General features: G+C 71.5%; 193 protein-coding genes, 15 tRNA genes, 1 other RNA gene, 2 pseudogenes and 2 riboswitches (1 of these 213 only partly in view). Of the genes and pseudogenes, 106 read left to right on the forward strand and 105 right to left on the reverse strand.

Annotated features, from left to right (window positions below; genetic code table 11):
* Positions 1–566: 566 nt before the first annotated feature.
* Complete coding sequence (locus ACFV20_RS03755) at positions 567–1,115, reverse strand: MarR family winged helix-turn-helix transcriptional regulator (protein ID WP_385651994.1); 549 nt, start codon at positions 1,113–1,115, stop codon at positions 567–569.
* A 122-nt stretch (positions 1,116–1,237) separates the two neighbouring features.
* Here ACFV20_RS03755 and ACFV20_RS03760 point away from each other — a divergent pair, with 122 nt between their 5' ends.
* Positions 1,238–2,500 (forward strand): MFS transporter, encoded by a 1,263-nt coding sequence (locus ACFV20_RS03760; RefSeq protein WP_385652525.1) that lies wholly within the window; start codon positions 1,238–1,240, stop codon positions 2,498–2,500.
* Between the two features lie 41 nt (positions 2,501–2,541).
* On the opposite strand, the gene ACFV20_RS03765 is transcribed toward ACFV20_RS03760, so the two are convergent.
* Both ACFV20_RS03765 and ACFV20_RS03770 read right to left on the reverse strand, forming a co-directional pair.
* Positions 2,542–4,209 (reverse strand): SpoIIE family protein phosphatase, encoded by a 1,668-nt coding sequence (locus ACFV20_RS03765; RefSeq protein ID WP_385651996.1) that lies wholly within the window; start codon positions 4,207–4,209, stop codon positions 2,542–2,544.
* A 174-nt stretch (positions 4,210–4,383) separates the two neighbouring features.
* Complete coding sequence (locus ACFV20_RS03770) at positions 4,384–5,763, reverse strand: NAD(P)/FAD-dependent oxidoreductase (RefSeq protein WP_385651999.1); 1,380 nt, start codon at positions 5,761–5,763, stop codon at positions 4,384–4,386.
* 371 nt (positions 5,764–6,134) lie between these two features.
* Between ACFV20_RS03770 and ACFV20_RS03775 the strand changes: the two genes are divergently transcribed.
* Positions 6,135–6,902: a TetR/AcrR family transcriptional regulator gene (locus ACFV20_RS03775; protein ID WP_385652002.1), complete on the forward strand. Its 768-nt coding sequence runs from the start codon at positions 6,135–6,137 to the stop codon at positions 6,900–6,902.
* Between the two features lie 249 nt (positions 6,903–7,151).
* The gene (locus ACFV20_RS03780) at positions 7,152–9,164 is read left to right on the forward strand and encodes a sigma-70 family RNA polymerase sigma factor (RefSeq protein ID WP_385652003.1); all 2,013 of its coding nucleotides are present in this window, start codon (positions 7,152–7,154) and stop codon (positions 9,162–9,164) included.
* A 40-nt stretch (positions 9,165–9,204) separates the two neighbouring features.
* On the opposite strand, the gene ACFV20_RS03785 is transcribed toward ACFV20_RS03780, so the two are convergent.
* Both ACFV20_RS03785 and ACFV20_RS03790 read right to left on the reverse strand, forming a co-directional pair.
* On the reverse strand, positions 9,205–12,498 hold the full coding sequence (locus ACFV20_RS03785) for a BTAD domain-containing putative transcriptional regulator (protein WP_385652005.1): 3,294 nt from the start codon (positions 12,496–12,498) through the stop codon (positions 9,205–9,207).
* Between the two features lie 553 nt (positions 12,499–13,051).
* Positions 13,052–15,169, reverse strand: coding sequence for an asparagine synthase-related protein (locus tag ACFV20_RS03790; RefSeq protein WP_385652007.1), 2,118 nt, complete (start codon positions 15,167–15,169; stop codon positions 13,052–13,054).
* 1,003 nt (positions 15,170–16,172) lie between these two features.
* Between ACFV20_RS03790 and ACFV20_RS03795 the strand changes: the two genes are divergently transcribed.
* The 4 genes from ACFV20_RS03795 to ACFV20_RS03810 all read left to right on the forward strand — a co-directional run bounded on the left by ACFV20_RS03795 (position 16,173) and on the right by ACFV20_RS03810 (position 21,386).
* Positions 16,173–17,597 carry a hypothetical protein gene (locus ACFV20_RS03795; protein ID WP_053669959.1) on the forward strand — a complete coding sequence of 475 codons (1,425 nt, stop codon included), beginning with the start codon at positions 16,173–16,175 and terminating at the stop codon, positions 17,595–17,597.
* A gap of 200 nt (positions 17,598–17,797) precedes the next feature.
* On the forward strand, positions 17,798–19,003 hold the full coding sequence (gene lhgO / locus ACFV20_RS03800; RefSeq protein ID WP_385652008.1) for an L-2-hydroxyglutarate oxidase: 1,206 nt from the start codon (positions 17,798–17,800) through the stop codon (positions 19,001–19,003).
* Between the two features lie 110 nt (positions 19,004–19,113).
* On the forward strand, positions 19,114–19,953 hold the full coding sequence (trmB, locus tag ACFV20_RS03805; protein ID WP_385652010.1) for a tRNA (guanosine(46)-N7)-methyltransferase TrmB: 840 nt from the start codon (positions 19,114–19,116) through the stop codon (positions 19,951–19,953).
* 59 nt (positions 19,954–20,012) lie between these two features.
* On the forward strand, positions 20,013–21,386 hold the full coding sequence (locus ACFV20_RS03810) for a PrsW family intramembrane metalloprotease (RefSeq protein WP_385652012.1): 1,374 nt from the start codon (positions 20,013–20,015) through the stop codon (positions 21,384–21,386).
* A gap of 106 nt (positions 21,387–21,492) precedes the next feature.
* On the opposite strand, the gene ACFV20_RS03815 is transcribed toward ACFV20_RS03810, so the two are convergent.
* The 4 genes from ACFV20_RS03815 to ACFV20_RS03830 form a co-directional block, all read right to left on the reverse strand.
* Positions 21,493–22,437 (reverse strand): aldo/keto reductase, encoded by a 945-nt coding sequence (locus tag ACFV20_RS03815; RefSeq protein WP_385652014.1) that lies wholly within the window; start codon positions 22,435–22,437, stop codon positions 21,493–21,495.
* Positions 22,438–22,514: 77 nt separating this feature from the next.
* Positions 22,515–23,549 (reverse strand): M23 family metallopeptidase, encoded by a 1,035-nt coding sequence (locus ACFV20_RS03820; protein WP_385652016.1) that lies wholly within the window; start codon positions 23,547–23,549, stop codon positions 22,515–22,517.
* A gap of 11 nt (positions 23,550–23,560) precedes the next feature.
* A riboswitch (cyclic di-AMP (ydaO/yuaA leader) is annotated at positions 23,561–23,717 on the reverse strand.
* 317 nt (positions 23,718–24,034) lie between these two features.
* Positions 24,035–24,108, reverse strand: a tRNA-Met gene (locus ACFV20_RS03825).
* A gap of 65 nt (positions 24,109–24,173) precedes the next feature.
* The gene (locus ACFV20_RS03830) at positions 24,174–25,304 is read right to left on the reverse strand and encodes a dihydrofolate reductase family protein (RefSeq protein ID WP_385652018.1); all 1,131 of its coding nucleotides are present in this window, start codon (positions 25,302–25,304) and stop codon (positions 24,174–24,176) included.
* Positions 25,305–25,380: 76 nt separating this feature from the next.
* Here ACFV20_RS03830 and ACFV20_RS03835 point away from each other — a divergent pair, with 76 nt between their 5' ends.
* The 3 genes from ACFV20_RS03835 to ACFV20_RS03845 all read left to right on the forward strand — a co-directional run bounded on the left by ACFV20_RS03835 (position 25,381) and on the right by ACFV20_RS03845 (position 27,296).
* Positions 25,381–25,896: a MarR family winged helix-turn-helix transcriptional regulator gene (locus ACFV20_RS03835; RefSeq protein ID WP_385652020.1), complete on the forward strand. Its 516-nt coding sequence runs from the start codon at positions 25,381–25,383 to the stop codon at positions 25,894–25,896.
* 133 nt (positions 25,897–26,029) lie between these two features.
* Positions 26,030–26,671, forward strand: coding sequence for a GTP cyclohydrolase II (gene ribA / locus ACFV20_RS03840; RefSeq protein WP_385652022.1), 642 nt, complete (start codon positions 26,030–26,032; stop codon positions 26,669–26,671).
* Positions 26,672–26,789: 118 nt separating this feature from the next.
* The gene (locus ACFV20_RS03845; RefSeq protein ID WP_385652025.1) at positions 26,790–27,296 is read left to right on the forward strand and encodes a MarR family winged helix-turn-helix transcriptional regulator; all 507 of its coding nucleotides are present in this window, start codon (positions 26,790–26,792) and stop codon (positions 27,294–27,296) included.
* A 78-nt stretch (positions 27,297–27,374) separates the two neighbouring features.
* Here ACFV20_RS03845 and ACFV20_RS03850 read toward each other — a convergent pair whose 3' ends face one another.
* From ACFV20_RS03850 to ACFV20_RS03870, 5 genes are all read right to left on the reverse strand, one after another.
* Positions 27,375–28,448 carry a SpoIIE family protein phosphatase gene (locus ACFV20_RS03850; RefSeq protein WP_385652028.1) on the reverse strand — a complete coding sequence of 358 codons (1,074 nt, stop codon included), beginning with the start codon at positions 28,446–28,448 and terminating at the stop codon, positions 27,375–27,377.
* Positions 28,448–28,891, reverse strand: coding sequence for an ATP-binding protein (locus ACFV20_RS03855; RefSeq protein WP_385652527.1), 444 nt, complete (start codon positions 28,889–28,891; stop codon positions 28,448–28,450). Before ACFV20_RS03855 ends, ACFV20_RS03850 begins: the two co-directional genes overlap by 1 nt.
* A complete protein-coding gene (locus tag ACFV20_RS03860) occupies positions 28,891–29,304 on the reverse strand; it encodes an STAS domain-containing protein (RefSeq protein ID WP_385652030.1) in 414 nt (137 codons plus the stop codon). Before ACFV20_RS03860 ends, ACFV20_RS03855 begins: the two co-directional genes overlap by 1 nt.
* Positions 29,301–30,212, reverse strand: a complete 912-nt coding sequence (locus ACFV20_RS03865) for an STAS domain-containing protein (RefSeq protein ID WP_385652032.1) — start codon at positions 30,210–30,212, stop codon at positions 29,301–29,303. The genes ACFV20_RS03860 and ACFV20_RS03865 overlap by 4 nt, the downstream gene beginning before the upstream one ends.
* A gap of 144 nt (positions 30,213–30,356) precedes the next feature.
* On the reverse strand, positions 30,357–31,529 hold the full coding sequence (locus ACFV20_RS03870) for a PP2C family protein-serine/threonine phosphatase (protein ID WP_385652034.1): 1,173 nt from the start codon (positions 31,527–31,529) through the stop codon (positions 30,357–30,359).
* 147 nt (positions 31,530–31,676) lie between these two features.
* Here ACFV20_RS03870 and ACFV20_RS03875 point away from each other — a divergent pair, with 147 nt between their 5' ends.
* Positions 31,677–32,171, forward strand: coding sequence for a MarR family winged helix-turn-helix transcriptional regulator (locus ACFV20_RS03875; protein ID WP_385652037.1), 495 nt, complete (start codon positions 31,677–31,679; stop codon positions 32,169–32,171).
* A 342-nt stretch (positions 32,172–32,513) separates the two neighbouring features.
* The gene (locus tag ACFV20_RS03880; protein ID WP_385652530.1) at positions 32,514–33,362 is read left to right on the forward strand and encodes an RNA polymerase sigma factor SigF; all 849 of its coding nucleotides are present in this window, start codon (positions 32,514–32,516) and stop codon (positions 33,360–33,362) included.
* Between the two features lie 59 nt (positions 33,363–33,421).
* Here ACFV20_RS03880 and ACFV20_RS03885 read toward each other — a convergent pair.
* The 4 genes from ACFV20_RS03885 to ACFV20_RS03900 all read right to left on the reverse strand — a co-directional run bounded on the left by ACFV20_RS03885 (position 33,422) and on the right by ACFV20_RS03900 (position 37,099).
* Positions 33,422–33,494: transfer RNA gene (locus ACFV20_RS03885), tRNA-Lys, on the reverse strand.
* A 218-nt stretch (positions 33,495–33,712) separates the two neighbouring features.
* Complete coding sequence (locus tag ACFV20_RS03890; RefSeq protein WP_385652038.1) at positions 33,713–35,791, reverse strand: DEAD/DEAH box helicase; 2,079 nt, start codon at positions 35,789–35,791, stop codon at positions 33,713–33,715.
* A 330-nt stretch (positions 35,792–36,121) separates the two neighbouring features.
* Positions 36,122–36,661 (reverse strand): hypothetical protein, encoded by a 540-nt coding sequence (locus tag ACFV20_RS03895; RefSeq protein WP_385652040.1) that lies wholly within the window; start codon positions 36,659–36,661, stop codon positions 36,122–36,124.
* 87 nt (positions 36,662–36,748) lie between these two features.
* Positions 36,749–37,099: a metallopeptidase family protein gene (locus ACFV20_RS03900; protein ID WP_356662038.1), complete on the reverse strand. Its 351-nt coding sequence runs from the start codon at positions 37,097–37,099 to the stop codon at positions 36,749–36,751.
* Between the two features lie 83 nt (positions 37,100–37,182).
* Between ACFV20_RS03900 and ACFV20_RS03905 the strand changes: the two genes are divergently transcribed.
* From ACFV20_RS03905 to ACFV20_RS03935, 7 genes are all read left to right on the forward strand, one after another.
* Positions 37,183–38,757: a metallophosphoesterase gene (locus ACFV20_RS03905; RefSeq protein WP_385652042.1), complete on the forward strand. Its 1,575-nt coding sequence runs from the start codon at positions 37,183–37,185 to the stop codon at positions 38,755–38,757.
* A gap of 80 nt (positions 38,758–38,837) precedes the next feature.
* Positions 38,838–38,910: transfer RNA gene (locus tag ACFV20_RS03910), tRNA-Glu, on the forward strand.
* Positions 38,911–38,945: 35 nt separating this feature from the next.
* A tRNA-Asp gene (locus ACFV20_RS03915) sits at positions 38,946–39,020 on the forward strand.
* A 24-nt stretch (positions 39,021–39,044) separates the two neighbouring features.
* Positions 39,045–39,118 (forward strand) — tRNA-Phe (locus ACFV20_RS03920).
* Between the two features lie 229 nt (positions 39,119–39,347).
* Entirely contained in the window at positions 39,348–43,292 is a 3,945-nt protein-coding gene (hrpA, locus tag ACFV20_RS03925) for an ATP-dependent RNA helicase HrpA (protein ID WP_385652045.1), read from the forward strand.
* 93 nt (positions 43,293–43,385) lie between these two features.
* A tRNA-Asp gene (locus ACFV20_RS03930) sits at positions 43,386–43,460 on the forward strand.
* 332 nt (positions 43,461–43,792) lie between these two features.
* Positions 43,793–43,984 carry a DUF6274 family protein gene (locus ACFV20_RS03935; protein WP_385652048.1) on the forward strand — a complete coding sequence of 64 codons (192 nt, stop codon included), beginning with the start codon at positions 43,793–43,795 and terminating at the stop codon, positions 43,982–43,984.
* Between the two features lie 460 nt (positions 43,985–44,444).
* On the opposite strand, the gene bldC is transcribed toward ACFV20_RS03935, so the two are convergent.
* Together bldC and ACFV20_RS03945 are read right to left on the reverse strand one after the other, a co-directional pair.
* Positions 44,445–44,651 (reverse strand): developmental transcriptional regulator BldC, encoded by a 207-nt coding sequence (gene bldC, locus ACFV20_RS03940; RefSeq protein ID WP_003949541.1) that lies wholly within the window; start codon positions 44,649–44,651, stop codon positions 44,445–44,447.
* Between the two features lie 599 nt (positions 44,652–45,250).
* The gene (locus tag ACFV20_RS03945; protein WP_385652050.1) at positions 45,251–46,096 is read right to left on the reverse strand and encodes a hypothetical protein; all 846 of its coding nucleotides are present in this window, start codon (positions 46,094–46,096) and stop codon (positions 45,251–45,253) included.
* Positions 46,097–46,319: 223 nt separating this feature from the next.
* Here ACFV20_RS03945 and ACFV20_RS03950 point away from each other — a divergent pair, with 223 nt between their 5' ends.
* Together ACFV20_RS03950 and ACFV20_RS03955 are read left to right on the forward strand one after the other, a co-directional pair.
* Positions 46,320–47,426 carry a Leu/Phe/Val dehydrogenase gene (locus tag ACFV20_RS03950; RefSeq protein WP_385652052.1) on the forward strand — a complete coding sequence of 369 codons (1,107 nt, stop codon included), beginning with the start codon at positions 46,320–46,322 and terminating at the stop codon, positions 47,424–47,426.
* Positions 47,427–47,745: 319 nt separating this feature from the next.
* Positions 47,746–47,991: a DUF3073 domain-containing protein gene (locus ACFV20_RS03955; protein WP_053669978.1), complete on the forward strand. Its 246-nt coding sequence runs from the start codon at positions 47,746–47,748 to the stop codon at positions 47,989–47,991.
* A gap of 84 nt (positions 47,992–48,075) precedes the next feature.
* Here ACFV20_RS03955 and purM read toward each other — a convergent pair whose 3' ends face one another.
* From purM to purS, 9 genes are all read right to left on the reverse strand, one after another.
* On the reverse strand, positions 48,076–49,143 hold the full coding sequence (gene purM, locus ACFV20_RS03960) for a phosphoribosylformylglycinamidine cyclo-ligase (protein ID WP_385652054.1): 1,068 nt from the start codon (positions 49,141–49,143) through the stop codon (positions 48,076–48,078).
* 45 nt (positions 49,144–49,188) lie between these two features.
* The gene (purF, locus tag ACFV20_RS03965; RefSeq protein WP_361122548.1) at positions 49,189–50,718 is read right to left on the reverse strand and encodes an amidophosphoribosyltransferase; all 1,530 of its coding nucleotides are present in this window, start codon (positions 50,716–50,718) and stop codon (positions 49,189–49,191) included.
* A gap of 63 nt (positions 50,719–50,781) precedes the next feature.
* On the reverse strand, positions 50,782–51,555 hold the full coding sequence (locus ACFV20_RS03970) for an META domain-containing protein (protein WP_385652057.1): 774 nt from the start codon (positions 51,553–51,555) through the stop codon (positions 50,782–50,784).
* Positions 51,556–51,592: 37 nt separating this feature from the next.
* Positions 51,593–52,390 carry a sterol carrier family protein gene (locus ACFV20_RS03975; RefSeq protein ID WP_385652060.1) on the reverse strand — a complete coding sequence of 266 codons (798 nt, stop codon included), beginning with the start codon at positions 52,388–52,390 and terminating at the stop codon, positions 51,593–51,595.
* Between the two features lie 10 nt (positions 52,391–52,400).
* A complete protein-coding gene (locus tag ACFV20_RS03980; RefSeq protein ID WP_385652062.1) occupies positions 52,401–53,234 on the reverse strand; it encodes a M23 family metallopeptidase in 834 nt (277 codons plus the stop codon).
* Positions 53,235–53,264: 30 nt separating this feature from the next.
* Positions 53,265–53,765 carry an ArsR/SmtB family transcription factor gene (locus ACFV20_RS03985; protein WP_385652063.1) on the reverse strand — a complete coding sequence of 167 codons (501 nt, stop codon included), beginning with the start codon at positions 53,763–53,765 and terminating at the stop codon, positions 53,265–53,267.
* Between the two features lie 112 nt (positions 53,766–53,877).
* Positions 53,878–56,136: a phosphoribosylformylglycinamidine synthase subunit PurL gene (gene purL, locus ACFV20_RS03990; RefSeq protein WP_385652064.1), complete on the reverse strand. Its 2,259-nt coding sequence runs from the start codon at positions 56,134–56,136 to the stop codon at positions 53,878–53,880.
* The gene (gene purQ / locus ACFV20_RS03995; protein ID WP_385652066.1) at positions 56,133–56,837 is read right to left on the reverse strand and encodes a phosphoribosylformylglycinamidine synthase subunit PurQ; all 705 of its coding nucleotides are present in this window, start codon (positions 56,835–56,837) and stop codon (positions 56,133–56,135) included. Before purQ ends, purL begins: the two co-directional genes overlap by 4 nt.
* Complete coding sequence (gene purS / locus ACFV20_RS04000; RefSeq protein ID WP_031137820.1) at positions 56,834–57,097, reverse strand: phosphoribosylformylglycinamidine synthase subunit PurS; 264 nt, start codon at positions 57,095–57,097, stop codon at positions 56,834–56,836. Before purS ends, purQ begins: the two co-directional genes overlap by 4 nt.
* 267 nt (positions 57,098–57,364) lie before the next feature.
* On the opposite strand from purS, the gene ACFV20_RS04005 reads away from it, so the two are divergent.
* From ACFV20_RS04005 to ACFV20_RS04040, 8 genes are all read left to right on the forward strand, one after another.
* The gene (locus ACFV20_RS04005; protein WP_344460887.1) at positions 57,365–57,682 is read left to right on the forward strand and encodes an Lsr2 family protein; all 318 of its coding nucleotides are present in this window, start codon (positions 57,365–57,367) and stop codon (positions 57,680–57,682) included.
* 134 nt (positions 57,683–57,816) lie between these two features.
* A tRNA-Gly gene (locus ACFV20_RS04010) sits at positions 57,817–57,888 on the forward strand.
* Positions 57,889–57,968: 80 nt separating this feature from the next.
* Positions 57,969–58,041, forward strand: a tRNA-Gly gene (locus ACFV20_RS04015).
* 128 nt (positions 58,042–58,169) lie between these two features.
* Entirely contained in the window at positions 58,170–59,141 is a 972-nt protein-coding gene (locus ACFV20_RS04020; protein ID WP_385652068.1) for an ABC transporter ATP-binding protein, read from the forward strand.
* Entirely contained in the window at positions 59,138–59,941 is an 804-nt protein-coding gene (locus ACFV20_RS04025) for an ABC transporter permease (RefSeq protein WP_385652071.1), read from the forward strand. The genes ACFV20_RS04020 and ACFV20_RS04025 overlap by 4 nt, the downstream gene beginning before the upstream one ends.
* 21 nt (positions 59,942–59,962) lie before the next feature.
* On the forward strand, positions 59,963–61,246 hold the full coding sequence (locus ACFV20_RS04030) for a sensor histidine kinase (protein WP_385652073.1): 1,284 nt from the start codon (positions 59,963–59,965) through the stop codon (positions 61,244–61,246).
* Complete coding sequence (locus tag ACFV20_RS04035; RefSeq protein ID WP_385652075.1) at positions 61,243–61,863, forward strand: response regulator; 621 nt, start codon at positions 61,243–61,245, stop codon at positions 61,861–61,863. The genes ACFV20_RS04030 and ACFV20_RS04035 overlap by 4 nt, the downstream gene beginning before the upstream one ends.
* Before the next feature lie 22 nt (positions 61,864–61,885).
* Positions 61,886–61,961 (forward strand) — tRNA-Gly (locus tag ACFV20_RS04040).
* A gap of 44 nt (positions 61,962–62,005) precedes the next feature.
* Here the strand turns inward: ACFV20_RS04040 and ACFV20_RS04045 are convergent.
* The 6 genes from ACFV20_RS04045 to ffs form a co-directional block, all read right to left on the reverse strand.
* Complete coding sequence (locus ACFV20_RS04045) at positions 62,006–62,905, reverse strand: phosphoribosylaminoimidazolesuccinocarboxamide synthase (RefSeq protein ID WP_385652077.1); 900 nt, start codon at positions 62,903–62,905, stop codon at positions 62,006–62,008.
* A 69-nt stretch (positions 62,906–62,974) separates the two neighbouring features.
* Entirely contained in the window at positions 62,975–64,453 is a 1,479-nt protein-coding gene (locus ACFV20_RS04050) for a N,N-dimethylformamidase beta subunit family domain-containing protein (protein ID WP_385652079.1), read from the reverse strand.
* A gap of 250 nt (positions 64,454–64,703) precedes the next feature.
* Positions 64,704–66,590, reverse strand: a complete 1,887-nt coding sequence (locus ACFV20_RS04055) for a hypothetical protein (RefSeq protein ID WP_385652533.1) — start codon at positions 66,588–66,590, stop codon at positions 64,704–64,706.
* 540 nt (positions 66,591–67,130) lie between these two features.
* Positions 67,131–68,381 carry a phosphoribosylamine--glycine ligase gene (gene purD / locus ACFV20_RS04060; RefSeq protein ID WP_385652082.1) on the reverse strand — a complete coding sequence of 417 codons (1,251 nt, stop codon included), beginning with the start codon at positions 68,379–68,381 and terminating at the stop codon, positions 67,131–67,133.
* A 339-nt stretch (positions 68,382–68,720) separates the two neighbouring features.
* On the reverse strand, positions 68,721–71,318 hold the full coding sequence (locus tag ACFV20_RS04065) for a DNA polymerase III subunit gamma and tau (protein WP_385652084.1): 2,598 nt from the start codon (positions 71,316–71,318) through the stop codon (positions 68,721–68,723).
* A 163-nt stretch (positions 71,319–71,481) separates the two neighbouring features.
* Positions 71,482–71,578: signal recognition particle sRNA small type (gene ffs, locus ACFV20_RS04070), an RNA gene on the reverse strand.
* Between the two features lie 71 nt (positions 71,579–71,649).
* Between ffs and ACFV20_RS04075 the strand changes: the two genes are divergently transcribed.
* Positions 71,650–71,737: transfer RNA gene (locus ACFV20_RS04075), tRNA-Ser, on the forward strand.
* A 79-nt stretch (positions 71,738–71,816) separates the two neighbouring features.
* On the opposite strand, the pseudogene ACFV20_RS04080 reads toward ACFV20_RS04075, so the two are convergent.
* Positions 71,817–72,147 (reverse strand): annotated as a pseudogene (locus ACFV20_RS04080) (tyrosine-type recombinase/integrase); the annotation flags it as partial.
* Between the two features lie 1,172 nt (positions 72,148–73,319).
* Between ACFV20_RS04080 and ACFV20_RS04085 the strand changes: the two are divergent.
* From ACFV20_RS04085 to ACFV20_RS04100, 4 genes are all read left to right on the forward strand, one after another.
* The gene (locus ACFV20_RS04085) at positions 73,320–75,761 is read left to right on the forward strand and encodes a helicase-associated domain-containing protein (RefSeq protein WP_385652534.1); all 2,442 of its coding nucleotides are present in this window, start codon (positions 73,320–73,322) and stop codon (positions 75,759–75,761) included.
* 73 nt (positions 75,762–75,834) lie between these two features.
* Positions 75,835–76,728, forward strand: a complete 894-nt coding sequence (locus ACFV20_RS04090; RefSeq protein ID WP_385652086.1) for a phosphorothioated DNA-binding restriction endonuclease — start codon at positions 75,835–75,837, stop codon at positions 76,726–76,728.
* A gap of 67 nt (positions 76,729–76,795) precedes the next feature.
* Positions 76,796–77,074, forward strand: coding sequence for a CopG family transcriptional regulator (locus ACFV20_RS04095; protein ID WP_385652088.1), 279 nt, complete (start codon positions 76,796–76,798; stop codon positions 77,072–77,074).
* A complete protein-coding gene (locus tag ACFV20_RS04100; RefSeq protein ID WP_385652091.1) occupies positions 77,071–77,496 on the forward strand; it encodes a PIN domain-containing protein in 426 nt (141 codons plus the stop codon). Before ACFV20_RS04095 ends, ACFV20_RS04100 begins: the two co-directional genes overlap by 4 nt.
* A gap of 380 nt (positions 77,497–77,876) precedes the next feature.
* Here the strand turns inward: ACFV20_RS04100 and ACFV20_RS04105 are convergent, their stop codons facing one another.
* The 6 genes from ACFV20_RS04105 to ACFV20_RS04130 form a co-directional block, all read right to left on the reverse strand.
* Positions 77,877–78,512 carry a restriction endonuclease gene (locus ACFV20_RS04105; RefSeq protein ID WP_385652094.1) on the reverse strand — a complete coding sequence of 212 codons (636 nt, stop codon included), beginning with the start codon at positions 78,510–78,512 and terminating at the stop codon, positions 77,877–77,879.
* 231 nt (positions 78,513–78,743) lie between these two features.
* Positions 78,744–79,742 (reverse strand): type I glyceraldehyde-3-phosphate dehydrogenase, encoded by a 999-nt coding sequence (gene gap, locus ACFV20_RS04110; RefSeq protein ID WP_385652097.1) that lies wholly within the window; start codon positions 79,740–79,742, stop codon positions 78,744–78,746.
* A gap of 178 nt (positions 79,743–79,920) precedes the next feature.
* Positions 79,921–80,877 carry a GlxA family transcriptional regulator gene (locus ACFV20_RS04115; RefSeq protein WP_385652100.1) on the reverse strand — a complete coding sequence of 319 codons (957 nt, stop codon included), beginning with the start codon at positions 80,875–80,877 and terminating at the stop codon, positions 79,921–79,923.
* 176 nt (positions 80,878–81,053) lie between these two features.
* Complete coding sequence (locus tag ACFV20_RS04120) at positions 81,054–81,449, reverse strand: amphi-Trp domain-containing protein (RefSeq protein WP_385652102.1); 396 nt, start codon at positions 81,447–81,449, stop codon at positions 81,054–81,056.
* Positions 81,450–81,517: 68 nt separating this feature from the next.
* Complete coding sequence (locus ACFV20_RS04125) at positions 81,518–81,742, reverse strand: hypothetical protein (RefSeq protein WP_385652104.1); 225 nt, start codon at positions 81,740–81,742, stop codon at positions 81,518–81,520.
* A 44-nt stretch (positions 81,743–81,786) separates the two neighbouring features.
* A complete protein-coding gene (locus tag ACFV20_RS04130) occupies positions 81,787–82,020 on the reverse strand; it encodes a hypothetical protein (protein WP_385652107.1) in 234 nt (77 codons plus the stop codon).
* A gap of 135 nt (positions 82,021–82,155) precedes the next feature.
* Here ACFV20_RS04130 and ACFV20_RS04135 point away from each other — a divergent pair, with 135 nt between their 5' ends.
* Together ACFV20_RS04135 and ACFV20_RS04140 are read left to right on the forward strand one after the other, a co-directional pair.
* A complete protein-coding gene (locus tag ACFV20_RS04135; protein WP_234848543.1) occupies positions 82,156–82,377 on the forward strand; it encodes a CarD family transcriptional regulator in 222 nt (73 codons plus the stop codon).
* A gap of 92 nt (positions 82,378–82,469) precedes the next feature.
* A complete protein-coding gene (locus tag ACFV20_RS04140; RefSeq protein ID WP_385652109.1) occupies positions 82,470–82,628 on the forward strand; it encodes a hypothetical protein in 159 nt (52 codons plus the stop codon).
* An 88-nt stretch (positions 82,629–82,716) separates the two neighbouring features.
* Here ACFV20_RS04140 and ACFV20_RS04145 read toward each other — a convergent pair whose 3' ends face one another.
* Positions 82,717–83,202 (reverse strand): MSMEG_6728 family protein, encoded by a 486-nt coding sequence (locus tag ACFV20_RS04145; protein WP_385652111.1) that lies wholly within the window; start codon positions 83,200–83,202, stop codon positions 82,717–82,719.
* Between the two features lie 161 nt (positions 83,203–83,363).
* Positions 83,364–86,084: a SpoIIE family protein phosphatase gene (locus ACFV20_RS04150; protein WP_385652114.1), complete on the reverse strand. Its 2,721-nt coding sequence runs from the start codon at positions 86,082–86,084 to the stop codon at positions 83,364–83,366.
* 257 nt (positions 86,085–86,341) lie between these two features.
* On the opposite strand from ACFV20_RS04150, the gene ACFV20_RS04155 reads away from it, so the two are divergent.
* Positions 86,342–87,307 (forward strand): DUF72 domain-containing protein, encoded by a 966-nt coding sequence (locus tag ACFV20_RS04155; RefSeq protein ID WP_385652116.1) that lies wholly within the window; start codon positions 86,342–86,344, stop codon positions 87,305–87,307.
* On the opposite strand, the gene ACFV20_RS04160 is transcribed toward ACFV20_RS04155, so the two are convergent.
* From ACFV20_RS04160 to ACFV20_RS04175, 4 genes are all read right to left on the reverse strand, one after another.
* On the reverse strand, positions 87,207–89,258 hold the full coding sequence (locus tag ACFV20_RS04160) for a copper resistance protein CopC (protein ID WP_385652536.1): 2,052 nt from the start codon (positions 89,256–89,258) through the stop codon (positions 87,207–87,209). The genes ACFV20_RS04155 and ACFV20_RS04160 overlap by 101 nt on opposite strands.
* Positions 89,259–89,388: 130 nt before the next feature.
* Positions 89,389–89,868: a cupin domain-containing protein gene (locus tag ACFV20_RS04165; protein WP_385652119.1), complete on the reverse strand. Its 480-nt coding sequence runs from the start codon at positions 89,866–89,868 to the stop codon at positions 89,389–89,391.
* Positions 89,865–90,473, reverse strand: coding sequence for a GNAT family N-acetyltransferase (locus ACFV20_RS04170; RefSeq protein ID WP_385652121.1), 609 nt, complete (start codon positions 90,471–90,473; stop codon positions 89,865–89,867). Before ACFV20_RS04170 ends, ACFV20_RS04165 begins: the two co-directional genes overlap by 4 nt.
* Positions 90,466–92,859, reverse strand: coding sequence for a penicillin acylase family protein (locus tag ACFV20_RS04175; RefSeq protein ID WP_385652122.1), 2,394 nt, complete (start codon positions 92,857–92,859; stop codon positions 90,466–90,468). The genes ACFV20_RS04170 and ACFV20_RS04175 overlap by 8 nt, the downstream gene beginning before the upstream one ends.
* Before the next feature lie 81 nt (positions 92,860–92,940).
* Between ACFV20_RS04175 and ACFV20_RS04180 the strand changes: the two genes are divergently transcribed.
* The 4 genes from ACFV20_RS04180 (at position 92,941) to ACFV20_RS04195 (ending at position 94,938) form a co-directional block, all read left to right on the forward strand.
* On the forward strand, positions 92,941–93,663 hold the full coding sequence (locus ACFV20_RS04180) for a siderophore-interacting protein (RefSeq protein ID WP_385652124.1): 723 nt from the start codon (positions 92,941–92,943) through the stop codon (positions 93,661–93,663).
* Between the two features lie 36 nt (positions 93,664–93,699).
* On the forward strand, positions 93,700–94,293 hold the full coding sequence (locus tag ACFV20_RS04185) for an HhH-GPD-type base excision DNA repair protein (protein ID WP_361871186.1): 594 nt from the start codon (positions 93,700–93,702) through the stop codon (positions 94,291–94,293).
* Positions 94,294–94,377: 84 nt separating this feature from the next.
* Positions 94,378–94,716 carry a hypothetical protein gene (locus ACFV20_RS04190; protein ID WP_385652126.1) on the forward strand — a complete coding sequence of 113 codons (339 nt, stop codon included), beginning with the start codon at positions 94,378–94,380 and terminating at the stop codon, positions 94,714–94,716.
* Between the two features lie 84 nt (positions 94,717–94,800).
* Positions 94,801–94,938, forward strand: a complete 138-nt coding sequence (locus ACFV20_RS04195) for a hypothetical protein (RefSeq protein WP_385652129.1) — start codon at positions 94,801–94,803, stop codon at positions 94,936–94,938.
* 263 nt (positions 94,939–95,201) lie between these two features.
* Here the strand turns inward: ACFV20_RS04195 and ACFV20_RS04200 are convergent, their stop codons facing one another.
* On the reverse strand, positions 95,202–96,791 hold the full coding sequence (locus tag ACFV20_RS04200; RefSeq protein ID WP_385652132.1) for a helicase HerA-like domain-containing protein: 1,590 nt from the start codon (positions 96,789–96,791) through the stop codon (positions 95,202–95,204).
* A gap of 107 nt (positions 96,792–96,898) precedes the next feature.
* Here ACFV20_RS04200 and ACFV20_RS04205 point away from each other — a divergent pair, with 107 nt between their 5' ends.
* Together ACFV20_RS04205 and ACFV20_RS04210 are read left to right on the forward strand one after the other, a co-directional pair.
* Positions 96,899–97,195, forward strand: a complete 297-nt coding sequence (locus ACFV20_RS04205; protein WP_003999914.1) for a type II toxin-antitoxin system VapB family antitoxin — start codon at positions 96,899–96,901, stop codon at positions 97,193–97,195.
* A gap of 133 nt (positions 97,196–97,328) precedes the next feature.
* Positions 97,329–97,946: a LytR C-terminal domain-containing protein gene (locus ACFV20_RS04210; RefSeq protein WP_385652538.1), complete on the forward strand. Its 618-nt coding sequence runs from the start codon at positions 97,329–97,331 to the stop codon at positions 97,944–97,946.
* 13 nt (positions 97,947–97,959) lie between these two features.
* Here the strand turns inward: ACFV20_RS04210 and upp are convergent, their stop codons facing one another.
* Positions 97,960–98,595: a uracil phosphoribosyltransferase gene (upp, locus tag ACFV20_RS04215; protein WP_234848532.1), complete on the reverse strand. Its 636-nt coding sequence runs from the start codon at positions 98,593–98,595 to the stop codon at positions 97,960–97,962.
* 132 nt (positions 98,596–98,727) lie between these two features.
* On the opposite strand from upp, the gene ACFV20_RS04220 reads away from it, so the two are divergent.
* The 8 genes from ACFV20_RS04220 to ACFV20_RS04255 all read left to right on the forward strand — a co-directional run bounded on the left by ACFV20_RS04220 (position 98,728) and on the right by ACFV20_RS04255 (position 103,339).
* A complete protein-coding gene (locus ACFV20_RS04220) occupies positions 98,728–98,961 on the forward strand; it encodes a hypothetical protein (protein WP_385652134.1) in 234 nt (77 codons plus the stop codon).
* A 276-nt stretch (positions 98,962–99,237) separates the two neighbouring features.
* Positions 99,238–99,786 (forward strand): hypothetical protein, encoded by a 549-nt coding sequence (locus tag ACFV20_RS04225; protein WP_385652539.1) that lies wholly within the window; start codon positions 99,238–99,240, stop codon positions 99,784–99,786.
* Positions 99,787–99,848: 62 nt separating this feature from the next.
* Positions 99,849–100,280 (forward strand): tRNA adenosine(34) deaminase TadA, encoded by a 432-nt coding sequence (tadA, locus tag ACFV20_RS04230; protein ID WP_385652137.1) that lies wholly within the window; start codon positions 99,849–99,851, stop codon positions 100,278–100,280.
* A 45-nt stretch (positions 100,281–100,325) separates the two neighbouring features.
* Positions 100,326–100,410 (forward strand) — tRNA-Ser (locus ACFV20_RS04235).
* Positions 100,411–100,526: 116 nt separating this feature from the next.
* Positions 100,527–100,703, forward strand: a complete 177-nt coding sequence (locus ACFV20_RS04240) for a hypothetical protein (RefSeq protein ID WP_366715726.1) — start codon at positions 100,527–100,529, stop codon at positions 100,701–100,703.
* Entirely contained in the window at positions 100,703–100,996 is a 294-nt protein-coding gene (locus ACFV20_RS04245; protein ID WP_385652141.1) for a Dabb family protein, read from the forward strand. Before ACFV20_RS04240 ends, ACFV20_RS04245 begins: the two co-directional genes overlap by 1 nt.
* A 350-nt stretch (positions 100,997–101,346) precedes the next feature.
* Positions 101,347–102,168: an RNA polymerase sigma factor SigF gene (locus ACFV20_RS04250; RefSeq protein ID WP_385652143.1), complete on the forward strand. Its 822-nt coding sequence runs from the start codon at positions 101,347–101,349 to the stop codon at positions 102,166–102,168.
* Positions 102,169–102,436: 268 nt separating this feature from the next.
* A complete protein-coding gene (locus tag ACFV20_RS04255) occupies positions 102,437–103,339 on the forward strand; it encodes an RNA polymerase sigma factor SigF (RefSeq protein WP_385652146.1) in 903 nt (300 codons plus the stop codon).
* A 319-nt stretch (positions 103,340–103,658) separates the two neighbouring features.
* Here ACFV20_RS04255 and ACFV20_RS04260 read toward each other — a convergent pair whose 3' ends face one another.
* Positions 103,659–103,856: a hypothetical protein gene (locus ACFV20_RS04260; RefSeq protein WP_385652149.1), complete on the reverse strand. Its 198-nt coding sequence runs from the start codon at positions 103,854–103,856 to the stop codon at positions 103,659–103,661.
* Between the two features lie 215 nt (positions 103,857–104,071).
* Between ACFV20_RS04260 and ACFV20_RS04265 the strand changes: the two genes are divergently transcribed.
* From ACFV20_RS04265 to ACFV20_RS04275, 3 genes are all read left to right on the forward strand, one after another.
* Positions 104,072–104,560, forward strand: coding sequence for a MarR family transcriptional regulator (locus ACFV20_RS04265; RefSeq protein ID WP_366715735.1), 489 nt, complete (start codon positions 104,072–104,074; stop codon positions 104,558–104,560).
* 13 nt (positions 104,561–104,573) lie between these two features.
* Positions 104,574–107,123: an MFS transporter gene (locus ACFV20_RS04270; protein WP_385652153.1), complete on the forward strand. Its 2,550-nt coding sequence runs from the start codon at positions 104,574–104,576 to the stop codon at positions 107,121–107,123.
* Between the two features lie 89 nt (positions 107,124–107,212).
* The gene (locus ACFV20_RS04275; protein ID WP_385652156.1) at positions 107,213–108,070 is read left to right on the forward strand and encodes a YceI family protein; all 858 of its coding nucleotides are present in this window, start codon (positions 107,213–107,215) and stop codon (positions 108,068–108,070) included.
* Here the strand turns inward: ACFV20_RS04275 and ACFV20_RS04280 are convergent.
* A complete protein-coding gene (locus ACFV20_RS04280; protein ID WP_385652159.1) occupies positions 108,053–108,754 on the reverse strand; it encodes a GAF and ANTAR domain-containing protein in 702 nt (233 codons plus the stop codon). The two genes, ACFV20_RS04275 and ACFV20_RS04280, sit on opposite strands and share 18 nt — an antisense overlap.
* A gap of 57 nt (positions 108,755–108,811) precedes the next feature.
* Complete coding sequence (locus ACFV20_RS04285) at positions 108,812–109,531, reverse strand: GAF and ANTAR domain-containing protein (protein WP_385652162.1); 720 nt, start codon at positions 109,529–109,531, stop codon at positions 108,812–108,814.
* A 214-nt stretch (positions 109,532–109,745) separates the two neighbouring features.
* Between ACFV20_RS04285 and ACFV20_RS04290 the strand changes: the two genes are divergently transcribed.
* On the forward strand, positions 109,746–110,099 hold the full coding sequence (locus ACFV20_RS04290; protein ID WP_385652165.1) for an STAS domain-containing protein: 354 nt from the start codon (positions 109,746–109,748) through the stop codon (positions 110,097–110,099).
* Positions 110,100–110,109: 10 nt separating this feature from the next.
* Positions 110,110–110,580, forward strand: a complete 471-nt coding sequence (locus ACFV20_RS04295; RefSeq protein ID WP_385652168.1) for a PPOX class F420-dependent oxidoreductase — start codon at positions 110,110–110,112, stop codon at positions 110,578–110,580.
* Positions 110,581–110,627: 47 nt separating this feature from the next.
* On the opposite strand, the gene ACFV20_RS04300 is transcribed toward ACFV20_RS04295, so the two are convergent.
* From ACFV20_RS04300 to ACFV20_RS04335, 8 genes are all read right to left on the reverse strand, one after another.
* Positions 110,628–111,428 carry a TetR/AcrR family transcriptional regulator gene (locus ACFV20_RS04300; protein ID WP_385652170.1) on the reverse strand — a complete coding sequence of 267 codons (801 nt, stop codon included), beginning with the start codon at positions 111,426–111,428 and terminating at the stop codon, positions 110,628–110,630.
* Between the two features lie 118 nt (positions 111,429–111,546).
* Positions 111,547–113,043, reverse strand: a complete 1,497-nt coding sequence (locus ACFV20_RS04305; RefSeq protein WP_385652174.1) for an MFS transporter — start codon at positions 113,041–113,043, stop codon at positions 111,547–111,549.
* A gap of 107 nt (positions 113,044–113,150) precedes the next feature.
* Positions 113,151–115,400: a glycosyltransferase family 39 protein gene (locus ACFV20_RS04310; protein WP_385652177.1), complete on the reverse strand. Its 2,250-nt coding sequence runs from the start codon at positions 115,398–115,400 to the stop codon at positions 113,151–113,153.
* Positions 115,397–116,917 (reverse strand): glycosyltransferase, encoded by a 1,521-nt coding sequence (locus ACFV20_RS04315; RefSeq protein WP_385652179.1) that lies wholly within the window; start codon positions 116,915–116,917, stop codon positions 115,397–115,399. The genes ACFV20_RS04310 and ACFV20_RS04315 overlap by 4 nt, the downstream gene beginning before the upstream one ends.
* Positions 116,918–116,931: 14 nt before the next feature.
* A complete protein-coding gene (locus ACFV20_RS04320; protein WP_385652182.1) occupies positions 116,932–118,539 on the reverse strand; it encodes a sensor histidine kinase in 1,608 nt (535 codons plus the stop codon).
* Positions 118,536–119,276, reverse strand: a complete 741-nt coding sequence (locus ACFV20_RS04325) for a response regulator transcription factor (protein ID WP_385652185.1) — start codon at positions 119,274–119,276, stop codon at positions 118,536–118,538. The genes ACFV20_RS04320 and ACFV20_RS04325 overlap by 4 nt, the downstream gene beginning before the upstream one ends.
* A 106-nt stretch (positions 119,277–119,382) precedes the next feature.
* Positions 119,383–120,255, reverse strand: a complete 873-nt coding sequence (locus tag ACFV20_RS04330) for a DUF2797 domain-containing protein (protein WP_385652188.1) — start codon at positions 120,253–120,255, stop codon at positions 119,383–119,385.
* A 279-nt stretch (positions 120,256–120,534) separates the two neighbouring features.
* Positions 120,535–120,975: an HGxxPAAW family protein gene (locus ACFV20_RS04335; RefSeq protein ID WP_385652191.1), complete on the reverse strand. Its 441-nt coding sequence runs from the start codon at positions 120,973–120,975 to the stop codon at positions 120,535–120,537.
* 103 nt (positions 120,976–121,078) lie between these two features.
* On the opposite strand from ACFV20_RS04335, the gene ACFV20_RS04340 reads away from it, so the two are divergent.
* Positions 121,079–121,555, forward strand: coding sequence for a MarR family winged helix-turn-helix transcriptional regulator (locus ACFV20_RS04340; protein WP_385652194.1), 477 nt, complete (start codon positions 121,079–121,081; stop codon positions 121,553–121,555).
* A 5-nt stretch (positions 121,556–121,560) separates the two neighbouring features.
* Here ACFV20_RS04340 and ACFV20_RS04345 read toward each other — a convergent pair whose 3' ends face one another.
* Complete coding sequence (locus tag ACFV20_RS04345; RefSeq protein WP_385652197.1) at positions 121,561–121,827, reverse strand: hypothetical protein; 267 nt, start codon at positions 121,825–121,827, stop codon at positions 121,561–121,563.
* Between the two features lie 103 nt (positions 121,828–121,930).
* Positions 121,931–123,175, reverse strand: coding sequence for a hypothetical protein (locus tag ACFV20_RS04350; RefSeq protein ID WP_385652200.1), 1,245 nt, complete (start codon positions 123,173–123,175; stop codon positions 121,931–121,933).
* Positions 123,176–123,776: 601 nt separating this feature from the next.
* Between ACFV20_RS04350 and ACFV20_RS04355 the strand changes: the two genes are divergently transcribed.
* From ACFV20_RS04355 to ACFV20_RS04365, 3 genes are all read left to right on the forward strand, one after another.
* Complete coding sequence (locus ACFV20_RS04355; RefSeq protein ID WP_385652202.1) at positions 123,777–124,748, forward strand: SGNH/GDSL hydrolase family protein; 972 nt, start codon at positions 123,777–123,779, stop codon at positions 124,746–124,748.
* Positions 124,749–125,290: 542 nt separating this feature from the next.
* A complete protein-coding gene (locus ACFV20_RS04360; protein WP_385652204.1) occupies positions 125,291–127,777 on the forward strand; it encodes a hypothetical protein in 2,487 nt (828 codons plus the stop codon).
* Between the two features lie 623 nt (positions 127,778–128,400).
* Entirely contained in the window at positions 128,401–128,934 is a 534-nt protein-coding gene (locus ACFV20_RS04365; RefSeq protein WP_385652207.1) for an NUDIX hydrolase, read from the forward strand.
* Here ACFV20_RS04365 and ACFV20_RS04370 read toward each other — a convergent pair.
* Positions 128,912–130,252 carry a hypothetical protein gene (locus ACFV20_RS04370; RefSeq protein WP_385652210.1) on the reverse strand — a complete coding sequence of 447 codons (1,341 nt, stop codon included), beginning with the start codon at positions 130,250–130,252 and terminating at the stop codon, positions 128,912–128,914. The genes ACFV20_RS04365 and ACFV20_RS04370 overlap by 23 nt on opposite strands.
* Positions 130,253–130,365: 113 nt before the next feature.
* Here ACFV20_RS04370 and ACFV20_RS04375 point away from each other — a divergent pair, with 113 nt between their 5' ends.
* The 3 genes from ACFV20_RS04375 (at position 130,366) to ACFV20_RS04385 (ending at position 132,162) form a co-directional block, all read left to right on the forward strand.
* Positions 130,366–130,608, forward strand: coding sequence for a hypothetical protein (locus ACFV20_RS04375; RefSeq protein ID WP_086851077.1), 243 nt, complete (start codon positions 130,366–130,368; stop codon positions 130,606–130,608).
* 203 nt (positions 130,609–130,811) lie between these two features.
* Positions 130,812–131,255 carry a glycine-rich domain-containing protein gene (locus ACFV20_RS04380; RefSeq protein ID WP_385652211.1) on the forward strand — a complete coding sequence of 148 codons (444 nt, stop codon included), beginning with the start codon at positions 130,812–130,814 and terminating at the stop codon, positions 131,253–131,255.
* 70 nt (positions 131,256–131,325) lie between these two features.
* Positions 131,326–132,162, forward strand: coding sequence for a protein kinase (locus ACFV20_RS04385; protein ID WP_385652213.1), 837 nt, complete (start codon positions 131,326–131,328; stop codon positions 132,160–132,162).
* Between the two features lie 6 nt (positions 132,163–132,168).
* Here the strand turns inward: ACFV20_RS04385 and ACFV20_RS04390 are convergent, their stop codons facing one another.
* A complete protein-coding gene (locus ACFV20_RS04390; RefSeq protein ID WP_385652216.1) occupies positions 132,169–132,429 on the reverse strand; it encodes a GntR family transcriptional regulator in 261 nt (86 codons plus the stop codon).
* Between the two features lie 473 nt (positions 132,430–132,902).
* On the opposite strand from ACFV20_RS04390, the gene ACFV20_RS04395 reads away from it, so the two are divergent.
* Complete coding sequence (locus tag ACFV20_RS04395; RefSeq protein WP_385652219.1) at positions 132,903–133,190, forward strand: hypothetical protein; 288 nt, start codon at positions 132,903–132,905, stop codon at positions 133,188–133,190.
* A gap of 75 nt (positions 133,191–133,265) precedes the next feature.
* Here ACFV20_RS04395 and ACFV20_RS04400 read toward each other — a convergent pair.
* Together ACFV20_RS04400 and ACFV20_RS04405 are read right to left on the reverse strand one after the other, a co-directional pair.
* Positions 133,266–133,338: transfer RNA gene (locus tag ACFV20_RS04400), tRNA-Arg, on the reverse strand.
* 282 nt (positions 133,339–133,620) lie between these two features.
* Positions 133,621–133,711: transfer RNA gene (locus tag ACFV20_RS04405), tRNA-Ser, on the reverse strand.
* A 183-nt stretch (positions 133,712–133,894) separates the two neighbouring features.
* Between ACFV20_RS04405 and ACFV20_RS04410 the strand changes: the two genes are divergently transcribed.
* Both ACFV20_RS04410 and ACFV20_RS04415 read left to right on the forward strand, forming a co-directional pair.
* A complete protein-coding gene (locus ACFV20_RS04410) occupies positions 133,895–134,428 on the forward strand; it encodes an SSI family serine proteinase inhibitor (protein ID WP_385652221.1) in 534 nt (177 codons plus the stop codon).
* 316 nt (positions 134,429–134,744) lie between these two features.
* Positions 134,745–139,862: a PAS domain-containing protein gene (locus tag ACFV20_RS04415; protein WP_385652223.1), complete on the forward strand. Its 5,118-nt coding sequence runs from the start codon at positions 134,745–134,747 to the stop codon at positions 139,860–139,862.
* Positions 139,863–140,387: 525 nt separating this feature from the next.
* On the opposite strand, the gene ACFV20_RS04420 is transcribed toward ACFV20_RS04415, so the two are convergent.
* Positions 140,388–140,966 carry a TetR family transcriptional regulator gene (locus tag ACFV20_RS04420; RefSeq protein ID WP_385652225.1) on the reverse strand — a complete coding sequence of 193 codons (579 nt, stop codon included), beginning with the start codon at positions 140,964–140,966 and terminating at the stop codon, positions 140,388–140,390.
* Between the two features lie 130 nt (positions 140,967–141,096).
* Between ACFV20_RS04420 and ACFV20_RS04425 the strand changes: the two genes are divergently transcribed.
* Entirely contained in the window at positions 141,097–142,296 is a 1,200-nt protein-coding gene (locus ACFV20_RS04425) for an MFS transporter (RefSeq protein ID WP_385652227.1), read from the forward strand.
* A gap of 64 nt (positions 142,297–142,360) precedes the next feature.
* On the opposite strand, the gene ACFV20_RS04430 is transcribed toward ACFV20_RS04425, so the two are convergent.
* From ACFV20_RS04430 to ACFV20_RS04460, 7 genes are all read right to left on the reverse strand, one after another.
* Complete coding sequence (locus ACFV20_RS04430) at positions 142,361–143,227, reverse strand: hypothetical protein (protein ID WP_385652228.1); 867 nt, start codon at positions 143,225–143,227, stop codon at positions 142,361–142,363.
* A gap of 213 nt (positions 143,228–143,440) precedes the next feature.
* On the reverse strand, positions 143,441–145,120 hold the full coding sequence (locus ACFV20_RS04435; RefSeq protein ID WP_385652230.1) for a long-chain fatty acid--CoA ligase: 1,680 nt from the start codon (positions 145,118–145,120) through the stop codon (positions 143,441–143,443).
* A gap of 126 nt (positions 145,121–145,246) precedes the next feature.
* The gene (locus ACFV20_RS04440; RefSeq protein WP_385652231.1) at positions 145,247–145,807 is read right to left on the reverse strand and encodes a SigE family RNA polymerase sigma factor; all 561 of its coding nucleotides are present in this window, start codon (positions 145,805–145,807) and stop codon (positions 145,247–145,249) included.
* Between the two features lie 133 nt (positions 145,808–145,940).
* Positions 145,941–147,113, reverse strand: coding sequence for a lipid-transfer protein (locus ACFV20_RS04445; protein WP_385652234.1), 1,173 nt, complete (start codon positions 147,111–147,113; stop codon positions 145,941–145,943).
* A complete protein-coding gene (locus ACFV20_RS04450) occupies positions 147,110–147,493 on the reverse strand; it encodes a MaoC family dehydratase (protein WP_385652236.1) in 384 nt (127 codons plus the stop codon). The genes ACFV20_RS04445 and ACFV20_RS04450 overlap by 4 nt, the downstream gene beginning before the upstream one ends.
* A complete protein-coding gene (locus tag ACFV20_RS04455) occupies positions 147,490–148,404 on the reverse strand; it encodes a bifunctional MaoC family dehydratase N-terminal/OB-fold nucleic acid binding domain-containing protein (RefSeq protein WP_385652239.1) in 915 nt (304 codons plus the stop codon). Before ACFV20_RS04455 ends, ACFV20_RS04450 begins: the two co-directional genes overlap by 4 nt.
* A gap of 172 nt (positions 148,405–148,576) precedes the next feature.
* Positions 148,577–148,903, reverse strand: a complete 327-nt coding sequence (locus ACFV20_RS04460; protein WP_385652242.1) for a hypothetical protein — start codon at positions 148,901–148,903, stop codon at positions 148,577–148,579.
* 369 nt (positions 148,904–149,272) lie between these two features.
* Between ACFV20_RS04460 and ACFV20_RS04465 the strand changes: the two genes are divergently transcribed.
* The 3 genes from ACFV20_RS04465 (at position 149,273) to ACFV20_RS04475 (ending at position 151,507) form a co-directional block, all read left to right on the forward strand.
* Positions 149,273–150,148: a bifunctional DNA primase/polymerase gene (locus ACFV20_RS04465; RefSeq protein ID WP_385652243.1), complete on the forward strand. Its 876-nt coding sequence runs from the start codon at positions 149,273–149,275 to the stop codon at positions 150,146–150,148.
* Between the two features lie 82 nt (positions 150,149–150,230).
* Positions 150,231–150,695, forward strand: coding sequence for a hypothetical protein (locus tag ACFV20_RS04470; RefSeq protein WP_385652246.1), 465 nt, complete (start codon positions 150,231–150,233; stop codon positions 150,693–150,695).
* 239 nt (positions 150,696–150,934) lie between these two features.
* On the forward strand, positions 150,935–151,507 hold the full coding sequence (locus tag ACFV20_RS04475; protein WP_385652247.1) for a GNAT family N-acetyltransferase: 573 nt from the start codon (positions 150,935–150,937) through the stop codon (positions 151,505–151,507).
* Between the two features lie 191 nt (positions 151,508–151,698).
* On the opposite strand, the gene ACFV20_RS04480 is transcribed toward ACFV20_RS04475, so the two are convergent.
* Positions 151,699–156,120, reverse strand: coding sequence for a hypothetical protein (locus tag ACFV20_RS04480; protein WP_385652248.1), 4,422 nt, complete (start codon positions 156,118–156,120; stop codon positions 151,699–151,701).
* A 506-nt stretch (positions 156,121–156,626) separates the two neighbouring features.
* Between ACFV20_RS04480 and ACFV20_RS04485 the strand changes: the two genes are divergently transcribed.
* Entirely contained in the window at positions 156,627–157,388 is a 762-nt protein-coding gene (locus ACFV20_RS04485; protein WP_385652250.1) for a PIG-L deacetylase family protein, read from the forward strand.
* 128 nt (positions 157,389–157,516) lie between these two features.
* Positions 157,517–158,071: a DUF4760 domain-containing protein gene (locus tag ACFV20_RS04490; RefSeq protein WP_385652253.1), complete on the forward strand. Its 555-nt coding sequence runs from the start codon at positions 157,517–157,519 to the stop codon at positions 158,069–158,071.
* Here ACFV20_RS04490 and ACFV20_RS04495 read toward each other — a convergent pair.
* Positions 158,066–158,635 (reverse strand): GNAT family N-acetyltransferase, encoded by a 570-nt coding sequence (locus tag ACFV20_RS04495; RefSeq protein WP_385652254.1) that lies wholly within the window; start codon positions 158,633–158,635, stop codon positions 158,066–158,068. The genes ACFV20_RS04490 and ACFV20_RS04495 overlap by 6 nt on opposite strands.
* 517 nt (positions 158,636–159,152) lie before the next feature.
* Here ACFV20_RS04495 and ACFV20_RS04500 point away from each other — a divergent pair.
* Positions 159,153–159,491: a YciI family protein gene (locus ACFV20_RS04500; protein WP_385652256.1), complete on the forward strand. Its 339-nt coding sequence runs from the start codon at positions 159,153–159,155 to the stop codon at positions 159,489–159,491.
* A gap of 149 nt (positions 159,492–159,640) precedes the next feature.
* Here ACFV20_RS04500 and ACFV20_RS04505 read toward each other — a convergent pair whose 3' ends face one another.
* From ACFV20_RS04505 to ACFV20_RS04520, 4 genes are all read right to left on the reverse strand, one after another.
* Positions 159,641–160,576 carry a diacylglycerol/lipid kinase family protein gene (locus ACFV20_RS04505; RefSeq protein ID WP_385652257.1) on the reverse strand — a complete coding sequence of 312 codons (936 nt, stop codon included), beginning with the start codon at positions 160,574–160,576 and terminating at the stop codon, positions 159,641–159,643.
* A gap of 247 nt (positions 160,577–160,823) precedes the next feature.
* On the reverse strand, positions 160,824–161,510 hold the full coding sequence (locus tag ACFV20_RS04510) for an HdeD family acid-resistance protein (protein WP_385652259.1): 687 nt from the start codon (positions 161,508–161,510) through the stop codon (positions 160,824–160,826).
* A gap of 372 nt (positions 161,511–161,882) precedes the next feature.
* Positions 161,883–161,969, reverse strand: a tRNA-Ser gene (locus tag ACFV20_RS04515).
* Positions 161,970–162,032: 63 nt separating this feature from the next.
* Positions 162,033–163,466, reverse strand: a complete 1,434-nt coding sequence (locus tag ACFV20_RS04520; protein WP_385652262.1) for a S1C family serine protease — start codon at positions 163,464–163,466, stop codon at positions 162,033–162,035.
* A 288-nt stretch (positions 163,467–163,754) separates the two neighbouring features.
* Between ACFV20_RS04520 and ACFV20_RS04525 the strand changes: the two genes are divergently transcribed.
* The 3 genes from ACFV20_RS04525 to ACFV20_RS04535 all read left to right on the forward strand — a co-directional run bounded on the left by ACFV20_RS04525 (position 163,755) and on the right by ACFV20_RS04535 (position 166,521).
* On the forward strand, positions 163,755–164,582 hold the full coding sequence (locus tag ACFV20_RS04525) for a glycerophosphodiester phosphodiesterase (protein WP_385652265.1): 828 nt from the start codon (positions 163,755–163,757) through the stop codon (positions 164,580–164,582).
* Between the two features lie 169 nt (positions 164,583–164,751).
* Positions 164,752–165,390 (forward strand): ATP-binding protein, encoded by a 639-nt coding sequence (locus tag ACFV20_RS04530; protein WP_385652267.1) that lies wholly within the window; start codon positions 164,752–164,754, stop codon positions 165,388–165,390.
* 141 nt (positions 165,391–165,531) lie between these two features.
* Entirely contained in the window at positions 165,532–166,521 is a 990-nt protein-coding gene (locus ACFV20_RS04535; protein WP_385652269.1) for a DUF5926 family protein, read from the forward strand.
* Between the two features lie 254 nt (positions 166,522–166,775).
* Here ACFV20_RS04535 and ACFV20_RS04540 read toward each other — a convergent pair whose 3' ends face one another.
* Entirely contained in the window at positions 166,776–167,495 is a 720-nt protein-coding gene (locus ACFV20_RS04540; protein WP_385652270.1) for a hypothetical protein, read from the reverse strand.
* Between the two features lie 55 nt (positions 167,496–167,550).
* Entirely contained in the window at positions 167,551–168,216 is a 666-nt protein-coding gene (locus ACFV20_RS04545; protein WP_385652271.1) for a bifunctional DNA primase/polymerase, read from the reverse strand.
* Between the two features lie 504 nt (positions 168,217–168,720).
* On the opposite strand from ACFV20_RS04545, the gene ACFV20_RS04550 reads away from it, so the two are divergent.
* The 3 genes from ACFV20_RS04550 (at position 168,721) to ACFV20_RS04560 (ending at position 175,027) form a co-directional block, all read left to right on the forward strand.
* On the forward strand, positions 168,721–170,235 hold the full coding sequence (locus ACFV20_RS04550; RefSeq protein ID WP_385652272.1) for a PP2C family protein-serine/threonine phosphatase: 1,515 nt from the start codon (positions 168,721–168,723) through the stop codon (positions 170,233–170,235).
* 82 nt (positions 170,236–170,317) lie between these two features.
* The gene (locus ACFV20_RS04555) at positions 170,318–171,775 is read left to right on the forward strand and encodes an aminopeptidase P family protein (protein ID WP_385652274.1); all 1,458 of its coding nucleotides are present in this window, start codon (positions 170,318–170,320) and stop codon (positions 171,773–171,775) included.
* Between the two features lie 258 nt (positions 171,776–172,033).
* Positions 172,034–175,027 (forward strand): glycine--tRNA ligase, encoded by a 2,994-nt coding sequence (locus ACFV20_RS04560; protein WP_385652275.1) that lies wholly within the window; start codon positions 172,034–172,036, stop codon positions 175,025–175,027.
* 73 nt (positions 175,028–175,100) lie between these two features.
* On the opposite strand, the gene ACFV20_RS04565 is transcribed toward ACFV20_RS04560, so the two are convergent.
* A complete protein-coding gene (locus ACFV20_RS04565) occupies positions 175,101–175,565 on the reverse strand; it encodes an ATP-binding protein (protein ID WP_385652276.1) in 465 nt (154 codons plus the stop codon).
* A 244-nt stretch (positions 175,566–175,809) separates the two neighbouring features.
* Between ACFV20_RS04565 and ACFV20_RS04570 the strand changes: the two genes are divergently transcribed.
* From ACFV20_RS04570 to ACFV20_RS04610, 9 genes are all read left to right on the forward strand, one after another.
* The gene (locus tag ACFV20_RS04570; RefSeq protein WP_385652277.1) at positions 175,810–176,631 is read left to right on the forward strand and encodes a hypothetical protein; all 822 of its coding nucleotides are present in this window, start codon (positions 175,810–175,812) and stop codon (positions 176,629–176,631) included.
* A 118-nt stretch (positions 176,632–176,749) separates the two neighbouring features.
* Complete coding sequence (locus ACFV20_RS04575) at positions 176,750–177,493, forward strand: YcnI family protein (protein WP_385652280.1); 744 nt, start codon at positions 176,750–176,752, stop codon at positions 177,491–177,493.
* A gap of 89 nt (positions 177,494–177,582) precedes the next feature.
* Positions 177,583–178,236, forward strand: coding sequence for an SCO family protein (locus tag ACFV20_RS04580; protein ID WP_385652282.1), 654 nt, complete (start codon positions 177,583–177,585; stop codon positions 178,234–178,236).
* Positions 178,233–178,706 (forward strand): copper chaperone PCu(A)C, encoded by a 474-nt coding sequence (locus ACFV20_RS04585; protein WP_385652284.1) that lies wholly within the window; start codon positions 178,233–178,235, stop codon positions 178,704–178,706. The genes ACFV20_RS04580 and ACFV20_RS04585 overlap by 4 nt, the downstream gene beginning before the upstream one ends.
* A 13-nt stretch (positions 178,707–178,719) precedes the next feature.
* A complete protein-coding gene (locus ACFV20_RS04590; RefSeq protein WP_385652286.1) occupies positions 178,720–180,660 on the forward strand; it encodes a copper resistance CopC/CopD family protein in 1,941 nt (646 codons plus the stop codon).
* A 6-nt stretch (positions 180,661–180,666) separates the two neighbouring features.
* Complete coding sequence (gene efeB, locus ACFV20_RS04595; RefSeq protein ID WP_385652288.1) at positions 180,667–181,965, forward strand: iron uptake transporter deferrochelatase/peroxidase subunit; 1,299 nt, start codon at positions 180,667–180,669, stop codon at positions 181,963–181,965.
* Between the two features lie 70 nt (positions 181,966–182,035).
* Positions 182,036–182,968, forward strand: coding sequence for a prephenate dehydratase (pheA, locus tag ACFV20_RS04600; RefSeq protein ID WP_385652291.1), 933 nt, complete (start codon positions 182,036–182,038; stop codon positions 182,966–182,968).
* 564 nt (positions 182,969–183,532) lie between these two features.
* Positions 183,533–184,810 (forward strand): serine--tRNA ligase, encoded by a 1,278-nt coding sequence (serS, locus tag ACFV20_RS04605; RefSeq protein ID WP_385652293.1) that lies wholly within the window; start codon positions 183,533–183,535, stop codon positions 184,808–184,810.
* On the forward strand, positions 184,807–185,625 hold the full coding sequence (locus tag ACFV20_RS04610; RefSeq protein ID WP_385652295.1) for an HAD family hydrolase: 819 nt from the start codon (positions 184,807–184,809) through the stop codon (positions 185,623–185,625). The genes serS and ACFV20_RS04610 overlap by 4 nt, the downstream gene beginning before the upstream one ends.
* A gap of 168 nt (positions 185,626–185,793) precedes the next feature.
* On the opposite strand, the gene ACFV20_RS04615 is transcribed toward ACFV20_RS04610, so the two are convergent.
* From ACFV20_RS04615 to ACFV20_RS04635, 5 genes and pseudogenes are all read right to left on the reverse strand, one after another.
* A tRNA-Ser gene (locus ACFV20_RS04615) sits at positions 185,794–185,880 on the reverse strand.
* Positions 185,881–186,358: 478 nt separating this feature from the next.
* Positions 186,359–187,078 (reverse strand): ABC transporter permease, encoded by a 720-nt coding sequence (locus ACFV20_RS04620; protein ID WP_385652296.1) that lies wholly within the window; start codon positions 187,076–187,078, stop codon positions 186,359–186,361.
* A gap of 9 nt (positions 187,079–187,087) precedes the next feature.
* Positions 187,088–187,998 (reverse strand): annotated as a pseudogene (locus tag ACFV20_RS04625) (ABC transporter ATP-binding protein).
* The gene (locus ACFV20_RS04630) at positions 187,995–188,912 is read right to left on the reverse strand and encodes an ABC transporter permease (protein WP_385652298.1); all 918 of its coding nucleotides are present in this window, start codon (positions 188,910–188,912) and stop codon (positions 187,995–187,997) included. The pseudogene ACFV20_RS04625 and the gene ACFV20_RS04630 overlap by 4 nt, the downstream one beginning before the upstream one ends.
* Positions 188,902–189,870: an ABC transporter ATP-binding protein gene (locus tag ACFV20_RS04635; protein ID WP_385652540.1), complete on the reverse strand. Its 969-nt coding sequence runs from the start codon at positions 189,868–189,870 to the stop codon at positions 188,902–188,904. The genes ACFV20_RS04630 and ACFV20_RS04635 overlap by 11 nt, the downstream gene beginning before the upstream one ends.
* A 168-nt stretch (positions 189,871–190,038) precedes the next feature.
* Between ACFV20_RS04635 and ACFV20_RS04640 the strand changes: the two genes are divergently transcribed.
* The 4 genes from ACFV20_RS04640 to ACFV20_RS04655 all read left to right on the forward strand — a co-directional run bounded on the left by ACFV20_RS04640 (position 190,039) and on the right by ACFV20_RS04655 (position 194,431).
* Positions 190,039–191,796 carry an SDR family oxidoreductase gene (locus ACFV20_RS04640; RefSeq protein ID WP_385652300.1) on the forward strand — a complete coding sequence of 586 codons (1,758 nt, stop codon included), beginning with the start codon at positions 190,039–190,041 and terminating at the stop codon, positions 191,794–191,796.
* A 138-nt stretch (positions 191,797–191,934) separates the two neighbouring features.
* Positions 191,935–192,519, forward strand: a complete 585-nt coding sequence (locus ACFV20_RS04645; RefSeq protein WP_385652302.1) for an RNA 2'-phosphotransferase — start codon at positions 191,935–191,937, stop codon at positions 192,517–192,519.
* Positions 192,520–192,558: 39 nt separating this feature from the next.
* Positions 192,559–193,461: an LLM class flavin-dependent oxidoreductase gene (locus ACFV20_RS04650; RefSeq protein WP_385652304.1), complete on the forward strand. Its 903-nt coding sequence runs from the start codon at positions 192,559–192,561 to the stop codon at positions 193,459–193,461.
* Positions 193,462–193,543: 82 nt separating this feature from the next.
* On the forward strand, positions 193,544–194,431 hold the full coding sequence (locus ACFV20_RS04655; protein WP_385652307.1) for an HAD-IIB family hydrolase: 888 nt from the start codon (positions 193,544–193,546) through the stop codon (positions 194,429–194,431).
* Between the two features lie 19 nt (positions 194,432–194,450).
* Here ACFV20_RS04655 and ACFV20_RS04660 read toward each other — a convergent pair whose 3' ends face one another.
* From ACFV20_RS04660 to ACFV20_RS04675, 4 genes are all read right to left on the reverse strand, one after another.
* On the reverse strand, positions 194,451–195,518 hold the full coding sequence (locus ACFV20_RS04660; RefSeq protein WP_385652308.1) for a peptidoglycan DD-metalloendopeptidase family protein: 1,068 nt from the start codon (positions 195,516–195,518) through the stop codon (positions 194,451–194,453).
* A 326-nt stretch (positions 195,519–195,844) separates the two neighbouring features.
* Positions 195,845–199,333, reverse strand: coding sequence for a thiol reductant ABC exporter subunit CydD (cydD, locus tag ACFV20_RS04665; protein WP_385652309.1), 3,489 nt, complete (start codon positions 199,331–199,333; stop codon positions 195,845–195,847).
* A 12-nt stretch (positions 199,334–199,345) separates the two neighbouring features.
* Entirely contained in the window at positions 199,346–200,350 is a 1,005-nt protein-coding gene (gene cydB / locus ACFV20_RS04670) for a cytochrome d ubiquinol oxidase subunit II (RefSeq protein WP_385652312.1), read from the reverse strand.
* Between the two features lie 20 nt (positions 200,351–200,370).
* On the reverse strand, positions 200,371–201,879 hold the full coding sequence (locus tag ACFV20_RS04675; protein ID WP_385652313.1) for a cytochrome ubiquinol oxidase subunit I: 1,509 nt from the start codon (positions 201,877–201,879) through the stop codon (positions 200,371–200,373).
* Between the two features lie 145 nt (positions 201,880–202,024).
* Here ACFV20_RS04675 and ACFV20_RS04680 point away from each other — a divergent pair, with 145 nt between their 5' ends.
* Positions 202,025–202,411, forward strand: coding sequence for a cyclophilin-like fold protein (locus ACFV20_RS04680; RefSeq protein WP_385652315.1), 387 nt, complete (start codon positions 202,025–202,027; stop codon positions 202,409–202,411).
* Between the two features lie 175 nt (positions 202,412–202,586).
* On the opposite strand, the gene hisC is transcribed toward ACFV20_RS04680, so the two are convergent.
* Entirely contained in the window at positions 202,587–203,666 is a 1,080-nt protein-coding gene (gene hisC / locus ACFV20_RS04685) for a histidinol-phosphate transaminase (RefSeq protein ID WP_385652316.1), read from the reverse strand.
* Positions 203,667–204,097: 431 nt separating this feature from the next.
* Between hisC and ACFV20_RS04690 the strand changes: the two genes are divergently transcribed.
* The 3 genes from ACFV20_RS04690 to ACFV20_RS04700 all read left to right on the forward strand — a co-directional run bounded on the left by ACFV20_RS04690 (position 204,098) and on the right by ACFV20_RS04700 (position 207,627).
* On the forward strand, positions 204,098–205,210 hold the full coding sequence (locus tag ACFV20_RS04690) for a LacI family DNA-binding transcriptional regulator (RefSeq protein WP_366715899.1): 1,113 nt from the start codon (positions 204,098–204,100) through the stop codon (positions 205,208–205,210).
* Positions 205,211–205,485: 275 nt separating this feature from the next.
* Positions 205,486–206,571 (forward strand): metallophosphoesterase, encoded by a 1,086-nt coding sequence (locus ACFV20_RS04695; RefSeq protein WP_385652317.1) that lies wholly within the window; start codon positions 205,486–205,488, stop codon positions 206,569–206,571.
* A 183-nt stretch (positions 206,572–206,754) separates the two neighbouring features.
* Positions 206,755–207,627: a hypothetical protein gene (locus ACFV20_RS04700; RefSeq protein WP_385652318.1), complete on the forward strand. Its 873-nt coding sequence runs from the start codon at positions 206,755–206,757 to the stop codon at positions 207,625–207,627.
* Between the two features lie 87 nt (positions 207,628–207,714).
* On the opposite strand, the gene thiC is transcribed toward ACFV20_RS04700, so the two are convergent.
* The gene (gene thiC / locus ACFV20_RS04705) at positions 207,715–209,499 is read right to left on the reverse strand and encodes a phosphomethylpyrimidine synthase ThiC (protein ID WP_385652319.1); all 1,785 of its coding nucleotides are present in this window, start codon (positions 209,497–209,499) and stop codon (positions 207,715–207,717) included.
* Positions 209,492–209,681, reverse strand: a riboswitch (TPP riboswitch). Its footprint overlaps the gene before it by 8 nt.
* Positions 209,682–209,753: 72 nt before the next feature.
* Between thiC and ACFV20_RS04710 the strand changes: the two genes are divergently transcribed.
* The gene (locus tag ACFV20_RS04710; protein WP_385652321.1) at positions 209,754–211,481 is read left to right on the forward strand and encodes a YibE/F family protein; all 1,728 of its coding nucleotides are present in this window, start codon (positions 209,754–209,756) and stop codon (positions 211,479–211,481) included.
* A gap of 211 nt (positions 211,482–211,692) precedes the next feature.
* Here ACFV20_RS04710 and ACFV20_RS04715 read toward each other — a convergent pair whose 3' ends face one another.
* The 4 genes from ACFV20_RS04715 to ACFV20_RS04730 all read right to left on the reverse strand — a co-directional run bounded on the left by ACFV20_RS04715 (position 211,693) and on the right by ACFV20_RS04730 (position 213,974).
* Entirely contained in the window at positions 211,693–212,127 is a 435-nt protein-coding gene (locus tag ACFV20_RS04715) for an SsgA family sporulation/cell division regulator (protein WP_033309865.1), read from the reverse strand.
* Between the two features lie 98 nt (positions 212,128–212,225).
* The gene (locus tag ACFV20_RS04720) at positions 212,226–212,951 is read right to left on the reverse strand and encodes an IclR family transcriptional regulator (protein ID WP_385652323.1); all 726 of its coding nucleotides are present in this window, start codon (positions 212,949–212,951) and stop codon (positions 212,226–212,228) included.
* 329 nt (positions 212,952–213,280) lie between these two features.
* On the reverse strand, positions 213,281–213,493 hold the full coding sequence (locus tag ACFV20_RS04725) for a DUF5326 family protein (RefSeq protein WP_020271174.1): 213 nt from the start codon (positions 213,491–213,493) through the stop codon (positions 213,281–213,283).
* A gap of 163 nt (positions 213,494–213,656) precedes the next feature.
* A complete protein-coding gene (locus ACFV20_RS04730; protein ID WP_385652327.1) occupies positions 213,657–213,974 on the reverse strand; it encodes a cupin domain-containing protein in 318 nt (105 codons plus the stop codon).
* Between the two features lie 60 nt (positions 213,975–214,034).
* Between ACFV20_RS04730 and ACFV20_RS04735 the strand changes: the two genes are divergently transcribed.
* From ACFV20_RS04735 to ACFV20_RS04755, 5 genes are all read left to right on the forward strand, one after another.
* A complete protein-coding gene (locus ACFV20_RS04735; protein WP_385652330.1) occupies positions 214,035–214,412 on the forward strand; it encodes a phage holin family protein in 378 nt (125 codons plus the stop codon).
* Between the two features lie 6 nt (positions 214,413–214,418).
* On the forward strand, positions 214,419–214,910 hold the full coding sequence (locus ACFV20_RS04740) for a low molecular weight protein-tyrosine-phosphatase (RefSeq protein WP_385652331.1): 492 nt from the start codon (positions 214,419–214,421) through the stop codon (positions 214,908–214,910).
* The gene (locus tag ACFV20_RS04745; protein ID WP_385652334.1) at positions 214,907–216,208 is read left to right on the forward strand and encodes a cystathionine gamma-lyase; all 1,302 of its coding nucleotides are present in this window, start codon (positions 214,907–214,909) and stop codon (positions 216,206–216,208) included. The genes ACFV20_RS04740 and ACFV20_RS04745 overlap by 4 nt, the downstream gene beginning before the upstream one ends.
* Before the next feature lie 199 nt (positions 216,209–216,407).
* A complete protein-coding gene (locus tag ACFV20_RS04750) occupies positions 216,408–217,313 on the forward strand; it encodes a LysR family transcriptional regulator (RefSeq protein ID WP_385652337.1) in 906 nt (301 codons plus the stop codon).
* 132 nt (positions 217,314–217,445) lie between these two features.
* The gene (locus tag ACFV20_RS04755; RefSeq protein WP_385652338.1) at positions 217,446–217,928 is read left to right on the forward strand and encodes an NUDIX domain-containing protein; all 483 of its coding nucleotides are present in this window, start codon (positions 217,446–217,448) and stop codon (positions 217,926–217,928) included.
* Positions 217,929–217,937: 9 nt separating this feature from the next.
* Here the strand turns inward: ACFV20_RS04755 and ACFV20_RS04760 are convergent, their stop codons facing one another.
* Complete coding sequence (locus ACFV20_RS04760) at positions 217,938–219,413, reverse strand: globin domain-containing protein (RefSeq protein ID WP_385652340.1); 1,476 nt, start codon at positions 219,411–219,413, stop codon at positions 217,938–217,940.
* Positions 219,414–219,983: 570 nt separating this feature from the next.
* Between ACFV20_RS04760 and ACFV20_RS04765 the strand changes: the two genes are divergently transcribed.
* Entirely contained in the window at positions 219,984–220,847 is an 864-nt protein-coding gene (locus ACFV20_RS04765; RefSeq protein WP_385652342.1) for a GNAT family N-acetyltransferase, read from the forward strand.
* A gap of 67 nt (positions 220,848–220,914) precedes the next feature.
* Here ACFV20_RS04765 and ACFV20_RS04770 read toward each other — a convergent pair whose 3' ends face one another.
* A complete protein-coding gene (locus ACFV20_RS04770) occupies positions 220,915–221,337 on the reverse strand; it encodes a heme-binding protein (protein WP_385652344.1) in 423 nt (140 codons plus the stop codon).
* Between the two features lie 67 nt (positions 221,338–221,404).
* Entirely contained in the window at positions 221,405–222,613 is a 1,209-nt protein-coding gene (locus ACFV20_RS04775; RefSeq protein ID WP_385652346.1) for an MFS transporter, read from the reverse strand.
* Positions 222,614–222,754: 141 nt separating this feature from the next.
* Between ACFV20_RS04775 and ACFV20_RS04780 the strand changes: the two genes are divergently transcribed.
* Positions 222,755–223,219, forward strand: a complete 465-nt coding sequence (locus ACFV20_RS04780; RefSeq protein WP_385652348.1) for a MarR family winged helix-turn-helix transcriptional regulator — start codon at positions 222,755–222,757, stop codon at positions 223,217–223,219.
* A gap of 60 nt (positions 223,220–223,279) precedes the next feature.
* A complete protein-coding gene (locus ACFV20_RS04785; protein ID WP_385652351.1) occupies positions 223,280–223,732 on the forward strand; it encodes a GNAT family N-acetyltransferase in 453 nt (150 codons plus the stop codon).
* Between the two features lie 57 nt (positions 223,733–223,789).
* Here ACFV20_RS04785 and ACFV20_RS04790 read toward each other — a convergent pair whose 3' ends face one another.
* Positions 223,790–225,175 (reverse strand): serine hydrolase domain-containing protein, encoded by a 1,386-nt coding sequence (locus tag ACFV20_RS04790; RefSeq protein WP_385652354.1) that lies wholly within the window; start codon positions 225,173–225,175, stop codon positions 223,790–223,792.
* Positions 225,176–225,249: 74 nt separating this feature from the next.
* On the reverse strand, positions 225,250–226,731 hold the full coding sequence (gene dnaB / locus ACFV20_RS04795) for a replicative DNA helicase (RefSeq protein ID WP_385652356.1): 1,482 nt from the start codon (positions 226,729–226,731) through the stop codon (positions 225,250–225,252).
* 460 nt (positions 226,732–227,191) lie between these two features.
* Between dnaB and ACFV20_RS04800 the strand changes: the two genes are divergently transcribed.
* A complete protein-coding gene (locus tag ACFV20_RS04800) occupies positions 227,192–228,529 on the forward strand; it encodes an MATE family efflux transporter (protein ID WP_385652358.1) in 1,338 nt (445 codons plus the stop codon).
* Positions 228,530–228,717: 188 nt separating this feature from the next.
* Here the strand turns inward: ACFV20_RS04800 and rplI are convergent, their stop codons facing one another.
* Positions 228,718–228,843 carry the 3' end of a 50S ribosomal protein L9 gene (gene rplI, locus ACFV20_RS04805; RefSeq protein ID WP_126393477.1) on the reverse strand. 321 nt of this gene lie beyond the right edge of the window, so only the last 126 of its 447 coding nucleotides appear in the window; the start codon falls outside the window, past its right edge; it ends in the stop codon at positions 228,718–228,720.

Here is a 228,843-nt window from a genome sequence, read left to right on the forward strand (position 1 = left end):
ACCTCGACCATCGGTTGTCCGATGGACGGGGTATCAACATATCTGGCGTTGACTTTTGGCACGCTGTTGAGTTCTCAAGGAACGGTCGCTTCCTTTGTACTCACCCTCTCGGGCTTTCCTCCGGGCGCTTCCCTTCGGTCTTGCGTTTCCGACTCTATCAGATCTTTCCGATCCGATTTCCTCGGTGCTTTCCAGGTTCCCGCTTTCGCGTTTCCCTTTCCGGCGGTTCCGACTCTATCAGATCCTTTCCGGCCTGATCCCCGGTCAGCGGGGTTTGTCTTTGCGGCTGTTGGGCCGTTCCGACGTGTCCAACCTTAGCGCGTCCTCTCGGCGATTCCCAAATCGACGCCGTTGGAGTCGATCAGATCGTCGAGTCCCAATTCGAATTGAATTCGGGCACGCCGGAATCAACCCTGATGGGGAGGTCGAGCTGGTGGTTGGTGTGCCGCTGCTGCGGCGGAAGTGCTGTCGAAGAACCGTTACGGCTCGGCGGCAACCCGAAGAACTCTACGGATCCGCCAGGGGCGTGTCAAGCGTCCCCTGTCAAGATCTTTTCGGTCCTGGTCTCAGTCCAGGTCGGTGAGGCGTCCGCCGGCGTCCGGCTGCGCGTGCTCGACCCTGCGCAGTAGGCGCGTGAGCACCTCGCCCAGCGCCGTGCGCTCGTCCGGTGACAGGTCCTGGAGGAGGTCCTCCTCGAAGACCGTCGCCAGGCGCATCGCCTCCAGCCACTTCTCTCGCCCCTCGGGTGTCAGCTCCACGATCACGCGTACGCGGTTCGACTCGTCTCGCTCACGGGTCACCAGGGATTCGGCGACCATGCGGTCGATTCTGTGGGTCATCGCGGCCGGCGTGAGGCCGAGGCGCTTGGCGAGGTCGCTGGGGCCCAGGCGGTACGGAGCTCCCGAGAGGACGAGGGCCTTGAGTACCTCCCACTCCGCGTTGCTGATGCCGAGGGCCGAGGTCTGCCGTCCGTAGGCGACGTTCATACGGCGGTTCAGACGGGAGAGGGCCGAGACGATCTGCTCGACCTGGGGGTCGAGGTCCTGGAACTCGCGCTGGTACGCGGCGATCTGCTCTTCGAGGGTCGGCTCGCTGGGGCCGGCGGTGTCGCCCATGTGCGCAGTATGGCACGCCCGTTCTTTGCCTTGAAGTCCTTGGGTATGTACTCTTTAGCTTCGAACTTTAGTTTCGAAGTCTTCACTCCTAACTTGTGAGAGAGGTGAACGTGACCAGGGCGATGGGCGCAGCGATGCGCCGGATTCACGTGGGTAACGCACTCAGCGCGTTCGGGCTGGGCTTCACGGTCCCGTACCTGTACGTCTACGTGGCGCAGGTGCGAGGGCTGGGAGCCATGACGGCGGGTCTCGTGCTCGCCGTCTTCGCTGTGGCCGCGCTGATCGTGCTGCCGTTCGCCGGGCGGGCCATCGTCCGGCGCGGCCCGCTGCCGGTGTTGCTCGCCGCCCTGGTCACCGCCGCTCTGGGTGCGCTCAGTCTGGGGATCTCGAGCAGCGCGGTCGCCGTACTGGTGTCGGCCTCGCTGCTGGGTGCGGGGCAGGCCGTGATGCAGCCGGCGCTCGCGACGATGATCGTCGACTGCTCGTCCGCGGAGACGCGGTCGCGCGCCTTCGCCATGCAGTTCTTCCTGCAGAACCTGGGGCTCGGCGTCGGCGGCCTCATCGGCGGGCATCTGGTCGACACCACCAGCGCCGCCTCCTTCACTCTGCTGTTCGCGATCGAGGCGGCGATGTTCCTGCTGCTGGTCGTGGTGATGACGACCGTGCGGATGCCGCACGCGCCGCGCATCGAGGACGCGCCCCCGGCCGGGCGGGGCAGCTGGAAGCAGTTGCTGGGCAACCGGGCCATGGTGCAGCTGTGCGTGCTGGGGTTCGTGCTGTTCTTCGCCTGCTACGGGCAGTTCGAGTCGGGGCTGAGCGCGTACGGGGTCGAGGCCGCCGGGATCTCGACGTCCGCGCTGGGGACCGCGCTCGCGGCCAACACGCTGATGATCGTCGTCGCGCAGTTCGCCGTGCTGCGGTTCGTGGAGCGGCGTCGGCGCTCGCGGGTGATCGCCGCTGTCGGGCTGATCTGGGCCGTGGCGTGGGCCGTCGCCGGGTACGCGGGGCTCGGGCACGGGAGCCAGGAGATGGCGACGGCCGCGTTCGTCTCGACGTACGCGCTGTTCGGGCTGGGTGAGGCGATGCTGTCGCCGACCGTGGCGCCGCTGGTCGCGGATCTCGCGCCGGAGGGCATGGCCGGGCAGTACAACTCCGCGTTCGCCTTGGTCAAGCAGCTGGCGCTGGCCGTCGGTCCGGCGGTGGGCGGGCCGCTGGGGGCCTCGCTGCACGCGCCGTACATCGTGGCGTTCCTGATGTTCTCGCTGGGGATCACCGTCCTGGCCGTGCGGTTGGGGCGGCAGCTGACCGATGTGCAGGACCAGCCGTGGCTCGGGAAGAGCCGGGTCGTGGCGCGGGGCGGGGCGCCCGTTTCCGCGGAGGTCTGACCCCCGCTTCTTCGCACAGGGCCTGTCCGTGAGGGCAGGCCCTAGGTGGTCTGGGTGCGGGGCAGGGCGAACTCGCACCAGACCGCCTTGCCGCCGCCGGGGGTGCGGCGGCAGCCCCAGTTCGACGCGATCGTGGCGACGATGGCGATGCCGCGGCCCGATTCGTCGCCCGGTTCCGCGCGGCGGCGTCTGGGGAGGTGGTCGTCGCCGTCGGTGACCTCGATGATCAGCCGTCTGTCCGTGCGGCGCAGGCGCAGACGCATCGGCGGGGTGCCGTGCTGGAGGGAGTTGGCGACGAGTTCGCTGGTGGCCAGGACGCCCAGGTCGTGCAGGTCGGGGGGAAAGCGCCAGCTGGTCAGGACGCCGGAGGCGAAGGCACGCGCGCGGGGGGCCGCTTCGACGCCGCCGAGCAGTTCCAGGGCGGCGTTGCGGAACAGCTCGCCGTCCGCTCCCGTGCGGGCGGGGTGCTGGAGGACCAGGACGGCCACGTCGTCGTCGTGGTCGGGTGTCACTCCGGCGGAGCGGACCAGGCGGTCGCAGACGACCTGGGGGGTTCCGGTGGCGCCGGCCAGGGCGCGTTCCAGGGCGGCGATGCCCTCGTCCAGGTCGGCGTCGCGCCGCTCGACCAGGCCGTCCGTGTAGAGGACGGCCGTGGAGCCGGGGGCGAGGGGGATCGAGCCCGAGGCGTGCATCCAGCCGCCGGTGCCGAGCGGGGGGCCGGTGGGTTCCTCGGCGCGCAGGACCGTGCCGTTCTCGTCGCGGACGAGGATCGGGAGGTGGCCAGCCGAGGAGTAGATCAGCTTGCCCTCGTTGGGGTCGTGGATGGCGTACGCGCAGGTGGCGATCTGGTTGGCGTCGATCTCGGCGGCCAGGCCGTCCAGGAGCTGGAGCACCTCGTGCGGGGGGAGGTCGAGGCGGGCGTAGGCGCGGACCGCCGTGCGGAGCTGGCCCATGACGGCCGCCGCGCGCACGCCCCTGCCCATGACGTCCCCGATGACCAGGGCCGTGCGGCCGCCGCCCAGGGTGATGACGTCGTACCAGTCGCCGCCGACCGCGGCTTCGGTGCCGCCGGGGTGGTAGGTGGCGGCGATGCGCAGGTCGTCGGGCTGTTCGAGCTCCTGGGGGAGCAGGGAGCGCTGGAGGGTGACGGCCGTTTCGCGCTGGCGGCGCTCACTGGCGCGCAGGCGCTCGGCGGCTTCGGCGTGGTCGGTGACGTCGGTGGCGAAGACGAGGACGCCGCGGCCGTCGCTGCCGCCCTTGCCGTCGCCCTGGGCGACCGGGGTGCAGGTGAAGGTGTAGGAGCGGCCGTCGGGGGCCTTGCGGGACTTGACCGTACGGGGTTTGCCGCTGCGCTGGACCTGGTCCAGGAGGGGGAACAGACCGAGGGCGTCCAGTTCGGGGAGGGCCTCGCGGGCGCGCTCGCCCAGGGGGCGGATGCCGAAGGCGCTCGTGTAGGCGTCGTTGACGTAGGCGATGCGGTGCTCGGGGCCGTGGACCAGGGCGACGAGGGACGGGGCGCGGTCGAGGACCTCGCGCACCCGCAGGTCGTCGACGGCGGGAACGGACGGTGCCCCGTCGGTCAGGTGTTCGGCGCGGGCGGCCGGTACGGAGCCGTCCCCCCGCCGGTCCGGGGAGGCCGTCTGCTCGGTCCGCGCTGCGGCGCGGCGCTGCGTTCCGGGGAGCCGGGCGCTCCAGCGCGTGAAGTTCACGAATCCTTGCCTCGTGTAGTGGTCGGCGGCCGGCACCGGGACCGGCCGGGGCCCCGAGGGGCCCGCACCGGGGCGCGTGGTGGCGAGCCCGCGGTGGTGGACCAGTCTGGCAGGGCGCGGACCGGACCGACATCCGTCAGACGCCGGGCCGGCCGCAGGAGTTCCTGGGTCCGGTCAGGACGACCCCTTCGGGTTGTGCGGGGGGTCGAGAGAAGGCTTTCCACCGGCCGCGAGTTCGAACTCCGCCCGGGGGTGTTCGAGTGAACCCAGGGAGACGATCTCCCGTTTGAACAGACCGGCCAGGGTCCATTCGGCCAGCACCCGCGCCTTGCGGTTGAAGGTGGGCACGCGGCTGAGGTGGTAGGCGCGGTGCATGAACCAGGCGGGGTAGCCCTTGAGCTTGCGTCCGTAGACGTGGGCGACGCCCTTGTGCAGGCCCAGGGAGGCGACCGAGCCGGCGTAGGCGTGTTCGTACGTCTCCAGTGGTTCGCCGCGCAGGGAGTGCACGATGTTGTCGGCGAGGACCTTGGCCTGGCGGACCGCGTGCTGGGCGTTGGGGGCGCACTCGCGGCCCGGTTCCCCGGCCGTGACGTCGGGGACGGCGGCGGCGTCCCCCGCGGCCCACGCGTGTGGTGCGCCGTCGACCGCCAGTTCCGCCGTGCACGTCAGGCGGCCGCGGCCGTTGCGGGGCAGGTCGGACGCGGCGAGCACCGGGTGGGGTTTCACACCCGCCGTCCAGACGACCGTGCGGGTGGGGAAGCGGGCACCGTCGCTGAGGACGGCGACCCGGTCGGCGCAGGACTCCAGCCGGGTCTCGAGGCGGACGTCGATGTTGCGGCGGCGCAGCTCGGTGACGGTGTAGCGGCCCATCTCCTCGCCGACCTCGGGCAGGATGCGCTCCGAGGCCTCGACGAGGATCCACTTCATGTCCTCGGGCTGGACGTTGTGGTAGTACCGCGCGGCGTAGCGGGCCATGTCCTCGAGTTCGCCGAGGGCCTCCACGCCCGCGAAACCGCCGCCGACGAAGACGAAGGTGAGGGCCGCGTCGCGGATGCCGGGGTCGCGGGTGGAGGAGGCGATGTCCATTTGCTCGATGACGTGGTTGCGCAGGCCGATGGCCTCCTCGACGGTCTTGAAGCCGATGCCGTGGTCGGCCAGGCCCGGGACCGGCAGGGTGCGCGAGACCGAACCGGGGGCGAGGACGAGCTCGTCGTAGGACAGCCGCCGGCCGCCCGTGCCCTCCTCCTCGGTGGCGAGGGTGGTGACGGTGGCGGTGCGTTTCGCGTGGTCGACGGCGGTGGCCTCGCCGATCAGGATCCGGCACCGGTCGAGGACGCGGCGCAGCGGTACGACGACGTGCCGGGGGGAGATGGCGCCCGCGGCGGCCTCGGGGAGGAACGGCTGGTAGGTCATGTACGGGTCGGGGGTGACGACGGTGATCTCCACCTCGCCCCGGTCCAGCTCCCGTTTCAGTCTGCGCTGCAGGCGCAGGGCCGTGTACATCCCGACGTAGCCGCCACCGACAACGAGAATGCGCGCACGTTCCTTCACCATCCCATGACGCACCCGTCGCTTGCGTTTGTCCACAGCCTCGACGAATTGTGTGACCGGGGCGGGAGAGGGCGCGGAGTTGGCCGGATTCGCGACCTGCGCGGCATTCGCGCAGGTCAGAAGGGGTGGCGCAGGGGGCGCGCGGGGGCACATTCGGGACGTATGCGGCCCGTACTCCGATCGGTGGGCGCTCCGTGCGGAACCTGCCCCTTCTGAATTGACTCCCTCTCAACTATGTTCGTGTGTCGACGGGGTGTAGGGGGATGTGCTCACGGGGTCCGCGACGGGCGGGCCGCGGACGGGCCGGTTCCCGCGTCCCGGCATCGAATGGCGGGGAGTCTCCGGGGGGAGACGTCATTACCGGGGGAATGCTTATGCATGTTCAGGACTCTCATTGGTCGCCCGCGTCCGCAGTGGCGGCGGGCGGTATGACGATGAGCGCGGCGGCGGGCGGCGGACGCGACGGGTCGCGGACGACGCCGCTGCGCGTGGACGCTCAGCGCAATCTGGAGCACGTGCTGCGCGCGGCGCGTGAGGTCTTCGGCGAGCTGGGGTACGGCGCGCCGATGGAGGACGTGGCGCGACGCGCGCGGGTCGGCGTGGGCACGGTGTACCGGCGGTTCCCGAGCAAGGACGTCCTCGTGCGGCGGATAGCCGAGGAGGAGACCTCCCGGCTCACCGACCAGGCGCGGGTGGCGCTCGGGCAGGAGGACGAGCCGTGGTCGGCGCTCTCGCGCTTCCTGCGGACGTCGGTGGCCTCCGGCGCGGGGCGGCTGCTGCCGCCTCAGGTGCTGCGGGTCTCGGTCGAGGACGGCGCCGGTGGGCCGCGGGTGCCGCAGCAGCGGACCCAGCCGGCCACGACGGAGCTGCGACTGGTGCCCGACCAGCCCGTCGCCGTCGCCTCGGTGCCGGCGGTAGCGGCCGAGGACGACGCCGGGACGGCGGCGCTGCTGGAGGTCGTGGGCCGGCTCGTGGAGCGGGCCCGTGCGGCCGGTGAACTGCGGGCCGACGTGTCGGTGTCGGATGTGCTGCTGGTGATCGCCACGGCCGCGCCCTCGCTGCCGGACGCGGCCCACCAGGCGGCCGCGTCGGCCCGGCTGCTGGACATCCTGCTGGAGGGTCTGCGCTCGCGACCGGCGTGAACCGCCGTCACCGGGATCCGGGGCGGGCGAGCCCCGGGCCCGGGGGCTCCGGGCCCGGGCGCGACGCCCGGGCCCGGAGCGCGACGGCGCCTCCGTGTCTTCCCCGGACGAGTGACGGCCAGTACTGCCGTGCGGCAAGTCCCCACGGATGAGTGATGATCCGAACTTCGGGGGTTCTGACCGGAAACTCCTGTGGCACGCTGACCCGGTGGTCTGGACGGATGGGGCGGCTGCCGGGGGCTTTCCGCGATGAGCGTTGACGGGCGGGACGAGTCGAACGGCGGTGGGCACGGCGACGCCGCGGCCGACGACCCGGCCCCGCCGCAGGTGCCGCCGCAGGGGGGACGCGCGAGCGTGCCGCCCGCCGGGCACCCGGCCGACAGCTCGGTCCCGGCCCAGCGCACCCGGCGTGAGGACGGCGCCCTGCCGCCCGAGCTGCCGTCCGAGCTGCCACCCTCCGACGCCGGGCTCATCGACCGGATGCGCGCGGGTGACGACACGGCGTACGAGGAGCTGTACCGGCGCCATGCGCAGGCCGTGCGCCGGTATGCGCGCACCTGCTGCCGTGACGCCCACACCGCGGACGACCTGACCGCCGAGGTCTTCGCCCGGATGCTCCAGGCCGTGCGCGGCGGCGCCGGTCCCACCCATGCCGTCCGCGCCTATCTGCTCACCTCCGTCCGGCGCGTCGCCGCTGCCTGGACGAGGTCGGCACGGCGCGAACAGCTCGTCGACGATTTCGCCGTGTTCGCCGCCCAGTCCGCGCACGGGCCCGACGGGTCCGGTGACGACACGCTCGAACTCGGCGCGGACGTAAGGGCGATGCACGAGGCCGAACAGTCCATGGCCATGCGGGCGTTCCGGTCGCTGCCGGAGCGCTGGCAGGCCGTGCTGTGGCACACCGAGGTCGAGGACGAGTCCCCCAGCGAGGTCGCCACGCTGTTCGGGCTGGACGCCAACGGCACACGCGTCCTCGCCAGCCGGGCCCGCGAGGGCCTCAAGCAGGCCTATCTCCAGGCGCACGTCAGCGCCACGCTCACCGGCGACGAGGAGTGCGCACGCTACGCCGACCAGCTGGGCACCTACGCCCGCGGGCGGCTGCGCACCCGGGCCGAGCGGGGCCTGCGCAAGCACCTGGAGGAATGCGCGAAGTGCCGTCTGGCCGCACTGCAGATCGAAGAGGTCGCCGGCGGTATCCCGGCCGTCGTGCCGGTCGCCGTCGTCGGCTGGTTCGGGGCCGCCGGGTACGCCAAGGCCGCCGGGCTCATCGCCGGAGGTGCGGGAGCGGCCGGGGCGGCGGGGGCCGCAGCTACGGCGGGGAGTTCGGCCGGTGGCACGGCCGCTGCGAGTGGCAGTGCGGCCGGAGGCGGTGCGTCCGGGACCGGGGGCGGTGCGGCGGTCTCCGAGGGGATCGGGGCGCCGCTGAAGGCCGGTATCGCGGCCGGGGTGGTCGCCGTCGGTGTCGTGGCGGCGGTGGTGATGGCACTGGCCGGCAACGACAAGCCGAAGGACGAGGCCAAGGCCGGCCCCGCCTCCCCTCCCCCGTCGTCGGTCGTGCGCCCCGGTGAGCCCACGCCGTCCCCCTCCCCGCCCGCGACCGGTCCGCGCCCGGGCCCCTCGGGGATCGTGCCGCCGCGCCCCGGGGCACCCGCACCCACACCGTCACGGTCACCGGCAGGGGCCACCAGCACCACCCCGGGCAAGGGTCCGGGCCCGACGCCCCCGTCCCCGAGTCCCACCCGGACGTCCCGCCCGCCCACGTCCCCCCGGCCGACGCCCCCGCCCGCCGGCACACCGACGCCCACTCCCTCACCGGCCCCGCCCGCCCCGGCCGTCTACCAGTGGAGCGAGCTGTCGTACGACATCAGCGGCGACGGCACGAAGCCCGAGATGCGGATCGCGTCGAGCAGCTGGGTGTGGAAGCGGTCCGGCCTGCGGGTCGGCGGCGAGCGGTACGTCCACGGCGTCACCGTGCACGGCCGCTCGTCCGTCACCATCGACCTCAACCGCTCCTGCTCGTCGTACGACGCGCTCGTGGGAGTGGACGACATGACACTGAGGCTCGGTGCCGTGCGCTTCTCCGTGTACGCCGACGGGACCAGGCTGTGGCGGTCCCCGCTGGTGAAGGGCGGCGACGCGGCCGTGCCCGTCCACGTGAACCTCACCGGCCGCAGCACGGTCCGGCTGGTGGTGGAACCGCGCAGCGTCCTCGACCACCTGATGCCGGTGGACTGGGCACAGTCCGGGTTCACCTGCGGCTGAGGGGCACGCTCACGTGAACGGACCCTGAGCGCAGGGCGGTTCAGGTCACCCGGCCTACGGTGTACACGGCGCACGCCTCGTCGAGCTCGCGCAGGACGTCGTCGGCGGTGAGGGCCGCGCCCCGGGCGCGCTCCGCCTCGCAGGGGGCACGGCCCAGAGCGGCACGGACAGCGGCCTCGGCACGTTCGGCCGGGGGGATCTCCGGGACGGAGCGGGGGCGGCCGGACCGCCAGTGGTCGCCGGTGCCGAGCAGCCGGGCCGCCCGCGGGAAGTCACCGAGGTCGGCCAGCAGTCCCGCCGCGCCGTCCACGACCGTCGCCCGGACGACGTCCGAGCACCGCTTCTCCACCGCCTCGCGCAGGGCTTCGGTGGCTTTGGCCAGACCGGAGCGCGGCCCGGACTCCTTGGCGCTGATCGCCGCGTCGAGCAGGCCCAGCATCACCGTGAACTGCGGGGGCGTTGTGCCGGGGGCGGTGTTGGCCAGAGCCTCCTTCCACCACTCCCGGGCCCGGCCGGTGTGCCCGTCCTCGAAGGCCATCTGGGTGCGCATCAGCAGGATGTACGCCTTGGAGTCCCGTACGCCGTACCGCTCGGCGGCGACGGTGGCCTCGTCCAGCGCGGATCGTGCGGCCGGCCGGTCGCCCGCACGGTAGGCGATCTCGGCGAGCCGGGTGATGAGGAACGGCGACTCGGCGTAGGCGCCCACCTCGTAGGCGAGCCGGAGCGCCTCCTCGTACTCCCCCTTGGCCTCCTCGAAGCGGCTGCGCACCATGGCGGCCTCGCCGGCCGCGCCGCACACCTGGGCGCGCAGCCAGCGGTCACCGGCGCGGCGGCTGAGGACCCGCAGTTCCGCGAGGTCCTCGTCGACGCCTTCCAGACTTCCGGGCCCGTCGACGACCGTGTGCGCGCGGAACATCAGGGCGACGGAGACCTCCCAGTCACCGCCGTGGGCACGGCAGTTGGCGACGGCGGCGTCCAGGACGGACCGCACCTCGCGCTGGTCGCCCAGGTAGGAGGAGAGGATCGGGCAGACGAGCCCCGGGACACGGGCCGCGTGGGGGCCGCCTTCCGTGTAGTGGGCCCATACCCGCTCCATGTACGGCAGCCGCTCGGCGACGAACGTCTCCATCGGGGCCACTTCGGTCATGAAGAACAGATGCAGCAGCCTGACGTCCATGCGCAGGGCGTGCAGCGGATGTCCCGCCTCCCCGTCCGGCGCGCCGAGGAAGTGGTCGACGTGGCCGGGCGGTTCAGGCTCGCCACCGGCCGGCGCACGGCCCGTCGTGTCCAGGGCCGCGCCCAGCCTCAGCGTCCGTTCGAGCCACTCCACGCCCTCGTGGCGGTAGTTGCGCAGCCACCAGAACCAGCCCATGGCCACGGCGAGGGCGGCGGCCTCCGCCTCGTCCCCGGCGGCGAGGGCCCGGTCCAGGGCCGCACGGATGTTGTCCAGCTCGGTCTCCAGGCGGGATATCCACGGCAGTTGCGCGGCGGAGCGCAGCTGCGGATCGGCCCGCTCGGCGAGCGCACGCGCCCACGCGCGGTGCCGACGCTCGGCGGCGGCGCGCGTGGGCGGGTCGTCGGCGGCGCGCTCGACGGCGTACTCGTGGATGGTCTCCAGCATCCGGTACCGCATGCCCAGGGCGCCGTCGTCATCGCCGGGCGTCGCCACGACGAGGGACTTGTCGACGAGGGCCCCGATCAGCTCGGCGGCGGGCCCGGAGCACACGGCCTCGGCCGCCCCGAGGTCCCAGCCGCCCGCGAACACGGACACCTCGCGCAGCATCGTCCGCTCGGCGTCGTCGAGCAGGTCCCAGGACCAGTCGACGACGGCGCGCAGGGTCTGCTGGCGGGGGAGGACCGTACGGCTGCCGGAGGTCAGGAGACGGAAGCGGTCGTCGAGGCGGTCGGCGATCTGCCGGGGGGTGAGCAGCCGCAGCCGGGCCGCCGCCAGCTCGATGGCGAGCGGCAGACCGTCCAGCCGCCGGCAGATCTCGGCCACCGCCTGCTCGTCGCGGAGCACGGCCCGCGCGTCCGGACGGACGGCGGTGGCGCGCTCCGCGAACAGCCGGCGGGCGTGGTCGGGGCGCAGGGGCTCGACCGGGCGGACCACCTCACCCGGCACGCCCAGGGGTTCACGGCTGGTGGCCAGGACCGTGAGCCCCGGGCAGCGGGTCAGCAGGGTCTCCGCCAGGTGGGCGGCGGCTCCGATGACGTGTTCGCAGTTGTCGAGGATCAGCAGGAGGTCACGCGACGCGCAGAACTCCACGAGCAGCCCGACGGGGTCGTCCTGCACGGCGGTGAGCTCGCTGGTCATCAGCACGGTCTCGCGCAGACCGAGCGCACTGACCACCGCTCCCGGAACCGCCTCCGGCCGGTCGAGCGGGGCGAGCTCGGCCAGCCATGCCTGCGGGAGCCCGGCGGCGGCTTCCTCGGCGAGGCGGGTCTTTCCGGAGCCGCCCGGTCCGGTGAGGGTGACGAGACGGGCCCTGTGCAGGTCGGAACGGATGGCGTCGATCTCGGGTTCCCGGCCGACGAAAGAGGTCAGCCGGGGGCGGATGGTCCCGGGGCGGGTGCGCTCGCGCTCCGGCGGAACGGGCGGTGGCTTCTCGTCCCCCGGGGCGGGGGCGAGCAGATCGGCGTGCAGGGCGCGCAGTTCGGGGCCGGGGTCGGTGCCGAGTCCTTCGGCCAGGGCCCGGCGGACACCCTCGTACGCGGTGAGCGCGTCGGCCTCCCGCCCGCTGTCGCGCAGGGCGCGGATGAGGAGGGCGTGCAGCGGTTCGTCGTAGGGGTGTACGGCGGTCAGCTGCCGCAGTTCCGGTACGACGTCCGCTGCGCGGCCGAGCCGTAGCCGGGCCTCCGCCCTGGCCCGGGTCGCCTCCAGACGCCTGGCTTCCGGGCGGGCGGCGGCGGAGCGGTCGGGGAGATCGGCGAGGGCGGGGCCGTGCCAGAGGGCGAGGGCGGCGTCGAGGTGCCGTTCCGCCAGGGCGGGGTCGCCACCGGCGAGGGCGTCGGTGCCCTGCCGGACGAGCCGTTCGAAGACGTGCAGGTCGATGTCGTCCCCGGTGGCGACGAGCCGGTAGCCGCCGGTCTCGGAGGTGACGGCGTCCCTGCCGAGGGCCCTGCGGAGGCGGCCGACCAGGGCCTGGAGGGCGGCGGGGGCGTCCTGCGGCGGATCCTCCGCCCAGACCTCGTCGATCAGCGTCCCGGGGGTGACGACCCGGGAGGGGCGCAGGGCGAGAGCGGTGAGCAGTGCGCGGAGCCGGGGACCGCCGACGGGTACGACCGTGCCGTCCTCGTCCTCTGCCGTGGTGACGCCCAGGATTCTGTACCGCACGGGGTCATTGTCACCGGGGCAGCGGCGAGGAGCAGTGGGTTTTCGACTCGGGGCGTGGCTCGGGGGTCGGTGCACGGCGCTGTCGCTGGGGGCCGGGTGGGTCCGCAGCCCGGCGGAACGTGGTGCCTCCCCCAAGCTCTCGGCTCCGCTCGACCCACGCCCACCCGTGCCGCCCCAACGGCACGACTGCCCGCAGCTGGGGCGGCAGCCCCCACGCACCAGCACCCGCCATCGTGCGCAAGGGGACGTGTCGGGGGGTGTCCGCCCGCAGCGGTTGGCGCGTCAACGCCAGTCAGTCGGTACGCAACCCCATCGCGCCGTTCCGAGGACGGACACCCCCCGACGCGGCCCCGACCCACCACCCGGCGATGGGCGAAGACGCGCACCCCCACTCGGCGTCACACGAAGCCCCGCACCCCCACCGGGCGACACGCGAACAAGCACCCCCCACCCGGCGACACGCGAAGACCCGCACCCCCACCCGGCGACACGCAAGGAAGCACACCCCACCCGGCCTCACGCGACGAAGGGCAAGCGCACCCCCACCCGCCCCCTACACCCGACGCCCCCCACCGGCCCCCGCCCCCAGCGCCCCCCGCTGCGGGGCGATGCCCGCCGGGACGGCGCGCTGGCGGGCCGGTGTGCCCGTCCAGCAGGTGCCTCGGCGGGCGAGCAGGCGGCGCAGCCACAGTTCCAGGGAGACCAGGTCCGCGAGACCGTCCAGGGGGAGGGGTTCGCCCGCCGCCGCGCCGCGCAGCGCCTTGCGGACCACGCGGGCCTCGACCAGCCCCGCCTCCGCCAGCAGCGGGGTGTCGAACAGTGCGACCAGGGAGTCCGCCGCCACCCGCAGCCCCGTACGCTCCGCGGCCGCCGCGCTCGCCTGACTCGGCGCACCCCAGCCGGGCGGCAGTTCCCGCACGCCTGCCCCCTCCAGCACCGTGCGCAGGATCGCCGCCCGTGCCCCGGGCCGCACCCGCAGCGCCTCGGGCAGGGCACGGGCCGCGCGGACGACCTGGTTGTCGAGGAACGGCGCGTGCAGCCGCTGGAATCGGACCTCCGCCGCCTGTTCCAGCACCCGCAGGTCCGCCGCGTGCCGCGCCAGCGTCGCCCGCGCGCGGAAGTCCCCCGGCCGCTGTCCCGGCCCGACCAGTTCCGACCGGTGGGTCGACGCCTGAAGACGAACCGATACTTCAGCCAGTGCCTCACCGGTCAGCCAGCGCGCCGCCGGCCCGGGTCTTCCCCACGTCAGCGCGGCGAGCGAGGCGTCCAGCGCACCCCCGGGCGCGTCGAGCCCGTCGTCGCTGCGGGGGTCGAGCAGACGCTCGGCGAGGCTCTCCAGGCCCGACCGGTACGGCGTGCGGGACAACCGCCGCGCAGCCGCGTACACGCGCGCGGGCACCAGCACCGACCCGTCGGCCTTGGCCAGCGCGGCGACCGGCCGCACGAGATGCCGCCGCCGGCGGTCCATCAGAAGGTCGGCCAGGCGCGCGGGGTGGGCGTCCAGGACCTGGCGCGCGCCGTAGCCCGTGAAGTGGTCGGCGCTGCCCGCCGCCAGCCGGGCCCGATGACGGGCCGCGGACACCAGGCACGGCCCGGGTTCGTCCGTGAGGGGCCCGTCCAGGTCGGCGTACGGAAGGGTCCCCTCGTCGCCCGCCACGACGACGTGGTGCAGCCGCGGGTTCGCGGCCAGGGCGCCCGCCCGCTCCAGTTCGGCCTCGCGGCCCTTGACGGTGAGGTCGTTGAACGTGACGGCCAGCAGCCGCTCCCCCGCGCCCGTGCCGTGCCCCAGTACCGTGCCCGGCATCCCGGGCAGGCCCGCGGCGAGCAGCGCCAGCGCCCCGGAGGCAGGACCGCCGGACAGGTCCGCGCCGATCCCCGGCACCGGCATCCCGCGCGCGGCGCGCCGCTCGGCGGGCCCCATGCCGGGGACGGGCCCGGGGTCTATGTCGGCGCCGGGGACGTGCCGCGGCGCCGACAGCCGCGTCCGTACGGCCTCGACGAGCGCGTCGCGCACCGCGTCGACCGCGCTGTCGGGATCGGCCGGGGGCGCCGCCACGGCGAGTGAGGCGACCGGCTCGTACCCGGCGATCTCGCGCGCCCCGGCGCGCAGGATGAGGGCATGCCCGGGCGGAATGCGCTTCACGCCGTCGTACGGCGTGGAGTCGTGCAGCGCGGCGGGCACATCGGGCGCCGCCAGCAGCGCGGCCAGATGCCCGAAGTCGAGGTTGGCCTCGATGAGGTCGGCCAGCGGCAACGCGGCGGTCGCGTACGCCGTGCCGCCGGCCCACGGCGTGTGGAACACCGGCCGCACGCCCGCGAGATCACCGCAGACGGTGATCCGCCTGCCGACCTGGACGATCGCGGTGTAGCTGCCCGGCCACGCGGTCAGATGCCGCAGGGCGCCGCCGCGCGCGGCGAACAGCGCGACGCGCAACTGCTCGTCGGTGGCGCCGCAGATGCCGAGGACGGCGATCCTGGTGTGGTCGTCGGCCTTCACGACACGCACCTCGTCGGGGCGCCAGTCGCCGACCGCCCACAGGGGATCGGGGTCGCCCCACAGGAGTTGGGACCCCACCGGGTGCAACGTCTCGCCCTCGCTGCCGGTCGCCCCCGCCGAACCGGCAGCGACGGCTCCCGCGGCGGTGCTGCTCCATCCCACCAACCACCGCATCGCCGCCTCCACAGGCTGTGGACAACCAGTGCACCGCACGAACCGGTTCACCATGCTGCCATGAAGGAAGCGTTCCAGAGGGTGCCGACGCCGCTTGCGCTCCGCTGAATGCGCCCCGGCGGAGCCGCCCGCACCGCCGCGAACACCCCGAACACCCGCGCACCACAAGAAGATCCGGGCGGAAAGCCGGACGAACCTACGACGCCCGGCCGCAAGACGGGACGGAAGACCGACGGAAGATCGGAAAGCGGCGAACAACAAGCAGCGCGCAAGATGCCGCGAGGAAGAAGCAGCGCCCAAGAAGCCGCGAGGAAGAAGCAGCGAACGGGAAGCGGTCAACGGGAAGCAGCGCACAAGAAGCCGCCAGGAAGGAGCAGCCACGGGAAGCAGCGCGCAAGAAGCAGCGCACACACAGCAGCACGCACGCACAGCACACAAGAAGCGGCGAGGAATCAAGGCACGCCAGCGACATGTCTGCAGTACGACTGCGACGCGAATGCGCCCCCGCAACGCGCCCCGATCGCGCCCCGAGCGCCCTCAACTGCCATGGTCGGAGCCCTGATACCCGGTGACCGGCAGGGTCTGTTTTCGGCCAAATCGCCATTCCGCACGCGGCTTCGAACACGCTCCGTGCAGGCTCCGCACTCCGTCACTCGATCGCGCAGTCCGGGAGACGGAGCACGCCTCCCGGACCGTTCCGCCGCCCGCGGGGATGTAGGCGGCGGTGTCCCCCAGCCCACTGGATCCAGTACAGCGGGCCGACCCACGCAACGACCATGGAACCGCTCCCGCGATGGCCGGAGAAGAGCGCACGGACAGGCGCACGGCCACACAGTGGGAGCACGTCGCAACAGCCCGTATCTGAACCGCACTTCAGTACGGACCACAATCCCGCCAACCGGAACAATGCCCCTTAACGCTTGGGATGCGGCGAACTACGCTGGGTTTACGAATGCCGCGTGGTTATGCCAGTGCGGCAGCCGTCTGTGTCGAGGGGTGGCGCATGTCCAGGGAGCAACGCGGGCCGAACGAAAAACTCGGCGCCGTTCTCGCCCTCGCGGGAATCTCCAACGCGGGCCTCGCCCGGCGCGTCAACGACCTTGGCGCCCAGCGCGGCCTGACGCTTCGCTACGACAAGACGTCGGTGGCGCGCTGGGTGTCGAAGGGCATGGTGCCGCAGGGCGCCGCCCCGCACCTCATCGCCGCCGCCATCGGCCAGAAGCTCGGCCGCCCGGTGCCGCTGCACGAGATCGGCCTCGCGGACGCTGACCCCGCACCCGAGGTCGGCCTCGCCTTCCCCCGGGACGTGGGTCAGGCGGTGCGCTCGGCGACCGACCTGTACCGCCTCGACCTCGCGGGCCGCCGGGCCGGCTCCGGCGGCATCTGGCAGTCGCTCGCCGGATCGTTCGCGGTGAGCGCATACGCAACGCCCGCCTCACGATGGCTGATAACCCCGGCCGACAGTTCGGTCGCGCGTGACGTGGGCCCCGGTGAGGGCTCCGGCGCACCGCTCAAAGTCGGCCACAGCGACGTACAGAAGCTGCGCGAGGCCGCCGAGGACGCGCGGCGCTGGGACTCCAAGTACGGCGGCGGGGACTGGCGTTCGTCCATGGTCCCCGAGTGCTTGAGGGTGGAGGCGGCCCCCCTGCTGCTCGGCTCCTACTCCGACGAGGTCGGCCGGGCCCTCTTCGGCGCCTCCGCGGAACTCACCCGCCTCGCCGGCTGGATGGCCTTCGACACGGGCCAGCAGGAAGCGGCCCAGCGCTACTACATCCAGGCCCTGCGTCTGGCCCGGGCGGCGGCGGACGTCCCCCTCGGGGGCTACGTACTGGCCACCATGTCCCTCCAGGCCACCTACCGCGGCTTCGGCGACGAGGGCGTGGACCTCGCCCAGGCCGCCCTGGAGCGCAACCGCGGGCTGGCGACGGCCCGCACCATGAGCTTCTTCCGCCTCGTCGAGGCACGCGCGCACGCACGCGCGAACGACGCCCAGGCGGCCGGCGGCGCCCTGAAGGCGGCCGAGAGCTGGCTGGAGCGGGCCCGCCCCGGCGACAACGACCCGAGCTGGCTCGGCTTCTACTCCTACGACCGCTTCGCCGCCGACGCGGCCGAGTGCTACCGCGACCTGAAGGCACCCCGCCAGGTGCGCCGCTTCACCGAGCAGGCCCTGTCGAAGCCGACGGAGGAGTTCGTCCGCTCGCACGGCCTGCGCCTGGTCGTCTCCGCGGTCGCCGAACTGGAGTCGGGGAACCTCGACGCCGCGTGCGAGCAGGGGGTGCGGGCGGTGGAGGTCGCCGGGCGCATCTCCTCGGCCCGCACCACCGAGTACGTGAAGGATCTCCTGCACCGGCTGGAGCCCTACGGCGACGAGCCGCGGGTGGTCGAGCTCCGTGAGCGTGCACGGCCGCTGCTGATGGCTCCCGCCTGACCGGGCCCCGGACGCTGCGATCCTGTGCCCGTGGATCGGGTCGGTCGCGGCTGATCGCGCCCACGCGGCACAGCCGCACAGCCGCACAGCCGCACAGCCGCAGAGCCGCACAGCCATGCGGCCCCGCGCCCTTGGAGACTGTGGCGCTCCCGGCGTTTGAAGGCGTTGTCAGTGGCGCAGTGCACTATCGGTAGCGGGAGGTGGTGCGGGTGCGGACGGCGTACGACTGTGACGTGCTGGTGATCGGCGGCGGCATCGTCGGCCTGTCGACGGCCTACGCGATCACCCGCGCCGCACCGGGCACACGTGTCACCGTCCTGGAGAAGGAGCCGGGCCCGGCCCGCCACCAGACCGGCCGCAACAGCGGCGTCATCCACAGCGGCGTCTACTACCGCCCCGGTTCCCTCAAGGCGCGCTACGCGGTGCGGGGCGCGGCGGAGATGGTCAAGTTCTGCGCCGAGTACGGCATCCCGCACGCGGTCACCGGCAAGCTGATCGTCGCCACCGACCGTGCGGAGCTGCCCCGTCTGCACGCGCTCGTGCAGCGCGGCCGGGAGAACGGCATCCCGGTCCGCGAACTGGGCGCGTCCCAGATCGCCGCGTACGAGCCGGAGGTCAGCGGCCTGGCCGCGATCCACGTCGGCACGACCGGCATCTGCGACTTCGTCGCGGTCGCCCGCCGGCTGGCCCACGGCTCGGGCGCCGAGATCCGCTACGGCACCCGGGTGGTGCGGGTCGACCGGCGCCCCGATCGGGGGGTCGCCGTGCTCACGGCCGCGGGGGACGTCGTACGCGGACGGGTCCTGGTGAACTGCGCGGGGCTGCAGTGCGACGAGGTCGCCCGGCTCACCGGGGACGACCCCGACGTCCGGATCGTGCCCTTCCGGGGCGAGTACTACGAGCTGGCCCGGCCGGAGCTGGTGCGCTGCCTGGTCTACCCCGTGCCCGACCCGGCGTTCCCGTTCCTCGGGGTGCATCTCACGCGGGGCATCGACGGGGGTGTCCACGTCGGGCCCAACGCGGTGCCGGCCCTGGCCCGTGAGGGATACCGGTGGAGCACGGTGAGACCGCGCGAGCTGGGCTCGACCCTGACCTGGCCCGGCTCCTGGCGGATAGCCCGCAGGCACTGGCGGTACGGGGCGGGTGAGCTGAGGCGATCCCTCTCCAAGAGGGCGTTCGCCCAAGCGGTACGCAGGCTGCTGCCCGGGGTGTCCGAGGACGACCTGGTACCGACGGCGGCGGGCGTGCGCGCACAGGCGGTCCTCCGTGACGGGACCCTGGTCGACGACTTCCTGATCCGCGAGGGCGCCAGGACCGTCCACGTCCTCAACGCACCGTCGCCCGCGGCCACGGCTTCTCTGCCGATCGGGCGGGAGGTGGCACGGAGGGCACTGAGCGCCCTGTGAGCCGCCCGGGACCCGGCGTCGTCGCTGATGCCGGGCGGGTCCGCGGCCCGGCGGAGCGGGGGACCACCGCCGTCTCCGCCTCCTGCCGCAGCCGTAAAATCAGAGGCACTGTGTCTGAGTCCGCGAACACCCCCGATGTCCAGCGCCCGCACCCGCACACCCCCGGCGTCTCCGTCCGCGGTACCCGGGCCAAGGGAGAGCCGCGCTTCCCCGACGGTCCGAAGGCCGACCCCGCCGGGTCGCACTTCGAGCGGCGGATCCGGAGCTTCCAGCCGCGGCGCAGCCGGGTCACCGCCGGTCAGGCGGACGCGCTGCAGCGCCTGTGGCCCAAGTGGGGCCTCGACATCGACGGCGGCCGGACCCTCGACCTGCGCGAGCTGTTCGGCAACGACAACCCCGTCGTCCTGGAGATCGGCTTCGGCATGGGTGAGGCGACCGCGCAGATGGCCGCCGCCGACCCCGCCACGAACATCCTCGCCGTCGACGTCCACACCCCCGGCCAGGGCAACCTGCTCAACCTCGCCGACCGCAACGGCCTGTCCAACGTCCGCGTCGGCAACGGCGACGCGATCATCCTGCTGCGCGAGATGCTCGCCCCGGACTCCCTCGACGGCCTGCGCGTCTACTTCCCCGACCCCTGGCCCAAGAAGCGGCACCACAAGCGCCGGATCATCCAGCCCGACTTCCTCACCCTCGCCGCCCCCCGCCTCCGGCCCGGCGCGCTCCTGCACTGCGCCACCGACTGGGAGCCGTACGCCGAGCAGATGCTCGAGGTCCTCACGGCGCACCCCGACTTCGAGAACACGCAGGCGGACGGCGGTTTCGCGCCGCGTCCCGACTTCCGTCCGCTGACCCGTTTCGAGGGCCAGGGACTGGACAAGGGACATGTCGTGAACGACCTCCTCTTCCGCCGCGTACAGCACGTGGACCAGCCCCCCGCCGGCGCCTGACCACCCCTGGCACCTCTCCCGCCTGCGGACAGCACCCATCCGTCGTTAGGGTCAATGCCGTGGCCACCAGCCCCCCACATCCGTCGTACCCCGTCGGTCCCACCGACGGCGCATCCTTCGCCGGCTCAGGCACAGCCGGCTCCTCGCGGCACGCCCACTGGTGGCACCGCCCCTGGGTGCGCTACGGCGCGCTGAGCACGCTCCTCGCGATATCCGGCCTGGTCATCCTCGCCCTGGTCCGTGAGGAGACCGGCACGGAGGGGTTCCTGGTGGGGCTGGGACTGGCCGTCCTGCCGGTGCCCCTGCTGATAGCCGCGTTCCGCTGGCTGGACCGGGTCGAACCGGGCCCCTGGCGGAACCTGGTGTTCTGCTTCGCCTGGGGCGCCTGCGCGGCGGCGCTGATAGCGATCGTCGCCAACAGTTTCGCGACGAGATGGATCGCCACGGCGACGGCGGACCCGTCCAGCGCGGACACCCTCGGCGCGACGGTGATAGCGCCGGTGGTCGAGGAGTCGGCCAAGGCGGCGGCCGTGCTCCTGGTGTTCCTGTTCCGGCGCCGCGACTTCACCGGCATCGTCGACGGCGTCGTCATAGCCGGCGTGACCGCCACCGGCTTCGCCTTCACCGAGAACATCCTCTACCTCGGCACCGCCTTCGGCACCGACCAGCTGACCGGGGGCAGCGGTATCGCCTCCGTCACGGCGGCGACCTTCTTCGTGCGGATCATCATGTCGCCGTTCGCGCATCCGCTCTTCACGGTCCTCACCGGCATCGGCTTCGGCATCTCCGCGCTCTCGGCGGCCCGCCGACCCGTCTTCCCGCTGTCCGGGCTGCTGCTCGCGATGGGCATGCACGCCATGTGGAACGGCTCGTCGGCGTTCGGCGAGTACGGCTTCTTCGCCGTGTACGCGGCGTTCATGGTGCCCATCTTCGGGCTGCTGACGTGGCTGGTGATCTGGACGCGGCAGCGGGAGCTGAAGACCATCCGGGCCGAGCTGCCCGCCTACACCGTGGCCGGCTGGCTGACCCCGGCCGAGCCGTACGCGCTCGGCTCGATGCGGGCCCGGCGGATCGCCCGCCAGTACGCCCGCCGCCACCTCGGCAGGGCGGCGGCCCGGGAGGTGGCCCGGTACGAGGCGTACGCGACGTCCCTGGCGTTCCTGCGGCACCGGGCCCGGCGGGGCGGTGCCCGGGCGGACTTCGCCGTACGGGAGGGGGAGCTCCTCGGCGAACTGTGGCGGCGCCGGGAGGTGTCCCGCCCCGCGCTGGACCACGCGGCGCGGATCACCGCCCCTCCGGTCCCGGTGGCGGCCCCGCCCTGGCCGGTCCACGGCGTGTACGGCTACGGCTACGGCTACGGCTACGGCTACGGCTACGCCCACCAGCCGACCCGGCCGACGCCGTACCCGGCGTACAACCCGTACCGCTCCTGACCCCGACCCGGACCAACCCCCCGGCAGCCGACACCACAGCCCCTGCCACTCCCGGGCCCTGCCCAGCCCGAACCCCAAGACCTCGGCGGCCGGCGCCGCAGTCCGCTCAGGCCGAGGCCTCGGTCAGTCGCTCGATCTCCGTCTCCGTCAGCGTCAGCTCTCCGACGCCGACCAGTGCGGGCAGCTGCTCCACCGTCCGCGCGGAGGCGATCGGCGCCACCACGGTCGGCTGGGCGGCGAGCCAGGCGAGGGCCACGGTGGCGACGGGCACGTCATGGGCTCCGGCGATCTCGTCGAGGGCTGCGAGCACCCGCCGCCCCCGCTCGGTCTCCAGATGCTTGGCGGCACCGCCCGCCCGCGCGCTCTCCACCGTCGTACCGGGCCGGTACTTGCCCGTCAGGAAGCCTGAGGCGAGCGCGTAGTACGGCACGGCCGCGAGGCCGGCCCGCTCGGCGAGGTCCTGGAGCTCGCCCTCGTAGGTCTCGCGGGAGACCAGGTTGTAGTGCGGCTGGAGGGCGACGTACCGGGCGAGGCCCTCGCGGTCGGAGAACTCCAGGGACTCCCGCAGCCGCTCGGCGGAGATGTTGGAGGCGGCGATGTGCCGCACCTTCCCGGCCTTCACGAGGGCGTCGAGCGCGCCGATGATCTCCTCGACGGGCACGTCGGGCTGATCGAAGTGCGTGTAGTAGAGGTCGATGTAGTCGGTGCGCAGGCGTCGCAGGGAGGCGTCGGCGGCGGCCGTGATGGTCGCGGCGGACAGTCCCCGGAACTCGGGGTGCTGGCTGACCTTCGTGGCGACGACGACGTCGGAGCGGTTGCCGCGAGCTTCGAGCCACGTGCCGAGGATGGTCTCGGACTCCCCGCCCCGGTTGCCGTCGGCCCAGGCCGAGTAGACGTCGGCGGTGTCGACGAAGTTGCCGCCGGCGGCGGTGTACGCGTCGAGGACGTCGAAGGACCGGGCCTGGTCGGCGGTCCAGCCGAAGACGTTGCCGCCGAGGGCGAGGGGGAAGACCTCGAGGTCGGAGGAGCCGAGCTTGCGAAGAGAAGTCATGCCCGGTGTCAACGACCGGACGGGAGGATCTCATTCCGCAACGGCTGCGGAACTCCCGTGGACACCGCGCGTGCCGCTTACGGGTTCAGTCCCTTGCCGCGCAGCCAGGCCATCGGGTCGATACCGCTCGCGGAGCCGCCGGAGTGGACTTCGAGGTGCAGGTGCGCCCCGGTGACGTTGCCGGTGGCGCCGACGCGGCCGATCACGTCGCCGGTGCTGACCTTCTGGCCGACGCTGACGCCGATGGAGGACTGGTGCGCGTACCAGATCTCGGTGCCGTCATCGAGGGTGAGGACGGTCTTGTAGCCGTAGGAGCCGTTCCAGCCCGCCTCGGTGATGGTGCCGCTGTGCACGGCCTTGATCGGCGTGCCCGTGGGGGCGGCGAAGTCCAGGCCGGTGTGGTAGCCGGAGGACCAGTAGGCGCCGGCCTGGCCGAACGTCGAGGTGAGGGTGTACGAGGAGGTCGGCAGGGTGAACTGCTTGGCGAGGGTGGCGAGCCGCTCGGCCTCGGCCTTCTTCCTGGCCTCCTCCTCCGCCTTCTTCTTGGCCTCGGCGGCCTTGGCCTTGGCTTCCTGCTCCGCCTTGGCGACGGCTTCCGCCGCGGCCTTCTCGGCGGCGGCCGCGGCGTCCTGCGCGGCCTTGGTCTCGATCTGCTCCTGCTGGTGCTCGACCTGGGCCATGATCCGGGCGCGCAGCGCCTCGCCGGCACCGGAGGTGCCCTCGGCCTGCTCGGTGGCCGCCGTGGCGGTGCCGAGGCTGCTGAGCGGGGTGGCGGAACCTTCGGGGGTGTCGTCGTCCGAGATGAGGGAACCCACCGAGGGCAGGTCCGGAACGGAGATGGACACCGGGGGCTTGCCGGTCTGGGCACTGGCCATGCCGCCGGCTCCCACGGCGGCTATGACGCCTACGCCCAGGACGGTGGAGCTGCGGGCGAGACCTCCGCCGCGCTGCTTGGTGACGCGATGCCGGCCGCGGACGGGACGGATGGACTCCTCGGTGGGGTTCCACTCCTGGAACGGGCCCTCGTCGGTGCGCTGACCGCCGTAGCCGAAGGTGTCGTTCTCGCGCTTCGGCGCGTACGGGGCCGTGGGGGCAGGCCGGTTGGACGCCACGTGGGCGTGCTCCTTTCCTTCCTTCTCGCCTACCGGGTTAGCTGACGGGTTCGGAGCAGGAAGGTCTCCTACGCGCGTATACCTGCCGTGCTTCCACGGTGGTATCCGCCCGATTCACCCCAAGTGGTGGTTCCCCGGTTCCCTTTCGGGATTCGGCGCGTGCGCACGGAGCCGCCTTCTGTGACGGCTGGGACGACCGCGCTGCGTTATCGAACGTTAATGGAGGCGCGGGGGGTATTCCAGCGATTCCGCTTGATCATTAACCTTTTTCGCGCGGACTTACCTGCCATGACCGGTTTAAATCGGGCGAGTTGACCACCGTGCAGGTGACCGGCGGGTTTTGACGGTGTGTCAGTTGTTATGCGGAACGGGACGGTTCGCTCACCGACCGTAGCGAGCCACCGGGCAGCCTCGGAACCACCGGGCAAGCCCCCGGAAAACACCGAGGGCCGGAACCCTTTCGGATTCCGGCCCTCGGCCTTCAGTAGCGGGGACAGGATTTGAACCTGCGACCTCTGGGTTATGAGCCCAGCGAGCTACCGAGCTGCTCCACCCCGCGTCGTTGTGTCACCAGTGTACGCCATCCGCGGGACCGCTCGCACACACCCTCCGTCCGGCCCGTACTCAGCGCACCAGGTGGCGGTTCGGGGCCTTGGCCCGCTCCTGGTGTTCCGGCAGGACGAGGACCTCCACTCCCCGGGCCGCCAGCAGGCCGCTGCCGTCGGCGTCCGCCACGAAGGTGTCCGGCTCGCGCCAGGCCGTGACGACCCGCCGGACGCCCGCGTCGAGGATCAGCCGGGCGCAGGGCGCGGGCCGGGAGGCGCGGCGGGCGCACGGCTCCAGGCTGCTGTACACCGTCGCGCCGGGCAGGCGCGGGTCGGCGGGGTCGAGCTTCGCGAGGGCCGCCTCCTCGGCGTGCACCACCGGGTCGCCGCCCTCGCGGGAGTGGCCGCGGGCCAGTTCCGTGCCGTCGGCGGCGACGACGACCGCACCCACGCTGAACGCCGTGTCCGACGGCGGGCAGTGCTCGGCCAGTTCACAGGCGAGGGCCAGCCAGTGGTGGTCGGCGGCGGCGGGCAGGGGGCCGGTGCCCGGGGCGGTCGGTTCGTAGCGCATCAGGACGACGTCCTCGATCCGCCGCGACTCCAGCAGCCGGAGGCGGCCGCCCTGGTAGCCGCCCGGGCCGAAGAGGCGGGGCGCCCGGGGGTCGCCCACGAAGAGCGGGGCGAGGACCAGCTGGAGTTCGTCGGCCAGACCCTGGGTGAGGAGCTGGGTGTGGATCAGGCCGCCGCCCTCGACCATGAGCCGCCCCACGCCCCGGACGTCGTGCAGGTGCGTGAGCAGCCGCCGCCAGTCCAGCTCGGTGCCGAGCGGGACGACGTCGGCGGCGAGGCCGAGCGCGCGGGCGCGTCGGGCACCCCGGTCGGTCGTGTAGAGGAGCTTCTCGTCGCCGGTGTGCCAGAAGCGGGCGTCCGGGTCGAGGTCGCCCGAGCCGCTGACGGTGACCTTCAGGGGGTACTCGGGTTGACCCGCGGCCGTGCGGGCGGCCCGGCGCCGCTCCGAGTTCACCAGCAGACGCGGGTTGTCGGCGCGGAGGGTGCCGGCGCCGACCAGGATCGCGTCGACGCCGGCCCGGACCTCGTCGACCCGGTCGAAGTCGGCCGGACCGGACAGCAGCAGCCGGTCGGGTCCGGTGTCGTCCAAGTAGCCGTCGAGGGAGACGGCGGCGGACAGCAGGACGTACGGGTGAGGCATCGGTGCTCCGCGGCTGGTCGGGACGGCGGGACGGACAGGGCTTGGTTCAAGTTTGAAACAAACCTACACTGGCGGCATGACGACTCGCTGGCTCACCCCCGAGGAGCAGCGCGCCTGGCGCGCCTACATCGCCGCCTCGCTGCTCCTGGAGGACGCGATCGACCGGCAGCTCCAGCAGGACGCCGGCATGCCGCACCTGTACTACTCCATCCTGTCCGTCCTGTCGGAGTCCCCGGAACGGCGGCTGCGCATGACCGACCTCGCCGAGCGGCTGAAGATCACGCGCAGCCGGCTGACGTACGCGGTCACCCGGCTGGAGAAGGACGGCATGCTGCGGCGCGAGGCCTGCCGGTACGACAAGCGCGGCAGCATCGCGGTGCTGACCGACGAGGGGTTCGCCGTGCTGGAGCGGGCGGCGCCCGGGCATGTCGAGACCGTGCGCAGCGCCCTGTTCGACCGGCTCAGCGAGGAGCAGGTGAGCCAGCTGGAGGAGATCTCCGCGGCGATCGCGCAGGGCCTCCAGGAGGACGGGCCGCGTGCGGCGGCGGACGACGTGCCGTGGCGGCGGAGATCTTCACCCAGCTGTTCGTGACCCGCGTCACACCCAGCGGAATCCTCGTTGCTTCAAATTTAAAGCACGAGTAGGGTTCCAGGCGTGGATCTGCTTCAAATCTGAAGCAGTGCGGCTGTGCAGCCGAACAGGAAACGGACCCCGGAGGCCCCGTATGCCCGACACTCCCGCCGTCGTCGCCACCCCGCGCTCGCGCGTCCGGGTCCCGCTGCGCTTCCACGACGGCTACGAGGCGGACGCCGAGCTCGTCACGTTCTACGGGCTGGCGGACGGCCGGGAGCACGTGGCCGTGGTCCTCGGAGAGCCCGGCCCGGTCCCGCTGGTGCGGCTGCACTCCGAGTGCCTGACCGGGGACGTGTTCGGCAGCGCCCGCTGCGACTGCGGCCCGCAGCTGCGCGAGGCGGTCGAGCGCATCGCCGAGCGCGGCGGCGTCCTCCTCTACCTCCGCCAGGAGGGCCGCGGCATCGGCCTGTACAACAAGCTCGACGCCTACGCCCTCCAGGACGAGGGGCTCGACACGTACGAGGCCAACGCGGCGCTGGGGCTGCCGGAGGACGCCCGCGACTACACCGCGGCGGCCCAGATGCTCCGGGCGCTGGGCATCGGCGAACTCGACCTGCTCTCCAACAACCCGGACAAAGCGGACCAGTTGCGGTCCCTGGGCGTCGGCGTCCGCGACCGGGTCCCCACCGGCGTCTTCACCACCGCCCACAACGTCCGCTACCTGCGCGCGAAAGTCCTCCAGACCCAGCACACGCTGCCGCTCGCGGCGCTGGCGGAGCTCAACGCGGGCTGATCGGCGGTCGGTCCGGACGGGCGCTGAACCGGGCTGCTTGCCCTTCGGTTCATCGGGTACAGCCTTTGCAAGAGGGCGACCTCATCAGTACCCGTGCGTTTATGGAAGTGACCGTTTCGTGACCGATCTCGGCGGCCCCGGCAACCACCGGGCGAGGGGACCGGGCGAGGGCCCGGAGGCCGTCGCAGCGCAGATCGCCGATGCCGTGGAGAGCCTGGTGGCGCTGTGGTCGGTCGCCGCCCAGGAGGCGTCCCTGCGGCTGTCACCGCACCAGTTGCGGGCGTTGCGCACCGTGCAGGCCGCACCCGGGCTGAATCTCACGGCCCTGGCGGACGGCCTGGACATCGGTCTCCCCACGGCCAGCCGCCTCTGCGACCGTCTGGCCGCGGCCGGCCTGCTGGAACGGGCCCCGCATCCCGACACCCGCCGCGAAGTTCAACTGTGGCTCACGACACATGGACACCACGTCCTGGGCGAGGTCGCCGGCCGCCGCGTCCAGGCCCTGACCGCGGCACTGGCGGCCATGAAGCCCGCGGAACGGGCGGCGCTGAGCAGGGGGTTGCGGGGCTTCCTCATGGCCCGCACCACGCTGCCGTCGGACACCGGCAGCCCGAAGGACCGCTGAGAAACCGCCCCCCGGCAGCACCCGCCACCGCCAGGCCTCACCCACCCGAACCCTCGCCACACCCGCCGCCGGCAGGCCTCACGTGCCCGAGCCGTGGTGGCTTTCGCCTCCTGCGGTGAGGACCGCCACGCAGGTGTCGTCCCGCACCGGGCGGGCCGCGCTGCCCGCGTCCCGGAGTACCACCGTGGCGGCCACCGCCGGGTCGCAGCCGGGCAGGACGCCGTCGTCGGGCGGCGTCCAGCGGCTGGGCAGACCGTCGCTGTGCAGCACCAGCAGACTGCCCGGGTGCCACGGCACGCGCTGCACGGGCACCGACGCCGGCGCCTGCGCGCCCACGATGCCCGGGTGGGACAGCAGCGGCTTCCACGCACCGTCGGTCCGCAGCCGGGCACCGACGTTGCCGATCCCGGCAAAGCTCAAACGCTCTTCCCGCAGGTCCAGTTGGGCCACGGCGACGGCCGCGCCCCGGGTGGGGCGAAGAGCCCGGCCCAGACTCCGCAGGATCTCCGCCGGCGGCAACTCGCCCAGGCCGCGCAGCCCCTCCACCGCCGCGGTGGAGGCCTCGGCGGCCTTCTCCCCGTGGCCGAGCCCGTCGGCGAGCAGCAGGGTCAGACGGTCACCGCTGCGCACCCGGCCCCAGGCGTCCCCGGAGTGCTCGGCCCTGCCGAGGGACACGTTGACGCCCCCGGCGCGCGGCCCGGCCGGAGGCGGCCCCTGGTTGCGGACGGCCGGCTCATGGCCGATGCGGGCCATCACGACGGTGCCCCGGCCCGGCGCGCTGTGCAGGTCGAAGTCGTTCGCTATGCGCCGGCACGTCCCGAGCCCGGCGCCCAGCGAGGCGGCGACGGTCGTGGTGTAGCCGTCGCGCATCGCCGCCGCGACGTCCGGGATGCCGGGTCCGTGGTCGAGCGAGACGAGCTGCACGACCGGCCGGCGGTCGCCGTCGTGCGCGCGCTCCACGAGGTTGATCAGCACCCGCCCGCCCTCGGCGTGCCGCAGCAGGTTGGTCGCCAGTTCCGTCGCCACGAGCGCGGCGGTCGCGGTCCGGTTCGCGGGCAGGCCGGCGCAGGCGCTGGCCTCCTCGGCCGCCACCCGCACGTCCCGTACCCGCGTCGAGTCGTCCTCCACCGGCACGTCCCAGACCCTGCTCATCACGGCACCGTCCGGGAGGGCGGCACGACGGTGGCCCAGGCGGTGACGGTGACGGTGGTCCCCTCACCGGGCCGGCTGTCCACCTCGAACTCCTGCACCAGCCGCTTGGCGCCGCTCAGGCCGAGCCCGAGGCCGCCGCCGCTGGTGTAGCCGTCGGTGAGCGCCTGGTCCAGGTCGCGGATGCCGGGCCCGGTGTCGACGAAGGCCAGCCGCAGTCCGCGCGACGACGCGGCCTCCAGCGGGGTGATCTCCACATGGCCGCCCCCGCCGTGGACGAGGGTGTTGCGGGCCAGTTCGCTCGCCGCCGTGACGAGCTTGGTCTGCTGCACGAGCCCGAAGCCGAGCTCGGCTGCGGCCTGCCGGACCTGCTGCCGCACCCATGCCAGATCGGCGTCCGAGCCGATCGGCAGGCTGGCCGGACCGGCATGGCGGGAAGCCTGCATCATGGACTCCCCTCACCCCGGCGCGTGGTGACGCCGAGGAGCTCCATCGCACGTTCGACGTCCAGGGCCGTTTGCAGGCCGGGCAGGGTGAGCCCCAGCTCGACCAGCGTGATGGCCACGGCCGGTCGCATCCCGGCCAGTACCGTACGGGCCGCCAGCAGCTTGGCTCCGGCGGCGATCTCGGCCAGGACCCGCCCCAGGAACGAGTCGACGATCTCCACACCGGAGATGTCGATCACCACCCCGGTCACCCTGCTGTGCGAGATCCGGGCCGTGATGTCCTGCTGGAGCTGCTCGGCCATCCCGTCGTGCAACTCCCCCTGGAGGGTGACCAGCAGGACATCGCCCAGCTGGAGGACGGGCACGGTGAAGCCGTGTCCGCCCACGGGCCCGTGGCCCGCGATCCCGGTCACCGCGTGCCCGCGTCCGCCGCCGCGCCGGCCGCCCTCAGCGGTGCGATCTCGACCCCCTGCTGGCTGAGCGCGTAAGCGAGCGCGTCGGCCAGGCTGGAGCGGGTGAGCACCGTGCCGAGGTCGATGCCCAGGTGGACGATGGTCTGCGCGATCGCGGGCCGGATGCCGGAGACGATGCACTCGGCGCCCATCAGCCGCGCCGCCGCCACGGTCTTCATCAGGTGCTGGGCGACCAGCGAGTCGACGGTGGGCACGCCGGTGATGTCGAGGATGGCGTACCGGGCGCGCTCGGCGACGATCGCGTCCAGCAGACTCTCCATGACGACCTGGCTGCGCGCGCTGTCCAGGGTGCCGATCAGCGGTACGGCGACGGTGCTCTCCCACAGCTTGATCACCGGGGTGGCCACCTCGTGCAGCTGTTCGCGCTGCCGGGCGATCAGCTCCTCACCCGCGCTGACCGTGGTCTCCATCACGACCAGGCGCAGCGTGCCCATGAGCACCGTCAGCGCCACCACGGCGTCCTGCGCCTCGGGGGCGTACGGCTCGGGGAACTCGGCGCGCAGCAGCTCGGTCACCGGCTCGCGCAGCGAGGCCACCTCGCCGGCGACCCCGTCCAGGTCCATGCCCGTGCGGGCGCGGGAGGCGGCCATCCGCCCCAACTGGTCGCGCACGGCCTCGAAGCCGGACGCGCGGATGTCGTCCAGCCGCCCGGACGCCGCCACGGCCGCCAGGCTCGCGGCCACGGCCCGGCCCGCCTCCACCGCCTCGTCCCGGGACACGGTGAACACCGTGCGGAACAGCGCGGCGTCCGCCCACCGTTGGGCGATCTGCTCGCGGCGCCGCTCCAAGAAGGCGCTGACCTGGTACGCGACCGGCTCCTGTTCCGCGTTCTCTTCCGACACCGACACTTGTATCGCTCCCTTGCACGGGCGGACCGAGGTCACACGACGGCGCCTCAGCCGTTAATTGCCGTATGACAAACATTAGTGCCGACGTACGGCACCACCAAACAACTGCCCTCCGCTGTCCCTGACCTGCGCCTGCCCCATCCCTTACCGCCCACGCCAGTCCAGACACACCACGAGGGCGTCGTCGTCCGGGGTGGACCCGCCGCGGTGGCCCGTCAGTTCACGCAGGACGGCCCGGGGCACCTCGGCGGCCGGCAGCAGCCGGGTCGACTGGATCGCCCGGGCCAGGGCGGCGTCCCCGTAGGCCTCGCCGCCCGGGGAGGCCACGTCGTAGACCCCGTCGCTGACGAAGACCAGCCGGTCGCCCGGCTCGACCCGGAACTCCTGGAGCACGTAGTCGGTCTCCTCGAACATGCCGAGCGGCAGCTGGGCGTCGAACGGCACCCGCTCCACCGCGCCCCGGCGCATCCGCAGCAGCTGCGGCGACCCGGCGTCCACCGCGCACACCCGCCCGGTCGCCAGGTCGATGTCCAGCATCAGCACGGACAGGTAGCAGCGGCCCCGGTAGTGCGCGTACACCGCCTGGTCGGCCAGGGCCGCCTGGTCGTCGATGGACAGCCCGGCCCGGCGCGCGTTGCGCAGCGCGTTGATCGCCAGGTTCGTCAGCAGGGAGGCCTCCATGCCCTCCCCCATGCCGTTGGTGACGTAGAGGCTGAGCCGGTCGGCGGAGGCGGACCAGTCGAAGTTGTCGCCGAAGATCGCGTAGGCGGGCTCCAGTTGCGCGCCCAGCTCGTACTCGGGGCGGGCACAGGAGCGGCCCGGCAGCAGCTGCCACTGCATCTCGGCGGCCAGCGTGAGCCGGTCCCGCCGGCGCGCCTGGAGGTACAGGTCGGTGTCCCGCTCGGCCACGACGACCTCGTGCCCGAGCACTTCGGCGATCTCGGCCAGCTCGTCCAGGCAGTGCTCGGCGTGCTCCACGCCCGGCAGGGTCACCGTCAGCACACCGAGGCGGTCGCCGCGCACGGTGACGGGCAGGTGCGCCCGTACGAGGTCACCCGACGGGATCTCCAGGTACGGCTCCTGCGCACCGAAGGCCCGGCCCGCCGGGCTGTTGTGCACGGGCACCGGCTGCAGGGTGCACGGAAGCTCGGACACCGGCTGAAGCACCGTCAGTCCGTAGTCGGCCAGGAAAAGCTCGACGGAGTCCGCCGCGTACTGATCGGTCAGTACACGACGGACCGCGTCCAGCAACTGGTGGGGCGCCGCCGTGCGCAGGGCGCGCTCAGCGGCCACGAATCTGCTCGTGATCGTGCTCACGGTGGTGGTTCACCATCCTCGAGGAGGACGCCGACGCGTCCTCGGAAACGGGTTCTTGTCCACGGGCCGGGCAGGGCCGGGAGGCGGGTCCCGGGCGGTTCACTCCACGCCTAGTACGCTGACGGCCATCCCGGTGCCTGCGAGAGTGTGACTGTGACTTCCCTCCGACCCCGCCCAGAGCCCACCGAGGTCGCCCGTGTGACCTCCACGGCGGCGGAGTTGCTGGAAGTTCTGTGGGGCAGGGCCTCGACCGCGCCGGCCTCCGCGTCCCAGCTGCGGGTGCTGCTCATCCTCGAGCACCACGAAGGCATCAACCTGCGGACGCTCGCCGACTCCCTCGCCTCCACACCGCCCTCGACCAGCCGGCTGTGCGACCGGCTGCAGGCGGCCGGGTTCGTCGAGCGCGAGGTCAGTCCGGCCGACCGGCGCGAGGTGCGCCTGCACCTCAGCGGCCGGGGCCGCGTCTTCCTGGACGACCTGCGTGGGCGCCGGGAGCAGGCGCTGCGCGCGGTGCTCGACCAGATGCCCGCGGCGAAGCGGGCGGCGCTGCTGCAGGGGCTGGAGGCGTTCTGCGACGCGGCGGCGACCCAGATACACGACGACTCCGAAGACTCCCGATCGTCCGGCACCCGGACTGCCTGACCTACGTGCCGCCGCACGGAATCGGAGCTTCCGACCCCTTCCCGCGCACGTTCGGCACGCCTAGGCTGTTGCCCTCCACCTATAGTTGTCAAACGACAACTGTCCGCTCTGCGAGCTTCTCGGTCCTCTCTCGCGCACCCCACCGCCCACCCTCCCTGCCCGTACCGTCGCAGTACTGGTCCGGGTACCCCGTCACCGCCCCGACCTGCGCCGACTGTGGTCTACATCTCGCCGGGGCATATGCAGGGCATGACCGTGGCGAGGGCGGGTAACGGCGCTTGAGGTGGCCTGTCGGGGGATCGGAGCGGGCCGGACTGACAGGGAGGGCCCGTGACGGCGACCATGCGCATCGGCACGACGACGGATTCCGCCACCTACACCGGTGAGGAGCTGCCGCAGATCGCCGAACCCCAGAAGCTCGCCCCGCAGGACGCGCGCGAGCTCACCGGGCAGTTCCTCGGCCGGCTCGCCGTGCTCGAGGAAGGCACGCCCGAATACCAGTACGCCCGCAACACGCTCATCGAGATGAACATGTCGCTGGTGCGCTTCGCGGCCCGCCGGTTCCGCGCCAGCGGCCAGTCGATGGAAGACGTCGTCCAGGTCGGCGTCATCGGGCTGATCAAGGCCATCGACCGCTTCGAGGTCTCCCGCGAGGTGCAGTTCACCAGTTTCGCGGTGCCGTACATCATCGGCGAGATCAAGCGGTTCTTCCGGGACACCTCCTGGGCCGTGCACGTGCCGCGCCGCCTGCAGGAGGCCCGTACGGAACTCGCCAAGGCCACCGAGGAGCTGGCCTCGCGCCTCGGCCGCGCGCCGAGAGTCTCCGAACTGGCCGCCCTGATGAACCTGTCCGAGGAAGAGGTCGTCGAGGCGCAGATCGCGGCCAACGGCTACGTGTCCTCCTCCCTCGACGCGACCGTCACCGGCGACCCGGACGAGAGCGAGACGACCCTGTCGGAGTTCATCGGCGAGGAGGACCCCGCCCTCGAACTCGTCGAGGACTTCCACGCCCTGGCCCCCCTCGTCGCCGAACTCGACGAGCGCCAGCGCCTCATCCTCCACCTGCGTTTCGTGGAAGAGCTGACCCAGGCGGAGATCGGTGCCCGGCTCGGCATCTCGCAGATGCACGTCTCCCGGCTGATCTCGCGCACCGTGGCACGGCTGCGCTCGGGGATGCTCACCACCGGCTGACCCCGCCCCACAACGACAAGAGCCCCGGTCCGGATGATCTCCGGACCGGGGCTCACTCGTAGGCCCTGTGGGACTCGAACCCACAACCAATGGATTAAAAGTCCACTGCTCTGCCAATTGAGCTAAGGGCCCAGGCGATGTTGCCCCCACGAGCATAGCCGGACGACGCCGAGTTCCCGATCGGGTATCCGGCTCCCGGCCGTGGCGAAGGGACGAACAGGCCCGACCAGGGCCGCGGAACGACCGGTTCGGGTGGGCTCGCGCCACCCCGGAACACTCCGCGCTCCTACGACGGAGCGCCGTGGCCCGCCCGTTGGGGAGGGGGCCACGGCGCTCCTCATGCGCTGATGTCAGCCGTTGCGCTTCCAGCGCGGCTTGTCCTCGCGACGCTGGAACGAACCGCCGCCGCGGTGGTCGTCACGACGGCCGTAGGGGCGGTCGTGGCCCGGGCGGTCGTGTCCGCCGGAGCGGAAGCCCGGACGGTCGTCACGACGGTCACGGTTGAAGGGACGGTCGCTGCCCCGGTGCCCACCGCGCTCGTCCCGGCGGAAGCCACCGCGGTCACGGTCGCGGTTGAAGCCGCCCCGGTCGTCACGGCGCTCGAAGGAACGGCCGCCCCGGTCGTCACGACGCTCGAACGAACGGCCACCCCGGTCACCGCCACGGTCGCCCCGGTCGTCACGGCGGAAGCCACCGCGCTCGCCCCGGTCACCACGGTCGGCCCGGTCGTCCCGGCGGAAGCCACCGCGGTCACGGTCGCGGTCGAAGGAACGGCCACCGCGGTCGCGGTCACGGTCACGGTTGAAACCGCCCCGGTCGTCACGACGCTCGAACGAACGGCCACCCCGGTCACCACCACGGTCGCCCCGGTCGTCACGGCGGAAGCCACCGCGCTCGTCACGCCGCTCCCGGCGCTCGTACGGGGCGGAGGACTCGGGGCGCTCCTCGCGCTCCACGTCCTTCGCGGTCGGCTGCTCGGGCACGGACACCTCGACGGCGGCCACGGCCTCGCCGGCCTCCCCGGCCACCACGGCCGCGGGCTCCTCGCCCCGCTCACGCGCCACGCGCGCCAGCAGCCGGTCCGACTCCTCGCGCAGCTCGTTCGCACGCCGCTGCGCCCGCTCCAGCTCCTTGGTGAGCTGGGCGACCTCGCGCTCGGCCTGCTGCGCCGCGTTGCCCACGGACTCGGCCTGCACCTCGGTCATGGACCGGGCACCGGTGATCTCGGCGACCTCCGGGTCGAAGGCGCCGGCGCCCTGGATGATGTGGCGCGAGGCGTCGACGCCCGCGTCCTCCATCAGCCGGAAGATCTGACGCCGCTGGTGCGGCAGCGACAGGGACACGACCGTGCCGGAGCGGCCCGCGCGAGCGGTACGGCCGGAGCGGTGCAGATAGTCCTTGTGGTCACCGGCCGGGTCGACGTTCAGCACCAGGTCGATGCCGTCGACGTGGATACCGCGCGCGGCCACGTCGGTGGCGACGAGCACGTTGACGTACCCGTCCTTGAAGTCGGCCAGGGTCCGCGTCCGCGCGCCCTGGGTCATGCCGCCGTGCAGCGCGTCGGCCTTCACCCCGGCGTCGCGCAGCTGCTCGGCGACACGGTCGGCGCCCAGCTGGGTGCGGACGAAGATGATCGTGCGGCCCTTGCGGGAGGCGATGGCCGCGGTGACCGGCGCCTTGTCCTTGGGCTTCACGATGAGGATGTGGTGCGACATGGTCGTCACGGCACCCTGAGCGGCGTCGACCTCGTGGCTGACCGGCTCGTTCAGGTACCGGTCGACCAGGGTCTTGATCTCGTTCTCCATGGTCGCGGAGAAGAGCATCCGCTGACCGCCCGCGGGGATCTGGTCGAGCAGCTCCGTCACCTCGGGCATGAAGCCCAGGTCGGACATCTGGTCGGCCTCGTCGAGCACCGCGATCTGCACGTTCTCCAGCGAGCAGGCGCCGCGGTTGATGATGTCGCGCAGCCGGCCCGGGGTGGCGACCAGGATGTCGACGCCCCGCTCCAGGGCGTAGATCTGGTTGCCCATCGACGTACCGCCGCAGACGACCTTCATCTTCAGGCCGAGGACGTCGCCGTAGGGCTGCAGCGCGTCGGCGACCTGCATGGCCAGCTCACGCGTGGGCGTCAGGATGACGGCGCGCGGCTTGTGCTTCTCGGTCCGGCCACCGGCCAGCGTGGCCAGGGTGGGCAGACCGAACGACAGGGTCTTGCCGGAGCCGGTGCGGCCACGGCCGAGGATGTCCTTGCCGGCCAGGGCGTCCGGGATGGTCGCGGCCTGGATCGGGAAGGGGGTGGTCACGCCGTTCTGGGCGAGCTTGCGCACCACGCCCTCGGGCAGACCGAGGTCCGCGAAGGTGACCTCGGGAGCGTCCTCGGCCGCCTCGTTCTCGGGCACGACGACGTGATCAGTACTGGTAATGGACATGCGAATGCGAAACCTTCCGGAGTCTCAGTCGGCACGCGCCCGTCAACTCCGTGATTCGCGATTCGCAATACGACCGCCTCAATGCGGTCCACCACGGCAAGGGAGAGTACGCGCCACACGGCGCGCTCTGCTGTGGCGCCGGGCAAGATGGGATCAAACGATCTGCCACCATACGCACTCCGGGCCCCGCAAGGCAAACCGGACTGCGCAGACGACAGCGGACCACCGCCCTACGGCCGGACGGCTTCCACCACCATCCAACCGCCCCCCGGCCGGCCTTGTTCCCCGACCGCGGAAATGTGTCCCGCGCCACCCCGTCCCGGCCGGACCTCACGCCGGTGACCCCGCCTCCGGCGCCGGCTCCCGCTGCGCCAGCTGCGGCCCCGGCGGCTCATGCGCCGACGACGACGGCTCCGGCGTCGGCTCCGCAGACGCCGTCGGCTGCTGCGGAGTCGGAGTGGGCTCGGGCTCGGCGGTCCGGGTGGGCGTCGACTGCGCCGGCGGTTTCGGCGTCGGCCGGGCCGTGCTCCCCGGCCTGTCCCGCCCCGGCACGACCGCACTCGCCTCGGCACTGGGCGACTCCTCCGGAGCCGCCGACTCCGCGCCACCGCCCTTGCCCTTGCCGCCCTTCTTGCCCTTCCCGCCCTTGCCGCGCTCTCGCTCGCCGTCGGGCCCGACCGCGCCCGGCCCGCCACCGCCCCCCGACACCGCCGGCCCGCCCCCGGACGCCTTCCCGTCCCGCTGCCCGGCGGAGTGCGACGGCTTGACGCTCCCGCCCGCGCCGTCGTCGCCGACACTCATGCAGCCGGCGGCAGCGGCGACCGCCACGACCGTCGCGGCCAGTCGGACGGGTACGTACAAGGGGCGCACGGGGCCACCTCCGGAAGGGGTGAGGGAGTCAACACCTCCAACTCCCGCCGCCCACAAGAGGACACGCGCCCCGTATTCACAACCCGGTCAGCCGTATCCCAGGGCGTGAAGACGCGCGTCGTCGATGCCGAAGTGGTGCGCGATCTCGTGCACCACCGTGATCTCCGTCTCCGCCACCACGTCCTCCCGCGACTCACACATCCGCAGCGTCGGATTCCGGTACACGGTGATCCGGTCCGGCAGCACACCCGCGTACCACTCACCCCGGTCGGTCAGCGGAGTCCCCTCGTACAACCCGAGCAGCTCGGGATCGTCCGCGGGCGGCTCGTCCTCGACGAACACCGCGACGTTGTCCATCAGTCGCGTCAACTCCGGCGGAATCCGGTCGAGCGCCTCGGCGACCAGCTCCTCGAACTCCTCGCGCGTCATCTCCAGCACAGGCCCATTGTCGGCCACGACCCCGCCGGACGAGAGCCTCCCGGCGCCGCATATCCCACCGCCGACTTGGGCATACGGGACCAATGGCCCGCGTCCCCGCCGCAGTCCTGAGTGTCCTGAACCCGATCCGCAAGGCCCCGCACCGCCTCGCCCGCCGCTACCGCTCCCGCCAGGCACCCACCACGATCGAACTCGTGGCACAGCCACACCCGTGGACGCGCGCCGCGGGACTCGTGGCCGTCGTCCTGTGCGGCGCGTGGCTGGGACTGCTGGTCGTGGGCAGCGTCCGGGTCCCGGTCGGCCCCATGGACACCACGATGACGCTGCGCCCGTCGTTCACCGGCGGCACCCGGATCAACATCTCGCCCCTCGGCGCCCTGCGCCTGGACAGCCACATCGCGCCCGTCCGCCTCGACGTGAACGTCGACCAGCTCGACCCCGACCGCTCCCAGGCCCTCGTCGACCACCCCGAACGCCTCTCCGGCCTCCAGGACGAGGTCACCCAGGACGTCAGCCGCGGCACCCTCGACCTGGCCCTGCGCTCCGGCGTCGCCGTCGTCACCGGGGCCACCGCCCTCGGCCTCGCCGTCTACCGCCGGCCGCGCCGCGCTCTGGCCGCCGGCGGCCTCGCCCTCACCCTCCTCGCCGCCTCGGGCGGCACGGCGTACGCCACCTGGCGCCCCGACTCCGTCCTGGAACCCAAGTTCTCCGGCCTGCTCACCTCGGCCCCCTCCCTCGTCGGCAACGCGCGCAGCATCGTCACGGAATTCGACGTCTACCAGAAGGAATTGGCCCGCCTGGTCACCAACGTGACCAAGCTCTACGACGCCACCTCGACGCTCCCCGCCTACGCGCCCGACCCCTCCACGATCCGGGTCCTGCACGTCTCCGACATCCACCTCAACCCGGCGAGCTGGAAGATCATCGCCTCGCTCGTGGAGCAGTACAAGGTCGACGTGATCGTCGACTCGGGCGACACGATGGACCACGGCACCGCCGCCGAGAACGGCTTCCTGGACCCCATCGAGGACCTCGGGGCCCCCTACGTCTGGGTCCGCGGCAACCACGACTCGATGATCACCCAGCGGTATCTGCAGGGCCTGAAGAACGTCCACGTCCTGGACGGCGGAAAGGCTCAGACGATCAGGGGCCTGCGCTTCGCGGGCATCGGCGATCCGCAGTTCACCCCCGACCGCTCGCAGCAGACCGGCGCCCGGCAGTCCCAGGAACTGGCCGGTGCCCGCCTGGCCACGGCCCTGCGCGACCAGAGCAGGGCCGGCACCCCGGTGGACGTCGCCATCGCCCACGAACCCTCCGCCGCCCGCGAGGTCGACGGCGAAGTCCCCCTGGCCCTGGCGGGCCACCTGCACCACGACGAGATGGAGATGCTCCCCTACGGCACCCGGCTCCGCATCGAGGGCTCCACGGGCGGCAGCGGGCTGCGCGCCATCGAGGGCAAGCACCCCGATCCCATCGAGGCGTCGATCCTGTACTTCGACCGGGACACCCGCCGCCTCCAGGCCTGGGACGAGATCGAACTGGGCGGCCTCGGCCTCACGACGGCGGAGGTCAGCCGCCACCTCCCGGAGGAGAACCAGCCCGGCGCGACCCCCTCCCCCGGCACCCCCACGAAGGGCACCCCGCCGACCTCCTCCTAAACCGTTTTGGCGATAGCTCCCGCCATCCCATATGCTTCTCACGTCCCCGACGCGCTGAGAAGCGCCCAGGCGGGCCGATAGCCCTCATCGTCTAGCGGCCTAGGACGCCGCCCTTTCAAGGCGGTAGCACGGGTTCGAATCCCGTTGGGGGCACGCACCACCCTGTGCGACACTGTCGTACGAAGCTTGGTCCTGTGGAGCAGTTTGGAGTGCTCGCCACCCTGTCAAGGTGGAGGCCGCGGGTTCAAATCCCGTCAGGACCGCTGAGGTTTCACGTGAAACCTCGTGGCTGGGTAGCTCAGTTGGTACGAGCGTCCGCCTGAAAAGCGGAAGGTCGCCGGTTCGACCCCGGCCCCAGCCACAACCGCCCTCACCAGGGCCTGAGCCCCTCTCCGGGTTTCCGGAGAGGGGCTCTTTCGTGCCTCATGACGACCCGAGGGCGCCTCGACCAAGGGCGGGAGGGGCCGGCCCGCACGCAGGTGGACAAGCCCGTCCGCGCGGCCTGGTACTGGCCCGGCCCGTCCCGGCCGGCCGGTCGGCGGCAAAAGCGTTAGCCACGAAATTCGCCGGGATGAGATCCTGGATCGCGTATGTCTACGCACCCCGCCCCCGCCCTCGGCGCCCTCGCCCCCCGCCTGACCGAGCTGTCCCTGCGCGACGCGCACCGGCTCGGGCGCAGGCTCGAAGGTGCGCGCAAGATCCGTAAGCCGGAGGCGCGGGCCGCCGTGCTCGCCGAGATCGAGGCGGAGGTCGCACGAGCCGAGGAGCGGATGGCCGGCCGTCGTGCCCTCGTGCCCGAGGTCACGTATCCCGAGCAGCTGCCGGTCAGCCAGAAGAAGGACGCGATCGCCGAGGCCATTCGCGACCACCAGGTCGTGATCGTCGCCGGTGAGACCGGTTCCGGCAAGACGACGCAGATCCCCAAGATCTGTCTGGAGCTGGGGCGCGGCGTGCGCGGCATGATCGGACACACGCAGCCGCGTCGGATCGCCGCCCGGACGGTCGCCGAGCGTGTCGCGGAGGAGCTGGACACGCCGCTCGGCGAGGCGGTGGGCTGGAAGGTGCGCTTCACCGACCAGGTGAACCCGGACTCGACCTTCGTCAAGCTCATGACCGACGGCATCCTGCTCGCCGAGATCCAGACCGATCGCGAGCTGCGCGCCTACGACACGATCATCATCGACGAGGCCCACGAGCGGTCCCTCAACATCGACTTCCTGCTGGGCTACCTCGCCCAGCTGTTGCCCAAGCGCCCCGATCTCAAGGTCGTCATCACCTCGGCCACGATCGACCCCGAGCGCTTCTCGCGGCATTTCGGCGACGCCCCGATCATCGAGGTCAGCGGCCGTACGTATCCGGTGGAGGTCCGTTACCGGCCGTTGCTGGAGGAGGACGGCGACGACGCCGACCGCGATCAGATCACGGCGATCACCGATGCCGTGGAGGAGCTCCAGCGGGAGGGCAAGGGCGACATCCTCGTCTTCCTCTCCGGTGAGCGGGAGATCCGGGACACCGCCGACGCGCTCACGAAGAAGCAGTACAGATTCACCGAGATCCTGCCCCTCTACGCCCGGCTCTCCCACGCCGAGCAGCACCGCGTCTTCCAGCCGCACACCGGCCGCAGGATCGTTCTGGCCACGAACGTCGCCGAGACCTCGCTGACCGTCCCGGGCATCAAGTACGTCATCGACCCCGGCTTCGCGCGGATCTCCCGCTACAGCCATCGCACCAAGGTGCAGCGGCTGCCGATCGAGCCGGTGTCGCAGGCCAGTGCCAATCAGCGCAAGGGCCGTTGCGGCCGTACGTCCGACGGCATCTGCATCCGGCTGTACAGCGAGGACGACTTCAACGCGCGGCCGGAGTTCACGGACGCGGAGATCCTCCGCACCAATCTGGCGTCCGTCATCCTGCAGATGACCGCGGCGGGCCTGGGCGACATCGAGAAGTTCCCCTTCATCGACCCGCCGGACCACCGCAACATCCGCGACGGCGTCCAGCTGCTCCAGGAGCTGAACGCCCTCGACCCCGCGCAGAAGGACCCGCGCAAGCGGCTGACGGACACCGGCCGCAAACTGGCCCAGCTGCCCGTCGACCCCCGGCTGGCCCGCATGGTCCTGGAGGCCGACCGGAACGGCTGTGTCCGCGAGGTCATGGTCATAGCCGCCGCGCTGTCCATCCAGGACCCGCGTGAGCGCCCCGCCGACAAGCAGACCCAGGCCGATCAGCAGCACGCCCGCTTCAAAGACGAGACCAGCGACTTCCTCGTCTACCTCAACCTGTGGCGTTATGTCCGCGAGCAGCAGAAGGAGCGCGGGTCGTCCTCCTTCCGCCGGATGTGCAAGCAGGAGTACCTCAACTTCCTTCGCATTCGTGAATGGCAGGACATCTACTCGCAGTTGCGCACGGTCGCGAAGCAGATGGGGATCCATCTCAACGAGGACGACGCCCCGGCCGACCGTATCCACCTCTCCCTCCTGGCCGGCCTGCTGTCGCACATCGGCATGAAGGACGTGAAGGAGGGCGCGAAGAACGAGTATCTGGGCGCGCGCAACGCCAAGTTCGCGGTCTTCCCGGGGTCGGCGCTGTTCAAGAAGCCGCCGCGTTTCGTGATGTCCGCCGAGCTCGTCGAGACGTCCCGCCTCTGGGCCCGTGTCAACGCGAAGATCGAGCCCGAGTGGGTCGAGCCGCTCGCCGCGCACCTCGTGAAGCGCACCTACAGCGAACCGCACTGGGAGAAGGACCAGGCCGCGGTGATGGCGTACGAGAAGGTCACGCTCTACGGCGTGCCGATCGTCGCCCAGCGGAAGGTGAACTACGGGCGGATCGACCCGGAGGTCAGCCGTGAGCTGTTCATCCGGAACGCACTGGTCGAGGGTGACTGGCGCACGCACCACAAGTTCTTCTCGGACAACCGCCGCCTGCTCACCGAGGTCGAGGAGCTGGAGCACCGCGCCCGGCGCCGGGACATCCTGGTCGACGACGAGACGCTGTACGACTTCTACGACCAGCGGATCCCCGAACACGTGGTCTCCGGGGCGCACTTCGACTCCTGGTGGAAGCACAAGCGGCACGAGCAGCCCGACTTCCTCGACTTCGAGCGCGAGATGCTCATCAACGAGAAGGCGGGCGAGGTCACCAAGGCCGACTACCCCGACTCGTGGCGCCAGCGGAACTTGAAGTTCCGCGTGACGTACCAGTTCGAGCCGGGGGCGGACGCCGACGGCGTGACCGTGCACATCCCCCTCCAGGTGCTCAACCAGGTCACGGACGAGGGCTTCGACTGGCAGATCCCGGGCCTGCGCGAGGAACTGGTGACGGAGCTGATCCGGTCCCTGCCCAAGCCGATCCGCCGGAACTACGTCCCGGCGCCGAACTTCGCCAGGGCGTTCCTGGACCGGGCCGTCCCGCTCCAGGAGCCCCTCACCGCGACCATGACCCGTGAGCTGCGGCTCATGGTCGGCGTGCCCTTCGAGGCGGACGACTTCGACCTGTCCAAGGTCCCCGACCATTTGAAGATCACGTTCCGGATCGTCGACGAGCGTCGCCGCAAACTGGCCGAGGACAAGGACCTGGAGGCGCTGAAGCTCAAGCTGCGCCCCAAGGCCCGCAAGGCCCTCTCCCAGGCCGCGGCGGCGACCGCGGAACGCTCCGGCGGTGAGTCCCTGGAGCGCTCGGGGCTGACCGACTGGACGATCGGCACGCTCACCCGCGTCTTCGAGACCCGCCGGGCCGGTCAGCCGGTGAAGGCGTACCCGGCGCTGGTCGACGACGGCGACACGGTCTCCGTACGCCTCTTCGACACAGAGGCGGAGCAGGCGCAGGCCATGTGGAAGGGCACGCGCCGGCTGATCCTGCGCAACATCCCGGTCAACGCGGCGAAATTCGCGAGCGACCGTCTGACGAACGCGCAGAAGCTGGCGCTGTCCGCCAATCCGCACGGCTCGATCCAGGGCCTGTTCGACGACTGCGCGATGGCCGCCGCCGACAAGCTGATCGGGGACTTCGGCGGGCCGGCGTGGGACGAGGAGTCGTACCGCAAGCTGTACGACAAGGTGCGCGCCGAGATCGTGGACACGACCGTCCGTACGGTGGGGCAGGTGCAGCAGGTCCTGGCCGCCTGGCAGGCCTGTGAGCGCCGCCTGAAGGCCGTACGCAGCCCCGCGCTGCTGCCGAATCTCCAGGACGTGCGGCGGCAGCTGGACGCGCTGGTGAAGCCCGGCTTCGTGACGGAGGCGGGGCTGCGCAGGATGCCGGACCTGATGCGTTATCTGGTGGCCGCCGACCGGCGTCTGCAGCAGATGCCGACGAACGTCCAGCGGGACACCACGCGGATGCAGAAGGTCCACGAGATGCAGGACGAGTACGCCTGGCTGCTGGAGCAGCTGCCGCAGGGCCGGCCCGTTCCGTCGTCGGTGCTCAACATCCGCTGGATGATCGAGGAGCTGCGGGTCAGCTATTTCGCCCACGCGCTGGGGACGGCGTACCCCGTCTCGGACAAGCGGATCGTGAAGGCGATCGACGCGGCGGCGCCGTAACCGGACCGGCACGCAGGGTGAGTTCGACCCGGGGCCCACCCTCCTGTACAGTCTCTTCTCGCAGCGCAACGCACGAATCGCACTGCGAAACCTGGTCCTGTGGAGCAGTTTGGAGTGCTCGCCACCCTGTCAAGGTGGAGGCCGCGGGTTCAAATCCCGTCAGGACCGCAGTAAAGAGCCCGGATCTTCGGATCCGGGCTCTTTGGCGTCCGTGTGCACCCCAGGCCAGGTGGAGGCCGCGCCCGCGGCGCAGCCGCAATCAGACGCAGCAAATCCCGTCAGGACCGCAGTAGGGAGCCCGGGTCTTCGGATCCGGGCTCTTTTTGTCGTTCTCTTCGCGTTGTGCTCGTGGCTCACGGATCCGGGCTCTTTCCCGCGTCCTGGCCTCCGGGTCCGTCTCCGGGGCTGCTTCCGGGGCCTGCATGCCGTCTTGACGGTCCCTCAATCCCTCGGTACCCCAGAACCAGGGTCGTTCTCCGTACGGTCCCTGGAGGTGGCGTATGGCGGCGGTGGCCAGGCACGAGACGCGGGCTCTGCTCCGCGCGCACCTGTCGGCCGCGTCGTCGTACCGGCACCTCACCCGGCACTGCCCGATCTGTCATCGCCTGCTGCGGCTGGCGATGGAGTCCGCACCGCGTGCCTCCCGGACCGCGGCCCCGCCCCAGGAGGACGAGAGCCCGACGCCGGCATGACCCACGAGCGGCCCCAACACCCGTGCGTACACGGGCTGCTGGCAGGGGCGGCTTCTCTACCGCACCCCGGGCAGAGCTAACAAGCTGCTTGGTATGTGACGGGTGTCACCGCATGAGTTTTGGAAAGTGCGGTACTTACACCCCTCCTACAAGGGGTCAATTTAATATGTGCAATTGCACCCTGTCCGGGGTGTCACGCACAGCGACTCCGACACCCCTCCCCAGGCTCCTACAAGGCCGCGCACAGCAGGCCCGGCAGACCACCGCGGGCGCACAAAAAAGATCGCGCTGGACCCGGCGGAGTCCAGCGCGATCGACGACGCACCCTGTTGTATGCCTGGAGAGCTCTGAGTGGCTTGGGCGTGGGGCCTGTTGGGGCAGGACCCGCGTCGCTTGGAGCTGCGGTTCCGGGCACCGCGGCCAGTGGGGGACCGGCCGGTTTGCCCGGTTATTCAGTTGTTCAGGCCTCGCTGCGCTGCTGCGGGATGCCCGCGAGCAGAGCGCGGACCTCAGCCTCGCGGTAGCGCCGATGCCCGCCGAGCGTGCGGATCGACGTGAGCTTGCCGGCCTTCGCCCACCGCGTGACCGTCTTCGGGTCCACACGGAACATGGTGGCGACCTCAGCCGGGGTCAGCAGCGGCTCGGCATCAGGGGTGCGAGCGGTCATGAGCGGCCTCCTCGGGAGAACCGAACCTTCTCGGTTCTTTCCTCTAAATTCTGCACCTTGACCCGCGTTGCCCGAAATGGCGGACGCGAGTCGAGTCGGTTATAGGACGAACGGCTTGTCCTCGGCACTACAACTACACCATCTGTCCAGCCGCGTCGGCCAAACCGATGGAATTGCCCCTCCAGGTGTTCATCAGCGACGGAAGCCGATGGACCATGCCATAGCGGACAGTCACACCGCTGTGACGATCAGTCACAGGGTGATCAGGAAGTCACCAGACCCCCCAAAGCGTGCAATGCTGAGATTCCGCCCATAGTGCAGCACCATAGGACGGAAGGAGCCCTCCCCGGACTCCTTGTCCTATTTTGGCATGAGGAGGGGCAAGGGACGCAAGAGCCTCGTACGTGTACTCCGTCACGCTTGGCCTACTTGAGAGGTCTGCCCGGATCGGGTCCTACGTCCCTTGTTGACGAAGCCTCAGGAAGAACACGGCCCGCTTCAGGAACTCGGTGCGAGGACGAAACCCCAAATCGGGCGGTTCGTCAAACGTCAGTTCGTGACCGAATGCGAGCGGTGTGTACGGACATCAAGGTCAGGGGTCAGTTGGCCGACCGCAGATCCCGTACGGAACGCCAGCGCTCCACGAGCCGGGCGTACGCCTTCCCCGCCGCCTCCCCGTCGCCCCTGCGCAGCGCGGCGATCCCCTCGGCCACGTCCGCGGCCGAATGGTCGTCCTCCAGCGCCCCGGCCGGCACCGCGTGCACCAGGCCGCCGTAGTCCAGTTCCACGTGCGAACGCGGGTGGAACTCCTCCAGCCAGCGCCCGACGTCGGTGAGGCCGTCGATCAGCGGCCCCTCGTCCATGGCCTCCCTCAGGGCGCGCAGGCCCCGGGCCACCCGCCGCCGGGCCTGGACCATGGGGGTGCGGTAGCGCAGCACGGGCGGGCTGCCGGCCGACGCGCCCTTGTCGTACTCGCGCTCCTCGTCGGAGACCAGCACGAACCAGTTGATCGGCACCTGCCAGGTGGCCGTGCGGATCCACGGCCGGGCGTCGGGGTTGATCGCCAGCCAGCGCTCGTAGTCCTGGGCCGCCTGGCGCCGCAGGACGGGCGGCAGGACCGCGTCCATGACCGGCGGGGGCAGTTCCTCGGACAGCTCGTCCAGGGCCAGCCAGCCGCGCAGCCGGGTGCGCCAGGGGCAGACGCAGACGACGCCGTCGACCTCCAGCACGAAGGCGTCCTCGCTCTCGTGCACCGGCACCGGCACCGGCGGGGTGGGCGCCAAGTCGCTCAGGGCACGGCGGAGTTCGTCCTGGTACGAGGGACGGTCCGTGCGGCGGGCGTAGCGGGCCCACTGGCTGCGCTCCGGCTCGGGGAAGGCGGCCAGCGGTTCGTACACGCGCAGGTAGGTCGTGTAGGGGACGATCACCGAGGTCACCTTGGGCACGCCTGCTCCCTCCCCCGCACTCCGCGGCGAAAACCTGCCGGACCCGCTCGCGATCGCGCGGGAAATCTATGCAAATCGTCGCACGGGTGTACTCCGGTCGGAGGGGATCCTGTGCACGGTGCGGCCGGCGGGGCCACCAGGCTCTAATCTCATGCTCAACAGTCCCCGCCACCCACACGGGGCCTGCTCTCCACCCGCCGCAATTTACTCAGGAGTCACCACAGTGACCGACGTAACCGGCGCACCTGCTGATGTACTGCACACCCTGTTCCACTCGGACCAGGGCGGACATGAGCAAGTCGTGCTCTGCCAGGACCGCGCGAGCGGCCTCAAGGCCGTCATCGCCCTCCACTCCACCGCCCTGGGCCCCGCGCTCGGCGGTACGCGCTTCTACCCGTACGCGACCGAGGCCGAGGCCGTCGCCGACGCGCTGAACCTCGCCCGCGGGATGTCGTACAAGAACGCCATGGCCGGTCTCGACCACGGCGGCGGCAAGGCCGTGATCATCGGCGACCCGGACACCGTCAAGAGCGAGGAGCTGCTCCTCGCCTACGGCCGGTTCGTCGCCTCGCTGGGCGGCCGCTACGTCACCGCCTGCGACGTCGGCACGTATGTCGCCGACATGGACGTCGTGGCCCGCGAGTGCCGCTGGACGACCGGCCGCTCCCCGGAGAACGGCGGCGCCGGGGACTCCTCCGTCCTCACCGCCTACGGCGTCTACCAGGGCATGCGCGCCTCCGCGCAGCACCTGTGGGGCGACCCCTCGCTGCGTGGGAAGCGGGTCGGCATCGCCGGTGTCGGCAAGGTCGGCCACCACCTGGTGGAGCACCTGCGGGCCGAGGGCGCCGAGGTCCTCATCACCGACGTGCGTGAGGAGGCTGTGGGCCGGATCCTCGCGGCGCACCCGACGGGCGTGACGGCCGTCGCCGACACCGCCACCCTGATCCGCGCCGAGGGCCTCGACATCTACGCCCCCTGCGCGCTGGGCGGGGCCCTGAACGACGACACCGTGCCGGCGCTCACCGCCACGGTGGTCTGCGGCGCCGCCAACAACCAGCTCGCCCACCCGGGGGTGGAGAAGGACCTCGCCGACCGCGGGATCCTCTACGCGCCGGACTACGTGGTGAACGCCGGCGGGGTCATCCAGGTCGCCGACGAGCTGCACGGCTTCGACTTCGACCGGTGCAAGGCGAAGGCGTCGAAGATCTTCGACACCACGCTGGCCATATTCGCACGTGCGAAGGAGGACGGTATTCCGCCGGCCGCGGCGGCCGACCGGATCGCCGAGCAGCGGATGCACGACGCGGCCCTGGCCCGCCGGGCGGGCTGACCCCGGGGCGGCGCGGGCCCGATCCTCGGGGTCTCGCACGTTTGGCCGGTACCCGTCGGTGGGCAGTTAGAGAGAACTCTCACTTCTACCGGCGGGTCGACCGCCGATAAGTGGTTAAAATCGCGGTTGACCAGCGAGGACGGGGCGCCTCGAAGGTCCTGGGCGCGGGCACGTCATGCGGGCGACGTACCGTATGGGCGCGGGCTCAGGTACCGTGGAAGCCCTACGGACCGGTCTCTCTGCGGAGAGTCCGTGCCGGACCATGAACGCGTGTCAAGACTCTGGGGCCGTCGAGCCCCGTCGTTGAGGGGGTCGAGCCATGGGGCGCGGCCGGGCCAAGGCCAAGCAGACGAAGGTCGCCCGCCAGCTGAAGTACAACAGCGGTGGGACTGACCTCTCACGCCTGGCCGAGGAGCTGGGTGCATCGCCTTCGAATCCGCAGCCGCCTAACGGCGAGCCGTTCGAAGACGATGAGGACGACGACCTGTACGCACGGTACGCCGACCTCTATGAGGACGACGACGACGAGGACGGCCAGTCCTCGCAGCATCGTCGCGGCGCTTGACCCTGCACTGACGCACTCACCCGGTCGGTGACCGACGGTCACCGACCGGGTTCTGTGCTGCCTGCACGGTCATGACCCCGTGGCTCAGCTCGCGTAGTCACCGACCAGGGCGGCGCCGGTGGTGTGCTCGCCCCGGTCCGTGATCTCTCCGGCCACCCAGGCGTCCACGCCTCGGTCGGCGAGGGTCGCCAGGGCCACGTCCACGGACTCCTGGGGCACGATCGCGATCATGCCGACGCCCATGTTCAGGGTCTTCTCGAGCTCCAGGCGTTCGACGCTGCCGGTGCGGCCGACCAGGTCGAAGATCGGGGCCGGGGTCCAGGTCGAGCGGTCCACGATCGCGTGCAGCTCGTCGGGGACGACCCGGGCGAGGTTGGCCGCGAGCCCACCGCCGGTGATGTGGCTGAAGGCGTGCACCTCGGTGGTGCGCATCAGGGCCAGGCAGTCCAGCGAGTAGATCTTCGTCGGCTCCAGCAGCTCCTCGCCGAGGGTGCGGCCGAGCTCCTCGATGTGCGCGTCCAGGGCCAGACCGGCCTGGTTGAGCAGGACGTGGCGGACGAGGGAGTACCCGTTCGAGTGAAGACCGGAGGACGCCATGGCGATCACCGCGTCACCCGTCCGGATGCGATCGGCCCCGAGCAGCCGGTCGGCCTCCACGACGCCCGTACCGGCGCCGGCGACGTCGAAGTCGTCCTCGCCCAGCAGGCCCGGGTGTTCGGCCGTCTCGCCGCCGACCAGGGCGCAGCCGGCCAGTACACAGCCCTCGGCGATGCCCTTGACGATGGCGGCGACCCGCTCGGGGTGGACCTTGCCGACGCAGATGTAGTCGGTCATGAACAGCGGCTCGGCGCCACACACCACGATGTCGTCCATGACCATCGCGACCAGGTCGTGGCCGATGGAGTCGTAGACGCCCAGCTGGCGGGCGATGTCGACCTTGGTGCCGACGCCGTCCGTGGCGGAGGCGAGCAGGGGACGCTCGTAGTTCTTCAGGGCGGAGGCGTCGAAGAGGCCGGCGAAGCCGCCGAGGCCGCCGAGGACCTCGGGGCGCTGGGCCTTCTTCACCCACTCCTTCATCAGTTCGACGGCGCGGTCGCCCGCTTCGATGTCGACGCCCGCGGCTGCGTAGCTGGCACCAGTTGTGTCAGGCATGACGATGAGAACCTTCGTGTTGTACGGCAGGTGGGACGGGCCGTCTTACGGGCGGCGGATCGCGTCGGCGGCGGCCGTGGCGGCCGGGCCGGCGGCCAGCTCCGTTTCCAGCAGCTGCTTGCCGAGCAGCTCGGGGTCCGGGAGCTCCATCGGGTACTCGCCGTCGAAGCAGGCGCGGCACAGGTTCGGCTTGGCGATGGTGGTCGCCTCGATCATGCCGTCGATGGAGATGTAGGCCAGGGAGTCGGCGCCCAGGGACGTGCCGATCTCGTCGATCGTCATGCCGTTGGCGATGAGCTCGGCGCGGGTCGCGAAGTCGATGCCGAAGAAGCAGGGCCACTTCACGGGCGGCGAGGAGATCCGGATGTGGACCTCGGCGGCGCCCGCCTCGCGCAGCATGCGGACCAGGGCCCGCTGGGTGTTGCCGCGCACGATCGAGTCGTCGACGACGACCAGGCGCTTGCCCTTGATGACTTCCTTCAGCGGGTTCAGCTTCAGACGGATGCCCAGCTGGCGGATGGTCTGCGAGGGCTGGATGAAGGTGCGCCCGACGTAGGCGTTCTTCACCAGGCCGTTGCCGAAGGGGATGCCGGAGGCCTCCGCGTAGCCGATGGCGGCGGGGGTGCCGGATTCCGGCGTCGCTATCACCAGGTCGGCCTCGACCGGGGCCTCCTTCGCCAGCTTGCGGCCCATCTCCACGCGGGAGAGGTACACGTTCCGGCCGGCGATGTCGGTGTCGGGGCGGGCCAGGTACACGTACTCGAAGACACAGCCCTTGGGCTTCGCGTCCGCGAATCGGGAGGTCCGGAGGCCGTTCTCGTCGATGGCGACGAACTCGCCCGGCTCGATCTCGCGGACGTAGGAGGCGCCGCAGATGTCGAGGGCGGCGGACTCGGAGGCGACGACCCAGCCGCGCTCCAGCCGGCCGAGGACCAGCGGGCGGATGCCCTGCGGGTCGCGGGCCGCGTACAGGGTGTGCTCGTCCATGAAGACGAGCGAGAAGGCGCCTCTGACCTGCGGGAGGACCGTGTGTGCGGCCTCCTCGATGGTCAGCGGCTTGCCGTCCTCGTCGACCTGGGCCGCGAGGAGCGCGGTGAGCAGGTCGGTGTCGTTGGTCGCCGCGACGCGCGGGGTGCGTCCGCCTTCCTGCTTGGGCAGGTCGGCGACCATCTCGGCGAGCTGGGCGGTGTTGACGAGATTGCCGTTGTGGCCGAGCGCGATGGATCCGTGTCCGGTCGCGCGGAAGGTCGGCTGGGCGTTCTCCCAGACGGAGGCACCGGTGGTCGAGTAGCGGGCGTGTCCGACCGCGATGTGACCCTGGAGCGAACCGAGGGAGGTCTCGTCGAAGACCTGGGAAACCAGGCCCATGTCCTTGAAGACGAGGATCTGTGAGCCGTTGCTGACCGCGATTCCCGCGGATTCCTGGCCTCGATGCTGGAGGGCGTAGAGCCCGAAGTACGTGAGCTTGGCGACCTCTTCGCCCGGAGCCCAGACACCGAAGACGCCACAAGCGTCCTGGGGGCCCTTCTCGCCGGGGAGCAGGTCGTGGTTGAGTCGTCCGTCACCACGTGGCACGTCCCCGAGTGTAGGCGAGGTCGACCACTGGTCCGAATTGGGGATACCGGACTTTCCGGTGGATCACCGCTCGGCGACGGCTCGCACGCGCGTACCGTTTTCGCTGGTCAGGGTGAGGGTTTGATGATCGACTCGGTACTCGGTCTCTCCGTCGAAAAGTCGCAGCAGGGTCTTCTCGTCGTCCATGAGTGAGTCTTCGCACATCATTCGGGTCCTGGCGGGAGGGCCGAGGGTGATATGGCCGTCGCGGACCGTGGCCTTCGCGTGCACCTTGTTGCAGCCGAGGCTGCCGGAGACGGTGCCCTTCTTCGTGTCGAGGGTGAGGTGGGCCCGGCCGTCGGCGTGCGGAGTCGTGACGGTCCACTTGGTGCCGGCCAGTGGGGCGTCCTTGGCCTCGCTCAGACGGACGGTGTCGCCCCGGTCGGTGGTCAGGGTGAGGCGGCCGTCGTCCACCGTCGCCTTCAGCTCCTGGCCGGAGAGGGTGCGCGCGAGGGCCGTCTCGAACTCCATCGGCTTGTTCTCGCAGGCCATCTCGGTGGACCGGGTCTTGCCCAGCCGGACGCGGTCGCCGTCGACGGTGGCCTCGGCGCTGAAGGTGTTGCAGCCGAGGCTGCCCTCGGCCCGGCCCTGGTCGATGGTCACGTGGGCGCCGGTGGGGGCCTTCTGCGTCCTGCCGTCCGCGGTGACGCTGTCCACGGTCCACCGCACACCGGTGACCGGCTTCCCGGCACCGACCGAGCCGCTGCCGCCGTCCGCCTTCTCACTGCCGCAGGCCGCCATGAGCGGGACGAGCATGGCGGCGGCCGTCAGGGTCATGCGCTGCTTCTGCCTGTCCATGCCACTTCGACGGGGGAACCGGGGGGATCGGTTCCCCTCAGCGCAGCAGGGGCAGGCAGGCCGACAGGTCCGCGCGCTCCCCGCTGGCGCTGACCTTGGCGTCCTGGAGTGCCGAGGCCCAGGTGAGGCGTCCGGTCGCGAGCCGGATCCAGGTCAGCGGGTCCGTCTCGACGACGTTGGGCGGGGTGCCCCGGGTGTGCCGCGGACCCTCCAGGCACTGCACCACCGCGTACGGCGGCACCCGCACCTCCGTCGATCCGCCGGGGGCCTTCGCGGCGAGCGTGTCGGCCAGGAGCCGGGTGCAGGCGGCCAGGGCCTGGCGGTCGTAGGGGATGTCCAGGGCGGGGACGGCGGCGTTGAGGTCGTCGGTGTGGACGACGAGTTCGACGGTGCGGGTGACGAGGTAGTCGGCCAGGGGCAGGGCTCCGGCGCTGGTGGCGAGGAGCCGGGTGTCGGGGTGGGCGGCGAGGTCGGCGGTGAAGCGCTCCTCGGTGGCCGCGAGGTGGGCGACGGGATCCGGGTGGGTCTCGGCGAGCTCGCGGGCATGGGCGGCGATGTCCGGCGCCTCGGCCGCGATGGCGGCGGGCCAGTCGAGGAGGGTGCCGTCCTGCGTGGCCGGTTCCGGCAGTGCGGTCAGCCGGGACACCGCCCCGAGGCTCATCCCGACATGGGCCGTCAGGTCCCGTACGGTCCAGTCGCCCAGCCGGGTGGGCAGGGCGAGCTGCTCGGGGGTGAGGCCGGCGACGGCGTCCCGCACGTGCCCGAACTGTGCGAGCACCGCCGCGCGGATCTTGGCGGGATCGTAGCTGCGGGTGCGTTTCCTGGCCGGGGGCATGGGGGTCAGCCTAGATGCGGGCGGTGACAGGGGGAGCAGCCTCGAAGAACTCCCCGTTCCGTGGGACGCCGATGCCCCGCCAGGTGAAGGGGATGCCCCGGGCCGCGTCCGGGTCCGGGGCGTCCATGAGCTGGAAGTGCAGGTGCGGCTCGGAGGAGTTGCCGGAGTTGCCGCAGCGGGCGATCGGCTGCCCGGCCCGCACCCGGTCGCCCTCCCGGACGGTGAGGGAACCGCGCCGGAGGTGGGCGTAGGCGGCGTAGGCGCCGTCGCCGAGGTCGAGGACGACGTGGTTGCCGAGGAGACGGTGGACGCCCGACATCTCGCGTAGCGAGCCCTCGACGAGCATCAGGTACAGCAGGCCGGGCAGGGAGGTGCGGCTGAGGTGGTCGCGCTGCCCGTCGGCCACTCGTACGACCGTGGCGTCGGCCACCGCGAGGACGGGGGCGTCGAACGCCGGGAAGTGGTGGGGCCGGCGGGCGAGCGGCCGGAACCAGGCGAAGGCCGGGCGGGCACCCGGCTCGGGCTCGGCGAGGACGTCGATGGCGTACGTCTGGCCGTGGGCGTGCACCCCGTGGCTCGGGGTGCGGTCGGCCGGGCTGTTCAGCGCGGACCAGCGCCCGGTGACGGGCACGGCGACCTCGAGGGGCTCACGGGCGACGCCGGGGGCGTCCGGTGTGCCGCCCCAGCGGTTGGTGACGGTGATCACGGCGAACGCCAGGACCAGGGGCACCAAGTCCCACCACACCGCGTAGTCCCAGCCGCTCAGGACATGGACGGTCACCATGCCGACGAAAACCAGTTGGAGCCCTCGGAAGGCTGTCGTGCCGAGCTTGCGTGCGGACATCTCCGTCCCCCTCGTGCGGTGGGTGAGCTGCTACGGGCGGGTCGTCGCCAGTGCCACCAGCAGCGGTACGACCCGGGCCGGTGGCACCTCGTGGCGGCCGCGGGCGGTCGTGTGCAGCCAGCCCGTGGCGGTGAGCTGGCGCAGGTGGTGGTAGATCTGGCCGGTCGTGCCGGTCTCGTCCAGCCCGGCCAGTTCGGCGGCGGTGCGCCGGCCGCCGAGGATCTCGCGCAGCAGCCGCAGACGGACCGGGTGGCCGAGGGCCGCGAACGACTCGGCGGCCGCCGTCCAGTCGCCTTCCAGCAGGTCCTCCGTGAGGAGGGTCATCTGCCAGGAGTACTCGTCGCCCGTCGGCAGGCCGACGGATCCCGTGTAGAGGACACCGCCGTCGGGTGCCTCCGCCTCGGACAGCTGCTCCCGCAGCCCGTTCAGCGCCCAGAAGTCGCCTCCGCCGACGCGGGGGCCGGTGCTCCGGGTACCTTCCAGGGCCGCCAAGCGGCGTTCGAGCTCCGCGACGCGTTGTTCCAGATCCACCCTGAGAGATTACGAAGATACGTAATCACGTGCAAGGGCCCGCGCCCCTCTCCTTCCGGACACGGCGAAGCCCCCGCCCGGCGGACCGGGCGGGGGCTTCGGTAGCGATTGCCTACTTCAGCAGCGCCGGGATCGTGCCCTCGTGCGCCTCGCGCAGCTCGGACAGGGACAGGGCGAACTCGCCCTGGACGTCCACGGTGTCGCCGTCGACGACGCCGATGCGGGTGACCGGCAGGCCGCGCGCACCGCACATGTCGTTGAAGCGGACCTCCTCGGAGCGCGGCACGGCCACGACAGCGCGGCCCGCCGACTCGGAGAAGAGGAAGGTGAAGGCGTCCAGACCGTCCGGGACGATCAGGCGGGCGCCCTTCCTCCCGAGCAGCGCCGACTCCACGACCGCCTGGATCAGACCGCCGTCGGACAGGTCGTGCGCGGAGTCGATCATGCCGTCGCGGGAGGCGGAGATCAGGATCTCGGCGAGCAGGCGCTCACGCTCCAGGTCGACCTGCGGGGGCAGGCCGCCGAGGTGGTCGTGCACGACCTGGGACCAGGCCGAGCCGCCGAACTCCTCACGCGTGTCGCCGAGGAGGTAGAGCAGCTGGCCCTCCTCCTGGAAGGCGACCGGCGTGCGGCGGGCCACGTCGTCGATGACGCCGAGGACCGCGACGACCGGGGTCGGGTGGATGGCGGCCTCGCCCGTCTGGTTGTACAGCGAGACGTTGCCGCCGGTCACCGGGGTGCCGAGCTGCTGGCAGGCGTCGGCCAGGCCGCGCACGGCCTCCGCGAACTGCCACATGACCGCCGGGTCCTCGGGCGAGCCGAAGTTCAGGCAGTCGGAGACGGCCAGCGGCTTGGCGCCGGTGGTGGCGACGTTGCGGTACGCCTCCGCCAGGGCGAGCTGGGCGCCGTGGTACGGGTCGAGCTTGGCGTACCGGCCGTTGCCGTCCGTGGCGATGGCCACGCCGAGGCCGGTCTCCTCGTCGATCCGGATCATGCCGGAGTCCTCGGGCTGGGCGAGGACGGTGTTGCCCTGCACGAAGTGGTCGTACTGGCTGGTGATCCAGGACTTGGAGGCCTGGTTCGGGGAGGCGACCAGCTTCAGGACCTGGTCCTTCAGCTCCTCGGAGGTCGCCGGGCGGGGCAGCTTGTTCGCGTCGTCCGCCTGGAGGGTGTCCTGCCAGTCGGGACGGGCGTACGGGCGCTCGTAGACCGGGCCCTCGTGGGCGACCGTGCGCGGGTCGACGTCGACGATCTTGCCGCCGTGCCAGTAGATCTCCAGGCGGTCGCCGTCGGTCACCTCACCGATGACGGTGGCGATGACGTCCCACTTCTCGCAGATCTCCAGGAACCGGTCGACCTTCTCCGGCTCGACGACCGCGCACATGCGCTCCTGCGACTCGCTCATGAGGATTTCCTCGGGGGAGAGAGTCGAGTCCCGCAGGGGTACGTCGTCCAGCGTCACGCGCATGCCGCCGGAGCCGTTCGACGCCAGCTCGCTGGTCGCGCAGGACAGGCCCGCCGCGCCGAGGTCCTGGATGCCGACGACCAGCTTCTCGGCGAAGGCCTCCAGGGTGCACTCGATGAGGAGCTTCTCCTGGAAGGGGTCGCCGACCTGCACGGCCGGGCGCTTCGAGGGCTTGGCGTCGTCGAAGGTCTCGGAGGCCAGGATCGAGGCGCCGCCGATGCCGTCGCCGCCGGTGCGGGCGCCGTACAGGATGACCTTGTTGCCCGCGCCGGACGCCTTCGCGAGGTGGATGTCCTCGTGCCGCATGACGCCGATGGCACCGGCGTTGACCAGCGGGTTGCCCTGGTAGCAGGCGTCGAAGACGACCTCGCCGCCGATGTTGGGCAGACCCAGGCAGTTGCCGTAGCCGCCGATGCCCGCGACGACACCCGGCAGCACGCGCTTGGTGTCGGGGTGGTCGGCGGCGCCGAAGCGCAGCGGGTCGACGACGGCGACCGGGCGGGCGCCCATGGCGATGATGTCGCGGACGATGCCGCCGACACCGGTGGCCGCGCCCTGGTAGGGCTCGACGTACGACGGGTGGTTGTGCGACTCGACCTTGAAGGTGACCGCGTAGCCCTGGCCGACGTCGACGACACCGGCGTTCTCGCCGATGCCGACGAGCATCGCGTCGGACCGGGGGGCCTTCTCGCCGAACTGGCGCAGGTGGACCTTGCTGCTCTTGTACGAGCAGTGCTCCGACCACATCACCGAGTACATGGCCAGCTCCGCGCCCGTGGGGCGGCGGCCGAGGATCTCGACGACCCTCTCGTACTCGTCCTTCTTCAGGCCCAGTTCGGCCCAGGGCAGCTCGACGTCGGGGGTCGCGGCCGCGTGCTCGACCGTGTCCAGAGGCGTCCGGCTCATGCGTTGACCAGCTTCTTGAGGATCGAGGTGAAGAACGGGAGGCCGTCGGTGCGGCCGGTGCCGATCAGCGGCTCGACGGCGTGCTCGGGGTGCGGCATGAGGCCGACCACGTTCCCGGCCTCGTTGGTGACGCCGGCGATGTCCCGCTGCGAGCCGTTGGGGTTGCCGTACCCATCGGCGGCTTCGCCGCGGACCAGGTACCGGAAGGCGACGCGGCCCTCGGCCTCCAGCTTGTCCAGCGTGTACGCGTCGGCGACGTACTGCCCGTCATTGTTCTTCAGCGGGATGGAGATCTCCTGGCCGGCCGCGTAGTCGGTGGTCCAGGCGGTCTCGGCGTTCTCCACCCGCAGCTTCTGGTCACGGCAGATGAAGTGCAGGTGGTCGTTGCGGAGCATCGTGCCCGGCAGCAGGTGGGCCTCGGTGAGGATCTGGAAGCCGTTGCAGATGCCGAGGACCGGCAGACCGGCCTTCGCCTGCTCCAGCAGGGGCTCCATCACCGGCGAGAAACGGGCGATGGCTCCGGCGCGCAGATAGTCGCCGTAGGAGAAACCACCGCACAGCACCACGGCGTCGACCTGCTTGAGGTCCTTGTCCTTGTGCCACAGGGCGACCGGTTCGGCGCCCGCGACACGGATCGCGCGCTGGGTGTCACGGTCGTCCAGGCTGCCGGGAAAAGTGACGACGCCAATACGAGCGGTCACTTCGCGGCCTCCGCGACTTCCTCGACCCGGATCGTGAAGTCCTCGATCACGGTGTTCGCGAGGAAGGACTCCGCAAGATCATGAATGCGGGCGAGGGCGGCCTCGTCGACCGGCCCGTCAACTTCCAGTTCGAAACGCTTTCCCTGGCGGACGTCCGAGATCCCGTCGAAACCCAGCCGCGGCAGTGCGCGCTGCACCGCCTGGCCCTGGGGGTCGAGGATCTCCGGCTTGAGCATGACGTCGACTACGACGCGTGCCACTGGCACTCCCGGTGTGTGGTGCTGAGCAGGTTCCTTCAGACTACCCGTACAAAATTTCTACGCGCGTTGACTTGTAGGAAACTACGTGACCGTCATCACGATCCGGCATCGACGGACCCACACACGAAATTTTCGGGAAAGATTCCGGATCGACACCCGGCACCTATTGCCTTCTGACACGCGGAAGGATTTAGTCGGGCTTCACAATGCATTGCCAGGCACTGTACAAATGAATTGGCAAAGTGCCGCATGAAGGGACCGATATTCGTGGCGCAAAAGGTCGTGGTCACTCTCTCTGACGACATCGACGGCTCGGAAGCGGCGGAAACGATCGCCTTCGGACTGGACGGCAAGTCGTACGAGATCGACCTGAGCGAAGGCAACGCCGGAGAACTGCGGAAGGCGCTCGCGCCCTACGTGGAGGCCGGCCGCAAGCGGTCCCGCTCCGGCAAGGCGTACCGGCAGACGGAGGTCGCCCCCGACCCGTCGGCCGTACGCGCCTGGGCGCAGGCCAACAAGATGGACGTCCCCGCGCGCGGGCGCATCCCCAAGAAGGTCTACGAGGCGTTCACCGCGGCCCAGTGACGGCCCGTCCACCCCGGGCCGATGCCCGCTCACCCGCCCCTCGCGGCAGCCGACTTGCGCAGCACCCCGGCTGATCAGCTAGAGTCTGGAGCACGCCGAGGGGCGAGGCCGAAAAGCCCAGCTCACGGAAACATGCGGGTGTAGTTCAGTAGTAGAACATCCCCCTTCCAGGGGGAAGGCGCAGTGTGCGATTCCTGTCACCCGCTCTGCATCGCCGTACCGGCCACAGTTGTGGATCAGGTAGGCTGGTGCCGCACCGGTCGGTGAAAGCCGATCGGGAGCACATGCGGACGTAGCTCAGTTGGTAGAGCGCAACCTTGCCAAGGTTGAGGTCGCGAGTTCGAACCTCGTCGTCCGCTCGGGAAAGAAGCCCCGGTCCCTCAGGACCGGGGCTTCTTCGTGTGCTGATCCCGTTTCTGACATTTGTCATGCCGAGTGATGACAGCGCGCACTGCCTCCGGCCCCGCCCGGCCGGGACGCTGGACGCATGGAAACCAGCGGACACGAACACGTGATTGAGGTCACTGACCTGCGACGTGTGTACGGGGGCGGGTTCGAGGCGGTACGCGGAATCAGCTTTTCCGTCCGGCGGGGAGAAATCTTCGCGCTGCTCGGCACCAACGGCGCGGGCAAGACCTCCACCGTCGAACTCCTGGAAGGGCTCGCGCAGCCGGCCGGCGGCCGGGTGCGCGTGCTCGGGCACGACCCGTACACCGACCGGGCCGCGGTACGGCCCCGCACCGGCGTGATGCTCCAGGAAGGCGGCTTCCCCTCCGAGCTGACCGTCGCCGAGACCGCCCGGATGTGGGCGGGATGCGTGAGTGGCGCCCGGCCCCCGGCGGAGGTACTGGCGCTGGTCGGCCTGGAAGCCAAGGCCGGCACCCGGGTCAAGCAGCTCTCCGGCGGCCAGCGGCGCCGCCTCGACCTGGCGCTCGCCCTGCTCGGCGACCCCGAGGTGCTCTTCCTCGACGAGCCCTCCACCGGCCTGGACGCCGAAGGCCGCCGTGCCACCTGGGAGTTGGTGAGCAAGCTGCGCGACGGCGGGACGACGGTGCTGCTGACCACGCACTACCTGGAGGAGGCCGAGAACCTCGCCGACCGGCTCGCGATCATGCACGAGGGCCGGATCGCCACCACCGGGACCCCGGCGGAGGTGACCGCCACCGAGCCCTCGCGGATCTCCTTCGAGCTGCCCGACGGCTACTTCGTCGGCGATCTGCCCCCGCTCGGCGAACTGGGCGTGAGCGGCCACGAGACCGACGGCCGCACCGTCCGGCTGCGCACCCGCGAACTGCAGCGCACGGCCACCGCGCTGCTGGTGTGGGCCGAGCGGGCCCGGGTCGAGCTGCGCCGCCTGGACGTGCGCTCGGCCTCCCTGGAGGAGGCGTTCCTCACCATCGCCAAGAACGTCTCCGCCGAGCAGGCCGACGGCATGACGACGAAGGAGTACGCGGCATGAGCGCCATCCCCACCACGCCCCGCCCGGCAGCGGCGGCGACGACCCCGCTGAGCCGGATGACCGCGCTCGCCCGCGCCGAACTGACCCTGCTCGGGCGGACCAGGGGCGCGCTCGTCGCCGCACTGTTCGTGCCGCTGGTGATGCCGGTCAGCGTGCGGTCGGCGGCGGAGGGGATGGACCTCGCCGGGGCGGGGCTGAGCACCGGCACCCTGGTGCTGCCCGCCGCGGTCGGCTTCTCCCTGCTGTTCGCCGTGTACTCGGTGCTCGTCGGCGTGTTCGTCGTCCGGCGTGAGGAGCTCGTCCTCAAGCGGCTGCGCACCGGTGAGCTGCGGGACGTCGAGATCCTCGCCGGTGCCTCGCTGCCGGCCGCCCTCACCGGGCTGGCGCAGTGCCTGCTGCTGACGGCGGGCTGCGCGGCCCTGCTGGACCTGTCCGCGCCGTCGGCCCCCCATCTGGTCGTGCTGGGCCTGCTGTTGGGCCTCGTGATGTGCGCGGCCCTCGCCGCGGCCACCGCGAGCTTCACCCGGACCGGCGAGAGCGCCCAGGCCACGCCCATGCCACTGCTGCTGGTCTCGATGATCGGCTCCGGCATGTTCTGGCCGCTGGAGCTCATGCCGGACCGCGTGGCCTCGATCTGCGAGCTGCTGCCCCTGACGCCGATCGTCACACTGGTGCGCGGCGGCTGGACCGGAGACCTGTCCGCGTACGAGGCACTGGGCGCTCTCGCGACCGCCGTGGCCTGGATCCTCGTCGCGGTGTTTGCTGTACGGCGGTGGTTCCGCTGGGAACCGCGCCGCTGACCGAGGGGGAGTGACGGGCCGATGCGCATGCCGGGCAGGTGGTGGCGGCACAAGAGCACGCCGGAGAAAGTCGAGACGTACACGCGGTGGTCGTTCCACTTCTTCGCGGTGATGGAGTTCTTCTCCGTCGGGCTCACGTCCGTGGCCCCGCTCGGGGCGCGGCTGGGCGGTGCCGTCATGCTGGTGGTCGCCGTGCACGCCGCCCTCTGCTTCGTGACCGTGTCCCGGGCGGTCGACTGGACGCGCGGGCGCAGGCCCCAGCCCACCGGACTGATGTGGACGCTGGGAGCCGTCACCGCCGCGATCGCCGCCGCCGCGCTCGTCCTCGCCGAGCACGGACCCCACCGCGAGGACGTCGACACCGCCGCCGGTGGCGTCTTCGGAGTGATCCTGATCTTCGGTCCCGGCATCATCGCGCTCGGCGTCCGCTCGCGCCGGCGGGCGTTCGGCATCTCGGGCGGTTTCGCGGCAGGCACCCTGGTGGTGGCCCTCGCCCTCGGCGCCCCCGCCCTCACGGCGCTCTTCACGGCGTTGATCGTGCTGATCGGCGGTGTGTTCATCGCGTTCACGGCGGTCTTCTCGGTGTGGCTGCTGAACGCCGTCTACGAACTCGACGAGGCCCGCGAGACCCGGACCAGGCTCGCCGTCGCCGAGGAGCGGCTGCGGTTCGGGCGGGATCTGCACGACGTCATGGGGCGCAACCTCGCCGTGATCGCCCTGAAGAGCGAGCTGGCCGTGCAGCTGGCCCAGCGGGGACGCCCCGAGGCCGTGTCGCAGATGGTCGAGGTGCAGCGGCTCGCGCAGGATGCGCAGCGGGAGGTGCGGGAGGTCGTGCGCGGCTACCGGAAGGCCGACCTCGGCGCCGAACTCGCCGGTGCGCAAGGGGTGCTGACGGCCGCCGGGATCGACTGCACGATCGGCGGATCGACGGCCGCCGGCCTGCCGCCCGCGGTGCAGTCCGCGCTGGGGTGGGTGGTGCGGGAGGCCGCGACCAACGTGCTGCGGCACGGGGACGCGCGGCGGTGCACGGTGCGACTGACGGTGCGGGAGGGGCTGGTGATGTTGTCGGTGGAGAACGACGGCGTGAGAGAGGCGGGGGCGGAGTCCGGGTCGGGACCGTCCGGTTCGGGGCTCGCCGGGCTGCGGGAGCGGCTGGCGGCGATCGACGGGACGCTGGAGGCCGGGCCCGTGGGGCGGGGACTGTTCCGGTTGACGGTGGAGATTCCGCTGCCGCCGCAGTCCACCCCTTCCGGTGCCGTCCCGGCCGCTGCCGCCCAGCGGTCGGTGAGCGAGGTCACCTCATGACGGCCGTGGAGCCCGTCCGGCTGCTGCTCGCCGACGACGAACACCTCATCCGGGGGGCGCTCGCCGCCCTGCTGTCCCTGGAGGACGACCTCCTGGTCGTCGCCGAGGCCGCCACCGGCCCCGAGGCCCTGACCATGGCCCGGGCCCACAAGCCCGACGTGGCCGTGCTGGATCTCCAGATGCCCGGCGCGGACGGTGTGAAGGTCGCCACATCCCTGCGGACCGAACTGCCCGGCTGCAAGGTGCTCATCGTCACCAGTCACGGGCGGCCCGGCCATCTGAAACGGGCGCTGGCGGCCGGGGTGCGGGCGTTCGTGCCGAAGACCGTGAGCGCGCAGCGGCTGGCGGAGCTCATCCGGACCGTGCACGCCGGGAACCGTTACGTCGACCCGGAGTTGGCCGCCGACGCCATCGCTGCCGGGGACTCGCCCCTGACCGCGCGGGAGGCCGAGGTGCTGGAACTCGCCGCCGACGGGGCACCCGTCGCGGAGATCGCCGAGCGGGCCGCGCTGTCGCAGGGCACCGTGCGGAACTATCTGTCGTCGGCCGTCTCGAAGCTCGGTGCCGAGAACCGGCATGCGGCGGTACGGCTCGCGCGGGAGCGAGGTTGGGTATAGTGGTTCTCGCGCCACGGCGCATGCGAACGTAGCTCAGTTGGTAGAGCGCAACCTTGCCAAGGTTGAGGTCGCGAGTTCGAACCTCGTCGTTCGCTCCATCGAGAAGCCCCCCGGTTCCGCCGGGGGGCTTCTCGCGTGTTTCCTACGACCAGCTCGTGCCGGTCAGTCGCTCGTACGCCTCGACGTACTTGGCGCGGGTGGCGTCGACGACCTGCTGGGGCAGGGCGGGCGGCGGCTGCTCGCTCCCCCGGTCCCAGCCGGACTCCGGCGAGGTCAGCCAGTCCCGGACGAACTGCTTGTCGTACGACGGCTGCGCCCGGCCCGGCTGCCACTGGTCGGCCGGCCAGAAACGGGAGGAGTCCGCGGTGAGGACCTCGTCCGCGAGGACCAGCTCGTCGCCGTCGAAGCCGAACTCGAACTTCGTGTCCGCGAGGATGATGCCCCGCTCCCGGGCGATGTCCCGGCCCCGGGAGTAGACCGCGAGGGTCGCCTGGCGCAGCCGGGCCGCGGTGTCCGCGCCGACCTGGCGGGCGACCTCCTCGTAGGAGACGTTCTCGTCGTGCTCGCCGACCGCGGCCTTGGTGGCCGGGGTGAAGATCGGGGCGGGCAGTTCACTGCCGTCGGTCAGGCCTTCCGGCAGGGCGAGGCCGCAGACCGTGCGCGTCTCCTTGTACTCGGCGAGGCCCGAGCCGGTGAGGTAGCCGCGGGCCACGCACTCCACGGGGACCATCTGGAGCGACTTGCAGATCAGCGTGCGGCCCGCCCAGTCGGCGGGGGCGCCCTCGGGCAGATCCGTGCTCAGGACGTGGTTCGGGGCGAGGTCGGCGAGCCGCTCGAACCACCACAGGGAGAGCTGCGTGAGGATCCGGCCCTTGTCGGGGATCTCGGTCGGCAGCACCCAGTCGTAGGCCGAGATGCGGTCGCTGGCGACCATCACGAGGTCGCCCGCCTCGTTCCGGTACAGCTCGCGCACCTTGCCGGTGTGCAGATGCACCAGGCCCGGAACCTGGATCGGCTCGGGCTTTTCTACGAATCCGGACACGGTTCCTCCCCGTGGTTCTGTCTGAGTGGCTCGATTCTCCCGTATCCGAGCGTGATCACCGACAGTGGGTCAGTCGCGTTTGCAGATGCGGTCCAGGAGATTCGCGGTGGCGCGCTGGATCCGCGGGTCGACGTGGCCGGGGCGGTCCAGGGCGGGGGACCAGGCGAACGTTCCTGCTGCGAAGACCCAGGCGCCGGAGGGCGCGCGGTACAGGGACGTCTCCTGGTGGCGCGGCGTGCCCTCCTTGTCGGTGTACGGGGAGTGGGCGAGCAGGATCCGCTCCTCGTGCTCGGGCAGCGAGGTGCGCGGGAAGTAGCGGTCGGCCTCGCCCGCCACCAGGTTCTCGATCGCGTCGCCCTCGTGCGCCCCGGTGGCCTCCCACAGCCAGTGCCCGGCGTTGCGCACGATCAGCGGGTGCGGCTCGGGGACGGGCCCGGCGTACTGGATGCCCAGGAGCTGCTGTTCCGCCCGGTCGATCTCCCGCCACAGCACCGGTTTGCCCGGGCCCCTGCGCTTGCGGCAGGTCAGCAGCCGGTCGGGGACGCCGGAGGGGGACGGGCCGAGCTCCACCTGCCAGTACATGGAGTTGGCGGAGAGGAAGACCAGCGAGGTGCCCGCGTCACGGGCAAGCTCCACGGTGGTGCGCATGGGGGCCGACCAGTACTCGTCGTGGCCCGGGAAGACCAGACCGCGGTAGCGGGCGGGGTCGACGCGGCCGGCGTGCAGGTCACTGGCGGTGGCGTAGGCGACGTCGTAGCCGTAGCGCTCGGCCCAGCGGATGAAGTCGTAGGCGTGGCCGACGTGGAGCGGGAGGCCCGCGCCCGCGTAGGGGCGGTCGAACGAGACCGTCGTGGCCGCCTCGGACTCGCCCAGCAGCCGGCCCTCCTCGTCCCACGCGTGGTAGAGGCTGGCCCCGGTGCGGCCGTCCTCCGGGTAGAGGTTGTACGCCTGCCAGGTGACGTCGGGCAGCACGAGCAGCAGGTCGGCGGGCTGGTCGTGGCGGACCGTGAACGGGACGTGGGAGCGGTAGCCGTCCGCGGTGGTGAGGACCGCCACGTACGCGCCGACGTTCCAGTACGAGGGGACCTGCAGCCGCCAGGACAGCCACCAGTGGTGGCAGGAGACCGTACGGTCCGCGGTGAGCGGGGCGGGCTGGACGATGCCGGACAGCCGCGGGCTGGTGGTGATCTTCGCGGCGCCGTCACCGCCGTAGTGGCCGATGCGGTAGATGTCGACGGCGAACTGCTGCGGCGGGTCGACCGTGATGTGGAAGTCGATGGCCTCGCCGGGCGCCACCGCGCCGGTGGAGGTGAAGCCCTTGATCTGGCGGTGCACGTCGTCGGCCGCGCGGGGGCCGCCCGACCGGCCGCTGCCCTTCTTCGACGCGTTCGGGGCGTCCTGGTCCACGTACCAGGGGACCACCTGGCCGGAGTCGTCGAAGTACGTCACGTTGCCGCGCAGCCACGGCACGGGGCCCTGGCCGAAGGGGTCCGTCACGGCGTGCGCCAGCGCCCCCGACTCCCAGCGGCGGATCTGCTCCGAACCCATGGTCGTCTCCCCTCCCCTACGCCCCCGTGGTGGTCCTTGCCGGTGTGGTGATGACTGCCGGTGTGGTCATGACTTCTGGTGTGGTGATGACTTCCGGTGTGGTGCGTGCGACGCGGTCACGCGTATGTGTTTGTCGTATGTCGCACGCGCTTGCCATGCACGTGAACGGTCCAAGCACATCACATAACGCGCGCACTTCGTCACTGTTCGTTTTGAATTGGCCAGAACCGGAAGTGAGTGCTCCGGTGGGTCAGCCGAGGCGGACCGGCTTCTCGGGGCGTATGCCGAGCTGGGACAGCCAGAGCCGCAGAGGCGTGGCGTCGCCGTCCTCGATGAGCGAGAGGACCATGGGGGCCAGATCGGCCGTGCGCTCGCCGTCGACGAGGAGGGTGGGGCCGTCCAGCCAGTCCAGGCCGGGCGCGGCACCGGCGGTGTCCATCGCGGCGCAGCAGACCATCGCGGTGAGGTGGTCCGCGAGCAGCTCCCTGGCGGTGCGCGGGGGCTGGAGGGGGAAGAGGGGCAGCGCCCGGTCGTCCCAGAGGGCCATGGGGTCCGGGGCGGGGGCCGGAACGGTGGCGGGGGGTGGTGCGGCGGCTGAGGGGTTCGCCGCAGTGGGGGCGGCCTCCTCCCGGGCCAGTTCGGCGCTGAGGCGGGCGGCGAGCGTGGCGCTGGGGGCCGTCGTACCGGAGAGGTCCTCGTCGTCGAGGAGGTCCGGGGTGTCCGCGTCCGCTCCGGCGCCGGGCGGGTGGGCCGCGGGGGCGGGGTGTGCGGTGGGATGCGCTGTGGGATCCGTGGTCGGGGCCGTGGCCGGGCCCGCTGAGGGGTGGTCGGCTCCGGTGGACCCGGCGGTGTCCGAGGGGGGTGTGTTCGTCAGATGGTCCAGGACACGGGAGAGGGTCGGGGCGTCGGTGGCGGTGTGGGTGGGGCCCGTGGCGGGACGGACGCCCATCGTGTCCAGGACGCGGTGGAGGCGGGCCGCGTCCAAGCGCCACTTGCGGTCCACGACCTCGTCCGGATACTCGCTCCAGTCCACCGGCGCCCAGTCGGGCCCCGGCCCGGCGGGGCCGCCGTGGAAGAGGCGGGCGGCGAGCAGGGAAGCGGCTTCGTCGACCGCGCCGGGCTCCTCCAGCAGATCACAGGCCGGCCGCTCGCCCAGCCGTGACGCGAAGCCCTCGGCCAGACGGTCCCGCCGGGACAGCTCCGTGAGCGCCGCGACCACACCCGCGTCCAGCCGGGACGGCCAGCGGCCCATCCGCCAGGCGGGCAGGGCCACCCGGGTCAGCAGCCGGTCCCAGCCCGCGTAAGCCAGACCCACCTGCTCCTGGGCGACGATCCGCAGTCCGTAATCCACAGCCTGTGCACGCTCCGCGGCCGCGGCCGCCACGCCCCGCTCCAGCTCGGCGGCGTGGACCCGGCAGCTGCGCAGCAGAAGCCGGGCGACCCGGCCGACCCCGGCGAGCACCAGCCGCGACACCGGATCGCGGCGGGGCTCCGACGCCACGGCCACCGCGGCGTCCAGGCCCCGGACGAAGCGCCGGGCCGCGGCTATGTCCGGGTGGGCCGAGGGGCCTGTACCGGCGATCACCGGGGCGAGGACCGCGCGCAGCTCGCCGACCCGCATCCACCACAGGAACGGGGAGCCGATGACGAGGACGGGCGCGACGGGCTGCCGGCGTGGTGCCTGCTTGCCCGACCCCGCTATGTCGTCGTGCTCCTCGGCCGGGGGCGGTGCGTGGGACCGGTGGGTACGGTCCTCGAGCCAGCTGTCGCAGTCCGGGGTGAGCGCTATCGCGGAGGGTGCGGGGACGTCGAGGCGGTCGGCCAGGTCGCGCACCATCCGGTACAGGTCGGGGGCCGCCTCCTCGGCGACCGGCACGGTCGGGCTCATGGCGGGCCGGGCCCGGGCGACGACCAGGGCGACCCCGGCGGCGGCGAGCAGCACCAGCGCGGCGAGCGGCGTCAGAACCGCCCGGGCCGTGTCCCAGCCGGGACCCTCCAGGCGGTCACCGGCGGCGCCCGCGAGCAGGATCACGGCGAAGGCGGCCGGCAGCAGGGCGACGGCCAGGGCACGGCTGCGGATGCGCAGCACGGCCAGTGCTCGTGCCCGCGCAATCTGCGCGCCTGCTTCCACACCCATTCCGGTCACGACCGACCTCACCCCCTCCCCGTTGACCCGACGCTTCCCTTGCTCACTCCCCCACTGTGGCACCCGTCACTGACATCGCAATGCCGATGGGCCAAGTGCCGGAACGCTTGCGCCGCACCCTAGTTGGGGCTCCGCCCCCCGTCAGCCGGATAGGGCATCGGTCACTCGATGGAATGGCTTTGGGGAGAGGTGGATGACGGTCGGCAGGCATCAGACCCCCGCGTCCGGCACGCGACAGGCCCCGGATCCTGAGACGGATCCGGGGCCTGCGGGGTTCATCGGCGACGGGGTGGGTTCCCTGCCGTGGGGGGTTTCCAGCCGCGCGGGTCCCCGACTGCGGGTGGTGCCCCTGACCGCGGGGGGTGCACCTGACCGCGGGTGGGTGACCGACCGCGGGGGTTTCCCTGAGCGCGGGGGTGTCCAGCCGCGTGGGTCCCCGACCGCGGGTGGTTCCCCGACCGGCGGTGGTTACCCGACCGGCGGTGGTTACCCGACCGCGGGAGGGTGGGGCTCGGTCGGGGGTGGGGGCGGTTACGCGCCTGCCGCCTTCGCCGCGATGTCCGTGCGGTGCTGGGAGCCGTCGAGGCGGATGCGGCCGACGGCCGTGTAGGCACGGTCGCGGGCCTCGGTGAGGTCCTTGCCCGTGGCCGTCACGGACAGGACGCGACCGCCCGCGCTGACGACGGCGTCGCCCTCCTGGCGGGTGCCGGCGTGCAGCACGTACGCGTGCGGGGCGTCCTGCGCGGCGACCTCGTCCAGACCGGTGATCGGGTCGCCGGTGCGCGGGGTGCCGGGGTAGTTGTGCGAGGCGACGACCACGGTCACGGCCGCGTCCTCACTCCAGCGCAGCGGCTCCAGGTGGGCGAGGTTGCCGGTGGCGGCGGCCATCAGCAGACCGGCCAGCGGCGTCTTCAGCCGGGCCAGGACGACCTGCGTCTCGGGGTCGCCGAACCGGGCGTTGAACTCGATCACGCGGACACCCCGGGAGGTGATCGCGAGACCGGCGTAGAGCAGGCCGGAGAACGGCGTGCCGCGCCGCTGCATCTCGTCGACCGTCGGCTGCAGCACGGTCTGCAGCACCTCGTCGACCAGCTTCGGGTCGGCCCACGGCAGCGGGGAGTACGCGCCCATGCCGCCGGTGTTGGGGCCCTCGTCGCCGTCCAGCGCGCGCTTGAAGTCCTGGGCGGGCTGGAGCGGTACGACCGTCTCGCCGTCGGTCACGGCGAAGAGGGAGACCTCCGGGCCGTCGAGGTACTCCTCGATGACCACGCGCTCGCAGGCCGCCGCGTGGGCCCGGGCCGCTTCGAGGTCGTCGGTGACGACGACTCCCTTGCCCGCGGCGAGCCCGTCGTCCTTCACGACGTACGGCGCGCCGAAGGCGTCGAGGGCCGTGTCGACCTCTTCCGGCGTGGTGCAGACGTACGACCGGGCCGTGGGCACCTCGGCCGCCGCCATGACGTCCTTCGCGAAGGCCTTGGAGCCCTCGAGCTGCGCGGCCCGGCCGGACGGGCCGAAGACCGGGATGCCCGCCTCACGCACGGCGTCGGCCACACCGGCGACCAGCGGAGCCTCCGGGCCGACCACCACGAGCTCAGCGCCCAGGCGGGTGGCCAGCGCGGCGACGGCGGCGCCGTCCAGGGCGTCGACCTGGTGCAGCTCGGCGACCTCGGCGATGCCGGCGTTGCCGGGGGCGCAGTGCAGCGCCGTGACGTCGGGGTCGTGGGACAGGGAGTGGCACAGGGCGTGTTCGCGGGCGCCGCTGCCGATGACGAGGACCTTCACGGGGGTCAGCCTAACGGGAGACGCCGGGTTCTCCTTGTGCGGGCTGCCTAAGGGAGGGCGGATCTTGAGCTGGAGGTTCCTCCAAGGAGGCCCGGCGCTCTGCTTCCCGGCCTTCCTGCCTCCGGGCTTCCTGGGTCCTGCGCCCCGGCTTTCCTGCCTCCGGGCTTCCTGGGTCCTGCGCCCCGGCTTCCGGGCTGCCCTGCTTCTGGGCTGCCCTGCCGTCCGGCTTCCGGGCTGCCTTGATCCGGGCCGCCCGGCTTCCCGGCTTCCGGGCCGCGCTGCTTGCGGGCCGCCCGGCTGCCCTGCTTCCGGGCTCCCTTGCTTCCCGGCTGCCCGGCTCTACTCGTTCGTGAACTCCTCGACCACCGTCGCCCCCAGCTCCCGGACGATCAGCTCCTGGCCGGAGAGAGCCGACTCGTCGAGGTCGGGGTCGTCGTCCTCGGGGATGTCCTCCTCGACGGAGACGTGCCGCCGCGGTGGAGCGGACGGCTGGGGAACTGACGCGGCGGTCGGCGGGGAAGCCGGGGCGGAGGGGGCGGCGGAGCCGGAGCTGCTCGACTGTTGCGGAGGAGAGGCAGGGGAGGCCGACGGGGACGGGGCGGGGCGCTGGGCCGTCGCCGTACCGCCGCCGGAGTTGTAACCGCCGGAGTTGTAGCCGCCCGCACCGCCGGCACCTGGGCCGCCGCCGGAGGTGTGGCCACCGCCGGCGCTCTGGCCGCCGCCGGTGTGATGGACGCCACCGCCGCCGAAGCCGGAGGGGCCGCCCGGCGCGGGGGCCGCGGAGCCGCCCGACGGGTCGACGATCGCCTCGATCTTCCACTGGACGTTGAACTGCTCGCCCAGCGCCTGCCGCAGCACGTCCTCGCTGCCGCTGCTCAGGAAGTTGTCCCGCGCGCCCGCGTTGACGAAGCCGAGCTGCAGGGTCGTGCCGTCGAAGCCTGCCACCTGGGCGTTCTGGCTGAGCAGGATCCAGGTGAAGCGCCGACGGTTCTTGACGGCGTCCAGGATGTTCGGCCAGAGCATGCGCGGGTCGAGACCGCCGCCGCCCGTGGGAGCGGGGGCCGGGGCGGGGGCCTGGGTGGTCTGAGCCGGGGCGTGCGGTGGGGACGCCGGCGGGTTGGCGGGTCCGGGGGTGTGCGCCGGGGGTGTGCTCGGGGCGGGGGCGCCCGGGGCAGCCGTCGGCCAGCCGCCGGGGCGCCGGGCGCCGCTTCCCGCGGAGGCGGCGGTGGGCCAAGCGCCCGGGGCGGGCGGGGCCTGGGCGGGAGACGCCTGGGCGGGTCCGGCGGGAGCGGGAGTGGAAGCGGCCGGGGCTTCGGCGGGGGCCGGGCCGGTGCCCGGCCCGACGGGCGCGGAGGGCCCGCCCTGGGCACCGGCTGCCGGAGCAGGGGACGCGTCAGGTGCGTGAGGCGTGGAGGGGGCCGGAGGTGCCGGAGGGGCCGCAGGGCTTTGTGGCGAAGGGGGAGTGCCCTGGCCCGGCGCTGTGGGAGCGGAGCCGGGCACCGCAGCCGTATGACCGCCGCCGCTCACACCGCTGCCGCCGCCCGCACCGCCGCCGCTCGCACCGCCGCCGCCATATCCGCCGTTGCCCGGTGCTCCGGAGGCGCGGACCGCCGCGCGGGCCGCGGCGGGGCCGCCGCCCGTCGGCACCGGGGCGCCACCGCCCGTCTGGACCGGGGCGGGGCCGCCCACCTGGCCCGGAGCGGCCGCCGCTCCCCCATGGCCCTCCGGGCCGGGAACGTATCCCATGGCGGGCATGCCGACGGGTCCCGCGGAGAAGTTCACACCGCGCTCGATGCGGTCGAGGCGGGCCATCACGGAGCGCTCGTCCCCGTAGGCGGCGGGGAGCAGGACGCGGGCGCAGATCAGTTCGAGCTGGAGGCGGGGCGAGTGGGCACCGCGCATCTCGGTCAAGCCCTCATTGACCAGGTCGGCCGCACGGCCCAGCTCGGCGGGGCCGAAGGTGCCGGCCTGGGCCTGCATGCGCTCGATCACATCGGCGGGGGCGTCGATGAGCCCCTTCTCCGCGGCGTCCGGCACGGCGGCGAGGATCACCAGGTCGCGCAGCCGCTCCAGGAGGTCGGCGACGAAGCGGCGGGGGTCGTTGCCACCCTCGATGACGCGGTCGACGACCTCGAAGGCCGCGGCGCCGTCGCCGGTGGCGAAGGCCTCGACGACGGAGTCGAGGAGGGAGCCGTCGGTATAGCCGAGGAGTGCGGTGGCCATGGCGTATGTCACACCGTCCTCCGCGGCGCCCGCGAGGAGCTGGTCCATGACGGACATCGAGTCACGCACGGACCCGCCGCCCGCCCGCACGACGAGCGGGAGCACGCCGTCGGCGACGGGGATGGTCTCCTTCTGGCAGACCTGACCGAGGTACTCCCGGAGGGTGCCGGGGGGCACCAGCCGGAAGGGGTAGTGATGGGTCCGGGACCGGATCGTGCCGATGACCTTCTCGGGCTCGGTGGTCGCGAAGATGAACTTCAGATGCTCCGGCGGCTCCTCGACGACCTTCAGCAGCGCGTTGAAACCGGCCGACGTGACCATGTGGGCCTCGTCGATGATGTAGATCTTGTACCGGCTGCGGGCCGGACCGAAGAAGGCCTTCTCGCGCAGGTCACGGGCGTCGTCCACGCCACCGTGGGAAGCGGCGTCGATCTCGATGACGTCGATGGAGCCGGGGCCGTTGCGGGCGAGGTCCTGACAGGACTGGCACTCACCGCACGGCGTGGGTGTGGGCCCCTGCTCGCAGTTGAGACACCGGGCCAGGATCCGCGCGCTGGTCGTCTTGCCACAGCCGCGCGGCCCGCTGAACAGGTACGCGTGGTTGACCCGGTTGTTGCGCAGTGCCTGCTGCAGCGGGTCGGTGACATGCTCCTGCCCGATGACCTCGGCGAAGGTCTCGGGGCGGTAGCGGCGGTACAGAGCGAGAGACGACACGCATACGAGGTTATAGGCGCCCACTGACATCGGTCCCGGCCCCGACCCGGCCGGGCAGGTCCGCTCCGGCCATCGGTCCGTGAGATCGGTCCGGGAGATCGGCTCCCGGAGATCGACTCGGAAGATCGACTCGGAAGATCGACTCGGGAGATCGGTCCGGGAACGCAGACGCCCCTCACGCACCCGCCAGAGCCAACCTACCCTTGCTGCCTTCCGGCCCTGGGGGAGTTCAGTCAGATAGCGCCGCGTGAGGGGCTGCGCCAAGGCTACCTGATGTCGGGAGCGGGAACGAGTTCGCGAGCACTCCTCAACGTCTTGTATTGTTTGCGGCGGAGGATTCGCCTAGAGGCCTAGGGCGCACGCTTGGAAAGCGTGTTGGGGGCAACCCCTCACGAGTTCGAATCTCGTATCCTCCGCCAGTGCCTCACCGGGCACGATGTCGAAGGGCCCCACCGCTTGCGGTGGGGCCCTTCGACGTTGTCCGTCTCAGTTTCCGTCTCAGTTGGATTTTCCGGCCGTACCCGGCGGCTCCCAGAGCGCGTCGCCGACTTGCTGCGCGACCTTGCGGAGCATCGTCCCCGTCACGTGCATGTACCGAGCGCGCATCCGGGCCGCTCCCCCAGGCTCCCAACCCATGATCGAGTCGATCACGACGTCCGGGACGCCGAGGATCAGGAGCACGGTCGCTGCGGTGTGGCGAGCGTCATGGAGACGGCCGTCACGTACGTCCGCGTCCCGCAGGAGCCGCTTCCAGATGTGGAAGTCGGTGTTCGGGCTCAGCGGCCCGCCGGTCGACGAGGCGAAGACGTACCCCCTTGCCCTCCCAGTCGGCCTTTCACTCGGCTCCAGTACACGAAGGTGAACATCTGGCGAGACCCGGACGCGGCGGCATTCGTCCGGTCGGTCGCCGACGGGAACGAGACTGTGCCCACCGTGACCGTGGCCGGTCGAGCAATGGTGAACCCCTCGAAGCGAGAGCTCCTGGAAGCGGTCGAGCTCCACGCGCCGCACCTGCTGCACAAGAGCCCGTTGACCGCTCACTCCAACTGGACAGAGGCCGAACACAGCCACTGTCGACCATCAGCTGGGACCGCAGTGTCAAGCATCTACCGGGACCGGACAAGACGCTGGGCGGGTTTCTCATGGCCGAGCCTCCTTGGACGGGTGGGCATGTGGTGATCCGTAGTCGCTCCTGAGGCCTGACCTCTCAAGACAGAGTCGGCCCCACGTGCCTACTTGCCCAGTGCAGCTTCGCCGGGGGTGGCGGGGCCCGTCCGCGCTCCTGCCTTCGTCCCGCGCGGACCGGCCCCGCCATCCCCGCTCGCACACAATCAGCGGCATCGTTGACTCCCGTGGCCCAAGCCGCCGCCAGGGAACACCTCTCACCGCTCGGCGAACGCCCCAGTTCCGCAGCTGACCGAGACCCCGGCGACCGCTGGGATTGCGAACGGCTAATCGGATGACGGGCCTATGAGCCCTGCCATCAGGGAGACGCGCAACCCCGCCACGGCGCAACGACCTCACACCACCGGCACCCACCCCAGGGAAAAGGGAACGTCGCCTGACGGGTCACGCGTCGGCTGCGTGAGTCCAGCACTCCCGGATTGCGGCAAACTTCGAGTCGAACCTGCGGTCGTACATACGGAGAGTGAAGGCCCCCGGAACGGTGCGCGCCCTGCCCTGAACTCGGACGCCACGCACCTCCGACAACGTACCGCGTCTCGTATCCTCCGCAGCCGCCTGAACAGGCGAAATGAGAACCCCGGACCGCTCATCGGCCGGGGTTCTCGGCATGCTCTGGTCTCAGTTCTGGTCTCATTTACTTCCGGCATAAGGGACTTTTCACCGCCTCGCTTTGCCCCTGACGGGTGGACCGACAGGGCAACGCCTTCACTCACAGAGGGCTTCCTGCCGCCTCAGGACGCGGGTGTCCCCTGCCGTGCGCCATTCTGGAGCGTGTGCAGGACCGGTTCCGGTTCGAAGAGCAACGGCGTCGTCTTGGTGAGGTGCCCCATCGGCAAGCCCAGCGGATCAACTCTGGCCTCGTGGCTGAGTGGTCTGGAAGTCGGTCGACTTGTGCGAGTCCTGGCGACCCGCCCGGATGCCGTGTCCCCGCCGGAGCCACGATCGTTCGGCGAACTCGCGGACCGCCTTCAGCGCCCGGCGTCGGTGGCACCGGTGCTGGCGGAGCTCGCGCTGCCACAGCTGCAGGTGGCTGAGGTGCTGGCGGCATTGGGACCCGTTCCACGTGCCGCTTTGGCCGACCTGCTGGACGTGATCGAGACGGTGAGCGATCGCGGGCTGGACGCGGCCCTGGAGACACTGGCCGATCACGCGCTCGTCTGGCCGGACGGCCAAGGGCTGCTCCACATGGCGGCGCCGTTGCGGCAGGCGTGGGATTCGCCGTTGGGGCTGGACGCGCCGCTCGCCCGGCTACTGGCGGACACGACCTCCGAGGAACTGCGGCGCATGCTGGTGGCCCTGGGCATCCCCGCTCCCGGCACCACCAAGAAGGCTCGGCTGGCCACGCTGCTGGAACACCACAGTGATCCGGAGCGGGTATCTGCGGTGGTCGCTTCCGCGCCGGTGGCCACTCGGGAACTGCTTGAGCGGCGAGCCCGTCACCAGGGTGAACAGACGCAGGAACAGGCGGAATTCCTCATGCTCGGGGCCGCGCGGGCCAGCTCCGAACCGGGTGCGCATTGGGCTCTGGAGCGCGGGCTGCTGGTCCAGGGCCGGTACTCCGGGTACGGGCCCGCACGTATGCCGGCCGAGGTGGCGCTCGCCCTGCGCGGGGCCGACTGGCGCGCCCCGTTCGAGCCGTTCCCGCCCATCGTGCAGACGGTGTCCGTCACCGAGGCGGAGGTGGATCGGGAGGCGGCGGCCGCCGCCACGGCGTTCGCCGCCCACGCCGCCTCGGTTCTGGCGGCGTGCGCCATGTCTCCGCCGGCTCGTCTGAAGTCCGGCGGGGTCGGGGCGCGCGAGCTGGCCCGGATCGGCAAGGCCACACAGTGCGACGACATCGTCGTACGCCTCGTCCTGGAGACGGCGTACGACGCTGGGCTGCTGGCCCGGGACGGTGACCTGGTCGCGGCGACGGACGGCTACGACGCCTGGGCGGAGCGGGAACCGGCGGAGCAACTCACCGCGCTTCTCCAGGCGTGGCGGACGCTGCCGCTGACCCCCACCCAGGCCCGCGACGAGGACGGCAAGGCGCTGCCCGCACTCGCCGGAACACCACCCTGTGGCGGCTGTGTGCAGGCCCGGGACGGGCTTCTCGCCGCAGCTGCGGCGCTCGCGGCGGACCAGGGGGTGCGGAGCCCCGTGGAATTGGGGCCGCTCGTCGCCTGGCACCGTCCGCTCGCCCACCAACTCCCCCAGGACTCCACGCCCTTCGCCTCCGTGGTCCGCGAAGCCGAACTACTCGGTGTGATTGCCCGCGGCTCCCTCTCACCCATCGGTGCCGCCTTGCAGGCCGATGACGGCGAAGCACTGGCCGCGGCCAGTCGGCGGCTGCTGCCGACGGCCACCAGCGCAGCCCGCTTCGGCGCGGACCTCACCGCCGTTGTCACGGGCTCACCGTCAGCCCGTCTGGCCGCCCTGTTGGACGCCGTCGCAGACCGGGAAGCCGTCGGCACGGCATCCGTGTGGCGGTTCAGCCCGGGCACCATCCGCGGCGCCCTGGACACCGGCCGTACACCCGACGCCATCGCCGCCGACCTGGCCGACGTCGCCGTCGGCGCCCTTCCGCAGCCGCTGTCGTATCTGATCCATGACACCGCGCGCGCTCACGGCCGTGTGCGCATCGCCCCCGCGGCCTGCGTGATCCACGGCGAGGAACCCTCCCTTCTCGCCGAACTCGCCGCCCACCGCAAGCTCGCCGAGCTCGGGCTGCGGCAGCTGGCACCGACCGTGCTGGTCTGCCGGACTCCGCTCGACAAGACCCTCGCCGCGCTCCGGGCCGCCGGCTACGCTCCCGTCGCCGAGAAGGCCGACGGAACCGTACGCGTCGAGAAGACCCGGCGCCGACGTGCCTCCGCCCCGGCTCCGAACCCCCTTCCAGGCCAGCGATCGCGGTCTGTGCCGACGGAGACCCCGGTGGACATCGGTCTGAGCGACCTGGCCGCCAGGCTGCGGGACGCCCCGCCGACACTTCCGGATCCCGACCCGTTCGGGACAGGGGTCCCCTACGGCACGGACACCGAGGAGATCGTCGCCGGGTACGCGAAGAGCCTGACGTACAGCGATGTCCGCCAGCTCGCCCACGCCGTCGACGCCGGCACGGCCATCACGTTCGAGTACGTCGCCGCCTCGGGCAACCGGACCGTACGTACCCTCAGCGAGCTCGATCTCGACCCGCCCCATCTGTACGCCTGGTGCCATCTGCGCGAGGACGAACGGGTCTTCACCCTCTCCCGCATCCTCGGCGTCATGTCCTCGTAGTCCTCGACACGGCCCATTGGCCCACCCCGTGCACGGATCAGTGTTCGACCAGCCGCCACTACGATCGCCGGTCATGGACTGGGTCGAGCGCACCGCGCAGCTGAGGCAGTGGACGAGGAGCGGGGCGCGGGCTCCGCACAAGCCGTTGCTGTTTCTGTACGCGCTCAGCCGGTTCCAGCAGGACGCCGACGGCGAGCTGCGGTACAGCGCGGTGGAGCAGGACCTGCGACGGCTGCTCGCCGAGTACGGGCCCGGCAACCGGACGACGCCCGCTTATCCCTTCCATCACCTGGTGAGTGACGGGGTGTGGGAGGTGCGCACCGAGCGCGGACCGGGCAGCCCCGGGACCGGAGTCAGGGAGCTGCGGGCGACCGGGGCCGCCGGGCGGCTGACGCCTCAGCTGCGGGCAGCGCTGCGGCGGGAGCCGTCCCTGCTCGGCCGGATGACGCGGGTGCTGCTCGATCTGAACTTCCCGCCCTCCCTCCACGGCGAGCTGTGCGAAGCCGTCGGCCTGGAGCTGGAGGAGGCCGAGACCGGACGGCTCTCGGCCGCGCGCAGGCAGCGGGACCGGCGGATGCGGGAGATGGTCCTGACGGCGTACGAGTACCAGTGCGCCTTCTGCGGGTACGACGGCAGCATCGGCGCGGTGCCGGTCGGGCTGGAGGCCGCCCATGTGCGCTGGTGGGCGTTCGACGGACCGGACGACATGGACAACGGGCTGTGCCTGTGCTCGCTGCACCACAAGCTCTTCGACAAGGGCGTTCTCGGCATCGGCGACGGCCACCGCATCCTGGTCTCGCAGAGCTTTGTCGGCCGCAGTACCGCCGCCCGCGCGCACGTCATCACGCTCGCCGGCCGTCCGGTCATAGGTCCCCAGCCGGGCGTCAGCCCCATCGCCGCCGCCCACCGCTCCTGGCACACCAGCCAGGTCTTCCACGGCAGCCCACGCCCCGCCATGACGGTCTGATCGCCGATCGGGCGGTCACATGAAACGCACTGGTAAGCAGCGCGATACCAAGAGTATGGTCTCTTGTATGGCTACGAAGAAGGTGACGGTGACGATTCCCGAGGATCTCCTGGACGAGATCCGCGCGGAGGCGGCGGAGCGGGGGCTGTCGGCGTACGTCGCCGAGGCACTGCGCTTCAAGCGCGACCGGGACCGGCTGCGGGAACTGGCCGACTGGCTGAAGGAGGAACACGGCCCGCTTACCGAAGAAGAGCGCGTCGCAGCGTTCGAGGGACTGGAGGAGCTCGACGCCGAGCACGAGCGCCGTCGCGCCGCCGGAACGCACGGCGCGGGAGAGGCCGCGTGAAGAAGCGGGCCGGTGAGCCGGGGCAGCGACCACTGCGCGTCTTCGTACTCGACTGCGAAGCCTTGTCCCTGGCCGTGCGCGGCGAACGGAAGATGATCGCATGGCTCGACCTCGCGGCCGGAGGTGAAGCCGAGGTGGTGACATCTCCGATGACGCTGATCGAGGCGTACGACGGCAGAGCCACCGAGCAACGCTGGGACTGGGTGCTCTCGCGGCTCAGAGTCGCCGACATCGGAAAGGACGAGGCACGCCAGGCCCGCCGTTTGCTGGCAGATGCCAAGCTACATGGCCACAAGTACGCGATCGACGCGGTGCTCGCCGTCATCGCGCGCCAGCAGAAGGGGCAGGTCACCGTCTTCACCTCGGACGCGGACGACCTGGAGAAGCTGGTTCCGGAGTCGATCGTCGTCAGGAAGGTGTGACCCGGCACTCTGGTCTCAGTTCTGGTGCACTCTGGTCTCAGTTCTGGTCTCATTCACCCCCGTCCACCGTTCGCGGTGGGGCCCTTCGACGTTGTCGGACTCGGGCCGCCGGCCACGAGCCCCTCGTTCGGTTGTCAGAGGCCGCGGTCTCGGTTCCAGCGACTCACGTGCATCGCGTAGAAGACGTTGCCGATGCCCGCGGTGAACATGAGCAGCCAGAAGTGGACCCACAGCGACTGGCGCCGACGTCTCACTCCCGCCCCACCGATCACCGCCGCGGCAGACGCGGCCGCTGAGCTGTTGTGGTCGGCCACCGTTCTCGAACCGACTGCTTGCCACTCGATCGGGGCACCAGGCGCTGAAGGTCAGCACTGCCCAAGTCAGCCGCCGTACGCCTGCTTCCAGCGGGCTCGGTGGTGGGGGTCGCCCTGTCCTCGGCCGTTCACCTCGGTCAAGGTCAGCAGGGGGGTGCCGTTGTTCCACAGGCCCAGGTGGTCGCGGTGGAGGGCGAGGATGTCGTGCTGTACGGCGAACTTCTCGGAGGGGCGGCTGAAGCGGGTGGTCGTGACGAAGACGGCCACGTCGGCTCCGAAGTGCACCTTCGCGCCCAGCAGGTCGCGGAGTTCACGGCTCGCGATCGTGCTGGTCGGCGCGTAGCGCTTGCACTGGATCACCATGCTCCGGCCGTCCGGGAGGCGGCCCAGGACGTCGGCGCCGTTGTCGTTCGCTCCGCCCACCCGCCGGACCTGCGTGCACCCGTCCCTGCGGCACAGGTGGGCGACCAGTTCCTCGAACTCCGTCCCGGTCATCGCGTCCACCTCGGCGAGCGTCCGGTGCCCCGCCTTCACGGCCTCCTCCTGCCGCCAGACGCGGTCCCGGCCGCGCACCAGCCGGTCCGTCCGCCACAGCCACCAGCCCGCCGTCCCGACGCCGCCCCCCACCAGCACACCGGTGACGTACGGCCACACGGTCGACCAGAACAGCACCAGCAGCACCAGTGACGAACCGGCGCCCACTGCCAGTGCCTTCAGGCGGGTCGTCCGCCTTCTGCGCTCAGCCGCTCCCCGTCCACGTCCCCGTCCACGTCCACGTCCACGTCCACGTCCACGTCCACGTCCACGTCCACGTCCAGCCATGATCGACGCTCCTCCCCCAGCCGTCCGTGTACGGCAGTCTCAGCAGCCGGGGGCGGGGGGGAGTAGGGCGCGAGTCGGCCATGGCCGGATCAGGGGGTATTCCCGCCGTTGTCAGCGGCCGGCGAGCAGTTCGAGCGTGTCGATGACGCGGTTCGAGAAGCCCCACTCGTTGTCGTACCAGGCGACCACCTTGACGTGGCGGCCGTCGACGCGGGTGAGGGCCGAGTCGAAGATCGACGAGGCCGGGTTGCCGACGATGTCGGACGACACGAGCGGGTCCTCCGAGTACTCGAGGACGCCGGCGAGCGGCCCCTGCGCCGCCTTGCGGTACGCCTCCAGCACGTCCTCGCGCGTCACCTCGCGGGCGACGGTCGTGTTGAGTTCGACGATCGAGCCCACCGGCACCGGCACGCGGATCGAGTCGCCCGACAGCTTGCCGTCGAGGTTCGGCAGCACCAGGCCGATCGCCTTGGCCGCACCGGTCGTGGTCGGCACGATGTTGACCCCGGCGGCGCGGGCGCGGCGGGCGTCGCGGTGCGGGCCGTCCTGCAGGTTCTGCTCCTGCGTGTAGGCGTGCACCGTCGTCATGAAGCCGTGCTCGATGCCCGCGAGTTCGTCGAGCACCGCGGCCAGGGGCGCGAGAGCGTTGGTGGTGCAGGAGGCGTTCGACACGATCGTGTGCACGTCCGGGTCGTAGGCCTCGGTGTTGACCCCGTACGCCAGCGTGACGTCGGCGCCGTCCGACGGCGCGCTGACGAGCACCTTCTTGGCGCCGGCGTCGAGGTGGGCGCGGGCCGCCTTGGCCGAGGTGAAGCGGCCCGTGGCCTCCAGGACGATGTCGACGCCGAGTTCGGCCCAGGGCAGCTGCGCCGGTTCGCGCTCCGCCAGCACCTTGATCCGCCGGCCGTCGACGACGAGGGCGTCCCCGTCGGCCGTCACCGGGCGGCCGAGCCGGCCGGCCGTCGAGTCGTAGGCGAGCAGCCGGGCGAGGGTGGCGGGCTCCGTCAGGTCGTTGACCGCGACGACGTCGAAGTCGCTGCCGCGTTCGAGCAGGGCGCGCAGCACATTGCGTCCGATGCGGCCGAATCCGTTGATCGCGATGCGCGTCATGAGTGGGGTCCCTTTCGGTCTTAGCGGTACGCCACCAGCGTCGCGCCCGGCGTTCACGCGTGACAGCGGCGGGATCGCCAGGGTTCGAAAGGATCGCGCCAGCGCCGGCCCACGTCCCGGTCCGGAGCGCCAGCGCCGGCCCACGCCCCGGTCCGCCCGGTGCGCGCGCGTACGGGGGTCACTCGCCGCGGGCGAAGGTGTGGCGGTACTCGCTGGGGGTCGTGCCGAGGATGCGCTGGAAGTGCAGCCGCAGATTCGCGCCGGTGCCGAGGCCGACGTCGGCGGCGATCTGCTCCACGCTCAGTTCCGAACGTTCGAGCAGCTCACGGGCCACGTCGATGCGGGCGCGCATGACCCACTGCATCGGCGTGTATCCGGTGTCCTCGACGAAGCGCCGTGACAGCGTGCGCGCCGAGACCCCCGCGTGCCGTGCCAGCCCGTCGAGACTGAGGGGCTCGCCGAGCCGGTGCAGTGCCCACTCGCGGGTGGCGGCGAACCGCTCGCCGAGGGGTTCGGGCACGCTGCGCGGCACGTACTGCGCCTGGCCGCCGCTGCGGTAGGGGGCGGCGACCAGACGCCGGGCCGCGTGGTTCGACGCGGCCACTCCCAGGTCGCCGCGCAGGATGTGCAGGCACAGGTCGATGCCGGAGGCGGCGCCCGCCGACGTCAGCACGCTGCCCTCGTCGACGAACAGGACGTTCTCGTCGACCCGGACGAGCGGGTGCTTGGCCGCGAGCGCCCGGGTGTAGTGCCAGTGCGTCGTGGCGCGTCTGCCGTCGAGCAGGCCCGTGGCGGCGAGGGCGAAGGCGCCCGTGGAGATCGCGGCGAGCCGCGCGCCCCGGGCGTGCGCCGCGATCAGGGCGTCGACGACGGCCCGCGGCGGGTCGTCGCGGTCCGGGAACCGGTAGCCGGGCAGGAAGACGATGTCCGCCCAGGCGAGCGCGTCCAGGCCGTGGGCCACGGAGTACGACAGGCCGTCGCCGCCGGTCACCAGGCCGGGAGCCGCCCCGCACACGCGCACCTCGTAGGGCATGCTCGCGCGGGTCGTGAACACCTGCGCGGGGATGCCGACGTCGAGCGGTTTCGCACCGGGCAGGACGAGGACGGCCACGCGGTGCAGGCGGGGGGACGGCACCGGGACAGCCTACGAGGCGCGGCGGCGGTACCGGCCGCCCTGCCCCGCGCCGGAACCCGTGGCCCCTCGCCCCGTGGCGGCACCGGCTCCCCGTCCGCGCCGGAACCCGTGACCCCTGCCCCGTGGCGGTACCGGCTCCCCGTGCGCGCCGGAACCGGGCAGCCCTGCGGGCGGTGTCAGGCCGACTTCGCAGCGGTCCGCTTCGTCCCCCTGCTCCTGCCACTGCCACTGCCACTGCCGCTGCCGCCGGTGGTGCCCGGGCCCGAGCCGGTCGGTGGTTTCGGTGTGTTCTTCCTGCGGGGCTTCTCCGCGGGTGCCTCGGTGTCCCGGCGCGGCGACCGCGGCCGGGCCGTCGTCCACTTCAGTTCGATCTCGAGCTCGATCTCCCCGTCCCCGATCTCCACCTCCAGCTCGCTGTGCAGGTCGTCGGGGATCCGCAGGCCCAGCGTTCCGGGGCCGAACTCCAGCTCCGCGTCCCCGCCCTCCCGCAGCGCGTCAGCGAGCGCCGTGAGCTGGTCGGCGGCCTCCTGGCGCGACAGCGAGCGCTTCTGCTCGAACTTGAGGTCCTTCATGGGCCCTCCGGTGATGTGACAGAAAAGGGTGGACATGTCCATAGTGGCGTGCCGCGTGGGCGCGCGCGTCAGCCGCCCGTCTCCGGGCCCCAGCGCTCGGGCCCCACGCCGCGCCAGTCGATCCACGGCACCTCCGCCACGTCCGACGGGTCGATCTCCAGACCCGCACGGCGGAGGAACTCCGCGACATCGGTCACGTTGTGGGCGAGTCCGAGGATCTCGCCGTCCACGCGCACCCGGCGGCCACCCGAGGGCGACGGTGGGTGCACGATCACGCGTATCGGTCCGGACATGCCTTCAGGATCATCCGGGACGTACGGTCCCGCAGGCCGGGGCGTCATCGACGGAGCCGCTCGGACGCATCCCCCGCCGTCCGCCCCAGCTCCCGCAGCTCCCACCACGCCGCCGGGCTGGGCCGACGCTGTTGCCAGTAGGGGTGGAAGTACGCCCGAACCGACAGCCGGTGCAGCCGCCGGCGCAGCTCGGTGCGGCCGGGCCGGTCGGCGAGCTGCCGGTAGGTGGCACTCCACTCGCGCTGCGCCCGGACGAGGTCGTCGGGAAACGTTCGCATGGCCGAATTCAAGCATGTGTTCGATTTTTTCGGCCAGCGGAGCCCCTCGTCCCCGCCCCGCTCCGGGCACCCGGTTGTGATATCGCAATGGACAGCCGCAGCGCGGAGGCCCCCAGGAGGCGCATACTGAGGCCGATGACAAAGCCTGCTGCTCCCAAGCGTCATTTGCCCACCAGCCCCTTCAAGGCGCCGGTAGCCCCCGCTCCCAAGCACTTCGCCGTGGGTGACCAGGTCACGCACGACATGTACGGGCTCGGCCGGGTCATCGGTATGGAGGAAGGGATCGCCGCGCTCGTGGACTTCGGTTCGGCGCACATGCGGATCCCCAGCCCGTACGCCAAGATGACCAAGCTGTAGGACCTCCGTGCCCGGTCCGGGCACGCCTGGCCCGGACCGGGCCAGTACCGGAAAAGAGACGTCTCATCGAACCGACTTCACTGTTCTCCGCCGTGGAAGGGCACCCCAGCCGTTCCGGCGCGGCCTCGCCGCCCCCGGCGACCAACCCCTTCCAGGCCCCGGACTTCGGGGAGGACGAGATCTTCACCCCGGAGGACGTGACGGAACAGTCCTCCGCGCCCAAGCGCCCGGCACGCCGCAGGGCGGCCTAGCGTCACGGCCCACGGCCCGGCATGCCTTCGGGCCGTATCATCAGACGGTCCACGCCATGATCCGGCGCCCTCCCCCCGGGGCTTCCCATCAGTCCCGGGAGGACGCCTCCGCCGTGCGGTCCGACGCCGGCCAGACGTACGGCAGGTCGTCGGGGACCCCCGGGAAGAGAGCCGCGTAGGTCGCGGGGTCCTTGCGGACCAGGGCCGAGCGGTGGCTCTCGTGGAAGGGGACGTCGCCGAGCCAGGGCGGCAGTTCGCCGTCGGCGGCCAGTTGCCGCTGGTCGCGGATCGGTGCGTGCGGGCGGGTCGCCGCCAGGTCGGCCACGAGCGTCGCCGCGCAGGTGTCCTGGTGGCCGTGTTCACGCCAGACGCGGCAGACCTCCAGGCCGTAGCGCACCAGGGCCTCCTCGTAGCCGAGCCACATCCGCACGGCCGGGTGGTTGCGCCACCCGTAGCCGGGGACGACCAGGCCGCGCAGGACCTGGAGCGCCTCGACCCGTTGTTTGCCGAGCCGGCGACGGTCCAGGGCCTGGGCCGTGGTGCGGAAATCGGGGTAGGGCAGGAAGGTCTGCATGCCGTCCTCGGTGTTCCTTACCGTGCGTCGGTGCGCGTGCCGCGCCTGCTGAGGGCCGGGGCCGGGCCGATCATGGCGGCGCCGCGGCCGGCGGAGCGGCCTGCTCGAAGGGGGTGCGGTCGGCGCGGTGGGACGCGGGTGCGCTCATCGGCGGTGGCTCCTCACGCGAGGGACAGGTTCTGTTCCGCCCAGATGGTCTTGCCGGTGCCGCTCTGGCGGGTGCCCCAGCGGTGGGTCAGCTGGGCGACGAGCAGCAGGCCCCGGCCGCCCTCGTCGTACGTGCGGGCGCGCCGCAGGTGGGGAGCGGTGCTGCCGCCGTCGGAGACCTCGCAGATCAGGGTCGAGTCGTGGATCAGGCGCAGCTGCACCGGTGGCTGGGCGTGCCGGATGGCGTTGGTGACCAGCTCGCTGACGACCAGTTCCGTGACGAACACGGCGTCGGACAGGCCCCACCGCTCCAGTTGCGCCACCACGTCCTTGCGGGTCTGCGCGACCGCGGACGGGTCCGAGGGCACCGACCAGGTGGCGACCTGCCGCTCGTCGAGCGCGCGGGTACGGGCGATGAGCAGGGCCACGTCGTCGGCCGGCCGTGGCGGCAGCAGGTCGGCGAGGACCGTGTCGCACAGGGCGTCCAGCGAGGAGGCCGGGCGGGCCAGGGCCTGCCGCAGCCGGTCGACGCCGGTGTCGAGGTCCCGGTCGGGGGTCTCGATCAGGCCGTTGGTGTACAGGGCGAGCAGGCTGCCCTCGGGGACGACGACCTCGGTCGACTCGTACGGCAGGCCGCCCACGCCGAGCGGCGGCGCGGCCGGGAGCCCCACCAGTTCGACGGTGCCCTCGGGGCTCACCACGGCGGGCGCGGGATGCCCGGCCCCGGCGAAGCAGCAGCGCCGGGTGACGGGGTCGTACACGGCGTACAGGCAGGTGGCCCCCAGATCGCCGGCGGTTTCGGCGGAACCGGCGGGAACGGCGGCGGCGGTTTCGGCGGAGCCCGCGGGACCGGCGGCGGCGGCTTCGGTGGAGCCCGCGCGACCGGCGGCGGCGGCTTCGGCGGAGCCCGCGCGACCGGCGGCGGCCTCGGCGGAGCCCGCGTCCGCTTGCTCGGCGACGACCGGCCTGGCGGTGTCCGCGGTGGTCTCCGCGGTGTCCGCGGTGGTCTCCGCGGTGTCCGCGGTGGTCTCCGCGGTGTCCGCGGTGTCCGTCGTCCGCCGGTCGGGGGCGTCGTCCTCCTCCGTGTTCAGGCGGGCGACCAGGTCGTCGAGGTGGGTCAGCAGCTCGTCGCAGGGCAGGTCGATGTCGGCCAGGGTGCGGACCGCCGTGCGCAGCCGCCCCATGGTCGCCGACGCGACCAGCCCGTGGCCGACCACGTCCCCGACGACCAGCGCGACCCGCGCCCCCGAGAGCGGGATGACGTCGAACCAGTCCCCGCCCACCCCGGCGTGCCCGCCCGCCGGGAGGTAGCGGGAGGCGACCTCCACGGCGGCCTGCCGGGGCAGCCGCCGCGGCAGCAGGCTGCGCTGGAGCGTGACCGCGGTGGCGCGTTCGCGGGTGTAGCGGCGGGCGTTGTCGATGCTGACCGCGGCCCGGGCCACCAGTTCCCCGGCCAGGACCAGGTCGTCGTGCCGGAAGGGCTCCTGGGTGCGGTGCCGGGCGAGGAAGGCGACGCCCAGGGTGGTGCCCCGGGCGGCCAGGGGCACGGCCATCACGGAGTGGATGCCGAACGCGCGGACCCGGGCCGCGCGCGCCGGGTCGCGGGCCAGCCAGGCGGTGAACGCCGGGTCGGTCACCTCGTGCAGGGCGGGCCGTCCGGTGCGCAGGCTCTCGAAGGGCATGGAGCCCGGCGGGTAGGCGTCCACCGCGCCGGTCGCGACGACCGATTCCGGGGCGCCCGGGGTCACCGACCGCAGGGCGGCCCGGCGCAGCAGCAGCGGCCCGTCCGCAGGGACCGCCCGGACAGGCGGCTCGGGTGCGTCGTCCAGTGCGGCCAGCAGGTCGACGGCGGCGAAGTCGGCGAGGACCGGGACGGTGACGTCCGTCAGTTCCTGGGCCGTGCGCGTCACGTCGAGCGTGCTGCCGATGCGCCGGCCCGCCTCGGCGATCAGTTGCAGGCGCTTGCGGGCCCAGAACTGCTCCGTCATGTCGTGCGCCGACAGGCAGACGCCCCGGATGGTGCCCTCGTGGTCGCGCAGCGCGGACAGGAAGACCGACCAGGCGTGCTCGTGGCTCTCGCCGGGGGCGCGCAGGTAGTTCTCCTCGTACTGCGGCTCGCCGGTGCGCAGGACCCGGGCCATGCCGAGTTCCGCGCGCCGGCCGGCGTCGTCGTCGATGATCTCGGACACGCGCAGGCCCCGCATCTCCTCCTCGGTGAGTGCGGTGGCGCGTTCCATGTCCGCGTTGGCCCTGCGCAGCCGCAGCCGGGTGTCGTAGATCGCCTGGGCGCAGCACGGGGACTGGGTGAAGCTCCAGCTCACGAGGGATTCGTCGAGAGCGGACGGTGGCCGGCGGCCGGTCAGGGCGGACAGGACGAGCCAGGCCGGGCCGTCGGCGCCGGGGGGCCGGTGGTGGGCGAGGATCCCGACCGTCAGCGTCCGGCCGTCCCGGTGCCGCAGCGCGACGTCGCCGTTCCAGCGGGGCAGTCCGGCCAGGGTGGGCAGGCCGCCGCGCACCGGGATCGGCTCGGCCAGCAGGTCCGCGGCCCGGCGGCCGGTCAACTGCCCTGCCGTGTAGCCGAGGAGCCGCTCGGCGCCCTCGTTCCAGCCGGTCACGAGGCCGTGTTCGTCGAGGGTGACACGGGCCGTGAGCGAGGCGCCGACGAGGGTTTCGAGGGCTTCCGGTTCTGTTCCGGACGACCGGGTGGCCCGGTCGGCGGTGACGGGCTGCTCCATGATGGGTCATCTCACTCTCGCGGGAATCAGCCGTAACCCCGGATATGCACAGATATCAACCTGGTTACCCCGATTGCGCCGGGTCTCACCGCACCGCCCCGTCACGACCCGAACCCGCCGCAGCCCGTCACGACCCGAACCCGCCGTCGCCCCGTCGGGGCGACCGAACCCACCACCGCCCGTCGGGGCGACCGAACCCACCACCGCCCGTCGAGAACGCGGGCCTGCCGCCGCCCCGCCCGGGTAACCGCTCCCCCATGGGTCAGATCCTGGTGGGCACGTGTTCCTGGACCGACCGGGCACTGGTCGGCAGCGGCTGGTATCCCCCCGGCCGGCGGGATGCCGAGGGCCGGTTACGGCACTACGCGGAGCGGTTCGGTGTCGTCGAGGTCGACGCCTCCTACTACGCGCTGCCCGGCGAGCGGAACAGCCGGCTGTGGGCCGAGCGGACACCGGACGGCTTCGTCTTCGACGTGAAGGCGTTCTCGCTGCTCACCGGGCATCCCACCCGGCAGGCGGTGATGCCCGAGGGGCTGCCGGCCGAGCACCGGGACCCGGCGGTGCTCGACCGGGTGTGGGACCGGTTCACGGCGGGGATCGAGCCGCTGCGGGCGGCCGGGCGGCTCGGCAGCGTGCTGTTCCAGTTCCCGCCCTGGTTCCGGCCCGGGCAGCGGGCGCAGACGTTCCTGCGGGAGTGCGCCGAGCGGACCGCGGGCTGGCCGCTCGCCGTGGAGTTCCGGCACCCCTCCTGGTGGGAGCCGGGACAGGCCGAGGCGACGGGTGCGCTGCTCGCCGGGCACGGCATGGCCGCGGTCGCCGTCGACATGACGCAGACGCTCGCGTCCTCCGTGCCGCCCGTCACCCCGGTGACCTCGCCCCGGCTGTCCGTCGTGCGGTTCCACGGCCGCAGCACCGCCTGGGGGACCGGCAGCAAGGAGGACCGGTTCCGGTACGCGTACGGCGAGGAGGAACTCGCCGAGTGGCTGCCCCGCGTGCGGCGGCTGGCCGAGCGGACCGAGCAGGTCCACGTCCTGTTCAACAACTGCTGCGGCGACGCCGCCGTCCGCGCTGCCGAGGCCATGACCCAGCTCCTGGACCGGGATGCCCCGGCGGCACGGCTCCCTAGGGCGCGATCCGCACCCGGCGCTCCACCGACACCTGGTCCACGTCCGACACCCGCACGGTCGTCTTCATCGTCCAGTCCCCGGCGAGCGGCAGGTTGACGGAGTTGGTGCTCCAGTAGCCGCCCTGGTCGGTGAGTTCGGCGTCGATCGGGCCGACCTTCTTCGAGGGCAGGCTGAAGGTGATGCGGACCTCGGGGACGACGATCAGGCCCTTGTCGGAGCCGGCGACCACGGCCTGGATGCCGTTCTCGCCGACGCGGGCCGGGTCGAGGGTGACCTGGACCGTGCCGCGTCCGCTCACGGATGCCGTGCCGGTGTCGTAGGGCACGTTGACCAGGGTGGTGGGCGGCAGCGTCCCCGCCGGGGCCTGCCGGGCCGCCTCGGCCTCGGCACGGGCCGGGAGGGTCCCCGTGAGCACGGTGGTGATCATCAGCACCACCGCCGCGACGGCGACCTCCACCAGGACGGACCGGCGCAGCAGGCGCCGCGCGTCCTGACCGGCTCCGGGGGCGGGAGGCTCCTGCGCTTCGCTGTCCGCGGAAGGCCCCTGCGCTCCCTCGTCCGGCGTGTCCGGTTCCCCGGTGCCCAGGCCCTCCGCCGGTTCCCCTGTGCCCATGCCCTCCGCCGGTACGCCGGTGCCGCTGCCCTCCGCCGGTTCGCCGGTGCCCCTGCCCTCGGACGGTTCCCCGGTGCCCCGGCCCTGCGCGGTTGCCCCGACCGGCTCCAGGACCCGCTCCTGGACGGCGGCCGCCCGGGTGACGGCCGCGGGGGCCGCGATCTGTGCCGTCCAGCGCCGTGAGTACCGGGCCGCCAGCAGCAGCACGACCACCCCGGCCAGTTTGGCGAGCAGCAGCCGGCCGTACGACGTGCCGGACAGCGCGGACAGGGAGCCGAGGCCGCGCCAGGACTGGTAGAGGCCCGTGACGGCCAGCACGGTCACCGCCGCGAAGGCGATCCGGGAGAAGCGGGGGACGACCACGGCCATGTCGCCCGCCACACCGCCCGTCACACCGCGCGCCACACCGCGCGCCACACCGCGCGCCAGACCGCCCGCCTCTGCGCCCGTCTCTGCGCCCGTCTCTGCGCCCGTCTCTGCGCCCGCCGCGCCGTCGCCGGATGAGCGGCGCAGGGTCAGCAGCAGTGCCACCAGGCCGCCGAGCCAGACGCCCGTCGCCAGCAGGTGCAGCACGGACGACGTCATCGCCAGCGGCACCTGGATCCCGGCGGAGGCGTGCTCGGCCGCCGCCCAGGTCAGGGCCAGGGCGATCGCCAGGGCGGTGCCGGTGGCCAGGGCGAGGGGCCGCTGCCCGGCGTCCCGGCGCCTGGACAGCCACATCAGGAAGGCCGCGGTCAGCAGGAGGACGGCCAGCCGGGCGAGCAGGGCCTGGCCCGGGCGGCCGGTCACGGTACGGCCGAGGGCGGCGGCGTCGAACGCGGCGCCCGGGCCGGTGCCCGCCTCGTACGGGGCCCGCAGCAGGAGCAGGACGACCGTCGAGCCCAGCAGTGTCCACCAGGCCGCCACCAGCGGCCGGCGCAGGGCGGAGGTGTCCGCGGGCCGGCAGAGCAGGGCGAACGCGGCCAGGCCGACCAGCAGCGCACCGGCGAGGTAGGCGAGGTAGCGGGCGGCGTCGTTGAGGCCGCCGGTGAGCGGGTCCTCGGTCGGGCCCGTGTCGATCGGGGAGGTGGTCGCGGAACGCTTGCCCACGGATAAGGAGAAGGCGCCGGAGACGGGGTGGCTGTCGGCGGAGACCACCCGCCAGGCCACCGTGTACGTGCCCTGGGCGAGCTTGCGGGGCAGGCCGATCCGGGCGGTGTCGGAGCGGCCGTCCGCGTGCGTGGCCTCCCCGGTGTGGACCCGGCGCTGATCGGGGCTGAAGATCCGGAAGGAGTCGTCGAGCAGCCCCACGGACTCGGTGAAGGTCAGGGTGACATGACGGGGGGCCTTCCCGACGAGGGACCCGTCTTCGGGGTCGGTGCCGCGGAGCGCGGCGTGGGCGGAGGCGGGGGCCGCTCCGGCGAGGAGCAGGGCCAGCACGGTGCCGAGCAGCACCAGGGCCCGCAACCGCCGAGGGCGTCCGGCATGGCGATCCGCGTTGCGCCGTTGGTCCACGTGGGTCTCCGGGGTCGGGCTGTACGGCTACGAGAGGAGTACGGACGGGATCGGTGCAGTGCTCACCGGCTCAGGGGGCGGACCTCGCCAGTCCCGCGATCTTGTCGGCCGCCGCCGGGTAGCGCGCCGTCAGCTCCGCGGCGTCCCCGTGCTCGTAGCCGTCGAAGGTGAAGCCGGGCGCCATCGTGCAGCCGAACAGGGTCCACTGCCCGTCCCCGCGCACCCTGCCGCCCATCCACGTGCCCGCGGGGACCGTGCACTGGACGTGCTGTCCGTGCAGGACGTCCGGTCCGAGCACCACCGTCCTCGCGGTGCCGTCCGGGGCGAGCAGCAGCAGTTCCAGGGGATCGCCCCGGTAGAAGTGCCAGATCTCGTCCGTCGGCAGGCGGTGGAGGGCGGAGAAGTCGTCCGCCGTCAGCAGCGCGACGATCGCCGTGCCCTCCGGCCTGCCGTCGGGGCGCTCGGGACCGGCCCAGGTCTGGCGGAACAGGCCGCCTTCGCTCGGGATCGGTTCGAGGCCGTAGTGGGCGATGAGCTCCTCCGGGGTCACGCGGGGAACATTATCTCCCGGTCCAGGAAAGCGAGCTGGGCCTTCTTCTCCGGCAGGTACACGTCCGGCAGGTCGACCTCGGGCAGCACCACCACCGGCCCGGGGGTGAAACCGAGCTTGAGGAAACGGGCGATCGCCTTCCCGTTGCGCACGTCCGGGTCGACCACGATCCGCCGGCGGCCCAGGCCGGGCAGGACGTAGCCGGCGATGGCGGTCACCAACCGGGCGGTCCAGCCGCGCTGTCCGCCGCCCGGGCCCGCGGGAGCGAGGAGCAGGTGGACGCCGATGTCACCGGGGCGGACCTCGTAGCACTCGCTCACACGGTCGGCCTCCGGCTCGTAGGTCTGCAGGAGCGCGACCGGCTCGCCGTCCCGGACGACGAGGTGGGCGTGGTGGGTGTCGAGCGTGGCCATGTGGGCGTAGACGTCCGCGATCTGGCGTTCGGTCAGGTCGGTCATGCCCCAGAAGACGGCCCGCTCCTCGCCGGCCCAGCGGTGGATCACGGCGGCGTCGGCGCCGGGGTCCAGCGGCAGGACGCGGACGGTGCCGAAGCCGCCGGTCACCTCCTCGTGGACGCAGGGGCGGGAGGCGTACGGGTCAGACATCGGTTTCCTTCGTCAGCAGGGCCCAGTCGGTGACGACCGGGACGAGGTCTCCCGCGAGCCACAGCGGGAGCTGGTCGCGGTGGTGGGGCGAGCCGGGGACGCCCGAGGCGCCGAGCGGTACCACCCAGCGGCTGTCCTGACGCCGGGCCAGGTCCCAGACGTACCGGGCGGCCGGGCCCCGGGCGGCGCGGTCGGTGAGGCCCGGCACGCCCGAGGTGCACAGCACGCAGTCGTGGTCGCCGGACAGCCCCGGCTCGTCGGAGGGCTGCTCCGGCTCCAGGGCCCGCCAGGGCGCGAGGCGGTGGGTGTCGCCCCAGACCCCGGCCGGCGGCCGCAGCGCCACCTCCTCGAGCGCCGCGCGGACGGCCGCCGGACGGTCGATGCCGTACAGCTCCTCGGCCCGCAGCAGGTGTTCGAGCGCGAACCCGACCCGGGGGACGAGGGCGAGCCAGGGCCGGAACACCTCCGGGTACGCCGGCGCGGTGGTGAGCGCGGCGAACGCCGGGTGCGCCGCGAGACGCCGTACGACCGCTCCGCGCACGGCGGCGTAGAGGGCCGCGTCGGCGCTGCCGGCGTCCATGCGGCGGTCCCAGCGCAGGAGCCGGGCCCGGAGGGCGGCGGCCTCGGGGGTGAGGCCGTCGAGGGCGTCGAGGCGGTCCAGGAGGGCGGACGCGGAGGCCAGGTGGGTGTCGGTGTGCAGGGCGGGCATGTCGGCGGCGGACCAGCGCTCCCGGCCCGCGAGCAGCGCGGCGATGCGGTCGGCGCGGTGCGGCGGGGCGAACTCGACGCCGAGGGGTTCGGCCGGGCCGCGCTGGTTGGCCATGACGGCGACGCCGTCGGTGAGTCCGGCGCGCGGTGCCTCGTGCCAGCCGTGCCACTCGTGGCCGGGCTCCCACGCGGGCACCAGGCGCAGCCGGTTGGCCTCGGCGCGCAGCGGCACCCGCCCGGCCACGCGGTGCAGGACACCGCCCTCGGTGTCGGCGGCCTGCACGACGTTGACCGGCTCGGCCCAGCGGTCGAAGGCCCGGTCCACGTCGCCGACCCGCCGGGCCCGCAACAGCGGCAGCAGAGCGCTGAAGCCGAGGTCGCCGGTGACGCGGGGCGGGTAGCGCAGGCTGATCGCCACGGGCGGGGCGACGGTGCCGTCGTCGGGGCCCTCGGGGGCACCGCCGTGGCCCTCCGGACCGGCGTCGAGACCCTCGTGACCACCGCCGTGGCCCTCCGGACGGGCGTCGAGACCCTCGTGACCACCGCCGTGGCCCTCCGGACGGGCGTCGAGACCCTCGTGACCACCGCCGAGACCCTCAAGGCCGCCGTCGAGACCTTCCGGGCCACCGCCGAGACCCTCAAGGCCGCCGTCGAGACCCTCCGGGCCACCGCCGAGACCCTCCAGGCCGCCGTCGAGACCCTCCGGACCACCATCGAAACCCTCAAGGCGACCATCCAGACCCTCCGGACCACCGCCGAGCCCCTCCGGACCGCCGATGATCAGCGGGCCCCGGGCGGTCTCGATCACCTCGACCTCGACCGGCTCCTCGCCCGCCACCTCGATCGTCTCGGTGTGCCGGGACGCCCGCCGCCAGATCCCGTCCGGGCCGAGGGCCTCCACCCCGGCGCCCGTACGGCGCAGCCGCTCCCGGTAGAGGTCCTGGTAGTCGGCCATGGCGTTGGTGATGGCCCAGGCGACCGTGCCGGTGTGCCCGAAGTGGGCGATGCCGGGGACACCGGGGACGGCCAGGCCCACGACGTCGAACTCGGGGCAGGACAGGTGGATCTGCTGGTAGACGCCCGGGTCCTCGATCCAGCGGTGGGGGTCGCCGGCGATGACGGCCTGCCCGGTGACGGTCCGCTCGCCGCCGACCAGCCAGCCGTTGCTGCCGGAGGTGCCGGGGCCGTCGGCGGCGAAGAGGCCGACGGCGTCGGTGTCCAGGCGCGCGGCGACCTGCTCGCGCCAGAGCTTGGCCGGGAACCCGGCGAACAGGATGTGGGTGGCGAGCCAGACGCCGAGGGGGGTCCAGGGCTCCCAGCGGCCGGGGGCGAGACCGGTGCGGGCGAACTCGGGTGCGGTGGCGTCCGCGAGCCCCTCGTTGACCCCGTCGACGTAGGCCCGCATCCAGCGCGCCGTCCCGGGGTCCCGTCTCTCCAGGTCCGCGAAGCAGCGTCCGGCGGTGTCGTCGAGCCGGGCCCGCCGCGCGAACCGGTCCCAGTCCAGGGCGCTCGCGCCGAGGAAGGACGCCGAGGTGCCCCGCGCCCGGTGGCGCTCGACCTCCAGCTGCCAGGCCCGGTCGCGGGCGGTCACGAGGCCCTGCGCCCGGGCGAGTTCGACCGCGCTGTCCGCCCGCAGATGCGGGATGCCCCAGGCGTCACGGTAGATCTCGACGGTCACGCTGTACCCCCTGTGTCCTTTAGGTTAGCCTTGCCTAAGTCAAAGCTGTGGCCGGAATCGTACGCGAAGGGCTGAAACGCGATGGGGCAGGGGCGGGGTTGGGAGGGCGCGGTCCTCAAACTGCTGCGCGGCAAGGACTTCGAGTTCACGGTGACGGAGGCCGAGGACGTCACCCCGCGCTACCGGCGGCTGCGCTTCACCGACGGCGGTCTGCTGGCCGCGACCGGCGTGCACCCCACCATGTGGGTACGGCTGTGGTTCGACAACGCGGGCAAGCCGCACCAGCGGGCCTACACCCTGGTCGACCCCGACGCCGAGGCCGGCACCTTCGCCCTGGAGTTCGCCCTGCACGAGGGCTGCGCCAGCGACTGGGCCAGGGCGGCGAAGCCGGGCGACACCATCGAGGCGACCGTCCAGGGCACCGGCTTCGAGCACCCGAACCCCGCCCCCTCGCACGTCTTCGCCGTCGGCGACCCCGCCTCGCTGCCGGCCATCAACTCCCTCCTGGACGCCCTGGGTTCCGCACCCGCCACCGTCTGGTTCGAGGGCGGCGACGACGCCCTGCCCTTCCGCACCGACCCGGACCGGCACGAGCTGCGCGCGGTGCCCCGCCGGGACTCCGGCGGCCACCTGGTCGACCGGGTCAAGGCGGACCTGCCCGGCCTGCTGGAGGGCACGGCCGACCCCTACGTCTGGATCGCCTGCGACACCGCGACGACCCGGACCCTCGCGGCGTACGTCCGCAAGGAGCTGGGGCTGCCCAAGCAGCGGGTGCACGCGCTGGGCTACTGGCGGGCGACCTGAGCAGCGGCCGGGCCCGGCCCGGGGGATGATCGGGGCATGGACGTCACCCTTCACCTCGCCCAGGATCCCGAGGCCGACGCGCTGCTCGGCCGCAGCCCGCTCGCCGCGCTGGTCGGCATGCTGCTGGACCAGCAGGTGCCCATGGAGTGGGCGTTCAAGGGCCCGGCGACGATCGCCCGGCGCCTCGGCACGGACGACCTGGACGCGCACGAGATCGCCGCGCACGAGCCGGAGGCCTTCGCCGCGCTGCTGTCCGAGAAGCCCGCCGTGCACCGCTACCCGGGCTCCATGGCCAAGCGGATCCAGCAGCTGTGCCAGTACCTCGTCGAGCACTACGACGGTGACGCCGAGGCCGTCTGGAAGGACGTCGGCACCGGCAAGGAGCTGCTGAAACGCCTCGCCGAACTGCCCGGCTTCGGCAAGCAGAAGGCCCAGATCTTCCTGGCCCTGCTGGGCAAGCAGCTCGGAGTACGGCCCACGGGCTGGCGAGAGGCCGCCGGCTCCTACGGCGAGCCGGACTCCTTCCGCTCGGTCGCCGACATCACGGGCCCGGAGTCACTGGTCAAGGTCCGTGCGCACAAGCAGGAGATGAAGGCGGCGGCGAAGGCGGCGAAGGCAGCCGGCAAATAGGCCCGACCCGGCCGCATGGTCCGTGCGGGCGGATCTCGCGGCCGGTGCGATGAGCGGCGTGGCCGCCGCGGGGAGTCATCACCTGTGACCCCCGCACGGCAGCCGGTCCCCCGCGCCCCGCGCCGGCATCCCTGGCTGCGGGTGCTCGTCCTGCTGCTCGCCCTCCTCGTGCCGGGCACCCACGCCGAGGCCCAGACCGGGGCGACGGCCCCCGTTCCCGCGGAGCACACCACCGTCGAGTGCGACCTCCTCGACACCGCCCCGCGCCCGGCGCCCCGGGGCGCGCGCCGCGTCACCGACCCACCGCCCCCCGCGCCACCGACCGACCCCGTTCCCGCGCCCCCCGCGCCGCGCTCCGCACCTGTACCACCGAGGCCGCCGAGCGACCCTCGCCCCCTGCGTTCCGAGGTCCTGCGCTGCTGACCGGACCGGCCACGACCCGGCCCGTCCGTCCCGCAGAAGCGACCCGACCAGGAACGACGACCAGGAACGACGAGGAAACCAGTCATGCTCCGAGACCCGTACGCGGTCCTGCGCGCCCTCCTGCGCGCGGAAGCCGCCCGCAGCGCCCCCAAGCCACCCTCGCGGCCGGACACGCGGAAGCCGCCGCAGCCCCCGAAGGAGAGAGGCGAACACCGCGGCTGACCCACGACACGGCGGAGGCACGTCGAAACGCCTCCGCCGTCCCCACACCTGCCCCTCCCGACGCACCCGCCGTCCCCACACCTGCCCCTCCCGACGCACCCGCCGTCCCCACACCTGCCCGTCCCGACACACCCGCCGTTCTCAAACCTGCCCGTCCCGACGCACCTGCCCGTCCCGACGCCTCCGCCGTCTCGCGCCCCCTCCTGACGGCTCCGCCGTTCCGCACCCCGTCCTGGCGCCTCCGCCGTCCGGCACCTGCCCCCCTAGCGCCTGCGCCGCCCCGAGCGTCGTGCCGTGCCGAACAGCGACCGTGTGATCTCCCGTCCGATCTGCGTCCCCACCGACCGGGCCAGGGACTGGAACAGCGCGCTCCCGGCCCCCTGCTGCGCGGTGGACGGCCGTCCTTCCTCCTCCGGGGCGGCGTCCCGCATCTCGTCGGGCCCCTTCGCGCCCCGCCCACGCTCCAGCCGCTCGTACGCCGACTCGCGGTCCACGGCCCGCGCGTACCGCCCGTGCAGCGGCGACCCCGCGACCGTCCGCTCCAGGTCCCCCTGCCCGAGCGGCCCCATCAGCGACTCGGGCGCCCGCAGCCGGGTCGCGGCGACCGGGGTCGGCGCGCCCTTCTCGCTCAGCACGGTCACGACCGCCTCCCCCGTCCCCAGACCGGTCAGCACCTCTTCGAGGTCGTAGGGCGACTTCGGGAAGGTCCGCACGGTCGCGGTCAGGGCCTTCTCGTCGTCCGGGGTGAAGGCCCGCAGCGCGTGCTGGACCCGGTTGCCCAGCTGGGCGAGGACGTCGGCGGGCAGGTCCTTCGGGGTCTGCGTCACGAAGAACACCCCGACCCCTTTCGAGCGAATCAGGCGCACGGTCCGCGTGATCGACTCCAGGAACGCCTCGGAGGCGTCGTCGAAGAGCAGGTGCGCCTCGTCGAGGAAGAACACCAGCCGGGGCTTGTCGGTATCGCCGACCTCGGGCAGGTCGTGGAACAGGTCGGCGAGCAGCCACATGAGGAACGTCGAGAACAATCGCGGCCGGTCCTGCACGGCGCTCAGTTCCAGGACCGAGACGATGCCGCGTCCGTCATCGTCCGTCCGCAGCAGCTCGCCCGTGTCGAACTCCGGCTCCCCGAAGAACCCGGACGCGCCCTGGGCCTCGAAGGCGGTGAGGGAGCGCAGGATCACCCCGGCCGTGGCCGCCGAGAGCCCGCCGACGGCCTTCAGCTCCGGCCGGCCCTCGTCCGAGGTCAGGAAGGTCACGACCGCCCTGAGGTCCTTGAGGTCGATCAGCTCCAGGCCTTTGCTGTCGGCGTAGTGGAAGATCAGCGCGAGGGACTCCTCCTGGGTCCGGTTCAGGCGCAGCACCTTGGACAGCAGCAGCGGCCCGAACGCCGTGACCGTGGCCCGCACGGGGACGCCGCGCCCGATACCGCCGAGGGCGAAGTACTCGGCCGGGAAACCGGTGGCCGTCCAGCGCTGCTGCACGTCCGCGGCCCGGCCCTCGACCCGGGCGTCCGGGCGGCCCGGCGCGGCGATCCCGGAGAGATCGCCCTTGACGTCGGCGAGGAAGACCGGCACGCCCTGGGCGGACAGCTGCTCCGCGATCAGCTGGAGCGTCTTGGTCTTGCCGGTGCCGGTGGCGCCGGCGACCAGCCCGTGGCGGCTGAGCATCGCCAGCGGCACCCGGACGTGCGCGTCCGGCAGGCACTGCCCGTCCCACAGCAGGGCGCCCAGGTGCAGGGCCGGGCCCGAGAAGGCGTAGCCGGAGGCGATCCGCAGGGCCTCCTGGGGAAGGGCGGCGGCACGCCCGGACACCTCCGGGGCGGCGGTCGGCGGCATGGTCTCGCGGTCCGGCATGTTCACGCCCCTGTTCCGGGTTCATACCGCCTTGTCCGGGTTTTTTTCAGCGTCGCACCTGGGCGCCATGGCTGCGCCCGGAAGGTCTTGACCGGTAGGCTTTCCGTGTGATCTTCAAGCGCATCGGAAACGGCCGGCCGTACCCCGACCACGGCCGGGAAAGCACCCGGCAGTGGGCGGACGTCGCGCCGCGCCCGGTCCGCCTCGATCAGCTCGTGACGACCAAGGGTCAGCTCGATCTGGAAACACTGCTCGCCGAGGACTCGACGTTCTACGGCGACCTCTTCGCGCACGTCGTGAAGTGGCAGGGCGACCTGTACCTGGAGGACGGGCTGCACCGCGCGGTGCGGGCGGCGCTCCAGCAGCGTCAGGTGCTGCACGCCCGCGTGCTCGAGCTGGACTGACCCTCCGCCGCGGCAGCGGGTTGGCCCTTTCGGGTTCGTCTGATCCGTCTGGACGATGTCGAATGATCATCTAGTAGGCATCGTCGCCCGGGCGCACTACGCTGCGCTCATGAGCATGCTGACTCCCCCCGGCATGGGCGGCAAGTACCGCATCACGGGCAACAAGTACCCCAAGATGCGCCGGCCCCGGCGGCGCGGCAGGCTCGTCGTCCTGACCGTCGCGTCCGTGGTCGTCCTCGGCGTGGGCGGCTGGGGCACGCTGCAGCTCATCGACGTCTTCACCGGCGGCGGCAGAGAAGCTTCGGCGGCCGGTGACGGGACGGACTGCGGCGTCACGACCAAGGCGAGCCCCTCGCCCAGCGCCAAACCCCTGCCGCAGCCGCGCACGATCACCGTCAACGTGCTCAACGCGACCACGCGCGGCGGTCTGGCGAAGAAGACCGCCGACGAGCTCAAGAAGCGCGGCTTCAAGATCGGCGAGGTCGGCAACGCGACCAAGCAGTACGACAAGAAGGTCAAGGGCACCGGTCTGCTGCTCGGCCCCGCCGCCGCGCTCGACACCTCGCTGCCCGTGCTCGGCACCCAGCTCCCGGGCGCCGAACGGCGTACCGAGGCGGCCCGCAAGGGCGCTGCCGTCGACCTCGTCATCGGGGACGGCTTCAAGGCGCTGGCGAAAAAGCCGGACGCCGACCGGGCTCTGACCGCACTGGCCAGGCCCGAGCCGGCGCCCAAGTCGAAGAAGGGGTGCTGAGGGGCCGTCCGGCCTACTCGGCGGCCCCGTACATCCGGTCCCCCGCGTCCCCGAGGCCCGGCACGATGTAGCCGTGCTCGTTGAGCCGTTCGTCGACCGACGCGGTCACGACCGTCACCGGCGTGCCCGCCAGCTCCCGCTCCATGATCTCGACGCCCTCCGGTGCGGCCAGCAGCACCACGGCGGTCACGTCGTCGGCGCCGCGCCGGATCAGCTCCCGGATCGCCGCGACCAGCGTGCCGCCGGTGGCGAGCATCGGGTCGAGCACGTACACCTGACGCCCCGACAGGTCCTCCGGCATGCGCGTCGCGTACGTGGAGGCCTCCAGGGTCTCCTCGTTGCGGATCATGCCGAGGAAGCCCACCTCGGCGGTCGGCAGCAGCCGGACCATGCCGTCCAGCATGCCGAGCCCGGCCCGCAGGATCGGCACCACCAGCGGACGGGGGTGGGAGAGCTTGACGCCCGTGGTCTGCGCGACCGGCGTCTGGATGTCGACCTGTTCGGTGCGCACGTCCCGCGTGGCCTCGTAGGCGAGCAGGGTGACCAGCTCGTCGGCGAGACGGCGGAAGGTCGCGGAGTCGGTGCGCTGGTCGCGCAGCGTGGTGAGCTTGTGGGCGACCAGAGGGTGGTCGACGACGTGGAGACGCATGTCCACCACAGTAACCGGGCGGGATGCCCCGGCCCGCACGGCAAGCCCGCCGTACGGCCGTCACCCGGACGCTGGCGTCAAACCGCCCGTCCGGGGGAAGGTGGAAAGGACGGACTGGGGGTGGTGAACCTGATGCCCGACCGGAAATTCCGAGACGATCCGTTGCCGCGCACCTGGCCAGGGACGGGCCCGACGCCCGGCCGGCCGGACGGGACCGACGAGTCCGACGCCGAGCGGCGCCGCCGTCGTGCCCGCTTCCTGCGCGACCTGGCCGAGGCCCGGGCGCTGCGCGACCGCGTCCAGCCGCGCCGCGCCAAGACGGCCCGGCTGCGGCACGCGATGCGCATGCGCACCTTCCGCTGGTAGGGAACCGGTGAGGAAACCTCCGGCAAAGATCACGAACCGCGCGGAGGTTGTCGCGGGTGACCGTGCGTGCGGCAGGGCAAATCCGCGTACGATCCGCAGGTGGCGGCAACGAGCGTGCGAGCAGAACTGCCGGACACAGGGAACCGAAGACGTCCCCTGAACGCCTTGTTTCTGCCACGATTCCGAGTGGGTGGGGCTCGGACGAGCACTCCCCGCCCGTAACCTCCGCCGGGGGGACCTCCAACCGGCACGCCTATGACCAGTGGGAGAGTCACGGTGTACTTCGCCGCACTGCTCGCGCGCACCGAAGACGGGTGGGAAGCGAGCGACACAGAGCTCGACGATGTGGAAACCCTGTCGGATCTCGCCGACCTGGCCCGTGAAGCCTCCCCCGACGAGGACACGGTGCTCGTGCTCATCGAGCAGGAGGACGCCTGGTTCGGCGTCGTCCGCGTGGACGGCGAGGAGGACCCTCGCATCTATGTGTCGGACGCCGCCGCCGCTGCCCGCAGCAGCTACGGCGAGATCCTGCTCACCGACGAACTGCTCGGCCGGGATCCCGGCGACGACGGCTCCACCGACCTCGACGCCCTCGACCTCGACGGCACCGAGGACGGTGAGTCCGACGAGGACGACGACGACACCGAGGGCGGTGCCGGGGCCACCGGCTCCGCCGAGGCCGTGCCGCACGGCCCGGTCGGCGACGCGCAGATCCTCGACGACCTCGGCGTCAGCGAGAAGGAGCTGCGGCTGATGTCGACGGACGCCGTCACCGAGATCGCCGAGTCCCTGGGCGCCTCCGAGACCCTGGAGGCCGTCCGCTGACCGGTCGTACCGGCGTGGGCGCGGGAGTCCCGGATCCCGTCCGGGACCCCTGGCGGCCCGCGATGCGACGCGCCCTGGACGAGGCCGCCGAGGCCGTCCGGGGCGGGGACGTCCCCGTCGGCGCCGTCGTCCTGGCCCCGGACGGCGCGACCGTGCTCGCGGCCGGGCACAACGAACGCGAGGCGGGCGGCGATCCGACGGCCCACGCGGAGCTCCTCGCGCTGCGGCGGGCCGCGGCCGCCCTCGGCGGGTGGCGGCTGACCGGCTGCACCCTCGTGGTCACGCTGGAGCCCTGCACGATGTGCGCGGGCGCGATCCAGCAGTCCCGCGTCGACCGGCTCGTCTACGGTGCCCGCGACGAGAAGGCCGGAGCGGCCGGCTCCCTCTGGGACCTCCTCCGCGACCGGCGGCTCAACCACCGGCCCGAAGTGATCGAGGGCGTGCTCGCCGAGGAGTGCGCCGAGCTGCTCACGGCGTTCTTCCGCGACCGCTGAATACCGATTTCAGAGCACGCGGCTCCTTGCTGTAAGGTCTCCCTCGGTAGCGTGTCCGAGCGGCCGAAGGAGCTCGCCTCGAAAGCGAGTGTGGCGCAAGTCACCGAGGGTTCAAATCCCTCCGCTACCGCTTCGGAAGGGTCCCGTCGTCAGGCGGGGCCCTTCGTGCGATCTGCCTCTTCGAGTGATCCATCCTTCGTGCGATCATGTGCGCTGCATGGGACACCAGTGACAGGGGAGGCCGCGATGGCGGTGAACGCCAAGAAGGTCGCCGTCTACGCCGTCGTGGTCTTCGCGCTGTACGTGATCATCACGGACCCGGCCAAGGCCGCCGACTACGTGCAGATAGGCTTCCAGGGCATTTCGGACGCCGCGAAGGCCCTCGGCGACTTCGCCACCTGGGTCGCCAACGGAGGAAAGTGATGATCCGCCACCTGGTGCTCTTCAAGCTCAACAAGGGCGTCGAGCGCGACGACCCCCGCGTCGTGCAGGGCGTCGAGGCCTTCCGCGCGCTCGGCGACACCATCCCGGAGCTGCGCCACTGGGAGCTCGGCTGGAACGTCAGCGACCGTCCCATCGCGTACGACTTCGCCATCAACTCGGCCTGCGACGACGCGGACGCGCTGCGGCGGTACGTGGAGCACCCGGACCACCAGGCGGGGGTCGCGCTGTGGCGGGAGTTCGCCACGTGGGTGATCGCGGACTACGAGTTCTGACCGTTCCGAACCCCACCGCTCCGGGCCCCCTGTCGCTGCGACAGGGGGCTCTTGTGTGGCGTGAGTTGATTTGTGCGGTGTTCATCCCTCAACACGTAGTTATGGGGTGCTTGCACACAGTGCACATGTCTTGTGATGCTATGACCGCTTTTGATGGAAGAGTTGACGGATGAGTTGACGATGACGAGGTGGAGTTGACCGTGCTGGCCAGTACCGCACCTCAGGCACCGTCCCCTCCAGCGCCGGCTCCCCAAGCACCGCCCCCTCATCAGGGGCCCGCTCCGCAGGCACCGGCTCCGCAAGGGCCCGCTCCTCAGGCGCAGGCTCCTCAGGGAGCCCCCGCTCAGGCCGTGCCCGCCGAAGCAGCTCCGGCCGCTTCGACCGCTCCGGCCGGGCCGCAGCGGAGCAGCCGTGGGGCCGATACCCGGGCGCTCACCCAGGTCCTCTTCGCACAGCTCAAGGAGCTCCAGCCGGGCACGCCGGAGCACGACCGCGTGCGCGGGGCGCTCATCGAGGCGAACCTCCCGCTCGTGCGCTACGCGGCCGCCCGGTTCCGCTCCCGCAACGAGCCGATGGAGGACGTCGTCCAGGTCGGCACGATCGGGCTCATCAACGCCATCGACCGGTTCGACCCGGACCGGGGCGTGCAGTTCCCGACGTTCGCCATGCCGACCGTCGTCGGCGAGATCAAGCGGTACTTCCGCGACAACGTCCGCACGGTGCACGTACCGCGCCGGCTGCACGAGCTGTGGGTGCAGGTCAACAGCGCGACGGAGGACCTGACGACCTCCTTCGGCCGGACCCCGACGACCGCCGAGATCGCCGAGCGGCTGCGCATCACCGAGGACGAGGTGCTGTCCTGCATCGAGGCCGGGCGGTCGTACCACGCGACCTCCCTGGAGGCCGCGCAGGAGGGCGACGGCCTGCCGGGACTGCTGGACCGGCTCGGCTACGAGGATCCCGCGCTGGACGGCGTGGAGCACCGCGACCTCGTACGGCACCTGCTCGTCCAGCTGCCCGAGCGGGAGCAGCGGATCCTGCTGCTGCGGTACTACAGCAACCTCACGCAGTCGCAGATCTCGGCGGAGCTCGGCGTCTCGCAGATGCACGTGTCGCGGCTACTGGCGCGTAGCTTCCAGCGGTTGCGGTCTGCGAACCGCATCGACGCGTAACCGCAAACACGGGCGAGAGGTCACCGTCGGGAGGGAATCGCTCATCAGGGCGGTTGCCGACAGTTGAGAGCCGATAAGCCGTCAGACCCCTTGTTTGCAGGGCGTATTCGCGCCTCAGATGTCGACATGTCACTACAGCGTGTTGCCGACATGTGACATTCTGCGGGAAGCGCGTTTGCCGGAGCTCCGGCTCCGGTATTCAGGTGAAGGCTGCGTTCCTCAAGCGGGGGCGTTCGCCGCGACCGTCCCGCGACCCAAAGGGGGTGGCATGTCCGCAGAACAGGGCAGCTCGAAGGTGCTCACGCTCGCGGAGAGCGAGTCAGCTCCCCATGCTCTCGACTCACTCGGCTCCATCGATGACGTGCCGGCCCTCGCGGCCGAGCCCGTTCCGGTCCTTCCGGCTGCGGGCGCCATCGACACCCGCACCCTGTCCCGCTCCCTGTTCCTGCGGCTGGCCGCGCTCGACGAGGACAGCCCCGAACGTGCGTACGTCCGTGACACGCTGATCGAGCTGAACCTGCCGCTCGTGCGCTACGCCGCCGCGCGGTTCCGGTCGCGCAACGAGCCGATGGAGGACATCGTCCAGGTCGGCACCATCGGGCTGATCAAGGCGATCGACCGGTTCGACTGCGAACGGGGCGTGGAGTTCCCGACGTTCGCGATGCCGACGGTGGTCGGGGAGATCAAGCGGTTCTTCCGGGACACGTCCTGGTCGGTGCGGGTGCCGCGGCGGCTGCAGGAGCTGCGGCTCGCGCTGACCAAGGCGAGTGACGAGCTCTCGCAGAAGCTGGACCGGTCGCCGACGGTGACCGAACTGGCCGCCGTGCTCGGGGTGTCCGAGGAGGACGTCGTCGACGGGCTGGCGGTGGGGAACGCGTACACCGCGTCCTCGCTGGACTCGCCGGCGCCGGAGGACGACGGTGGCGAGGGGTCGCTGGCGGACCGGCTGGGGTACGAGGACACCGCGCTGGAGGGTGTGGAGTACCGGGAGTCCCTGAAGCCGCTGCTGGCGAAGCTGCCCCCTCGGGAGCGGCGGATCATCATGCTGCGGTTCTTCGCGAACATGACGCAGTCGCAGATCGGCGAGGAGGTCGGCATCTCGCAGATGCACGTCTCCCGGCTGCTGACCCGGACGCTGGCGCAGCTGCGGGACGGCCTGATCTCGGACTGACCGGGTTCTGGGCGGGGAGGGCAGGACCGAGCAGGACAGTCCGGGCAGGACAGTTCCGGGCAGGGCAGGACCGAGGAGGGCTGGGGCGCGGTCGTTCGGGCCGCGCCGTGCGCCTGCGCCCATCGCCGGGTGGTGGGTCGGGGACGTGTCGGGGGGTGTCCGTCCTCGGAACGGCGCGATGGGGTTGCGTGCCGACTGACTGTTCGTTGACGCGCCAACCGCTGCGGGCGGACACCCCCGACCCGTCCCCTTCTCGCCGTGCGCGGGCGCGGGTGCGTGGGGGCTTCCGCCCCCGCTGCGGGCAGTCGTGCCGTACGTCCTACGACAGTGCCAGCCACGCCACCGCCGCGACGATCGCCACGGCGGCGACCACGCCGAGGATGACGCCGAGGCGCGGGCCGCTGCTGGTGGATGCCGCTGCCTGACGGCCCTGCGGGGCCTCGTCGACGAACGCGCGGAACATCTGGGTGCTGCCGGCGGGGTCGTGATTGCCCTGCGGGGCCTGGTTGTTAGCCATGGCCCGAGACCCTAGCGAAAACGGCGGGGCTCCCCAAGTGGGGGTTGAGGTTCCGTTTGGGTTCGAGTGACCCCTACCGACGGGCTCGCCACCAGCGCGTTTACTCTCGCAATACTTGCCTTTGCCAACTTTTTGTACCACACCCCCCGCTTTTATTTGCCTGCAGCAACCAACAGCTCCTATGGTTGCCCTAAGCAACGAAAGCGGGAGGTGTCATGGCCGAAAAGGCGCAGTACGAGGAGCTGGTCCGCCAGTTCAGCGCCTTCGGTGCCGTGAAGCGGGAGCTCGGCCGGATCATGCCCGCCGAATGCCCCGGCGGGTCGGCAGCCGTTCTGACGCTGCTGGGCCGCCACGGCGACATGCGCATGAGCAAGCTCGCCGAACTGCTGGCGGTGGACATGTCGGTCACCAGCCGCCACGTCGCGCACGTCGTGGACCGGGGCTGGATCGAACGCTCCCCCGACCCGGCGGACAAACGCTCACGCATCCTGCGCCTCACACCCGCGGGCCACGCACAGCTCGACGAGCTGTCCCGGCGGACCACCGAAGTCCTCGCCGAGCGCCTGAGCGACTGGACCGACGAGGAGGTCGGCCAGCTCACGGACCTCATGGCCCGGCTGCGGGAGAGCTTCGACTGCCGGCCCGGGACCCGGGCCGCGCCGGCCGCTTTCGATCAGACCACCCGTACACCCGCAAGCACGTAAGAAAAGGAAGCCCATGGCAACGACCACACCAGCCGGTGTGCGGGCTCATGCCAAGCACGGGGGAGGCTCCCACGGCTCCTCCGGTGACGGCGCTCCGATGACGCACCGGCAGATCATGGAGGCCCTCACCGGCCTTCTGCTCGGCATGTTCGTCGCGATCCTGTCGTCGACGATCGTCTCCAACGCCCTGCCCCGCATCATCGGCGACCTCGGCGGTGGCCAGAGCGCGTACACCTGGGTCGTCACCGCGTCCCTGCTGACGATGACCGCCTCCACCCCGCTGTGGGGCAAGCTCGCCGACCTGTTCTCCAAGAAGCTGCTGATCCAGCTCGCGCTGGTGGTGTTCGTCCTGGGGTCGGCCGCGGCCGGCATGTCGCAGAACCCGGGCATGCTCATCACGTTCCGCGCCGTGCAGGGCATCGGCATGGGCGGTCTGTCCGCCCTGGCCCAGATCATCATGGCGGCGATGATCTCGCCGCGGGAGCGCGGGCGTTACAACGGCTACCTCGGTGCCGTCTTCGCCACCGCCATGGTCGGCGGTCCGCTGGTCGGCGGTGTCATCACCGACACCGACTGGCTCGGCTGGCGCTGGTGCTTCTACGTCGGCGTGCCCTTCGCCGTGATCGCCCTGATCGTGCTGCAGAAGACCCTGCACCTGCCCGTGGTGAAGCGGAAGGTCAAGGTCGACTGGGCCGGCGCCTTCTTCATCACCGCGGCCGTCTGCCTGCTGCTCATCTGGGTGACCTTCGCCGGTGACAAGTACGACTGGATCTCCTGGCAGACCTACGCGATGGTCGGCGGCTCCGTGGTGCTGCTGGCGCTGTTCGTCCTCGTCGAGGCGAAGGCAAGCGAGCCGATCATCCCGCTGCGGCTGTTCCGCAACCGCACCATCACGCTGGCCTCCGTGGCCTCCCTGTTCGTCGGTGTCGCGATGTTCTCCGGCACCGTCTTCTTCAGCCAGTACTTCCAGCTGGCGCGGGACAAGTCCCCGACGATGTCGGGCGTCATGACCATCCCGATGATCGCGGGTCTCTTCGTCTCCTCCACCGTCTCCGGGCAGATCATCACCCGGACCGGCCGCTGGAAGGGCTGGCTGCTGGGCGGCGGTGTGCTGGTGACGGCCGGACTCGGGCTGCTGGGCACGATCCGCTACGACACCGAGTACTGGCACATAGCGATCTTCATGGCTCTGATGGGCCTCGGCATCGGCATGATGATGCAGAACCTGGTGCTCTGCACGCAGAACCAGGTGGAGCCGGGCGACCTGGGCGCCGCCAGCTCCACGGTGACCTTCTTCCGGTCCCTGGGCGGTGCCGTCGGCGTCTCGGCGCTGGGCGCGGTCCTGGGCAACAAGATCACCGATTACGTCAAGGACGGCCTGGCCGACCTCGGTGCGAAGGGCGCGGCCCTCGGTCACGCCGGTACCGGCGGTGGCGGCATCCCCGACCTGGACGCCATGCCCGCGCCGATCCGCACCGTCGTGGAGAGCGCCTACGGCCACGGCGTCGCGGACGTCTTCCTCTACTCGGCCCCGATGGCGCTGCTCGCCCTGCTGGTGTCGCTGTTCATCAAGGAGGTCCCGCTGAGGACCAAGGGCGGACTGGCGCAGGCCAGCGACTCCGAGACGCCTGCCGTGGCTCCCGCCGAGGCGGTCACCGTCGAGACTCCCGCCGCGGAGAAGGCCGCGCCGAGCTGGGCCGTGTCCGACACCGAGGCCGCCGACGGCACCGGGCCCGAGGGCACGCGGCGACTTGCCGCCGTCGCCACGGCGGAGCGTCCGGAGGAGACCTCCGGTGGTGTTCCCGGCGTCCCCGTCCGCGGGTTCGTGCGCGGCAACGAGTCCGCGCCCGTACCGCAGGCCGCGGTCACGCTGATCTCGCTGGCCGGGCGCCAGCTGGGCCGGTCCGTGGCACAGGCCGACGGCTCGTACGCGGTGGACGCCCCGGGCGCCGGCTCGTACGTCCTGATCGCCTCCGCCGACGGCTTCCAGCCGCAGGCCTCCACGGTCGTGGTGAACGGCGAGCCGGTCGCCTACGACATCCTGCTCAGCGGCACCAGCGGGCTGACCGGCCTGGTGCGTTCCGCCGAGGGCGGGCAGCCCGTCAAGGACGCCATGGTCATCGTGACGGATGTGCGCGGGGACCTGCTGGCCAACGGCATCACGGGTGAGCAGGGCGAGTTCTCCTTCGCCGAGCTGGTGCCGGGTGCGGTGACCGTCGCGGTGAACGCCGCCGGGTACCGGCCGCGCGCCCTGCCCGTCGAGGTCGCCGGTACCGGTGTCACCCGGATCGAGATCGACCTGGACGCGGGCGCCCGTGTCCAGGGTGTCGTCCGCGCCCCGCACGGGCCGCTGGCCGACGCCCGGGTGACCCTGGTCGACCAGGCGGGCAACGTCGTCGGCTCGGCCACGACCGGGGCGGACGGGGCGTACGCCTTCACCGACCTGGACGGCGGCGAGTACACCGTGATCGCCACGGGCTACCCGCCGGTGGCCACCGCCCTGACGGTCACGGGCCCCGGCACCGACGCCCACGACATCGAACTCGCCCACCCCGGCGAGTAGCCACGACCCCGGCCCGTGACAGGGGGGCGCGCTCTGAGCGGAGGTGCGCCCCCTGTCACGGGCCGGTTTCTTTCTGAGGAGCAGCAGAGATGGGACTGACCGCGAGGATCCGTACTCGCGACGGATGGGCCGTGTCGCACGCGGTCGTCACGGTCGTGGACATGACCGGGGCGCAGGTGCTGCGGGCCGAGGCCGACGCGGAGGGCGCCGTGCGGGACACGACGCCGATGGAGGCGGGGGCGTACACCGTCATCGTCACGGCGGTCGGCTACGCGCCCGCGGCCTCCAGTGTGATCGTCACCGCTGGGGGCACCTCCCGCTCGAGCGAAGCCGGGACTGGGGGAGGGCGGGCCGAGGTCGGCACCGTGACGCTGGCCCGGCAGGGCGGCACCGAGCTGCCGCCGCCCGGGCCCTGGACCGTCGACCCGGTCCACTCCAGCGTGGCCGCCGTGGCCCAGCACCTGGGCATCTCCAGCGTGCACGGCCGGTTCACGGAGTTCTCCGGCGCGATCGAGATCGCCCCGGACGACGTCACCGAGTCGCGGGTGGAGGCGGTGATCCGGGCCGCGTCGATCGACACCGGCAACGGCATGCGCGACGGGCATCTGAAGTCGCCGGACTTTCTCGATGTCGAGCGGTTCCCCGAGATCACGTTCCGGTCCACCGGGCTGACGGCGACCGGCTCCGACCGGTGGACCGTCCACGGCGAGCTGGGCATGCACGGGGTCGTCCGGCCCGTGGACCTGGACCTGGCCTACCTCGGCACGGGTCCGGACCCGTGGGGCGGCACCCGGGCGGCGTTCCGGGCGACGACCGAACTGCACCGCGAGGACTTCGCGATGAACTACAACCAGGTCCTGCAGGCCGGCATCGCCGCCATCGGCACCACGCTGAAGGTGGAGCTGGACATCCAGGCCGTGCAGGGCGAGTCACTTCCGGCGGCGTGAGTCCGGGGCGGACACCCGCGCCACCAACTGGCCGCACAGATCCCGGAGCTTGACGTTGCGGTCCTGCGAGACCCGGCGCAGCCGCTCCAGCGCGATCCGCGCGTCGACCCGCTCCCGGGCCATCAGGATGCCGATCGCCTGGTCGATGACACTGCGGGAGAGCAGCGCGGTGCGCACGTCGGCCGCCGACCGGCGCCGCCGCTCGATCCGCAGCGCCACGTCGATGGCGTCCCCGGCCCGGGCCGCGAAGGCACGGGCCGCCTCCCGGCCCGGGTCCAGGGCATGTGCCCGCAGCCCGTAGAAGTTGAGCGCGGCGCCCTTCTCGCTCTCCACGACGACCGGCACCGCCAGCGCGCAGCGGACGCCCACGGACAGCGCGTACTCCCGGTACGCCGGCCAGCGGGTCTCCCCGTCGAGGTCCGGGGCGTACTGCTCCTCGCCGGTGGCGGCCGCGTCGACGCAGGGACCCGAGCCGTTCTCGTACTGGCGCAGGTCCAGGCCGCTGGGCATGCCGTCGCTGCCGGCCAGGGTGAGCAGCCGGCCGGCGCGGCGCACGGTGATGCTGCACGCGTCGGCGCCGGGTACCTCCTGCACCGCGCGGTCGGTCAGATCACGCAGCAGGGTGTCGAGACCGCTGCTGCGCACCATCGCCTGGTCCAGCGTGTCGGACGTCTCGGAACTCATGACCGTACGGATATCCCGCCACGACCCGAACACGCCTCCGACATGATTTCCCCTCATTCACGGGGTGTTGCCGCCGACGATCCGGCGGGCGAGGTCGCGCAGCTTCACGTTCTCCCGCTGGGAGGCCCGCACCAGGCTCTCGAAGGCCGCGGCCGCGTCGATGCCCTGGCGTTCCATGAGGATGCCGGTGGCCTGGCCGATCAGGTCGCGGGTGTGCATGGCCTCGGTGAGCTGCTCGCGCACGGTGGCGGAGTCCAGGGCGATGCTCACGTGCGCGCTGAACAGCCGGCCGACGCGCGTCGCCTCCTCGTCGAAGGCGCCCGGTTTGCGCGCGTAGGCCGTGAGCACGGTCAGCCGGCGGCGGTCGGCGCGCAGCCGCAGGGACAGCGCCGAGCGCAGTCCCAGGTCCGCCAGTACGTCCCAGCCGTCGTCCGCCTCGCTGTCCGTTATCCGCGCGACCGGGCTGTTCCACAACTGGTCCCACAGTCCGTGCTGTTCGCGGCCGGTGTGCCGGGCCTCGGCGGTGCGCACGACCTCGTCGGTCCAGGCCAGTGTGCGCAGCTTGTTGCTCCGCTCGATCACGGAGATGCCGGCGTGCTCGGCCCCCGGCATGAGGTGCACGGCCAGCCGGACCGCCGTGCGCAGCGCACTGTGCGGCGTGAGAGTTTCGTGCAGTTGCTGAGACGCCACCGTCAGGGCTTCAGCCAACTCGACATCAGCCGGAAAACGGGGCAAATCAGGAAACTCGGACGCAGCCACCACGAACCTCTTCGGCATGCACGGCCCATGGCCGTGCGCAGGAGAGCTCCGCAGCACATTCCCGACTGCGAGCACAGGACGGACAGCACTCTAACTGCTCGGTTGCCTCCAAGTGACGTCCGGCCGACGCCGTCGCCGGGCGCTTCCACCGACCGCCCCTCGCATGATGGAATGGCCGACGGGTCAGGAAGCGGCCTTACCGGAATCCGGACGAACGTCTGCCAGGTGAGCCGTGACCTTCTTCACGAATCCCACAGAACCGTGCGACCTCCCCGGTCGCCTCCACCTCGCCCTGCCCGCCGAGATCGACTACTGCAACGCGGGCGAGCTGACGCCGCTCGTCCTGTCCGCGGTCCGTGCCCGGGGCGACCGGCTCGACGTCCTCGTCCTGGACCTGACCACGACCTCCTTCATGGACTCCCAGGGCATACGCCTCATCAACGACGTACGGCGGCGGCTGCGCCCGGGCGCGGCGTTGCGTCTGGTGGCCCGGCCCGAGGGGACGGCGAGCCGGGTCCTGGAGCTGACCGGGATGCGCCGGGACGTGCCCGTGTACGACAACCTCGCCGAAGCCCTGGCGTCATAGGCTGCCGCCCATGGCACCGAACATCGCGACGAACACCCGCGTCTCCCTGGACGAGTTGCTCGACTTCGTACGGCCCCGGCACCACGCCGTCCTGCTGACCCGGCGGGCCGACGGCGCCCCGCAGGGCTCACCGCTGACCTGCGGCGTCGACGACTCCGGCCGGATCGTCGTCTCCACCTACCCGGAGCGCGCCAAGACCCGCAACGCCAAGCGGGACCCCCGCGTGAGCCTGCTCGTGCTCAGCGACGACTGGAACGGCCCCTGGGTGCAGATCGACGGCACGGCCGAGGTCGTCGACGCCCCCGACTCCGTCGAACCGCTCGTGGAGTACTACCGGAACATCGCGGGCGAGCACCCCGACTGGGACGAGTACCGCGCGGCCATGCTCAAGCAGGGAAAGTCGATCATCCGGATCACGCCGGAGCGCTGGGGCCCGGTGGCGACCGGGGGGTTCCCGGCGCGGCTGGTCGAGGGGAACTGACCGCCGACCAGTCCCCCCCCGGAGTGTGGAGGGGGACCAGCCCCCGGCTAGTCCCCCGGCTGGCCCCCCGGCTGGTCCCCCGGAGTGCCGCACTCGCGGGCGACCATCGCCTCGATGCCCGCGATCAGCAGGTCCAGCGCGAACTGGAAGTCGCGCTCCAGCATCTCCGCGACCGTGTCGCCGCCGCGCGCCTCCATGATCTCCCGGGACTCCCGCACGACATCGGCCGCCTGCGGGGCCGCGGTCACGGTGTCCAGGGCCTGCTGGAAGTACTCGTCCACGCTCATCCCGCCGACCGCGGCCCGGGAGGCGAGGTGGCCCTCCAGGGTGCCGTAGCCGTAGACGAACTGGAAGACGGCCGAGATCGTGCCGGTCATGCGCCTCGCGGGCAGCCCGGTCCTGCGCACGACCTGCTGGACGACCCGCGAGAACGCCAGGTTGTTGGGGCCGATGTTGAGGTAGACGCCGACCAGCGCGGACACCCACGGGTGCCGCACCAGCAGCGTCCGGTACTCCCGCGCCAGCGCCCGCACCTGGTCGCGCCAGTCCTCCCCGGCGTCCGGGTCGGGCAGCCGCATCCCGCCCATGACCTCGTCCAGGGCGAGTTCGAGCAGGTCGTCCTTGGTGTCGACGTACCAGTAGACGGACATCGCGGTGACGTCCAGCTCACCGGCCAGCCGCCGCATGGAGAACCTGGCCAGTCCGTCGGCGTCCAGCAGCCGCACGGTGGCCTCGATGATGCGCGCCCGGTCCAGCCCCGACGGCTGCCCGCCACCGCGCCGCCGGTGCGCCGTGCGCTCCAGCCAGACACTGGACCGCGGCTGCTCCTGCCGGCCGGCTCTCGCCATGGCGCACCTTCCTCGACCTCTTGCTGCCGATCATGCTAGGCGCCCTCAGGGGCGCGGGGAACTGCGCGAACAGCCACAGCGGTCCGCGGCCGCCCGACCACCCCGGCCCCGCGACCCCCTAGGCGGACTCTGCCCGCTCGGCCCGCCGAAGCAACGCGGCAGCGACCAACCCGCCCGCCAGCACCGCGACGGCCCCGACCAGCTGACTGGTCTCCAGGCCGGAGGCGAACGCGTCGGAGATCCTCGCCTTCTCCTCGGCCGAGTCGGCGGAGGCCAGCGCCGCCGGCAACGACGCCGCCGACACGGCGACCAGCGACGCGAACCGCGAGTTGAGCACCGCACCGAGCACGGCGACACCCAGCCCGTTGCCGAACTCGGCGAGGGTTCCGTTGATCCCCGCTCCTACCCCCGCCTTCTCCGGCGGGATCGCCCCCATGATCGCGTTGGCCATCGCCGGCATGGACAGCGCCACACCCGCCCCCATCACGACCAGCCCGAGCAGCATCCCGCCGTACCCGTGCCCACCGAGCAGCGCGATCGCCGCGAGCCCCGCGGACACCAGGGTCATGCCGAGCGCGATGGCCGCCGGCGTCCCGGCCCTCAGCACCAGCTTCGCCCCGACGCCTGTGAAGTTGAGCGCGACGACGGTCAGCGCCAGCGGCGCCGTCCGCAGCCCGGCGTCCAGCGGTTCGTAGCCGAGGACGAACTGCAGGTGCTGCGTGAGCAGGAACAGCGACCCGGTCATACCGAACGCCACGAGGATCGCGCCCGCGACCGCGCCCACGAACTTCTGGTTGCGGAAGAAGTGCATGTCGAGCATCGGGTGCTCGGTGCGCAGCTCCCACAGCACGAACAGGCCGAGGACGACCACGCCGATCAGCGCCGATACCAGCACCTGCGCGGAGGTCCAGCCGTGCTCGGGGCCGGTGATGATCGCGTACACCACGGAGGTCATGCCGACGGTCGACAGCACCGCGCCGACCAGGTCGGGCCGGTCACCGGCCTTGTGCTTCGACTCCGGCACCAGCGCGGCGACCGCGACCAGGCCGAGCACCGCGACCGGGATGTTGATGAGGAAGATCGCACCCCACCAGAAGTGGTTCAGCATCACACCGCCGATCAGCGGCCCGGCGGCGAACCCGAGCGAACTGACCGTCGACCACAGCGCGATGGCCTTCACACGCTCCTGGTCGTCGAAGATCTGCACGACGACGGCCAGGGTCGTGGTCATCAGCAGCGCGCCGCCGACGCCCATGCCCGCACGGGCCGCGATCAGCTGGCCGGGGCTCTGGGACAGCCCCGCCGCGAGCGATCCCACACCGAAGATCGCGAGGCCCGACATGAGCATCAGCTTGCGGCCGTAGCGGTCGGCGGAGTTGCCCGCGGTGAGGAGGAGACCGGACTGCACCAGGGAGTAGGCGTTCATCATCCACTGGACGTCGGCGGTCGAGGCGTCCATCTCGCGGGTGAGCGAGGGGATGGCCACGTTCAGGATCGTGTTGTCGAGCAGGACGGTGAGCTGCGCGAGGCAGATGACACCGAGGATCAGCCAGCGCTGTGGATGACCGCCCTGCGTGGGAAGTGACGGGGCCTTTGCCTGGGGGGACGTTGTCATGCTGTACACCGTAGAACGCTTCCTATACGGCGTACAACGGAGTTTCGGCGGGGACGGCGAAGGGCGGTGGCTTCCGGCCACCGCCCTTCGATCCCGTGCGTCGCGTGTCAGCTGCTCGCCTTCTGCGTGAGGTCGTAGAAGGTGCTCGAACCGGCCGTGACCTTCTTGAAGTTGGCCTCCACCCAGGAGGTGATCGTGGACGACGTGCCGTCGCTGCTGCCGCCCCTGCCGCCGCCCCCGGCGCCCGAGGCGATGAAGTAGTGGATCTTTCCGTCCACCACGTACTGCTTGAACTGGGCGAGGGTCGGGGACGGGTCGGTGCCGTTGAAGCCGCCGACGGCCATCACCGGCTCGCCGGTGGACAGCTGGTAGCTCGCCGCGTTCTGGGCGCCGATGGCCGCGGCGGCCCAGGTGTACCGGTCGGCGTCGGTCTCCAGCAGCTTCTTGGCCTCCGCGCCGACACTGGCGCCGTTGAGCAGCCCGCCACCGCCGCCCATGCCTCCCATACCGCCCGCACGGCCCGCCCCGTCACCGTCCTGCTGGTTCTGGCCCTGGCCCTGCTGGTTCTGGCCCTGCGAGTTCTGGCCCTGCGAGTTCTGACCTTGCGGATTCTGGCCGCCCGGGAAGCCGCCACCGGGGAAGCCGTTGCCCTGGCCCTGCTGGTTCGGGCTCTGCTGGTTCGGGCTCTGCTGATTCTGGCCCTGCTGATTCTGCCCCTGCTGGTTCGGGCCGCCACCCGGGAAGGCGCCTCCGCCGGGGCCGCCGCCGTCCGGACCACCGCCGCCCGGGCCGCCGCGGCCGCCCGCGACCGCCGGGCCCGCCGTGACGATCGAGCCGGTGTGCCCCTCGTTCACGGTGGTGAGGGTGTACGCCGCCGGACCGGCCAGCGCGGCGACGAGGCCCAGCCCGGCCGCCCCCAGGGCCAGCCGGCGGCCCAGCCGGCCGGCGAAGATCAGGCCGAGGGCCGCGGTCAGGCCACCGACCAGGACGAGCCACTTCAGCCAGGGCAGGTAGTCGGAGGAACGGTTGAGCAGGACGTACCCCCAGGCCGCGGTCGCCGTCGTCGCGGCGGCCAGGGTCAGCGAGGCCCACGCCCTGCCGCGCTTCTCCCAGAGCAGCGCCGCGCCCATGCCGACCAGCGGCGCGATGTAGGGCGCGAGGGCCACCGTGTAGTACTCGTGGAAGATGCCCTGCATGTAGCTGAAGACCAGCATGGTGGTGAGCAGCGCGCCGCCCCAGACGAGGAAGGAGGCGCGGGTCACCGAGGTGCGCTTCGCCTTGCGGGTGGCCACCAGGCCCGCGACGAGCAGGATCAGCGCGGCCGGGATCAGCCAGGAGATCTGGCCGCCGACGGAGGAGCTGAACAGCCGGTCCCAGCCGGTCTCGCCCCAGGCGCCGCCCCCGTTGCCGCCACCGCCGCCGCCTCCGACGCTGCCGGTCTCGTCGCCGTTGAGACGGCCCAGGCCGTTGTAGCCGAAGGTCAGTTCCAGGAAGCTGTTGTTCTGCGAGCCGCCGATGTACGGGCGGGAGGAGGCGGGCCAGAGTTCGACGATCGCGACCCACCAGCCGCCGGAGACGACGATCGCGCCCAGGGCCGCGGCCAGCTGTCCGATCCGCTTCCGCACCGTCACCGGGGCGCAGACGCCGTACACGAGGGCGAGCGGCGGCAGGATCAGGAAGGCCTGGAGGGTCTTGGCGAGGAAGGCGAGACCGACCGCGGCACCGGCCCACAGGAGCCACTTCGTCCGGCCGTCCTCCAGGGCGCGGAGGACGAGGGAGCAGGCCACCGCCATCAGCAGCGCCAGCAGCGCGTCGGGGTTGTTGAAGCGGAACATCAGCGCCGCGACGGGGGTGAGCGCCAGCACGGTGCCCGCGATCAGAGCGGCCGCCGGGCCGAACCGGCGGCGCACGGCCGCGTAGACGACGGCCACCGTGCCGACGCCCATGAGGACCTCGGGCGCGAGGATCGACCAGGAACCGAGGCCGAAGAGCCGCACGGACAGGGCCATGGGCCACAGGGCGGCCGGGGGCTTGTCGACGGTGATGGCGTTCGCCGCGTCGAGCGAGCCGAAGAAGAACGCCTTCCAGGACTGGCTGCCGGCCTGTACGGCGGCCGAGTAGAAGGAGTTGGCGTAGCCGGAGGCGCTCAGGTTGCAGAGGTAGAGGACGGCCGTCGCCAGCAGCAGGGCGAGGAAGGCCGGGCGGGCCCAGCGGGGGTCCTCCGGGCGGCCGCGCCACAGTCGCCGCGGGAAGGGCGGCCGGGCGGCGCCGGCGTGCGAGGCCGCTGCCGGGGGCCGGGTCTCAGACCCGGGGCGCGGGGCCGCGCCGGTGATCTGCTGGTCGAAGTGGACGGTCATCGCGAGTCCCTCGCATCGGTGTCGTGCGGGCGCACCGGCAGCAACTGCACGGTGGTGTCCCGCCAGGGCTCCGCGACGTCACCGGCGCGGAAGGGAGCGGGGTCGTACGGCGCTGCGTGCGGTGCGTTGTCCGGGGCGGCAGCCGGCGTGTGGTTCGCGTCGGCACACTTCCGGTCGTTCGGGGTGAGGCGCGACGCGTCGTACGGGGTGACCCGCGGCGCGTCGTTCGGGGTGACCCGCGGCGCGTCGTTCGGGGCGATGCGCGGCGGTTCGTCCTCGTGCCGGTCCGGGAACACCCACGCCCGGAAGAGCAGGAAGCGCAGCACGGTCGCCGCGAGGTTGGCCGCGACGAGGACGGCCAGTTCGGTGGAGTGCGCCGGCTCGGCGGCCGCCGCGTTCAGCGCCGCCAGCGAACCGCTGGTCAGGGCGAGTCCGATGCCGAAGACGACCAGGCCCTGCGCCTGGTGCCGTACGGCCCCGCCGCGCCCGCGCACCCCGAAGGTGAGCCGCCGGTTGGCCGCGGTGTTGGCGACCGCCGAGACCAGCAGGGCGAGGGCGTTGGCGACCTGGGAGCCGGTGAAGGCCCGGAAGCCGCTGTAGAGCAGCAGGTAGAACAGGGTGGACAGGGCGCCGACCACGCAGAACCCGACGAGCTGGCGGGCCAGCCCCTTCGGCACGTCCTCGAGGTCGCGGTCGCGCGGGTCGTCGCCGAAGGGCCGGGCGAGCCGGTCCAGGGGCAGCGAGCCCGTGGTCAGGGCCCTGCCGACCCGCCACACGCCCTTGAGGTCGTCGGTCGCGGTCCGGACGATGTGCACGGTCGAGTCGGGGTCGTCGACCCAGTCGACCGGCACCTCGTGGATCCTGAGGCCCGCCCGCTCGGCGAGCACCAGCATCTCGGTGTCGAAGAACCAGCCGGTGTCCTCGACGAGCGGCAGCAGCACCTGGGCCACGTCCCGGCGGATCGCCTTGAAGCCGCACTGGGCGTCGGAGAACCGCGCCTGCAGCGAGCCGCGCAGGATGAGGTTGTAGGCCCGGCTGATGAACTCCCGCTTGGGCCCGCGCACCACCCGTGAACTGCGGGCGAGCCGGGAGCCGATGGCGAGGTCCGAGTGTCCGGAGATCAGCGGCGCCACCAGGGGGAGCAGGGCGTTGAGATCGGTGGACAGGTCCACGTCCATGTAGGCGAGGACCGGGGCGTCCGAGGCCGACCAGACGGCCCGCAGGGCCCGCCCGCGCCCCTTCTGCTCCAGCCGGACGGTGGTGACCTCGGGTATCCGCGCCGCCAGTTGCCGCGCCACCCGCGGGGTGGTGTCCGTGGAGGCGTTGTCCGCGATCGTGATGCGGAAGGCGTACGGGAACGTCCGGTCGAGGTGCTCGTGCAGTCTGCGGACGCACGGCTGGAGGTCCTTCTCCTCGTTGTAGACGGGAATCACTACGTCCAGGACAGGCGTACCGGCTGGTGCGGCCGGGAGGTGCTCCCGTGCCGGCAGGGTGCCGGGAGAAGAGTCGGTTCGCATGGAACCGACTTTCGTCAGACGCCCTGTCGTGCCCGTGTGGTGAGGCTGTGGCGTGCCTGTGAGTGCGGCTGCCGGTTCGTCTCCCGCCGCGGCGGGGGCACGTCGGCGGGCAGGTGCACGGTGAACACGGTCCGTCCGGGCGTGCTGTCGACGGTCACGGCGCCGCCGTGCGCGCTCGCCACGGCCTGCACGATGGCGAGGCCCAGGCCGGTCGAACCGTGGGCACGGGAGCGGGCCGAGTCACCACGGGCGAACCGCTCGAAGACGTGCGGGAGCAACCCGGCCGCGATTCCCGGCCCGTTGTCCTCGACGTCGACGCACAGCCAGGGGCCGCGCCGCTGGACGCGGGCGGTGACGGTGGTGCCGGGGGGCGTGTGGGTGCGCGCGTTGCCCAGCAGGTTGACCAGGACTTGTTGCAGCCGGGCCGCGTCGGCCGGCACCGGCGCCGGTTCGTCGGGCAGGTCGAGCCGCCAGATGTGGTCCTGGCCGGCCGCACGGGCGTCGCTGACGGTGTCCACGACGAGCGGCACGAGGTCGGTCTGCTCGAACTGCAGCGGCCGTCCGGCGTCGAGCCGGGCGAGCAGCAGCAGGTCCTCGACGAGCAAGGTCATCCGGCCGGCCTCGGACTCGATCCGGCCCAGGGCGTGGCGGGTGTCGGGACCGACGTCCTCACGGCCGCGCCTGGTCAGTTCGGCGTACCCCCGGATGGAGGCGAGCGGGGTGCGCAGCTCGTGACTGGCGTCGGCCACGAACTGCCGGACGCGCGTCTCGCTCTGCTGCCGCGCGTGCAGGGCGCTGTGGACGTGGTCGAGCATCCGGTTGAGCGCGGCACCGACCTGCCCGACCTCGGTGTGCGGATCCGTCTCGGAGTCGGGCACGCGCTCGTTGAGCGCCACCTCACCGGTGTGCAGGGGCAGTTCGGAGACCCGGGTGGCGGTGGCGGCGACACGGCGGAGGGGGCGGGTGGCCACGCCGACCAGTACGGAACCGGCGAGACCGGCGGCGGCGAGACCGGCGCCCGTGACGCTGAGTTCCACCAGGATGAGGGTGTTGACGGTGTTGTCGACGTCGGCGGTCGGGATGGCGACGTAGTAACTGCCCTTGTCGCCGCTCTTGTACTCGACCCGGTAGTCGCCGAGTCCGGGGAGGTCGACGGTTTCCGGTGTTCCGGAGGACCGCGGGACGGCGGCGAGCGCGGCGGTCTGGACGGTGTTCAGCGTCCGGGCGCTCATCTGGTAGTGGTCGTCGGACACGCTGTACGCGGAGTCCGTGATCCGGCCGCCCTCGATCTTGGCGATGACCGTACCGCCCGGCTGGGGCCCGCGGGTGACGAAGTCGGTGAGGCTCTCCTTCTTCTGCCCGGCGAGCCCGTCGGCCCTGTCGTCGCCGGGTTCCCTGGGCGGGCTCAGCGCGGCCCTGGCCGCGGCCCCGCCGAGTTGCCCGTCCAACTGCTCGTACAGATGCGACCGCAGCGCCAGCGTCGTCACCGTCCCGATCACCGCGCACACCACGGCGATCAGCACCACGGACGCGACGACGAGCCGTGTCCGCAGCGTGCGCGGCTTGCCGGCCCACCACCCGCCCGCCCGCTGCCGCGCACGCGGCCGCCGTCGTCCGCTCACGACACCGCGGGCTTGAGCAGGTATCCCGCGCCGCGCCGCGTGTGGATCATCGGCTCCCGCCCGGCGTCGATCTTCCGCCGCAGGTAGGAGATGTAGAGCTCGACGACGTTGGCCTGGCCGCCGAAGTCGTACGACCACACGCGGTCGAGGATCTGCGCCTTGCTGAGCACGCGCCGCGGGTTGCGCATCAGGAACCGCAGCAGCTCGAACTCGGTCGCCGTCAGATGGATGTCGTCCCCGGCCCGGGTCACCTCGTGGCTGTCCTCGTCGAGGGTGAGGTCCCCGACGACCAGCAGCGACTCCGAACGCCGGTCGGCGGCCCCGGAGCGGCGGATCAGCCCGCGCAGCCGGGCGACGACCTCCTCCAGGCTGAACGGCTTGGTGACGTAGTCGTCGCCGCCCGCCGTCAGCCCCGCGATCCGGTCCTCCACGGCGTCCTTCGCGGTCAGGAACAGCACGGGCACGTCCGGCAGTTCCCGGCGCAGCCGCCCGAGGACGGCCAGCCCGTCCATGTCGGGCAGCATCATGTCCAGGACGACGGCGTCGGGCCGGAAGTCGCGGGCGGTCCGGACCGCGCCCGTGCCGTCACCGGCACTGCGGATCTGCCATCCCTCATAGCGCAGGGCCATGGACAACAGCTCGGTGATCGACAGCTCGTCGTCCACCACGAGCACACGGACGGGGCTCCCGTCCGGCCTGAGCAGTTCGGTGCGCCCCTGGGGCGAGGTCGTGGTCATGTGCACACGATGTCGGGAACCTCTGAGAGCACGCTTTCGGCAACCTGTGTTTTCTCTGAGAAACGCACAGGTGCTTCTCAGGGAACTCGTGGGAAGACCGGGCAGGTCAGAACAGCCCGTCCTGCACGCCTGCCGCCTCTCTGAACTGCCGTACCGGCACGGTCAGTTCGTCTCCCGCGGCGGGCACCAGCCCCCACCCGGTCATCAGCCGCGTGTCGAGTACGACGAGCCCGCCCCCGGTGGCCAGATGCAGATCCGGCCCGGCGGCCGCCACCAGCTCCCCGCCGACCGCACCCCCGGCCACGAGCTCGCTCACCTCCCCGACGGCGACGGGCACACCGGCGAGCCCGAACACCCCGGCATGGTCGACGACCCGCAGCGGCTCCCGTACGAGCGACTCGGGCCACGCGGGGAGCGCGACCGCCCGCCCGTACAACTCGGCGATCTCACGGGCCCGGTCGGCGGCGTCCTCGGGCAACGCCGCCCGCACCGCCCGCTTCTCGGCGTACGGAATCCGGTCCGGCACCCGCAGGGCGGCCCTGAGCAACTCCTCCGTACGCCGCGCGGCCATGAGCGGACCCACGCCGAGCCAGGTGAAACACACGGCCCCCTGCTCGAGCAGCCGGGCGCTGCCCCGCTCCCGGGCCGTGATCCCGACCTTGACCATGCCGGGGCCGAACCACGCCAGATACACGTGATACGGCCGTGGATCGTCGGCGAGGGTGTCCGCCGCCACCGAGTGCGCACGGTCCAGCCGCGCACATGCCTCGCACCGCGCCCCCGTACTGCGCCCCGGCACGACGGCACCCACCGGACACGCGTGCCCCCGGGCTCCCACGCAGCCGCGCACGCCCCCCTCCGTGACCCCGAAGGCCACCCGCTTACCCCAGGTCAGCGCGCTGCGCCGCCCGCCGTCCCACACCAGCGCGGGACCGTCCGCCGACCATCGCAGCCCCGAGCATCTCCATGCCTGTGCCATCTCTGCCGAGGTTAGGGGGCACCACTGACATCGGGCGGACCGACAGGAGGAGGGAGGGGACGGGGAGGACAGGGAGGAGGGGGGCGACGGGCGACGGGCAAGGGTCGCCGGGCGACGGGCAAGGGGCAAGGGTCGCACGCGACGGGCAAGGGGCGACGGGCAAGGGGCGACGGGCGACGGGCGACGGGCGACGGGCGACGGGCGAGGGTCGCCGGCAAACGGCCGCTGACGGACCGCAGGCGCCCGGACCGCCGGCCGCAGGCGGATGCCTCCGGCCCCTTACCGCCCCGAGTCGGTCCCCGCGGCGGCGACGCTCTCCGGCTCGCCCGCACGCTGCACCGGCATGACCGGCTGCACACCGCCCGCACCCGCACCCGTAGCCGTAGCCGCCCCCGAACCCGCTTCCGCACCGGCCGCCCGGCGCCCACGCCCGGCCAGCCGGCATCCCAGGCACTCCTCGTGGCCGCCCGGCGCCGCCGAGTCCCGCACGCGCCAGCTCCACTCGGCCCGGGGCCGTACCCCCGGCCCCTTGCCCCACCCGGCGAGGTGCAGGGCCCAGGTGACGAGCAGACTCACGACCCCGATCGCCACCCCGCCGGCGATCAGCAGACCGGAGACGGTGCAGACCCCCAGCCCCGCCACACCGGCCCCGACCGAGGCGATGGCGAATCCGACCCAGCCGGCGACCGTGTGCCCGTGGTCATACTGATGTGCACTCACGTGTCACTCCCTCGCACCCACACCTGAGGACTCCGACCCGCCGAACCCCTCACCTGCTAAGACTTTTACAACCCAAACATCTCACGAACTAAGGGATCTGGGAATGCAAGCGAAGCCTCGTCCGGCCGCCACACCGGAGCAGGCGCTGTCGGCCATGGACCAGCTCATCGCGACTCACCTGGTCGGACAGCACGAGATCGCCCAACAGGTGGGCCTGAGCGTGACCGACCTCACATGCTTCGGCTATGTCATCGAGGCCGGTGAGAACCTGCCGACGGCAGGCGACCTGGCGGCCCGGGTCCACGTCACCACGGGCGCGGTCACCGGCATCCTGAACCGCCTGGAGCGCGCCGGCTACATCACCCGCCGCCCCGACCCGGACGACCGTCGCCGCATCCGCGTCGCGGCCCTGCCCGACGCGGTCGCCCGGGTCCGGGAGGTCTACGAGCCGTACTACGCCCGCCTCACGCAGCTCTTCGCCGACTACTCACCGGAGGAGATCGCGGTCCTGCACGACTGGTTCACGCGGGCGAGCACCCTGGCCGCGACCTACCTGGAAGAACACTGCCGCCCGGACTGACGGACCTACCTGGTCTGCCGCGAGTGCCTGCTCGCCCGGCGGCGCACGGTGAAGACACAGGCGAGCATGCCCAGCGCCCAGGCGATCAGGAGGGCTCCCCAGAGCGGCATGGTCACGACCGGCACGAGCAGGCGGATCTCGACGTCGGCGCGGTTCTCGAAGATGAAGATCAGAGCGATCGCGGTGACCACAAAGAACGGCAGGAAGCGGCGCACGCCGGGACGGGCGAGGAACGACTGGCGCGCCTTGTGGTCCGAAGTGGTCTGAGCCATGGAGCACCTCTCCCTCACATCGCCCCCACCTCCAGCGTCCCCTCCCTCGACACGCCCCGCCACCGACGTAAGGGGAGGAGGCCGAGACAGAGGGTGCCGGCCCTTACCGCCACTCCAGGACGTCACCCACGCTCAGCGCCCTGTCCGCGTCCCCCGCGGTGATCTTCTTCGGCGTCGCGCCCGGGGCGATGGCGGAGACGAAGAACTCGAGCCGGGTGCCCTGGAGCGAGGCGAAGATCATCCGCTTGCCGTCCCGCGCGATGGCCCGCACCGTGTTCTTCCGGTCCGTCGCCGGGATGATCGGATCGCCCACGGCACCCTTCGGGGCGTCCGCCGTGCCGTCGAGCCGGGACGTGTCCAGCGTCCAGAAGGAGTTCTCCCGCTGTGGATCCTCGGCCTTACCGAGCCGAGGGCCGCACAGCACGGACCTGTCGTCGACCCAGCCGTACGGGGAGCAGTCGGCGTCGAACGGAATCTCGCGTGTCCTGACGTCCTTGGCCTGGGCCTTGAGCAGCGCACTGCGCCGTGGCACGTCGACCACGTTGTAGCCCTGCCAGGTGATGAAAGCCGTCGCCTTGCGCCCGTCGGGGCTGGTCCGGACTTCCTTGCCGAAGAGCCCGCGCGCCGGGTCGCCCGCGAGCGCCAGGCCGGCCCCGTCCATGTAGTCGCCGTCGCCGCCCGCCTGTTCGGTCACCGCGTGATCCCCGGCGACGGAACGGCTGGCGATCCGCACACGATCCGAGGAGTCGGTCTCGGTGAACCAGACGGCGCTGCCGTCCTGGGCGAAGACCGCGTTCTCCTCCTTGGGCGTGTCGCCGAAGTCCTCGCCTCGGTCGCCGGACAGCTTGGTCAGCTTGCCGCTGGTGTCGACGTAGCCGACCCCGGTCGCCTCGGTCTCCCGATCGATGAGGACGACGGCCATCCGGGAGAAGTCCTTGTCGAAGAGTTGCCGCAGCCGGGTGGGCGCGACGGCGCGCGGCCCGTCCTCGGAGGCGCCGGAACCGGGGAAGTTGTCAGCGCACAGCTCCACGAGCGGGGAGGCGACGTCGTCGGCCGCCGCGACCACGGCCTCGGCCGGGACGGTGAAGGTCCGGGAGACGGTCTGTTTCCACGTGGTCGGATCCCAGCCCGTGACCGTCACGGCGGCCGGGTTGTTCGCGGGCACGGAACACGAGGCGGTGACGACCACACCCTGGTCCGGGAAGGCCCCGCTCCCCTGGTCCGCGCTCTCGCCCCGGCCAGGCCGCCCGGCAGTCGCCTTGGCGCCCTTGGCGTCGGAGCCGGCGTCATCATGCCCCCCGCCGCACCCCGCGACGAGCGGAAGCAGCACCGTGGCGACAGCCAGCACAGCCCTCCCGCCACCCAGCCGGCGGCTGCCCCCATAGCCCTCTGTTCGCCTCACGCCGATGTCCCCCTTGCGATGTCCTGCCCAGCAGCGGCCATGTGATCGTAATGCGAACTGGCTTGTGTCTCTGTGGAGTTACTGCGCGGATGCGAGGGCCCCTCACGGGCGAACCCAGGGGGCCTGTCAAGGGGCCGCCGTCACCTCCGCAGGGCCGTGGAGGCCCGAATCCTTGCGCAGCCGACGAACGGCTTTGGCAATGCGCCGTTCAGCAGCCAACGCCTTCACCTCCTCGGTGTCCTCACAGTCCGGCCGACCAGGCCAGATGGTGATCGTGAATAGGACACCCGGCGGAAGCCGCGCCCCCGGCCTCGGTCGCGGCACTCGACCAGGAAACCGCCTTCATCACTCACGTCCCGTGCAAGGCCGGTCGGACGACGGTCGGGTGCGGTCGTCCTTCCGACCCACCTGTCCAGAACACGCCCTTCTCGGCTTCGCCGTACCCCCCGACCCCACAGGCGGTGACTGTCCGCATCGGATCTAGTGCGATGAGTAACGATGCTCGTACGGTCAAAGTGACGCCAACGCCCCTATCCCTGGAGGATTCGTGGCAAGCTTCCGTACCCGTCTGGCCCTGCTGGGCTCAGCCGCAGCTCTCGTCGCAGGCGCCCTCGCTCCCGCACAACTCGTCGGAGCACAACCCGCCGCTGCGTCCGACTACGACTGGGTCGCCCTGGGTGACTCCTACACCGCCGGGGTCATCCCGGCCGCCGGTGATGTCTTCGAGTCCCCGCGCGACGGCTGCGAGCGCACCGACCAGTCCTACCCGCAGGTCATCGACCGGGACTTCGGCTCGCTCATCGAGCTGACCAACGTGAGCTGCGGCGCCGCCACGATCCAGGACGTCACCTTCCGGGCCCAGGAGCCGATCGGCCGTCACCTGCCGCCCCTCTCCGAGGACTCGGACTACCCCTTCCCCCCGGTGCCTCCTCAGTCCGAGGCGGTCAAGCCCGGAACCGACGTGATCACCGTCGGCGCCGGTGGCAACACCCTCGGGTTCGCCGGCATCCTCTTCAAGTGCCTGGAACTGGGCGGGGGGAGCGGCGGCGTGGGTACGCCGTGCAAGGACGAGCTGGCCGCGAGCATCCCCGGCAAGCTGGACCAAGTGAGTCGCGACTACGACGAGATGCTCGCAGCGCTCCACGAGCGCGCCCCGCACGCCAAGATCCTGGCCGTCGGCTACCCCACGGTCATCCCCGAAGACACCTCCATGTGCCGGTACAACGACCTGCACCACTTCCTCTCGGTCACCCGAGGCGACCTGGACTGGCTGCGCAAGGACGTCCTGGAACCCCTGAACAAGGCGATCGAGAAGTCGGCCGACACCCGCGACGCCGCCACGTTCGTCAACCTCTACGACTCCTCCCGGAACCACAGCGTCTGTGACGCCGGCCCCTGGGTCGAGGGCGTCTTCGACCACGACGACCAGCCGGCCTTCGTACATCCCAACGCCAAGGGCCACCGCCATGCCGCCGACCACGTCGCGTCGGCGATCCTGAACGTCATCGCCCCGAACTGACCCGCGCGTCGCCTCTGCCGCGCGGCTCGCCCCGGCCCGGCCCGGCTCAACTCGGCGCGATAGACGTCATCGCTGCCGTCAAGACAAAAGCCAGAGGCCCTGTGGATCTCTCCACAGGGCCTCTGGTGTGCTGTGCACTCGGCAGGATTCGAACCTGCAACCTTCTGATCCGTAGGATCGGGCAGGGGGTCTTGCCCGCTGCCGACAGCCGCGGATCCCGGTCGTTCAGGTTGGCGATCCTGCGCGAGCGTGTGCCGTCGTTGCCGTCAGAACTGCCGTCGGATCGCAGCTTCGCGCCTCGCCGAGTGCGCGCCCCGCCCCGGTCCCAGCCAAGCCACTCCAGCCCGAAACCGCTCCACCCACCTTCTGTCGACCCCCGCCGCACTCTCCTCTGTCACCGGCTGTAGCAGTTCCCTTCTAGTTGCAGGATGCGAAAGCGAGGACCAACCTAGATGTAGGTCTCTGTTAAAGAGTTGCGCCCCTCGCCATCGCACCCTCAGTGCTACCTCAGTCCCCAAAGTTCGCGGAACTGGGATATTGCCATGCTGGATTCGTTTCTTACACCAGACGAGAAAAGGCTGCTCACCAGCACAGCAGAAGGGAAAGAAGCAGATTTCACACAGGACGGCACGAAAGGAAAAGCTACAATCCGAGCTGCCGTCGTGAGGGAGATGGCCCTGAACGAGACTGGACAAGTCAGGGAAGTCGGCATAAGGATCAAGAATGCCAAAGTAAAAGGCGTTCTTGACCTCCAGGGAGCAATCGTCAGACATCGCCTGCACATGACGGAATGCGACTTCGACGAGGGGATAGAAATTAGGAGTTGCACCATCAAGAGCCTGACACTATCAGGGTCTAATATTCCAGAGCTACGAGCTAACCGACTTCACTCACAAGGTGACATGGTACTCGGCGACAAGTTTCATTCCAATGGGCACGTGAGTCTAGCCAGGGCGCGCATTGACGGCGACCTGGACTGCAGGGGTAGCTATCTAGAACTCGGATTTGATGCACCAGGTGTTGAAGTAGCAAGTGATGTGCTCCTGGGAACGATCGAAGATAGGCGCTTCACAGCCATGGGGTCGGTGGACCTAACTGGGGCCCAGATTTCAGGCAATCTGAAATGCTCAGGCGGCGCATTCTCACAGGGGTTTGATGCCGCTGCTGCAACTATCTCCCGCAGCGTATGGCTAGATTCCTCGTCGAACGGCATGCCATTTGAGGCAAACGGCCCCGTGCGATTCACCGCCGCACACATTGACGGCGACTTTCAATGTAGCGGCGGGCGCTTTCGCGGCAGAATGGCTTCTCTGCAAGCAGCTCTCATAAAGGTTCGCGGAAGCGTTATTCTTGAGATTGCCGCACGGAGATACACTAGATTCATGGCGCTTGGATCGGTCGTCTTTATATCTGGCGAGATAGGAGCCGATTTTAATTGTCGCGGTGCGCTGATTGGAGGCGGCCTTTGGGCCGAGAGAATCACAATTAAGGGCTATGCGAGACTCGGGGTGCGATCCTCCGCCGATGGCGTCGCAAGATTCGAGTCTGTATCTGTAGTAGATCTAGATAAAGCACAAATTGGAGCAGATCTGGATTGTGATGGCGGCGCTTTCGGCGGACGGCCAATAGCCCTGCGCACGGATGGTGCAAAGATTTCTGGTCGACTTCGACTAAGCTGTGAGGCGAACCGCCGCTTCTCCGCTATCGGGTCCGTCCTCCTGCGGCGTACCGAAATTGGCCACGATCTACTATGTTCTGGGGCCATGTTCAACGGGGGGTTCAATGCCTCCAGAATGATCTTGAATGGCGACGCCAGTTTCGACGTTAACGCCGATCAGGGCAACCACCCCGTACGCTGCAGGGCAATAGGACCCTCAGCCTTCATTAACGCTTCAATTGGCGGAGTTTTGGATTGCCGTGGAGCGTACTTCGGCTCTGAATTGGACGCTCGCCGGGCAACCGTAAATGGAGGTGTGCATCTCGGTCTATGGGTCAGCACTGACCGCACCATTCGTTTTACCGCCTCGGGATTGGTGCAACTCATGCACATGCGGGTTGACGGCGAACTCGACTGCGAAGGAGGTCATTTTTCTGAAAGAGAAGTTGCACTATGCGCCGACGGTGCCGTAATTAGCCGCAGCGCATGGTTGAGCCCTCGGAATGGATATCCCTTTCAAGCTGCTGGCGCAGTGGACTTCGAAAATTGCCAGATAGGTAATAGCTTTTACTGCACCGGGGCGTTTATGGGTGAAGAGACCTCGCTTACTGCGGTAAAAATGCGCGTGTCGCACGTATTTGAGTGGAATCCCGGTGTTAAGACCTCAGGAGCTTTGCAGCTTGACGGGGCGACTGTAGGCCTCTTGCAGGATGCCGAGGCGCGATGGCCTTCGAAAGGAAAACTTCATCTTCTGGGTTTCTCGTACGACGGCTTTAGCGGAAGTTCGCCATCAGGCGCGAAGGAGCGCTGCCGATGGCTCGCCAAGCAAGGCTCATTCTACGCTCAAACGTATGACCAGCTGGCTCGGATGTACGGACGTACGGGGCACGATACTGAGGCCCGAAAAGTCCTGATCCGCAAAGAGACAGTCCGCTGGCTGCGTGGAAAAATGGGCATCTTTGGTAAGTTCCGCAGTTGGCTACTCGCGCTTACCGTCGGATATGGATATCTTCCCGTACTTGCGGCAGTGTGGCTTACTTTCTTCTATCTGGGGGGTGTAGCTCTATTCTCTATTAATGACAAGGGTATGCTTCCTACTCGCCCTCAACTTGTCGGTAGCTCCTCACAGAAGCCTTCTCCCAGCCACTGCACAAACAAGTATCCGTGTTTCAACCCTTGGGCTTACGCACTTGATGTTGTAGTCCCACTGGTCGATGTTCATCAAGCCGAGTATTGGCAACCCAAAGGAAACGTGAAACTCTCCACCGCATACCAGACTTACAATACGGTTGGCCCACTAATAGGATGGGGCCTTACCACCCTGGCGGTTGCAGGATTCACCGGAATTATCCGTACTGGCCGCAACGGCTGAACTCGCTGCCTTCCCAAGAAGGTACGAGGTGGTTACGCGGGCGTAGGATTGGTGCTGGTCGAGCCGGTCGCTTACCTCACCAAGCGGAGTCTAGGCCGACCGGAAGCCCACGAACTCACGCCCCCCCTTCTGGGGCCACAGGAATCAGGCCAAAGACGTCACGGAGATGCCTTGGGCTCGAAGTGCCTCAAATGCCTTCGGACAATGGCAGGGGATTACGCTTCAGCGCCCAGTCGAGCACCATGCCGGCAACCGTGTGCAGCTTGATGTTGGTGCTCTGGGAGACATTCCCGCAGCACTTCGAAGCCAGCCGCCGGCTCAAGCCTGCACACCACGGCCAGGACACCGACGGCCTGGTCAAGCAGCTGGGCCCACAGAGGCCGCGAACCGGCCGTTCGATCAGGTCAGCGCTACGACAGGCCCTCGGTGCCCGCAGCCTCCCAAAGCTGAGGTCTCGGTGAATCCCCCGCCGTCGCTCGTGATTCGTCCGCCTGCCGCTCAGTCCTGACCGGGATGGGGTCCTGGGCGACACATTTCGTCAAGGTGACGCGAAAAGAGGGGAACATGCACCCGGCTCCGGATCGGTCTGAGATCCTGGAGTCCGATCGAGAGGGGCCGCAGGTATGGAGTGGAAGACCCACGGTGAGCGACAGGTCTATACCAACCCTTGGGTAAATCTGTGTCTGGTCGACGTCCAACAGCCGGACGGACGTAGGTGGGAGTACCACGTCGTCCGCCTCCGGCACTTGGCCGTTGCTGCTGTGGTCAACGACCGCCAAGAGGTCCTGATGATGTGGCGGCACCGCTTCATCACGGACTCGTGGGCCTGGGAACTGCCCATGGGCCTGGTTGAGGAGGGCGAGACGCCGGAAGAAGCTGCTGCCCGCGAAGTCCTGGAAGAGACCGGCTGGCGCCCTGGCCCCATCAAGCCTCTGATCTATGCCGAGCCGGCGAACGGGATCACCGACTCGCAGCACCACGTCTTCCGCATCGCCGGCGCCACGTACTCCGGTCCTCCCACAGAGAAGAACGAGTCCGACCGCATCGAGTGGATCCCTCTCTCAGAGGTGCGCGGGATGATAGACCGCCGCGAGATCGTGAGTAGCGGTTCACTCGTGGGTCTGCTCTACCTGCTCATGGATGAAGCGATCCGCTGACTGGCGGGAGGAGTTCCCGTAGCCGTGCCTCGAAAGCAAGGGCTACGGGCTCCTGCCTGTGTGGGGCCAACTGGTCGTAGAACTCCCTGAGGTGTCCAGATACTCGCTCTGAAGCCACCGCCGACGCGGGCTCAAGGGCTTGCGTTGCGGTGTGGCACGCCTCGTCAAGCTTGCCCTGGTCCAGCTGCGTACGAGCCAGCCAAAACGAGTGGAACGCGCGGCCTCGCTGGTTCGTGTGGTGCTCCCGCCGCAGGGCATCGGCGATCAAAGGTTCGGCAGTCGCCGCTTCGCCCAGTCGGCCATGGGCAATGCCCGTGTCCACGATGAGCTTCGGCTCGTCGAAGTACGTCACCCATGAGGGGTCCGGATCACTCGCCCCGATCTGCTCGAATTGGCTGTGTGCTTCCCCGATCGCCCGGTGTGTGTCATCACGGTTGCCGAGTGTGGCATGGGCGAAGGCTTCCCGCATGGCCAGCATCGACATGACGCGCGGCGTGCTGCCGAGTGCTGATCGGGCCTGGTCCTGGGCTGCGGTCACGAGTGCCAACGAGTCCGCGGGCTTGTCCTGGTAGGTCGCCTGCAAGCTCATGCAGGCGAGGACGTTGGCCATGAACTGCCGGTCGTCGATCTCCTTCGCCAGTTGCAGGGCTTCGGTGAAGTAGGCGCGGGCCTGGTTGTACTGGCGGGCGTCGAAGTAGGTCCAGCCGGTGAGGCGTGCCAGCTCGGCCGCGATGCCGTACAGGCCGTTCTGGATCGACGGCGGTCGGCTCTCCTTCAGGAGTCCGACGACATAACGGAGCTGGCCGACGATGGCGGGCCGCAGGGCTTCGCCACCGTGCTGGTCGTCTCGTCGCCAATAGTCCTCGATGGAGGAGCGGAAGGCTTCAAGCGTCGCCGCGTTCAGGCTCGTTCGAGTGGCCAGTGCCAAGATGCTGTCCACCTCGGGACCTGGCAGAGACCCGGGGGCAGGCTGCTCGGCTTCCGGTATCTGGGGCGCTTCGCGCTCGTCGACCACCAGGGCCTGGGGCGTCTCCCAGGCTCGCCGGGCAAGCCCGAGCATGTCTCCTGGGATGCGCAAGCCGTCTGAGATTCGCTCGATGACGTCCATGTGCTGCAAGTGGCGTCGGCCTGCGATTACTTCGCCCACGCGGCTCGGCGTCAGATCACAACGCCGGGCGATCATCGACGGGTAGATCCCCGCCCTGACCTTCACCAGCCGGAAGACTTTGGCGAAGTCCCGGACCCGACACGCATCGATCATCTCGGGATCGGTGAGCAGCCTGGCCGGCAGTTCCTGCGGCCGGTCCGGGTCGGGCATCGGCAAGCTCCCACACTGCGAGGGCTACGCAACGTCGCTGGTTCTCTACTTCCGGCGATGTTACCCAAGTTGGGTAAGCAGCCTGACCTTTTAGAGACGGCCCTCCGATCGCGATGCTCCCTTGCATGGCGAGCAACCAGCAGACCAGACCAGGCATCGGTGAACTGGCGAAGGACACCGCCAAGGGACGTATCGGCATCGTCATGGGTGAGCTCGGCGGCCGAGTGCAGATACGGCCCATCGGTGGCGGCCGGGAATGGGATGCCATGCCGGACAAGGTGGTGCAGCCGAGTGCTCGGGAGGAACTGAGCGCCCGCTTGGCCATCAAGAACGGCAATAGCAGGGACGGCCTGTGATGCGCGCCATCGGCCGATACGCGGGAGTCCTCTTCATCATCTTGATCAGCGGGTCATGCGGCCTGGTGATCGGTATGGCTCTCGCTGTCGGCCAGTAGACCGGCCGCCCCGGACGGGGGCTCACTCCCGGTTCCCCCACCCCCGGACGGGGCGGCCTCCCAACCCGTAAGTGCCACGCTCCACTACCCAGAAGGAGTACTCGCATGACGGCAACGGCGAACGACCAGAGGACCGGCCGCGCGGTGGCTGGCGAGGAACTGTTCCAGAGCCTCGCCCACTTCGTGGTCGTCCACAACGGGCAGACACCCGAGCGTGCCGAGCGGATCGCGGACCAGGCGGTCGCCTTCGTGGTCACCGCAGCCACCGCGATCGTCCCCATGGTTCCGTCGGATGACGTGGACCTGGGTCTCCACGCGCTCATCCTGCACACGAAGGAGTACGACGAGCTGTGCGAGCGGTTCGCAGGCCGCTTCCTGCACCACAACCCGAAGCCCGGTGGTGGCGCCCGTGATCCGAAGCAGGTCGCCGCTTCGGCACGGGCCATGAAGACTGCGGGCTTCATGGTCTTCGACGACCTGTGGACCGTGGACGGCACGAACCTCGCCCAGTGCGACTCCGACTGCGGCCGCCCGTACGGCCAGGCATAGCACAAGACACCAGCGGCGCGGCCGGCCTCGACCTGAGGGTGGCCGCGTTCGCCCGGAAGGAGAAGAGACGTTGTCCGGCTCACCCTCTGAACTGCCGATCGTGGTCCTCGACGCCCTGATGCCCACGTCTCAGCGCCTGGTCCTGAACCGCCGGGGCTCCATGGTCTGGGAGGTGCAGAGCCATCGAGGTCACTACGCCGTCAAGGTCGGCTATCCGATCGCGGCTACGGCCGACTGGCCCGCCCAGCCCTGGACCGCCCTCGCGCCCGCACGCGAGGGTGCCGTGCTGCATCGCCTCGGATTCGACGACTTCGCGTACGGAGAATGGGAGCGCGGGACGTGGAACTTCCAGCCGTGGCATGAAGGGCCGGACCTGCACCAGCTGTGGGAGCCCTGCCGTAGGAAAGACCCGTCCATCGCACCGGACGCCCGTGTGGCGCTGGGTTGTGTCGAGGTCCTTGCCGAACTGCACGCCAAGGGCTGGGCCCACGGCGACGTACAGCCCGCCCACTTCATCGTCGGGCCGGAGCGGACGCATCTCATCGACCTGGCTCTAGCCCGAGGCGGACAAGTCCCGGAGGGGTACGACTTCCCGTTCCGCGGCTGCCTTGTCCACTACGAGGCACCGGAGATCGCGCGCAGCGTGCTCGCCACAGGGGAAGCCGAGCCCACGCCGGAAGCAGACATCTACGCCTTCGGTGCCTCGCTGCTCATCTCGGCCACCGGCTGGCGGGCTGTCGAGTACCCGGACGACGCTCCACGCCCCGTCCAGAGAAGGGCCGTAGCCAACGGCCGACGCCGCGCCGTCAAGGCGCCCGGTGAGCTGGGCGAGTTGATCGAGGCAATGCTCAGCCATGCTCCCGAAGACCGGCCGACCATCTACGAGGTGGCCAAAGCTCTGAGCTGAGTGCCGCTATGCCTTCTCCTCGGCATCGGCATTCCTTGGCCGCTCAGCGACGAACGACCCGAGGCCAGGCTCGGTATACGTCAGCCCTTCCTCCCGCAACGCGCGGAGCACCTTGTGCGCTGTCGCGTTGGCGATTCCGAACTCCGAGGTGAGCTGCACTACGGAGGGAACACGCGTACGCGGCGGATAGGTGCCATCCGCGATCCGGACGCGAACCACTTCGGCCACCTGCCGCCACCGAGGAATGTCAGGAACGAACTCAATCACCTCACCAGCATGCGCATGCTTGGACATCCGTGCGATACATGGAATACCTAGAACCCCTAGCATGCCTAGTATTCAGACGCTACGGTTGACCCATGCGAGAAACCCCGACGACGGTTGCAGCCGCCTCGGGGTACGGCCACCAGCTACATGGGAGCTGACGACATGACTGACCTTATCCACCGACTCTTCGACTGGGTGCGCGCTCTGGTGAAGGGCTCGGGCGGGCACCCACCTCTCTGGCCACCTGCGCCCGGCATGCTCGTAGGCCAAGCCCCGAGCATCACCCCACCACTCTCGCCGCACCGCAGCCCGTACGCCCAGGACGACGCACCGCTGGATGGCACGGCAACGAGCCCGGTACGCCCGTACCTGCTCGCTCATGAGCGACATCAGCATCGGCGCAGACTCGCCACGGCCGCCCTGGGTCAGCCGGTTTCCGGCCCCTACTGGGTCCACGGACTCGATGCCGCCTGATGACAACAGACGAACTCCGACTCCTCCCCGGGTCCGGGCCTGAAGGCAAGCACAGCTACCTGATCACCGATCATCACGGCGGACCGGCCTCCCGAGTCGCCGATGCCGCGGAGTCGATCCAACTCCACATGGGCAACCAACTCCTCAACCACGCCCTCGCCCTGCTCCCCGACGAACAACCCGGCGCTCTCCGCTACCTCGCCGAGCGTCTGACCGAGTCCTTGCGGGACGCTCTCCGTGTCGCCGAGAGCCGGGGCCGGCGACTGAACCATCCGGACCGGCCCTAGACGGCAGCCGCTCTTCACTGCTGCACGCCACGAAACGCCAGAGGCCCCGGATCTCTCCGGGGCCTCTGGTCTGTGTGCACTCGGCAGGATTCGAACCTGCAACCTTCTGATCCGTAGTCAGATGCTCTATCCGTTAAGCTACGAGTGCTTGTTCTGTTTTATCGCCGCTCCCGGGCCTTCCGGCTCGCTCGCGGCGACAGGAAGAACATTACATGACTGCCGCCGCCATGTGAAATCCGTTAGCCGCACCCCTTGTGACCTGCTGAAACAGCTCTCACGGGGCCTCTGGACCCGCGCGGCGTCCTCGGCCGGACGAGGTGGACGTGCCCGGGCTCGACCGTCGATGGGCATGCCCGCACGGAGAAGATGCGAAAAGGCATGAAAAAGCTCAGGGAGTCCGTACGTCGTGACGGACTCCCTGAGCTGGGTGCGGAGGCGGAGGGATTTGAACCCTCGATGGGCTTTAAGACCCAAACCGCATTAGCAGTGCGGCGCCATAGACCGGACTAGGCGACGCCTCCAGCATCACTCCCGCGCGAGCGCGAGCGGTGCGTGCCGATGATGACACAGTCGAGCGTGCTGTCACCAATCGACCCCCACGGTACTAGGCGGGAAGGGCGCAGGGCAAAGGCCTTGTCAGGCCCGTGCGGGCCCACTCGGGGGCCCGCACGCAACATCCCGCGCCGCGTCGCGTTAGACAGCGCATGTTGCGTGCCACTTCCCGGGCCACGGCCCGCCCCGCCCTGCGGCGCCTCCTCGTCGGTGCCGCCGCCTCCGTCGCCGCCGCCGGGTCACTGACCGCGGCGCCCCCGGCCGCGTACGCCCAGGCCGACGCCTACGCCCAGACCGACGCGACCGGCCTGCCGTCCCCGGCCGCCCGGCCCGGCGACGGCCCTGACCGCGATCACCTCACCGTCACCGTGCGCGGCGCCGGCGGCGGGGCCGACGGGACGTTCGAGCTGTACTGCGACCCCGACGGCGGCAGCCACCCCGACCCGGGCGGCGCCTGTGCCGCCCTGGAGCGGGACACACGCTGGGGGCAGGACGTCTTCGCACCCGCCCCGGAAGGCGGCTTCTGCACCATGCAGTACGGCGGCCCGGCCACCGCGCACGTCACCGGCACCTGGGCCGGGCGGCCCGTCGACGCCAGGTACGACCGTCGCGACGGGTGCCAGATCTCCCGGTGGGACCGGCTCGTGCCGCTGCTGCCGGACATGAGGGCCACGGGGAAGGGCTGACGCCGCCCCGGGGCCCGGGCCCCTTTGCGCCACACTCCGCCCTCATTCCGCCAGCTGGGGGCGGCTCGGCCGAAAGGTACAGAAACGCCGCTCTCGTAAAGGTCCCGCGAAGGTCCCGCGACGTCGTCGCAGGAGGGCGGGCGTTTCACGCTTACTCGGTCGTCAGTTCGGGGTCACTTTCGCGTGCGACCTCCTTCTCATCCGGCGTCGCGAGCGCAACCGCAGCCCTTAGACTCCCTCGCGTGACACGCCGCGGGACGGTTGGCAAGATGGCCCGAGCGGTCGGCAAGGTGCGGTAACAGGGAGGAAGCGTCTCGTGAGCAGCAGGCCATCCCGAGGCGCTGCTCGCCTCGCAGCCATACTGGACGCCCTCCCCGACGCGTTGGTACTGGTCAACGCCAACGGCACGGTCGTCAACGCCAACACCATCGCCCTGGAGGCCTTCGAGACCCCGGGCACCGCCCTGGTGGGGCGCGGGCTGCTCGATCTGCTGCCGCAGTTCGACTCCAAGCTCATCCCCGGCTCCATGCGCCGGCCGGAACACCTCGATCCGCACGCCCGGACCAAGCCGACCCGCATGATCGCGCGCAGGACCGACGGGACCGAGTTCCCCGTCGAGGTCACCAGTGCGAACCTCGAGAACGGGCAGCAGGCCTACGACGGTTACGGCTACACCGGCGACGAGCTGCTCATGCTCGTCGTACGCGACCTGTCCGGGACCGTGGACACCGAGGCGGAGCTCGCCCGCTCCCAGCGGCAGACCGAGATGATCCTGCGGGCTGCGGCCGAAGGCGTCGTCGGCACCGACACCGACGGGCGGATCGTGCTCGTCAACCCGGCCGCCGCCCAGATACTGGGTTTCCGGGCCAGCGACCTCGGCGGGCGCGAACTGCACAACCTCGTGCTGCACTCGCGCGCCGACGGCTCGCCCTTCCCCTACGAGGACTCACCGCTCGCGGACACCCTGCGCTCCGGGCGCAAGCACCGGGTGCGCGGGCAGGTGCTGTACGCCAAGGACGGCGGCAAGGTGCCGGTCGATCTGACGACCGCGCCCGTGCGGGACGGCGACCAGCTCGTCGGCGCCGTGATGACCTTCACCGACCGGCGGCCCTACGACGCCGTCGTCGAGGAGAAGGAGGCGGCGCGCAAGCGGCACGAGGAGGAGCTGGAGCGGATCGCCGAGGAGCACGCCTCCGAGCTCACCGCGCTGCGCCAGCAGCACGTCACCGAGCTGGAGGAGCTGACCGAGCGGCACGCCGAGGAACTCGCCGCCAACGAGGAGCGCTACGCCGCGCTCGGGGAGCGGGAGAAGGACCGGTTCGAGGCGCTCGCCGCCCGGCACGAGCAGCTGCTGACCCTCCTCGGCCGGTCGCTGCGCGGCCCGCTGGAGGAGCTGCGCCGCGAGCTGGCCGCGCTCGCCTCGGACGACGCCGGGCAGCTGTGGCCCGAGGCCAACCAGGTGCTGCACCATCTGTCGGCCGGCTACTCGCGCATCACGACACTGATCGACAACGTCCTCGGGTACCAGCGTCTCGACGCGGGCGGTGAGGGCATCGCCCGTACGAAGGTGATGCTGGACGCCGTCGTCGCCGCCGGGGTCGACGGGGCCGTCGAGCTGATCGGGCCCGGGCGGGTGCAGTTCGCGGTGCACGCGCCGCCCATCGAGGCCGAGGTCGATCCCCGGCTGCTCGCCACCGCCCTGGCGCATCTGGTCGCCGACGTGGCGGGGGTCGACGCGACCGGCAACACGCCCGTGTCGGCGGGCGGTTACCTGGACAACACCGTCGTGGTGGCGGCGGCCCAGCGCGGCGAGGTCGTCCGCATCGAGGTGCGCGGGCCGTACGCCGGTGGCGACACCGTGCACGAGCCCATCGTCCGCGGGATCGTCCGGGCCCACGGCGGTGTGCTGCAGACGCACGAGGTGCCGGGGATGAGCGGGAGCGCGTACGTCCTCGAAGTGCCGATCGGGGGCGGGGCCGGGGCGGTTGCCGCCCAGCAGGTGGGCCAGTCCGCCGCGCTCGCCGTCGTCGACCCGGCGGATCCCGCCGCCATGGACCCCGCGACCGTGAACCCCGCGGGGGTGGATCCCGCGGCCGTGGATCCCGCGGTCGTGGATCCCGCGGTCGCCGGTTCAGCCGAGCAGGGGTCCGGTGGGGGGCGGCGCCGGGCGCGCCGGGCCACCACCGACGCCTTCCTGGACGGGGACGTTCCGGGTGGTGAGGGTGACGGGGCCGGTGCTCCCGGAACGGACGGGGCCGCGCCCACCGGGCGGCGCAGGCGGCGGGCCGCCGGCGAGCCGGCCGCTCTTCCGGCGCAGGCGTCCGGTGAGGAGGCCGCCGCGGGAGCTGCGGCGGATGCTGCGACAGGTGGTGCGGCGGGTGCCGCGTCCGGTGGCACCGGGCGACGGCGGCGCGCGGCGGAGGAAGCCGGTGCCGGAGGCGTCGGCAGTGCCGTCCAAGGCGTCGCCGAGGGGGCGGTGGTGACGGCCGCCGAGCATGCGGCGGGGGCCGCCGCCTCGAACACCGGCCTCGGCGGAACCGTGCCGCCGCAGGGTGTACCCGCCCCGTCCGGACGGCGGGCCCGGCGCGAGCCGGGGGAGCAGGCGGCGCTGCCGCCGGCCCTGCCCGCGGCGTCGTCCGATGCCGAGTCCGCCGGTTCCGCCGATGCGGCGCAGGGGCAGGACCGGCAGCCGACCGGGCGCCGACGGCGTGCGCTGGCCGCCGCCAATGAGCGAGCGGCCGCCGCGCAGGAGGCGGCAGCGGCCGGGCCGCGCCCGGTGTTCGCCCTGCCGCCGGCCGGATCCGATCAGACTCCGTCCCCGGCCCAGCAGGAGGCCCCACCGGAGACCGGCCCCGGCCTGGCTCCGGCGCAGGGGCAGGTACCCGGGCAGGGACAGGTGCCCGGGCAGGGCCTGACTCCGGTGCGGGGGCAGGCACCCGGGCAGGGGCAGGTGCCCGCGCAGGGGCTGGGTTCGGCTCAGGGGCAGGTACCCGGGCAGGGCTTGGCTCCGGTGCAGGGGCACGTGCCGGTTCAAGGACAGGTGCCCGCGCAGGGCCTGACTCCGGTACAGGGACAGACGGCGGCCCAGGGGCAAGTGCCCGCGCAGGGCCTGACTCCGGCCCAGGGGCAGACGCCCGCGCAGGGGCAGGTGCCCGGGCAGGGTCCGGCTCCGGCTCAGGGGCACGTGCCGGTTCATGGGCAGCCGCAGCAGGTCGTGGCGGCCCCCGGGGCGGGCGTCGCCGGGGGCGGGGCGGTCGACGAGGGGCGGCACGACGCCGTTCCGCACGACCAGTCCGCCGATCACACTCCGCCGCAGCCGCATCCGACCAGTGCGCCGACCGGCCGTCGGCGACGGGCCGTCGCGGCGCCGCAGCCGGCCGAGGGTGCCGCAGCGCCGGTACCTGGAGCCGCCGAGCAGGCGGGTCCGGTGGCCGCCGGTTCCGTTCCCGCCGGTTCCGTTCCCGCGGGTCCGGGCGGGCCCGTACCGCCGGGTTCCCTGCCTGGCGCTGCCGTGCCGGCGGGGTCCATGCCTGCCGCAGCCGCGCAGGGTGTGGCCGCGCAGCAGGATGCCACCGGCCAGATCCCGCTGGGGCAGGCCGCTCACGCGCAGGGCGTTCCCTCACAGGACGGTGCCGTACCGGCGCAGGGTGTCGTCCCCCAGCCGCACGCGCCGCAGGGCGTGTCCGTACCCGCTCCGGGCGGGCTCGGGCAGAGTGTGCAGGCGGCCCTCCCCGGGCAGGTCCTGCAGCCCGCGGCCCCGGCCCAGCCCCTGCCGCAGCAGCCCGCTGCCGGTCGGCCGCTCCCCGCGGAGGCGGCTCCGGGGCAGACCGTCCCGCCCCAGGGCACGAACGCCCAGGGCATCCCGGCCGCTCAGGGAACCCCGGCGACCCAGGGCGTCCCGGCGGCGCAGGGAGTCCCGGCGGCGCAGGGAACTCCCCCTCAGGGGACTCCTGCCCACGGCACGAACGCCCAGGGCACGAACCCCCACGGCACGAACCCCCACGGCATCAACGCACACCCCATCAACGCCCCTGGCGCGCCCGCGCAGGGAGTTGCCTCCCGGGGGCCGCAGCAGAGCACCCCCGCACCGGGCACCCCGCTGCCGCCGGAGGGTGTGCCGCGGGCGGCACAACCGTTGCCCGCGGAGGCCGCCGCACCCGTCGATCCGAACTCGACGCAGGGGCGTGCGATCAGCGTGCGGACGCTGGGTCAGGGTGTGCCGTTCACCCGGCAGGCGGCCCAGGTCCAGCAGCCGTCGGCCGTGCCCGGCGCGCACCCCGGCGCACACCAGTCGGCCACGCCTCCCCCGCACCAGCCGGGTGGATCGGGCCGGCGCCGCAAGCTCGGCACGCCGCCCGACCCCGCGACGCGCACGGACCAGGCGGGCCGCCCGGAGCAGGGGCAGCCGCGTCCGGCGGAGCAGGGGCTCCGTCCGGAGCAGGTCGCGCGGCCGCGTGCGGCGGGTGAGCACACACCGCCGCCGGTCGCCGCGCAGGTGCCCGCCCCGGCCACCGCGCCCGTCCCGCCGCAGCCGTCCCTGGCCGGTCAGTCGCGCCTCGCGCAGATGACCGAGGGCGGCGGACGCTCGTACGCCATAGGCGCGCCGGACGAGAACGCCGCCGAGGGGCCCGAGCCGCTGGACGGGCCCGGCGGGGCCGTCGAGGTGGCCGATCCTCCGCGGCCGCAGCCGATGGACGACGAGCTGCCGCCCGAGCCCTTGGACAACCCGCGGCGGCTGCTGGTGTGGCCCGCCCCGGACGTCAGCACGCAGCAGGCGCTGAGCGACCGCGGCTACCGGCCGGTGATCGTGAACTCGCGCGAGGAGGTCGACGCGCAGATCGCGGCGTTCCCGGCCGCGCTGTTCGTCGACCCGCTGACCGGGCCGATCACGCGGACGGCGCTGCAGTCGTTGCGGCAGGCCGCGGTGGCCGCCGAGGTGCCCGTGCTGGTCACGGCCGGGCTCGGGCAGGCTTCGCGGGACGCGGCGTACGGTGCCGATCCGGCCGTGCTGCTGAAGGCGCTGGCGCCACGCGACAGCGAGCAGCACCCGCCGCGGGTCCTGCTGATCGAGGAGCACGCGGAGATCGCGCTGGCGCTGACGGCGACGCTGGAGCGGCGCGGGATGCAGGTCGCGCGGGCCGCGAGCGACGCGGACGCGGTGACGCTGGCGGGGCAGTTCCGGCCGAACCTGGTCGTGATGGACCTGCTGCAGGTACACCGGCGGCAGGAGGGATACGCCGGGATCGTCGACTGGCTGCGGGCGAATGGGCAGCTCAACCGCACCCCGCTGGTCGTCTACACCGCGGCCGTCGACCAGGCCGACCTGCCCCGGCTGGCCTCGGGGGAGACGGTGCTGTTCCTCGCGGAGCGCTCCACCAGCTCCGAGGTGCAGTCCAGGATCGTCGACCTGCTCAGCCGCATCGGCACCAACTAGGCACGAACCAGGACGGCCGTCGGGGCGTCGGACAGGCGGGCCGCCGTGGAGCCGGCCACCGCCCTCCCCGGTCCTGCGGCCGGGGGGCCGACGCGGTGGTGAAGGGGACGAGGGACGAGCCGGGCCGGCCGCCGCTGAGCCCGGCGGCGCGCCGTCGGCTCGACAGCCAGGCGGAGACGGACCGGCCGTGGGGAGCGCCTAGCGGGCCGTCAGGCGGCGGCCGCCTCCTTCACCGACGCGCACAGGCAGTTCCACCCGGAGACGGACCAGCCGTGGGGAACGCCTAGCGGGCCGTCAGGCGGCGGCCGCCTCCTTCACCGACGCGCACAGGCAGTTCCACCCGGAGACGGACCAGCCGTGGGGAGCGCCTGGCGGGCCGCCTCCTTCACCGACGCGCGCAGGCGGTTCCACCCGGAGACGGACCGGCCCTGGGGAGCGCCTAGCGGGCCGTCAGGCGGCGGGCCGCCTCCTTCACCGACGCGCGCAGGCGGTTCCACCCGGAGACGGACCAGCCGTGGGGAGCGCCTAGCGGGCCGTCAGGCGGCGGGCCGCCTCCTTCACCGACGCGCGCAGGCGGTCCCGGTCCGGCTCGTCCTCGCCGACCAGGATGCGCCGCATCTGCGGGACGACGGCGGTCCAGTTGGCCAGGGCGGTCAGCAGGAACAGCAGGTCGGCGGCCGGGATCGCGTCGGTGACCACGCCCCGCTGCTGGCCGTCGCGCAGGGCGGCGACCTTGCGGCGGTAGTGCTCCTGGCGGTCGGACTCGTGGGGCAGTTCGGTGCTGCCGTATTCCAGGCCCTCCCAGAAGAGCAGGCGCAGCAGCTCCGGGTGGGCGGCGTGGTAGTCCATGAGGCGGTCGACCCAGCCCTCGATGTCGTCCGGGTCGACGGGGACGGCCTCGGCGAGGTGGAGCATCTTCTTCTCGAGGACGATCGCGAACAGCTCCGCCTTGTTGCCGAAGTAGGCGTAGATGAGCTGCTTGTTGGCCTTCGCCTCGGCGGCGATGCGGTCGATGCGGGCGCCGGCGATGCCGTGCCGGGCGAACTCGGCGACCGCCGCCTCGAAGATCCGGGCCTTGGTGGCCTCGGGGTCCCTTGCTGCCATGGGGGAGAGGGTAGCGCGGACAGGTAACCAACTGTTTGGTTGACAGGGAATGGCGGGCCGCCCCAGACTGTTCCCCCACCAGCCAACCAACCAGTTAGTTGCTAGAGCCGACTCCAAGGAGTCCCTTCCCATGCCGTCAGCGACCACCACCGCCCCGCCGGCCACGGCCTCCGAGCGCCGGGCCCGGACGCCCGCCCCCGGCCTCTTCCTGACGCTGCTCGCCGTGTGCAGCGCGGTCACCGCCGCCAACATCTACCTCGCCGCGCCACTGCTCCCGCTCATGGCCCGTGACTTCGGCTCGGCGCCCTCGGCCATCGCCTGGATCGCCTCGGTCGCCCAGCTCGGCTACGCCGTCGGCCTGCTGTTCTTCGCCCCGCTCGGCGACCGTGCGAACCGGCGCCGGCTGGTCGCCGGGCTCACGCTGGTCACCGCGCTCTCGCTGGGTGCCGCCGCGGCCGCCCCGGGCGTCGCCGTCCTCGCGGTCGCGATGTTCGTCGCCTCGGCGGCCACCGTCATCCCCCAGCTGCTCGTCCCGCTGGTCGCCGAGCGGGCTCCCGCGCGGCGGCGTGCGCTGCATGTCGCGGTGGTCATCGCGGGCCTGTTCCTCGGCATCGTCGGGGCCCGGGTGCTGGGCGGGCTGGGCGGACAGGCCTTCGGCTGGCGCCAGGTGTTCGCCGGTGCCGCCGTGCTCACCCTCGTGCTGGGGCTCGCGACGGCGGTGGTCCTGCCGTCGCGGCGGCGCCGGGAAGGGCCGCTGTTCGCGGGGCTCGTCGCCCTGCCGTCGGTGCTGCGGAGCTCGCCGGAGCTGTGGCGGGCGTGTGTGCGGCAGGCCGGGATGTTCGGTGCGTGGAGCGCGCTGTGGACCTCGCTGGCGCTGTTGCTGACCGGGCCGGAGTACGGACTGTCCACCGCGACGGCCGGGCTGTTCGGGCTGTTCGGCCTGACCGCGAGTGCGGTGGCGCCGCTGGCGGGCGGGCTGGTGGACCGGTTCGGTGCGGCGCGGGTCGTGCGGTCCGCGTACGCGGTCGCGGCCGTGTCGGTGCCGTTGTTCTGGCTGGGCGGGCAGGTGCTGGGGGCGTTGTTCGCCGCGGCGATCGCCGTGCACGCGGCGCTGGTCGCCTCGCACGTGGCCAACCAGACCCTCGCCCTGACCGCGACCTCCACCCCCGCCACGGCCAACACCGCTTATGTGGTCGCCGGTTTCGCGGGCGGCGCGGCCGCCTCGGCCCTCGCGGGGGCCGCCTTCAGCCACGTCGGCTGGGGCGGGGTGTGCGCGGTGGCGGGCGTGTGGCTGCTGCTGGGGTGGGGGTTGACCTCCGTACGCCGGTGAGAGCGGTGGCTGCGGGCGCCCCCGCCGGCCGGGACCGGCATGCCCGGCGGACCCGGCCCGGACGTCAGGACGACGGCTGGGGTGGCACGCGGCCCGGCCGTTCGGACGTGGCCGAGCTGCGGGTGCCGATCGCGAACGTGGACGAGTCGACCGTCCCGATGTGGACGCCACCCTGGGGCGCCTCCGGCCTGGTCAGGAAGTCCCGCAGGGTCCGGCCCGTGGGGGCGACGTGCGGTGCGATGCCGACCAGGAAGGCGACGCCGAGCACCACGGCGGCCAGCTGCCCGGCGTAGCCGAGCAGCGCGGCCAGGGGCGGGACGGTGAACGTCAGGAAGGCCAGCGCGAAGAAGGCCGGGACGTGCTCCCGGTCCTCCTTGCGGCGTGCGGCCGCGCGTTCGTGGAAGTCGACATCCCCCTCGTCGTTGTGGTCCACGACCTTCCAGCCGGTGATGTCCCGGGCGGCGACGGAGAGCCGCAGCGTCACGGACCGGCCCCGCTCCAGGTGGCCGATGGTGAAGACGGCCTCGCTCGCGTCCTGTTCGAGGTCCGGGCGCCTGGTCACACCCATCTCGCGCTCGGGCTGCGACGTCGGCACCGCTTCGAGGATCCGGGCGTCCTGCGGGAAGCTGAAGCGCAGCCGCTCGTTCTTGACGACCCGGTTGCCGCTGTTCTCGAGCCGGAACTCGACCGCGCTCAGGCCCTCGATGGGAAAGTCGTCGAAGCTGAGCCGGAGCCGGCGGCGCATGGTGTCGTCGGCGGACACCATGGCGTTGCTGACCTCGGCGTCCCAGGAGAGCCGCCTGGTGGGTTCGCGGCGGAGCTTCATGCGCTCGATGGCGACGGTCCCCAGGATGCCGAGGACCACGCCCACGACGGCCACGACGAGGTTCTGCTGGAACTCGGACATCACGCTCTCGGCTGCCACCGTCACGGCAGGAGCCGCCCCCCACTGCATGTCGCTCCCCCGTCTCCCCGGGCCCGGTGCCCGGCCCCTCGATCCAACCAGAAGTGAGGGGCCGGGGCAGGTGGGTCGCCGGTCCCCGAGCCGGACAGGTGAGCCACCGGTCCCTGTGACGGGGCGCGCGAGTCGTCCGGCTCCGGGGCGCGAGTCGTCCGGCAGCGGGGCGGGGCGGTGCAGGGCGGATCAGCCGAGGGACGTGACGTCCAGCTCGCCTTCCGCGTATCGCCTGCGCAGCACCTTTTTGTCGAACTTGCCCACGCTCGTCTTCGGTACCGCCTCGATGACCGTCCAGCGCTCCGGGAGCTGCCACTTGGCGATGTGGCCCTCGTCGGCGAGGAAGGCGCGCAGGGTCTCGAAGGTGGCGGTGGAGCCCTCCTTGAGGACGACCGTGGCGAGGGGGCGCTCGCCCCACTTGACGTCGGGGACGGCGACCACGGCCGCCTCGGTGACGTCCGGGTGGGACATCAGCGCGTTCTCCAGTTCCACCGACGAGATCCACTCGCCGCCGGACTTGATGACGTCCTTGGCGCGGTCGGTGAGGGTGAGGAAGCCGTCGGCCGAGATGGTGCCGACGTCGCCCGTCTTGAGCCAGCCGTCCTCGCTGAACTTGTCGGCGGGGCGCAGCGGTTCGGCGTCGGGGCCGTTGTAGTAGGCACCCGCGATCCAGGCGCCGCGCACCTCCAGCTCGCCGGCGGACTCGCCGTCCCAGGGGAGGCGTTCGCCGCCGGGGCCGGTCAGGCGGGCCTCGACACCGGCCGGGAAGCGGCCCTGGGTGAGGCGGTAGGCGAACTCCTCCTCCGTGCCGACCACTCCGGCCGGCGGACGGGCGATCGTGCCGAGGGGGGACGTCTCCGTCATGCCCCAGGCGTGGCAGACCCGCATGCCCAGCTTGTCGAAGGCCTCCATCAGCGAGGGCGGACAGGCCGAGCCGCCGATGGTGACCTGGCCGAGGGAGGAGACGTCCCGGGGGTTCGCCGTCAGTTCGGCGAGCAGGCCCTGCCAGATGGTGGGGACGGCGGCCGCGTGCGTGGGCTTCTCGCTCTCGATCATCGCGGCGAGGGGGGCCGGCTGGAGGAAGCGGTCCGGCATCAGCATGTTCACGCCGGTCATGAACGTGGCGTGCGGCAGGCCCCAGGCGTTCACGTGGAACTGGGGGACGACGACCAGCGAGGTGTCCTGGTCGGTCAGGCCCATGGACTGGGCCATGTTGACCTGCATGGAGTGCAGGTAGATGGAGCGGTGGCTGTAGACCACGCCCTTGGGGTCGCCGGTGGTGCCGGAGGTGTAGCACATGGCGGCGGCCTGGCGTTCGTCCAGCTCGGGCCAGTCGTACGAGGTCGGCTTGCCGGCGATCAGGTCCTCGTACTCGTGGACGCGGACGGCCGCGCCGTCGAGGAGGGAGCGGTCCCCGGGGCCGGTGACGACCACGTGCTCGACCGGCTTCAGGTGCGGCAGCAGCGGGGCGAGCAGGGGGAGCAGGGAGCCGTTGACGATGATCACGCGGTCGGCGGCGTGGTGGACGATCCAGGCCAGCTGCTCCGGCGGGAGGCGCAGGTTCAGGGTGTGCAGGATCGCGCCCATGGACGGGATCGCGAAGTAGGCCTCGACATGTTCCGCGTTGTTCCAGGCCAGGGTCGCGACGCGCTCGTCGGCGGTGACGCCCAGGTCCTCCCGCAGCGCGTGGGCCAGCTGGGCCGCGCGGGCGCCGATCTCGGCGAAGGAGCGGCGGTGCGGCTCGTCCTCACCGGTCCAGGTGGTCACCTGTGAGGTCCCGTGGATCGTCGACCCGTGGGTCAGGATCCTCGAGATCAGCAGCGGTACGTCCTGCATGGTGCTCAGCACGGCGTCCTCCCGGGGCGGCATTGCCTACGCGGTGGTAAAGGTTGCGCTGATTCTGCGCACATACCGCGTGGTATGTCACTAGGACCGGGTGATCGATCAGATCACGCCATGCCGGAGGGAGGGCTCACAAGCGGGCCCCGGGCCGCCTCACCGGCGGACAAGTCCCAGCTCAGCGTCCTCGCGGAGCTTGCCGATCGCCCGGGAGACGGCCGACTTCACCGTGCCCACCGAAACGCCGAGCACCTCGGCCGTCTGCACCTCGCTGAGGTCCTCGTAGTACCTGAGGACGACCATGGCCCGCTGCCGCGCGGGCAGCCGCATGATCGCCCGCCACATCGCGTCACGCAGCGCCTGCTGCTCGGCCGGGTCGTCACCGCCGGGCACCGGTTCCGGCTCGGGCAGCTCCTCGCAGGCGAACTCGTCCACCTTGCGCTTGCGCCACTGCGAGGTCCGGGTGTTCAGCAACGCCCGGCGCACGTAGCCGTCGAGGGCCCGGTGGTCCTCGATGCGCTCCCAGGCGACGTATGTCTTGGTGAGGGCGGTCTGCAGCAGGTCTTCCGCGTCGCTCGGGTTGCCGGTGAGCGAGCGGGCGGTACGCAGCAGCACCGGCTGGCGGGCCCTGACGTACGACGAGAAGGACGGGTAGGGAAGGGTCTGCGCCGCTGGTCCGGCCGCCTTCGAAGCGCTCGTGCAGACGAGTGTGGTCATGGCTCAACGCTATGAGCGGCGACCCCGCGGGCGGATCGGCCGCAGGTCCCGAAGCGGTGTCCCCCTCAGGTTGTACGGGTAGGGCCCACCGCACCTCCTGTAGGTGGAGCGCGGGGCCCGCGGTCCTGCGGGTTCACCCCTGGGGGCCGGCGGTCAGCACGAGTCCCGACGTGGGCACACCCGTCCCCGCCGTCACCAGGACCCGCTCCGCCCCCGGCACCTGGTTGACGGCCGTGCCCCTGATCTGCCGTACGGCCTCGGCGATGCCGTTCATGCCGTGCAGGTACGCCTCCCCGAGCTGTCCGCCGTGCGTGTTGAGGGGCAGGCGCTCCTCGGCCACGAAGTCCGCCGCCTCGCCGCGGCCGCAGAAGCCGAACTCCTCCAGCTGCATCAGCACGAACGGCGTGAAGTGGTCGTAGAGGATGCCCACGTCGATGTCGGCCGGGGAGAGCCCGGTGGTGCGCCACAGCTGCCGGGCGACGACCCCGGCCTCGGGCAGGCCGGTCAGGTCGTCGCGGTAGAAGCTCGTCATCTGCTCCTGGTCGCGGCCGGCGCCCTGGGCGGCGGCCGCGATCACGGCGGGCGGGTGGGGCAGGTCGCGGGCGCGTTCGACGGAGGTGACGACGAGGGCCTGGCCGCCGTCGGTCTCCTGGCAGCAGTCCAGCAGCCGCAGCGGTTCGACGATCCAGCGCGAGGCGGCGTGGTCGGCCAGGGTGATGGGCCGGCCGTGGAAGTGGGCCGCCGGGTTGGTCGCCGCGTGCTTGCGGTCCACGACCGCCACGTGCCCGAAGGCCTGCGGGGTCAGCCCGTGGGCGTGCAGGTAGCGCTGGGCGGTCATCGCCACCCAGGAGGCCGGGGTGAGCAGGCCGAACGGCAGCGACCAGCCGAGGGCGGCCCCTTCCGCCGAGGGCTCCCGGTGCCGCACCCCGGAGCCGAAGCGGCGGCCGGAGCGCTCGTTGAACGCCCGGTAGCAGACGACCACCTCGGCCACGCCTGCGGCGATCGCCAGGGCGGCCTGCTGGACGGTGGCGCAGGCCGCGCCGCCGCCGTAGTGGATCCGGGAGAAGAAGGAGAGCTCCCCGATGCCGGCCGCCCGGGCGACGGTGATCTCGGGGCTGGTGTCCATGGTGAAGGTGACCATGCCGTCGACGTCGGCCGGGGTCAGCCCGGCGTCCGCGACGGCCGCCCGGACCGCCTCGGCGGCGAGGCGCAGTTCGCTGCGGCCGGAGTCCTTGGAGAACTCGGTGGCCCCGACACCGACGACGGCCGCGCGCCCGCCGAGACCGTCCCGCCCCTCGCGGCTCATGGCGAAACGCTCACGGTCACGGTGCCGGTGACGTGCCGGCCGAGGCGGTTCGCGCCGACGATCCGCACGGTCGCCGTGTCGCCGTCGACCTCCTCGACGGTGCCGGTCAGCACCATCGTGTCGCCGGGGTGGTTGGGCGCGCCGAGCCGGATGGCGACCCGGCGCAGCCGTGCCCGGGGGCCGAAGTGGTCGGTGATGTAGCGGCCGACCAGGCCGTTGGTCGTCAGGATGTTCATGAAGATGTCCGGGGAACCCTTCTGCCGGGCGAGCTCCGGGTCGTGGTGGACGTCCTGGTAGTCGCGGGAGGCGATCGCCCCGGCGACGATCAGGGTGCGGGTGATCGGGATCTCCAGGGGCGGGAGCCGGTCGCCGGGCCTCACGGCGCCACCCCCTGGAAGACGGGCAGCACCAGTTCGTCGTCGTAGCGCCGGAACTCCAGCCGCACCGGCATGCCGATGCGCACCTTGTCGCAGGGGACCCCGACCACGTTGCTGACGATCCGCACGCCCTCGGCGAGCTCGATCAGGCCGACCGCGTAGGGCGGTTCGAAGGCCGGGAAGGGCGGGTGGTGCATGACGACGTACGAGTACACCGTGCCCTCGCCGCTCGCCGTGACGGTGTCCCAGTCCGGGCAGCCGCACGCGGCGCAGCCCGGCAGCCAGGGGAAGCGCAGGCCGGAGCAGGCGGTGCAGCGCTGGATGAGCAGTTCACGGCGGGCCACGCCCTCCCAGAAGCCGGCGTTGTCCCGGTTGACGACGGGCCGGGGGCGGCGTTCGGCCGGGGCCGGGGGCCGGGGTGCGGGGGCGTACTTGAGGATGCGGAAGCGGTGGGTGCCGGCGAGTTCGCCGCCCGCGCGGACGTCGGTGCGGGTCGTGACGAAGTAACCCGCCCCGAGTTTCGTGGTCTTGCGGCCGGACACCGACTCGATCACCGAGTCGAAGGTGATCTCGTCGCCCGGGCGCAGCGGGCGCAGGTACTCCTGTTCGCAGTCGGTGGCGACGACCGCGTGGTGGCCCGACGCGTCGAGCAGGGTGAGGAGTTCGTCGTAGGCGGCCGTACGTTCCGGGCGGGAGGTGAGGCCGGCCATGGTCCACGCCTGGAGCATGGTGGGCGGCGCGACGGCGTCCGGTCCCCGGTACGCGGGGCTGGTGTCGCCCATGGCCTCGCACCAGTGCCTGATCATCGGCTCGTTGACGGGGTCGCGGCCGGCCCCGGTGGCGGCGGCCGGCCGGCCCTCGTAGGCCTTCAGACGCGCCTCGAACTCCTCGTCGACCTCCGGCTCACCCTTCACAGTTTCTGACTGTCCGTCAGGTACGGTGCTCCGTCAAGGTCCCCGTGGGCCCGAGCACAACGGGGAAACGCCCGGGCGGCGGTACCGGAGTACCGCCGCCCGGACGTGTGTGACCCCATGAAGCACATCCCCACGCCACCCGGGCCGGTGCCGCCGCACCGGCCCGCTCAGCTCACCACCACAGCGGGGTGAAGCTGATGGCGGTGTTGGCGTTGCCCTGGTTGACGGCCGTGAACTCCGAGCCGTTGACCTGGGCCGTGTTGCTCTGGTTCGAGGCTCCGTCGCCGACGGCCTGCTGTTGCGTGGTGGCCGCGGTGCCGAAGTTGTCCCCGCCCACGCCGCTGCCGAGGACCCCCTGCTCGGCCTCCGTGACGGACGCGATGGATCCGTTGTCCGCGAAGGCGCCGTTGTCCGCCGTCGCGACGCCGGTGAAGAGGGCGGCCGCGAGCGGAAGGGCGGAGACGGCTGCGATGACGCGGGCGGTACGGATGCTTGCCATGTTTCTTGTCCCTCCAGAGCTTTCGGAATGCTGGGACGCACCGGCTCATGGCCGTGGTGCGTGAACCACTGCTGTCACCAGGGAGGTTGGCCGGCCGCCCCGGTGCGGTGCGCGACGTCGCGAGTCCAGAGTTGCCCACCGAATCCCCGGCGAACCACCCCGGAAGCCGCCATTCGCACGCAAGCGTGAGGACATGTCGATAAACCCCTCTTCGTCACTTCCGTACCGAACGGGAGCGGACAGAGGCGTTCGAACCCTGGCGTCGCAAGGGACGAAGCGTTCCCGCACTTTTCCCGGCCGGGACCCGGCTCCGGCGCGTCGCACCCGCTCCCCCTTTCCTTTTTCGAACGTACGTACGAAACTAGTGCCATGGCCACCACCGACCGGCAGGCCACGACGCTGGCCCTCGCACACGCCCTGTCAGCCGCCGAACGCGGACTGGCCGTCATCCCCCTGTCCCGCTCCAAGCTCCCCGCGCTGCGCTCCCCACACCGCGACGACCCCACGCCCTCCCCCTGCCACGGTGCGTGCGGCCGCCCCGGGCACGGGGTCTACGACGCCTCCAGCGACCCGGACCGCATCCGCGAGCTGTTCGCCGCCGCACCCTGGGCGACCGGCTACGGCATCGCCTGCGGGCTGCCCCCGCACCATCTGATCGGCCTCGACCTGGACGTGAAGACCGGCACGGACTCCTCCGCCGCCCTGCGCGAGCTGGCCCTGCGGCACCTGTTCACGATCCCGCCGACCGTGGTCGTCGTCACCCCGTCCGGCGGCCGGCACGTGTGGCTGAGCGGCCCGCCCGAGGCGGTCGTCCCCAACTCGGCGGGCCGCCTCGCCCCCGGCATCGACATCCGCGGCGCGGGCGGCTACCTGGTCGGCCCCGGCTCCCGCACGGACCGGGGCGTCTACACGGCCGCCCCCGGCACCGCGCACCTGCCCCCCGCCCCCTGCCCGCGCTCCCTGCTGCGGCTGCTGATCCCACCGCCCCGCGCCCCGCACCCCCACCACCCCGTGCCGCCCGCCGCCGGGGACCACGGCCAGGGCCTGGTCCAGTTCGTCCTGGCCGCCCACGAGGGCCAGCGCAACACCCGCCTGTTCTGGGCCGCCTGCCGGGCCTACGAGGACGGCATCGGCCCGGCGCTGCTCGACCCCCTGGTCGACGCGGCCGTGGACACCGGTCTGTCCGAGCGGGAGGCCCGGGCGACGATCGCCTCCGCGGCACGGATGACGGGGCACCGGCCGTGAGCACGCACCGGGCGTCGTGGCGGTGCGCCCGCCGCCTGCCGCCGCCTCAGGCCCCGCCCACGACCACCACCGAAAGACCTCGATGCAACGCCACGCAAAGGCGCCGGCCCTGGCGCTCGCCCGTCTCGTCCTGGCCTCCGGCCGCCGGGTGGACCTCGCCGACCTGCGGTTCTCCTCGACGTACGGCGACCTGCTGGACGGCTACCCCTGCAAGCCGCTGAACGACACGCGGATCCGGGGCCTCCTGCGCGCCGCCGAGCGGTCCCGCCCGGGCACGCCGGTGCACCTCGTCCCACCGCGGCGCGAGTACCCCGACCAGTACGCGGGCGGCCTCGGGCCGGTCGAGGTGCTGCCCGCCGTGGCCTGCCTCGGCACGTTCCACTCCACGGCCCTGGACCCGGCCCACGACCCGGTCGCCTACCGCTCGCGGCTGACCGTCGTCTGGTTCCAGTCCACGCCCCGCCTGCCCTCGGACTGCGACGCCGAGGCGGCACTGCGGAACCTCGACTGGACGGTACTGGCCCGGGACGCTCCCGCTCCCCCGTAGGGCAGTCCGCTGAGTGCTTCCCGGGCCGAAACGCGGTTCCTGGTGAACAGGCGGTGGCGGAGGGGACGAGGGACGAGCCGGGCCGCCGCCGCTGAGCGGAGCCGATGGCCGCCGCTGAGCGGAGCCGATGAAGGACGCGGCCGGGACCGGCCGACTGCGCCTGCCGCGAGCGGCTTCCGCCCGGGCGGGCCCCGCTCCGGCTCCCCGGGCGCGCGGCCGGGGCGTGACAGGGTGGGGGCATGAGCATCGACGTACGCCCGGCCACGGAGTTCGAGGACGTCCGTGCCGTGCTCGGGCCGAAGTCGCCCGGGGCGAACGTCTGCTGGTGCCTGAGCTACCGGATCCCCTCCGGCCTCAACCGGGAGCTGCGCGGCCCGGCCCGGGGCGAGTACGTCGCCGAGCTGTGCCACGCCGAGCCGCCCCCGGGGGTGCTGGCCTACGACGGTGACGAACCGGTCGGCTGGGCGGCCGTCGCGCCGCGCGCGGACACCTCGTTCGCCCGCAGCCGCAGGATCCCGCACGTGGACGACCTGCCGGTGTGGTCGCTCTGGTGCGTCCGGGTCCGCCCGGGACATCGGAAGCAGGGCATCTCACACGCCCTCATCGCCGGCGCGGTCGCCTTCGCCCGGGGCCGGGGCGCACCCGTGATCGAGGCCTACCCTCTGGACAACGGTGACGCCAGGGTCGACCTGACGATGGCGTACCCGGGTCTGCGGAAGAACTTCGAACGGGCCGGCTTCACCCACGCCGCGGACACGACCTCGGTCCTGGCCGGTCATCCCCGGATCCTGATGCGCCTCGACCTGCGCTGAGCAGACGCGCCTCGACCCGCGACGGGAAAAGGCCCGACCGCTGGCGACGGGGGATGCACCAGCGGTCGAGCCATGGCCAAGGGTAACAAGCGCTTGCCCACCACGAGCCGGCCGGCCGTCAGGTAGCCCCGGTTGTGACTCGTTTCACTCCAACTTCCGCGACAGTCGGGCCTGTTGGCCGGACGGCCGCGTCAGTCGCCGCACGGCGGGTCGTAGGAGAGCCGGGGCAGGTACTCCCGCCACGTGTCCCGCGTCAGGACGCCCCGCGTCATCGCGCAGATGCGATGGACGGCCGTGCCGACGTCGAGGTCCCACAGCCGGATGGTGTCCGCGCCGCTCGACACCGCCAGCATGGGGCTGTTCGGGCTGAACGCCAGGAAGGTGCCCGTCTTGATGTTGGGGCTCATCGACGGGCCGAACGCGCTGGCGTGCTCGGGGTCGGAGACGTCCCACAGCCGCACGGTGCTGTCGTTGCCGCCGCTGGCCAGGGTGCGGCCGTCCCGGCTGAACGTCAGCGACACCACCGCTTCCGTGTGCCCGGTGAGCCGCGCCTGCTGGAAGGCGCCGGCCGGGTCCGTGACGTCCCAGAGGCGGACCGAGTTGTCGTCGCCGACGCTGGCCAGGGTGCGGCCGTCGCGGCTGTAGGCGAGGGAGTTGACCGCGCCGAGGTGGCCGCGCAGGGGCGCACCGGAAAGGGCCGCCCGCCCGGGGTCGGTCACGTTCCACAGCCGGATCGTGCCGTCCGCGCTGCCGCTGGCGAGCGTGTGGCCGTCCGGGCTGAACGCGAGGTGGTTGACGTACCCCTTGTGGCCGGTGAGGGGGCCGCCGAGCGGGCGCGGACGGGCCGGGTCACCGATGTCCCACAGCCGTACGGTCCGGTCGTCGTAGGCCGTGGCCAGGACCTTGCCGTCCGGGCTGAACGCCAGGGGGTCGGCGTACCGCACACGCAAGGGAGCGGGAGAGCCGTGGCGGACGGGATGCTCGGGGTCGCGGAGGTTCCACAGCTCCACCACGCGATGGTCCGTCGCGATCGCGAGGGTGCGGCCGTCCGGGGAGAACTCCAGGGAGCGCACCTCGCCCCTGACCGGGCGAAACGGTTCGCCCATCCGCACCGGCCTGCCCGGCGTCCGCACGTCCCACAGCCGGATCCGCCCGTCCTGCGCCGCCGTCACGAGCAGCCGCCCGTCCGGCCGGAACACCCCGGTCCGGCCGGCCATGTCCGACCTCGGCAGCGCCCACAGACGGACCTTGTTGTCGCCCGCCCCGGTCGCGAGGGTGCGGCCGTCGGGGCTGAAGCCGAGCGCGTACATCTCGCCGTTGCTACCCGCGAGGGGGCCGCCCACCTGCGACGGGTAGCGCGGATCGCTGACCTTCCACAGGCTCGCGGTGCTGTCCGCGCTGGCCGCGGCGAGCATGGTCCCGTCGGGGCTGAACGCCACCGACCAGACCGGCCCGGTGTGGCCGGTGAGCGGCGTCCCGACCGGGTCCGGACCGCCCGGACCGGTCATGTCCCACAGGCGTACGGTGCCGTCCGCGCTGCCGCCGGCGAGCGTGCGGCCGTCCGGGCTGAAGGCCACGGAGTGCACGGTCGTGTCGTGGGCCGCCAGCGGTGTCCCCCGGGGCCGTGGGTGTGCGGGGTCGGACGCGTCCCACAGCCGGATCGTCCCGTCGTCGCCGCCCGCGGCCAGCGTCCGGCCGTCCGGTGCGAACGCCACCGAGCGCACGGCCGCCGTGTGCCCGGTCAGCGGCGCGCCCAGGGCCCGCGCCCGGCGCGGAGCGCTCACGTCCCACAGCCGCACGGTGTGGTCGTCGCCGGCGGAGGCCAGCGTGCGTCCGTCCGGGCTGAACGCGATCAGGTAGATCGTGCCGTCATGGCCGGTCAGCGGCTTGCCCAGCGGCTTCGGGTGCCCGGGCTCGGACACGTCCCACAGCCGTACGGTGCCGTCGTCGGAGGCGCTCGCGAGCGTCCGCCCGTCCGGGCTGAACACCGCGCTGCTCACCCAGCTCGTGTGACCGGTGAGGGGCTTGCCCAGGGGCTTCGGGCGCATGGGGTCGGCGACGTCCCACAGCCGTACGGTCCGGTCGTAGCTGGCGGTGGCCAGGACCCGTCCGTCCGGGCTGAACGTCGTGAGGTAGACGGCGCCCGTGTGGCCGGTGAGGGGCGTGGACAGCGGGGCGTTCACGATGGACAGCAGACGGCTGTTCGCGCCCTCGTCGTCCGGGCGCAGCCCGTGCGCCACCAGGTCCAGCTGCGCCGACAGCGACGGATCGGTGTCCTGGACCCGGTCGGACTGGGCGAGCACCTGCTCGAAGACGGCCTCGTCCCGCTGCTTCCAGGCCACGACGGCCGAGGCGGCGGCCAGCATCGCCAGCACGACCAGCGTCGCCACCGCGCCCCGGCTGATCCAGGTGATCCGTCTGCGCAGCCGCACCGACGCGGCCAGGAACTCCACCGCGCTGCGGGTCAGGAACGTCTCCCCGGCCGACCGCGCCCAGCCGTGGGCCTGCTCCAGCCGCGAACCCCGGTAGAGCAGCGAGGTGTCGCGGTTCGACTCCTCCCAGGCCCGGCCGTCCTCCTCCAGGCGCTGGCGCAGCAGATTGCCCTGCCGGTCCTCGTCGATCCAGTCGCGCAGCCGCGGCCAGGCGTGCAGCAGCGCCTCGTGGGTGATCTCCACGGTCTCCGCGTCGAGCGTCACCAGCCGGGCGCGGACCAGCGCCTCGAGGGACTCCTCGGTCTTGCGGGGGTCGGCCGACTCCTCGGTCAGCTGACGCCGGGTCGCCCGGCGCCGGGTGGCCCGGGTGTCCTCGCCCAGCCGCACCAGGCGGAGGAGGAGCAGCCGGGCGGCGGTGCGCGCGGCGGGGTCCAGGGCGGCCCAGGCCCGTTCGGCGGTGGCCGCGACCGCTCCCTGGATGCCGCCGGCCGCGCGGTAACCGGCCAGGGTGAGCCGGCCCGCCTTCCGGCGCTGCCAGGTGGCGAACAGGGCGTGCGAGAGGAGCGGCAGCACACCGGCGTCGTGTGCCGCGCCCAGCCCGTCGGCGCCGACCTCCCGGACGATCAGCTCCGCCAGCCCCGGCTCCAGTTCCAGGCCGACGGCCCTGGCCGGCCCGTTCACCGCGTCGCGCAGCTCCGGGGTGGTCAGCGGCCCGAGCACCATGTGCCGGTGCTGGAGCGCGTCGGCCAGTTCGGGGTAGCGCAGGCACCGGTCGTAGAAGTCGGCGCGGATGCCCAGCACCACGACGGCCGGGGCGGGTTCACCGGGTCCGGCGGGCGAGCAGGCGGCGTGCAGCACCTCGATGAAGGCACGCCGGTCCGGCTCGTCGGGGCAGAGGGTGAACGTCTCCTCGAACTGGTCCACGATGACGACGGGCCGCCCACCGGAGGCAGCCGCGACGCGCCGCGCCCAGGCGACGAGGGCGGCGCGGACGGCGCGGGCGGTGCGGGCGGTGCGGGCGGTGTCGGGGGAGGGGAGACGGTCCTGTGCGGGGGCTGGGCTGAGGTGGTCCTGTGCGGGGGCTGGGCTGAGGCGGTCCCGTGCGGGGGCTGGGCCGAGGGGGTCCTGTGCGGAGGCTGGGCTCGGGTTCTGGGTGGAGGGGGCGGGGCCCTCGGCCGGGGCCGGGGGCGAGGCCCTGTCGGGCTCTGCTGCGGAGGCGGGGCCGGGGCCCTCGGCCGGGGCCGGGGGCGAGGCCGTGTCGGGCTCTGCCGCGGAGGCGGGGCCGGGGCCCTCGGCCGGGGCCGGGGGCGAGGCCGTGTCGGGCTCTGCTGTGGAGGTCACGTCGGAGTCCGCTGCCGAGGCCGGGACGACGGGGGCCAGTTCGGGGATGCACCGGATCAGCTCCGCCAGGGGGTCGCTCCCCGGTACGAGCTGCACGACCTCCCGCGCCCGGCCGTCCCGCGCCCGGCCGTCCCCGTCACTGCCGTTGCCACCGGCCACGACGGGGCCGGTGCCACTGCTGCGGTCGCCGCCGCCACTGCGGTCGCCGCCGTCGCTGCGGTCATCACCGCCCAGTGCGCCGTCCCGCAGGGCGGGCACCAGACCGGCGTTCAGCAACGAGGACTTCCCCGCCCCCGACGCGCCCACGAGCATGACGAGGCCGCCCGTGGCCGCGGCGGCGCGGAGCTGGGTGACGAGCGCGTCCGTGCTGCGCTCCCGGCCGAAGAACCACCGGGCGTGCTCCGGACGGTAGGAGGCCAGACCCCGGTACGGGCAGACCCCACCCGGGGTCGACACGGACTCGTCCGCCTGCCCCTCCCCGGCCGGGGAACCCCCGGGGCGCTCACCGACCGGGTCGGCCACCGCGCTCTCCCACAGTCGCTGCCACTGGCCGAGGTCGTAGAGGCCGGGGGAGACCGGTGTGGGCCGCGAGCGCCGCGCGTCGGGGATCAGCACGTGCAACACCGCCGCGAGGGCGGCGAACTGGGCGGGGACGTTCCGGGCACGCCGCCAGTCGCTGATGCGCTGGGCGGACACCCGCACGGGGCGCCCGCGTTCGTCGACCCGCTGGAGCCGTACGACCGCCTCGGACACCCGCTTGAGGGGAGGATTGCCGGCTTCCTTGTACAGCAGCGCGAGGCGTTCCGCGAAGGCGGTGCGCGACCCCGAGTCGGAACTCAAGGTCTCAGCTCCTTACTTTTCACGCCTGGACGTCCGGACCGGAAAACTCATTCTATATGCCTGACCTGTGACAACACCGTCCGCTGGACACCGGAACCCCCTCTTCCATGGCCGGGAATGGCAGGATCCGGTCGCAGCCGCGCTCCTACCCGGCCGCCTTCCGTCCGAGCCGGACAAAGAGGCTCCACCGTTCGGTACCGGTCCCCACGAGGGGAGGGACCGGTGCCGGACGATGTGGTGATCCTCCCCAGCGCCCCGCTCCCCAATCCCGACGGGATCCGACGACCGGCCGACCCGGTTCGGCGGGAGACGCGCCGGGAAGTCAACTCCGGACGGCCTCGGGCCCGATGCCGTCAGAAGGGGGACGGAACGGCATGAAGGTCTTCGTGGACCACGACCTCTGTCACGGCTCCGCGGTCATGGAGGCGAGGGAGAGGTGCCCGAGCCGGGCGACCGGCACCACCAGGGCGCGGCGGTCCGCACCGGACCGGCCGTAGCGAGGCCGCATGCCGGTCCCGAGCCTGCTCGCGGTCTTCGCCCATCCCGACGACGAGTCCCTGTCGGCGGGCGGCGTCCTCGCGCGCCACGCGTCCGCGGGCGCACGCACGGCAGTCGTGACGCCGACCTGGTCGCCGGACACCCCGCGCGCCGGGGAACTGGCCGAGGCGCTCCGTGTCCTGGGCGCCGGGCCGCCCCGCATGCTGGGTTACGCCGACTCCCGCGTCCCGCACTCGGCCCCGGGCCGCCCACGCTGGTGCGACGCGCCGCTGGACGAGGCGGTGGGGGAACTGGTCGCGCGGATCCGCGACTTCCGCCCGGAGATCGTCGTCACCCACGACGCCTACGGCGGTCCGACGGGCCACGAGGACCACGTCCACACCCACCGCGTGACGGCCCTGGCCGTCCACGCCGCAGGCCTGGAGCGCCTCCACCCGGAAGCCGGGGAGCCCTGGCAGCCGAAGGCCCTCTACCTGTCGACCCACCTCCACAAGGCGGTCCGAACCTGGGGCGCCCACCTGGCCCTCGCCGGAAAGGCACTGTTCACGGTCCCGGACGAATACGTCAGCGCCGCCGTCGACGTCACCCCCTGGCTGGACCGCAAGATCACGGCAATCCTGGCCCACCGCACAGAGGTCACACGAGGAGCCGCCCCAGCCCTGATCGCCGCCCTCTCCCCCCTCGAACGGCAACACCTGCTCGGCACAGAGCACTACACCCGCCACGACGTCCCCCCGACGGCGTGCGCCCAGACCGAGCTGCTCCCCTGAACCGACCGCTGAGCCAGACCCGCACACGGTGCGCGCCTCCCACTCCGGCGGCGCCGCGTGATCGTGGGCACGGGCCGAATGTCAGAACCGACCCCGCTCGCCGCGCCGCATCCCTAAGCTGTCCAGCCGTGACGTCGTATGAGCGGTGGTCCCTGCTGGCTTCGTTCGGCTCCTTGGGCATCAGTCTGATCGCATTCGTTGCACTGGCATGGCAGCTCCTGCTCCTGTCCCGCAGCACAGCGCGCGACCACGACAGGCGCCGCAAGCAGGCAACCATGGAGTACCTCACCGCCAACATGGACCGGCGGAAAGCTCTGTTCGACGAGGGCATTCCGAACGAGCGGAGTCCCGAGGACATCGCGGCACTCATCGACAGATCCCTGTCAGGCGACGACCGGGCGACGAATCTGATCACCGCTTACCTCACGACATTCAACTTCCTCGCCGTGGGCGCCCAGTGTGACGCCTTCGACCGCGAGGTCATCGACGAGTCATGGGGCGGGCTCGTCATCGCTGTCTGGAACAACTACCGTCCTTGGGCGGAGGCGCAGCGTCGGCGGTACGGCGAGCCGCGTGTGTGGGAGAACCTGGAGTGGCTCGCAGGCCAGATGGCACCGCGTCGGCCCGGCCTGCCGGCCGGGGCCGGCGGAAGCCTGCCCCCTCAAGGACAACCCGCGTCATAGGACGGTCCGCCGAGAGGCAGCAGACTGCTGAGCCCCGGCGGCCTGCCCCGGGACCTGCGTTTCGTCGACGAAACCGTGCTCGGCAGCACGAGTCGGGCGCTGCGCCAGCCAACCGGACACCCGGGGACCGCCGTTGATCGCCTCGCCCTCCAGCACCGTACGAACGTGCCGGAACCCTTGGCTCAGGTAGTACTGCTGGAGTCGGTTGTTGGTGGTCCACGCGTCGAGTCGCAGCCATCTGGCACCCGCTCGACGGGCCCGGTCTCCCGCCCAGTCGAGCAGACGACCCCCGACGTTGCGACCCGCGTGCGAGCGGGCCACGCTGAGCTTGCTGATGAACAGCGACGGTTCCGACAGCTCCTGCCGGGTCCACAGCCCGTCCTCCCCATCGGAGGTCAGCGTCACCGTCGCCACCGTCTCGTCGGCGTCAAGCACCATGAACACCGTCCCGGCGTGGATCGTCTCCAGCAATCTGGCAGCCGGGTAGGGACGCTGCCATTGATCCGTGCCGAGGCCGGACAGCCATCCCGCCGCCTCCTCCCGGAAAGCGAGCAGCTTGGCCACGTCGGCAGGTTGAGCAGGCAGGATTCTCACCGGGGCTCGTTCCCGCTCCGGGTGGACCGGTCGCCCAACTCGTGGCTCGCCCGCTTCAGGTCGCCCCACGACGTCGTCACCGTGCGTCGGACGGGCCACGCCCCGGGCCCGCAGCGGCCGTTGTCGGTCTCCCGGCACAGGACGCCGGTGACTTGCCGGTACCTCGACTGGCTGTTCATGGCCCCACCATGACGTACTCGCGCACCTTGTCGGTACACGCAGCCCCGAACCCGTGTCCGGGACCCCGGCTCGCCGAGACGGCCCGCCGCGGGGCCTGAGCGTCGCCGGGCTCCAGCGCTGCGACCTCGACATCGCGCTCCGCACGGCGGTTGAAAGCCTGTGCCAGGAGTGCAGCGCCAACGTGCCCCCACCGCCCTTTCGTCGACAACGGAGCGAGACGACCGATGAGAAACCGACGCTGAGTCCGTCCTCAACAGGAAGCGGCGACGAGGCGGCCAGGTGGTCGCTGAACAAGGAGACGAACACGATGGCGCGGTACCTGATCTCGTTCGACGACGGATCGATGAACTTCCCCGAGGAGGATTTCCCGGCGGTCGGCGAGGCATCCCGCCGGGTGGTCCGGGAGGCCAAGGAGGCAGGTGTCTGGATCTTCGGCGCCGGAGTAGAGCGTCAGCAGGCGAGCATCGTGGCCACCGACGGCACGGTCACGGACGGACCGTTCCCCGAGACCAAGGCGGTCATCGGCGGCTTCTCGATCATCGAGGTCCCGTCGCGTGCAGATGCGCTGAGGTGGGCTGCGAAGATCGCCGAGGCGTGCCGGTGCGCACAGGAGGTGCGCGAGATCATGTACGACCCCGAGAGCTGAGCCACCGATCCGGACCAGAAGGTCGTGCCCCCTCCGTGTCCGATCTGGCGACGTCCCGGCCTCAGCAGGGCCTTCTCCGCTACTCCCAAGGCGGCTCTCTCCACTCACCGCGCGGCCACGGCCACGGCCAGGATGCTGTCCACTCCACGTCAGGACAGGGCGGAGACTGGTAGGCCTGCTGCTCCGCCTCCGGCATCCGGCGTGCCTCGCCCTCGTCGGTCCTTCGGCAGCAGCACGCGCAGGGCGCCCGGCCGGATCGCGCACACGACGGGGAGAGGAAGCCGCACCGCTTCGCCGTCGACGCCCGCGTCCAGGTGTCGCACGTCGCCGCGCAGCGTGACGCCGGGAGCCGACCAGACGACAGCTCCCTCGCCCGTCGGGCCGGCACCGCGCTTGTGCTGTCGCAGTTCGTCGCGCAGGTGCCGCAGGAGGTCCGGGGGCGCCTGTGCCGGACGCTTGAGCACGACAGCGCCCAGTTCTCCTGTGGTGAGGGAGAAGCGGCGCCCCAGCCAGCGCGGTGTGGCCAGGTGGTAGGGGTTGTTGGAGATCAGCACCACCTGCGGGTACTCGACGGCCCCCCAGGGGGTGTCCACGCGGGCCTCGACCCACTGCTTGCCCCTGAGATAGTCGGGGGCCACCGTGGCGAACGCGCGCGGCTTGTCCTCCCGGTACCCGGGCTCCAGCAGGGCGTCGGCGTACATGCCGAAAGAGACGTTGTTGACGAAGAAACGTGAGCCGAGCACCCCCAGGTCCACCTGTGTGGGCTCACCGTCGGCCAGGGCGTCCAGCGCCAGCCCCGGATCGCGGAGGTCGAGGCCGAGGTCCCGGGCGAAGTGGTTCCGGGTGCCCGCCGGGACGACAACCAGCGGGAGGCCCTCGTCGGCGGCCACCGCGGCGACGGCCGATACGGTGCCGTCACCGCCCGCCACCCCCACCACCTGCGCCCCCTCCTCGACGGCGTTCCTCGCGAGCGCCGCCGCGTCCCGTTCCGCGCTGGTCATCCAGACCCGGGCACCCCTGTCCTCGGCGCGCTGCACCAGGCTGTGACGAGCAACCTTGCCACCGCCCGCACGTGGGTTCGTCACGATGACCACCTGGGCACGTGTCCGAGCGCCGCCCGTCACCGCGGCCGCTCCGGCCGGTCAGGCCGGCCTGCGGCGGCCGGCCGGCTGACGTGGAACATCGCTGCCTCCTGGCGGCGAGGCGACGGTACTCGGCAGCGCCGGTCGGCCGCGCGTCCGCGCTGCGGGCACCCGGGCCGAGGCTGCCTGCCGCAGACGTCCGGCGCGGCGGACGTCTGCGGCAGCGGAGCGGCCGGAGTCTGTGCCGCGCTCAGTGCTGAGGGTGCGGCTGGGATCGGAACGCAGGCCGCCGCTTGGCAGTGGTCCGTGGAGCGAGACGGCCCACTTCGACGCGCATCCTGATGGCGTGGAACACCTCGATCACACCGAGGACGATGGCCATGATGCCCGCCGCCAGGGTCAGCGCGCCGATCGAGGTGAAGGGCGAGACGATCAGCACGATGCCCGCCAGCATGCCGACGATCCCGGTGAAGAGCATCCAGCCGCGCGCCGGTATGTCCGGGGTCGAGGCGGCCGTGGCCGTCACCATGGTCCCCCGCATCAGCCAGCTGAAGCCGATCCACAGGGCCAGCAGCAGGATCGACTGCATCGTGCCGCGGAAGCAGATCAGCCCGAGCAGGACCGAGAGGGCGCCCGTGATGAAATGCAGGGCCCGAAGATGCCCGGGGACGTGCGTGCCGAAGGCGGCGGCCAGTTGGAAGACACCGATGACCAGCAGATAGATACCGAAAAGCACACCGACGACCCGCAGCGTCTCCTCCGGCCAGGCAAGAATCACGACGCCGAGGGCGATGGCGGCCAGGCCCGTGGTGAGAAGGATCTGCCAGCTCATGTTCGCCAGAGCCGCCAGGCCTCCGCCGAGGGAAGTGTCCGGTGGCTCGGTGCCGTGCTGGGGTGCGGTGCCGGTTCCTGATGGGGAATCGGAGGGAGATGTCATACCAGCTCACCCTTCCGAGGGCAGAGGGGACGAATCGGGCTCCCCTCCATCCTCACCCCGCCCGGCCCCCCATCGCCTGGCGAGCGCGGAGACGGCCACGGGTGATCCGGTGCGCGGGTGGGGTCGTCCGGGATGCCGCATCGCGCTTGATCTGCGCGCCTTCGGGACAGTGCCCGGAGGCACTCCGGCCGGGGCGAGGAACGGGCGCTCAGGCTGGACCAGGTTGCCAACCGCTCGCCCTTGGTCCACCCCTGGTCCGCACGCACTGGTCCACAACGCGACGGGGCCGGATCGAGGTGAGACAGGCCCCACGCAAAAGGGGCGCCCCTGTCGAGGGACACCCCTTCTGACCTGCATCATCTATGACCTGCGCGGAGGCGGTGGGATTTGAACCCACGGTGACATCGCTGCCACGACGGTTTTCAAGACCGTTCCCTTCGGCCGCTCGGGCACACCTCCCCGCGCCGGCCGTGATCGGCGGCGCGGGGACAAGGGTAACGGGTCGGTGCGGGCGGGTGGGGGTCAGTTGTCCCCGACGCGGGAACCGAGCGTGACGTCGACCGTGTGCTGCTTGCCGCCGCGCTCGTAGGTGATCGTGACCTTGTCACCGGGCTGGTGGGTCCAGATCTCACCGATCAGAGTCGGACCGGAGTCGATCACATGGTCGTCGAGCTTGGTGATGACGTCGCCGGGCTTGAGGCCCGCCTTCGCGGCCGGGCCGCCCGGCTCGACCGGTGCCGCGCCGCCCGCGCCCTGGTCGGTGATCTGCGCACCGTCGGAGCTGTCGTCCAGGGACACGGACGCGCCGATCTTCGCGTACACCGGCTTGCCGTTCTTGATCAGCTCCTGGGCGACGTACTTCGCCTGGTTGATCGGGATGGCGAAGCCCAGGCCGATCGAACCCGACTGCCCGGTGCCGAAGCCGCCGTTGCCGGTGGACTGGATCGCCGAGTTGATGCCGATGACATTGCCCTGCGCGTCCAGCAGCGGACCGCCGGAGTTGCCCGGGTTGATCGAGGCGTCGGTCTGCAGGGCGCTCATGTAGGACGCCTGGCTGCCACTGCCGTCGCTGGACGCCACGGGGCGGTTCTTGGCGCTGATGATGCCCGTCGTCACCGTGTCGGACAGACCGAACGGGGCGCCGATCGCGATGGTCGCGTCCCCGACGGCCACCTTGTCCGAGTCGCCGAGGGTGAGCGGCTTCAGGTCGGAGGGGGCGTCCTTGAGCTTGACGACGGCCACGTCGTAACCCTGCGCGTGACCGACCACCTCGGCGTCGTACTTCTTGCCGCTCGGGAAGGTCGCCGTCAGCTTGCCGCCGTCCACCGCGTCCGCCACCACGTGGTTGTTGGTGACGATGTGGCCCTGCGTGTCGAAGACGAAGCCCGTGCCCGTGCCGCCCTCGCCGCTGGTGCTCTCGGCCTCGATCGTGACGGTGCTCGGCAGCGCCTTCGCGGCGACGCCCGCGGTGGTGCCCGGGTCGCGCTTGACGTCACCGCCGCTCGCCGAGGCCGAGACCGTCGTCGAGCCGGTGCTCTCGTCGTTGTTCTTGGCCAGCACGTAGCCGAGTCCGCCACCGAGGCCGCCCGCCACCAGCGCGGCCACCAGGATCGCGGCGACCAGACCACCGCGCCGGCGACCGGACGAGGGCGCCGGCTGCTGATACGACGAGCCCCAGCCGCCCGAGCCGGACCCTCCGTCACCGTACGGGGAGGCCGGCGGCGGGGGCGGGGGCCAGGACGGGTCGGGCGCGGAGGACGAGGCCCCGGGGTGGCCGGAGGAGGCCCCGGTGTGGCCGGCACTGCCCTGTCCCTCGGGGGCCTGCCCCTGCGCGTCCTGTCCGTACGGCCCCTGGTGGGCCTGTGCCTGGGGCGCCGGAGCAGCGGGAGCGTCCACCGGCACGGGGGGTGCGGACGGGGCGGGGGGTACCGCGGTGCCCTCGTTCTCGGTGCTCACAGCTTCTCTCCTAGATCCACGGCCGTTTTCCGGGTCGCATGCGTTCACACTCTTTCGCGCCGGCAGACGAGCCCGGCGCGACACAGCTGTGCTTGTCCCTTTGTATGCCGTCAGCTTTTCCCACCGGCCGTCAGAGCACCATAAGCGGTGGCTGTGCGTCCGAGGCCATTCTTTATATAGGTCATTACCGGCGAAAAGGATGCAATCCCAATGCCTCCGTCCGGACCTGCCCCTCCGGGGAGTCCGTCCGACCGGACGCGTACCCGCGCTCGGTGGCACCATGACGCGGTGACCCACGCACGACAGCACGTGATTCAAGTCGTCGCCCACCGCGGAGCCTCCGAGGACGCCCCGGAACACACCCTGGCCGCGTACACCAAGGCGATCGAGGACGGCGCGGACGCCCTCGAGTGCGATGTGCGCCTCACCGCCGACGGCCACCTGGTCTGTGTCCACGACCGACGGATCAACCGTACGTCCAACGGCCGCGGCGCGGTCTCCGCCCTGGAGCTCGCCGACCTCGCCGCCCTGGACTTCGGCTCCTGGAAGACGGGCGAGGCCTGGAAGGGCCGCGACGAGGAACCCGACTGGGAGCACCGCCCGGAGGACCGCGAGGCGACATCCGTACTCACCCTGGAGCGGCTGCTGGAACTCGTCGCCGACGCCGGACGACGCGTGGAACTGGCCGTCGAGACCAAGCACCCCACGCGCTGGGCCGGGCAGGTCGAGGACCGGCTGTTGGAGCTGCTGAAGCGGTTCGGCCTCGACGCCCCGGCCTCCCCGGCGGAGTCGCAGGTCCGGGTCATGAGCTTCTCCGCCCGCTCACTGCACCGCGTGCGTGCCGCCTCGCCGACGCTCCCGACGGTGTACCTGACCCAGTTCCTCTCGCCCCGGCTGCGTGACGGACGGCTGCCCCCGGGCGTGGGGATCGCGGGCCCCTCCATCCGCATCGTGCGCAACCACCCCGCGTACATCGCGCGACTGAAGCAGGCCGGTCACCAGGTGCACGTGTGGACCGTGAACGAGCCGGGAGACGTGGACCACTGCGTCGGACTCGGCGTCGACGCCATCATCACCAACCGCCCGCGCGCGGTGCTGGACCAGCTCGGCCGCTGACGCCCGGCTCCGCTGTCATCAACCTCTCAAGTCCCACCAGACCCACGCACACCCCTTGACCCCACGCCCCTGCAGACGGGATCCTCCCCTCTCGGCCACACCGATGATTTCCAGCCATGCGGTTACAGGGAGTGCTCCGGCGCGTTCGATCCGTGTGCGGGCGTGGTGAGTGCGTCACCGGACGTGGATTGGCCGGTTTCCGGTACAGGCCAATGGGGCATCCACACCGTGGCGTGGGGCGAAGGAGGTCTCGGGGGTGGCGTTGGTGGTGGCACAGGAGGTGCCCACGTCGTCGAGCATGGCCGTACCCCATGGCCCTGCGGGCGTGGGGGAAGCGCGGCACCGGATGCGTACGCAGTTGCGCAGAGGTGGAGTCGCGGAATCAGTCATCGACGACGCCGTACTGATCCTTTCCGAGCTCTTGAGCAACGCCTGCAAGCACGGCAGACCCCTGGGCGACGCCCTCTCCGGTGACGGCGACGTCCGTGCCGCATGGCGCGTGGAGCCCGCCGGCCGGCTCGTCGTGGAGGTCACGGACGGCGGCGGCCCGACCCGCCCCGCCCCCGCGACCCCGTCGGTCACAGCCCACGGCGGCCGCGGGCTGAACATCATCACCGCGCTCGCCGACGACTGGGGCGTGCGCGACGACATCCGCGGCGAGGTCACCGTGTGGGTCATCGTCCACGACGACGTGCACGACCCGGACGCGGGCCACCGCCGCGACGACTTCGCGACGCGCGTCGCCGCCCCCGCGGTCTCCGGAATACCCGGGCTCGACTTCGCGGACGCCTTCGACGACATGGACTGAGCCACGACGGACCCGGCGGGAACCGAGCCGAGGTGTGTGCGCCGCGTCGGACCGGGTGTCGTCCACAGGACCCCGTGGCCCGGACCACGAACGGCTAGGCTCGCGACCGTACGAGACGAGCCGTAATCGGGAGACCCATCGATGGCCAAGAAGCGACCTCAGACGAAGGCCAAGCGCCCGCAGACCACGGGCGGGGCCCGCACCGTCGGTGCCGAGGGAGACGTTCCGGTCGTCGGCGCTCGTGAGCCCTGCCCCTGCGGCAGCGGCCGCCGCTACAAGGCCTGTCACGGCCGCGCCGCCTCGCACGCCGCGACCGAGCTGGTGCACCGCCCCTTCGAGGGCCTGCCCGGCGAGTGCGACTGGGTGGCCCTGCGCGAGCTGGTCCCGGCGGCGACGGTCGAGCTGACGCTCAAGGACGGCCTCCCCGAGGGCGTCCCGGCCGTCACGCTGGCCACGGTCCTCCCCATGGCCTGGCCCGCCCTGCGCCGTGACGACGGCTCGGTCCTGCTCGGCCTGCAGAACGACACCTCCTCCGGCGACATCAGCCGGGACCTCGCCGACACCCTTCAGCGCGCCCTGGAAGCCCAGCCCGGCACGCCCGTCCAGGGCCGCCGCGCCCCGGCCGACAGCCCGCGGCTGCAGGACCTGCTCGACCCCGAGGGCGCGTTCGAGCCAGAAGTGCACAGCGGCTTCGAGTTCTGGGTGCCGGACCCGGAGAACGCCACGCCCGACGTGACCGCCTCCCTGGAGCGGGCCAACGCCGCGGCCATCCCGACCGTCAAGCTCCAGGGCGTGGACGCCGCGTACTGGTGCGAGACGCCGGAGAAGAACCATCTGCGGTGGGTCATGCCGCACGCCGAGGAGCAGCTGCTGGACGCCCTCGCCCGGCTGCACGCCGCGGGCCGTTCCAGTCTCGGCGAAGGGACCCGCCTGGTGGGCTCCTTCCGCGCCCACGGGCTCACGGTGCCGGTGTGGGACCTGCCCAGCGGGGTCACCGCCGAGGACGTGGAGAAGCCCGCGGCCGAGTTCGCCGAGCGCCTCGCGGCCGCCCTGGCGACGGACGCGCCCCTCACCGCGGACGAGCGCCGCGCTCGCGGCGGCCTCACCAACCGGCAGGTCACGCTCAGCTGACGCCGGGCCCCGCAGTCCGGCCGGCCGGGGTCCACCGGCCGGCCGGTTTCTCACGCCCCGTGGGTCACAACTCCCCACCAGGACAAGCCAGTCGGTGACCGGAAAGGCGAGTTCGAATTTGCGAACCGCCGATCTCTTGTTACCGTTCCTGTAGCCCGGTTGCTGGTGCATCCCCCGTCGCCAGCAACCGGGTCTTTGCGTCCCCGCTTCCGGGAACGGAACGCGGCGGCTTCCCAACCCGCCCTTCGCGCACGCTAGTTGCTCCCCGACCTCAGCAGCATCGGTCCCCGCCCGCCCCGCTCGGCGAACTCCACGACGGCCGTGTACGCCGCCGGACGGCCGCGTGCCGGCTCCCGGGGTGTCTCGCAGGTCCCCGGCTCGTCCCCCTCCCCCACGGCACACGTCATCCGCACCGTGCGCTCGCCGGGGCCCATGAGGCTCAGCACGGCGTCCAGCGCCTCACCCGTCGCATTGCGGTAGTACGTGCGCGCCCATGTCTGCGCACCCTGCGTCACCACACACGTCTGCGCCTCGATCCCGTCGGGCGAGGAGAGTTCGGGCCCGCAGCGCACGGCGGTCGCCAGCCCCTGGCCGAGCACCGGCAGTCCGGGGACGGGGGACGGCGTCCCGGGCGCCTTGTCGTCGTCGCGCGAAGAGGGACCTACCGCGGCGGAACCGGCCTGCGGAGCGTCGGCACCCGCCGAACCGGCAACACCCCCCGAACCCGCGACCCATCCGGTACCCACCGAACCTGCGGCCCGTCCCGCACCCGCCGAACCCGCGGCCCATCCGGTACCCACCGAACCTGCGGCCCGTCCGGCCCCCGCCGAACCCGCCGACCCTTTTGACCCCACAGGCCCCGCGGACGCCACCGCCAGCGGCAGTGCGATCGCACACGCCACCACGACACCCGCGAGGGCGAACAGTCTGGTTCTTCTGGGATCCCGGGAGCGGCCCCGGGCGTGACGCCGCATGGTTCCGGAACCTAACGCGCCGGGGCGGGCACCGGGCCCGGCGCGCCCGACAGCCCTACAACTCGGGCGCGCTCACACCCGTACGAGTGAGGGCCTCGACCACGGCGTCCACCACGGCCTCCACATCCGGCACCCAGGGTGAGGCCGAGCCGGGCAGCGGCGCGCGCTCCCAGCGGATCTCGCCCTGGCCCGTCCCGGAGGGCGGCAGGGCCAGATAGCCGCCCTCGCCGTGGAAACGGAGCGAGCCGGGCACGAAGTCCTTGGCGTAGAGCAGTTCCCCGAGCTGCTCCATGGAGTACGGCTTGACCAGGATCGCCCAGCGGGTGGGGGAGGCGACGACCGGGCCGAGCCGCATGCCCGTCCGGTCGAGCGCCTTCAGCGCGCGGGCGGCCGGCAGGGCCGGCAGCGAGACCGCGCAGGGGGCATGGCCGCCGGTGGCCAGGACGATCGGTGCCGTCGGCCGGTTGCCCCACCACCAGCGCACCATGCGTGCGTCGGTGGTGGCCGCGAGGAGGCCGGGGTCGAAGGGGTGCGCGCCGGGCACCGTGCAGTCGGGGTCGGGGCAGCTGCAGCGGGAGTGCGCCCGCGGGTCCGCCGCCACACCCGGCAGGACGGGCCACCGCCATTGCGTCGCGTAGGTCAGGGCCGCGCCGATCGGCTCAGGCTTCCCGTCGTTACTCTGGGACAAGAGCCTGCGTCGCCTTCCGAGGATCTCGCGCATGAGCGCTCGTTCCTTTCCGTTGCACGCCTGGCAACACCGTGGTCCACATCACATCATGTGTCGATCGCTTCACTGTGCGTACCTGTTGGCGCATCACACCCCTGCTGGAAGCAAGGGGAACCCCTATGGGTCGAGCATGGGGCTGCCTCCGCGGCCGTCCCGCCCTTACTGCGTCGGTCGAAAGCACGGGCGTGGCGTAGGGGTGGCGAAGTATGGCGTTTACCGTCGCGCGTATTTCTCTCCGCCTCCGCCACGGGAGGATGGGGCACGGTCGTCGGTGGATAGGACGCCCGGTTCCGTCACCAGGTTCCGGGTGGTTCTCAACCACCCCTGGCCTTCACCGAGTAGGTACCCATCACGACCGTTGTGACGCTCCGTCGAGCAAGCCCAGTCGACCGCAATAAGCCGTCCCCTGAGGCAGTTTTAAGCCAACTTCACATTTCCGCAAGGGGAAGGAGAGTTGTTCCCTCGGACCTCACGGACACCAGGAATCCCAGCAGGACAATGCTGGACATCTCCTCACGAGTGCGTGTACATGTGGAGACACTGCTAGCGACGCAGAATGACATGGGGGTTTGCGATGCTTTTGAGCAGTACGTGCCGGTGGGAAGGCCGGACGCCATGAACGCTCCGCACCCTCCGAAAGTGGCCAGAATCGATTCAACGGTTCCCGCTCCCGCACACACTGTCGCGCCCGCGACGCCGGGCTCGCCCCCGGCCTCCCCCGCGAACCCCCCGGCCCCCGCCGGTGCCGTGCTCCAGGACCGCCTCGCCGGCTGGGTCTCCGACCTCACCACCCTGCACGAGCTCACCGAACGCCTGGCCCGCACGGCCACGCTCGACGAGGCGCTCCAGGAACTGCTGCGGGCCGGCGCCGCCCTCGTCGGTGCCCGACGAGGCCTCGTCGTCCTGGAACCCGGCGACGGACTCGGCCCCGACACCACCATCGGACTGGGCCTCGCCCGCGCCGATCTCGGCCACATCGAGACGGTGCCGCGCAGCGCCCTGTCCTACGGCCGCATCCTCGACGGGCTGCCCGGCGGCGAGGGCGGCATCGCCGTCCCCGACCTCTTCGCCGAAGAAGGGCTCGACCCCCGCCACCGCGAAGTCGCGGCCCGCCTCGGCTACGCCGCCAGCTACGCCCTCCCCCTGACCGCCGACACCGCCGCCCGCCTCGGCGCCGCCGTGTGGCTCTACGACGAGCCCGCCGAACCCGGCGAGCGGCAGCGCCATCTCGTCGGCCTCTACGCGCGGTACGCCGCCGAGCACCTGGCCCGCCTCCTCGAACTGGAACGCACCCGCACGTCCATGGCCACGATGTCGGACGAGCTGCTGCCCGCGCGGCTGCCCCGGGTGGCCGGCGTCCAGCTCGCGGCCCGGCACCGCACCGGCCCGCGCGGCGGCGGCGACTGGTACGACGCGCTGCCGCTGCCCGACGCCGCCCTCGGTCTCGCCGTCGGGTCCGTCACCGGCTCGGGCCCCAGCGCGGTCGCCGCGATGGGGCGGCTGCGGGCGTCGCTGCGCGCGTACGCCGTCATGGAGGGGGAGGACCCGGTCGCGGTCCTGTCCGACCTGGAGCTGCTGCTGCGGCTGACCGAACCGGCCCGCTCGGCCACCGCGCTGTTCGGCTACTGCGAGCCGGCCGCACGCAAGATCACGCTGGCCGGGGCCGGGCACAGCCCGCCGCTGCTCGTCGGACAGCGCCGCACCGAGTACGTGGAGACGTCCGTCTCCGCCCCCCTGGGCATGCTCGCCTGCTGGGAGGCGCCGAGCGTGGAGGTCCTCGCCGAGCCCGGAGAGACGGTTCTGCTCTACACCGACGGGCTGCTGCACCGTACCGGCGAGGCCACCGACCGCGCCTTCGCCCGCCTGCACGCGGCGGCCGCGTCGGTGCCCCGGGCCCTGCGCGGCGATGCCGGTGCCCTCGCCGACCACGTCCTGCGCAGCGTGCTGCCCGACGGGCTGGACGCGGCCGACGGAGCGGAGGACGTCGTCCTGCTGGCGGTCCGCTTCGAGTAACGCTCCTCGTCATCGCCCCGGGCCCGCGTCCGCTCCGCCGTAGAGTGGACGGTGGTCCAGTGCCGTATCGAGGAGGATGACCGTGGCCGAGGAGCTCACACCGGCGACCCCGGACGAGAGCGAAGAGCCGATCAAGCAGCGGAAGAACGGACTGTACCCGGGCGTGTCCGACGAGCTGGCCGAGAACATGAAGAGCGGCTGGGCCGACACCGAGCTGCGCGACCTCGAGCCCATTCCCCAGGCCGCCGAGACCGCCGCCCGCCGGGCCGCGCTCTCCGCGCGCTTCCCGGGTGAGCGGCTGGTGATCCCCGCGGGCAACCTGAAGACCCGCTCCAACGACACCGAGTACGCCTTCCGCGCCTCCGTCGAGTACGCCTACCTCACCGGCAATCAGACCGAGGACGGCGTCCTGGTCCTGGAGCCCAAGGACGACGGCCACGAGGCGACGATCTACCTCCTGCCGCGCTCCGACCGCGAGAACGGCGAGTTCTGGCTGGACGGCCAGGGCGAGCTGTGGGTCGGCCGCCGGCACTCCCTCACCGAGGCCGGGAAGCTGTACGGCATCCCCGCCTCCGACGTGCGCGAGCTGGCCGGCGCCCTGCGCGAGGCCACCGGCCCCGTGCGGGTGGTGCGCGGCTACGACGCCGGCATCGAGGCGGCCCTGACCGACAAGGTCACCGCCGAGCGCGACGAGGAGCTGCGGGTCTTCCTCTCCGAGGCGCGGCTGATCAAGGACGAGTTCGAGGTCGGCGAGCTGCAGAAGGCGGTCGACTCGACCGTGCGCGGCTTCGAGGACGTGGTGAAGGTCCTCGACAAGGCCGAGGCGACCTCCGAGCGGTACATCGAGGGCACGTTCTTCCTCCGTGCCCGTGTGGAGGGCAACGACGTCGGCTACGGCACGATCGCCGCCGCCGGGCCGCACGCCTGCACGCTGCACTGGGTGCGCAACGACGGAGCCGTGCGCTCGGGCGAGCTGCTGCTGCTCGACGCGGGTGTGGAGACGCACACCTACTACACGGCGGACGTGACGCGCACGCTGCCGATCAACGGACGGTTCAGCGATCTCCAGCGCAAGATCTACGACGCCGTCTACGAGGCCCAGGAAGCCGGGATCGCGGCGGTGAAGCCGGGCGCGAAGTACCGCGACTTCCACGACGCCGCCCAGCGCGTGCTGGCCGAGAGGCTCGTCGAGTGGGGGCTCGTCGAGGGGCCCGTGGAGCGGGTGCTGGAGCTGGGACTGCAGCGGCGGTGGACGCTGCACGGCACGGGTCACATGCTGGGCATGGACGTGCACGACTGCGCGGCCGCGCGGGTGGAGACGTACGTCGACGGCACGCTGGAGCCGGGCATGTGCCTGACCGTCGAGCCCGGGCTGTACTTCCAGGCGGACGACCTCACCGTGCCCGAGGAGTACCGGGGCATCGGGGTGCGGATCGAGGACGACATCCTCGTCACCGAGGACGGCAACCGGAACCTCAGCGCGGCGCTGCCCCGGCGGTCCGACGAGGTCGAGGCGTGGATGGCGTCCGTCAAGGGCTGAACGTCGTCGTCCGCGGGTGCGTGGACGTCCCGGAGCAGGGTGGCCCGGAGAACCGCGCCCCGACAGGGGCGCGGGCAACCGCGCGACCGGCCCGGTACGGCCCGCACCCGCCCACGGTGATCCGGCGGCAGCCGCCCCCCGCGGTCCCTCCCGGCGCACGTCCGACCGGTCGGTCAAGAAACAGCAGGTCAGCGCCAGTTGACGTATGAGATCATGGCCGACCTTGCCGGTCCGACTCGGGGAACAGGCGCGATCACCATGAAGAACGTATCGACGGCGCTGACCATGCAGGACGCCATCCTCACCCTGCAGAAGTACTGGAGCGACAACGGCTGCATGATCACGCAGCCGTTGAACACCGAGGTCGGAGCCGGTACGGCCAACCCGGCCACGGCGCTGCGGGTGCTCGGCCCCGAGCCGTGGAGCGTCGCCTACGTGGAGCCCAGCGTGCGGCCGGACGACTCGCGTTACGGCGAGAACCCCAACCGGCTCCAGACCCACACCCAGTTCCAGGTGATCCTCAAGCCCGACCCGGGCAATCCGCAGGAGCTCTACCTGGGCAGCCTGCGCGCCCTGGGCGTCGATCTGAACGCGCACGACGTGCGGTTCGTCGAGGACAACTGGGCCTCCCCCGCGCTCGGAGCCTGGGGGCTGGGCTGGGAGGTCTGGCTGGACGGCATGGAGATCACCCAGTTCACCTACTTCCAGCAGGTCGGCGGCGTCGCCCTGGACCCGGTGTCGGTGGAGATCACCTACGGCCTCGAACGCATCCTGATGAACCTTCAGGGCGTGTCCCACTTCAAGGACATCGCCTATGCGCCGGGCATCACCTACGGCGAGGTGTTCGGGCAGAACGAGTACGAGATGAGCCGCTACTACCTCGACGACGCCGACATCGACACCAATCACCGGCTGTTCGAGTCGTACGCCGCCGAGGCCCGGCGCCTGCTGGACCTGGAGCTGCCCGTCCCGGCGTACACGTACGTGCTGAAGTGCAGCCACACCTTCAACGTGCTGGACGCGCGCGGGGCGATCAGCACCACCGAGCGGGCCAAGGCGTTCTCGCTGATGCGGGGGCTGACGCACGAGACGGCCACGCTGTGGGAGCGACGGCGGGCCGCGCTGGAGCATCCGCTCGGGCTGGCGGCGGCTCCGGCCCCCGCCGAGCGCGCCCCGCTGCCCAAGGTGCCCGGCGTCGAGACGCTGCTGTTCGAGATCGGCGTGGAGGAACTGCCGTACGCGGACGTTCCCGCCACCACCGAAGCGGTGCGCGAGTCGGTCACCGCCAAGCTCGCGGCGACCCGGCTGGGGCACGGTGCGATCAACGTGATGGCCACCCCGCGCCGGATCGTGATCACCGTCGACGGTGTGCAGCCCCGGGAGCGGGACACCATGCGGACCGTGCGCGGGCCCAAGGTCGCCGCCGCCTACAAGGACGGCGCCCCCACCCCCGCGCTGCTCGGCTTCGCCCGCAGCCAGGGCGCCGAGGCGGCTGATGTGCGCGTGGTCGAGCACAACGGGGTCGAGTACGTCGCGCTCACCCGCCACGAGGAGGGCCGCCCGGCCGTCGAGGTGCTGAGCGAGCTGCTCGCCGAGGTCGTCTCCGGGCTGCGGGCGGGGCGCAACATGCGCTGGAGCGACCCGGGGCTGTCGTTCTCGCGTCCCGTGCGCTGGCTGCTCGCGCTGCTCGGGCGCACTCCCCTGCCCGTGGTGGTCTCCTCCCTGTCGTCCGGCGACACCACCCGGGTGCAGCGCCAGGCCCCCTACCCGGAGGTCCGGGTGACCTCCGCCGAGGGCTACCCCCACTTCCTGCACATGCACGGCATCCTGCTCGACCGCGAGGCCCGTCGCGGCGCGGTCGTGCGCGGTGCGCTGGAGGCCGCGGCCGAGGTGGGCGGGCGCATCGACGTGGAGGGCCAGGCCGGCCTGATCGACGAGATCACCGACATCCTGGAGTTCCCGTACGCCGTGCGGGGCTCGTTCGACGAGCGCTACCTCGAACTGCCCTCCAGCGTCCTGACCACCGTGATGCGCAAGCACCAGCGCTATCTGCCGGTGCTGGACGGCGACCGGCTCATGCCGCACTTCGTGACGTTCGCCAACGCCCTGTGCGACGACGACGTGGTGCGGGCGGGCAACGAGGCGGTGCTGCGTGCCCGCTACGAGGACGCCGCGTTCTTCTGGCGAGCGGATCTGAAGGTGGCGCCGGAGGAGTTCCGGCGCCGGCTGGACAAGCTGACCTTCGAGGACCGGCTCGGCACGGTCGCCGACCGTGCCGTCCGGCTCGCGTCCCTCGCCCAGGACCTGGCCGGCCGGGCCGGGCTTCCGGAGGAGTCGGTGGAGGTCGTGCGGCGGGCCGGCGCGCTGGCCAAGTTCGACCTGGCCTCCCAGATGGTGATCGAGTTCTCCGGGCTGGCCGGGGTCATGGCGGAGGAGTACGCCCGCCGGGCCGGGGAGTCCCCCGAGGTCGCCCGCGCCCTGGCCGAGATGGAGCTGCCCCGCTCCGCCGGTGGCGCCCTGCCGGCCGGGGACGCGGGGGCCGTGCTGTCCCTCGCCGACCGGTTCGACCTGGTGACGGGCATGTTCCTGATCGGCGCGGCACCGACGGGCAGCTCCGATCCGTACGGGGTGCGCCGGGCCGCGATCGGGCTGCTCAACGTGTTGCGGAGCGTGCCCGCCGTGGCCGGGGTGCGGGTGAGCGAGGGGCTGCGTGCGGCGGCCGTACGCTACGCCGCGCAGGGCGTCGAGGTGCCCGCCGAGCGGGTCGCCGAGGCCGCCGAGCTCATCACCCGGCGCTACGAGCAACAGCTCACCGACGCCGGGCACGAGCACCGGCTCGTTCAGGCCGTACTGGTGTGGGCCGACCGGCCCGCCCACGGCGACCGCACGCTGGCCACGCTGGAGCGGCACGTCTCCAGTGAGGCGTTCGAGGCTCTGGCCGCCGCCTTCCAGCGGGTCGTACGGATCCTGCCCGAGGACGGTGCCGAGGCGGCCGACGCGTCACTGCTGACCGCCCCGGCCGAACTGCGCCTCGCCGAGAGCGCGCAGGCCGTCCGGCAGGCGCTGCAGGGGCGGGAGGACGATCTCGGCGCACTGATCGAGGTCTCCGCCCCGCTGGTCGAGGCGATCGGCGTCTTCTTCGAGGAGGTGCTGGTCATGGACCCCGACCCGGCGGTGCGGGCGGCGCGCCTGGCGCTGCTGAGGGATGTGGCGGGGCTGGCCCGGACGACGCTCGATTGGGGAGCGCTGTAAGGAAGCCTGCCTCAGGGGCGGTGTTTCACGTGAAACACCGCCCAGGCTCCGGTCAGCCGACCCGCCAGGTCGGTCAGACCGCCATCAGCGGGGCGTCGGAGCGCCACTTCAGGACCTTGTCGAAGCTCACCACGGCTCCGCCCTTGCCCGGCTTGTTGCCGATGTGGACGTGGTCGGCGAGCTCCTCGATGAGACACAGCCCCCTGCCGTTCTCCGCGTCGGAGCGCGCGGGCCGGATCGGCGGGTGGGAGCGGCCCGCGGGCGCCACCGGGAAACCCGGGCCCGCGTCGGCGACCTCGATGCGGCACTTCTCGCCGTCGAGGTAGGCGGTGACCCGGTAGGCCTCCGAGCCGGGGCCGCGTCCGGTGTCCCCGCCGTGCTCCACGGCGTTCGCGCACGCCTCGCTGAGGGCGACGGAGAGGTCGTAGGAGATGTCCGGGTCGACGCCCGCGGTCTCCATCGTGCCGATCAGGAGGCGGCGGGCGAGCGGCACGCTCGCAGCTTCGCGCCGCAGATGGAGTGACCACCAGATGCTCATGCTCCAGCCTCCCGGCCGCGGCTCGACATACCGTTACGTATTGCCCTGAGTCCCCCTGTGTAAGCGTGAAGTTGACGTGACGGCGCCCATACGGCGGATGCGCGCTGGTCCTGATCGGTGTATGTGGGGGCAGGTATCGGCCCATCCGGGGCGTTGCGGGGCCAGAGCGTGACGTTCCGCTCGTACGGCATCTTGTGGACCTGCCGCACGAGGCCTGCGGGGCCAGTGCGATGATGAGCCCGCCATGACTGCCCCCCACGCGCACGCGACGCGCCCCGGACACACGCTCCGGTTCCTTCGGGCCGCGGTGTTCGCCGCGGTCTGCGTCGTGCTGGCCGGGGCAGGTCACGCGCTCGCCTCCTGCGACACCATCCCGCTGTGGACGCTGGGCGCCGGGTTCCTCGGGGTGGCCGCGGTGGCCGCACCGCTCGCCGGGCGCGTGCGCTCACTGGCGGGGGTCACCGCGCTGCTCGCGACAGGCCAGACGGTGCTGCACACGCTGTTCGGCCTCGGCCAGCACGGTACGGCCGCCGCCACGGCCTCGGTGCCCACCGGCGGGAGTGACGCGGCACTGGTCCAGCAGGCCGCACGGTTCGTGTGCGGTACGACGGCGGCCGCCATCAGCCCGGCACAGGCCCACCGGATCCTCACCGAGGCCCGGATCCAGCCGCCCACGGGCACGCACACGCATCTGGTCGCGGACACCGCGTCCGGCTCCTCCGCCTCGCTGTGGCCGTCCCTGCCGATGCTGCTCGGCCACGTCCTCGCGGCCCTGGCCGCCGGCTGGCTGCTGCGCCACGGCGACCTCGCTCTGCTGCGGCTCACCCAGCTGTCGGCGCAAGGAGTCGCCGAAGGGGCGCTGATGCGCTCCCTGCGAGCCGCTCTCGCACTGGTCCGCGCCCTGCGCGCCGGACTCCCCGGGGCCCCGGAGGCCCACCCGCGCCCGGCGCACACCACGCTGCCCGCACCGCCGATGCCGCGCACCGCGGCGCTCCAGCACACGGTGATCCGACGCGGCCCACCGGCCGCCACGGCTTCCGCAGCCGCACTCGCCCTCGCCGCCTGACACGACGCGACCAGCACCACTCCGCTCCCGCGGAGGAGGGGCCGCCGTCGTGCGGCAGGCGCGTGTGCGCGCATCCCTCCTTCCCGTGCAGACCGACTCACAGCGGAGTGCTCTTTCCATGCAGGCTTCCCGTATCGTCGCGGCCGGTGCCGCCGCCGGTATCACCGTTCTCGCCCTGTCCGCCCCCGCCTTCGCGCACGTCAGCGTGCAGCCCGAGGGCACGGCCGCCAAGGGTGGCTACGCGGTCATCGACTTCAAGGTCCCCAACGAGCGCGACAACGCCTCGACCACCAAGCTCGAGGTCAACTTCCCGACCGACCACCCGCTGGCCTCCGTCATGCCGGAGCCCATGCCCGGCTGGAAGATCGAGGTCACCAAGTCCAAGCTGGACAAGCCGCTGGAGATGCACGGCGAGAAGATCACCGAGGCCGTCACCAAGGTCACCTGGACCGCCGACGGCAAGGGCATCGAGCCCGGCTACTTCGAGAAGTTCCCGCTCTCCGTCGGCCAGCTGCCCGAGGACACCGACGAGCTGGCCTTCAAGGCCCTGCAGACGTACTCCAACAAGGAGGTCGTCCGCTGGATCGAGGTGCCGCAGAAGGGCGAGGAGGAGCCCGACAACCCGGCCCCGGTGCTGCAGCTGTCCGCCGCCTCCGAGGACGGGCACCACGGCGCGGCGGCCGATGAGGACTCCGACGCCAAGTCCGCGGAGAAGGCCTCCGCCCACACCTCCGCCTCCGACTCCGCCTCCTCCGACGGCACCGACACCACCGCCCGCGTCCTGGGCGTCGTCGGCATCGTCGTCGGCGCCGCGGGTGTCGCCTACGGCGTGCTCGCCGGACGCCGGCGGGCCAACGCCTGAGGCTGCCTCCGCTGACGGCGCGCGCCGGATCCCCGCCCCGTGCGGGGCCCCGGTGCGCGCCGGGTCACCGACATCTGGGACATTTTTCTATGCGCACCAAGACCTTCGCCGCGGCCGCGCTGCTCGCCGCCGCCTCCCTGACCCTGACCGCCTGCGGCAGCGGCGACCCGAGCGACAAGCCCGTCTCCGTGGTCTCCGAGGAAGCCGGCTCCGACAAGGCCGCCACGGTCCTCGACAAGCCCTTCGAGAAGCCGGACCTGGTCCTGACCGACACACAGGGCAAGAAGTACGACCTCCGCAAGGAGACCGAGGGCAAGCCCACGCTCGTCTACTTCGGCTACACCCACTGCCCCGACGTCTGCCCGCTGACGATGAACAACATCGCCGTCGCCAAGAAGCAACTGCCCAAGGCCGCACAGGACCGGCTGCGCGTGGTGTTCGTCACCACCGACCCCCAGCGCGACACCTCGGCCGAACTCGGAAAGTGGCTCAAGGGCATCGACACCCAGTTCGTCGGCCTCACTGGTGACTTCGCGACCATCCAGGCCGGCGCCCGCACCCTCGGCATCTCCATCGAGCCGACGCGCAAGGACAAGAACGGCAAGCTGATCTCCGAGCACGGCACCCAGGTCATCGCGTTCTCGCCGAAGACCGACGCCGGCTACGTGCTCTACGGCGAGAGCGCCGACGTCGACGACTACACCAAGGACCTCCCCAAGATCATCAAGGGGGAGAACCCGTGAGGCGGCGACTCGCCCCGGCCGCCCTCGCCATAGCCGGTGCCCTGGCCCTGGCGGGCTGCGGCGGCTCGGACGCCGACGGCGGAAACGATTCGGGAACGCCGGAACTCTCCGCCGCCTCCGCCTACATGCCGCAGCCCGTGTCCGACGACATGGCGGCCGGTTTCCTCACCGTCACCAACAAGGGCGACGCCGCCGACGAGCTGACCTCGGTCACCAGCGACATCGCCGGGCAGGTCACCGTGCACGAGACCGTCGACGGGGCGATGCAGGAGGTCAAGAGCCTCACGATCCCCGCGGGCGGCCGGCTGGAGCTGCGGAGCGGCGGCGACCACCTGATGTTCGAGCAGCTGAAGAGCAAGCCGAAGGAAGGTCAGACGGTCTCCGTCGAACTCCACTTCGCGCACTCCGACCCGGTGAAGGTCGAGATGCCGGTGAAGCCGCCGACCTACACCCCGACGACCGGACACTGAGGGAGGGACCTCCGTGACACCGACCATCGCCCCCCGCGTCCGGGCACTGGTGCTGCTGCTCCTGGCCGCGGCCTGCGCACTCCTCGCCGGAGCCGGCCCGGCCTCCGCGCACGCCGCGGTGACCGGCAGCGACCCCGGGCAGGGGGCGGTGGTCGACAAGGCCCCGGCCCGGATCTCGCTCACCTTCTCCGAGCAGGTCGCGCTGTCCGACGACTCCCTGCGCGTGCTCGACCCCGAGGGCAAGCGCGTCGACACGGCCGAACCGGCCAACGTCAGCGGCACGACCTACGCCGTGCCGCTGCACTCGGGCCTGCCCGACGGCACGTACACGGTGGCCTACCAGGTCGTCTCCGCGGACAGCCACCCCGTCGCCGGCGCCTACACCTTCTCCATCGGCGCCCCCTCCAAGACCTCCGTGTCGGTCTCCGGGCAGTCGACGGACGACGGGGTCGTGGGCTGGCTCTACGGCTTCGGACGGTACGTGTCCTACGCCGGGTTCATCGTGATGGCCGGCGGCGCCGCCTTCGTGCTCGCCTGCTGGCAGCGCGGATCCGGGGTACGGCCGGTGCAGCGGTACGTCGTCTCGGGGTGGGTCGCCCTCACCGCGGCGACCCTCGCGCTGCTGCTCCTGCGCGGCTCCTTCACCGGCTCCGGGAAGGTCGCGGACGTCTTCGACCTGTCCCTGCTCGGGCAGGTGCTGCAGACCAAGACCGGCGCGGCCCTGGTGTCCCGGCTCCTGCTGCTCGCCGCGGCCGCCCTGTTCATCGCCGTGCTGTTCGGGGCGTACGACAAGCGGGACGACGCCGCGGAGAAGCGGGACCTGACCTTCGGGCTCTCGATCGGCGGGGTCGTCGTGGCGGCCGGGCTCGCGGCGAGCTGGGCGATGTCCGAACACGCCTCCGTCGGCCTCCAGGCGGGCATCGCCATGCCCGTCGACGTGCTCCACCTGCTGGCCGTCGCCGCGTGGCTCGGCGGACTCGGCGCGCTGCTGGTCGCCCTGTACCGCGCGCCCGCCGAGACGCCCGTCGACGCGGCGGCCGTACGCCGCTTCTCGCAGGTCGCCTTCGGCGGCGTCCTCGTACTGATCGCGACCGGGACGTACCAGTCCTGGCGCCAGCTCGGCTCCTGGTCGGCCTTCACCGACACTCGCTACGGGCAGCTCCTCCTCGCCAAGATCGCCCTCGTGCTCGTCCTGGTCGGCGTCGCGTGGATCTCCCGCCGGTGGACGGGGCGCCTGACGGAGACGGCACCGGCCGTCGCATCGGCGGTCCGGGAGAAGGAACGGGTCGGCGCGCGGACGGATGACACCGGCGCCATAGAGCCCGCAGCCGCCGACGACGAGTCCGCGGACGCCGCGTCCACCGGCACCGAACGCGCCGCACAGCTCGCCCGGCAGCAGGCCGCCCGGGACGCCGCCCGGCGGAAGCGGATCCGGGACGCGGACCCGAACCGCTTCGGACTGCGCCGCTCCGTGCTGACCGAGGCCGGCGTCGCGGTCGTGCTGCTCGCCGTCACCACCGTGCTGACACAGACCGAGCCGGGACGCACCGAGCAGGAGGCCAAGGCGGCCACCTCGTCCTCCGCGTCCGCCTCCGCCGACACGGGCGCGTCCGGGGCGCTGACCCTGAACATGCCGTTCGACACCGGCGGCAAGGACGGCAAGGGCATCGTCACCATCGACCTCGACCCCGCGCGCGTGGGCGACAACGAGATGCACGTCTACGTGGAGCGGCCCAACGGCAGGGCGTTCGACATCCCCGAGGTCAAGGTCGACTTCACCCTGAAAGCCAAGGACATCGGGCCCCTGCCCGTCGTCCCGGACCACCTCGCCACCGGACACTGGTCGGCGAACGGAGTGCAGATCCCCATGGCCGGCGACTGGCAGGTCGACGTGACCGTGCGGACCTCCGACATCGACGAGGTGACCGTCTCCAAGAACGCGCAGATCGGCTGAACGACCATGCCAGACCAGTCCCTCCCGAAGGCCCGCACCCCCGAGACCGGCCCGGGGAAGCACGAAGCGGCCCCCGCGCACGAGGGCATCTCACGACGGCGGCTGCTCGGCACCGCCGGTGCCACCGGGCTCGTCCTCGGCACCGCGGGTGCCGCCGTGGGCTACACCTCCGCCCCCTCCGAAGCGGCTGCTCCCCTCACCTCCCTCGGCACGGACCGGGCGATGTTTCACGGGAAACATCAGCCCGGCATCACCGACGGCCTCCAGGCGCGCGGCCACCTCGTCGCCTTCGACCTGGCCCCGGGCGCCGGCCGCAAGGAGGCCGCCGCGCTGCTCCGCCGCTGGTCGGAGACGGCCCGGCGGCTCATGGCGGGCGAACCGAGCACCCACGGGGACACGGACGTCGCCCGCGACGCCGGACCTGCCTCCCTGACGATCACCTTCGGCTTCGGCCACAGCTTCTTCGCCCGGACAGGCCTGGAGAAGCAGCGTCCGACCGCCCTGGACCCGCTGCCCGAGTTCTCCTCCGACCACCTCGACAGGAACCGCAGCAACGGCGACCTGTGGGTGCAGATCGGCGCCAACGACGCCCTCGTCGCCTTCCACGCCCTGCGCGCGATCCACAAGGACACGGGCCGGGCCGCCAAGGTGCGCTGGCAGATGAACGGCTTCAACCGCTCACCGGGCGCCACCTCCCACCCCATGACGGCCCGCAACCTGATGGGCCAGGTCGACGGCACCCGCAACCCCAAGCCGGACGAGGCCGACTTCGACCAGCGCATCTTCGTGCCGGAGAAGCCACAGCAGGGCGAACCGGCCTGGATGGCGAACGGCTCCTACGCCGTCGTACGCCGGATCCGCATGCTCCTCGACGACTGGGAGCAGCTCTCCGTCAAGGCGCAGGAGGCCGTGATCGGACGGCGCAAGTCCGACGGCGCGGCCCTGTCCGGCGGCAACGAGACGACCCCGATGGACCTGGAGAAGACGGACGCCCAGGGGAACCTGGTCGTCCCGATCAACGCCCACGCCCGCATCACCCGGCCCGACCAGAACGGCGGCGCGGCGATGCTCCGCCGTCCCTTCTCCTTCCACGACGGCATCGACGCCGACGGGGTGCCCGACGCGGGTCTGCTCTTCATCTGCTGGCAGGCCGATCCGCTGCGCGGCTTCGTGCCCGTACAGCGCAAGCTCGACCGCGGCGACGCCCTGTCGCAGTTCATCCGGCACGAGTCGAGCGGACTGTTCGCGGTACCGGGCGGGGCCGCGGAGGGCGAGTACGTGGGACAGAAGTTGCTGGAGGGGTGAGGGTCACTCCTGGGTTGGATGGTTCGGCTTGTGGGGGATAGCGCTTCCGCGAGCCCATTAGGGTGAGGTCATGCCAGCGAGCTATGCGTATCTCGGTCCTGAGGGCACCTTCACCGAAGTCGCCCTGCGCACGCTTCCCGAGGCCGCCACCAGGGAGCTCATCCCGTACGTGTCCGTGCAGTCCGCGCTCGACGCCGTGCGCGCGGGCGAGGCCGAGGCCGCGTTCGTGCCGATCGAGAACTCCGTCGAGGGCGGCATCACCACCACCCTCGACGAGCTGGTCGCCGGCACGCCGCTGATGATCTACCGCGAGGTGCTGCTGTCGATCACCTTCGCGCTGCTGGTCCGCCCGGGCACGAAGCTGTCGGACATCAAGACCGTCTCCGCCCACCCGGCCGCGCAGCCGCAGGTGCGCAACTGGCTGAAGAAGCACCTCCCGGACGCGCACTGGGAGTCGGCCGCCTCGAACGCGGACGCCGCCCGGTTGGTTCAGGAGGGCCAGTACGACGCCGCCTTCGCGGGGGAGTTCGCGGCCGCCCGCTACGGCCTGGAGGCCCTGGAGACCCAGATCCACGACGCGGAGAACGCCCAGACGCGTTTCGTTCTGGTCGGCCGGCCCGCCCGGCCCGCGGCGCCGACCGGCGCGGACAAGACCTCGATCGTCCTGTGGCAGCGCGACGACCACCCCGGTGGCCTGCGCGACCTGCTGGGTGAGTTCGCGACCCGTGGCATCAACCTCATGCTGCTCCAGTCCCGGCCCACCGGCGCCGGCATCGGCAACTACTGCTTCTGCATCGACGCCGAGGGCCACATCTCCGACCGCCGGGTGGCCGACGCCCTGATGGGTCTGAAGCGGATCTGCCTCCAGGTGCGCTATCTGGGCTCCTACCCGCGCGCGGACATGCGGCCGGGAGAGGTGCAGCCGCCGCGGCTGGGGACGTCCGACGAGGAGTTCGCGGGGGCGGCGGACTGGGTCGCGCGGTGCCAGGACGGACGCTTCTAGCCCAGGTCACCGGGCGCTTCCAGCCGGGTTCGCCGGGCGGTTCCGGCCGGTCGTACCTGCTGATTGTCGTTATCCACAGAAGTTATCCACAGGTCCGCTTCTCGACCTGGGGACAAGTCGACAACGAAGGGCGAGTCAGTCGACAAATCGCCCTACGGGCCCCGGATACCTCCATCTGCAGGCAGGTCACCCTTCGTCCACCGTTTTCCCTTGCGTAACTCTTAGGGGTGACCCATTTCCACTCGAAAGTGAGGGTAAAGCGGGTTTGTACTGGGAATTCTCAGGGGTGCCCACGCCTTCCGGAGTGATCAATTCCGAAGTCCACAGATCTTCCACACAGCCTGTGGATAACTTTCCGGGGGGTGTGGATTCCTGTGGACAACACACCGCCAAGTCCCGCTCCCCGCAAGGGATTCGCGTCAAGGGGACGTTCGCCCGATGCCTCGTCCCGGGGACAGGGGATTGCTTTATTGACACCCCACGTAATTCGCCCATAACGGTACGTATGCGGCGCCCTGGATAGTGAGTCGTGGGCGGTCACCCCGCACCGGTAGCCTTGGGCGCGTGATTGACCTTCGCCTGCTCCGTGAGGACCCCGACCGTGTGCGCGCGTCGCAGCGCGCCCGTGGAGAGGACGTCGCGCTCGTCGACGCCCTCCTGTCTGCCGACGAGCGGCGCAGGTCGTCCGGCGTCCGCTTCGACGAGCTGCGCGCCGAGCAGAAGGCGCTCGGCAAGCTCATCCCCAAGGCGACCGGCGAAGAGAAGTCCGAGCTGCTGAAGAAGGCGGGCCAGCTCGCCGCCGACGTCAAGGCGGCCGACGCCGAGCGCGACGCCGCCGCGACCGAGACCCAGGAGCTGCTCCAGCGGCTCGGCAACCTCGTCCACCCGGACGTGCCCGTGGGCGGCGAGGAGGACTTCGTCACGCTCGAGACGCACGGCACGATCCGCGACTTCGCCGCCGAGGGTTTCGAGCCCAGGGACCACCTGGCGCTCGGCCAGATCCTCGGCGCGATCGACGTAGAGCGGGGTGCCAAGGTCTCCGGCTCGCGCTTCTACTTCCTGACGGGCGTGGGCGCCCTCCTGGAGCTCGCCCTGGTGAACGCGGCGATGGCCCAGGCCACCGCGGCCGGCTTCACCCCGATGCTGACCCCGGCGCTGGTGCGACCGCAGTCCATGGCGGGCACCGGCTTCCTCGGCCAGGCCGCCCAGGACGTCTACCACCTCCCCGACGACGACCTCTACCTGGTCGGTACGTCCGAGGTGCCGCTCGCCGCGTACCACATGGACGAGATCCTCGACGCCGACCGCCTCCCCCTGCGCTACGCGGGCTTCTCGCCCTGCTTCCGCCGCGAGGCCGGTTCGCACGGCAAGGACACCCGGGGCATCTTCCGCGTGCACCAGTTCGACAAGGTCGAGATGTTCTCCTACGTCGCTCCGGAGGACTCGCAGGCCGAGCACCAGCGCCTGCTGGAGTGGGAGAAGCAGTGGCTGACCTCGCTCGAGCTGCCGTTCCGCGTGATCGACGTGGCGAGCGCCGACCTCGGTGCCTCGGCCGCCCGCAAGTTCGACTGCGAGGCGTGGATCCCCACCCAGGGCAAGTACCGCGAGCTGACCTCGACCTCGGACTGCGGCGAGTTCCAGTCGCGGCGCCTGTCGATCCGTGTCCGTGAGGGCAAGCAGGTCCGCCCGCTGGCCACGCTCAACGGCACGCTGTGCGCCGTCCCGCGCACGATCGTGGCGATCCTGGAGAACCACCAGCAGGCCGACGGCTCGGTGCGCGTGCCCGAGGTGCTGCGTCCGTACCTGGGCGGCCGGGAGGTCCTGGAGCCGGTGGCCAAGTGAGCGACACGGCTTCCCCGGGCGCCTTCCCGTACCGGCTCGTCGCCACCGATCTCGACGGCACACTGCTGCGCTCCGACGACACGGTGTCGCAGCGCACCCGTGACGCGCTCGACGCGGCCACCGCGGCGGGCGCCGCCCACATCGTCGTCACCGGCCGCGCCGTCCCCTGGACCCGGCACATCCTCGACGACCTCGGCTACCAGGGCCTCGCCGTCTGCGGCCAGGGCGCGCAGGTCTACGACGCCGGCGCGCACCGCCTGCTGACGTCGGTGACGCTGGACCGGCAGCTGGCCGGGGTGGCGCTGGCGAAGATCGAGGCGGAGGTGGGCCCGCTCCACCTGGCGGCGAGCCGCGACGGTCTCGACGGCGAGGTACTGGTGGGCCCGGGCTACGCGGTCACGGGCAGTCTGCCCGCCACGCCCTTCACGGACGCGTCGGACCTGTGGGCCGCGCCCCTGAACAAGCTGTACATCCAGCACCCGACGCTGAGCGACGACGAGCTGTGCGAGGCGGCCACGCGCACCGCCGGCGGCTTCGTCACCGTCACGATGGCGGGCGCGGGCATCGTCGAGCTGCTCCCGCTGGGTCTGTCCAAGGCGACGGGGCTCTCTCTGGCGGCCCGCCGGCTCGGTCTGAAGGCGGCCGACACGATCGCCTTCGGCGACATGCCCAACGACATCCCGATGTTCGCCTGGGCCTCCTACGGCGTCGCCATGGCAGACGCCCACGAGGAACTGAAGGCGGTGGCTGACGAGGTGACGTCCTCCCATGACGAGGACGGCATCGCCGTGGTGCTGGAGCGACTGCTGGGCTGAGCCCCGGGACCGGCGCCGGAGCCCGATGATCGAGGCCGGTGCGCGTGGCCGGGTACTTCCGTTACGTCGGGCCCGCTGTGCGAGGCCCCACGTCAAGAGCCAGGCTCTCAGGACTCGGTGGTGCTCGGCGGTGCTCGGTGGTGCTCGGTGGTGCTCGGTGGTGCTCGGCGGAGGATGCACGGATCGAACGTGCGCGGGCCTTACGACCCGACCGCGGTTCAGCAAACCGGTGCCTTACCACTCGGCCAATCCTCCGGGTGGGCGGCCCACGCGAGGTGCGATTCGCGTGCTCGAAGCGGCCGCCCCGGGCAGCTCCCCGTGCGAGGCGGGTTCCACGGAGGGGTAGTGGCTACTCCGGATCCCGCCGCCGGCTGCCCTGAAGGGAGCTGGACGTACTGCCGTGCATGGGCATCGTCCCGCTCCTCTCCCCGACTGTGGCACCGGGCTCCCCTGCCCGGTGGCGACGACAACCACTCTGCCCGCCGGGCGAATGGGACGCCACCGAATAAAACGGCGGCGAGACCCGGCCCGGCCACCGGCCGGCTGTATGGATCACGAGCGTTGCCGACGCCGGCCGGGCTTGATCAGGGCGAAGGCCTCCGTGTGGGGTGGAGGTGTCGAATCTTCACCGCACGGAGGCACGGAGGCACGGAGGCCTTCGTGTCCCACCGTGATGCCCGTCTGCCCCTTCCCGGCAGGCGCCTGCTCGTCGAGCGTGTCCGTGCCGGTTACGTCACTCCTCCCCGGCGAGGGTCAGGGAACGCAGCTTCTGGCCGGCATACCAGGTGGCCAGCACCGTGACGGCGACCAGCAGCACCGTCGCCGTGGTCAGGCCGACGTCGGAGGAGACCAGGTCCCCGCCGGACACCTTCTGGGCCACCGCCAGCGACCACTGCTGGACGCTGAGCGTGCGCGCACCCGGCACCAGGGAGCCGAACAGGGCCTCCCAGACCAGGGCGTAGACCAGACCGAACACCACCGCGTGCCGGGAGACGGTGCCCAGCAGCAGGAACAGGGCCGCGTAGGCGATGGACGCGACCAGCGCGGCCACCGTGTAGGCGACGGCGACCTGCTGGCCGTTGCCGTTGAGGACGAACCCGGCGATGAGCGTCGGCACGGCCGAGAACACCATGGTCACGGCGATGGCGACGATCAGCTTGGTGAAGATGATCGTCGGCCTTTTGATCGGCTTGGACAGCAGGTACACCACCGAGCCGTCGTCGATCTCGGGGCCGATCGCGCCCGTTCCGGCGATGACGCCGATGATCGGCACCATCGTGGCCAGGGCGAGTCCGCCCAGCAGGTCGGACGCCGTCTGGTCGTCGGCCCCGGCCAGGGCGCGCACGGCCACGGCGATCACGATCAGCAGCATCGGCAGGGCGCCGAGGATGAGGGCCCGGCGACGGCCGAGCAGGGCCCGGTAGGTGAGCCGGGCGACTGTGGGGTCGTACATCAGGGCCTCCTACGCCGCGACCAGGTACGAGAAGACGGACTCGAGGGACTCGTCGGACGGCGAGACCGTGAGCAGCCGGATGCCGTGGTCCCTGGCGACCTTGGGCAGCAGCGCGGTGAAGCGGGCGAAGTCGACGGCCTGGATGCGCAGCGCTCCCTCGGCGATGTCGACCTCGATGCCGGACGTCGAGGGGTCGGCGATCAGCGCGGCCGCGAGGGCGCGGTCGTCGCTGGAGCGCACCAGGTAGCGGTGCGGCCGGTCGGTCATCAGGCGGCGGATCTTGCGGAAGTCGCCGCTGGCCGCGTGCCGGCCGGCGACGACGACCTCGATGTGCCAGGCGAGCTGCTCGACCTCTTCGAGGATGTGGGACGAGAACAGCACCGTGCGGCCCTCGTCGCCCATGCGGCGCAGCAGGTCCATGAGCTGCATGCGCTGGCGCGGGTCCATGCCGTTGAACGGCTCGTCCAGCAGGAGCAGGGAGGGGTCGTGGACCAGGGCGGAGGCCATCTTCACGCGCTGGCGCATGCCCTTGGAGTACGTCTGGATCTTGCGGTCCTGCGCGTACTCCATCTCGACCGTGGCCAGCGCCTTCTGGGCGGCCTTGGCGCCCAGGCCGTGCAGCTCGGCGTTGGCGAGGACGAACTCCTTGCCGGTGAGGAAGTCGTACATCGCCTCCCGCTCGGGGACGACGCCGATGTGCCGGTAGATCTGCTCGTTGCGCCACACGGCCTGGCCGTCGAGGGTGACGGTGCCGGTGGAGGGGGCCAGGAAGCCGCCCATCATGTTGATGAGGGTGGACTTCCCTGCGCCGTTGGGGCCGAGCAGCCCCGTGACGCCGGGGCCGATGGTCATGGTGATGTCGTTGACGGCGACCACGTTGCCGAACAGCGGGAGACGTGGTCGATCTTGAGCGTGGTCACAGTCCCACCTTCTTGTAGCGGCGCATCAGGAGGCCGTAGCTCGCCGCGATCAGGCCCAGGGCGACGAGGACGTAGACGACGCCCTCGGCGGTGCTCGGGCCCACCCCGCTGGGGGAGGCGGACGTCGCGCCCAGGAACGCGGACTGCACGCCGTCGACGATCGTGATCGGCGAGAACAGTCCGATCCACGGCACGGCGTCGCCGCTGCCCTGGGCGTCGGCGATGGCCTGGAGGGTGGAGACCGCGCCGTAGGTGATGGTCAGCACGGCGATCACGGCCGCGATGCCGAAACCGCGGCGCGGGGTGACGGATGCGATGACCAGGCCGATGCCGGCGAAGAGCAGTGAGAGCAGAGCCACGGAGACCAGTCCCTGTGCGAATCCCTTGGTCTGGTCGGCGAAGTCCAGCTTGGCCAACAGCGCGCCCACGTAGAGCACGAGCAGGGGGCCGGCGGTGAGGATGAAGAGCGCCGAGGCCAGGGCCGCGAACTTGGCGCGGACGTAGTCGGAGGTCTCGATGGGCCGCGAGAAGTACAGCGGAACGGTCTTGAAACGCAGGTCCCGCGAGACGGACTGGGGCGCCTGCGAGGCGACGTACAGGCTGATGACCGCCTGCATGATGATCGCGTAGCGCGTGTAGTCGACGGGCAGTTCCTTGGCCTTGGTGGCGACCGCGACGGCGACCATGATGGCCGCGGGCACGCACATCACCACGAAGAGCAGCATCGGCAGCACCTTGGACTTCACCGAGCGGCCGAGGCCGTAGGAGCCGCGCAGGGACTGCGAGTACAGGGAGCGGCGGGCGTAGGCGCGGCCGAGGCGCGGGCCGTCGTAATCGCGGTAGCCGATGTTGTGGATGCGGGTCTGGTCGCCCGGTGCCGGGGCGGGTGCCCCCGTGGAGTGCTCAACCGCCATGGCCGACCGCCTCCTTCCGCTGTTCGCGCTCGTCGCTGCCGGTGAAGACCTCGGAGATGTGGTGCCGGCGCTGCTCCATGCGCACCAGGCCGAGACCGAGGTCCGCGATCACGTCCCGGACCAGGTCGTACGTCTCCTCGCCCTGCGCGGTGAGCAGCAGGACATGGCCGGCGCCGGGCAGGCCGCTGCCGTCCTCGACGGTCACTCCGCGCGCGTGCAGCGCCTCACGGACCGCGCGGGTGCCGTCCGGGTGCTCGTCGCTGTCGGTGACCTCGATCGCGAGGGTCGTGGTGGTCTGGGTGAAGTCCGTGGTGGAACTGGAGCGCAGGAGCTTGCCGCCGTCCACGACGACGACGTGGTCGCAGGTGCGCTCCAGCTCGCCCAGCAGGTGGGAGGTGACCAGGACGGAGATGCCGAAGTCGGTGTGGATCCGGCGGATCAGGCCGAGCATCTCGTCGCGGCCGACGGGGTCGAGGCCGTTGGTCGGCTCGTCCAGGAAGACCAGCTGCGGGTCGTGGACGAGGGCCTGCGCGAGCTTGACGCGCTGCTTCATACCGGTCGAGTAGCCGCCGATGGGGCGGTAGCGCTCCTCGTACAGCCCGACGTGGCGCAGGGTGTCGGCCGTGCGCTCACGCGCCGCGGTGGGGGGCAGGCCGGACATGCGCGCCATGTGGACGACGAACTCGGTGGCCGAGACGTCCGGCGGCAGGCAGTCGTGCTCGGGCATGTAGCCGACGCGCTCGCGGATGGCGGCGCCGTCGGTGGCGACATCGAGACCGAGCACCTCGGCGCGGCCCTCGGTGGCGGGGGACAGACCCAGCAGGATCTTGATCAGTGTGGACTTGCCGGCTCCGTTGGCTCCGACGAGTCCGGTCACACCGGGTCCGACGTCCACGGAGAGCCGGTCAAGCGCGGTCACCCGGGGGAACCGCTTGCTCAGGCTTTCGGTCGCGATCACAGTCACCCTACGAAGGTAGGGGCGGGCCGCGTGGCGGTCGTCACTCCGCAGAGCTGTCTTCGGATCAGCCCTGAGTATTACGGGCCCCTAGGGGAGCTGCTCCTTGAGGGTTACCACGACCGGGAGACCCCTATTGACGAACTCTCTAACAACTGTCAGATTCGCCGGATGACGTTGCTGACGGGCGCGCGGGAGCGCAGGGTTCGGACGGGTGAAGTCGAGCTGTGCGTGGCCGAGATGGGTGATCCGGGACGGCCGACGGTCGTCCTGCTGCACGGCTACCCCGACAGCAAAGAGGTGTGGTCCGAGGTCGCCGCGCGCCTCTCGGGGCGCTTCCACGTGGTGGCGTACGACGTCCGCGGCCACGGCCGGTCGACCGCGCCGCGACCGCTGCGGGGCGGGTTCACGCTGGAGAAGCTGACGGACGACTTCCTGGCCGTCGCGGACGCGGTGAGCCCGGGCGCGCCGGTGCATCTGGTCGGGCACGACTGGGGGTCGGTGCAGGCCTGGGAGTTCACCACCGTGCAGCGCACCAGGGGCCGGATCGCCTCCTTCACCTCGATGTCCGGGCCGTCCCTCGACCACTTCGGCCACTGGATCGGCACGCGGATGAAGCGGCCCACCCCGCGCCGGGTCGGCCAGCTGCTCGGACAGGGCGCCCGCTCCTGGTACGTGTACCTGCTGCACACCCCCCTGCTGCCCGAGCTGGCCTGGCGCGGCCCGCTCGGCAAGCGCTGGCCGCGGATGCTGGAGCGCGCCGAGAAGGTGCCCCGGGGTGACTACCCCACCGCGTCCCTGCCGTCGGACGCGGCCCACGGGGCCTGGTTGTACCGGGACAACGTCCGGCCCCGGCTGCGCGCTCCCCGGCCGGACGCGCACGCGCACGCGCCTGTGCAGGTCATCACGCCCGTGGCGGACCGGTTCCTCTCGGAGCGGCTCCACGACGAACTGGAGCGGTGGGTTCCGCAGTTGACCCGCAGGACGATCCAGGCGGGGCACTGGATCCCGCGCACCCGCCCGGACCGGCTGGCCTCGTGGATCGAGGAGTTCGTGACGTCCGTCGAGAGCGGGCGGCCCCCGGTGGCGGTGGACGGCGAGCACGCCGAGCGCTTCGGCGGGCAGCTCGCGCTGGTCACCGGGGCGGGCAGCGGTATCGGGCGGGCGACCGCGCTCGCGTTCGCCGCGGCCGGTGCGCGTGTCGTGGCCGTCGACCGCAACGGGGAGGCGGCGGCCCGCACCGCCGAGTCCTGCCGCCTTCGAGGCGCTGCCGACGCCTGGGCGGAGACGGTCGACGTCTCCGACGAGCAGGCCATGGAGAAGCTCGCCGACCGGATCACCTCCGAGTACGGGGTGGTGGACGTCCTCGTGAACAACGCCGGGATCGGACTGTCCGGCTCCTTCTTCGACACCACCCCCGAGGACTGGAAGAAGGTCCTCGACGTCAACCTGTGGGGCGTCATCCACGGGTGCCGGCTCTTCGGCCGGCGGATGGCCGAGCGCGGCCAGGGCGGCCACATCGTCAATGTGGCGTCGGCCGCGGCGTACCAGCCGTCCCGGGCGCTGCCGGCGTACAGCACCTCCAAGGCGGCCGTGCTGATGCTCGGCGAGTGCCTGCGGGCGGAGCTCGCCGGGCAGGGGATCGGCGTGACGACGGTGTGCCCGGGCATCGTGAACACCGCCATCACGTCGACCGCGCACTTCGCCGGGGCCGACGCCCGGGAGGAGAAGCGGCTGCAGCAGCGTGCCGCCCGCCTGTACGGGCTGCGGAACTATCCGCCGGAGAAGGTGGCCCGCGCGATCCTGCGGGCGGTGACGCGCAACGAGGCGGTGGTGCCGGTGACTCCGGAGGCACGGGGTGCGCGGTGGCTGTCGCGCTGGGCACCGGGGGCGCTGCGGGGCCTGGCACGGTTGAAGCCGCCGATGTGAGACCCAAGTTCCCTGCGCTGGCGCTCAGTTGTCCACAGGAGCGCCAATTTCTCTGTGGATAACCATACTTCGCTGTGGATCAAACCTCAGCGATGAAACTCGATCGCGTGATTCGGGTCTCTCCCGCACCCTGGTGGGATGGACGAAAGACGCACCGTGAAGGTGTCGAAGTACCTGTCGAAGCATCTGCGTCACCAGCCGGAACGCATCGGGCTCACGCTCGACGAGGCCGGGTGGGTCGAGATCGACACCTTGATCGCCGCGGCAGCCGCACACGGCTTCCGGTTCACCCGCGACGAACTCGACCATGTCGTCGCCACCAACGACAAGCGGCGCTTCGCCGTCGACGGCACCCGCATCCGCGCCAGCCAGGGCCACAGCGTGGACGTCGACCTCGGACTGGCGTCGGCCACCCCGCCCGCACACCTTTACCACGGCACGGTCACCCGCGCCCTGGACGCGATCCGGGCCGAGGGACTGCGCCCGATGAACCGGCATGCCGTGCACCTCTCGCCCGACCGGGAGACGGCGACCCGCGTCGGAGCCCGCCGGGGCCGGCCGGTCGTGCTGACGGTCGACGCGGACGCCATGCACCGGGACGGCCATGTCTTCCAGGTCAGCGCGAACGGGGTGTGGCTGACCGACGCCGTCCCGGCACGGTACCTGCGCTTTCCCGCCTGGTTCCGTGTCCACCCGGACGCGCTCGGTGACTGTTTCACGTGAAACACGGGAGACCGCCGGGGCTCCCTTACGCTCGGTGTCATGAGTCTGCGTCTGAGCACCGTGATCCTCCCGTACCGCCGCTGGAACGAAGGCGGCCGCGCGGCCTGGACGCGCGCCGAGCAGCTCGGCTTCCACACCGCGTACACCTACGACCACCTGTCCTGGCGCACCTTCCGGGACGGCCCCTGGTTCGGCGCCGTGCCGACCCTCACGGCCGCCGCGAGCGTCACCGACCGGCTGCGGCTGGGCACCCTGGTGACCTCGCCCAACTTCCGGCACCCCGTGACCCTCGCCAAGGAGCTGATCTCCCTCGACGACATCTCCGGCGGGCGGATCACGCTGGGCATAGGCGCGGGCGGCTCCGGCTTCGACGCCACCGCGCTCGGCCAGGAACCCTGGACCCCGCGCGAGCGCGCCGACCGCTTCGCCGAGTTCGTTCCGCTCCTCGACCGGCTGCTGTGCGAGGACGCCGTGTCGTACGAGGGGGACTTCTACTCCGCCCACGAGGCGCGGAACATCCCCGGCTGCGTGCAGCGCCCCAGGCTGCCGTTCGCGGTGGCCGCGACCGGTCCGCGCGGCATGCGGCTCGCCGCCCGGTTCGGGCAGGCGTGGGTCACCACGGGCGACCCGAAGCTGTACGACAACGGCACCCCTGAGCAGTCGATTCAGGCCATTCGCGGGCAGGCGGAGAGGCTCGACGACATCTGCGCCGAGGTCGGCCGCGACATGACCGGTCTCGACCGGGTGCTGCTCACCGGATTCACGCCGGACCGTGTCGGACCGCTCCAGTCCCTGAACGCGTTCGTCGACTTCGCCGGACGGCATGTGGAGCTGGGCTTCACGGAGATCGTGATCCACTGGCCGATCCCCGACTCACCGTTCGCCGCGGACGAGAAGGTCTTCGAGCAGATCGCGATGGAAGCGCCCGCGCAGCTGCGCTGAGCGTCGACGGGCAGGCCCCGGGGCTGCTGTTCGGGGCGGGATCCACTCACCTGTGCGGAGCCCCGCACGCCCGTGCAGACATGTGCGGGACAATGGCCGGGTGACCTCAGCGACCCGACAGCCCGAGACCGCGGCCGAGACCCTCCCCCCGCGGCTGATCGCCACCGACCTCGACGGCACCCTGCTGCGCGACGACAAGTCGGTGTCCCCGCGTACGGTCGCCGCGCTGGCCGCCGCCGAGGAAGCGGGTATCGAGGTCTTCTTCGTGACCGGCCGCCCGGCCCGCTGGATGGACGTCGTCAGCGACCACGTGCACGGCCACGGCCTGGCGATCTGCGGAAACGGCGCCGCCGTGGTCGACCTGCACGGCGGCCCCGGTGCCCACCGGTTCGTGAAGGTACGGGAGCTGGCCCGGGAGAACGCCCTGGACGCCGTACGGCTGCTGCGCGACGCGGCGCCGGGCACGGTGTATGCGGTGGAGCAGACCTACGGCTTCTACCAGGAGCCGGCGTACCCGAAGCTGCACATGGAGACGCCGGACAGCCTCGCCCCGGCCGAGGAAGTGCTGGGCCCGGGCCATCGGGCCGCCGCGGAGCCGGTGCTGAAGATCCTCGCCTACCACCCCGAGATCGACCCCGACGCCTTCCTGACCCTGGCCCGCCTGGCCATCGGCGACCGTGCCGGCGTGACCCGCTCCAGCCCCAGCGCACTGCTCGAGATCAGCGGCCCCGGAGTCTCCAAGGCCAGCACGCTCGCCCTGTGCTGCGCCGAACGCGGCATCTCGCACGAGCAGGTCGTCGCCTTCGGTGACATGCCGAACGACGTGGAGATGCTCACCTGGGCGGGCCGGTCGTACGCGATGGGCAACGCCCACCCGGACGTGATCGCCGCCGCCTCGGGCCGGACGGTGGCGAACAACGAGGACGGGGTGGCAATCGTGATCGAGCAGTTGCTGGCAGAACGGCCGTAGCGGCCGGGGCCGGTGCGTATCAGAGGGACACCCCGCGCGCCGACAGCCACGAGACCGGGTCCACCGACGAGCCCGACTCCGCTGTGACCCGGGCCTCGAAGTGCAGGTGGGGCCCGGTGGAGTTGCCCGTGGTGCCGGACTGGCCGATCCACTGTCCGGGGCTGACGTGGTCCCCCTGGTCGACCCCGAGCGAGGCGAGATGGGCGTACTGCGTGTAGTAGCCGCCCGCGTGCTCGAGCACGATCTCCATCCCGAACGGGCCACCGCAGGACACCTTCACCACCCGGCCCGCACCCACGGCCCGTACCGGCGTGCCGATCGGCACCGCGAAGTCCTGCCCGGTGTGCCGGTTCGACCAGCGCGCACCACCGCTGCCGTAGGACGCCGACAGCTCATACGTCTCGACCGGCGCGACCCAGTCGCCCTCGCTGAACCCGGTCGCCGGCTGGTCGAGCCTGACCGCCCCGCGGCACGCCCCGGCGGCGACCGCTGCGTCCGCCTGCCCTTGCAGCTCGGAGCGGGCCGTCTCCAGCTTCTGCTCGATGTCCGCTTTCAGGGCGGCGAGTTGCGTGTTGCGTCTCTCCAGCGCCTGCCACCGGTCAGCGGCCCTGGCCTCGTCCGCCGCCAGCCGCGCCTCGGCGCGCCGGTTCTTGGAGATCGCGTTGTTCACGGCGAGGTCCGCCTGGGAGAAGGCGTGCTGACCCCGCATCAGGCTCTCGGGGCTGTCGGCGAGGATCATGTGGGCGGCCACCGGCAGGCCACCGCTGCTGCGGTACTGGGCGCGGGCGATGCGGCCCAGGTCCTCGTGCAGGGCGGCGATGTGCCGCCGTTGCGTGTCCAGGAGCGCCTCCGCGCGCTGGGCCTCGGCCCGCTGCGCGTCGGCCTCCTTGCGCCCGGCCTCGTACTGCCGCGTCGCCACCGCGGCCTCCTCGTACAGCCGCACCACCTCGGCACTGAGGCCGGTTTCCGGGCCGGTGCCGGGGCCGCTGCCGGGTTCCTTGTGCGCTGCCGTCGGCCGGGCCGCCAGCACGGCCAGCGCACACAGCAGGACCGGAACGAGCAGCCGCAGGCGGCGATATGAGCGCATGTCAGCGATCGTCACCCAGCACAGTGGGCCCGGTCCTGTTCACGTCGTACGGCCGGGGGACCGGCTGCGCCGAACGGCTCAGTGCCCGTGGTGACCGGCTGCACCGAACGGCTCAGCGCCGGGGTGACCGGCTGCACCGGGACCCGGTGGCTGGGATGGCCGTTGCGCCGGGACCCGGTGCCTGAGGTGGCCGTTGCGCCGGGACCCGGTGCCTGAGGTGGCCGTTGCGCCGGAGGCCCGATGGTCCGGGGTGGTGCGTGCGCCCGAGGCCCGTTGTCCGGGGTGGCGCTTACGCCGGAGGGCCCGGTGCCTGGTGTGGCCGGCTGTTACCGCGCTCCCACCAGTGACTGTGCCGCCGCCTCCCGTTCCGCCATCCTCCGCAGCGGCCCGTCCACCGCCAGCAGCTCCGCGTACGGACCCCGCTGCACGACCCGGCCCCGGTCGAGCACGAGCACCTCGTCGACCGCTTCGAGGCCGGCCAGCCGGTGCGTGATGAGCAGCGTCGTGCGCCCCTCCGTGACGGCCAGCAGATCCGCGGTGAGCGCGTCGGCCGTCGCCAGGTCGAGGTGCTCGGCGGGCTCGTCCAACACCAGGACGGGGAAGTCGGCGAGCAGGGCCCGGGCCAGTGCCAGCCGCTGGCGCTGGCCTCCCGACAGCCGCGCCCCGTGCTCGCCGACGAGCGTGTCCAGACCCTCGGGCAGGCTGTCCGCCCAGTCGAGCAGCCTGGCGCGGCCCAGCACGGCGCGCAGGTCGGCCTCGGTGGCGTCCTTGCGGGCGAGCAGCAGGTTCTCGCGCAGCGAGCTGTCGAACAGGTGCGCGTCCTGCGCACACAGCCCGACGGACTTCCGCACGTCGTCACCGTGGAGCGCGTACGCGTCCACACCCCCGAGCGTGTACGACCCGGCCTCCGCGTCGAGGAACCGCAGCAGTGCCTGCGCCAGCGTGGTCTTGCCGGAGCCGGAGGGCCCGACCACGGCGATCCGGCGCCCTTCCTCCAGAGTCAGGTCGAACCCACCGAGCGCCTCCCGGTCCTGCCCGGCGTGCCGGGCGGTCAGCCCCTTGAGGACGACCGGGAACGGCGACGCGGGCGCCTGCCGGGGCCGCTCCGGCTCCCGCACGGGCTCCGGCGCGTCCAGCACCTCGTACACCCGTTCCGCGCTGCGCCGCACGCGCTGCCGGTACTGCACGGCGAGCGGCAGCCCGAGCACGGCTTCGAAGGCGGCGAGCGGCGTGAGGACGACGACGGCCATGGCCACGCCGTCGAGCCGCCCGGCGGCGACCGCCTGGGCGCCGGCCAGGGCAGCGGCCGTGACGGTCAGCCCGGAGACCAGCGCGGTGAGACCGTCGCCCAGGGCGGTGGCGGTGGCCGCGCGTGAGGCGATCCGGGTCAGCGTTCCGTCGGCCTCGCGGGCCTGGGCGGTCCGCGCGGGCAGGGCCCCGGCGACCGCCAGTTCCGCCGTGCCGGTCAGCAGATCGGTCACCCTCGTCGCGAGCACCCCGCGGGCGGGCGCCAGTGTGTGCTCGGCCCGCCGGGCCACCGCTCCGGTGATCAGCGGCACACCGACCCCCGCCGCCACGAGTCCGGCCGCGAGCACCGCCCCGGCCTCGGGCAACAGCCACGCCGTGAAGCCGACCGACGCGGCCGACACGACCAGGGCCGCCCCGGCCGGCAACAGCCACCGCAGCCAGTAGTCCTGCAGCGCGTCCACGTCCGCAACCAGCCGGGACAGCAGATCGCCCCGGCGGACCCGGAGCAGTCCGGCCGGTGCCAGCCGCTCCAGTCGGCGGAACACCGCGACCCGGGTGTCCGCCAGCATCCGCAGCACGGCGTCGTGCGACACCAGCCGCTCGGCGTACCGGAACACGGCCCGCCCGATTCCGAACGCCCTGGTCGCGGTGACGGCCATCATCAGATACAGCACGGGCGGCTGCTGCGAGGCACGCGAGATGAGCCACCCCGAGGTGGCCATCAGCCCCACCGCGCTGCCCAGCGCGAGACTCCCCAGCAGCAGGGCGAGCCCCAGCCGCCCGCGCCGGGCACCGGACAGCGCGCGGACGCGCCGGAGGACACCGGCGGTAGCGGACGGTTCGGCGGACTCGGTCTGGGCGGACGCCTCGGCTTCGACTGACCGGGCCTCGGTGCCGGGCGCCGCGGCGGACGCCGCCGGCACCACGGGGGTGGCTGCCGGTTCCGCCAGCCGCACGACCCGGTCGGCGACCTCCAGCAGCGCCGGCCGGTGCACCACCAGCAGGACCGTCCGGCCGGCCGCGAGACGGCGCACCGCTGCGACGACCTCGGCCTCGGTGGCCCCGTCCAGCGCCGCCGTCGGTTCGTCGAGCAGCAGCACGGGCCGGTCCGCGAGGAACGCGCGGGCCAGCGCGAGCCGTTGCCGCTGACCGGCGGACAGCCCGGCGCCGTCCTCGCCGAGCAAGGTCTCGGCACCCGCGGGCAGCGCGTCGACGAACTCCAGCGCCCCGGCGTCCCGAAGCGCCCGTCGGACGGCCTCGTCATCGGCGCCGGGCCGCGCCAGCCGTACGTTCTCGGCGATCGTCCCGGCGTAGAGGTGGGGCCGCTGCGGCACCCAGGCGATCCGGGAATGCCACTGCTTCAGGTCGGCGTCGGCGAGATCGACACCCCCGACCCTCACCCGCCCCTCGGCCGGCCGCACGAACCCCAGCAGCACACTCAGCAGCGTCGACTTGCCGGCACCGCTCGGCCCCACCAGGGCGACCGTCTCCCCGGCCTCGACGCCGAAGGTCACGTCCGAGACGGCGTCCGCCGACCGCCCCGGGTACCGGACGGTCACCCCCTCGAAGGACACCGCACCGTGCGGCACGGCCGCGGAACCGTGCGCCGGGACGGGCGTCTCCAGGACCTCGAAGATCTCCTCGGCGGCGGCGAGCCCCTCGGCCGCCGCGTGGTACTGCGCCCCCACCTGCCGCAACGGCAGATACGCCTCGGGCGCGAGGATCAGGATGACGAGGCCGATGTACAGGTCCATCTCCCCGTGCACCAGCCGCATCCCGATCGTCACGGCGACCAGCGCCACCGAGATCGTCGCGAGCAGTTCCAGCGCGAAGGAGGAGATGAAGGCGATCCGCAACGTCCGCATGGTCGCCCGGCGGTACTCACCGGTGATGCGCCGGATCGAATCGGCCTGAGCCTTGGCCCGGCCGAAGACCTTCAGCGTCGGCAGACCCGCGACGACGTCCAGGAAGTGCCCGGACAACCGCGACAGCAGCTGCCACTGACGGTCCATCCGGGACTGGGTGGCCCAGCCGATCAGCACCATGAAGACCGGGATGAGAGGCAGGGTGCCCACGATGATGGCCGCGGAGACCCAGTCCTCGATGACGATCCGCGCCAGCACCGCCACCGGCACGACCACCGCGAGACCCAACTGCGGCAGGTACCGCGAGAAGTAGTCGTCGAGGGCGTCGACGCCCCGGGTGGCCAGGGCGACCAGCGAACCGGTCCGCTGCCCGACCAGCCAGCCGGGCCCCAGGGCGACAGCGCGCTCCAGCAGTCGCCCCCGCAGCTCGGACTTCACAGCCGCGCTCGCCCGGTGCGCGGCGAGCTCGGTGAGCCAGCCGACCAGCGCCCGACCGACCGCCACGGCGGCCAACAGCAGCAGGGGAGCGCCGAGTTCGGACACCGCCATGCGGTGCTGGAACGCGCCGACGACCACCTCGGCGATGAGCATCGCCTGCGCGATGACCAGCCCCGCCCCCACGGCCCCGAGGGCGACGACCGCCACCAGGAACAACCGGGTGGCACGGGCGTGGCGCAGCAGACGCGGATCGATCGGTTTCACGTGAAACACACCTCAGTGCGCGGTCTCGGCGATGTGCTGCGTACCGATCCGCTTCCGGAACACCCAGTAGGTCCAGCCCTGGTAGAGCAGGACGACCGGAGTGGCGATCCCCGCACACCAGGTCATGATCTTCAGCGTGTACGGGCTGGACGAGGCGTTGCTGACCGTCAGGCTCCAGTCCGGGTTCAGCGTCGACGGCATGACGTTCGGGAACAGCGTCAGGAACAGCATCGCCACCGTGGCCACGATGGTGAGCCCCGACCACGCGAACGCCCACCCCTCTCGTCCGGCCCGTGCCGCGACCAGGGCGATGAGGAGCGAGGCCACGGCCGCGACCATCGCCACCAGCGACGCCCCGTCACCCCGGTCGGCCTGCGTCCACAGCAGGAAGGCGAGCGCCAGCAGGGCGGTCACCGCTCCGACGCGCAGCGCCAGCTTCCGCGCCCGCTCCCGGATCTCCCCGACCGTCTTGAGCCCGACGAACACCGTGCCGTGGAAGGTGAACAGGGACAGCGTGACCAGGCCGCCCAGCAGCGCGTACGGATTGAGCAGGTCCAGAACGCCGCCGGCGTAGTTGAAGTCCTGGTCGATCCGCACGCCCCGCACGATGTTGCCGAAGGCGACGCCCCACAGGAAGGCGGGGAGCAGCGAGGCCCAGAAGATCGCCGTCTCCCAGTTGCGCTGCCAGGTCTCCTCGGGCCGCTTCACGCGGTACTCGAAGGCCACACCCCGGACGATCAGGCAGACCAGGATGAGCAGCAGGGGCAGGTAGAAGCCGGAGAAGAGCGTGGCGTACCACTCGGGGAAGGCCGCGAAGGTCGCGCCGCCCGCGGAGAGCAGCCACACCTCGTTGCCGTCCCAGACGGGGCCGATGGTGTTGATCAGCACCCGCTTCTCGGGCCGGTTACGGGCGAGGAGCTTCGTGAGCACCCCGACCCCGAAGTCGAAGCCCTCCAGGAAGAAGTAGCCGGTCCACAGGACGGCGATCAGGACGAACCAGACGTCGTGCAGTTCCATGACTGTGCAGCTCCCTCGGCCTAGTACGAGAAGGCCATCGGCTTGTCGGCGTCACGGGAGTCGCCGCCGATCTTCGTGGGCGGGTTGAGGTCGGCCTCGGTCAGTTCCGGCGGGCCCGCCTTGACGTACTTGGCCAGCAGCTTGACCTCGATGACGGCGAGGATCGCGTACAGCGTGGTGAAGACGACCATCGACGTGATGACCTCGGCCTGCGAGACACCGGGGGAGACCGCGTCGCGCGTCTGGAACAGGCCGTAGACGACCCACGGCTGGCGGCCCATCTCGGTGAAGATCCAGCCCCAGGAGCTGGCGATCAGCGGGAAGCCCAGGGTGAGGATCGCGATGCGCCAGTACCACTTGGTGAGGGTCGGGCCGAGCGCCTTCTTGGGCAGCAGGACGAGATGCGGCACCTCGTCGTCGCCCACCCTCAGGTGCTGCGGCAGCATGAACTTCTTGCGGGTCAGCCACAGCCCGGCCAGGCCGATGGCGAACGACGTCATCCCGAAGCCGATCATCCACCGGAAGCCCCAGTAGGCGACGGGGATGTTGGGACGGTAGTCGCCCGGCCCGTACTTCTCCTGCTCGGCCTTGTTGACGTCGTTGATGCCGGGGACGTACGAGCTGAAGTCGTCCTTCGCGAGGAAGGACAGCAGGCCGGGGATCTCGATGGCGACCTTGTTGTGGCCCTTGTCCACGTCACCGACGGCGAAGACCGAGAAGGGAGCCGGCTTCTCGCCGTCCCACAGCGCCTCGGCCGCGGCCATCTTCATCGGCTGCTGCTGGTACATGATCTTGCCGAGCACGTCACCGCTGACCGCGGTGAGGAGCCCGCCGATGACGACGGTGACCAGGCCCAGCCGGAGCGAGGTCTTCATCACGGGGACGTGCTTCTTGCGGACCAGGTGGAATGCGGCGATGCCGACCATGAAGGCGCCACCGGTGAGGAACGCCGCGGTCAGTGTGTGGAAGACCTGGGCGAGCGCGGTGTTCTGGGTCAGTACGAGCCAGAAGTCGGTGAGTTCGGCCCGGCCCTTCGCCTCGTTGATCCGGTAGCCGACCGGGTGCTGCATCCAGGAGTTGGCCGCGAGGATGAAGTAGGCCGACAGGATCGTGCCGATGGAGACCATCCATATACAGGCCAGGTGGATCTTCTTCGGCAGCTTGTCCCAGCCGAAGATCCACAGACCGATGAAGGTGGACTCGAAGAAGAAGGCGATCAGGGCCTCGAAGGCCAGCGGCGCACCGAAGACGTCACCGACGAAGCGCGAGTAGTCGGACCAGTTCATACCGAACTGGAACTCCTGCACGATGCCGGTGACCACGCCCATCGCGATGTTGATCAGGAAGAGCTTGCCCCAGAACTTGGTCGCCTGGAGGTACTTCTTCTTCTCCGTCCGCACCCATGCCGTCTGCAGGCCGGCCGTGAGCGCGGCCAGCGAGATCGTCAGGGGGACGAACAGAAAGTGGTAGACGGTGGTGATTCCGAACTGCCATCGCGCCAGGGTCTCCGGCGCCAAAGCCAGGTCCACGTCGCCGCTCCTTACGCTTGTGAAAGCGTTCACATTCACAAGCCATTATGCAGCACGGACATTCGAGCGCCCCGAGGGGGTCCCTGTCTCCCCCGTCACAGTCAACCCCTTGGCTCGAACTTCAACATATTGTTGAATCAGCCGCATGCAGACACCGCTACAGATACGGATTTCCTGGCCTTCCGGACACCTCAACGCGTCACTCGACGACACGGTGACCAGTCAGGCCCTCGCCCGGGCGCTGCCCCTCGTCTCCACGGCCCGGACCTGGGGCGCGGAGGTGTACTTCGACACGGGAGTGTCCGTTTCACGTGAAACAGGCGCCCGCGAGGTCGTCGAACCGGGGACCGTCGCCTTCTGGATCGACGGTGATGCCCTCGCCCTCCCCTACGGCCCCACGCCGATCTCTCGGGGCGACGAATGCCGTCTCGCCGGCCCGTGCAACGTCCTGGGCCGCCTCGACGGCGACCCGGGACTGCTCGCGACCGTGCGGGACGGCGACCCCGTCCGCGTGGAACTCCTGGGCCCCTGACCGGACTCGCGGGGCGCTCCAGCCCTCCTACCCGGTGACCGGCCCCCGGAGCGCTACAGCCCTCCCGCCCCGTGACCGGACTCGCGGGGCGCTGCAGCCCTCCTGCCCGGTGACCGGACTCGCGGAGCACTACAGCTCCCCTTGTCCCGGCGGGCACGCGAAGCCCTACTGAGCCCTACTGCTCCTTGAGGAACCCTTCCGACACCTTCAGGAAGATGTCGTTCGCCTCGGCCTCCCCGACCGTCACCCGCACACCCTCGCCCGGGAACGGCCGGATCACCACACCCGCCTGCTCACAGGCCTGCGCGAACGCGACCGTGCGCTCCCCCAGCCGCAGCCACACGAAGTTGGCCTGGGTCTCGGGCACCGTCCAGCCCTGAGAGCGCAGCCCGTCGACCACGCGCGTGCGCTCACACACCAGCGAACCGACCCGGCCGAACAGCTCGTCCTCGGCCCGCAGTGAGGCGATCGCCGCCTCCTGAGCGAGCTGGCTCACGCCGAACGGCACCGCCGTCTTGCGCAGCGCCGCCGCCACCGGCTCATGGGCGATGGCGAACCCGACGCGCAGGCCGGCGAGGCCGTACGCCTTGGAGAAGGTCCGCAGGACACAGACGTTCGGCCGGTCCCGGTAGATCTCGACGCCGTCCGGCACCTCCGGGTCGCGGATGAACTCGCGGTAGGCCTCGTCGAGGACCACCAGGACATCACGCGGCACCCGGTCCAGAAACCGCTCCAGCTCCGCCCGCCGCACCACCGTGCCGGTCGGGTTGTTGGGGTTGCACACGAAGATCAGCCGGGTCCGGTCGGTGATGGCGTCGGCCATCGCGTCGAGGTCGTGCACATCACCGGGGGTCAGCGGTACCTGGACCGACGTCGCGCCGCTGATCTGCGTGATGATCGGGTACGCCTCGAAGGAGCGCCAGGCGTACATCACCTCGTCGCCGGGGCCGGACGTGGCCTGGATCAGCTGCTGGGCGACACCGACCGAGCCGGTACCGGTGGCCAGGTGGGAGAGAGGCACGCCGAACCGCTCGGACAGCTCGTTCATCAGCCCCGTGCAGGCCATGTCCGGGTAGCGGTTGAAGTTGCCGGCCGCCGCCGTCACGCTCTCCATCACGCCCGGCAGCGGAGGATAGGGGTTCTCGTTGGAGGACAGCTTGTAGGCCACCGGACCACCTGCCGCGGCGGGCTTGCCCGGCTTGTAGGTGGGGATCCCCTCCAGCTCGGCGCGCAGCTTGGGGCTCGTCTCGCTCACCGCAGTCCTCCTCGTGAAGACCGGCGGCCCATGACCGCCGCCGACATCCAATACTCCTCACCTTATGAGGATTCGGCGCCGCTGCGTATAGCCACGGCCGACCGGCCGTCCTCGTCCTCCCCAGCCCCACTGGCATCTGGGGCATCGCCGCCCCAAGGCGTACGAATCCGGGGGCGCGCCGCACATATATCTATGCGCCGGTGGTGTACGCCGTGGCGCGCATCCCCCGTGCAGGTGAGTTGAGACCTCTTCGCAACCTCAGCCACTTGGCAGGCACGTGCGCGCCGACAACACACGTACTGTCAAGAAAGCGCTCAACCTCCTTTGTTTCCACGGCAATTGAGGTTAAATGATCATGCAGAAACGTGCCTGTCAACGCGTGCATATGCGTCCGCACTACCCCACCGCATGAGCCCTACTATCGGCTCGCCATGACAGCAGCAGGGAAGCACCAGGTGAGCCGCGCGGAAACCTCACGGCGAGGCAGCCGGCCGGGTCGGGCCGGCATCAGAGACGTGGCCGCCGCCGCCGGAGTCTCCATCACGACCGTCTCCGACGCCCTCAACGGCAAGGGCCGGCTCCCGGACGCCACCCGGCGCCATGTCCGGGAAGTCGCCGACCGGCTGGGCTACCGGCCCTCCGCCGCCGCCCGGACCCTCCGTACCGGCAAGTCGGGCCTCATCGGCCTGACCGTGACCACCTACGGGGATGAACCTTTCACCTTCACCGAGTTCGCGTACTTCGCCGAGATGGCACGGGCCGCCACCTCCGCCGCGCTCGCCCGCGGCTACGCCCTCGTCATCCTGCCCGCGACCTCCCGCCACGACGTGTGGTCGAACGTCGCCCTGGACGGCACGGTCGTCATCGACCCCTCCGACCAGGACCCGGTCGTCAGCGAGCTCGTCCGGCAAGGCCTTCCGGTGGTCTCCGACGGCCGCCCGGCCGGTGCACTGCCGGTCACGGCCTGGGTCGACAACGACCACGAGGCCGCCGTCCTCGGCATCCTCGACCACCTGGCCGACGCCGGCGCCCGCCGCATCGGCCTGCTGACCGGCACGACGACGGACACCTACACCCACCTGTCGACCACCGCGTACCTGCGCTGGTGCGAGCGTGTGGGACAGGATCCGGTCTACGAGGCCTATCCGGCGCACGATCCGTGCGCGGGTGCCGTCGCCGCGGACCGGCTCCTCGCCCGGCCCGACCGGCCCGACGCGGTCTACGGACTGTTCGACCCGAACGGCACCGACCTGCTCGCCGCCGCCCGCCGCTACGGCCTGCGCGTCCCCGACGACCTGCTGCTGGTCTGCTGCAGCGAGTCCACTGTGTACGCCAACACCGAGCCGCCCATCACCACCCTCTCCCTGAAACCACGCCGCATCGGCACCGCGGTGGTGCAGCTCCTCATCGACGCCATCGAGGGAGTGGAATCCGACCACCCGGTGGAGCAGGTGATACCGACGGAGCTGATCGTGCGCACCTCGTCCCAGCGACGCCCGCCGCGCACGACGGTCAGCCCTCCGCGATCGCCCGAGGGCGCCTGACCCCGCACCCGGCCGGGGAAGATCGCCCTCCTGAGGAGAAACCGGGCCGGTCGCCCGGAGAGAAAGGATCGTTCTCGCGAAGAGAAGAAGGGCGAGGGCGGTCACACGGTGGTCAAAGCCTGGCCCAATCGGGGCGAAAGCCGCGGTGAACTGGACTCTTGCTCTGATTCACCACCCCTGGGTCATCACATGACACGATCCGCATTCCTATGATGGGCCCACGACACCCGCGGGCCGCTACGACCAGGCAGTCCGATGCGGTGCAATGCGGCGCGATGGTGGAGGGGTCGATGACTCAGGGGGCCGGTCAGGGACCCGAGGTGGAGCGGACGGCGACGTTGCGCGACTTCCGGGTGCCCGCGTACGTCCACGAGGCCGGTCCGTACGTCCACAGCGTCCACCCCGAGGTCGCCCCGCCGCCCGAGGAGACCTACCCCGAGGGATACACGCCGACCCAGCGCGACCTTCCCGTCGTCAACCGGGGTGACACTGTTCAGGTGACCGTGGATCCCGAGACCACCGCCCCGCAGTCCACCACCGGGCAGGGCCCGCTGTACGTCGTGGGTGACGTACACGGCTACCTCGACCAGCTGGTGTCCGCCCTCCAGGAGAAGGGCCTGCTCGACGCCGCCGGCAACTGGTGCGCGGGCACCGCCCGGCTCTGGTTCCTCGGCGACTTCACCGACCGCGGCCCGGACGGCATCGGCGTCATCGACCTGGTGATGCGGCTGTCCGCCGAGGCCGCCGCGGCCGGTGGCTACTGCAAGGCACTCATGGGCAACCACGAGCTGCTCCTGCTGGGTGCGAAGCGGTTCGGCGACACCCCCGTCAACTCCGGAGCGGGCACCGCCACTTTCCAGGCGGCCTGGCTGCTCAACGGCGGCCAGAAGACCGACATGGACCGCCTCCAGGACCACCACCTGCAGTGGATGTCCCGCCTGGACGCCGTCGAGGAGGTCGACGGGCACCTGCTCGTCCACTCCGACACCACCGCCTACCTCGACTACGGCCGCTCCATCGAAGAGGTCAACGACACCGTCCGCGAGACGATCACCCGCAACGACGCGGACGAGGTCTGGGACCTGTTCCGCAAGTTCACCAAGCGGTTCTCCTTCCGCGACGAGGGCGGCGCGGAGGCCGTGCGCTCCCTGCTCGATACGTACGGGGGCACTCGTATCGTTCACGGCCACAGCCCGATTCCGTATCTGCTCGGTGAGGTCGGCTCGGAGGAGGACGAGGAGAGCCGCGACCCCGTGATCGAGGGCCCGCACGTCTACGCCGACGGACTCGCCATCGCGATGGACGGTGGCGTGACCATGGCCGGAAAACTGCTGGTCCAGCAACTGCCGCTGGAGACGTGAACGTTCACCGCGCAGGCGTCCCCCCTCGGCTGACCGGGCCGGTGCGGGGTCAATTTCGGTAAACCCCCTGTCACCGCGCACCGTCACCGCTCTACCATCGGCTTATCCGTAGCAGGCTCCCCTCCGTTTCTGCCCGACGGCTCGTCAGCATGCCGAGCCCCAAGCCCTACGGAGCATCGGGGGATGCACATGAACAGCGTTCCGCAGCACCTGCTGAGCGAGGACCGCCAGGAATACGAGCGGATCCTCGATGAGGCGCTGCGCTCCGCACCACACCGTCCGGAACTGGCCGCTGTCGGACAGCGGCTCAACCCCGAACAGCTGCGCACCATGGCCCTGAGCGCCACCGCGCTCATCACCGCGGCCGCGGCGACCGAATACCAGCACTACGTCAAGGTCCGCGACGAACTGCGTCAGCCGGCGTCGGCCGGTTCACCGGCCGTGCGCGGGTCCGGGTCCGGCTCCTCCGAGCCGGGCGCGGACGCCTCGGGGCTCGCCGCCACCGTGGGAGGGGTCGCGGAGGCCACGGGCGCGGGCGCCGTCGCCGTGGTCGCCGTCCTCGCACCCGTGCTGGCCGGGACCGCCGCGGCGATCTTCCTGCTCGTCGGCTACATCCTGCGGATGCTCGATCCCGGGCAGGGATTCGCCCGGACCATGCTCACCACGGGCTGGGTGTTCGGTGGCGTGACCGCGATCGCGATCCTCGTCGCCGCCGTGGGGCTGCTGCTCACCGCCCTGCGCAACAAGCCCACGGCCGAGGTCGGGCCGTACGGCGAACTGCGGGGCGAGGTGGCCCAGGCCAAGGAGGCCTGGCACGAGGCCCTGCTGGAACGCGGCATCCTGCCCTTTCTGCGGGAAGCACTCGCCGACCCCGGCGCGGCCGCGGCGCTGCACCACTCGCCCTCGCCCGCCCCGGTCAGCCGCATGCCGCACCTCGGCTACGACCGCCCCGGGTTCACCAGCCCGGACGACGGCGACCGCGGCTCGCGCCCCAGTTTCAGCAGCCCGGACTACTCCAGCCCGGACTTCGGAGGACCGGAGCACCAGCCGGAGTAACGGTCGGAGCAGCCCTCGGAGTCCGTTCCGAGCGGCGCCTCCCACAGGCCGGGGGCCTCACCCGCCCCCGAGCCTGTGCGCGGCCGGTCAGTCCGCGATGGGCAGGTAGACGCGATTACCGCTCGCGGCGAACTCCTTCGACTTCAGAGCCATGCCCTCCTCGATCTCGGTCCGCGTGCCGCCGTGTTCCCGGCGGATGTCCTGCGAGATCTTCATGCTGCAGAACTTGGGACCGCACATCGAGCAGAAGTGAGCCGTCTTGGCGGGCTCGGCGGGCAGGGTCTCGTCGTGGAACTCCCGTGCCGTGTCCGGGTCGAGAGCCAGGTTGAACTGGTCCTCCCACCGGAACTCGAAACGGGCGTCGGACAACGCGTCGTCCCACTCCTGCGCACCCGGGTGTCCCTTGGCGAGGTCCGCCGCGTGGGCGGCGATCTTGTAGGTGATGACGCCGGTCTTGACGTCGTCGCGGTTCGGCAGGCCCAAGTGCTCCTTGGGCGTGACGTAGCACAGCATCGCCGTGCCCCACCAGGCGATCATCGCGGCACCGATGCCGGAGGTGATGTGGTCGTACGCCGGTGCGACGTCCGTGGTCAGCGGGCCGAGCGTATAGAACGGAGCTTCATCGCAGATCTCCTGCTGAAGGTCGATGTTCTCCTTGATCTTGTGCATCGGGACATGGCCCGGGCCCTCGATCATGGTCTGCACGTTGAAACGCTTCGCGATCCGGTTGAGTTCCCCGAGCGTGCGCAACTCCGCGAACTGCGCCTCGTCGTTGGCATCCGCGATCGATCCGGGCCTGAGGCCGTCCCCCAGCGAGTACGTGACGTCGTACGCGGCGAGGATCTCGCACAGCTCCTCGAAGTTCTCGTACAGGAACGACTCCTTGTGGTGCGCGAGGCACCAGGCCGCCATGATCGAGCCGCCGCGGGAGACGATGCCCGTCTTGCGGTTCGCCGTCAGCGGCACGTACGCCAGGCGCACCCCCGCGTGGACGGTCATGTAGTCCACGCCCTGCTCGGCCTGCTCGATGACCGTGTCCTTGTAGATCTCCCAGGTCAGCTCCTCGGCGCGGCCGTCGACCTTTTCCAGGGCCTGGTAGAGCGGCACGGTGCCGATCGGCACGGGGGAGTTGCGCAGCACCCATTCCCGCGTGGTGTGGATGTTGCGGCCCGTGGAGAGGTCCATGACCGTGTCGGCGCCCCATCGGGTCGCCCAGGTCATCTTCTTGACCTCCTCCTCGATGGAGGACGTCACCGCGGAGTTGCCGATGTTGGCGTTGACCTTCACCAGGAACCGCTTGCCGATGATCATCGGCTCGATCTCCGGGTGGTTGACGTTGGCCGGCAGCACGGCCCGGCCTGCGGCGATCTCGTCGCGGACCACCTCGGGCGAGACGTTCTCCCGGATGGCCACGTACTCCATCTCGGGCGTGATCTCGCCGCGGCGGGCGTACGCGAGCTGGGTGACCGCCTCGCCGTTCCTGCCGCGGCGCGGCTGGCGGGGCCGGCCGGGGAAGACCGCGTCCAGGTTACGGAGACCGCCGCGGGGCGAGGTGTGCTTGATGCCGTCGTCCTCGGGACGGACGGGGCGGCCCGCGTACTCCTCGGTGTCGCCCCGGGCGATGATCCAGTTCTCGCGCAGCGGCGACAGGCCCCTGCGGACGTCGGTGTCGACGAGTGGATCGGTGTACGGGCCGGACGTGTCGTACAGCGTGACCGACCGGCCGTTGGTGAGGTGCACCTGACGGACCGGCACGCGCAGGTCGGGGCGGGTGCCCTCGATGTACGCCTTGTGCCAGCCGATGGACTTCCCGGCCTCCTCGGACGTCTCGTCCTGAACGGAGGCAGGCGTGCGTGCGTCCTTGTTGGTCATGAGACCTACTCCCTACGCCGGCATTACCCGGTAACAGGTTCGGCGGTCGACGCAGCGGTTTCCGTCCGGCGATGTCTCGTGTGAAACATCACTCGACTCCGGCGATGTTTCATGTGAAACATCGCTGGGACGGAGGTCAGCGCCCTCTCAGCCCGGTGCTCCGAGCTCCCGCGTGTACAAAAGGTGCCCCCACGCTAGCGGCAATTCTGGCGCGGTGAACAGAGGGCCCCCCTCGTTCTTGCGATGATCGGGCGGTGACCACGACGCAGCGTCCCTCCTACCCCTCGCCCGAGCCGCCCCGCGGATCCGGCGCCGGAAACGGCAACGGCCGTGGTGACGGCCCTGCTGAGGGCCATGATTTCGCCACCGGGTCCGGGCAGGCACCGGCCGGGCCACAGCGACCGCGCGGACCTCGGGGGCCGGGCGGGACACAGCCTCCCGCCCCGAGACGGGAACCCGCGTACGGGTACGGGCAGGACGCGGGCTTCGGCTCCCAGGACCATGGCGCGTACGGGCAGGGCCCCGGCCACAGCACCGGTCACGGCCCCGCTGCCGGGCAGGGCCCGGGGCCGGCCGCAGGCGGTGGAGGACAGAGCCACGGTCGCGGCCCCGACGGAGACGGTGGACACGGTCACGGCGGGGGCGGTGGCCACGGCGGTCACGGACACGGTCCCGGGCCGGGTGGCGGGCACGGGCACTCCCACAGTCATGGCCCGGCCACCCCCGTCTCCCAGCACCTGCGCAAGGTCATCGCGGCGATCCTGATCCCGTTCGGCGTCGCCGTGCTGGTCGGTCTCGCCGTGCTGTGGCCGGGCGGCGCCCCGGCGCACGAGCGCACCGGAGTCGGTTTCGACCGGCAGACGCAGGACGCCACGGTCACCAAGGTGGTCGAGGTGAGCTGCAAGGAGGCCGGCGCTTCGGGCGTTCCGCCGACCGGCGACACCTCCACCGCCGAGGGCTCCTCCGCGGTGCAGGAGGAGAAGGGCACGTGCAAGCGGGCGACGATCCGGGTCGACAGCGGTGACGACAAGGGTCGTACGTTCACCGAGATCGTCCAGCCGGACCAGTCCCGTCAGCTGCACGAGGGCCAGGAGGTCGTGGTCGCCTACGAGCCTTCTGCGCCGAAGGACCTGCAGTACTCGGTCACCGACATCAACCGCGGTCTGCCCATGGCGCTGCTCGCGGGCATCTTCGCCGTCGCCGTGGTGATCGTCGGGCGGATGCGGGGCGTCATGGCGCTGGTCGCGCTGGCCATCAGTTTCATGGTGCTGAACTTCTTCATCCTGCCCGCGATCCTGCAGGGTTCCAACCCGCTGGTCGTGGCGGTGGTCGGCGCGAGCGCCATCATGCTCATCGCGCTGTACCTGTGTCACGGCCTGTCCGCCCGGACGTCCGTCGCGGTGCTCGGCACTCTCATCTCACTGTTGCTGATCGGCGTCCTCGGCTCGGTGTTCATCGACTGGGCGGCTCTGACCGGCAACACCGACGACAACACCGGGCTGATCCACGGCCTGTACCCGACGATCGACATGAGCGGTCTGCTGCTGGCCGGCGTCATCATCGGCTCGCTCGGCGTGCTGGACGACGTCACGGTCACGCAGACCTCGGCGGTCTGGGAGCTGCACGAGGCCAACCCGTCGATGGGCTGGCGGGGGCTCTACCGCGCGGGCATCCGGATCGGCCGCGACCACATCGCCTCGGTCGTCAACACGCTCGTCCTCGCCTACGCGGGTGCCGCGCTGCCGCTGTTGCTGCTGTTCTCCATCGCGCAGTCCAGTGTGGGGACGGTCGCCAACAGCGAGTTGGTCGCGGAGGAGATCGTGCGCACCCTGGTCGGTTCGATCGGCCTGGTCGCCTCGGTGCCGGTCACCACCGCCCTGGCGGCGCTGGTGGTCTCGGCCGACCGTCCCGGCGCGGAGCCCGTCCCGGAGACCGCCGCGGTTCCGGCACGCGGTGGAAGGGGTCGGCGCCGCAAGCGCTGACGCCGCCGCGTTCACGACGGCCCGCCGACCTGAGGAAGGCCGACTCGCGTACCCGACCGAGAACGGCCGACCCGAAAGGGCCGACCCGGGAACGGCCGACCGATGGGGCCGACGCGAGGAAGATCGTAGGACGATCGCAGGAAGAAGCGTTCCTTCACAGCTCGGCGGCACCCGGTGAAGCGTTACTCCACCGTGCCGCCGGGTCCATGTCTCAGCCGGCGCCCTGCTCGGCGAGGATGCGGTCCAGGGCCTCGTCGAGGTGCGCGTCGAAGTCGGCGAGCGACCCCTCCTGGCCCAGCGGCACCAACTTGTCCGTACGGTCGAGGAAAGCGACGAGCGGTGCCGTCGAGGACCGGAACAACGCCTGGTCGCTGCCCACCTGAAGCCGGATCAACACCTCGCCCAGCGCGTCGGGTTCGACGGGCGTGACGCGCACATCGCCCTCCCCGCACGGCCGGCCGACCCCGTCGATCAGCAACTCCCGCCCGAAAGCCCACGTCACCGGGGCGTCACCGGGCAAGTGGAACGTCAGCCGGACGGCATAGGGATCACTGGACTCATAGCGCAGCTCCACCGGAATGCGGAAGGAGAGCTCCTCGGACACGAGAAAGCTCATCATGACCTCTGCTTGTACGGACTCGCGCATCGACAACCCCGTCAATCGCCGTTACTGGCCGGGAACAAACCTCTGACACTTGATGGAATCTTGCTGAACGTACACAGCAGATCACAAGGAGTGAGTTTTCACATACTGATAGAGAGTGCGAGCGAGCCGAGCACGCGCCCGATCTCGACCTGCAGTTGCCGGGCCGCGGGCAGCAGCCGGTCGGCCTGGTGTGCGGGGAGTGAAATGGCCATCGTCGCGGCCGTGCTGCCGAGCGTGAGGGGAATCGCGGCGCAGACCGCGCCCAGGGCGTACTCCTGGCGTTCGGTCACCGGCTCCATGCGCCGGATCCGCTCCAGGCGTCTGAGCAGACTGTGGTTGTCGCGCACCGTGTAGGGCGTGAGGGGCTGCACCGGATAGCGGTCGAGGTGGTCACGGCGGGCGTCCTCGTCCAGCTGGGACAGCAGGCACTGCCCGATGGCGTGCGCGTGGCCGGTCTCCCGGAAGTCGGCCCACTCCTCGACCGCCGGGTTGACGGGGGTGTCGGAGACGCACATGACCTCGATCTCGCCCTCGCGGTAGACCGCGTAGTACACGGGAACGCCCAGGGCGTCCCGACAGTGCGCGAGCGCGTCGACGATCGTGCTGCGACGTTTCTGCCGCGCCCCGCTGCTGCTCAGCCGCTCGGCCGCCTCACCGAGGAAGAACAGGCCTTTGTCCCGGCGCAGATAGCCCTCGTGCACGAGGGTGCGCAGCAGGTGGTACGTCGTGGGCAGCGCCAGCCCGGTCTCACGGGCCAGTTGCTTGGCCGGGGCACCGTACTCGTGCGCGGCGACGGTCTCCAGCAGGCGCATGGCGCGCTGCACCGATCCGATGAGGGTCGGCGGCGGAGGTGGTGCCGACGGTGGCGGCGGCCCGGAGGCCGTCGCCGAGCGGGGTTGCGCGGGGACGGTGTGGAGGTGAACGGGTGCGGTGTCAGCCGGGACCAAGGGGCTCTCCCGAAACGCGAGGGGGCACACCGTGCGGGGGAACACGGGTGGGGGCGAATGCCGCTCGCGGGGAGGTCCCCGCGTCGAGTTCCGGACTCTATTCGCCTGCCACCGCGTGCAGACCGCCCCGCCGGGAAACTTCCCTCGCCCGAGGGAACCGGTGATGGCCGGAGTTTCCCGTTACCCCCACCGGTTTCCCACCGGTCTCACCAGTCGCTGCGCGACGAGGAGCTCGACGTGAACTTGCGTACGACGTAGATCAGTCCGCCGACCAGGGCCACGAAGACCAGCACCTTGAAGAGCAGTCCGATGACGAAGCCGACCACGCTGGCGATCAGCCCGCCGAACACGACCAGGGCGATGACCGGCACCGCGATCCACTTCACCCACCACGGCAGTCCCGTGAAGATCTCTCGCATCGCCCTCGTCCTTACCTCTCCGCCCGTTCGAGTGCCGGGTTCTGTCGGTCCTGCCGGTCCTTGATGTCCTGCACTCGATGCTAGGTGCGGGAGGGGGCGAACGGGCGCTCCGCATCCCTTGTCGTCCCCTGACCGAACCCCTAGGGAACCCCGAGGCGCTCGGTCACCCCTCGGGCGGAGAGAAGACCACCATCACCCGCAGGTCCTCGGTGATGTGGTGGAACTTGTGAGCGACGCCCGCCGGCACGTAGACCACGCTGCCGCGTCCCACCTGGGTCGTCTCCAGGCCGACGGTGATCGAGGCCCGGCCGCTCACAACGAAGTAGACCTCGTCCTGATCGTGCGGCTTCTGTGGATCCTGCTCGCCCGCGTCGAGGGCGTACAGGCCGGCCGACATGTTCCGCTCCCGTAGAAACTGCAGGTAGGCGCCGTCGTTGGCGGCGCGCTCCGCCTCCAGTTCATCCAGCCGGAATGCCTTCATCGCCTTGTCCGCCCCTGCCTCTCGTGCCCGTGTCCGATCAGGTCTGCCACGATCAGACACATGATGAATTTCCTAGTCAAGACGATCGCCAACGCGGGCGCCCTGGCGGTCGCCGTGTGGCTGCTCGACAAGATCACCCTGACCGGTGACAGCACCGGCAAGGAGTTCGCCACCCTGATCATCGTGGCGCTGCTCTTCGGCCTGGTGAACTTCCTGGTCAAGCCGGTGGTCAAGCTCCTGAGCCTGCCGCTGCTGATACTGACCCTCGGCCTGTTCACGCTGGTCGTCAACGCGTTGATGCTGCTGCTCACGTCGTGGCTGGCGGACACGCTCGACTTGAGCTTCCACGTCGAGGGCTTCTGGACGGCCGTCGTCGGCGGCCTGATCATCTCGGTCGTCTCCTGGGCGCTGCACGTCATCCTTCCCGACGGGGACTGAGCGGCCATGACGTACCGGGTCTGCTTCGTCTGCACGGGCAACATCTGCCGCTCGCCGATGGCCGAGATCGTCTTCCGCGCGCGGGTGGCGGAGGCCGGTCTCGACGAGCTGGTGGAGGTCGACAGCGCCGGCACGGGCGGCTGGCACGAGGGCGACGGCGCCGACCCGCGCACCGTGGCCGTTCTGGAGGACAACGGATACCCGGGCGGCCACACGGCCCGGCAGTTCCAGCCGTCCTGGTTCTCCCGCCTCGACCTCGTGATCGCCCTCGACTCCGGTCATCTCGGGGCGCTGCGCCGCCTCGCTCCCACGGAGCAGGACGCCGAAAAGGTGCGGCTGCTGCGCTCCTACGATCCCGCCGCCGGCGACGACCTCGACGTACCGGACCCCTACTACGGGGGGATGGACGGTTTCGAGGAGTGCCTTGAGATGGTGGAGGCGGCGAGCGCAGGTCTGCTCGCCGCAGTGCGCGAGGACGTGGAGGGACAGGCGGCATGAGTGATTCCGCGACGGGTGACGCGGGCGGTTCGACGGGCGGCCCGGCCCGGGCGACGGCCGACGCGGACCAGGTGAAGGGTGCCGCGGGCGGCGAGGCGGCGGCCCAGGGTGCGGTGACGGGTGGCGGGGCGGCGGCCTCCGGTGCGGTGACGGGCGCTGCGGGTCGGGCGGTCGCGGGTGTCGGTGACGGCACACGCGCCGTGCGGGCCGGGCTGCCGGAGCCGGTCAAGCACGAGCCCACGCTGCCCGGTCCCGTGTTCGCCGCCCACTTCCATCTCCCGGGCGACCCGACCGGCCCCTATACGTACGGCCGGGACGAGAACCCGACTTGGACGCTGCTGGAACAGGCCATCGGAGAGCTGGAGGCACCGGACCGGGACGACGCCGAGACACTCGTCTTCGCCTCGGGCATGGCGGCGATCTCGGCGGTGCTCTTCTCCCAGCTGCGCACCGGTGACGTGTGCGTCCTGCCGGACGACGGTTACCAGGCGCTGCCGCTGGTCCGCGCCCAGCTGGAGGCGTACGGCATCGAGGTGCGCACGGCGCCGACCGGCCGGGACGCCCAGCTCGACGTGCTCGACGGGGCGAGGCTGCTGTGGATCGAGTCCCCGTCGAATCCCGGGCTCGACGTGTGCGACATCAGGCGGCTCGCCGAGGCGGCACACGCGCGTGGGGCTCTGGTGGCCGTCGACAACACCCTGGCGACACCGCTCGGCCAGCGCCCGCTGGAACTCGGCGCCGATTTCGCGGTGGCCAGCGGCACCAAGCAGCTCACCGGCCACGGCGACGTCCTCCTGGGATATGTGGCCGGACGGGACGCCGAGGCCATGGCCGCCGTGCGCCGCTGGCGCAAGATCGTCGGTGCGATTCCCGGGCCCATGGAGGCCTGGCTCGCGCACCGTTCGCTCGCGACCCTCCAGATGCGCGTCGACCGGCAGAACGCGACGGCCCTGGCGGTCGCGAAGGCGCTGCGGGAGCGGCCCGAGGTGGCGGGGCTGCGCTACCCGGGACTGACCGACGACCCCGCCCACGAGATCGCCGCACGGCAGATGCGGCGCTTCGGGTGTGTCGTGTCGTTCACGTTGCCCACGCGCGCGCGTGCCGACCGCTTCCTCGACTCCCTGCGCCTCGTGGACGACGCGACGAGCTTCGGCGGGGTGCGGTCCACGGCCGAACGGCGTGGCCGCTGGGGCGGGGACGCGGTGCCGGAGGGCTTCGTCCGCCTGTCGGTGGGCGCCGAGGACCCCGAGGACCTGGTGGCGGACGTGCTGCGTGCGCTGGACGTGTCGGCCGTCTGAACAACCCCCGCGGACGGTCCGAGCCTCCCCCCTCGTGGCTCGGACCGTCCTCCGGTTCCGCGCGCAAGAACCGCGCGACCAAGGCTAGTTGACTCTCTGTCAGTGTCCAATCACAGTAGCGACAGAGACCTATCGACATATTTATAGTTGGGCAGGGTCGGCGGCCGGGGAGCAGTGGCCGGAGAGGGGAGTGTGCGCGGTGGATCTGGCCTTGCTGCGGACCTTCGTGACCGTGCACCGGGCCGGCTCCTTCACACGCGCCGCCGCTCTGCTCGGCCTGTCCCAGCCCGCCGTCACCTCTCAGATACGGACGCTGGAACGGCAGCTGGGCCGCCCCCTGTTCCTTCGGCAGGCCCGTGGCGTGACCCCGACGAGCATCGGTGACGAGCTCGCCCACAAGGCCGCCCCCCATCTCGACGCCCTGGTGGAGATCACCGAGACCGGCCTCGACGACGGCTCGTCCTTACGGACGCTGCACCTCGCAGGTCCGCCGGAGTTCACCGCCGAACGAGCCCTGCCCGCCCTCACGGAGCTGACCCGCGAGGACGGGCAGGGCTTTGCCTTGCGCGCCTCGTTCGGGACTGCCGAGGAAACGCTGGACGGGTTGTCCGCCGGGCATCATGATCTGGCCATCAGCACGGCCCAGCCGCGCGGGCCGCTGCTCACGGCGACTGCGCTCTGCGACGAGGAGCATGTCCTGGTCGCCGCCCCGCGCTGGTCGGACCAGCTCGGCACCGGGCAGCCGGGCCACGCACCGGAACCGGCTCTCGAGAAGGTGCCGGTGGTGGAGGTGCACGAGTCGCTGCCCTTCGTCTCCCGCTACTGGGCCACCGTCTTCGACGCTCAGCCGGCCGCCCAGGGCACCGTGATCGTCCCCGACCTGCGCGCGGTCCTGGCCTGCGCGGCCGCGGGCGCCGGCCTCGCGGTGCTGCCCCGCTATCTGTGCGCGCCGGCGCTGCAGCGGGGTGACGTCGTCGCCCTGCATGAGCCGCCGGTGCCGCCGCTGCGCACGTACTTCCTGGTGGTCCGGACCGGGACCCTCGCCATGCCCCATATCGCGCGAGCCCACGACTGGTTGCTGCGGTCGTCGGCCGACTGGTGCTGAGGCGCCCGGGGGGTCGCGTGCCGGGTTGCCCGAGGTGGGTGCCAGGCGCTCAGGAACCTGCCTCACTCTGGGAGCTCGTCCGGTGACGTTTCGCGATGTTTCACGTGGAACCAGCCGGGCCACATTTCACTCATGACCGTCCGACCCGTGGTCAAGCGCACCGCCCGCGCAGTTCTCCTGGACGGTGCCGACCTGATCCTGATCAAGCGCACCAAGCCGGGTGTGGATCCCTACTGGCTCACGCCCGGCGGCGGGGTCGAGCCCAGTGACCCGACCGTCGTCGACGCCTTGCACCGCGAGGTGTACGAGGAACTCGGAGCGAAGATCACCGATGTGGTGCCCTGCTTCGTGGACACCATGGAGCACATCGGCGAGGACGGCGGCGCGACCGGTGTGAAGGTGCAGCACTTCTTCGTCTGCCGCCTGGAGTCGATGGACCCCTCCCTGCGCCACGGCCCGGAGGTGGACGAGCCGATCGGCGAGTACGAGATCGTGCGCGTGCCCTTCACCCGGGTCGGGATCGCGTCGGTCCATCTCGTGCCGCTGTCGTTGCGGCACTACCTGGACGGCAACATCGAGGGTGTTCTCGCCATGCACGCGTCCGACCTGGGCTGAGACGCCGGATCAGCTTCCGGCCGCGACCAGTTCCTCGACGGAGTCGTGGCGTATGCGCTCCGACGGGACACCGACGTCTCTCAGGACGTGCACACCGCTGCGGATCATCCCGGGCGGGCCCGAGAGGTAGGCGTCGAACTCGTCCCAGGGCCCGTAGGTGCGGATGGCGTCCGGCAGCTGTACGTGCGCCTGCTGGTCGATGATCGCGCGGACCGAGAGCCACGGGTGGGTCTGCTGGAGCCGGAGCATGGTGTCGATGTCGTACAGGTCGTGATCGGTGCGGGCACCGTAGAAGACCTCGACCGACCGGCGGTCCCCATGCTCGGCGACGTCCTCGACCAGGGCTTTGATGGGCGCGATGCCGGTGCCGCCGCCCAGGCAGAGCAGGCCGCTGTCGGTGGTGTGGTCGACGGTCATCGACCCCGCGGGTGGCCCGAGCCGGATGATGTCGCCGGGGCGGGCGCGGTGCACCAGGGCGTTGGAGACCCAGCCGGCCGGGACGGCCTTGACGTGAAACGACAGCAGCCCGTCGGACCGCGGCGCCGAGGCGAAGGAGTAGTGGCGCCAGATGCGGGGCCACCAGGGCGTCTCCACGCTCGTGTACTGCCCGGCGAGGAAGGGATAGGGCTGGTCGGGGCGGACGGTCACGACGGCTACGTCCGGCGTTCTCAGGTCGTGCGTGACGATCTCGGCGTACCACCAGGCCGGTGCACGCAGCTCGTCCGCGGCCGCTGCGTCGATCATGATCTGGGAGATCGTGGTGTAGGTCCGGACCCAGGCCGCCTCGGTCTCCGGGTTCCACATTCCGGCCGCGTACCTGCTCAGCGCGCCGATGAGGCACTCACCGACGGCCGGATAGTGCTCGGGCCGCGTCCCGTACTTGCGGTGGCCCCTGCCGAGCTTTTGCAGGTAGTCGACGAGGACATCCCTGTTGTCGATGTGCTCGGCGGCCGTGAGCAGCGCTCTGAGCAATCGGTCCCGCTGAGTGTCCATCGCGGCCGGGAACAGCGAGCGCAGGTCGGGGTGGCGCACGAAGAGCAGGGCGTAGAAGTACGACGTGACCTTGTCGGCGACCGGCGTGACCTCGGCCATGGTGCGGCGGATGAGGAGGGCGTCCGGGGAGCCCGTCCCGGCCGGGCCGGGGGTGGCCTCCGCCGACGGTGGCTCCGGGGCGTGCTCCTGGGTGGGAGCCGGTTGTCCGGCGGCGGCCCCGGGCGGAGCCATGGACGTGAAGGGCGTCGGGGTGAGCGTCGTCGGTGCGGGGCCCGGTGTCGGGGCAGCCGTGGGGTCCGCGGCCGGGGGCTGCGTGTGTGGCGCGGGCGGAGTGGCGGGGGTGGGTATCGCGTCGGGGGCTTCGCGCGCCGGGTCGGGCCCACCGGTGCTCGGGGTGCTGCGGGGTGTGAACCAATCGCCCCCGCCGCCAGAAGTGCCGTTGTCGGCCGACGTGGTGGTCGGAGCGTCCATGGTGTGCCTCGCCTCGAGCATCTTTCGGTCGGTCTGCGCACTTCCCGGAGTCGGAACGTGCCTGCTTCCCCCGTGGACGGTCTGCGTTCCCCTCCTGTCTCGGCCAATGCGGCCACATTCAACCCGTAACCCGGCTCCGTACGGACAAGTAAGGCGAGAGTGTGACATTGGCCGCAGTGACCCTCATCGAGCTTCCCACCCGCGTGGCCGCCTCCGGCGTATACCCGGAAACACGGGTCTTCGATCTCTCCGTCCCGTTAGGCTGCATTGCCCTGCACTGCCCCGAACGGGACGAGGCGTCCCGTCCCGGATGCGAACCGGACTCGACCCTACCGGCCACCGCCGTGCACACAAGTCCCCCCTCCTCTCGTCACGAATGCGGGCACGACGCGAATCGCCGAGGCCGTCAACAGGGGTGCGGGACAGCCGTGTTCAGCGCCTCGGCCGAACGCCCGGCCTTCTTACCTGTTTCACGTGAAACATCCGGCGTGGGTCTGTGGGCTGTGCGAGCGGTGACAACTGGCCAAAAGCTCGTACGTCTCCGCTGAAACAAGTGGACGTCAGGGGCTCTTGTCGGACAGCCTGACCTGCGTGCCGACTCCTTCCCTTGCCTCATGGCCCATCCGCCGTCTGACACTGCACGATCACGCCGCCTGCGCCGACTTGTCCGAGGACCGGGGGTGGCCACGGGAGGAGCACAAGTGGAGCTTCCTGCTCGCGGCCGGAAAGGGTTACGGCATCGACGACCCCGACGGTGGTCTGGTGAGCGCCTGCGTTGTCACCGAGTACGGACCGCAGGACCCTGCCCTCGCCGCGATCGGCATGGTGCTGGTCGCCCGACGGCACGCACGGCAGGGCGTGGGACGCCGGCTGATGCGTCATGTCGTCTCGGACATGGGCACCACGCCCCTCACACTGCATGCGACGCCGTACGGCCGCCCCCTCTACGAGGAGCTCGGCTTCAAGGTCACCGGACGGGCCGAAATGGTGTGCGGGCACTTCACTCCCGGCGGGCCTGAGCCGAAGATCGCCACCCGCGCTGCGACCGCCGAGGACCTCACGGCCATCCTCCGTCTCGACGAGCAGGTCTTCGGAAGCGACCGCACGCACATCGTCACCCGACTGCCGGCCTTCGCCGACCAGTTGCGGGTGGCGGAGGAGGGCGGACGGATCATCGGGTACGCGGCCGCCTGGCCCAACATGGACACCCACGTCGTCGGCCCGCTCATCGCACGCGACACCTCGGTGGCCCAGGCTCTCCTCACGTCCCTTGCCGCTCGCACCGACCGCCCGCTGCGCACCGACATCGACGTGCGGCACGAAGAACTCCTGGCGTGGGTGAAGCAGCGCGGTCTGGAATCCGTCGCCTTCAACGCGGTGATGACGTACGGGATCACGGAGTTGCCCGGGGACTGGAGCCGGCGGTTCGCGCCGGTCACGGTCGCGGCGGGCTGACCGGCTTCGACACGACGACGCCGGCCCCCATGAAGAGGGCCGGCGTCGTCTCGCTGAAGGGGCCGGGTCAGGCGAGGGCCTCCACGGCGGTCGTGGCGAAGCCGTGATCCTGCTCGGGGGCACCGCCGCCGACGCCGATCGCGCCGATCAGGCGCCCGTCGCGGTGTACCGGCACGCCGCCGGCGATGAACAGCAGCGGCCGGTCGAGTGCGGTCGGCAGCGTGTGGAAGAGGCCTCCGGGCTGCACCGCGTCCACCAGGTCGGCGGTGGGCGCGTTCAACTGGAGGGCCGTGTAGGCCTTGCGGGTGCTGGTCTCGCCGGAGATCAGCACGGCACGGTCGTCGCGCCGGAAAGCGAGCAGATGGCCGCCTGCGTCAAGGACGGTGACGCTGACGGTGACGCCCGCCGACTCGGCGGCACGATGGGCGGCGGCCACGAGGGCGTCGGCGTCCTGGGTGGTGAGGGGGGCGACTGCGGTGGTGGTGCTCATGAAGGGGTTCTCCTGGAAGAAGGACGGTCGTTCCGGGCCGTGAGGCCGGTGGGGGTGATCCGGTTGCTCAGTGGTGGACGGCGGCGCGCTGCTCGGCTGGAGCGGAGCCGGTGATGACGGCGCTGGGGCCCCCGGCGCGGCGCTCCAGGGCGGCCGACACGAAGGCCAGGACCAGGGCACCGGCGGCCAGGGCGGCGCCGACCCAGTTGGGGGCGGTGTAGCCGAGGCCCGCCGCGATCACCAGGCCGCCCAGCCAGGCGGAGAGCGCGTTGCCGAGGTTGAAGGCGCCGATGTTGACGGCTGAGGCCAGGGTCGGGGCACCGTGTGCCTGGTCGAGAACGCGCTTCTGCAGCGGCGGCACGGTGGCGAAGCCCAGGGCACCGATCAGCGCGACGGTGATCGCCGAGAGCAGCTTGTCGTGGGCGGTGACGGTGAACAGGGCCAGGACGACGGCCAGAGCGCCCAGAGAGACGTACAGCATGGGCATCAGGGCGCGGTCGGCGAACCTGCCGCCGACGAGGTTGCCGCCGACCATGCCCAGGCCGAAGAGGACCAGCAGCCAGGTGACGGACCCGTCGGCGAAGCCCGCGACATGGGTCATCATCGGCGCGATGTAGGTGATGGCCGCGAAGACACCGCCGAAGCCCAGCACGGTCATCGCCATCGCGAGCAGGACCTGCACGTTCTTGAAGGCGGCCAGCTCGTGCCGCAGACGTACGCCCTCGGCCTTCGGCATGTCGGGGACGAGCCGGGCGATGCCGGCCAGGCCGACGACGCCGAGGGCGGCGACGATGCCGAAGGTGACCCGCCAGCCGATGGACTGTCCGACGAGCGTGCCCAGCGGGACACCGACGACGTTGGCGACGGTCAGACCGGTGAACATCATCGCGATGGCTCCGGCCTTCTTGTCCGGAGCGACGAGGTCCGCCGCGACGACCGAGCCGATGCCGAAGAAGGCACCGTGAGCCAGTGAGGCGATGATCCGGCCGGTCAGCATGACGGAGAAGGCGGGGGCGAGCGCCGAGAGCAGGTTGCCCGCGATGAACAACCCCATCAGCAGCATCAGCATCCGCTTGCGGGAGACCCTGGTGCCGAGCACGGTCATCAGCGGGGCGCCGAACATGACGCCGAGCGCGTAGCCGGTCACCAGGTAGCCGGCCGTGGGGATGGAGACCCCGTAGTCACCCGCGACCTCGGGCAGCAGGCCCATGATCACGAATTCCGTCGTTCCGATCCCGAAGGCCCCGATCGCGAGGGCCAGAAGCGCGAGAGGCATGGAGGGGTACCTTCCCAAACGATTGCAGGAGCGCTTTGCGTGCGTTCACAATAGTTGCAGACGCGGGCTATGCGCAACCGCCGTCTATTGCGAGGTTGCTCTATCCTGGGTGTCAGCCGCTCCGGGACGGAGGAAACGCCAATGACAGCGACGGACCCCGCGCTCACCGCTCTCGCCCAGAGCTGGTGCGCCCTCTCCCTGCTGCACGGGAGGATCGAGGCTCACATCGAGCGCGCCCTGCAGGCCGGGCACGACCTCAGCGCGCGCGAGTACTCCCTGCTGGATGTGCTCAGCCGGCAGCACGACGGCGACGGGGGACATCTGCAGATGAAGCAGGTCGCCGACGCGGTCGTCCTCAGCCAGAGCGCCACCACACGCCTGGTCACCCGCCTGGAGGACCGGGGCCTCCTGGAGCGTTACCTGTGCCCCACCGACCGCCGGGGCATCTACACGAACGTCACCGCGGCGGGCCTCGAATTGCTGGAAGCCGCCCGCCCGACCAACGACGCCGCCCTGCGCGAAGCCCTCGACGAAGCAGCGAAGAACCCGGAGCTGGCACCCCTGGTCCGAGCCGTGGAGACGCTGAAGGCTGCGGTGCCCGCATAGGGCCCCCGATCCCGTCCGGGACGACCGAACCGGCGCACCGAAGCTGCGTAAGGTACATCCATGGGAGATCTTGAAATACGCGCAGCCGTCGCCGACGATGTCCCCGCGATCGTCGCCATGCTCGCTGACGACCCACTGGGCGCGCAGCGCGAGTCACCGGACGACCTCACCCCGTACCTGACCGCGCTGGAGCGGCTCAGCGCCGACCCGAACCAGCGTCTGGTCGTGGCGGTCCGGGAGGGCAAGGTCGTCGGCACGCTCCAGCTCACGATCATCCCCGGCCTTTCCCGGCGCGGGGCGACCAGGTCGATCATCGAAGGCGTGCGCATCCATGCGGACGAGCGCGGCAGCGGCCTGGGAACCCGGCTCATCGAGTGGGCGATCGAGGAATCCAGGGACCTGGGGTGCCAGTTGGTCCAGCTGACCTCCGACAAGACCCGCACCGATGCCCACCGCTTCTACGAGCGGCTCGGGTTCACGGCTTCCCACACGGGCTTCAAGCTCTCGTTGTGACCGCATGCGTGGGCGCCCTGTTTCACGTGAAACAGGGCGCCCACGCATGTCATCCGTCTAACCGATGCCCCGCCACCCCTCCCGGTCGACACCACCCGGCACAGGAGCGCCCTCGTCGTACGGCTCACGCGTGAACACGAACGAACCGAGATCCAGGTGACTCACGCCCCCGTCGGGCCGCCGTACGGGCCGCAGGAGCTCGCCGGCGTAGTAGCCCTCCAGTCCCGTCCAGGTGCCGTCACCGTTCGGGCGGAATCGCGAACGACGGCCCGCGCCGGTCAGCGGCCCCAGCGAGACGAGTCCGTCGGCCGTCAGGCGCAGGGCGAAGGCGTGCGTCCCCCAGTACCACGGTCCCGTCAGCTCCAGCAGCGACGGGTCGGCCTCACGCAGCGGCTTCCACGGAGCGGGGATACGCGGCTCAGCCTCGGCGACGATCCGGACCAGATCGGCCGTGACAGGGAACAGCAGTGGTCCTGACGTGGAGTTGGCCAGGGCGATCGCCGCCACGTCGTCCTCCACGCTGATCATGAGGCACGCCAGGAAGCCTGGCAGCGAGCCGGTGTGGCCGACCAGGGAGCGTCCGTTCCGGCGCCGGATCTCCATGCCGAGGCAGTAGGCGTAACCGCTCGCGACGTCCGCCGCCTCATGGGCCGCGGCCGGTGTCCTCATCTCCCGCAGCCACTCCGCGCTCAGCACCCGCTCGTCGCCGTTGAGCAGGAAGGCAGCGAACCGCGCCATGTCACCTCCCGTCGACCACAGTTGACCGGCCGGAGCCATACGCCCCAGATCCTCGGCGGGCTCGGGAAGCAGCACGTCAGCCCAGGGATGCACGGCCCAGCCCCCCGCGTGCGGCGTCACAGGGCGCACGCTCGTGCGATGCAACTCCAGAGGTTCGAGCACTTCGCGCCGAAGGACCTCCTCCCAGGACGCCCCGCGGAGCTTCTCGATGAGAGCGCCGAGCAGGGCGTAGCCCGGATTGGAGTAGTGGAATCGCCGCCCTGGCGGAGTCAGCAGGGGCCGGTCGCCCAGGACGTCGGCGAGTTCGGGCCGCAGGGCGCCGGGGCTTCGCTCCCACCACGGCCCCGGCGTCTCGGCCGGCAGCCCTCCTGTGTGCGCGAGGAGTTCGGCAATGGTGGCCTCCCCCACGCCGGTGCCCGGCAGGTGCTTCTCGAGTGGGTCCTCCAGAGCGAGTGCTCCCTCGTCCCGCAGCCGCAGCACGAGGACCGCCGTGAAGGTCTTGGTGATCGAACCGATCCGGTACTGCACGTTCTCGTCCGGCGCATGCCCTTCCACCGAGGTCCGTGCGCCCGTCCACACCGTCGTGCCGTCACGTACGACGGCTGCGACGAGCGACGGCGTCCGCCCCTCGGCCTGCGCGACCGCGATCCGGTGCAGCAGAGCACGACGTGTGCCGGGAAGCAGCTCTCCCTGAAATGTCGTCATGGGCCCAGTCCACCCGGCCTGGTGTCCCCGAGTCGAGCACATTCGGGGTCAGGGCTTTTGAGGGCCCGGGCGGATCAGGTCTGTGCCATGTCCACGAACCGCGAGTAGTGCCCCTGGAAGGCGACGGTGATCGTCGCCGTCGGGCCGTTTCGGTGCTTGCCCACGATGATGTCCGCCTCGCCCGCACGGGGCGACTCCTTCTCGTACGCGTCCTCGCGGTGCAGAAGGATCACCATGTCGGCGTCCTGCTCGATGGAGCCCGACTCACGCAGGTCGGACACCATCGGCTTCTTGTCCGTGCGCTGCTCGGGGCCACGGTTGAGCTGGGAGAGCGCGATCACCGGGACTTCCAGCTCCTTGGCCAGGAGCTTGAGGTTACGGGACATGTCCGAGACCTCCTGCTGGCGGCTCTCGGCGCGCTTGGATCCCCCGGACTGCATCAGCTGCAGATAGTCGATAATCACGAGTCTGATGTCGTTGCGCTGCTTCAGCCGACGGCACTTGGCGCGGATCTCCATCATCGACAGGTTCGGGGAGTCGTCGATGTACAGAGGCGCGGAGGAGACCTCGGGCATCCGGCGCGCCAGACGCGTCCAGTCCTCGTCCGTCATGGTGCCGGAACGCATGTGGTGCAGGGCGACGCGGGCCTCCGCGGACAGCAGACGCATCGCGATCTCGTTGCGCCCCATTTCCAGGGAGAAGATGACGCTCGGCAGGTTGTGCTTGATCGAAGCGGCCCGGGCGAAGTCGAGGGCCAGGGTGGACTTGCCCATGGCGGGACGGGCCGCGATGACGATCATCTGGCCCGGGTGCAGACCGTTGGTGAGCGAGTCGAAGTCGGTGAACCCGGTGGGCACACCGGTCATCTCGCCGCTGCGCGAACCGATCGCCTCGATCTCGTCGAGCGCGCCCTCCATGATGTCGCCGAGCGGGAGGTAGTCCTCGCTGGTGCGCTGCTCGGTGACCGCGTAGACCTCTGCCTGGGCGCGGTTGACGATCTCGTCGACGTCGTCGTCGGCCGCGTATCCCATCTGCGTGATGCGGGTCCCGGCCTCGACCAGGCGGCGCAGCACGGCCCGCTCGTGCACGATCTCCGCGTAGTAGGCCGCGTTGGCGGCCGTCGGCACCGTCTGGACGAGGGTGTGCAGGTAGGAGGCGCCGCCGACCTTGTTGATCTCGCCGCGCTTGGTGAGCTCGGCCGCGATCGTGATCGGGTCGGCCGGCTCGCCCTTGGCGTAGACGTCGAGGACGGCCTGGAAGATCGTCTCGTGGGCCGGCTTGTAGAAGTCGTGACCCTTGATGATCTCGACGACGTCGGCGATGGCGTCCTTGGAGAGGAGCATGCCACCGAGGACGGACTGCTCGGCGTCGATGTCCTGCGGCGGCACCCGCTCGAACGACGGGGCCGATCCGCCGTCCCACGCGCCGTTGTCCCTGCCGCGCTCGTGCTGTTCGTCGCGGCCCCGGCCTCCGTCGTCCCGCCGACGGGAGGCGGGCAGACGATCACTGGGACCGCTGTCGGCCCACGGGTCGTCCAAGGGCTCGGAAATGCTCACCGAGCCACCTCCTCCCGTCCGCCGAAGCAGACCTAGCCGTGCCCCTCTTTTCTACGGCACGGCACTGACAAATAAGAGGCCCAACTCCGGTTGGCACGCGCCGGTTTTGTGGCGTTCTGAAAACCGGCGGACGGAGCGGGCGCCGGACCACCGTAGGCCTGTCGGCACCGTCAGCCAATCTGGTTATCCACAGGCCATGTGGACGACGGCCCAGATGCTGTGGAGAACTGCGCGAAACCTGTGCACGACCCGGTGGACAGGCCTGTGAACAAGCGACCCCCATCGGCAATGAAGGAGCTCTGACCTGCATCTTCATCGTCCACCGGCTGTGCAGAAGAAAAACTTTCCCGACCGGCGCAAGATCACCTCGCGCCGTGCACAACAGTGCGCACGCCAGGACGCAAAGTAAGGGTCACGAAACCTTTGCATCTCTTACCTGTGGACGATTAGATTGGTGCACATGACACAGGCCCCCGCGCGCCGTCCCACCGGCCGGAGACAGCACGACCGAGAGATCATCGCGTTGGCTGTGCCGGCCTTCGGCGCCCTGGTCGCCGAGCCTCTCTTCCTCATGGCGGACACCGCCATCGTGGGCCATCTGGGCACGGCCCAACTCGCCGGTCTCGGCATCGCCTCCGCCCTGCTGATGACTGCCGTGAGTGTTTTTGTCTTCCTCGCCTACGCCACGACAGCCGCCGTGGCCCGCCGCGTCGGCGCGGGTGACCTCCAAGCCGCCATTCGGCAGGGCATGGACGGCATCTGGCTGGCCCTGCTCCTCGGCGCCGCCGTCGTCGCGGTGGCGTTGCCGACAGCCCCTCACCTCGTGGACCTTTTCGGCGCCTCGGACGCGGCGACTCCCTACGCGGTCACGTACCTGCGCATTTCCGCGCTCGGCATACCCGCCATGCTCGTCGTCCTGGCCGCGACAGGTGTCCTGCGCGGACTGCAGGACACCCGCACCCCGCTCTACGTCGCCATCGCCGGCTTCGTCGCCAACGGCGCCCTCAACGCCGGCCTGGTCTACGGCGCCGATCTCGGGATCGCCGGTTCCGCGTGGGGCACCGTCATCGCCCAGTGCGGCATGGCCGCGGCCTATCTCGTGGTGGTTCTGCGAGGAGCACGCAAGCATGGGGCCTCACTGCGCCCGGACGCCGCCGGGATCAAGGCTTCCGCTCAAGCCGGTGTGCCCCTGCTGGTGCGCACCCTCTCATTGCGGGCCATCCTGATGATCGCCACCGCGGTCGCCGCCCGTCTCGGGGATGCCGACATCGCCGCGCACCAGATCATCCTCTCGCTGTGGAGCCTGCTGGCGTTCGCTCTCGACGCCATCGCCATCGCGGGGCAGGCCATCATCGGGCGTTACCTCGGAGCCGGTGACACCCAGGGCGCCCGGGACGCGTGCCGCCGCATGGTGGAGTGGGGAATCGCCGTGGGCGTCGTCCTCGGCGCTCTGGTGGTTCTCACCCGACCGGCGTTCCTGCCGTTGTTCACCAGCGACCCCGCCGTGAAGGACGTGGCGCTGCCCGCCCTGGTCATCGTCGCTCTCTCCCAGCCGATCTCCGGCATCGTCTTCGTCCTGGACGGCGTACTGATGGGCGCCGGCGACGGCCCGTATCTCGCCTGGGCCATGCTGCTCACCCTGGCGGTGTTCACACCGGCCGCGCTTCTGGTCCCGGTACTGGGCGGTGGCCTGACCGCGCTCTGGGCCACGATCACACTGATGATGACCGTTCGCATGCTGACCCTGTGGCTCCGCACCCGATCGGGCCGCTGGATCGTCACGGGCGCGACCCGCTGACCGTTCGCGCGGACCGCTGTCTGTTTCACGTGGAACGCTCTGTGTTTCACGTGAAACACGGATACTCCACAGACGCGGTGTTTCACGTGAAACATGGCGCCGCTCAGCTGGCCTGCCCAGCAGACACGAAAGGGCCGCACCCCTGGGGGGTGCGGCCCTTTCGCTCACTGCTTCAGCGAGCGCGGCACTCAGGCCGCGATGACCTCGATGTTGACCTTGGCGGCAACCTCGGGGTGCAGACGCACGGACGTCTCGTGAGCGCCCAGCGTCTTGATCGGCGAGCCGAGCTCGATGCGGCGCTTGTCGACCTCGGG

This window comes from Streptomyces sp. NPDC059696, assembly GCF_042733745.1.
Classification (GTDB): domain Bacteria; phylum Actinomycetota; class Actinomycetes; order Streptomycetales; family Streptomycetaceae; genus Streptomyces.

Bases quoted from the DNA above. Each gene is read 5' to 3' on its own strand.
- ACFV20_RS04030 (WP_385652073.1), top strand. From the start codon at position 59,963: ATGCGCATGCCGGGCAGGTGGTGGCGGCACAAGAGCACGCCGGAGAAA.
- ACFV20_RS04410 (WP_385652221.1), top strand. From the start codon at position 133,895: ATGTTGCGTGCCACTTCCCGGGCCACGGCCCGCCCCGCCCTGCGGCGC.
- ACFV20_RS04420 (WP_385652225.1), bottom strand. From the start codon at position 140,966: ATGGCAGCAAGGGACCCCGAGGCCACCAAGGCCCGGATCTTCGAGGCG.
- ACFV20_RS04660 (WP_385652308.1), bottom strand. From the start codon at position 195,518: ATGCGCTCATATCGCCGCCTGCGGCTGCTCGTTCCGGTCCTGCTGTGT.
- ACFV20_RS04295 (WP_385652168.1), top strand. From the start codon at position 110,110: ATGGCACCGAACATCGCGACGAACACCCGCGTCTCCCTGGACGAGTTG.
- ACFV20_RS04330 (WP_385652188.1), bottom strand. From the start codon at position 120,255: ATGGCACAGGCATGGAGATGCTCGGGGCTGCGATGGTCGGCGGACGGT.
- ACFV20_RS04095 (WP_385652088.1), top strand. From the start codon at position 76,796: ATGGCTACGAAGAAGGTGACGGTGACGATTCCCGAGGATCTCCTGGAC.
- ACFV20_RS04435 (WP_385652230.1), bottom strand. From the start codon at position 145,120: ATGCCGCCCCGGGAGGACGCCGTGCTGAGCACCATGCAGGACGTACCG.
- ACFV20_RS03780 (WP_385652003.1), top strand. From the start codon at position 7,152: ATGAGCGTTGACGGGCGGGACGAGTCGAACGGCGGTGGGCACGGCGAC.
- ACFV20_RS04265 (WP_366715735.1), top strand. From the start codon at position 104,072: ATGGCCGAAAAGGCGCAGTACGAGGAGCTGGTCCGCCAGTTCAGCGCC.
- ACFV20_RS04200 (WP_385652132.1), bottom strand. From the start codon at position 96,791: ATGCCGGACCGCGAGACCATGCCGCCGACCGCCGCCCCGGAGGTGTCC.
- cydB (WP_385652312.1), bottom strand. From the start codon at position 200,350: ATGGAACTGCACGACGTCTGGTTCGTCCTGATCGCCGTCCTGTGGACC.
- ACFV20_RS04780 (WP_385652348.1), top strand. From the start codon at position 222,755: ATGACAGCGACGGACCCCGCGCTCACCGCTCTCGCCCAGAGCTGGTGC.
- upp (WP_234848532.1), bottom strand. From the start codon at position 98,595: ATGCGTCTCCACGTCGTCGACCACCCTCTGGTCGCCCACAAGCTCACC.
- ACFV20_RS04360 (WP_385652204.1), top strand. From the start codon at position 125,291: ATGCTGGATTCGTTTCTTACACCAGACGAGAAAAGGCTGCTCACCAGC.
- ACFV20_RS04630 (WP_385652298.1), bottom strand. From the start codon at position 188,912: ATGGCGGTTGAGCACTCCACGGGGGCACCCGCCCCGGCACCGGGCGAC.
- ACFV20_RS04560 (WP_385652275.1), top strand. From the start codon at position 172,034: ATGAAGAACGTATCGACGGCGCTGACCATGCAGGACGCCATCCTCACC.
- ACFV20_RS04545 (WP_385652271.1), bottom strand. From the start codon at position 168,216: ATGCGCGAGATCCTCGGAAGGCGACGCAGGCTCTTGTCCCAGAGTAAC.
- ACFV20_RS04725 (WP_020271174.1), bottom strand. From the start codon at position 213,493: ATGCGAGAGATCTTCACGGGACTGCCGTGGTGGGTGAAGTGGATCGCG.
- efeB (WP_385652288.1), top strand. From the start codon at position 180,667: ATGCCAGACCAGTCCCTCCCGAAGGCCCGCACCCCCGAGACCGGCCCG.
- ACFV20_RS04755 (WP_385652338.1), top strand. From the start codon at position 217,446: ATGACCGTCCGACCCGTGGTCAAGCGCACCGCCCGCGCAGTTCTCCTG.
- ACFV20_RS03855 (WP_385652527.1), bottom strand. From the start codon at position 28,891: ATGCAGGCTTCCCGCCATGCCGGTCCGGCCAGCCTGCCGATCGGCTCG.
- ACFV20_RS04145 (WP_385652111.1), bottom strand. From the start codon at position 83,202: ATGCAGACCTTCCTGCCCTACCCCGATTTCCGCACCACGGCCCAGGCC.
- ACFV20_RS04735 (WP_385652330.1), top strand. From the start codon at position 214,035: ATGATGAATTTCCTAGTCAAGACGATCGCCAACGCGGGCGCCCTGGCG.
- ACFV20_RS04055 (WP_385652533.1), bottom strand. From the start codon at position 66,590: ATGGGTGTGGAAGCAGGCGCGCAGATTGCGCGGGCACGAGCACTGGCC.
- thiC (WP_385652319.1), bottom strand. From the start codon at position 209,499: ATGACCAACAAGGACGCACGCACGCCTGCCTCCGTTCAGGACGAGACG.
- ACFV20_RS04130 (WP_385652107.1), bottom strand. From the start codon at position 82,020: ATGCGAACGTTTCCCGACGACCTCGTCCGGGCGCAGCGCGAGTGGAGT.
- ACFV20_RS04395 (WP_385652219.1), top strand. From the start codon at position 132,903: ATGACAACAGACGAACTCCGACTCCTCCCCGGGTCCGGGCCTGAAGGC.
- ACFV20_RS04550 (WP_385652272.1), top strand. From the start codon at position 168,721: ATGCTGGACATCTCCTCACGAGTGCGTGTACATGTGGAGACACTGCTA.
- ACFV20_RS04180 (WP_385652124.1), top strand. From the start codon at position 92,941: ATGGGGCAGGGGCGGGGTTGGGAGGGCGCGGTCCTCAAACTGCTGCGC.
- ACFV20_RS04310 (WP_385652177.1), bottom strand. From the start codon at position 115,400: ATGACCGTCCACTTCGACCAGCAGATCACCGGCGCGGCCCCGCGCCCC.
- ACFV20_RS04370 (WP_385652210.1), bottom strand. From the start codon at position 130,252: ATGCCCGACCCGGACCGGCCGCAGGAACTGCCGGCCAGGCTGCTCACC.
- ACFV20_RS04475 (WP_385652247.1), top strand. From the start codon at position 150,935: ATGAGCATCGACGTACGCCCGGCCACGGAGTTCGAGGACGTCCGTGCC.
- ACFV20_RS04570 (WP_385652277.1), top strand. From the start codon at position 175,810: ATGACTGCCCCCCACGCGCACGCGACGCGCCCCGGACACACGCTCCGG.
- ACFV20_RS04195 (WP_385652129.1), top strand. From the start codon at position 94,801: ATGCTCCGAGACCCGTACGCGGTCCTGCGCGCCCTCCTGCGCGCGGAA.
- ACFV20_RS03795 (WP_053669959.1), top strand. From the start codon at position 16,173: ATGTCCAGGGAGCAACGCGGGCCGAACGAAAAACTCGGCGCCGTTCTC.
- ribA (WP_385652022.1), top strand. From the start codon at position 26,030: ATGCCCGACACTCCCGCCGTCGTCGCCACCCCGCGCTCGCGCGTCCGG.
- ACFV20_RS04785 (WP_385652351.1), top strand. From the start codon at position 223,280: ATGGGAGATCTTGAAATACGCGCAGCCGTCGCCGACGATGTCCCCGCG.
- ACFV20_RS04050 (WP_385652079.1), bottom strand. From the start codon at position 64,453: ATGGGTTCGGAGCAGATCCGCCGCTGGGAGTCGGGGGCGCTGGCGCAC.
- purL (WP_385652064.1), bottom strand. From the start codon at position 56,136: ATGAGCCGGACGCCTCTGGACACGGTCGAGCACGCGGCCGCGACCCCC.
- ACFV20_RS04270 (WP_385652153.1), top strand. From the start codon at position 104,574: ATGGCAACGACCACACCAGCCGGTGTGCGGGCTCATGCCAAGCACGGG.
- ACFV20_RS04440 (WP_385652231.1), bottom strand. From the start codon at position 145,807: ATGACCACACTCGTCTGCACGAGCGCTTCGAAGGCGGCCGGACCAGCG.
- ACFV20_RS04715 (WP_033309865.1), bottom strand. From the start codon at position 212,127: ATGCGCGAGTCCGTACAAGCAGAGGTCATGATGAGCTTTCTCGTGTCC.
- ACFV20_RS04365 (WP_385652207.1), top strand. From the start codon at position 128,401: ATGGAGTGGAAGACCCACGGTGAGCGACAGGTCTATACCAACCCTTGG.
- ACFV20_RS04770 (WP_385652344.1), bottom strand. From the start codon at position 221,337: ATGAGCACCACCACCGCAGTCGCCCCCCTCACCACCCAGGACGCCGAC.
- ACFV20_RS04300 (WP_385652170.1), bottom strand. From the start codon at position 111,428: ATGGCGAGAGCCGGCCGGCAGGAGCAGCCGCGGTCCAGTGTCTGGCTG.
- ACFV20_RS04280 (WP_385652159.1), bottom strand. From the start codon at position 108,754: ATGAGTTCCGAGACGTCCGACACGCTGGACCAGGCGATGGTGCGCAGC.
- ACFV20_RS04645 (WP_385652302.1), top strand. From the start codon at position 191,935: ATGGACGAAAGACGCACCGTGAAGGTGTCGAAGTACCTGTCGAAGCAT.
- ACFV20_RS04535 (WP_385652269.1), top strand. From the start codon at position 165,532: ATGGCCAAGAAGCGACCTCAGACGAAGGCCAAGCGCCCGCAGACCACG.
- ACFV20_RS04700 (WP_385652318.1), top strand. From the start codon at position 206,755: ATGCACATGAACAGCGTTCCGCAGCACCTGCTGAGCGAGGACCGCCAG.
- ACFV20_RS04135 (WP_234848543.1), top strand. From the start codon at position 82,156: ATGACAAAGCCTGCTGCTCCCAAGCGTCATTTGCCCACCAGCCCCTTC.
- ACFV20_RS04580 (WP_385652282.1), top strand. From the start codon at position 177,583: ATGCGCACCAAGACCTTCGCCGCGGCCGCGCTGCTCGCCGCCGCCTCC.
- ACFV20_RS04760 (WP_385652340.1), bottom strand. From the start codon at position 219,413: ATGCTCGAGGCGAGGCACACCATGGACGCTCCGACCACCACGTCGGCC.
- purM (WP_385652054.1), bottom strand. From the start codon at position 49,143: ATGCCTGACACAACTGGTGCCAGCTACGCAGCCGCGGGCGTCGACATC.
- ACFV20_RS04120 (WP_385652102.1), bottom strand. From the start codon at position 81,449: ATGAAGGACCTCAAGTTCGAGCAGAAGCGCTCGCTGTCGCGCCAGGAG.
- ACFV20_RS04575 (WP_385652280.1), top strand. From the start codon at position 176,750: ATGCAGGCTTCCCGTATCGTCGCGGCCGGTGCCGCCGCCGGTATCACC.
- ACFV20_RS03905 (WP_385652042.1), top strand. From the start codon at position 37,183: ATGGCCCGCGTCCCCGCCGCAGTCCTGAGTGTCCTGAACCCGATCCGC.
- ACFV20_RS04245 (WP_385652141.1), top strand. From the start codon at position 100,703: ATGATCCGCCACCTGGTGCTCTTCAAGCTCAACAAGGGCGTCGAGCGC.
- ACFV20_RS04640 (WP_385652300.1), top strand. From the start codon at position 190,039: ATGACGTTGCTGACGGGCGCGCGGGAGCGCAGGGTTCGGACGGGTGAA.
- ACFV20_RS04220 (WP_385652134.1), top strand. From the start codon at position 98,728: ATGCCCGACCGGAAATTCCGAGACGATCCGTTGCCGCGCACCTGGCCA.
- ACFV20_RS04690 (WP_366715899.1), top strand. From the start codon at position 204,098: ATGACAGCAGCAGGGAAGCACCAGGTGAGCCGCGCGGAAACCTCACGG.
- ACFV20_RS04800 (WP_385652358.1), top strand. From the start codon at position 227,192: ATGACACAGGCCCCCGCGCGCCGTCCCACCGGCCGGAGACAGCACGAC.
- ACFV20_RS03850 (WP_385652028.1), bottom strand. From the start codon at position 28,448: ATGAGCAGGGTCTGGGACGTGCCGGTGGAGGACGACTCGACGCGGGTA.
- ACFV20_RS04150 (WP_385652114.1), bottom strand. From the start codon at position 86,084: ATGGAGCAGCCCGTCACCGCCGACCGGGCCACCCGGTCGTCCGGAACA.
- ACFV20_RS03935 (WP_385652048.1), top strand. From the start codon at position 43,793: ATGGCGGCGGTGGCCAGGCACGAGACGCGGGCTCTGCTCCGCGCGCAC.
- ACFV20_RS03880 (WP_385652530.1), top strand. From the start codon at position 32,514: ATGCGCATCGGCACGACGACGGATTCCGCCACCTACACCGGTGAGGAG.
- ACFV20_RS04285 (WP_385652162.1), bottom strand. From the start codon at position 109,531: ATGCCGAAGAGGTTCGTGGTGGCTGCGTCCGAGTTTCCTGATTTGCCC.
- ACFV20_RS04325 (WP_385652185.1), bottom strand. From the start codon at position 119,276: ATGACCACGACCTCGCCCCAGGGGCGCACCGAACTGCTCAGGCCGGAC.
- ACFV20_RS04565 (WP_385652276.1), bottom strand. From the start codon at position 175,565: ATGAGCATCTGGTGGTCACTCCATCTGCGGCGCGAAGCTGCGAGCGTG.
- ACFV20_RS04305 (WP_385652174.1), bottom strand. From the start codon at position 113,043: ATGACAACGTCCCCCCAGGCAAAGGCCCCGTCACTTCCCACGCAGGGC.
- ACFV20_RS03815 (WP_385652014.1), bottom strand. From the start codon at position 22,437: ATGACTTCTCTTCGCAAGCTCGGCTCCTCCGACCTCGAGGTCTTCCCC.
- gap (WP_385652097.1), bottom strand. From the start codon at position 79,742: ATGACGCGCATCGCGATCAACGGATTCGGCCGCATCGGACGCAATGTG.
- ACFV20_RS04695 (WP_385652317.1), top strand. From the start codon at position 205,486: ATGGTGGAGGGGTCGATGACTCAGGGGGCCGGTCAGGGACCCGAGGTG.
- ACFV20_RS04740 (WP_385652331.1), top strand. From the start codon at position 214,419: ATGACGTACCGGGTCTGCTTCGTCTGCACGGGCAACATCTGCCGCTCG.
- ACFV20_RS03955 (WP_053669978.1), top strand. From the start codon at position 47,746: ATGGGGCGCGGCCGGGCCAAGGCCAAGCAGACGAAGGTCGCCCGCCAG.
- ACFV20_RS04090 (WP_385652086.1), top strand. From the start codon at position 75,835: ATGGACTGGGTCGAGCGCACCGCGCAGCTGAGGCAGTGGACGAGGAGC.
- ACFV20_RS04155 (WP_385652116.1), top strand. From the start codon at position 86,342: ATGGGTCAGATCCTGGTGGGCACGTGTTCCTGGACCGACCGGGCACTG.
- tadA (WP_385652137.1), top strand. From the start codon at position 99,849: ATGCGACGCGCCCTGGACGAGGCCGCCGAGGCCGTCCGGGGCGGGGAC.
- ACFV20_RS04485 (WP_385652250.1), top strand. From the start codon at position 156,627: ATGCCGGTCCCGAGCCTGCTCGCGGTCTTCGCCCATCCCGACGACGAG.
- ACFV20_RS03755 (WP_385651994.1), bottom strand. From the start codon at position 1,115: ATGGGCGACACCGCCGGCCCCAGCGAGCCGACCCTCGAAGAGCAGATC.
- pheA (WP_385652291.1), top strand. From the start codon at position 182,036: ATGCCAGCGAGCTATGCGTATCTCGGTCCTGAGGGCACCTTCACCGAA.
- ACFV20_RS04255 (WP_385652146.1), top strand. From the start codon at position 102,437: ATGTCCGCAGAACAGGGCAGCTCGAAGGTGCTCACGCTCGCGGAGAGC.
- ACFV20_RS04240 (WP_366715726.1), top strand. From the start codon at position 100,527: ATGGCGGTGAACGCCAAGAAGGTCGCCGTCTACGCCGTCGTGGTCTTC.
- ACFV20_RS03760 (WP_385652525.1), top strand. From the start codon at position 1,238: ATGGGCGCAGCGATGCGCCGGATTCACGTGGGTAACGCACTCAGCGCG.
- ACFV20_RS04315 (WP_385652179.1), bottom strand. From the start codon at position 116,917: ATGCGAACCGACTCTTCTCCCGGCACCCTGCCGGCACGGGAGCACCTC.
- ACFV20_RS04345 (WP_385652197.1), bottom strand. From the start codon at position 121,827: ATGGCTCAGACCACTTCGGACCACAAGGCGCGCCAGTCGTTCCTCGCC.
- ACFV20_RS04035 (WP_385652075.1), top strand. From the start codon at position 61,243: ATGACGGCCGTGGAGCCCGTCCGGCTGCTGCTCGCCGACGACGAACAC.
- ACFV20_RS04730 (WP_385652327.1), bottom strand. From the start codon at position 213,974: ATGAAGGCATTCCGGCTGGATGAACTGGAGGCGGAGCGCGCCGCCAAC.
- ACFV20_RS04620 (WP_385652296.1), bottom strand. From the start codon at position 187,078: ATGTACGACCCCACAGTCGCCCGGCTCACCTACCGGGCCCTGCTCGGC.
- ACFV20_RS04500 (WP_385652256.1), top strand. From the start codon at position 159,153: ATGGCGCGGTACCTGATCTCGTTCGACGACGGATCGATGAACTTCCCC.
- ACFV20_RS03975 (WP_385652060.1), bottom strand. From the start codon at position 52,390: ATGCCCCCGGCCAGGAAACGCACCCGCAGCTACGATCCCGCCAAGATC.
- hrpA (WP_385652045.1), top strand. From the start codon at position 39,348: ATGTCTACGCACCCCGCCCCCGCCCTCGGCGCCCTCGCCCCCCGCCTG.
- ACFV20_RS04790 (WP_385652354.1), bottom strand. From the start codon at position 225,175: ATGACGACATTTCAGGGAGAGCTGCTTCCCGGCACACGTCGTGCTCTG.
- ACFV20_RS04775 (WP_385652346.1), bottom strand. From the start codon at position 222,613: ATGCCTCTCGCGCTTCTGGCCCTCGCGATCGGGGCCTTCGGGATCGGA.
- ACFV20_RS04275 (WP_385652156.1), top strand. From the start codon at position 107,213: ATGGGACTGACCGCGAGGATCCGTACTCGCGACGGATGGGCCGTGTCG.
- ACFV20_RS03830 (WP_385652018.1), bottom strand. From the start codon at position 25,304: ATGCCTCACCCGTACGTCCTGCTGTCCGCCGCCGTCTCCCTCGACGGC.
- ACFV20_RS03970 (WP_385652057.1), bottom strand. From the start codon at position 51,555: ATGGACAGGCAGAAGCAGCGCATGACCCTGACGGCCGCCGCCATGCTC.
- bldC (WP_003949541.1), bottom strand. From the start codon at position 44,651: ATGACCGCTCGCACCCCTGATGCCGAGCCGCTGCTGACCCCGGCTGAG.
- ACFV20_RS03770 (WP_385651999.1), bottom strand. From the start codon at position 5,763: ATGGTGAAGGAACGTGCGCGCATTCTCGTTGTCGGTGGCGGCTACGTC.
- ACFV20_RS03980 (WP_385652062.1), bottom strand. From the start codon at position 53,234: ATGTCCGCACGCAAGCTCGGCACGACAGCCTTCCGAGGGCTCCAACTG.
- ACFV20_RS04680 (WP_385652315.1), top strand. From the start codon at position 202,025: ATGCAGACACCGCTACAGATACGGATTTCCTGGCCTTCCGGACACCTC.
- ACFV20_RS03790 (WP_385652007.1), bottom strand. From the start codon at position 15,169: ATGCGGTGGTTGGTGGGATGGAGCAGCACCGCCGCGGGAGCCGTCGCT.
- ACFV20_RS04025 (WP_385652071.1), top strand. From the start codon at position 59,138: ATGAGCGCCATCCCCACCACGCCCCGCCCGGCAGCGGCGGCGACGACC.
- ACFV20_RS04540 (WP_385652270.1), bottom strand. From the start codon at position 167,495: ATGCGGCGTCACGCCCGGGGCCGCTCCCGGGATCCCAGAAGAACCAGA.
- ACFV20_RS04510 (WP_385652259.1), bottom strand. From the start codon at position 161,510: ATGACATCTCCCTCCGATTCCCCATCAGGAACCGGCACCGCACCCCAG.
- ACFV20_RS03835 (WP_385652020.1), top strand. From the start codon at position 25,381: ATGACGACTCGCTGGCTCACCCCCGAGGAGCAGCGCGCCTGGCGCGCC.
- ACFV20_RS04465 (WP_385652243.1), top strand. From the start codon at position 149,273: ATGGCCACCACCGACCGGCAGGCCACGACGCTGGCCCTCGCACACGCC.
- ACFV20_RS04375 (WP_086851077.1), top strand. From the start codon at position 130,366: ATGCTCCCTTGCATGGCGAGCAACCAGCAGACCAGACCAGGCATCGGT.
- ACFV20_RS04125 (WP_385652104.1), bottom strand. From the start codon at position 81,742: ATGTCCGGACCGATACGCGTGATCGTGCACCCACCGTCGCCCTCGGGT.
- ACFV20_RS04445 (WP_385652234.1), bottom strand. From the start codon at position 147,113: ATGAGCCGCGAGGGGCGGGACGGTCTCGGCGGGCGCGCGGCCGTCGTC.
- ACFV20_RS04470 (WP_385652246.1), top strand. From the start codon at position 150,231: ATGCAACGCCACGCAAAGGCGCCGGCCCTGGCGCTCGCCCGTCTCGTC.
- ACFV20_RS04210 (WP_385652538.1), top strand. From the start codon at position 97,329: ATGGGCGGCAAGTACCGCATCACGGGCAACAAGTACCCCAAGATGCGC.
- ACFV20_RS04380 (WP_385652211.1), top strand. From the start codon at position 130,812: ATGACGGCAACGGCGAACGACCAGAGGACCGGCCGCGCGGTGGCTGGC.
- ACFV20_RS04650 (WP_385652304.1), top strand. From the start codon at position 192,559: ATGAGTCTGCGTCTGAGCACCGTGATCCTCCCGTACCGCCGCTGGAAC.
- ACFV20_RS04745 (WP_385652334.1), top strand. From the start codon at position 214,907: ATGAGTGATTCCGCGACGGGTGACGCGGGCGGTTCGACGGGCGGCCCG.
- ACFV20_RS04340 (WP_385652194.1), top strand. From the start codon at position 121,079: ATGCAAGCGAAGCCTCGTCCGGCCGCCACACCGGAGCAGGCGCTGTCG.
- ACFV20_RS04460 (WP_385652242.1), bottom strand. From the start codon at position 148,903: ATGGCAAGCATCCGTACCGCCCGCGTCATCGCAGCCGTCTCCGCCCTT.
- ACFV20_RS04170 (WP_385652121.1), bottom strand. From the start codon at position 90,473: ATGTCTGACCCGTACGCCTCCCGCCCCTGCGTCCACGAGGAGGTGACC.
- ACFV20_RS04260 (WP_385652149.1), bottom strand. From the start codon at position 103,856: ATGGCTAACAACCAGGCCCCGCAGGGCAATCACGACCCCGCCGGCAGC.
- ACFV20_RS03890 (WP_385652038.1), bottom strand. From the start codon at position 35,791: ATGTCCATTACCAGTACTGATCACGTCGTCGTGCCCGAGAACGAGGCG.
- ACFV20_RS03775 (WP_385652002.1), top strand. From the start codon at position 6,135: ATGCATGTTCAGGACTCTCATTGGTCGCCCGCGTCCGCAGTGGCGGCG.
- ACFV20_RS04425 (WP_385652227.1), top strand. From the start codon at position 141,097: ATGCCGTCAGCGACCACCACCGCCCCGCCGGCCACGGCCTCCGAGCGC.
- ACFV20_RS04185 (WP_361871186.1), top strand. From the start codon at position 93,700: ATGGACGTCACCCTTCACCTCGCCCAGGATCCCGAGGCCGACGCGCTG.
- ACFV20_RS04020 (WP_385652068.1), top strand. From the start codon at position 58,170: ATGGAAACCAGCGGACACGAACACGTGATTGAGGTCACTGACCTGCGA.